Here is a 230,686-nt window from a genome sequence, read left to right on the forward strand (position 1 = left end):
AGTTGGTTCAAAAAGAAACCTAATTTTAAGCCAGCTGAGTATATTCCAGAATGGCTTAAACCCGAGACAAACAAACACCAATTGTTTGATAAATATGTCAGTAATAACGAATATGATAAAGCCTGGCTTACTATTAATGGCCCTGGATTTACGCCTAAAGAAGTAGGTGAGCGGTTACAACAATTAAAAGCCTACTCAAGTGATGCAACCTACCATCTATGGGCTGATTTTTGGTGTAAAAAATATGGAGATATGGATACGTTTATTTTTATTTAGTGGCTGTTGTTGGTGAAATCGTGTTTTGAAGATTTCTAATGAGGGGTGTATATTCAACGGGAATATTCGATATGGCATTTATTGCGATCATGAATTAAATTGTGAAATTGAACGTTTAAGTAAGGGGAATATGTAGTAAATGCCAAAATGTATGCAGCATGGAGATTTTAATCCATCAAGTATACACACCATTAAAAAATAAATAATATGATAGATATTAATTTATATAAACAAGAAGTAAAAGAATTAACTAATCTTTTATTAACAGATTGGCAAGATATTCGAAATATTGCTTTAGATGAGGATTTGAATTTAGATACAACTTTTCTATTGGGCTTTGTTGAAACCGAAGAAGATGAGGAATTTGGTTTATTTTATAATAAGCAAAAAGGACTATTGAAGTTTGAAAAAACTATAAATTCGGTAAAAGTTACTCCAACAACAATTAAAGAAATTGAAAATGATTTTCCACAAGTTATTGTATTAACTGATATTGATAATAATTGGTAGATTCTCAAGAATAGTGTTAGAACTTCTTAATACAATTCACAATATGGAGCTATAAAATTTGATCCAGTAGTTTATTGACTGCTTTTTGCAAAATACAGTTGATGAAAGGCGTATATAGGCAGATTAATTTTTAATGAAGAGGACATAGATGAATTCAAAACGAGTTTTTTCCTAATTATGAATACTGCATTACAAAAAATAAAACAAAGTGCACAACAAGAAATCAGTCAAGATAAACTTGGTATGCTTGAAATTTCAACAAGAAATTCTATTTTCAATTTATTTAACGACAGTAAAAAATCAGTATTTCTTTTATTGCATACATTAAAAGATTATGAATATATGTGGGATGAAGCATGGCCACAGGATAAAAGCTGGAGTGATTTATTTTATACGATACTAGATTTTGTTGATCAAAATATCAAAAAAGAAGAATTAGAACCTTTTCTTAGAAAGCAGCATACCTATATGGAACGGCGATTACAGGAAAAGAAATATGATGCAGCGTATATTGGTTTGGCTTTAGTATACGCAGGATATGAAATAATTTCTGGAAACTTCATCATTCCAGTAATTGAAGATGAATTTTCTTTAGAACCCGAAGAATGGAGTTCAATGTTTGTAGCATCGCTTTCATATAACGGTGGCGCTGAAGATTTAAATGATCTTATTCCAGAAAAAAATAGGTTTTTTTGGAATAGTTTTCTCGGGAATATTCAGGATGCATATGATTTGAAAGGTTTCTCGCCAAAGGTTGTAGAGACTGAAAAAGAACAGGTTGAATTAAAAAGAACTCAGCCAAATCATATTTTAGATAGTGAAAAAACTAGATTTCTAATTAATAATCTGGATGACATATATAGCCCAATTATTAAAGAGAATAATTGGGTCGAATTCAAGGTTGAGTCGTATTATGTTAATGGAAAGCATTCAATGATTGGATTTTATAAATATGCTGAAGGATCTGATTGGGAAAAATATGATAATACAAAATTATTTCTTTTAAACAATAAACATAAGGTTAAGGATTTAGTTAAGGAACTAAGAATTAGTATGTATGATAAAAGGCCATCGGAGGGCGCCTGGTATAAGCTTGAGCTTATTTTAGATTTAAATGATACTCCGTTATTACATTTTTATTACGATACTTATTTTCAGTTTTTTGAAAAATGGACAGATCAATTAGACTTTTACAAAGACTTTAAGGACTTCAGCAGGGATGAAGAATATACGCCTCTTTGGTTAAAAGATATTATAATCTATAACAAACCCGTTTAATGAATAAGCCATCGAATCAATTAGAACTATCAATTTTTCATTAAATTGTAGATCATAATAATTAGTGGACGAATTAAGTTTAGTGGTATTTTATATCTATCGAAGGGTAAATCATCTAATAGGGTTATTATATTTGACTTAATTAATTATAGAAAAATATAAAAACCAAATAATTGGGTGCAAGCATGAAACGTTTTTTTTAAATAAACTAGATAGAGTAACAAATAATATGAAATTATGCTTTGATCATTGGAATAAAAATAGAGATGAAGGCAGTGAAATAGAAATAAATTCCTCAAATGTTAATGATATATCTAGTTATTTAACAAGACTAGATCAAAAAGAATTCACTCAAATTTCATTAAATGGGAAAACCAACTCTTTAATGATAGGCGGTGGTAAGAACGCTTATGTTTGCACATTTATGATCGGAGATAACGAACAGTATTTCAATTTGATAAATGTTAAAGACAATTCAAATGACGATGTAGAAGTTGTAACTGGTGGGCAAGGAGGAATTTTTGAACAAAAAATAGTTGTAGATCTTCCATTAGCTTTAGAAGCAATGCAATATTTTATTATAAATGAAGAAATGAGCCCACAGTTAACCTGGGAAGAGGATTAATAATGTTTTAATATGTCCGTAAATGCAATGGTATTTTATTAGACTTAATCATCTATAGAGAAACTTGAAACCCAAATAACGGGATACTAGCATGAAAGAATTGTTTTTCAATAAACTAGATATCGACCCACGTGTTATAAAACTCATTTTCAAAGAAGTTGAATTACCGCGTTTTCTTGATGATTTTAATTCATTAAATGAATACTGGTATCCGCATCCCCCTTGTTTTATCCCTTTATTTCTGAGGCATGGAGCATCTTACAAGGGAATTAATAACCACTTTTTCTGTGAAAGAAAGGTAACGTATACTGAATTTTTTCTCGAAAACGGGTATATTTCAGAAATTGCGAGAGATTCAAATCAATTTATTGCTTTGATTATCTTAAAGATGATTATAATAAAAGACGGTGTAACAGCGGATATTATATCATTTTGTGATTCAGTCGGTTTTTCAGATTACGAAATAATAGATAAGTTTTCAATTGAGTTTGGAGATGACCCAAAACACTTTGAGAAATTGATCTATTTTAAAGATAAATTACCGTTCAAAAACATCAAGAATTTAGAAGATTATAATGGGGACTTTCCATCCTCACTGGCTATTCTTAATGCTAATTTAGAAAATGCTGCGCTATTTGAGATTGCCCCTACAGAAGCTTTAAATGGAGTTGGAAATCTTCCGCCATGGCTTGAAATCAATAATGAAATTAATAATGTTGATGTTTTTCAGGATTATTTAAGTAAAAACCTTTTAAAGGAAGCTTGGCTTCTTTTAAATAAAAAAGGATGGTTACTTAAGGATGTTGCTTCATGTCTTGAAGACCTGAAAGTGAAAGCCAATGATGAATTATTTAATTTGGTAGCAGATAACTGGATTAATGGTTGGAAAAAATCAACCTTCTTAGATGGGAATTATTAGTGATGCTCTTATTTTTTACTGATGAAATAAAAATATAGATGAAGGAAGTTAAAGTAGAGATTACTTCTATGAAAAACATTTAATATATAAAAGTTAGTACCTATGGGATCAGGCGAGAGAAAATCTTCTTCGAAACGACAATCAACATTTAAAAAATTATCTCGAAGGAAGAAGAGGTAAAATCGATCCAAATAACAGAAGAAGTGCTTCCTATGAAAGAAAAGCATTTGATGCAATGAGAACTGAATTTAAAAAACTGGCAAATCAAAATGGGCACCAGATTCCTGATGGACCCGTGCATCACAACAACTGGAGTATCAAAAAGTATTCTGACAACGCAATTGATCCTAAGAAGCTATATCCGACAGAAAGTATGTCACAACATATGGATATTCACAGGGAAACAACTTCTGGCCATATTACAAGAGATCCAATCTCGCCACAACATGAAAAACCATTGTATGAATACAATCCAAGACCAATTGATGATAACGACAATTAAAGAATAAATAAGTGGAAGAAGTTTTAAAAAAATTAGAAGTAGATTCAAGAATAATAGATCTGGCTATGGGAAGAATTCCATTGTATAGTGAATACAGTGGCTATAAATATTTTGGTAAATTAAATAATGAAAAATCGTTCCCGCAGCCACCATTCTTTATTCCAATAGTGATCAATTATGATGGCACTCCGGTTTCCTACGGCATAATAAATCATTGGTTTGCTGACAGGAAGTCCTCTTATGGAGATATGGATTTTGCTAACGAATTTGACGTTGGAGAATTCGCTCTGACTGCAGATCAATTTTTAGATAGCCTATTAACAGAAGAATACGATAATCTGGTTGAAGAAGGTAATTTAAATGAGGTGAAAAGAGTATTCAAATCATCTGCTTCCATAGATTTACTACAAGATTTAAGTAAGAATGAAGCTTTTAATAATTCTGATCTTCCTTCTTTTTTCAATTTTAAACCAATTGGTTATTTTACTGAATTAGAACAAGATTTATATAAAGGAACTTTCCCTACCAATAATGAAATTCTAATAGAGCGTAATTTAAATAAAGCTTCTTATTTTGAAATTGCTCACAAGGAATGGATAGGTTATATAGAGAAAAAGAGTGGTTTTAGTTTGTTTAAGAAGAAGTCTCCTTATGAAGCAGCTGAAAATGTTCCTGAATGGCTTAAGCCAAAGACTAACAAACAGCAGTTGTTTGATAAATATGTCAGTAATAACGAATATGATAAAGCCTGGCTTACTATTAATGGCCCCGGATTTACGCCTAAAGAAGTAGGTGAACGGTTACAACAATTAAAAGCCTACTCAAATGAAGAAGCCTACCATCTATGGGTCGATTTTTGGTGTAAAAAATATGGAGATACGGATACGTTTATTTTTATCTAGTGGCCTGTTGTGCCTTAACTAACCCGCTCGGCATGTTCCGCAAGGCTATGTCGAACTAAGGATAAAAAGAGTTTTGTGAATTCATACTAAGGTTTGCGAATAAATACAACTGGATTTTGAAATCCAGGTTTATGGACAGTACGTTTAAAAAGTTGGCAGCACAAAGGGAGGTACAGATACTTTCGGATCAGGTGCGCCATAACAATTGGCATATTGAGAAATATTCGGATAATGCATTAGATTCCAAAAAACTTTATCCAACTGAACCTACAACCTCCCCACTATCCGTAGCGTTCCGCAGGAGTTCTACGGATGAGTCAATAAAAAAGAGTCTCAGACTCGGCTAAGAAAATGAAATAGCGTTAAACAAAAAAGCCCATCTTTCGATGAGCTTTTTAGCTGTAGCCGTTACTGGACAAATTTCGAATTTTTTCTTACCTGCTTTGCAGGAATTGGCGAAAGTTGCTAATTATCTTAAACATTAAAATAAGGTTCGTTTTTTTGTAATACATCTATTTTAAAGAACTTATAACATTTGTACTTTGTTATTTCAGCGTGAACTGCAATTAAGTCTTATAAATTGTTGGAAACTGAATGTTGAGAAGGCACAGTTGACTATGGAATCAGTGGCCTCGCCGATTTCTCATTCAAAATTCATTCTTTTTTTCCAGTCATATTTATTTTTATTGGCGGTATTTCGTTCTGCCACAGCACTAAGCATACTATCCATTATCTTTTTATCTATCCATTTGCCATTCAAGAATACACCAGCTATTTTTCTTGTGTTTCGTATATCCTGTAGTGGATTAGCATCCAGTAATACAAGATCGGCATATTTTCCAACTTCTACAGTTCCGATCTTGTCTTCAATTCCCAGCCAGATTGCAGGTAATCGTGTGGCCGATACCAATGCTTCTTCCGGACTAAGACCGGCTTTCACGAGGAGTTCAATTTCGTCGTGAAGCGAGAACCCCCAAACGACCCCAGGATTCCCGGCATCTGTGCCTGCAACAATAGGTACTCCAGCTTCCTTAAATGCTTTAACTAAACGCATGTTAAACTCAACCATTTTCTCAAAATAGCGAATGCGTCCAGTCGTACTTTCCTGGTTGTAAGAATTTGAATATAACCATCTGCTTTGTATGAGCGGATGCACATATTTAAGACTGGAAAGATTACGAACACCTTCAAGCGAACGCGACTGGCTGAGAATCCACTCCATCGTAGTTAAAGTCGGTGTAAACCAGGTTCCATTTGCCTTAGTGATCTTCGCATAATATTGTGCGTCCTGATCAGTGAAATCCTCGCTTTGTTTAGCATATTCTTCCGCATGAGCAACCATAGCGAAATTAGGCACAAAGGCGTCATCTATGTGGCCCTTAAACACATCCGGAATATGACCAACAACCTTCATTCCCTGCTTGCTGGCTTCATCAACGATCGCTTTATACGTTTCTACGTTCAGGTGAGCGTATACTTTTACAAATTCGTACCCCTGGGCTTTGGCCATACGTACTGTCTGTCGACCGTCAGCGGCTGTATTGGCCTTATTACCAGAACCCTCTCCTCCATCTATCAGCATTGCCAGCGCCATGCGGGGGCCGTACAGGTTTCCTTTTAAGATTTCATTTCTCTGTCCAAAATGCTCAACCCTTGCATTTAACTCAAAAGCTGTCGTAACACCGTTTACGACATATAATAACATAAAATCCTGTGTGTCCGTAAAAATTGTGGCTCCTTTTGTTGGATAACTTGAGCTTAGATTGATGTCGGCCAAATTGTGGACATGCATATCAATTAGTCCCGGAATTAGCCATTTACCTTTTCCGTTAATGATCTTAGCCTTATCTGGAACTGGCTGGTTAATGGAAAAGATTTTCTTATTTTTAATGATCACCGTAGCATTACTAATGATCTTACTTTCCATTGTCATCGGAATAATGTTGACATTTTTGATGACATATATTTCTTCCTTCTGAATATTTTCCTTTGATGATATACGCCCAAAGGATTGATCTAAAACCGTGCATTGGCAGAATATCAGGATAATAAAAAATATTAAAGATAGATGGGATATTTGTTTTTTACTCATTGTAGACATAAAGATAATTAAAATTCTACATTCCTGAGTTGTTAGTCAGTTTGTGGCGTTAAAATCTAGATTAGAGATAGTTGATCCGCAGGAGTTCTACGGATGAGCCAATAAAAAAGAGTCTCCGACTCGGCTTAGATAAAATGAAATAGCTTTAACCAAAAAAAGCCCATCTTTCGATGAGCTTTTAATCAGTAGAGTCAATCCGCGGAAAATCGAACTTTTATGAACATTGTGAAGCAATAATAAATTTTGAAAAAGTGGTCAATAACAAGATTGAGGGACAGTATAGAAAAAAGAGAAATGCTCAACCGAAATAATCAATATCGATTCAAATCTTCTGTCTTAACAATTTCCAGTAATATGAAACCTATTCTCATATTACTTGAATCTAAATTAATGCATCTCAAAAAAATATCTGACGGAAAAAAATTTCTAATATAATATTGCAATTCCACAAAGAAATCACAAAAGGGGCAGCCAATTATTTTGTTGCCTCATCATTTTTTGCTTTCAGCGTCTGGTAAAAGTAGCTGTAAGGATTTCCATGGTAAGTCTGCTCAATTTGCTTAATTGAATCATTTTCCTCCGCGTCAGGCTTCTGCTCTTCAGCCTTCATCTTAGCAATCTTTTTCCTAAGTTTCAATAACAACCGGTTTCTGCTACTGTCCAATCTTTTAAGCTGAATCCTCGAATATTTATTGTCTGTCAAAAGTTTGTAGCCGCTTACCCAACACATTTCGTTTTTCATGGTTTTGTAGTTCCAAAGTGCAACCCTCCCGACTGACATACCAATTAGCCTGCTGGCGACAGATTCATAAATTGTGTTCTTCTCACTTCTGCATAATGGGTCTTTTAAAATCAATTTTAGATCTCCAACGACCTTGTACTGTTTCTTCATTTCTTTTATCAAAGAACTTTTGCGCACCCTTATATGTCCCTGATAGTGCACTTCGTATCCAACAAAACCAATCCATGGAGATCCGGCAGCCCGGTCGCTTCCCCATTTGTAACAGTATTTTGATTTTTCCTTCCAAAAGTGAGCGTGGCTGCTATATGGAGCGGCTACTGGAATGTGAATGACAAGTTTTCGATCTTTTATCCCATGCATGTAGGCTTCGAACGCTGAAAGGCATTTTTCTCTTTTCGGATGGATGATCAGCATATCGTCGCAAAATCTCACATATAACAAATCGCCATCCTGGTGCTTCATAATTTTTCGGTCTACATTGTTCAGTACTGCATTGGCTATCAGTCCGGAGAGGGCGCCGCCTTGAGGTATCCCAATGCGCACATTGCCAAGGTGCTTATAGTATCCACTTTGAAGAAGCTCGTTTTTTACCCAACCATATTCACCGTTCGGAATCTTGAATGTCTTGAAATGGGACTGGTTATTGTTTAAGAGCAACACCATTTTATTGAAGGTGTATACCTTCAAGTAATCGAAAAGTATTTTTTTTGCATTGGCAAGGTCATCGACTGATTGTTCTCTAATCAATTTTCTGTTAAAAAACTGGTTAAATACTTTTTTTATTACCGAATGGTTGACTGTGTCGAAGAATTTTTTCATGTCACATTCTGCGACATAAAGTGCGCCATCCCCATACTGCTTCCTGTATTCCATTACCTCCGCTACTGGCTCGTGGTGCGTAGGGCACATCATCTTGCCCTTAATCAACCTTTTTGATCTGAAAGCATAGGAGCTATCAATGAATAGTGGGTCGAAAATTGCTGTAAGATATCTATTGGTAACGCTTAATATGATTTTGTCCTTTAGTCCAAAAGAAGCAATCGGACGACATATATTAACCTTAACTGGATCAGCTTTGTCCTCCTTGAGCTGGGGAATGATCTTAGGCGCTCCGATCTTATAATCTCCTCCATGTACGGCATTCTGAATCTCCTTGATGAAAGCATCGAGCTTACTAAGAAACGGAGCATCTGGTTCGCATGCTCTGTAATACCTTAGGGTGGCATATAATGACATCAATGTCTTTTCACTGCTGCTAACTGCAATGCCATCTTTAATTCTTTTTCTTTTGAGCACAGTCTTCCATTTTTTTCTGGGAGGGAAAAAACTGCACAATAGTTCTTCATTTTTCGAAGGCTTAGTGTTATGGTAGTTGTGGGCCGGATTTCCCGTATGGATGTGGATCAAATGCTCTTTGTTACGCCTGTGGGCTAACTTGACCCGCATTTTGCAAAGCATCTCCAAGATAACCCGGTCAGTAGTATAGTCCCTAAGTGGTCGCATAAAAGAAAAGATAGGGGTTCCTGACTAGAAAATACTGAACTATTTGAGCGCCTCCCAACTTTGTCGTGCACAGAACGGCCGTTAATACTTGCGACAGTGAATCCATTTTCATGATTTCTCCGCCACCTTAGGTACCCCTATCTCTTCTCCATAGCCAACTTTCTTGGCGTAAAATATTATGGTTCCAAAGCTAAACCTTCCCATCGAATTGGCAAAACAATATTCCAACATATTTTTGCATGCTGTTTCATCGAAGGCTTTGCCATCCATCTTTGATAGGGCAAGGTAATATTTTAAAGCAAGTTCGTGGGTAAATGTATTGGCCATGGCATATCCGATTTCATACCAGTTTTGGAAACTGCTGGTAATCGACAGGTTTCTCTTTGTAAGGAATCTGATGATTGCCTGGATTCGGGCCCGGCTGGACTGGCTGTTTTTGCCCTTTGGATTAAATTTCTGATCCATGGTAGCCTCTGCCGAATACGTATATTCTGCAGACTTTATCGATTCCCGAGTACGGGTTATTTCTTCTGGTGAATAAACGATTGGAAAGGAAAGGATTTTATCCTGAAGGAAAAGTAAAGGATCATGGGAGAAGAAGCATAACCTGGTCACATCGCTTCCGCTGGTATCGAGGGCTATTCCGTATTTCTCAAGAAAATAATCATATATTTTCCTAAAGCCATAGGTATGGTGAAAGTTGATTTGGGCAGCTAGGGTATCTGCAGGAAATTCAAAGTGGACGAGCCCCTTCACTCCAGCCATAGATGGCGACTCCCAAAAGGTGAAGACATATGGGTCGTCGGCAAACTGCATTTTTACCTGTTCCAACTGTTCCGCTGTAAGTTTATCTATATCGAGTACGCACAGGCCATTGTAAACTGCTATCGATTGGTGCTTCCTTTTTTCAGTAAAATCAGCAGCAAAGGTAACAGCGGGAAGTTTTCTTTTTTCCTGGTCATAAGTATCTCTATCTCCCGCAGCAAGATACCCGCGAAGCCTGTCCACCTGTTTTTTGTAGGTGCCGTTTTTGATCATATCCAGACTCTGGCCTACGGTCAGGTGTCTGGTGATGCCGCTCCAGGAATTATACTGGAAAGCGACCGGTTGAGAACGTATTTCTTCGAGCGTCATTATGGTGGATTAATTCATGGATAAAATATAAATAAGTTTGGAACTTGCCTGGTTCAAGAGTAATGAATCGCGTAAAAATGGTTAGGTGTTTTCATTGAGTCCATCAAGCATTGCCGACCATCTCGGTGTTGGTCTTTTTGTCAATATTCCGGATATCCGTTCCAGAAGCTTTGGCGAGTCCTTGAGCATCAGGTGCATTTTGCGTCCGATCACCCTGGCGCAAACCAGTTGTATATAGTCACGTTCATTAGTGTCATACATCTCCATCACATCGAAGTGATGCTCATAGATGTCCCCATCATAAAGATCAAAATAACTCTGAATGATGTGCTCGATATCACTGATGTCCTTGGTCCGTTGCGGCCTGTCATCGTTTGCAAGCAGTTTCAGCATAATGATTCCTTCCATGGAGCACACTTTTATCCTTTGTCCGTCCGTCAGCTCAACATCCTGCACGAACGGATAAATCTCAGTGAAGCCGGGCATATGGAGTACAAATGTGGGGTCAGTTAGCTTTACATTGCCGTCGGGTTCTTCTATTTTACCAAATGGCAAAAGGTCAAGCTCTACCGCTCCTTTGTAGAAAAGCTTTATGGCTTCCGACTCATGAACCTCGAAAAGGCCTGTAGATACTAATTCCGACTTTATCCTATTGTACTGACCCTGGTCATTTATCGTAATGGCTAGGTCAACGTCCTTAGTCATTCTGGTAGAAGCGAGTTCCTGGTTCACAGAAAGATTGATATCGCGTGCGACTGCCCCAACCAGGTAAAAGTCAATTTCGAATTTTGAAAATACTTCCTGAAGAACCGCGAGCATTTCCGATATGACCGGTTCTAGTATATACCTATTTAACATATTTTTCCTTTATGCGTGCCGCGGTTTCTCTGTTTCTGCTGTCTAAGCTGCTGATTAGTTCTGCATAGGCCAATAGGGGCGGAACTGTATCCCCGCCGTTGAATATTTCTTCGTTCCAGAATGGCCTGAGCAGCTCTACCTCACCATTGTGGTCGGGAACGATTTTCATTTTCTTCATCAGATCAAACCGGTCCTGGTCTGAGTAGATGGTATAGACTTCAGGCGATAGGTATTTTGTTAAAATGGCGCCGGCAGTTTCTCCTCCCCAATAGATCCCAAGGTCAGATGCCGCATGACTATGCCAATTTTCCCTGTCCTCCTTCTTGTTGAACCGGAACTTGCCAACTAGTTGCTTTGGTCTGAGTGTAACTCTGTACATGTCTGCCCATTTGTCGATTAGTATCTGCCTGTTATCAACCAGGAGCATTTCCTGTTTGTTCCTTGAACCTTCTATGATGAAGCCTTCACGTTTCATTTCATAAATAAAGTTTCCGACATTTCCCAGTGCAACACCGGCGGTATAGGCAATCCTGCGGTACGGAGCGTTCAATAGTTCTTCGTCCATCAGCACGGCAAAAATGAACTTCATGCCTGATGGTGCCCATAACTTGGTTTCTTCTATTGCTAAAGGCTGGTTCTTTTGGTCGCTCACATAGATGTACATGCCCTTGGTTGCTATATAACAATTGCCTGAACTTTCCAGGTAGCTGATCCCATTGGCCTTCATTTCATCTTTCATCGGAGCAGGTATATATCTTGATACCATCAACAGGTTCCCATTTATGGTCTTTTGTTTCTCCAATAGGTTGGCTAATGCGGCGGTTCGGATCTCCGTTTTTACCTCGACTTCTAACAGAACGCTTTGGAGGCCATGTTGCAACTCTATGATCGCATCTGCTCTTCTTTCCTTGTCTGGTCTGTCCAGCACCTTTATTTCCATCCCCGTCAGCTCCATAAGCTTGCTCAATGCTGGCAGTAATATCTGTTCATGCTTGATGTTCATAATTTTAATATGTTCATGTAACATGAACAAGCAAATATAATGAACATTAATCTTTACTACAACTTAAACTATTATTATGTTCATTAATAATGTTATGTTCATGTATCGTGAACGCGTCTTATTCATGAACACCATGTTCTCAACGAACATCATTTCCTATATAATTATGATCATTAACTTATAGATTGGTATGCAAATCTGATCCCACATTGTCCAAGTAAGCATCAGAAGAGAATTGTTAAATCCTACATATTTCACTCTCTGAATGATATAATGGAGAAAGTGTAGGAATGGATGGTGGATTACAAATGCCGTCGACCACACCAATACTTTTAATGCGATAGAAAACTCACTCAATGCACCCTTAAACAAAAAAAGCCCATCTTTCGATGAGCTTTTGATCAGTAGCGGGGAGCAGGATCGAACTGCCGACCTCAGGGTTATGAATCCTGCGCTCTAACCATCTGAGCTACCCCGCCGGGCTTAATATTTACTAAATAACGTAAATATCGATGTGGTTATTTTTAAGAGTTGCAAATATAGAATAAATATACATTCTATTAAAAAGAAATGTGAAAAATACTATAAAGTGCTATTGCTCAGTAAATTTGATTGTTTTGGTAGGCTGTTTTTTCCATTTTTAGCCTTGAGCGCAATGTTTTTTGGAATAAATAACGCAACGAATTGCCGTAAATCGGCAGGTATGTGCCAAAATTAAATTTATTCCTGGTCTTAGTATGTTATTTAGAATGTTGTTTATGGCAACTGCAGGCGTATTTCCGCCGGCCATTTGCGCTGATAAATTAATGCGTTCAACAAGATTGATTACCCCCTGGTGCTACCAGGTTCTCACCAAAGTAACCCTTACTATAGCTGATGTTCGGCAATCCTTTACCCTTTAGGTAATGAATGAGGTAACGCCAGGGTAAAGAATAGGTAAGCAAAGGGTAACGCTGGGGTTAACCTTGTATAGAGAAAGGGTAAACAAAAGGTAAAGGATGGGTAAAGGAATTTGGTGTGTCCTATACTGAAGCCAATTAATCAGTCCGGAGTCTTATTCGAAGTTACTTAACAGATTTCAACAATTACTGGCCTTTCTTAACCATATAAGACATATAAGGTTCATATAAGTTCAATCGAAAACTTAAATAGACTAATATTCCTTATATGGTGAAAGACCTGTACACCAGTTTTTTATAGCAGATTTAGTGATATTCTTTATCACCCAGCTCGGCGACTTTTTGCCTTCTATCGGTGTGCTTAGTGCTTAAATAACCATATAAGACATATAAGTTCAATCGAAAACTTAAATGGACTAAATTCCTTATATGGTGAAAGGACTTTACGCCCGCTTTTTATAACAGATTTAGCGGTATTCTTTATCCCTAACCAACTCTGCGGCCTTTGTGCCTTCTCTCGGTGCGCTTTGTGGTTAAGAATATGGAGAATATAAGATAGATAATGGAGCTTTTAGTCAGAAGCCAGTTAACCGATGAAATCAGGCCGGAGTTCAGAGTTGGTAGTCTTGAGTCGATTAACCGATTTAAACAATTAACCGATTAACCTCAATAACCAATGAGCCAATGGCAAATGAACCGATAAACTAGCCCTTGGAACCAATAAAAATTATATTGTTGCAGATATAGAATAAATTACCTTTCTTTAGAAAAATAATATTAAAAAATAGTCCGGAAATTATCCTGGTAGTGTACTAACATGGCAGAAAAGAAAAAATTTACACTAGAGTACGAAGTTAGATCGTCACCACGAATATTGTATAGTTTTATAAGTGAGCCAAACGGCTTATCGCAATGGTTTGCGGATGATGTAAATTTTCGTGATCAGGTATATACTTTTACCTGGGATGATGAGCAGTTAAAAGCCAAACTGGTTTCCATTAAAGAAAATAAACTGGTTAAATTTAAGTGGCTGGATGATGAACCTCAATGTTATTTTGAGATGGAAATTGTACAGGACGAACTAACCAACGACGTTGCCCTCTCGATCACCGATTTTACTACTGATGAGCTTCTTGCAGAGAAAAAATTAATCTGGGATAACCAGATCGATTATCTGATTAGCGTTTTGGGTGCGTAATATTATCTCCGTATTGTTTACCTTTGTAGGGTGAAAAAAATACATCTTCTATTAATAAAAGCATTTGTGAAGCCATTCATAGCAACATTTTTTGTTATGATGTTTATTCTATTGATGTTTTTTCTGTTTAAATGGATTGATGATTTAATTGGAAAAGGTTTCGAATGGTACACCATTCTGGAGCTTATGTATTATGCTTCGGCCGCCAACGTATCCATGGCGCTGCCACTATCTGTATTACTTTCTTCCATCATGACTTTTGGTACACTGGGCGAAAATTATGAGCTGGTGGCCATTAAATCGGCAGGGATTTCTTTGCAGAAAGCCATGCGCCCCCTGTTTGTGGTAATTTTAATGCTCACAGTAGCCTCTTTCTTTTTTGCCAACTACATGCTGCCCAAAGCTAACCTCAAATTTGGTTCGTTGCTGTATGATATCAGGAATAAAAAACTTTCATTTTTAATTAAACCAGGGGTTTTTAATAATGCCATTCCGGGTTATGCCATCCGTGTTGATTCTAAGGAGGAAGACGGTACGCTGCACAATATCATGATTTATGATCACCGTGAAAATAACGGCATTCCGAAAGTAATTCTGGCAAGAGAGGGAAAAATGAATAAAACTGCCGATGGTAAGTTTTTGGTGCTTAACCTTAAAAATGGTGTGCAGTACGAGGAGCAGTCTTCGAAAAACGGCATGTACAACCCCAGGCAGATTTTTACACGGAACCGTTTTAAAGAAACTTCACCGCGTTTCGATATGTCGTCTTTTGATCCCAATACCACCGACCCTAATGCTTTCGGAAACAGTACGCCAATGTTAAACCTGAAAGGGATTGTAAGAAAGCGCGATTCGTTGACCAAACAATTGGATACAATGAAAATGCGTACCATTGCTAACCTCAACAGTAACTTCAAACAGTTTAATGTGGCCAGAGGTTATACGAAGGTAAAAGCCGCGCCGAAAGAAATTGATGATGTAATATTAAAGAGCATTCCTAACGGATCGCGGAAACTGGCCCTCGATAATGCAAGCAGTACGGTTGCAAATATTATGCAGCATGTACCCAACTGGGGTCCGCGCCAAACCGATTTAACCGGCGAAATTATTTTTGCTACAGTAGAATACCAGCGTAAATTTACCCTGGCCGCATCTTGCATCCTGTTGTTTTTTATTGGTGCGCCATTGGGTGCCATTATTCGGAAAGGGGGCATGGGTTTACCTGTGGTGGTGGCCATTTGTTTCTTCCTGGTGTACCACATTATTACCACGGTGGCCGAAAAATCAGCACGCGAAGGTAATTTAAACCCTATACTCGGGATGTGGATTGCCGTAATTGTTTTGTCGCCGCTGGCTGCTTTTCTAACCTATAAAGCTACAGTAGATTCGGCCTTGTTTGATGTAAATTACTACAAGCAGCTCTTTCTTAAATTGTTTAAAAAGAGGGAAAAATAGGCCTTTTTCCTTTACTTACAGATGATATTTTAATCCAAATATTGCTCAATAAGGTTGTACATTTGTATGGGTTATTGTTTGTGGTATAAATTGATTTTAATACGCCTCACACACCATTTTGCCCCATAATGTTTATAAAATGCAAACAAAATTAAACACAATAGAAGAGGCCATCGCAGATATAAAAGCTGGTAAAGTGATTATTGTTGTAGATGATGAGAATAGAGAGAACGAAGGTGATTTTTTAACGGCAGCCGAAAATGCAACGCCCGAGATCATCAATTTTATGGCTACTTATGGCCGTGGCTTAATCTGTGCACCCTTAACAGAAGAACGTTGTAAAGAGTTAAATCTTAGTTTGATGGTGGGTAAGAATACTGCAGCTTACGAAACTAATTTTACCGTTTCGGTTGATCTGGTTGGCCATGGTTGTACCACGGGTATTTCAGCAAGCGACCGTTCTAAAACAATGCTGGCTTTAGTGAATCCTAAAACCGACCCTGAAGAGTTGGGCAGACCAGGACATATTTTTCCGCTAATAGCTAAAGATGGTGGCGTAATCCGCCGTGCAGGTCATACAGAAGCCGCAGTAGATTTAGCGCGTTTAGCCGGAATGAAACCTGCAGGTTTATTGGTAGAGATTTTAAAAGAAGATGGCGAAATGGCCAGACTTCCTGATTTATTTAAAATTGCCGAGCAACACCAGTTAAAAATTATATCTATCGAAGATTTAATCGCCTACCGTTTAACCATGGATAGCTTGATTAAACAAGAGGTGAGTATCGATTTACCTACCGCCTGGGGCGATTTTAAAATGACAGCCTATACGCAGTTAGATAATAATGCTACACATTTAGCCATTTCTAAAGGCGAATGGGATAGCAACGAGCCTATTTTAGCACGTGTACACAGCTCTTGTGTAACGGGCGATATCTTTGGCTCTTGCCGTTGCGATTGCGGTCCGCAGTTGCATAAAGCCTTAGAAATGATCGAAAAAGAAGGTAAAGGTATTGTGGTATACATGAACCAGGAGGGGAGAGGTATCGGACTGATTAATAAATTACGTTCGTATAACTTACAGGATGCGGGTTTTGATACGGTTGAAGCGAATATTAAATTAGGATTTAAAGGCGACGAACGTGATTATGGCGTGGGCGCGCAGATCCTGCGATCGGAAGGCGTGACTAAAATGCGCTTAATGAGTAATAACCCAACCAAAAGAGCAGGTTTAATTGGATACGGTTTAGAAGTGGTAGAAAATATCCCGATCGAGATTGCAAGTAATGTACATAATGAACGTTATTTAACGACCAAAAGAGATAAAATGGGCCATTCGATTATGAAAGGGTAGTCCAGTTTGCGGTTTGCAGTTGACAGTTTGGAGTCAGTTCATAGTCTTAATAACAAGCAAAAGCCAGTATTGAACTTAGGTTTGATACTGGCTTTTTTTGTTTAGTGTAGCATCAAAAATGCTGATTATTCCAGTATGATTTTGTCATCCTGAACGCAGTGAAGGATCTTATCAAATGCGTTTTACAATCATAAATTTATGGGTAATGAAGCCAGTGGTTCTTAGGTTAGAGATTCTTCATTTCATTCAGAATGACAGACTTTTCCAGTTCATTCTCCATGGATAGATTTGTGCTAAATTTTGCCTGCAATCGTCCTTTCGACCGAAGTGCAACGGAGTGGAGAAATCTATTTTGTTCGCTTCTAAGTGGATTAATCCAAAAGCAAATTTTGTCATCCTGAACGCAGTGAAGGATCTTTATGAAATGCGTTTTACAATGATAAATTTAGGGGTAATAAAGACCGTAATCCATTGGTTTAGAGATTCTTCATTTCATTCAGAATGACAGACTTTTCGAATTCATTCTCTCTGGATAGATTTCTGCTAAACGCTGCCTGCAATCGTCCTTTCGACCGAAGTGCAACGGAGTGGAGAGATCTATTTTGCTCGCTTCTAAGTCGGTTAATCCAAAAGCAAATTTTGTCATCCTGAACGCAGTGAAGGATCTTTATGAAATGCGTTTTACAATCATAAATTTATGGGTAATGAAGCCAGTGGTTCTTAGGTTAGAGATTCTTCATTTCATTCAGAATGACAGACTTTTCCAGTTCATTCTCCATGGATAGATTTGTGCTAAATTTTGCCTGCAATCGTCCTTTCGACCGGGAGTGCAACGGAGTGGAGAGATCTATTTTGCTCGCTTCTAAGTCGATTAATTCAAAAGTAAGTTTTGTCATCCTGAACGCAGTGAAGGATCTTTATCAAATGCAGTTTACAATCATAAATTTATAGGTAATAAAAGCCGTAATCCCTTAGGTTAGAGATTCTTCATTTCATTCAGAATGACAGACTTTTCCATTTCATTCTCCCCCTGGATAGATTTGTGCTAAATTTTGCCTGCAATCGTCCTTTCGACCGAAGTGCAACGGAGTGGAGAAATCTATTTTGTTCGCTTCTAAGTGGATTAATCCAAAAGCAAATTTTGTCATCCTGAACGCAATGAAGGATCTTTATGAAATGCGTTTTACAATGATAAATTTAGGGGTAATAAAGACCGTAATCCTTGGGTTAGAGATTCTTCATTTCATTCAGAATGACAGACTTTTCCAGTTCATTCTCCCTAGATAGATTTCTGCTAAACGCTGCCTACAATCGTCCTTTCGACCGGAGTGCAACGAAGTGGAGAAATCTATTTGCTCGCTGCTAAGTCGGTGGATCTAAAAATAAATTTTGTCATCCTGAACGCAGTGAAGGATCTTTATACTTAACCAAATAGCCACCGATCGGTTTTAACCATATAAGCAATATAAGATCATATAAGTCCTTTGTGTCAATTAATCACCCTTGCGGTTCGTCCTCCTGAACTTGTTTCAGTATCTATTAGACATTTAGCCTGTGGCCTTTTGAGGAGATTGCTTCCCTAAAATCAAGGCGTGCTGTCGTACCTACTCGCCATAGCGAGTGAGGGAAAATGACGCTCTCGCCCATACCAATGAACTATTGACCAATGAACCAACCTCTACCTCCTTTGGTTCCCTTTACTCTGGTTGATAATCGCGTCTTTGTTAAAAGATTTATTTGTTTTAACGGGTGCCTGGCTCTTTCTTTTCAGGTTTCGGCGGTAAGCACCAGAAATTTTCTGAACAAACTCTTTAAAAGTATCAAACTGCTGGGTATACACCAGGCCGAAAGACGTAACGTTTGCGGTTGAACTAATTCCGCTGTTTAAAAATATACTCTGTTGCGTGGGTGGTTTATTTGCCGCTTTTGCAGTCAGGCTTCCATCTTTTTTAATCAGGAAGAGTGCCTCAACCTCTCTACCTACATTATCTTTAGAGAAATCGATCACAGTAAAATCGTTCAAACTGTTTCGGTCTACAATACCCGCATTAATAATTAAACGATCGTTGAAGAACTTAAATGATGCATTGGCCTCGCTTAAGGAACGTACGTTCAAATCGACAAAATTTAAGTTTAACGAAGAAAGTACGTTATTAAACTGGTTAAAAACCAATTCCGTAGCCGTACTGGTAGCGGTTGAGCTCAGCTGGTTGCCAATCGACTGCCCACCATTTCCGGGAGCGAAACTTCTTCTGATAATTAGACTGAATGCCTGAAGATTCAGGTTGTTCTGATCGCTCAAATAGGTTTGCAGTTCTTCTTTGATTGAAGGTTGTGCAGGGAAATTGATATCTAGCTTAATATCCGGTTGTAACAGTAAACCCGTTAAGCCCATTTCTACCTCGGTATTAACCCTTTGGTTGGCATTACTGCTGGCGTCGCGGTTTGCTGCCTTGTAAAGGTCGTTCAAACTTGCCCGTAAAGCATATACCGCTTTTAAGTTAATCTGCGCGGCGGTGGGGTTACCCGTCCAGCGGATGGTTCCACCTTGCCTGATGTCGAATTTTTTGTTGATTACCTCCTGGGCCGTAAAATCGAAACTTCCGGTCTCAATAATATAATCGCCAGACATTTCGAAATCACCAACACTATTGATGTTTAAGGCCAGCTCGGCATTACCCTTTCCACTTAAATTGCCGAGGGTGGTATAGATGTTCGCTGTAGTATTCGGATCGATGGTTAATTTGAAACTTAAGGTTAAACCATCAAAGTTTGTTCTTTTCTTAACCAGCACAGTCGAATCGCGGCTCACGAAATTAATGAAATCTTTATCTGATATGGTTTCAGAACTGTTTAGCGGCAGGTTAAATACAGTTCCTTTTTCCGTTTTCGCCTTAATATCGATCTTCATTTTGTTGGTTGGGCCCGTAAACGTAAATACACCTGTGCCATACGCGCGGCCATAGTAGATGGAATTGTCTTTCGAGGTAGTGTTTAAGGCCATTAAACTGTTGGCATTCACCTTCACATTCAGTGTCGGGTAGTTAATATCGTTTAAATCTACAGTGCCGTTTGCGGTAGCTTCGTGGCCTTCCAGGTCGCTTAAGGTAAAGTTATCCAGTTTAATCACACTATTGTTCACCTCTACTTTATCGGTAATTACATAGGTAGTTTTAAGGTAGTTTACCATCAGCTGTCCCTTATCTAACGATAAATTGCCATTAATTTCTGGCTTATCTAACTTGCCTTTCACCGTTAAATCGGCTGAGATATTTCCTTTTAAATTGGATACCAGTTGTTTAACAAAAGGCTCAATCACAGTGAGCTTACTGTCATCCATTTTTACGCTGAGATCGATTTCCTTTTCTTTCAGATCAACATTTCCAGTCAGTTTAAAATTCTCCGAATTGTCGGCCACAATGCGGGTAAATACATTAATCTTTTTGCTTTCGTTGCTGTATGATGAGGTATCGGTTAAGGTACCGATATAAATATCATTAAAATTTAACGAATCGATCTTTAAGTCGTCTGTTACCCTAAGTGTTTTTAATATGCCATATAAATCAGTCTTCCCGTTAAGATTTCCACCCAATTTAACACCAAAGCCTTTGGTAAAAGGGTTCAGGGTTTTTAAGCTAAAATCTTTAAAGCCAACACTGATTAAATCTTTAGGATCTTCTGAAATTAATCCATCAATCACAACCTGTTGCTTTCCGTTGGTTAAATCGAAATTACTGATTTCTGTTTTACCATTGTTGAGCACGATCCGTACTTTCTCCTGGATGCGCCATTCTTCGTTATTGATTTTTAAGATAGAAGGTAATACGCTTAACCTTGCCGTTGTATCCTGGTTTTTGGTGAACTCTACCAGTCCGTTTAAATCGAGCTGATTGTCTTCCTCAGCGTTCGACATTTTTACGTTGAAGGCCAGACTGTCGTTCCGCAGGATGTTGGAAACGTTTACATCTTTAATAAATAAACTGTCGTTAATCTGCACACGATCAGAGGTTACAATCAGTTGAAGTTGTTGTGTGGTGGTATTTTCATCAAGGATGATGTTGTTTACCACAATACCACTGTATTTAAGTTTCTTCACAAAACCGTTAAGCGTTGCGGTATTGTTGCGCGAATCGAAATCTCCTGTTAATGTAGCGCCCTCTTCTAATTCCAGGCCTGGTGCAAATATCTGCGCCAGCGGTTCGAACTTTTTAACCTTCAGGTTGAACTGAAAAATCTGATTTTTGTATTTTATAATATCGGCCTTTAACGAAGGAATATACGTTTTGGCGATGGCTTTGTAATAAGAAACAATAGAATTTAGATCATATTCGCCTTTAATACTGGCATCTAAAATATCCGACCGGATATCCAGTACGCGACTTGCGCCCGTGCCATTGGCTGTTAACTGTACCGAATCTACGCTGTAAGTGCCTTTTGGGTTCTGCATCCTGATCTCTTCAATCAATAACTTACCCGATATGTTATTCAGGTTGGTGCCCGAAAAATTAGTGGTAAATTTAGCATCCACCATCAACGAATCTTTCAACAGTTTTAAGGCTTTTAAACGTGCATTAGAAATGGTTGCATTAAAATTGAATACCGGCAGTTTAGGGTTTAAGTTAACACCGCCATCAAATACCAGTTTAATGTTTCGGTCGTTAATGCTCAGCTTGCCATCAAAATATTTTTTATCAAAGGTGCCGTCAATCTTTACGTTATGGTACCTGTATTTATTAAAGTCGATATAATCTACATCGCCGTTTATTTTTTCGGTTAAATCTTTTAATTCCGTTCCACGGCCTTTCACATATAAAGAAGAGCTGATTCGTCCCAGGCTCTTTTCACCTAACAGATCGCCGATGTTAAAATCGTAGGTTTTTACGTTTCCGGTGTAAGATGGGACATCCTTTTTGTCGATTTTCATGTTCACATCTGAAACAATGCGGCCCAGTTTGGTTTTAAATTCGCCATAGGCAATAAAATCGTTCTGAAAACCCGTAAAACTTCCGTTGAAATTGATGTTACCAAATTTGTTTACAATTACCGGAACAATTTTCTTTTTGCTGTTGGTGATGCCCGCCAGCACTTCTTCAAGATCGGTCTTGTTTGTTCCTGCCATTTCAATATTCAGGTCCATAAAGGTTTCTTTCCATTTCGGAAGTCCTTTTAAAATAAAATCGCCTTTAATGTGTGTGGCCTTTCCAGTCCTTAATGATAGGTTTTTGGCTTTAAGGTTATTCACTAAACCCGTAATCTGACCATCAACATCCAGGTCGAGTTTCATGGTATTCAGCTCAGGTGCAAAAAATGCAACATCTTTCGAGGTGATATGGCTATCTTTAAAAATAGCTTTCATCCTCACATTATCTATGTAGTGGTTAAAATCTTTATAGCTTTTAAACCGCATTTGGTAGTAATTGGTTAAACGGCTCTGATTGGTTTCGAGCAACAGATTTTTCAGCTCTATCGCATTACTGTCTATCGTGGTTTGGGCCGTTAAGTTTTTCAGGTAAAATCCGCTACGCTCTTTAAAAGTGAGGTTTTTGATATTGGTTTTAAGCAAATGATTCCTGGTGTCCAATCCTTCAAAAATTCCACTCAGCTGTTTAACGTTTACGTTATCGAAGTTTACACTTTTGCCCTGCGTGGTATCTTTTGCCCTGTAGTTGATGTACCTGAAGGCAAACTTATTTAAAATAAGGCGGCCTAGACTTACATCAAAAGGCTTACTTTTCTTTTTCTTTACCTTGGGTTTACCAGAATCGAAGTAGTTAATGATAAAATCGAGATTAGAAGACTTATCTTTGAAATCCTTTAGGAAAAACTGGCCATCGTTAATTTGAACGGTACTGATATCAATAATCTTTTTATCAATGGATAATTTAGTAATATCGACCATAAATTGTGGCGTGCTCAATAAAGTGTCTTTTTGTAAATCTAAAACCAATAAATCTTCGAGTACAATAGATTTAAAAGGCTTGATATAAAGACTCTTGATTGATATGGTAGTTTTAAGCTCTTTAGATAAATATGCGGCAGCTTTCTGCGCAAAATAAGTTTGAACAGGCTTAAATTGTAGCGAAAAAACAAGAAGCGCAGCCAGCAGGATTATTGATGCGATTACCCAAAGGAGTATTTTAAATAGTTTTTTAATAATTTTGCAGCTTAAATATTAATAATTTGTCTGTTATACTTGCTATTGAGTCTTCTTGCGATGATACATCCGTTGCTATTTGTAACAACGGCAAAATTACTGCCAATGTTATTGCAAACCAAACAATTCATCAAAATTATGGTGGTGTTATACCTGAATTAGCTTCAAGGGTACATCAACAAAATATTGTGCCTGCCGTGCAACAAGCTTTAATTAACGCTAAAGTTACAAAACAGGACATTAATGCGGTAGCTTTTACACGAGGCCCAGGTCTTTTAGGGTCTTTACTGGTCGGTGTTTCTTTCGCAAAATCTTTTGCATTAGCTTTAAATATACCTTTAATTTCTGTCAATCATATGCATGCGCATATTTTAGCGCACTTTATTGACGATCCAAAACCGGTTTTCCCTTTTATTTGTTTAACCGTTTCGGGCGGACATACACAAATCGTGCTGGTAAAAGATTACTTTGATATGGAAATTGTGGGCGAAACATTGGATGATGCTGCTGGTGAAGCTTTTGATAAAACCGCTAAATTACTGGCCTTGCCTTACCCGGGGGGACCACTGATTGATAAACATGCACAGCATGGAAATCCTCTGGCGTTTAAATTTGCAGAACCACAAATCGCCGATCTGAATTTTAGTTTTAGTGGTTTTAAAACTTCTATTCTGTATTTTATCAGGAAGCAGGAAAAAGATAACCCTAACTTTATTGCCGAAAATTTAGATGATATTTGTGCATCGGTTCAGCATAGCATTGTACAAATTTTGCTGAACAAATTAAAGAAAGCAGCAAAACAATACGGAATTAAAGAAATTGCCATTGCAGGTGGTGTTTCGGCAAACTCTGGTTTAAGAAATGGCCTGCAACAAACAGCTGATGAATTGGGCTGGAACATCTATATACCGGCGTTTCAGTATTGTACTGATAATGCGGGTATGATTGCCATTGCTGGGTACCAAAAGTACCTGAAACAGGATTTTGTAGGGCAGGATGTTTCGCCAATGGCGCGGATGGAGTTTTAGTTTTGGTTCATTGGTCATTGGTTCATTAGTCAATAGCTAATTGTTCTTCGTTCGTCATTGCGAGAAGGCTTTTTCAGCCGACGAAGCAATCTTACAACGATAGCTGGCTGCGAGTTGATGTAAAGGACTACTGGGTGATTAATTCTCTGGATAAGATCCTGACTACGAAGTAGCTATTAGACCATTGAAAGCAATCAATACAACTAATAAAACAAGTTCAGGATGAAGACTGCTCAGGGGATTATAGCCCTTAAAGCGCATAAAGATTGAAAACTTGAGCTCGGAAACTGTGAACTGAAAACTGCGTACCAAAAAACTGAAGAGGATTATGGATACTCAGAATGGATTAACTCCTTAACTTCCGACACCCGACCTCGGACCAATAAAAACTATTAAATTAAATACATATATGACTGGAGCATCGTTAATATTTTGGATTGTTTGTGCGATACCGCTAATCGGTATTTTATATTGGTTAATCAGGAATGACAAAAACAAACTAAAAGGAAGCTGGGGTGTGATTATTTTAGGTGCCTTGGTTATCGCTGCACTTCTGGTAATTGTTTATGTAACCAAAGATTTCAGCGCAGTATTTAGCCAGAATTAATTAGGATATTCTAATTCTTATTTAGACCTATTCTTATTAGTGTATAATTTCTATCTTTGCCGAAAATTAAAGATAGATGAAAAAAACTATACTAATCGTTACCATATTAATGTGCAATCTTCTTTTGGGCTATGCCCAAAACGTGAAGATTGAAGGGCACATCAAGGATCAAAGAAATGAGGTTCCATACTCCACCATTTCTTTACCAGGTCAGAAAATCCAGGCAGATAGCAAAGGTTATTATACGTTGTATATCAAAAGCGGTGTTCCGTTTAATATTCAGGTAAACGCTGTTGGATATAAGTCATTTACGCAGCAAATTGCGGGTGTAAGGGCCGATACAATTATTAATTTTGTATTGGAACCAGTAGCCAATACGCTGGATGATGTGTTAATTTCTACTTCAAGAAAGCCGGAAAACATTAAAAATATTACCACCTCAGTTAGTATTGTAAATAAGAAAAAACTGGAGAAAGAGATGGCTATCACGCCGGATTTAAGCAGCATACTGGCCAATCAGGTTCCTGGTTTTGCGCCTACAGCACAAACCGGGAATAATGTAGGGCAAAACTTAAGAGGCCGCCCAATGCTGGTGATGATAGATGGTGTTTCGCAATCTTCGCCGTTAAGAAATGCAGAAGTAGATTTAAGGTCGATAGACCCCTCGGTACTTGAACGTATAGAAGTGGTAAAAGGTGCCACAGCCATTTATGGTAATGGTGCTGCCGGAGGTTTAGTGAATTACATCACCATGGTTCCGGATACTGCAGCAAAGTTTGCCGGTAAAACCCAGCTTAATTTAAACGGATCGCTAGTTAAAGTTAAAAACTCTGAAGGGGGTAGGATTAACCAGATGTTCTATGGAAAACTGGGTAAATTTGATTATGTGGTGAGTGGAATGTATGAGCAAACCGGTGAATATAAAGATGCAAAGGGCGATGTGGTAGGGCCAAACTACAGCTTAGGTGAAACCGATAGCTATAATGCTTTTGCCAAGTTAGGTTACGTACCGGCAAAAAATCAACGCATTCAGTTTACCTACAATACATACAGCAGTTTGCAGAACAGTAATTTTACTTTGGTAAACGGTAATCTGGCAACTGGTCAGAAAGCAACCGGTGTTTTAGGGAAACCGCTTGGTATCCCAACTGGAGTAGATTATAACCACAATTTAAATCTATCGTACAAGATTGACAGTACTTTTCTTAATTCGAGTTTGAATGCGGATGTTTATTACGAAACCCGTAAAGATGTTTTTTATGTTTCTTTAGGTCGTTTTGATGGGGGCGATGGACAATCGCTCGCCAAAAATGATAAAAAAGGAGCACGTTTGTTTTTGGAAACACCAATATTGAACCTTGACTTTTTGAACATGAATCTGGCTTATGGTGCAGATTTCATGAAAGATAAAACCGCACAGCCGCTGGTTGATGGGAGGGTATGGGTACCAACAATGGATATGACCAATATTGCACCTTTTGCGCAGGCAGATTTTAATATCTTAAGCAAGCTTGTATTTAAAACTGGTTTGCGCTATGAAAATGTAAATATAGCAGTTGATGATTACCGGACTTTAAGAACCACTGGAGCAAACAATGCTACCATTACGCCATCTTTTGATGTAACCGGAGGCAATTTAAAATACAGCACTTATCTTTTTAATGCGGGTTTAAGGTATAATCAATTTAACGTTTTTAGTCCTTTTGTAAGTTTCTCTCAGGGTTTTTCCGTAATGGATATTGGACTGGCTTTACGTGATGCCAAAGTAAACAGCATTGATAAGATCAATACGGATGCGGTAAAGGTTAATAATTATGAGGCTGGCTTTGAAAGTAAAATTGCCGGATTAACATTTTCTGCGTCGGGTTATATCAGTACGTCTAAGTTAGGTATTGAAGTGGTTTATGACCCTGCTACCGGTTTATTTAATACCGCCAGGAACCCTGAAAAAATTTATGGTTTTGAATTGGCGGCCGATTACCATTTGTTTGATCAGCTGGGTTTAGCTGCAAGTTACAGTTATACAGAAGGCAAGCGTGATATCGATAAAAATGGAAAGTTTAACGATGCTGGCGACTTGTATCTCAATGGCCGCCGTATTTCGGCGCCAAAAGTTACTGCTTCAGTAACCTATAGCCCCTTAAAGGTGTTGGATTTAACCCTAAACTATACCGGAATCAATTCGCGCAGCAGATTTGAGAAAAATGCGAACGGCATATATAATGGAAATGAGGGTGCGGTAAAAGGGTATCATTTATTCAGCTTTGCAGGAATTTATCAGGTGAAGAAGAACACGAAACTTACCTTAGGTGTAGATAATATATTTAACCAGGATTATTTCCCGGCAAGGGCACAATGGTTTATGCAACCGGGCTTTTATTCAAAAGGAAGGGGTACTTCGGTAAACTTTGGTATCTCGGTTAGTTATTAATCAGATCTAAAATAGAAAAAGAGGCTGTATCATACTATAGAATTGTCATCCTGAGGGGTAATTTACTGTATAAAATCAATATGAGTGACGTACAATCGTTTCCCTTATCCTACGGCTCTGTCTTGCCTCGGCTCGCCGCCGCCGAAGGGCTCTTTCTTTTTGGTGTCAAAAAGAAACAAAAAACACCGGCTGAAAATTTTTCTTTCGAAGCTGGTAGTTTGGCTTAGGCAGTGCAGTCCGAAAAATTTGTTAGGCCGGATTTAAGCAGAACGGGGATATCGTGCTATGGCCTAGCTGGGTGGAAATGCTAAAGCAGCTAAAATATTGATTAATAATGATTTGCAAAATAACGTCAATGTATAGCTGTCGAAGGACCTGTTTTAATGTCTTACAAGGCATTAAAACAGGCTCAACGTGACAAACAAAGTTAATTGCAATTTATGATACAACCTCTTTTGTAAATGAATATGTCGTAATTTCTATTTCTCAGCCAATTTTTCGCCTGTTACTTCGGCTTTAATTTTAATTTCCAGCTCTTCTGCAAGTTCAGGATTGTCGCTTAACAATTGTTTTACGGCATCTCTACCCTGACCAAGTTTAGTGTCTCCGTAAGAGTACCAGGATCCTGCCTTTTTAATGATGCCAAAGTCAACACCTAAATCAACAATTTCTCCGTTTTTAGAAATACCTTCACCGAACATCACATCAAATTCTGCGATACGGAAAGGTGGAGCCACTTTATTTTTAACAATTTTTACTTTAACGCGGTTACCGGAAACTTCGTCTGAATCTTTGATTTGTGAAATACGACGGATATCTAAACGTACCGATGCATAAAATTTCAACGCATTACCACCAGTGGTGGTTTCAGGGTTACCGAACATTACACCAATTTTATCACGTAACTGGTTAATGAAAATACAGCAACATCCGGTTTTAGAAATTGTTCCGGTTAATTTACGTAAGGCCTGACTCATTAAACGGGCGTGTAAACCCATTTTACTGTCACCCATTTCGCCTTCAATTTCACTTTTAGGAACCAAAGCTGCAACAGAGTCAATTACAATTACATCAATAGCGCCCGAACGGATTAAGTTATCGGCAATTTCTAATGCCTGCTCACCATTATCTGGTTGAGAGATTAAAAGGTTATCTGTATCTACACCTAGTTTCTTCGCATAAAACTGATCGAAAGCATGCTCCGCATCGATAAAAGCAGCAATACCACCTTTTTTCTGTGCTTCGGCAATAATGTGTGTAGCTAAAGTTGTTTTACCAGAGGATTCTGGTCCGTAAATTTCAATTACTCGGCCTTTTGGAATACCGCCAATACCTAAAGCAATATCTAAACTGATTGATCCGGTAGAAATAAAATCTATCGGCTCAATGGCAGAATCGCCAAGTTTCATGATGGTACCTTTACCGTAAGATTTCTCTAGTTTATCTAAAGTAAGTTGTAAGGCTTTTAATTTATCTGGATTTGCAGTGCTCATTTCTTTTTTCATTGATTGCGTAAATATAATTGATTATCGGCTAATATGCTTAAATGTTGATATTTATAATACTAAAATATTTAGCTAAGTTAAATGTTTTCTGGCTAATGTCAATAGTAAAGTGAAAATATTTTTTAAGCTTTTAATTTGTCTCTTTCGTTTTGGGCGGTTATACGTTCAAAGTACCTGCAGATGTAGGTAATTTCACAAACATCACATTTGGGGTTTCTGGCCACGCAAACGTAACGACCGTGCAAAATGAGCCAGTGGTGTGCAATATGAATATCGTGTTCGGGAAGGTTTTTGACCAAATCCTTTTCAACCGCCAATGGTGTTTTACCGTTAGTTAAACCCAAACGGTTGGCCACACGGAAAACGTGGGTATCAACCGCCATGGCCGGTGCATTGTAAATTACTGAGGCAATTACATTGGCGGTTTTGCGGCCCACGCCAGGCATTTTCTGTAAATCATCAATCCCCGAAGGCACTACATCGTTAAATTCGTTAAGCAGAATATTAGCCATACCCACCAGGTGTTTTGCCTTATTGTTAGGATAACTGATGCTTCTGATGTAATCGAAAACAATATCGGGCGTAGCTTCGGCCAGCGCTTTAGCATTAGGGAAGCGTTGAAAAAGCGCAGGGGTTACCATGTTTACTCTTTTATCGGTGCATTGTGCAGAAAGAATTACGGCCACTAAAAGCTGGTAGGGATTATTATAATGTAACTCGGTTTCTGCATCAGGCTGCTTGGCCGAAAAATGTTCTACAAAAAGTTTGTAGCGTTCTTTTTTAAGCATGTACAAATATAGGTTAAAGATGGAAAATGTAATGTGCTAAATGGAAGATGGGTTATGTAAGATGGATGATGGAAGAAATTGGGATTGAGGTAAAACTGTGATTTGCCAGCCTGAGGAATAATTTATTATATAAAAATGAATATAAATAACAGTGGATTTAAGGAGATAAATGTTTTCGAAGTATCGTCATCTCGACCGTAGTGGAGAGATCTTTTAATATAGTTCAAAGTATCTCTCCATTGCGTTGCTCCAGTCGAGATGACGACCTTTATATTGGAATCTGTCAATATAAAGTAGTTGAAGGGCTATTGTTAATCGCTATTCCATCTTCAACCGTTTAACGCCAAACTCGTGGCCCGACCCTAGAGCAATAATTATATAAACATTTCCGGTAAAAGTATAACATCCGGAAAAGCCATAACACTAGCTTTGTTTACAATAAAATCCTGTTCTGGTTGAAAAGCAAATTAAAAAGACTGCGCGCTACTGATATCAGGAAATACTTTGCTCACATTTAATTTAAACACAAAATGAAAACTTTAATTAAATTATTGACAATCTATGTCCTTGTACTAATTGTGGCTGGCAGTGTGTCAGCACAGGAAAAAACAGCAGCGCTTAACCCTTTACAGGCTTATTACGAAGTTAAAGATGCCTTAATTAGTAGCAATGCAAGCGTGGCTGGCACCAAGGCTGCTGCATTAATTAATGCGATAAAAACCAACGAAAAAACCAACGCTTCGAAAGTATTGCGCGATAAAATATTATTTGATGCCGAACACATTGCCGAGAGTAAAGATATCGAACATCAAAGAGATCATTTTACTTCTTTATCAACCGATTTTTATGCCATGATAAAAGCGGTAAAACTGAGCGATAAGCCTGTTTATTATGCTTATTGTCCGATGAAGAAAAGTTATTGGTTAAGCGAAGGCGAGGCGATAAAAAATCCATATTACGGTAATAAAATGTTAACTTGTGGTAAGGTTGCCGAAGTACTTAAATAAAACACACGCTACAAAATGAAGTTTATTTTAGTTTGTTGCCTTAGTATTTTGCTTAGTAGTTTTGCTTTTGGCCAACATCAGCACAACGAGGTAAAAGCAGCTGACCCCAAAAAAGCCCCCCGGAAAGCAAGTGATGCAGAAACTTTAGGTAGCAATAAGCAGCCGAGGGTTGTGCGCTATGATTTATATGTTGCCGATACAACCGTAACTTTTGGCGGGAAAGCTAAAAGAGCCATTGCGGTGAATGGGCAAATACCTATGCCAACGCTATCCTTTACCGAGGGCGATACAGCAGAAATACATGTACACAACAGGCTAAAAGAGTCGACCTCATTGCATTGGCACGGGCTGTTTCTCCCTAATCAATATGATGGGGTTCCTTATTTAACCCAAATGCCTATCGAACCCAATAAAACCCATGTTTACCGTTTTCCTATTATACAGAACGGTACCCATTGGTACCATAGCCATTCGGGCCTGCAGGAGCAGATTGGAATGTACGGCGTAATGATCTTAAATAAAAGGAAAGAACCCGCTATACCTACAGTACCTGTTGTTTTAAGTGAGTGGACAAATATGATGCCCCACGAAGTTGACAGGCGACTACACAATGCCAATGACTGGTTCGCGATAAAAAAAGGTACCACACAAAGTTATGCTGAAGCCATAAAAGGCGGGCACTTTAAAACCAAACTCACCAACGAACTGAAACGGATGACCGCCATGGATGTGAGTGATGTGTACTACGAAGCCTTTTTAGTAAATGGAAAAAATCAGTACCAGGTCCCAAACAAGCTCAAAGCAGGCGATAAGGTAAGATTGCGCATTGCTAACGGCGGGGCATCTACCTATTTTTGGCTCACTTATGCGGGTGGTAAAATAACGGTAGTGGCCAATGATGGTAACGATGTTACGCCGGTAGAGGTAGACCGGCTGATTATTGCCGTTTCCGAAACCTATGATGTAATGGTAACCATCCCCGAAAATAAAAGCTTCGAGTTTTTGGTAACACCTGAAGATCGTACCCAATCGGCCTCGTTATGGCTTGGCGATGGAGAAAAAGTGCCGGCTCAAAAACTACCCAAACTGAAATATTTCGAAGGCATGAAAATGATGAACGAAATGATGGATATGAACGGTAATCTGGTACAGATGGAAGGCATGAAAATGCAGAACCAGGTGATGGATATGAATACCGTAATGTATGCTGAGCTGGATGATGCCGGGACAGATACAGTTGCTTCGGATGCACATAAGGGCCACGATATGGGGAGCAACAAAGGTGCAAAAGGCCCCATGACAACATTGAATTATGATATGCTGCGCTCGCCGGAAAAAACGGTATTGCCTAAAGCCCCAACCCGAGAAATGGAGTTTCAGTTAACGGGCAATATGAACCGTTATGTTTGGACTTTAGATAATAAAACCATCTCTGAAGAGGATAAAATTCTCATCAAAAAGGGCGAAAACCTGCGGATCATTTTATATAACAACAGTATGATGCGGCACCCTATGCACCTGCATGGGCATGATTTTAGGGTGATTAATAGCCAGGGCGATTACGCCCCTTTAAAAAATGTACTTGATATCATGCCCATGGAGCGCGATACCATTGAGTTTAGCGCTTCAGAAAGTGGCGATTGGTTTTTTCACTGCCATATTTTATACCACATGATGAGCGGGATGGGTAAAATTTTCAGCTATGAAAACTCACCGTTAAACCCCGAAATCCCAAACCCTAAATTGGCGCAGCGAAAACTTTTTGCCGATGACCGGATGTTTCATTTTATGGCCGAAAACGATTTTGCCAGCAACGGAAACGACGGTATGGCCATGTTGGCAAATACACGCTGGAGTATTGGCGCTGAGTGGCGTTTAGGTTACAATAAAATGCATGGCTTTGAAACCGAAACCCATATTGGCCGGTATATAGACCGGATGCAGTGGCTAATGCCTTTTGTGGGTTTTGATTGGCGCTACCGGAAAATGGAAGCTGGCGAACCCGAAACCAATATTTTTGGCCAGAAAAGCACAAAGGATAAAAGAAGTATGTTTAGTATAGGGCTTGCCTATACCTTGCCTATGTTAGTAATAGCGCAGGCAGAAGTGTACCACGATGGTAATGTTCGCCTGCAGTTGATGCGGGAAGATATACCGATTTCTAAGCGGCTAAGGGCGAGTTTTATGGTAAACAGTGATAAAGAATTTATGGGCGGACTTAAATTTATTACCACTAAATACATGGGTATTTCTGCACACTATGATAGCGATATGGGGTTCGGCGCTGGTTTAACGCTTAATTATTGATCTAACCATTGGTAATCTCCCTCAACAACTTGTCGCATTCGGCAAAGGCATTATACAGATATTTATTGCGGTGTTTTTCTCCCTGACCGCTAAAAGAAACTGATTTCATAATCAGCCCCTGCATCCATTGTTTGGTTTGCTTGCAGTAGGACTGGTCTTCGGTTTTTAAATAATTAAAAGTATTAAATCTATTGTAGCAGGTCATGCGGTCTTTAAAATCAACCAGGTATGCAATGCTCCCCAATACATCACAACTATACCAATTAAAGGTATGGTCGGGGTCGATGGTTTTTTTACTGCTAATGGCATACATATTCATATCGGTTAGGCAATACCTTACCTGTTCTACAATTTTTACAGCCAGTTCATTATCAGTAAGATGGCCAGCCTCGAATGCATACCTGATCTGTTCGAGTGTGCCGGTTACGGTATCTTTTGACCATATTTCGGTGCTTGGTATTTCCAGGTAGGCAGCGTGCAGCTCCTGCGAAATTTTAATAATTTCGTCGGATATATAGGACGAACTAAAAGGTATTCCGGTGTTATTGGTGCTATTTGCCCAAAAGAAAAGTTTAAAGCTGGTGAGTTCCGGGTACTTGAAAAAATGAAATAAAGGAATATCATCAGTAGTGATGGTGATATGTTTTTTATTACTGTTTTTAATGGCTTTTATATTGTCCAATAAATTCTGGAGATAGCCAATCATATCTAAATCTTCATTTACACTTAAATAGCTAAACGTAACAGATAGCGATTGTTTCGGGTTGTAAAGAAATGGGACATCAAAACAATCAGATAGCTTGATGATTTGCTGAAAAGTAAGGTTGCTGTCGCCCCTGATTTTCTTATAGGCCTCATTGGTGCTTATCCCTAACTCTTCGGCTATACTCAATGCCAGGTTCTGGTATTCGGGCAATACAGCTTTAATGGCTTGAAAAAATAGTTCTTGCTGATTATCCATAAAGATTAATTTATTAATTGAATATACTGTTTTTTAATAATCAAAGGGATTATTGCAAAAGATTAAATTGCAAAATATAATTTATAAACTTTATGTGTATTATTTATTTTCTTTAAACAATAATTATTGCGGTTATTGTAATCTTTAAGATTTATTTCGGTTTGTACTATGCTTTAGATTTGGTTAAGATTAAAACGCACTGTTATGAACAAATTACGATTTATAAAAGATGAAGGCTCCGAATTCTATAAAGAATTGAATGAGCAGATTGAGCAGTATTTTATTGATAACGGGTTACAGAAAACCGGGAACGCTAAAATGTTCTTCAAGATTTTCCTTTACTTCGGTTTGGACATCCTGTTTTACACCTTAATGATTACCAGTCATTCGGTATTTGCATTTTACGCTTTTTACCTGCTGATGGGACTTTCTATTTTGTTAACTGCTTTTAATGTCTCGCATGATGCGGCTCATGGCGTTGCAGTAAAGAGTAAATTCTGGAACCGGATACTATTTTCGTTGAGTTTTAACCTCCAGGGGAACAACGCTTATGTATGGGGCAAAAACCATAACGAATCGCACCATTTATATACCAATATAGAAGGCAGTGATATCGATGTGCTGAATAATCCATTATTCAGGATGACTGAATCTCAGCCTTTGTTATGGTTCCATCGGTATCAGTTTATTTATGCACCGTTTCTTTACCTGTTCTATTCCATTAACTGGTTCTTTTTCAGGGAAATTTTGATGTTGTTTAATTTATCGAGCCGCACCATTAAAGTGGAGATTCCCCGAGTTGAGGCCATCAAGCTGGTTGTGTATAAGCTCTTATATATCGGTTATATGATCATCTTGCCTGTTTATCTGTTGCCTTTCGGCTGGCAGACGGTTTTACTGGCTTTTTTATTAAATCATTTTATCATTTCGCTATTGTTTGTGGCTGTATTAGGCGTGGCACATTTATCGGATTATGTAGCTCACCCGGTGCCTGATCAGGATCATAAATTGAATATGAGCTGGCCAAAGCTGCAATTGCTTACCTCAATAGATTATCACGCAGAAAGCAGGTTTTTAAACTGGACACTTGGCGGCTTTAATGCACATGCGGTACACCACCTGCTCCCTAATGTATGCCATGTACACTATCTTAATATTATTCCAATTTTTAAAGCGCTGGCTAAAAAACACAGGCTTACTTATATGGAAATGTCTTATGGCGAATCGCTGGCCTCTCATTTCAGGTTCTTGAAAATGATGGGTAAAAGTGAACACTTAATCCCGATGCGATATGAAGGATAAACATATTCATGTGGCGGCTGATAGTCAGTTGCTAAAAGCGATATACAAACGCGTTAGCGAAGAAGTGGTAGCCGATAAATCTGCATTTATGATGATCATCGTACTTAAATTCGTGGTGTATTTCTTAATCACCTTATTAACCTATTTAGCTTTGTACCATATCGCTAACCCGATTGGTTTTGTGGGCTGTTATGTGATCTATGGTTTTATCTCGCTGCTCTTTGCTTTTAACTTTTCACACGACTTTTCGCACAATACCATCTTTAAAAGCAAGCGGCTTAACCACATTTGCTTTGTAGCTATTTATACATTGGTTGGAGCGCATGCAGAGGCTTGGAAACTGCGCCATGTTAATTCACACCATTATGCGCCCAATGTAGAAGATTATGATTCAGACCTTAAAATATCGAAATTGATCCGTGTGGTGCCGGGTAGCAAATATTATTGGTTTCATGTATACCAACACCTGTATGCGCCATTAGCTTATACAACCTATTCGCTGTTCTGGATTTTTATTAAAGATTTTGTAATTCTATTTAGTGACGATGGTTATGGCGCCAAAAAGAACATAAAGTATTACCTGTCGTTTGTGTTCCAAAAAATTATCTATATCAGTTTGTTGCTTGTATTGCCTATGATATTTGCAATCCAGCCCTGGTATGTGGTGTTAGCTGGTTTTTTAATGATGCACCTAAGCCAGTCGTTATTCTTGTTGTTTACCTTTTTTATGACCCACCATGTAGAGGAAACGCAATATCCGAAAACTGATGCGCGGGGTTATATTAATGCCTCCTGGTTAATGAACCAGATCGGGAGTTCAAACGACATGCATCCTTTCAGTAAAACGGCAAACTTTATTTTGGGCGGTTTTAATAACCATATTGCCCATCATTTATTTCCGCATTATCATCATGTGTATTATCCGCAGATCAGTAAGATATTATATGAAATGTTAAATGAAAATGGCATAACGCCTAATTGTACCAGTTATTTCGGGGGGATAAAATCTCATTTAAAGCTGTTGAAGAGAATGGGGGAGGCAGCGTTTTGAATGAGTGAAATAATTGAGTTTTGAATGAGAGAATGGTTTGGGTTTTCTCATTCTGTCATTCACTTATTCAAAAGTTGCCGCGCAGGTTTTTTTTATTAACGGCACAGGCCCTTGATAATAAACCTGATGGAAACGGTCCCGATTTTCCATCGGGATAAGTGTACAGCAGGACTGACTATTTTTGCTTACACTTAATTCATTTTCTAAAAAAAAGAGGCTATCTCATAAATATAGAATTGTCATCTTGAGGGTTAATTAATTGTTTAAAATCAATATGAGTGACGTACAATTGTTTTCTCTTATCCTACAGCGCGGTCTTGCCTCGGCTCGCCGCCGCCGAAGGGCTCTTTCTTTTTGCTGTCAAAAAGACCAGCGAAGCTAGCTTGAATGCCGATAAAAATATAAATACACATGAAAAAACAAAAAACACCGGCTGAAAATTTTTCTTTCGAAGTTAGTAGGTGGGCTTAGGTAGTGCAACCCGAAAAATTTGTTAGGCCGGATTTAAGCAGAACGGAGATGTCGTGCTATGGCCTAGCTGGGTGGAAATACTAAAGTAATTAAATCGTTGATTAATAACGGCTTGTAAAATAACGTCAATGGTAGCTTGTCGAAGGGCCTGTTTTAAATGTCTTACAAGGCGTTTCGATACATTCGTCAAGCTCAGTACAGGCTGAGCTCAACGTGACAAATTCAAAGTGAATTACAATTTATGATACAGCCTCATCCCATCACAAAGCGTTGCTTCGTTCGCAATGACGAATATTTTTAGTGAAAAGAAGTGACTGGTACTTTAACTTCTTCGGTTGCACCTTGATTGCTTTTAATCAGCCAGAAGGCAAAAAATGCACCAACCAAGGCCATTGCAGCACCAACATAGGCTGGTGAGGTATAATCGAAGCCATAAACTAGTGGAAGACCTCCGAAGAAAGCACCCAGGGCGTTGCCAATGTTAAAACTGGCCTGACTAGCCGAGGCCGCCAGCATTTCGGAGCCTTTGGCACTCTGGATCATCAACATCTGTATAGGGGCAGCCAATGAGAAAGCGACTGCGCCGGTAATAAAAGTCATAATTAAAGCTAATGGTTGGCTTGCAGACACAAAGTGTACAATGGTTAAGGTTACCACCATGGTAAGCAGCAAAGCTGCAGATGCTTTTGCCGGGGAAAATTTATCGGCCAAACGTCCACCAATGTAATTGCCGAACATCATGCCCAAACCCGCCAGCATTAATATATAAGTTACAGCATGAGGCGAAAAGCCTGCAACATCTGTCATCAATGGAGCGATATAACTGTACCAGGCAAATAGGCCACCTGTTCCGATCGAGATCATGAAAATGATGATCCATGCTTCTCTTTTTTTGAAGAAACTTAATTCCGCTTTTAAATCGCGGTTTTTTGTCGCTTCTAACGCAGGTAACCATAATTTTAAACTTAATAAGGTTACCAAACCTACAAATACCACCACGGCAAAAGATATGCGCCAGGAGAAATTGTGTCCAATATAGGTGCCCAACGGTACGCCTATAATATTGGCAATCGTTAAACCCATAAACATTAATGATACGGCTTGTGCGGCTTTCCCTTTTTCTGCAATTCTACTGGCTACTACTGAGCCCACTCCGAAAAATGCACCGTGTGGTAAACCCGAAAGCAACCTGGCGATAAATAAAGTATTAAAAGTTGGGGCAAAAGCAGAGAAGGCATTAAAAACGGTAAACATAACCATCAAAGCAATCAAGATCATTTTTGGTGGATATTTGCCGGCAATTATAATTAATAAAGGTGCGCCGATTACTACGCCCAAAGCATAAGCGGAGATTAAATGCCCGGCCTGTGGAATGGTTACTCCTAAACCTTTTGAAATATCAGGCAGCAGGCCCATCATTACAAATTCAGTGATCCCGATGCCTAAACCGCCTAAAGTGAGTGGAAGTAAGTTCTTGTTCATAGCGCCCTTAGTGTTAAAATTACACTATGCAAAGGTAGGGCTTTTTATGGAAGGAGATTGTAAAAATTAGGACATTTATAAGGGGATGGAAGAATGGTTTCATAGTCAATAGTTCATTGTTAGATTGCTTCATGGTTGAATTGTTCAGGGCTATAGTCTCATTGTTAGATTGCTTCATGGTTGAATTGTTTAGGGCTATAGTCTCATTGTTAGATTGCTTTATGGTTGAATTGTTCAGGGCTATAGTCAGATGGTTCATGGTTGATAGCCTAAAAGTTTATGCACTTATCGGTTAGGCCGTTCGCCAATGAACTATTAACCCATAACCTAGCGAGTTTGCAATAACAAATAAACCAATGGCAAATTGACTAATGAAACAGCCAGTTTACGGTTGCCAGTGACTAATGAACCATCTAGTCTTCCGTTGGTAATAACAAATGAACCAATGGCTAGTGAACCAATGAACCATCACCCATTTTCCATACACAAAAAAAAGGTTGTCCCACCCTGTAGAACAACCTTTTTTAACTATTGTAAATTTTATAACGACCTACTGTAAGCTAAAATCTTGCTGATGGTTTCATCTTTAGGATCTTTAGCCAGTCTATCTAACTTACCTTTTATTTGATCATAAAATAAGTCGATTTCTGCGTCTGATTCAATATCAGTTCTAGGCTGAAACATATTGGGTGTAGGTGAATTTACATTGTTTTGTGATGTAGAGGTTTTTGTCATAAGCAACTAAATGTGATAAGTTTTATAAACTTAACGATTGTTCAGATGCTTTATTTCAAGTCTTCAAAAAAACTATGTAACTTTTTTACTACCCTTTGTAGGTCATCTCTTTTGTTTTAAGCATCTTACGTAAATTACTAAGTGCATAACGCATACGGCCCAAGGCTGTATTAATGCTGACATCAGTTAAATCTGCGATCTCTTTGAAGCTTAAATCTGCGTAATGGCGCATCAGGAGCACCTCTTTCTGTTCATCAGGTAATAAATGGATCATTGCTTTTAAATCTTTATGGGTTTGATCGCGAAGCATTTTATCTTCTGCGCTCTCATCATAAAACTGTAGCATATTGAATACATCCATTCCATCAGCACTGGTGATGATTGGTGTTCTCTTTTCTTTTCGGAAGTAATCAATAACCAGGTTATGTGCAATGCGCATAACCCAAGGTAAAAACTTACCTTCTTCATTATATCTCCCCGATCGCAGGGTATTGATTACCTTTATAAAAGCGTCCTGAAAAATATCCTCTGCCAAATATTGGTCTTTCACCAATAAGTAGATAGAGGTATAAATTTTGCTTTTATGTCTTCTAAGAAGTTCCTGTAATCCATTCTCGTCCCCGGTAATATATACCTTTACCAGGTCCTGATCATTATATGATTGTAAATTCATAGGTTTACCTACACTAAATCCCGTACTATTTGCTAAAAATTAATTAGTAAATGTTTAATTTCTATAGCTGCTCTCCTATGTTTTTTGAAATGTGTTAGTTTGGTTTTGAGGTTGTTAATGTTCAAAGAAAGTTATTTTTTTATCAAAAAACAAAAAATAAAATGTTAAAAAATAAATTAACCGTCTTAGTACCCTATTTTTGTATCTTCTTAAAACCCTAACCACATTCTGGGGTTATACATTTATATTCGTTACCATACATGAGCAAAAAAGAGGCCGAAAAAGATCCGCATAAAAATATTATCATAAAAGGTGCCCGGGTGCACAACCTAAAAAACATTGATGTTGCCATTCCAAAAAATAAACTTGTGGTGGTAACGGGTATGTCTGGTTCGGGGAAATCTTCGCTTGCATTTGATACTTTATATGCAGAGGGACAACGCCGATATGTAGAAAGTTTATCATCGTATGCCCGTCAGTTTATGGGCAGGATGAATAAACCCGATGTTGATTATATTAAAGGTATTGCTCCGGCAATTGCCATCGAACAAAAGGTGATTACTTCCAACCCACGTTCTACCGTTGGTACTTCAACTGAAATTTACGATTACCTGAAACTGCTTTTCTCGCGTATCGGGAAAACCATTTCGCCTGTTTCGGGAAAAGAAGTAAAAAAGGACTCAGTAAGCACGGTGGTAGACTATGTAAATGCCATGCCTGAAGATACAACGGTAACTATTTTTTGTCCGTTATATCCGCATAACAACCGTACAATTAAGGAAGAACTGGCTATTTTATTACAGAAAGGATTCTTAAGGGTGCTGATCAATGGTAAAATAGAAAAGATAGAAGCTGTTTTAGATGATGCTGATTTTAAAGATGCGGAACTTACAGATGATAAAACTGTTCAGATCCTGATTGATCGTATTGTAACCAACCAGGAAGAAGAAACATTAAGCAGACTGGCCGATTCTGCACAGACCGCTTTTTTTGAAGGTAAAGGCGATTGTTATGTAGAAGCCCAGGGTGAAACGAAACATTTTAGTGATCGTTTTGAACTGGATGGAATTAAATTTGAAGAACCTACGCCAAACTTTTTTTCTTTCAACAATCCTTATGGCGCCTGTAAACGTTGCGAAGGTTATGGAAACGTAATCGGCATTGATGAAGATCTGGTTATTCCGGATAAGAGCAAAAGTGTTTACGATAATGCCATTGCCCCATGGCGTGGCGAAAAAATGAATGTTTGGTTGCAAAACTTTATTAAAGCTGCTCCGAAATTCGATTTTCCTATTCACCGTTCATATAGTGCGCTTACTGAAAAAGAGCAGCAATTACTATGGACGGGCAATAAATATTTTGCTGGTTTGGATGCTTTTTTTAAGGAATTGGAAGAGCAGACGTATAAAATCCAGTACCGGGTAATGTTATCACGTTACCGTGGAAAAACCACCTGTCCTGATTGTAAAGGCTCACGTTTGCGTAAGGATGCATCGTACGTTAAAATTGCTGAAAAGTCAATTATAGACGTGGTACTGATGCCGTTATCGAAAGCGCTGGTTTTCTTTAACGGGTTAAAATTAAGTGTGAACGATGCCAAAATTGCCAAACGATTGCTTGCAGAGATTGATAACCGTTTCCTGTATTTAAACAATGTTGGTTTGGGTTATCTTACCTTAAACCGTTTGTCAAATACCCTATCGGGTGGAGAATCGCAAAGGATTAACCTGGCAACTTCATTGGGAAGTAGTTTGGTGGGGTCTATTTACGTTTTGGATGAACCGAGCATCGGTTTGCACCCACGGGATACGAATAAACTGATCGAAGTATTGATCTCGTTGCGTAATGTAGGTAATACCGTTATTGTAGTGGAGCACGAAGAAGAAATGATGCGCGCGGCCGATTATATTATCGATATCGGCCCTGAAGCCGGTACCCATGGAGGTAACCTGGTTTTCAGTGGTAACTACGAAGAGATTTTAAAAGATAAAAATAGTTTAACCGGCCGTTATCTTTCCGGCATAGAAAAAATTGCCATTCCGGATAAACGCCGTAAGTGGAAAGATCATATCCTGATTAAAGGGGCAAGGGAAAATAATCTTCAGAATATTGATGTGAAGTTCCCGCTGGGTGTTTTTACTGCAGTAAGTGGTGTTTCCGGATCGGGTAAAACCAGTTTGGTTAAAAAGATTTTATATCCTGCTTTACAAAAAGCTATCGGAAATTATGCTGGTGAACAAACAGGTGCTTACGATGGTATTTTTGGAAATTATGACCTGGTAAGTGCCGTAGAAATGGTTGATCAGAATCCGATTGGACGTTCAAGCCGCTCAAATCCGGTTACTTATGTTAAAGCCTGGGATGATATCCGCGCACTTTTTTCAGGCTTGCCAGCTGCAAAGGCGGCCGGACTGAAACCTGCTGCTTTCTCGTTTAACGTAGAAGGTGGCCGTTGCGATGTTTGTCAGGGTGAAGGTGAGGTGAAGATTGAAATGCAGTTTATGGCTGATATTTATCTCCCTTGCGAGGCTTGTAACGGCAAACGATTTAAACAGCAGGTGTTAGATATCACTTATAAAGAGAAAAATGTTTCCGAGATTCTGGATATGACCATTGATGAAGCGGTTGATTTTTTTAAGGATGAACAAAAAATCCTGAATAAGTTAAATCCCCTGGTTGATGTGGGTTTGGGTTATGTGCATTTAGGTCAATCTTCTAATACTTTATCGGGTGGAGAGGCGCAACGGATTAAACTTGCTTCTTTCCTGATTAAGGGCAATAATGCCAATAAAACGCTCTTCATTTTCGATGAGCCAACCACTGGTTTGCACTTTCATGATATTAAAAAATTATTAAAAGCACTGAATACCCTGATTGAACAGGGAAACACCATTTTGGTAATCGAGCACAATATGGATATGATTAAATGTGCCGACTGGGTAATTGATATCGGTCCTGAAGGTGGTGATGGTGGCGGTCAGCTGGTGTTTGAAGGTATACCCGAAGATTTAGTTAAGGTAGAGCAATCATATACCGGAAAATATTTGGCTGCGCATTTAAATTTAAATCCATAATTTCGGCAATGCTTTTTCTAACGTTTTTCATCGGCATCGTTCTCAATGCCATGGGATATATTCCCCCGGGCAATATCAATCTTACTGTTGCGCAGCTGGCCATTAACAAGGGTATGCGCCAGGTTTGGTATTTTATTCTATCCTTCTCCTGCGTAGAAGTGTTTTTTACTTTCGGTATGATGCGCTTTGCGAGGTGGGCGATGAGCGATATCAATCCAAATGAGGCGGTAAGTGAGGTGCGGTTGGGCACTTTGGTAGATTGTTTTATGATTGTAATGTTTCTGGTGATGGGCACCATTACCTGGAGAAACCGAAAGAAAGTACCTAAAACGAGCAATAAAAAAGATGATAAACGCAGCGGAAGTGTTTTATACGGATTAATTCTGGGGGTTTTAAACCCGGTTCAGATTCCATTCTGGTTGTTTTTTGGAAATTACGTAATTTTACATCAATGGATCCAAACCGATTACCTTTCACTGGTAATATTTAGTTTAGGCTCTGGTGTAGGCTCTTCTTTGGCCCTTTATGTATATGCTCATTTTGCAACGTATATTCAGGAGAAATTTGCACTAAGTAGTTTGATTATCAATAAATCTATAGCAATATTTTTATTTGCACTGGCGGCCTATCTGATTGTAAAGCAGGCAATCGTTATTCTATAAATCTAATTCAAGGTCTGTGTCTCCACAGACCTTTCGTTTAGCCTTTCTAATGAATTTTTTCATTACGAAACTATATTTTCTGTTCTGTGAGGGCACAGACCGCGGAGTAATATAATCCAAGGTCTGTGTCTCCACAGACCTTTTGTTTAGCCTTTTAATGAACGTTTACATCACGAAACTATTATTTTCAGTTCTGTGAGTACACAGACCGGGGAATATTTTGGAGATTTGTCATCCTGGATGCAATGAAGGATCTTTCTCCTTTAGTAGCAATAGCAATGAAAAACTGGGCGAAAGGTTTCGGTAGTTTCAATCATTAATCCAAAGTCTGTGTCCCCGCAGACCATTTGTTTTTAGCCTTTTTAATGAATTTTTTCAATACGGACGATTTGTTCGTGGTTCATTTTTTTGCCACGGAGGCACGGAAAGCACGGAATTAATATGATTGGTTTATGGTGTAGAATAAGGTTGTCAGTTTGAAAGGTAAATCTTATCGAAGTATCGTCATTTCGACCGCAGTGGAGAAATCTTTGAACTATGTTAAAAGATTTCTCCACTGCGGTCGAAATGACGACCATTCTAATGGACCTCTCAATGATAGTTCGTCGAAGACTAATTCAAGGTCTGTGTTTCCATAAGTTCTTTGTTTTTAGCCTCTTTAATATTTTTTTTCATCACGAAACTGTTATTTTCAATTCTTTGAGGACACAGACCAGCGAATAAACAGTTGATTACTATTTTATAATCCAGCCAATTTCTTTACCGGCATTAGCGATGAGTTGGTAGTTGCCAAAAGTACCTAGAAGGTTTACGGTTTGTCCTTCATTTAAAGTCGTTTTAATTGCTGCTAAACTATCGGGTTTATCGTAAACTTTTTGCTGGAGTAAATTTATTTTAAGCTTTTTTAAAGGTTCAGTTACCTGAACAAGGCTGTTGCTTTGAATAAAACCTGTGCTTCCATCTGGCAGTTCTGCCTTGTAATAATTTCCTGTCGCAGCATTTGCCTGTACAATTGTTCCTTTATTAATTGTGGCCAAAACTGTTGCTTTACCTTGTGGGGAAGAAAGCATTTTAACAGCAGATGAGGTTCTTAAGGTTCTATTTAACTTACTGCTCGAAGCGGTAATGGCAGCTGGGGTTTTGGTTACAGGATCAATAAAAGGAAGTGGATTTACCGCCCCATTAAAAGTATAAATACCAAAATGTAAATGCGTAGGCGTAGTACGGGCATTGCCGGTGTTTCCCATAAGTCCCAAAGTATCGCCAATTTTCACTTCCTGTCCTTCTACCGCGATCTGTTCATCTAAATGGGCATAATATAAAGTGTAATCTTTGTCTTTTGGGCGCATCCAAACCACTTTTCCACCCAGGTTATTTTCGTTTACCCGTGTTACCGTTCCTTCCGAAATTGCCAGAACAGGCGTTCTGAAATTGCCGAAAATGTCTACACCTTCATGTTTTCTAGCATCATTATCCCTTCCATCTCCCCAATAGCTTTTTATACTGTTGGTGTTTTTTGATTTAACAGGAAAAGCAAGAGATGGGCCAGCGGTAATTTCTAATTCGTACGACACATTTTGCAACAGTTCTGGTTGTAGCCTGATCAGATAAGTACCCGTTTCATCAATATCGAAAACAATCGGATTATTTAAAGTATCGGCAGAGGCAATAAGTTTTTGGCTTTGATCTGTGTTATACCAAACGTCAATATAAATCAAGGCAGCACCCGAAGGTGTTTTGTTTAGCTTAATATTCAATTTTTGTCCTTTGGTTGCACTAAATTTATAAGCAGTAGCCGGAACTTTATCAGCAGCAAAATAACCGTTTTCTTTATAGGGGATATTAATGTTTAATGCTTTTTGTGTACTCATAGTAGCGGCATTTAACCATGCTGCACCCATTGCCGTTTTATCCAGGCCAACATTCACTAATTTTTTTTGATATTGCTCATGTGGAGTAGCGGCCTTAAACAGGTTAACAGATCCTGTTTTGCAGGAAAGTATGACTGTTGCAAAAGCAATGGGAAAAAGCCACCACAAGGATTGGTAAGTTTTCATTGTGCTAAGCCTTTTTTAAGCGGTTAAAAACTGCTGCCGTTACCAGTCCACCGATTACGTACCACGCTACTGTTAATATTTTGGTTTTATCCGTTTTAGTGACAGGAGTATCATCTAACCCAACTTGATCAGGGATGTTTATTGCTCCCAAACCAGCGGTAACACCGGCGATTGCCCCTTTCAAATAAATGTTTTTGCTGTCTCCAGCACCAATAGCACTATAATATAAACCGTTGCTTATGATGTCACCAGCCAGGGTGGCCAGATAAAGATTGTTTCCGACAAGAGCGTCAAGGTTTAAGCGGTTCATCGATTTTGATAGGGCCTGTTTGCCCAAAAGGTCAATCCTGGGTGCATCAGGATCAAGCCGCCTAACACTTTCATGCAATATATTCAAGGCTGCAGCACCTGCAAAGCCAGCGAGTAAGGATTTAAGTACTTTCATAATAGAATAATCCCTGCAAGTGATAAATTGTTTTATCAGTCTAAATATTATGCCTTGCATAGCTGTTTCCGGTCTTTTTATGTTATAAAATTGATACACAGATAAGGTTCTGTTAACCTAATGATAACATGAAATTTATGTTTAAGAAGCTTGGTCACCCTAATATTGGGCTTTAATACAAAACATATTTTATCCTTATGTCTAACAGACGGTTTTTTCTGAAAAATAGTCTGGCTGCTGCGGTTGTGGCCAGTATTTCGCCGGTTTTATCTTCATTTGCCGATGAACAACATCCTGTTTCTGCTAAATCTGGTAAAGCACCCAAATTGCGTTTCGCTATCGCATCCGATGGTCACTATGGCCAGCCAGGTACGGAATATAAACTTCATCACGAAAATATTGTAAAATGGCTGAACGAATCGCATGATAAAAACCCACTGAACTTTGTCATCATCAATGGCGATCTGGTACATGATCGTCCTGATTTGTTGCCCGAAGTGAAAAAAGATTATTACGATAAACTCAAAGTTCCTTTTTACGCCATTCCAGGTAACCATGATCATGCGGACACCAGGATTTGGCAATCGGTTTTTGGATACGAGGATAATTTTTCTTTCGAAAAAAACGGGGTGGGTTTTGTTCTGGCCAATACTTCTGATACCAAAGGAACTTATTTATGCCCCAATAACGATTTTTTAAAACAGGAACTAGACAAATTTAAAAATCTGAAAACTGTTTTCGTGGTGCTACACATTCCTCCTCATTTCTGGGTGCCCGAAAGTCCTTTTGTAGACTGTCCTGATACGATTAAACTTTTGCATAGTTATGCAAACGTAAAGGCTGTTTTTCATGGGCACGACCACAGTCTTGATGCTGTTTTTTATACCGATAAACTGCCGCATTTTTTTGATGCACATATTGGTGGAAACTGGGGCACCGCTTATAAAGGTTACCGGATTGTAGAGGTTGACGAAAACGATAAGATCCAAACTTATCAGGTAAATGCAAGCGGATCGCCATTATTAAATGAAACCAAATTTTAATTGATAGATCATCGCAATGAAAAAGACATTTTTGATGCTCATTTTGGCGGGCGCCGTTTTAAATTGTGCCGCACAGAAAATAAATGAGACCACACCTGAAATTCAAACAGGAACTGATGCCGCTCAGCCTTTTCTGTTTTCGCTGAATACCTTAACTGCAGAAAATCCACGTTGGAATGTCCATTATTCGGGGAGTTATGGTGAAAGAACGAATGGACAATTCGGTTATGATGGCTTAGGGCAGCAGTTTGGTGTTAAAGGGTATTTGGGCAGCAGGTTTACCTTGTATGCAACAGCGGCAATCGGTTTTGCCAATTCAGGAGGTGTAACCTCTGCCGAACAGGCTGAAGTAATCAGAGATTTGGTGGGTGGAAAAGGCATTGCAGGCTTTAGGTTAGGTGCGGGATTAGGTTTAAGCAGAGACTGGTCTAACGTAGGCTCGGCGATTAGCCGGATTACTGCTTCATTTGATCAGACAAACTGGAGAATGGCGGGTAACCTTCGTTTCGAAAAAGCTTTTGATAAAAGCAGAGATAAGCTTGATTTTATCAGCAGTTTTGGCTATCAGCACCGTGTTTCCAGCGTGTTATATCTTGGATTCGAAGCGTTAGGGCAGGATTTGGAAGGGTTTTGGGAAAAAGACGAAGCAGAAGGTGGTGCAAAGGTAATGATCGGGCCATCAATCAATCTGGAGCCGAACCATTCAAAACTTTCATTCTCTATTTCTGGTGGACCTGTTTTTTACGCCACCCGTAGTCAGGCTCTTCCATCAGCCGCCCTCCGAGAAATAGGTTCGGTAGCATCTGGTAATGGTTACACCATCAGGGCCCTGGTTAATTTTAATCTTCATCGCTAGTGCTACTACCTTCAATTTAAGAAAAATGAAAAAATCATATTTATTATTACTGCTGTGTTCCCTTTTTATCCAGAATGGATTTGCACAAAGGCCAGGCAAAAACGAAAGCACTCAACAGATTTTATTGCCCAATGGATGGAAGCTGAGTCCGGCGGGGCATTCGCTGCAATTGGGCGATTTGCCTTTGAATATGCAATTGAGTGCTTCGGGTAAATATCTTGCTATTACCAACAACGGACAAAGCACGCAGTCGTTGCAACTGCTTGATGCCAAAACAGAAAAGATTATTGATGAAAAAGTGCTAAGCAAATCGTGGTATGGCATTGCCTTTAGTAAAGATGAAAAACACCTGTATGCTTCAGGAGGTAACGACAACTGGATTTTGGATTTTAATATTCAGAACGGTAAACTCGCCGAAAGTGATACGATTAAACTCGGCCCGGTTTGGCCAAAAGGAAAAATCAGTCCGGCAGGGATTGTTGTAAACAAAAACAATAGTAAATTATATACGGTAACTAAAGAGGACAGCAGTTTATACATTATCAATCCTGTAGAAAAGCAGGTTCTGAAAAAAATCCAGCTCCCTGCAATTGCTTACAGTTGTGTGTTATCTGCAGATGAAAGTAAGCTTTATGTATCACTTTGGGGCGGGAAATCGGTTGCGGTTATTGATCTGGCTGCTGAAAACATTGAAAGGCTCATTCCTGTAGGCGATCATCCAAACGAACTTTTACTCAATAAAAAAGGGAATACTTTGTTTGTAGCCAATGCAAACGATAATACTGTTTCGGTCATTAGTACTTTGAATAATAAGGTAATCGAAACCATTGCCACTACACTTTATGCTACTCAGTTAACCGGTTCGACTACCAATGGTTTGGCTTTAAGCGCCAACGAGAAAACTTTATACATCGCCAATGCCGATAACAACTGTTTGGCTGTTTTTGATGTAAGCAAGCCCGGGGTGAGCCAGAGTCAGGGTTTTATCCCGGTAGGCTGGTACCCAACAAGTGTAAAAGTATTGGGCTCGAAAATTTTGGTGACCAATGGCAAAGGCAATACCTCTATGGCCAATCCACAGGGGCCGCAACCCATTTCTAAGGTAGATAATAGCGGTTACCAGATGGGAAGTACCGCCAATAGCCGGCTGCAATATATTGCAGGATTGTTTAAAGGAACCTTATCTTTTATAGATGCGCCAAAGCCTGAGCAATTAAAAATATATACCAAACAAGTTTATGCCAATACTCCATTTACTGATAAACGTACGGTTACTGCCGATGGTGAAGCCGGAAATCCAATTCCGCGAAAACAGGGCGAAAAATCGCCGATTAAACATGTTTTTTATATCATTAAAGAAAACAGAACCTACGACCAGATACTTGGAGATGTTGCAAAAGGAAACGGCGATTCTAGCTTAACACTTTTTGGGAGAAAAATTACACCCAACCAGCATGCCTTTGCCGAAAACTATGTTTTATTGGATAATTTTTATGTTGATGCCGAAGTTAGCGCCGATGGGCACAATTGGAGTATGGCCGCTTATGCTACTGATGTAGTAGAAAAAACCTGGCCTACCAGTTATGGCGCACGCGGTGGCAGCACATCTTTTGAAGGCGGTCGACCAGTTACCTATCCAAAAGGTGGTTTTATCTGGGATTACTGTCAGCGGGCAGGCGTAAGCTACCGCAGTTATGGCGAGTTTGGCGATTATGGCAAGGCGAACATTAAATCATTACAGGGGCACATGTGTGCAGCTTCTCCGGGTTTTGATATGGACATTAAAGATCAGGTGCGGGTAGATGCCTGGCAGCACGATTTCGATTCTTTATTGGTTGCGGGTATGGTGCCGCAGTTTAATACTTTAAGGATTTCTAACGACCATACCAGCGGACAAAAGAAAGGGAAATACTCACCTCAGGCTGCGGTTGCAGATAACGATTTAGCCGTTGGCCGAATTTTGGAACATTTATCGCACAGTAAAATCTGGAAAGAATCTGTTGTGTTTATTTTGGAAGATGATGCACAGAATGGACCTGATCATGTTGATGCGCACCGTTCGCCAGCTTATGTGGTTGGACCTTATGTAAAAAGAAATACGCCCGTTCATACCATGTATTCTACTTCTGGATTTTTAAGAACAATGGAGCTTATTTTAGGTTTACCACCAATGAGTCAGTACGATGCTGCTGCCATGCCATTATACGAATGTTTCACAGCTACACCAGATTTTACGCCTTATAAAGTAATTCAACCGCTTATTGATTTGGATACGCGGAATGTAGCGGTGAATGAGAGCAGCAAACGTTCTGAACTGTTTAATTTTGCAAAAGAAGATTCGGCACCAGATTTAGATCTGAACGAAGTGGTGTGGAAATCGGTTAGAGGGGAACAATCGGTAATGCCGGCACCAAAGCGAAGTGCTTTTGTGATTTTGGAGAAAAAGAAAAAAGATGATGACGATTAGTCGTTATTTATGATGACATTTTTAGATTAATCTTCATTGCGAGGTACGAAGCAATCTTACAATGGTCGCTATGCTAAGCATTAGTATTGCTTCGTGCCTTATAATGATGTTTATGTAAACAACTGAATATTTATTGTATTTTTTTGACCATATAAGACATTTAAGGGCCATATAAGCTTACATGTTCTTTATGGTGTGAAAGCCTAAAGGATTATTTATTGAATTAGATGCGCTTAGGTATCTAAGGTAGTTAATTAAACTGCCTGGTTTTTAATTTTTACAACCACCTTAGACATCTTAGCTCAATGAGTTTTACAGGATGCAAATTTTAAACCTAATAAATTAAAGCGCATATAGGACTTCATTCCTGTTTTTTTCAGGCCACAGACCTGATGGTTACTCGCAACGACGGATTTTTTGAGCTGCTTCCCAGGTCTGCGCCCTCACAGACCATTTTATTTTTATACATTACATCAAGGATTTCTCCACTGCGGTCGAAAGGACGATCTGATTTAATACCAGTTTGTTAATTTAATTTCCAGTCCGGTCTTTCGAAATGGCAGGTATAACCGTAAGGGTTTTTCTGTAAATAATCCTGGTGTTCTTCTTCAGCATTCCAGAAATCGGTTTCTGGTACTACTTCGGTTACAATTTTGCCCGGCCATTTGCCAGAAGCATCCAACTCTGCAATTAATGCATCGGCCGTATTTTTTTGTTCTTCACTATTATAAAATATGGCAGATCGGTACGAGGTGCCCACATCATTTTCCTGTCTGTTGCGTGTGCTCGGATCGTGGATCTGGAAGAAATATTCTAATAACATACGGTAGCTTAAAACAGTTGGATCAAAAGTAACTTCAATGGCTTCGGCATGTGTGCCATGGTTCCGGTAAGTGGCATTATTAACATCACCACCCGTGTAACCAACTACTGTTGAGATCACTCCAGGATAATGACGGATCAGTTCTTCTACTCCCCAAAAGCAGCCGCCTGCAAGAATGGCTTTTTCAGTATTCATATATCTTTCCTTTTTTTGATTAATAAAGATACGACGAAGATGTGTAAAAGGAAAGTAAAGAAGGGAGGCTAATTGGATGACTCCGCGGGCAAGTAAAATATCAATCGATGGGACAAATAGGTAAGGTTTTTTTCCGCTCTATGCCGCGGAGGCATGGTACTTTGGAGCGCCAAAGTACCCAAAGCGCTTTGTCAATCCAGCAATGTGGCTTTTCACTGCCCCACGCACATCAAAAAAACAGCGGCACTTCGTTTTGTGTTCAATTTATATTAAACTTTGAATTCAGTGAAAAGAACACAAAACCACTGCGTTTCAGGTTTGTTCGTGCTATTTGCATTATTGTACACCTGTTTTTTTGATTCTTCAGCCACTTGGGATTGACAGCGTTCTTCGGTTAGGCCAGTGGTTTATTAACGGGAGTTAGCAAAATGCCTAAAAACAAGACAGAATAGATGCGTTCTTATAGTAGCTGCTTCGGGCCGAGGTATAATTAGCCAAACCAGCTTTTCATTTTTGAGGTTGCAGGGTGCTCAAACCTTTGTTTATAAACCCGACAGCAGCGGCAGCCTCCGATTTTTTTCTATCGGAGCTATAGCGAATGGCGGGACTGCAAACGGCCAAGAACCACAAGCCATTCGTTTCCTAATTTGAAGAAATAATGAATATGTTCCATCTTGGTCGGTGAGACACCAACCGATAGGAGTAAAGAAGGGTAGCCGTTTAGTTGTATGGTTTAGTAGATGATGACAAATGATAGGATAAGCCGCTTAGTGTCATCCTGAGCGTAGTCGAAGGATCTTTTACTACATCAAATTACATGATCATGTATTCCTCACATTGTTAAATATATACAGGGTCTTCGACTCCACTCAGACTGACAAATTTAGGCAACTGCAAGCTTATGTTTTGGAGCGCAAGGCCTGTACATAACACTAAGTTTCTTCCCGTCTTCCGCTTTTACGCTTCGCTTCCTCGTACCTCGTTGCTGCAGGGTAAACGCTTCAACCGGGGCTTGGCTAAGGTAGTATTTTATTTGTAAGGTTGCAGGGAGCACAATCCGTAGCTTATAAACCCGACAGTAGCGACAACCTCCGATTTTTTCTATCGGAGCTATAGCGAATGGCGGGACTGCAAACTGCCAAGAACCACAAGCCCTCCATTTCCTAATTTGAAGAAATAGTGAGTATTTTATTTCGGTCGGTGAGACACCAACCGATAGGATAAATTTATTGCTGTATTGTTTTATTGTTGGGATTGTCGCTAACCGCCAACCGAGAAATCCATAAAACTCACATTATTTTTACTAGAAGAGCTTACGGCAATTCCTTTGTCTGCTTTATCGGTAAAGGTAAAACCTTCCAGTTCATCCGGTTTATCGGTTTCTATCACTTTGATAACAGATTCCTGGCCGCTGGCAAGCGATTTTTCCAGATTTAGAAAGGTCAGTCGCCATTTGCGGCCTTCAACCTGGTTCTGGATTAAAACGAGTATACCTTTATCTGCAATCCAGTGTAGATTTTGGACCCACGGCGAGCAGGTGAATTTTTTAAAGAGAATTCCCTTTTCGCTTGTTTTATTGGCTTTAGATAAGGCTTTTGGATCGTACAGGCGTACTTCGTTTGCTTTATTGCCATAATCAGCTGTTGCTACAAACCATTTGCCTTTATATTTTACATATTCTGGTCGCGTACCCTGGATACAGGCATCATCTTCAATGCTTTTAATCAGGTTTCCATCTAATTTTCTGGTTTTTAAAAACCCATCCCAATTGATACAGTTGATTACAGCTTTCCAAAGAGTGCCTGCTGCATTTTGACGTACCGAATTGCCCACAAATGTGGGTAAACCTTTATGGTAGGCTATCCCGGTAGGGTGTTTGATGATATTTTCGCCTTTAACGGTGAATTGGTATTCCCGATGCTGATAAATTAAAGAATCTTTGCGGAGCTGATATTCGCGCATTACACCCACTTCTCTGTCGCCGTAAAGAAAATAATGGCCATTTTGGTGAGAAATCCCCTGGCATGCACCTAATGAGTCGATTGTAACTGTTTTCGTGATTTTTCCTTCCGTTTTATTGTACCTGGCTACAAAAAACATCACAATAAGGACTAAAACAGGATTTAGTGTTTTCATGCCTATGGATCTAACGGTTCATCAAAATCAATCTGTAAGGAAGCTGTATTTAAGTAGAATTCTGATTCGGTATCACTTAAACGTTTTCCATTTTTATAAGGATAGTAACCGAGTTCCTTTTTACAGCGTTCGGGCAGGATATCTGTAATGTAGTAGCTTTGCGATTTTACGGTACAAACCATTCCAGCTTTATCTATCGGCATACCGTACCTGAACATCAGTCTGGCACAATTGCGCAGGTTGGTGGTGGTGTGGCGGGCATGTGGTTCCATGATAATGGCACTTTCGGGGATTTGAAGCACTTCCATCAGGAATTTCTTCATTTCGTATGCTTCACTGAATTTGGTTTTGTAGGGATGTACCCGTCCGCCCGAAACCACGATGAATGGTGCTATGCCTTGCTGATATTGCAAAGCTGCTAACCTGCAACGGATCATTCCGCCAGCACTTAAGGCTACTTCTTTTTCCTCCGGACCAGCACCAGGAACCAGGATTACGCTGTAAGGATATTTTTTCCAGTCTGTTTTTTTGATCTTGTTAATGGCGGCAAGGTTTACGCCTTTAGCCATCGGTTCGTAATCGGCGGCATCATTGCGTTCGTTCAATTCTAACGCTTCCAGTGCAAATAACATGGCAGGTTCGAAAAAGAGCTTAGTATTGCCCTGCAGCGATAACAATGCACTAGCTGAGGTTAGTTCTGCATATTCTTTATCCCTTAAACTAAAGCTGATCGAGTCTATTTTCGGGTAATTGGGCTTGTTTCCTTCTACGTAAACACCAATTGCATAATTTACGGCACTGGCATCTTGTTCCCAGGCCTTAACTAAAAGGGCCTTGTGTTGCTCTTTGGCAAACATGGAATAACAACCTGAAGGGATCAGATGATTTTTTACCAAATCTCCCAATGGATTATTTTCTGTATAAAGCAGCGCCAAGCGGTTTCCAATACGGGCTATTTCCTCATTGTTGAATTTTAAAGCTTTGGCGTAACAGCTAATATCTGTTTTGCAGGTTTTCACCGCTTCATTTACCTGCGTGGTTTTTGTTTTGTAGATGTTATTCAGTACCGTATCTGTACTAAGCATTTTGTGCAGCCCGGGCAATTGCTGAAAAAGCGTAAGCAGGTAATAATTTTTGTATTGTACTTCGTTCCTGGTCTTAGTTAATTGATAAGATTGTTGCGGTGCATCCTGTGCAGCTAAACCTGTGTAGAACAGGCAGAGCATAAGGAAAGGATAGAGGGATTTCATCGAAAAAGTTTTGGAAGCAAACTTAAAGACCTCCCATTAAAGAAACATTAAGAGGGTGTTATGCCTTAATGCTTTAATAAACCGATTTAGGTGTTGTTTAATTTGGCTTAATGTTAATTTAAAGTACACGTCGAGATTGGTGTGAAGAGTTAACGTAGGGGATACATAGTGTTAAAAATACACTTATACTTTTGTCGCCGTAGAACGCTCCTCAAATTAACCTGTTAACGATAAAGGATAAGCCTATGTAAATGTGAAAATCTACGCTTCTACTTAAAAACACAAAACCCAATTATATTTCAAAACCATTACTAAGAACAAAAAGATGACATCATTTTTTTTAACCGCAGGTATAAAAAATACCTGCCGGAAATTGCTTTTGCCTTTAGGCTTACTGGCCATCTGTAATTCAGAAGCAATAGCAGTAAACCACGGTATGCTTGCCTCAGGATTACATCGTAAAACCTTTGCCTCGGTAAGTGGAACGGTTACCGACCAAAACAACCAACCTTTACCAGGTGTAAGTGTATTTGAAAAAAAGACCAAAAAAACAACGGTTACCGATGCTAATGGTAAATACGCTATTTCGGTTGAGGATGGGGCAATTTTAGTATTCTCTTATATCGGTTACGATAATCAGGAAGTTGCGGTTAACGGACGCCAAAATATTAATGTTATTTTAAAAGAAAGCAGCAATACCCTAAATGAGGTTGTAGCTATCGGTTATCAGAAGATCATAAAATCGGACGTAACAGGTGCCATTAGCAGCGTTAAAGCCAGCGAAATGAATTTAACTTCTCCAACTGTTGGCCAGGCACTGGTTGGTAAGGTTGCAGGTGTTCAGGTATCGCAAACCAGTGGTGCACCATATTCGGGTACCAAAATCAGGGTGAGGGGTATCGGTTCCATTAACGCCAGTTCTGATCCCTTATATGTAATTGACGGTTATCCGGCAGGAAACAATGTATCCATCAATCCGGAGGATATCGAAACCATCGACATTTTAAAAGATGCGGCTTCTGCTGCCATTTATGGTTCAAGGGCTTCGGGTGGGGTTGTGTTAATTACCACCAAAAGAGGTACAGATGGAAAAGGAAAGTTTGAATATGATGTTCAGGGAGGAATTTCTCAGTTGGCTAAAAAAGTAAAATTACTGGATGCCAATCAGTTTATCCAGCTTTTAATTGACGGACGTAACAATGCGTACAAGGATTTAGTAGTTAACGGTGGCAAAATTACCTGGAACGACTCAATGTTTAGTGATAACAATGCTACGCGTATCACCAATGTAGGTAGTGGAAGTAGTGTAAGCATTCCGGCCGATCTTTATAATTTTAGTACGCAACAGGCCATCCCTGCTGCCTATAATACCGATTGGCAGGATGAACTTTACCGCAATGCAGCATTTCAACGCCATAATCTTTCATTTTCTGGCGGCACCAAAGATGTAAAATACTTTTTAAGTGGCGGTTACCAGAATAACGATGGTATTGTAACCAACACCAACCAAAAGGTAACCAATTTCAGGGGTAATATTGAAGGCAAAGTGAGTGAGCGTTTACGTGTAGGCGCAAACATTTCGTATACGCAGAACGATAACCGCGAGGTGAGGGAAGGACGTTATGATTTAAGTCCGATGATGTCGGCTTTGATCTACCTGCCTTATCTGCCTGCAAGGGATGCCAATGGAAATCCGATCCAGTTTGGCATGGGTGCTTTATCCTCTCAATACGGTATTCAGAATCCTGAGAATCCTTTGGCTACAGTTGAACAAGTAAAAATTACCAGAAAGGGATCCAAAAGTAACTATAACGCCAATGCTACCTATACTATATTTGATGGATTAGATTTTAAAGCCAATTTAGGTACACAAACTTATAATGAAAAATATGATTTTTATCTGCCAACCAGTTTAAGTAATGGTAATAATCCACCTTATTCTACTGCTTCGTTAACGGCGGCGAATGCCATTGCGCAAACCCTTAGCCAGGTAGATCAGCTTGGGGAGTTTACCCTACACTACAATAAGACCTTTGGTAAACATAAAATTGATGTGCTCGGAGGATATTCCGCGCAAAAAACAACCAGCGATCTGATCCGTATTTCTGCCAATGGTTTCCAGAATGATAAAATTGGCGAAATTACCGATAAAGGCGCTGAAGCAGGATTTTTGACTTTAATTACAGATGGACCGAACAGAACAGCTAAATCTACCAATACTTTACTTTCTTATTTCGGTCGTTTCAGCTACAATTATGCTGGCAAATATTTTTTAACCGGTTCATTCCGTCGTGATGGTTCATCAAGATTTGGTCCGTTAAATAAGTATGGTATCTTCCCTTCAATAGCTGCGGGCTGGAATTTATCTGACGAAAGTTTTTACAATAATTTTTTAGGGGAACAATCGAGGGTTAAGTTAAGGGCGAGCTGGGGCTTGAGCGGTAACAATAACATTCCGAATTACAGAACTGCGCAGGAAATGAGTGCGCCGGGTGGTGTGGTTTTTGGAAGTGCGGTTTCTACCGGCATTTGGCCAAGTAGCATTCAGGATAGGGGATTAGGATGGGAATCTACTTCTCAATTCAACTTTGGTACCGATATCAGTCTGTTCAAAAATCGTGTATCAATCATGGTAAATTATTATTTAAGTTATTCTTTCAACCTATTGTTTAATAAACCGCTTTCTGCAGTTGCCGGAACACCATCTATATTAACCAATCTTACTGATAGCAGGGTACGCAATAAAGGTTTCGATTTGCAGATTGACGGTAAAATCATCCAAAATGAAGACTTTACCTTGGGTTTAAGCGGAAACATTGCGGCAAACCGAAACAAAGTTTTAGACCTGGGCGGTAACAGTACAATATTTACGGCTGGTGCAGAGCGTTCGTACATTACACATGTTACACAAGAAGGGCAGCCAATCGGTATGTTTTATGGATTTAAGGTTCTTGGACGGATTACTGCCGATAATTTAGGCAAGGTAGCGCCGTCAGCTTCTTCAACCAACCCGGCAAAAATCGGCGATTTATATTTTCAGGATACCGATGGTAACGGCATTGTTAATGATGCGGATAAAACCGTAATCGGCACGCCATACGCAAAATTTACCTATGGTTTTGCCTTAAACACCTCTTACAAAACGTTTGATTTAAGGGCATCCTTTAATGGATCGTACGGAAACCAGGTTTTAGATGGACAGGATTATTACCTGTATAACTTTGAAGGTTCGGGAAACCAATATGTAGAGGCTGCCGATCGTTACAGAAATGAAGCCAATCCGGGTAGTGGTTTAAATTACCGTGCATCGCGTGCAGGTACGCAAAGTAACAGTACCCGTTTATCGTCTTTCTATATTCAGGATGGATCTTACTTCAGGTGTACAAACATTACTTTAGGTTACAGTTTCCCAAAACAACTGGCCAATGCGCTCAAAGTGAGTAATATCCGTGTTTATGCGAGTGTAGATAATGCATTTACCATTACCGATTATAAAGGTTATAACCCCGAGGTAGATTATAGCGCAGGTAATAACCTTGCGCCTGGTGTAGATTATGGAAATTACCCATTGGCAAGGACCTATAACCTTGGTATCAAATTGACTTTTTAGAACTAAAGAAATGAAAAAACATATTTATAAAGTATTGGCCCTAAGTGCAATTTTAAGTTTGGGTGCTTGTAAAAAAGATTTTCTAAACCAAAGTAATCCAAATGCCATTGCGGTAGAAAATTATTTTAAAACAGAAAATGATGTATTATTGTCAGTAAATGGTGCTTACCAATCGTTAAGAAGCAGCAATACCCTGGGCGAAAACAGCGGACTGTTTACCGACGAGCGTTCTGACGATGCAGGAAGAAACGATAACCAGAGTAATGCCGGTGAGCCATTTCAGTTTAATGACTTCTCGTTACTTCCAAGCAATTCTTATTTAAAGACTCACTGGTTAGCACTTTATGAAGCCATTGGCAGAACCAATGTTGTACTGACAAACATCGATAAAGTCTCTTTTACGAATGCGGCTACTAAGGAGAATTATAAAGCAGAAGCTAAGTTTATCAGGGCGATTATGTACTTCGAACTGGTTAGGAAATGGGGTGCGGTACCAGTCGTAACCAAACAGCTAAGCACAGCCGATGAAGTGAGAGAGAATACTTTCCGTGTACCTGAGGCCGATGTGTATAACCAGATAGTTGCTGATTTAAAAGATGGTTTAAACAGTACGCTGCCAAACTTCCAGTCAACAGCCAACCTTGGCAGGACTTCAAAAGCAGCCATAAATGCTTATCTGGGCAAGGTTTATTTAACCATGGCGGCCACCCTGCCAAATAATAAAGCTGAAAACCTAAGCAATGCCAATACTTACTTGTTGGCCGCTTATAATATGAAAGCTTTTGGGAACCTTTCTGAAATTCCATATACTGATGTTTTCGACGTAACGAAAAAAACAACCTGTAAAGAATTGATTTTCCAGATTTCTAACAAACAGGGCGATATTAATTATAGCTCTAGCATCGCCGCCAACAACCAGGCAAAAGGAGAAACCATTAATTCGTTAAAGGTTTCTACCGGTATCGGTGGTAATGTAAAGCTAGATTTGATCAATGAATATGAAACAAGTGATTTAAGGAAAGATTTTTCTGTAAAGTTTGCAAATGATGCTACGGTAAAAGATTGGTTTATTACTAAATTCCGCGATGCGAGCCAATTGGCAACCAATAATGGTTACGGAGGCAACGACTGGATTTTAATGCGCTATGCCGATGTAATTTTAATGCTTGCTGAAGTTAATATGTTGCAGGGCAACGATGCGGTGGCGATTCAGTATTTAGATATGGTAAGAACAAGAGCAGGTATGCCAGTTTATGCAGTAGCCAAAATGGATGCGACTTATGCGGCTAAATTCCCGACTTTAAAACTAGCTATTTTACACGAACGTAGGGTAGAGTTTGCTTTCGAACACCAAAGATGGTTCGATTTAATCAGGAATTTTACTGCTGCAGAGTTGGTTACTTACTTAAAAGCGAAACCACAATCATCGTATGGAATTGCTAAGCTGGCTAACGTAACCACAAAAGACAGGTATTATCCTATTCCATTTGATGAAGTGAAATTAGATCCGGTTAAAATGTACCAGAATCCAGGTTACTAAAAGAATTGTAATATTTTAAGAAAAGCGGCCTGATCGATGATTGGGCCGTTTTTTTAGTTTGGAGTGTGTGTTTTATCTCTAAGTCTATTCAATAAACTGTGCGATTGATTAAATTTTCCCCGATTTTCTCGGGAGGCGACCATGGCAGATTCTCAAGAGGGGCGTCATTTCCTCGCATGCGGGAATCTTAATGCAATATAAAAAATCTGCTAAGGCATATTTAAACCAGGTCCTTCGACAAGCTCAGGATGACATTTTTATCATACAGATTCCCGCATGGCTTTTTAAATCTGCGAAAATCTGCTGATCTGCGGTAACCTTTTTTATTTAGTCCCGCTGATTAAAGATGATAAACGCAGATTCTGCTTGCCGAATCTAATTCACTCCGAATTTGTCACGTTGAGCCTGTCGAAACGCCTTAAGATATTTAAACCAGGTCCTACGACAAGCTCAGGATGACATTTTTTAATACAGATTCCTTCATGGCTTTCTAAGATCTGCGAAAATCTGCTGATCTGCGGTAACCTTTTTTATTTAGTCCCGCTGATTAAAGACGATAAACGAATCTAATTCACTCCGAATTTGTCACGTTGAGCCTGTCGAAACGCCTTAAGATATTTAATCAGATCCTTCGACAAGCTCAGGATGACATATTTGAATACAGACTCGAACTCAAAAGCGTGAACTGAAAACTGCATTACCTAAATAATATTCCGTGTAATTTTTCCTTTGATAATATAAAGTGCCAGGATACTTTTTTTGCTGATTACAGTATCGCCTTTAAAATTTGGATTTGAAGAACGGAGGATTAGTTTGGTATCATCAGTGTGCTGAAAGATTAGCTTTATGGTACGCAGACTGTTGCTATCTTCATCCGTCATCACCACATAAGCTTCTCCCCATTGTAGAATTTCGTAATTGGTAATTTCTTTTATCGCTATAATTTCGCCTGCGCCGTATTTTGGGTACATGCTATCGCCATAAACTGGTAAATAGGCCGTGCAATCGTTAAAAGGGAGGTAATTTACAAGATATTCTGCCCGCTGTTCTTCTACTATATGGTCTTTCGCATCTGATAGGCTCATATCGAAGTAAGGAACACCCTCTTTGCTTTCGCCAACGGCTGGTTTCTTTTTAAAAAACGGCTCGCCAATTCCATCTTCCAGCCAGGGTAAATTGACGTCGAATTTCATTTCTAACCTATCTTTAATAGCATTAGATACGTTGACCCTTTCTCTTAAAATATCTGATAAAGAACCTTGTTGAATATTCAATGCAGCAGCAAAATCCTTTTGAGTCTTAAAATGCAGTAATTCCATTAACCTTTTTAAGCGCTGATTTTCATTCATGAGAAATGTTGATAAGTTTTATGAATTAATTATAGTTTAACTATATGTTTTTTGCTAAATTCGTTAGCTAATATAATCATTTAAAAAATATACACTATGGAAGGGAACTTAAATTTTAAAAAAGAAACTGTGGCATTTATTGGTGCAATTGAAAGCTTTTTTTCATCAAATGGCGTAAGCTACCATTTAAATTTTTTAAAAAACTGGTTAATCCCTCCACAGAACGAATTCGATTTTTCGCCACAAAAGCACCCGGCACAGCTGTTGGTTTTTTACGAAAAACTGGTGCCGCTTTTCGATTATTCGGATTTAATTTTTAACCACATTGAAACCGATACCGCATTTGTGAAAGCAATTGGGGCTGATGAATGTGGTGTAGAACGCGAAACGGTACTGCTTGATTACTATCCGAAACTGTTAAGCAGCGGAGAAATGCAAAACCCAAAACTTACCTTTCTTGATATTTTCCTGTTTTTTCAATCAGATACCTATAAGCTGGTTTACAAAGAATGGCTGTTGGCCGCATTAGAAAATAACCTCGATCTGGATTGGGATCAGTATGTTGCGGAGTTTTACGAAAATACCAAAAAAATGCTGGAGGCTTGCTGGCTCATCCACGAAAGGATTATTACCAGAAATAGTTTCAAAAAGATCGATCGCTACTACCATATGGCCATATTCGAAAGTACATCGCCTTTGGCTTTCGAACAGGAATTATTTAACGATCCATTTAAAGTGATTGAATTTTTCTTTAGCCTGGATAACCTTAGCGGGCATAAAGCTTATTTAAAAAACTGGTACAAAGCTGCCCTGGCAGAAGAGCAATGTGTGAGCGATGTGGCCGATTATTTTTTCTTCTATAACCAATTTACAAAACTGCTTAATGCGGGTTATTTAATTACGGCTAAAAAGCTAACTTATCAGGTCGCCGAGGGTTCGCCCGCTGCTCAAGAGCAATTTATAAACAGCGATGCCTACCACAAAGAACTGTGTGAGGTAAATACGCTTGCTGCAGTACATATAGAAAATCCTTACCTGTTTGTGGAGTCCTATTTTATTCCCGAAAAAATTAAACAGCTGCGGTTAGGTCTTTTAGAGTGGTTGTATGCGGCTTTCAGTACCAGGAGCAGCATTAAACTAATGGATAAGGAATTTTTGTTTGAGCAGTATGAAAGCATGATGATGATTATAGAAGCTTTTTTTGTAATGATCAATAATCCTGCGTTGAATGAAAATGATGAAGGGGGTTATTATGTGGAGTAAATCTTTAAACCTCGGTCATGGTGCGCTAAAAGATGAAAGCATAGTGCGTTTATTAAAGGGCATTACGGCTGCGGTACCTGCTCAGTATATTTATCTCCATAATAACTTTTTGGCTGGTAAGGCAGCACCAGAAATGCTGATTATGGTTTCGTTTAAAAACGTGCGTATTTTAAACGAATTAACGCCGGTATTAAATATTGTGTTTAACGGGCAAATGGAATTGAGTTACCGGGTTTTCCATGTACACGAGGTGGAGCAGGCATTACTGCAGGGAAGTTTGTTTTTTTACTATGCCACCACCGCTCAAAATTGTTTATTCAGTACATCCGGAACTTTTCTAAACGGGGGCACACCAGAACTTGTTGCGGATCAGGTTAGCACTATGTATCGCCACGGAATTGATAAGGCCAATAAATTTTTATCAGGCGCAACATTCTATTTTAAACAGCAACATTTAGCATACTGCGCTTTTATGTTACATCAGGTTTTCGATTTGATGTATGGGGCCATCGAAACTCTGGTAATGGGAAAGGATAAAAAAACACACCGCATTAAAGTTCATCAATTGTATATTAAACCTTATGTAAAGCCGCTTTCCAAGTTATTTAATGATAGGGAAGAAGAGGTTAGCCTGTTGCATTTGCTTGATGAGGCTTATCTGGCTGTTCGTTACGAAAACAATTACACGATCGGTGAACCAGACGTGTTGCGCCTGTTTGAGAAGGCAGATTTATTGTATGTGCTTGCAGAACAGGTTTATCAGCGTATTATGAACAATCATTTCGATCAACAGCTTAGCAGAATAGGTATGGGTTAAGTGTTGCTGAGAAACTCAGTCTGTTTTTTTAAAAATTCTAAACGAAATATTTACGCCGTATAATAAAAATAAATCCATTGTTTTGTTCAGGAAATGAGTGTTTAGTATTTCTTCGGCAACAGCAGCCCCGTTATTCGCTTTATCCCGATGGAAAACCTGTGAAACAAGCAAGCACACCAAAATATAACATAAACCGGTGCTTAATCGGGATGCACGCTACTACCGGGTTTATGAACACTGGATTGTGCAAAACTGCGAAAATTGATGTTTGCCGGCTGTGCTATTAACCAGTAATAGTAATGCCTGCCTTGCCATCTAGACCCGATTTGAATGGTAGCTGCCGGCTTCACGCCGGCACTACAAACGAGCGGGACGAAACCTGAATAATTGTACTGAATTTGCTCTCCAAATAATTTAAAAAAAACTCAGTTTAGCTATTAAACGTGCATATTAAAGAAAATAAAATATAAACTTTTTTTCTGCCTTCCTGATCTGTTCGCAGTTCGTTTCGCTTTTTAACCCTAGGACTGCCTGCCGATCATAAATTCTGGACAGATGCACCCGTACTCTGACCAGTTTAAAAGCCTGGAGCGGGCAAACCATAAAAAAGGATTATAAAGTTGAGTATTAATACCAATAATAAATATCGTATAAATATATTTGCGATAGGATCTGTTATGAGTTCAGGTCCTGATCTCAAAACTCAATTTTAACCAATGAATAAATTCGAAAGCCGTTACGCTCAAAGCCCTAAAGAAGTTAAACAAATGGATACCGCAGCTTTGCGGGAAAATTTCCTGATCGAAAACGTATTTGAGGCCAACCAGGTAAACCTAACCTTATCTCATTTTGACAGGTATATTGTTGGTGGTGCAATACCAGTTGATCAGAAAATAGCACTTCCAAACCCTGATGATTTAAAAGCGACCTACTTTTTAGAACGTAGGGAACTGGGGATTATTAATGTTGGCGGAAAAGCTATTGTTACTGCTGATGGCGAAAAATACGAACTGGATTATAAAGAAGCTTTATACATTGGTAAGGGTACAAAAGAAGTGTTTTTTGAATCTGCTACACCAGGCGAGGCTGCGAAATTATACATCAATTCTGCCCCTGCACATCATACTTACCCTACTAAAAAGGTAAGCAAAGCTGAAGCGGAGATTGTAGAGTTGGGTACGCCTGAAACAGCAAATCATAGAATAATTAATAAGTTGTTAGTGAATAGTGTTTTGCCAACCTGCCAGTTGCAAATGGGTATGACTGAGTTAAAATCGGGTAGCGTATGGAATACCATGCCTGCACATACGCACGATAGAAGGATGGAAGCCTATTTCTATTTCGAAGTTCCAAAAGGGCAGAGTGTTTGTCACTTTATGGGGCAGCCACAAGAAACCCGCCACATCTGGATGCAGAACGATCAGGCCGTAATTTCGCCAAACTGGTCTATTCATTCAGGAGCAGGTACAAGCAACTATACTTTTATCTGGGGTATGGCCGGCGAAAACTTAGATTATGGCGATATGGATCACTGTGCCATTAACGAACTGAAATAATAATTTCTTACCGTTATCTCGATCCGATAGTTATCGGATGAAGCGTAGCGAAATGGAGAGATCTAAAAACTGAATTTTAAACATCATGTCTGACATATTTAATTTAGCAGGTAAAACTGCATTAGTTACCGGTTGTAAAAGGGGAATAGGGAAAGCTATGGCTTTAGCTTTGGCCGAAGCAGGTGCCGATATTATCGGCGTTTCTGCAAGTCTCGAACTTCAGGGTAGTGCTGTTGAGAAAGAAATTTTAGCGCTGGGTAGAAAATTCTATGCTTACCAGTGCGATTTTAGTAAACGCGAAAAGACCCTGGCTTTTGCGGCCCAGGTAAAAGCAGATCATCCTGTTATTGATATTTTGGTTAATAACGCCGGAACGATTTTACGTCAGCCAATTGCCGAACATTCTGATGAATATTGGGATGAAGTAATTGCCGTAAACCAAACAGCACCGTTTATTTTAACACGCGAAATTGGCAGGGAGATGATTGCCAGAGGAAGCGGAAAAGTAATTTTCACGGCATCATTACTATCATTCCAGGGTGGTATTACCGTTCCTGGTTATGCCGCCAGTAAAGGTGCAATTGCCTCTTTAACCAAGGCTTTTGCAAATGAGTGGGCCTCAAAGGGTGTAAATGTAAATGCAATAGCGCCCGGATATATCGCAACCGATAATACTTCTGCTTTACGCGAAGATCAGGATAGAAGCACTTCTATTTTATCGCGCATCCCTGCCGGAAGATGGGGAACACCAGAAGATTTTAAAGGACCAACAATATTCCTGGCCTCGCCGGCCAGCGATTATGTGCATGGAACAATCTTGACCGTTGATGGCGGTTGGATGGGAAGGTAGGTTAGTCCTTAGTCAGGAGTCTTTAGTCCGGAGTCGATGTTTAGGAGTATTTAAACCTCGCAGGTTTTTAAAACCTGCGAGGTTTTTTATGCAATTTGTACTGAGGACTTGGGACTCATGACTTGGGACTTAATAAAGATTATAAATCTCCTTAATATCTTTCAAAATGGCTTCGAAATCGATTTTAAGGTCGATTAATTTACCTGTATGGATATCGAAAACCCAGCCATGTACCGTTATCCCACGGTTGGTAATTGCTTCCTGCACCGCTGCGGTTTTTAATAAGTTAACGCATTGTTCCTGAACATTCAGCTCCACCAGTCTGTTGTAACGTGCGCCTTCATCCTCAATGGCATTTAACTCATCTCTATGAATGCGGTAAACGTCGCGGATATTCCTTAACCATGGGTTTAATATGCCCATATCGGCAGGTTGCATTGCCGCTTTAACACCCCCGCAGTTGTAGTGACCGCAAACCACAATATGGTTCACCTTTAAATGGCGCACAGCATAGTTTAGAACCGTCATTACGTTTAAATCTACGTTGTTTACCAGGTTGGCTACATTCCGGTGTACAAAAGCCTGACCTGGTTGTATGCCCATTAAATCTTCTGCCGTAACACGGCTATCTGAACATCCGATATATAAAAACTCCGGACTCTGTCCTTTTGATAATTCAGTAAAGTAATCAGGATCAATGGCCAGTTTATCGGCGATCCATTTTTCGTTGTTCTTAAAAACGTCTTCTACATTCATATTTGTGCTTTAAATAGGCTTTTTGAATCTGTAAATTATGTTAAGCTGTTGTTTATGCGGATATAAAATTAAAAAAGATTTTCTGATTCTGGCAGCATTCTTCGTCTGTAATTGTTGTGTTCAGATTGAAATAAATGAGCCATGCAGATTTTCTTTTGTAGATTGTTTTAACAAACTTTATCCTGAAATGTTTGCTGATTTTTGAGCTATTGAGGAAGGAAATTCAATGTAGGAATTGTCGAGGGGTGTAGTAAAGGTTTTAATGTTAGCATCGTTACGCTGACTTGTAGCGATAGGAAAGCTGCAATTGAATTAATTTCAGGTTTTATATTACAGGCAAGGATTATTTCCGACAAACAGGCCTATTGTGTTAGCTCCTCTCTAAGGCGATCGTCCTGCTGATCCGATAGCTATCGGATTTATTTTAGCATATTTCCTGGCTAACTCTAACGCAAATATTGAAATTTTCCGCTCTATGCCGCGGTGGCATGGTACTTTGGAGCGCCAAAGTACCCAAAGCGCTTTGTCAATCCAGCAATGGGCCTTTTACACAACCCTACACGCATCAAAAAAACGGTGGCACTTCGTTTTGTGTTCAATATTTTTTAAAATTAAATCATCGTTATGAACACAAAACCACTGCGTTTTAGGTTTGGCAATGCTATTTGTTCTTTCCTGCAACCGTTTTTTTGATCTCTCCGGCCCTTGGGATTGACGGCGTTCTTCGGTAAAGCCTGTGTTGTATTAAAGTTGCTTAGCAAAAAGAATAAAAACCCAAACCAGAAGACGTATGTACACGATAGGCAAAAAGTTGGTAACTTTTAATGACTTAAATGGATCATGAAAACGCACAGTTGATTTAAAATAGCTTTTGGACAATAATCACTGGTTATCCTAATCTTTCCAGCAGCTTTTTCATATTGGTTAGCTGCAGGATGTTTTTAAATTCAGGGGTATCAAAACCACCTTTAGCGATTACCTGTTTCAGGCTTCTGTTAAAGCTTCTTACAGAGATACCCAGATAGGCCGCCATGTCTTCTTTAGAGATGGAAATATGCTCATCAGCCTGCAATTTAAGTAATTTTAAAAGTGCATATTCTAAAGTATATAACTGTTGGAAGGATGCCCGCGTGCTGGTTTGGATAATTCTGGTAGACAATTCCTGGAGTAAGATGCTAGTGAACTCAACACTTTTATTAATCAGCGAAAGGAAAAGATGATCAGGTATAACATAGGCGGTAACCTCACTTATTGCCGCTACATTGCACAAACAATTGATCTTTTTTATAGCTTCTAATTCGCCAACTACTTCGCCCTTACCTAAAAATTCGATAATAAAATCTTTACCGTTTTCTTCAGAAATAAAACATTTGCTAATCCCATCCTTAATGATGTAAATATTGCTGATTTTTTCACCCTGCTCAATAAATCTATACCCTGCTTTAAAGTTTTTAAGCGTAATGGCCTCTTCTTTATTTTCGGCGCAAAAACGTTCAATAAATGACAAGAAGGTAAGGTTGGTACGTAGCATATTTATTTAGTCGAGACAAATGTCCTTTTTTAAAGGTAATGGTTGCTTTACTTTTGTGGTGCTAAAGTAAGCATAACCATGAAAAATCAAATTACTGTAATTGCTTTTGATGCTGATGATACCCTTTGGGTAAATGAACCCTACTTCCGCGAAACCGAAGAGCAGTTTGCAGGCCTTTTGGAAGATTTTATGCCGCGGCACAGCATCCTGGCAGAGCTTTACAAAACAGAAATAGCCAATTTACCACTTTATGGTTATGGAATTAAAGGTTTTGTATTGAGTATGATCGAAACCGTTTTAAGGATAACTGCAGGTAAAATAGACCTTGTTGTGATTAGCAGGGCAATAGCACTCGGGCAGGAAATGCTCAATAAACCGGTAGAACTGCTTGATGGGGTAGAAGAAGTACTTAAAGCCCTGCATGGAAAATATAAACTGGTAGTGGCTACCAAAGGCGATTTGCTTGATCAGCAACGGAAATTGACCAAATCAGGACTGGATCATTATTTTCACCATATCGAAATTATGAGTGATAAACAGGAAAGCGATTATCAAAAACTGCTTAAACACCTGGATTGTAAACCTGAAGCGTTTTTAATGTTGGGCAATTCCTTAAAATCGGATGTTTTACCGGTACTAAATATTGGCGGACATGCTGTTCACATCCCTTTTCACACCACATGGGTGCATGAACACATTGATCACACCATTGAACATGTAAATTTTTACCAGATGGAAAGTCTATCTGATGTTTTACCAAAATTAATTGAATGAAAGAAAAAATAGATATCAATACCTGGATCAGAAAAGATCATTTTAAATTTTTTAGCGCCTTTGAAGAACCTTTTTTCGGCGTAACCGTAGAGGTAGATTGTACCGCTACCTACGAAGAAGCAAAAGAACATCAAGTTTCTTTTTTCCTCCTTTACCTGCACAAATCGCTGGTAGCCGCCAATCATGTAGAGCCTTTTAGCTACCGCATTATAGATGGCGAAGTTTGGAAATACGATACCGTAAATGCTGCGGCAACCATTAACCGGCCAAACGGAACTTTTGGGTTTGGTTATATGGATTTCTATGAGGATTTTGAAGATTTCAGAACAGCAGCCAATCTGGAGATTGAAAAAGTACAGGCCAGCACTGGTTTAATCCCTTCCTCATCGGGCGAAAATGTAATCCATTATTCGGCACTGCCCTGGTTAAGTTTCACTTCTTTATCACATGCCCGAAATTATGCTTATCAGGATAGCTGTCCTAAAATATCTTTTGGCAAGCTTAGAGATGAAAATGGAAGAAAAATAATGTCGGTTTCTATACATGTAAACCATGCTTTGATGGATGGATTTAACGTTGCCCAGTTTGTAGACTGCTATCAGGCGCTGTTAAACCGCAAAGAAGTTAATGCGTATGGCTAATCTAAGCCTTGAATGAATAAAATCTAAAGGGGATTTAATATCCGGTTAATATTAGGAATTTATTTTCGGTAATGTTTATAATTGCCGTTACTGTTCCGTTTTATCTTTTGGCTATCGTAGCCATCTGTTATATGGATACCGCTTTTAAGGCCATTATGTTTTTTGTAATGTTGCTAATCGCCACATTTCTACTCTTTCTATTCATCAATTATCCTATGCCATCGGCGTTTGGTGTAATCTGTTTAATGGCATTGTTTGCTGTTAAAATTAAAGATTAATTAAAAAGATGAATTATCATTTGCATTCGAGAAAGTATTTGCTATTTTTGCTGCTCAAGCCGGAAGCTTGTTTTCAATAATCGATTTGGTCATTCTCACTTTGGTTATTGAATATTTAAATTTTGGGGGATTAGCTCATTTGGCTAGAGCGCTTCGCTGGCAGTGAAGAGGTGATCGGTTCGAATCCGATATTCTCCACAGGTACTTCTAAGTCATTAAAAAAACAATGGCTTAGAAGATTTTTTGCCTTCAAACTCTGACAGAAGTCTGCCACTAAACGCCCCGGGGACCCAAAATTCATCCCGCCCGGCACGGCGAAAAAATCAAAATTCTTCTAACGAAAAGTCTAAAAACGTTGGGTATCCCGAACGTCAGTCACAAGAAAAAAATCCAAGTGTGGCGAATTTTGCCTTCATGGAAATTCCTGAACTGCCATATACTATTCCCCGTGTCGTAAAAGGACGGACCATAATCAAAGTTCCTGCGGGAAGTACAATGGAAAAAGAGGTTGCCAGGCAAAGTTGGTATGTAGAATTTTTTTTCACAATGCATCTGAAGAGCGCATGGAGCGAATCAGGGTAACCAGGAAGCTTAATCGGATAAAAGACCCAAAGCAAAAACTCAGGAATTTTAATAACCTTTGCGAGGCTTACAAAATCGCACTCGAAGGTGGTTGGAGTCCTCTGGATGAACATGCCAACGCCCGGTTAAGAAAGGAACTGATTGGCATTGATCTTAATGAAGCGCTGTTGCTGTTCGAGTCTTACCACAAAGCCAAAGGCACCAGGCCAAAATCGCTCAGTACTTACCGCTCAACAGTTAACTCTTTTATTAAATATCACGGGGGAAATAAAAAGGTAAATACGATTACTGATTTTGAGATTACTGATTTTTTGAACTTTAAGGAAAGGGAGGAGAAGTGGGCTGGAGTAACTTACAATAACTGCAGAATAGGTCTTAATAACTTTTTTAGGTATTTGAAGGTTAACAAATACATTTCTGAAAACCCCGTTACCGATTGCGAAACGCGAAAAAAATGCCGACGCAGTCCCATCAGGTTTTTACTGAACCTGATTTCAAGGTCATCATGGATTGGCTTGATAAAAATGACAAATATTGCCAGCTCTTTGTGCGCATGATTTATTATACCTGCATTCGACCAAAGGAACTCCGGTTCTTGCAGCTTAAGTACATCGATTTGGAGGACAATACCATCACAATTCCCGGTGTCGTCTCAAAAAACAAAAAATCAATCCCCGTAAATATTGATGTAAGCTTAAGAGCAGAACTTGATAAATTACAGATAGAAAAATTTGATAGAGAATATTTTCTGCTTGGTTCTGCGGACACTTTTATTTCACACAAAATGTGCGCTGAAAATTACGCCTACAACAGGTTTAAAAAATGTTTGGAGGCAACCGGTTTGCTGGATAAAAATTACACACTCTATTCTTTTAAACACCTCTCTAACGTGAGAAAGTTTAGGGCAGGATGGACGCTTGCAGAGATTTGTTCGGCCAACAGGCATGGCAGAACCGCAAGCGGAGTTCATTGTATTATAGATGTTTGATAGGGGGATAATTAATTTGCATATTTGTTATTATCAATATTGCATTTAATGGAGTTTGAAACATTTAACCCAACAACCGAACTTTTAAAGAAGCATATTGCTTATTACTATTTCTTTAAAAGTGAAGCTTCCGATTTCTCAAGTGGCTATTATTCTTTCCCAAATGTAACAACGCCTTTAAACATCTACAAAAATGTAGATGTAGTTATCAATGGGCCAAAGGTTAATATAGCTGAAAGCGATGTTAAAAATTACCGTATCATCATTAATCAAGTGCGGGAAGCACCTTTACACGTGGAATGGAAGGGCAGCCCCAGTCGAAATGTTCAGGCCTTTGTGATGCCGTACTGGATAAAAGGAATAGGCTTTTAATGTTCTCATGCCGCGGAGGGGCGACCTGGTGGAAGGATGTTTACAGTTTCCCCCATCACAATAGCCTCATTTGGCTGAGATTAACTAAACAGCAATAAATAAAGTATAGAACACAATAAGTAAACGGATAAAATTTATGAAAAACTTCCTATTGGCATTGCTGGTCGCTGCAAATCTCAGCGCGTGTACTAGCGGTCAAACCCAGGTTGATCAAAACCCGGATATTTCCGCAGACAACCTCGCAGATGAAATCTCCAAGCACATCAAACATTATCAATCAGAAAAGATCTATATGCTGGGGTACTCCAATGACAAGTGTTACGTCGACTTGTACGTCAATGGAATTAAACTTTCAAAGGCATTTAACAAAGCATTGGGCAATTCGGCGATAGAAATCAATCCTTTTCTTTTTCAAAGCGGTAAATGCAAGGTATCCTTCAAAATGTATCCCCTGGGAAAATCCAAGGAATATGATGAGGTGTTTAAAACGTTTGTAGACGATACCAGCCTCGAGTTAAACCTATTATCTTATGATCTTAAAGATAAAAACGCAGCAGATAAAGAATACATCACTTATACGCTACCAAAGAAGAAAGAGGAGGTTGCAAAAGGATATTTCAGGGAAAAATTTAATGGCGTCGGAAAGACCTTTTTTGAGGATAGCTTTGAATTCGATATTGATCTTCCCTATCGCTCGAAACCTCCGTTTGAGGGTGCCATGGACCTGCGCAAACTCAATAAGTCTGATCTTGAATCTAAATTGTTGAAAAAATACCAGGAAGTCTGGAACGTTTATCGCAATAAAGAATACGATAATATTGCAAGGCTTGAATACAATTCATTGAAAGGCCTATATGTGTCTACCTATGAAAATGAGGAGAACGTCAGTAAAAATATCAATACCCTTTTTAAACAGATCTATAAAAATTCATCCTTTGAAATGCAGCCTTTAAAAAAATACAAACTGGAGTATTTTGCTGGCGGAAAACTTGCGGCACTGATGCTGGATACCAATGATAATCAGTTGCGCGGAAATACGGCACTATGGGCAAAAGTGAACTATGACGAGGGCGCAAGGGCGATATTTTTAAACAGATATTTCTACATTCCCGCGGGAGAAACAGAATTTAAAGTGTATTAACAATATTTTCTAAAATTTTTTGTCAAGTATTCCACCGGTACCACTTTTAATATACCCTAAACCCAGTCTCTCCCCCCGGGATTTATTGTGCATGAACAAGAAGTCTGGCGAGGTTTATTATTGGTTTCATGAAACTGATGATTGGGGACTTAAGGGAGTTGATAAATGGCCGTGCAAGATTGCTGAAAGTATAGAAGAATTTACAAATCAATTAATCTTACCTGAACTTCCTTCTCCACAAGAGGTTGAAATAGCAAAGAAAAATAGTAGAGTGAAGATTACACCAATTTCAGTAAAAACTAAAAATGAGCAGAGAGAGAAATAAGGTTTACCACCTCTTTCTTTTGAAGAGTGGAAAGTATTATTAGATTAAATGAAAGTACATATTAGAATAAATTGTAGTACGATTGACACGATTTAGTAATAGCGTGATTTGCATAAAAACACAAAACTTTTTTTGGTTCAATAACATATCGACAGCAGATGGATATCAAACAAATAGCCAGGATTTAGGTAACCATCATTCACAAGTTTTTAATTAAAATGACATCAGTAATGTAAAATTTGAAATATCGCCTTAAATTATGAAAGTAGAGAAAATATATCTTCCAGGAAAAGAAGAATTTGAATTTAGAGAATATAGATATATTCACATTAAAAGCAATATTGGTAAAATTAATAAAGGTAATTTTGTCAATGCAATAGCAGCTGCTAATACCCCATTGATTCCTAAAAGCGGAGGTGTTTTAAATGAAAATTTTATCATAATTACCCCCAATGAAAAACGGTTTTATGGATTATCATATTCAAAAGATATAAGCGGATGGAGACAGCAGATTGAAAAAGGAGCAGCTTTGCTCGATGTGGAAACTGCAGAAATAAAAAACGGAGAAAAGTTTGTAGTCAGCAATGGAGAAAATTATGATTTGAAAGATTGTAAATTTGAGCGATATAACTATTATGATGATATGGGGAATATAGTAAAATCGAACATTCCTGTAGAAAGCAGTAAAATTCTTTAAAAACAAGCTGTCACATTTTTAGTTTCTCATAATTTGTTTGATTTTGAAAATAAAACTATCCAGGCCTATTTAACAAAAGCAGTCTTGACTGCGGTTTTATTAATTTGGCCTTTTACTGTGAACAGTTCTGTATCAAACCTGAACAAGGTAAAGTTGCCAAAATTAACTAAATACCTGCCGTTAGTGGTAGATATTGGTTTACCATAATAAAGCTCATTTATTGTTGGGAAAGTAAGCAGCGTTTTGCCGTTCTTATAATCCAGTATCTGCAGCCAGTTATCGGTATCAAAAGCATAGATAATCTCCTCTTCACCGCTTCTATAACTAAAATCGCCCGCATTGCCATGTGCCAGATAGGTTATCTTGCTGAGGTAGTTGTTTGCTGGGTTGTGTATATACTGCTCATAGGTCTGGATCATATAGAGGTTATTGTTCTTTTTATTCGGAACCACTCCACCAAGGGAACCATTTACTGGAATGGTTATATCCCTGATCACGTCCTGGACAGGGTCTATACTGAAAGTGATATTGCTGAAATAAGCTTTGATAATCAGTTTGGTTCGGTCATAATTGACTTCTATCTTTCCATATTCATAGTTTTTATCCTTTTGCTTATGGTAATAAACCAGGTCGTTTTTTCGGCTGTCTATCATCTTCCAACTGGTGGCACTGCTCACCCTCGCGCCGCAGACCATTGCTCCGATGCCGGAGCTGGTAAAAGCAAGAGCCTGCGGATATATGGTCGGGTAGGTGTTATTGTCCCCGTCCAGCACTTCTAGTTTAATCTGTTTGACAATTGAACCGTCATCGGGATCCATCACATATATGTCCGGAGTATTCGTTAATAGGTAAATCAGTTTGTTGTAAGGGTTATAGACCAGTTTTCTGACCTTGAAATCGACCGGGTAATTTTTAATGACGGTAAAAGTTTCCATATCAATTTTTTGGACTATCTGCGTATCGAAAATAGAAAACCAGACTGTTTTATTATCATCGCTTACAAAGTATGTCGGCGTGCTCTCGCTCCAGACCGCAGGATAGGCAATCCGTTTAGAGAAAAAATCCACATTAAAGTTTTCGGTATAGCTAGCAATCTTATCCTTAAAGGTAGCCTGGAAAGGGTAGGACTGGCCTAATCTGCCACAGCTATATTTGAAGCGTACTTCTTTGCTCATAGGTGTTCTGTTGTAGGCGAGGTCGCTTAAACAAAGATCATATTTGGAGGTGATCTGCACTTCACTCACTGGTGCACTGAAGGTCAAGATAACCGTATCGGTAATGGGATGGGTCATCGATACACTTAATAGCTTGATTTTGGGGTACTGGATGATCGTGATAACCTTGACGGCCATACCTGCCGTTAGTGTCAGGGTCGCGGTCCTTGCAGTATCCGCCTGGTTCTCTTCCGCAACAACATAGATGCCCTTGTCGCCCAGTCCTATCGGGTTGTCAACGTCTAGCCAATCGGTAGAAAGTGTTACCATCCAGGCGGTATTGGACTTTATTTTAATGAGATTCGAAGTCTTGGTATAAGGTAGCTGATAACTGTCCTTTTCGATTTCCAGAGTTGCTTCACCGACTTCCAGGTGAAAGTCCAGTTTTGTGGTACCATCCTGGGTTACAGTAGTTCTTTTACTTTCCGAAAGGTGTTTTTCCTTGGCTGCCAGTATGCTGTAACCGCCAACTGGAATGCGGTCAAATGTGTATTTTCCTTCACCGTCGCTGAACACGTAAGTTCTCTGTTCGTTGTCCAGGGAAATTTTTACGCCGGAAAGCGGCAGTCCGTTCTTGCTTAAGACAGTGCCTGTGATAAGGCCGGTTGAGGTGATCTTTTCTTTTTCCTTTTTACAGGATTGCAGGCAGATAAAGACCAGCATAACCAAGGTCAGTGCGCTTTTTAAAAATCCGGATGTAGGTTTTTTTAAAGGGTTGAGAGCGGAATTATTCATAAACATTATTTGTGTAAAAATAGAAAAAAAACATAGAAATGATATGAAGAATAGGTGTTATATAAATCTAAACGTTTCTTGAAAGAACCAGCGGATGTTTAAGCTAAGATTTATAACGTTCCGCTACAATACTGTTGTAGTAATTTGTTGAGATGCCCTTTTTTGATTGCGACTTTAGCAAAAAAGTTGAACACCGGCTTCTGAAAACAACTTATGGTAATGCCATGGGGTTTTCTCCCGGGAGAATGCTGAGCTCCACCATACTATTGTTGTCATTTACAAAAAGCGTTGTTGCAATTGAGAATTTATTTTCCTGTCCAACCCAAACTTGTATGTTTGAAATCATCTGGAAATTTCAGACCATAACCCAGCATACGGTCAAAAGATGAATGTGCAACTAGTAGTAATCCTACGGAGGTAAGTACATCTATGTGCATCGCAAAACCAGCTGCCAGCAGAACTATTGCTACCGCACGATGATGAAATAAGTTATAGGTGAAAGCGCCTACGCGGGTATTCACCAGGTAACCTATCATAGAAAGATCAGGCGCAAAAAATAGCAATACCCACAGCCAAACTGATAATCCTAGATTATATTTCGTTAAGAAATAAATAGCTATTGCAGTTATGGCTGCTTCTTCAATTCTGATGGTGAAATCCATCACTTTTTGCTGATTCATGACAATGATTTTTGTTAGCTCAAATGTATGTGTGAAACAATGGTAAGCTCTTGACAAAAATCAAGAAACCATTTTCCTCCGTATCCGGCTAAAAGTTTCAGGTGTCATGCCGAGCATAGAGGCCAGGTATTGAAGCGGTACCTGATTAAAAAGTTCGCGGTTTTGCTCGAAGAGTTTTTGATAACGGTCTTCGGCGGTCAGGGAAATGAGGTCCATGATTCGGTTCTCCATCATTACAAAACATTTACCCGTAAACAGTTTTTCAAATTCATGCCATTTGGGCACCAGTCTTCCCATCGTTAAGTACGCTTCGTAATCGATCGTAAACAAACGCGTTGGTGTGAGTGCCTGGATATCAAATCGAGAGGTATTCCTGAACATGAAACCCTGGAGATCCGTGATGAAATAACCGGCAGTACCTATCCATTGGGTAACTTCTTTTTCTGGCAGCTTTACAAAAACTCTTAAAATACCACTTTCTATAAAACTAAGTTTATTGCAGAATTTGCCTGTTCTTAAGAAATAGTTTCCCTTTTCAATTACCTCGGGTTTAAATAATCCGCTCACTTTTTGACAGTCATCCTGACTAATGCCGAAATGGTGGTGAATATAACTTTCAAGTTCGTTCATCTATATTTTTTTATGATCAAGGTAGCTGCATTAAAATGCTCCAGGCCAAAACAGTGATCTGATACAAGTTTCCGTTTTTTGATCGTAGCATATTTGCATAGTCAATTATCAATAACAATTAAAAATACAAAGATGAAAAAGAAAATAGTAATACTTGGGGCAACCGGCAGGGAAATCGCTTTTAAATGATTACGGTCAAAAAAATGGCCTTTTCAGATCCCGACTATATATTCATCTATTCCTGGCCAATCCAGATCTGCCAAAACGATTTGAAAAAGAGGCAACACTCAACGAACCGGACAGGGCTACCATGTTTGGGGGCGGAGCGCATGGTTATGTCGATTACCCATTTTTAAATGATTAAATACATTGGCAGATATCCAACACGGTGATCAAAAAGAATGTACGGACGCAGCCTGTTTGCGTCTGTTTCATTCCGTATGCTTTGGTAACGATTAGCCTGCATTTCTGGGTACTGTTGTTCCGTTTGGCGTATCTTTCCGGTCAATAGCCAACACAGGCTTGTTGTTCCGCTGAAGGATAAAGTTGCCTTGTGTTTTACCATTTGAGATATTTTAAAGGTTTTTGATCCCTGAATATATATGATAACATTGTGGCGTGTAAAAACCGCCAGTTCAGATATGCGTTATGCCTGCTTAATTGCTTGTTCACTAAGCCATTCCAAAAACAATTTTTAATAATAAATCGATTTAGAATGTTAAAAAGCTTATCTTGGTTTGTTGATCCAGATAAGCTTTTACTTAAAACATTTTATGAAAAATACGATTTTAAATATCTTCTTTTTAACGATTTTTTTTCAGATAAACTACTGCGGATATACTTTCGCCCAAACAGCTAAACTGCCCACAAAATGGACTCAGGCAGCAATGGCTTCTTCAAACCCGTTTCCAGACTATCCGCGGCCTCAGCTGGTTCGTGGAGAGTGGAAGTCGCTCAATGGAAAGTGGGACTATATTGGAGGTAAAGAAAAAAAGGCTGCTTTAAATCCCCGTGTACCAATTGAATTCCTCACTAATAACGAGCAGATTCTTGTGCCGTACTGCCCCGAATCCGTGATTTCCGGAATCGAGCGTAAACAGGAAGTAAATATGTGGTACCGCAGATATTTTGAAATTCCACAGAAATGGAAAGGCAAAAATGTGCTGATTAACTTTGAGGCGGTGGATCATGAGGCGACCGTTTTTGTAAATGGACAAAAAGCTGGCACTCATTCCGGCGGATACGATGGTTTTTCACTGGATATTACCAGATTCCTGAAGGCGGGTCGTAATGAGCTTATTGTCTCCGCTTACGATTCCAACGACGGGACAATGCCTTCAGGAAAGAATGGGCCACGCGGGGACTATACCTTCAGTTCGGGGATCTGGCAAAGTGTATGGCTCGAGCCGGTTAGTCCGGTACACATCAAAAATATCAGACTTTTACCAGATCTGGAGCATAGCAGGCTGCAGGTGAAGGTGGAAGCTGGCACGTCAAATTTATCTGCTGTTGCCATGGATGGGAAGAAAGTAGTCTCACAGTGGGAAGGAAGCGCCGGAAATACTTTTTATCTGCCCATTACCAACCCCAAACTTTGGTCTCCGGAAGAGCCTTTTCTTTATGATCTTAAAATCTCGGTTAAAGACCGCAATGGGATGGTAACCGATGAAATTAGCAGCTACTTCGGGATGCGCGATATCAGGCTCGGCAAGGTGGCTGGCGTAGTACGGCCATTTTTGAATGGAAAGTTTATCATGCAGGTTGGGCTATTGGACCAGGGCTATTGGCCAGACGGCATTCTTACAGCACCAGGTGATGAAGCCCTAAAGTCGGATCTTGAGTTTACAAAAAATGCCGGCTTTAATCTTATTCGCAAGCACATGAAAACTGAACCCAAACGCTTTTATTACTGGGCAGATAAACTGGGAATGCTGCTTTGGCAGGATATGCCGGCGATATGGTACCAGAATGAAGATACGGCCAGGGTACGGCCGGCATTCCGCAGGGAACTTAAGGAAATTATGGACGAGCATTATAACGCCCCTTCCATTATTGCATGGGTGCCTTTCAACGAAAATTGGGGTGCCTTCGATGTGCCGAAAATTACCGATTGGGTTAAAAAGTATGATCCATCCAGACTGGTTAATGGAAATTCGGGCTTTAATAACAACCCTGACTACCAAAAGGCTGCGGGAGACCCGGGTAATGGAGACTTTGTGGATACCCACATTTACATTGGTCCTAATGATGCCTCGAAACCCGACGCTAAACGGGCAGCATCTTTAGGTGAATTTGGAGGGGTGGGGCTTTTTGTGAGGGGGCACATGTGGCCGGTAGAGAATAATGCTTATGCTTACGAACCTACCTCTGAAGCATTGACGGATAGGTTTGTGCTGTTAATGAGCCAGGTTGAGCAGTTGATGAAATATCAGGGACTCAGCGTAGCGGTTTACACCCAGACAACAGATGTGGAGCATGAGGTGAATGGACTACTGAGCTACGACCGCGCTGTTGAGAAAATGGATATCAAAAGGGTTAGCGAGATTAACAGGGCGGTAATTGCAGAAGGAAACAAACTAAATTCATTAGAGTATAAAAGGAAATAAGGTTAATTGACGCATAAGTTAATTAAAATTTTAAGCTAATTTGTAATCTCCAAAACGAATACTTACGATGAGCGACGACAATTTGAAACATTTAGGTGAGATGACCACATTGAGTGAGGTAATGAATCACTTATCCAAAGAAGGCTATACTTTCGATTTTAATACAGCTGCAAAATCCGTGGATGAACAAAATGCACTCGCGCAGCAGCCGGAAAATTTTCTGATTGATAAATTTTACAGATTTGAGGGTGCCTCAGATCCTGAAGATGAATCTATCTTATACGCTATATCATCAACAGACGGAAAAATAAAAGGATTACTTGTGGATGGTTATGGTATCTCCGCTGAGTATCCGGTAGAAGAAATTATTAAAAAAATAAAAACCAGGACAAAGTAGCGTATGGACAAACTTAAACTATACGGCGTTCCCGATTCTCAGGAAATTTATCCAATCAGGGATTTTTTAAAAAGAAGTGTTGTTGATTTCGACTGGTTTGACCTCTCGCATGACGAGCAAGGCCAGGGAATTACTTCTTTCGACAATCCACAAAAGCATCCGGTAATAGCGTTTCCCGATGGAAAAATAATTATTAATCCTTCTTTAAAAGAGATTGCCTGTAACCTGGGTTGGATTACGGAACCTAAGTACGATGAATATGATCTGTCCATATATGGTGCAGGTCCGGCGGGGTTAAGCGCTGCGGTTTATGCCGCATCAGAAGGATTGAAAACCATTCTTATAGAAAGGGAAGCGGTAGGCGGACAAGCAGGTACCAGCTCTTTAATTGAGAATTATCTTGGCTTTCCCGAGGGTATATCGGGTGCAAATCTGGCTGAGCGGGCCAGGCAGCAGGCTCTAAAGTTTGGAGTGGAAATTTTACTGCTCAAAGAAGGGATTAAGGGCACTTTTTACGATAATAAGATTCATGTCGATTTTGCCTCTGGTGAAAAACTGGTCGCGAAGGCTAATATTTGTGCAACAGGGGTGGAATACGCAAGATTGAACCTGCCGGATGAAGAACGGTTTTTTCATAAAGGCGTATACTACGGAGCCGGTGCCAGCGAAGCTTTTTTTTGCCAGGACAAGGATTTATACATCATAGGCGGGGGAAATTCAGCCGGCCAGGCCGCAACTTATTTTTCAGGATTTGCAAAACGCGTCTTTATGGTCATCAGAAAAGGAAATCTTGCCGAAACCTTGTCCGAATACCTCATTCAAAGAATTGCCAGCATCAAAAACATTTTTGTTTTGTATCATTCACAGGTTACTGCGCTGGAAGGTGAGGATTACCTGCAACGGATTAAAATAGCCAATAGCGAACAGGAAACGGAATCCTGGCATGAAACATCAAAACTGTTTATTTGTATAGGCGGAAAGCCCAACACAGAGTGGGCCTCGGAAACAGCCATTTGCAGGGACAGGAATGGATACCTGTATACCGGAAATGATGTGATGGCGCTGGATCAATATAAAACATGCTGGGAACTTGAAAGGCCTCCCTTCCACCTGGAGACCAGCGTGCCCGGATCTTTTGCCGCAGGAGATGTCCGATTCAATTCAGTAAAGCGTGTCGCATCGGCCGTTGGAGAGGGTGCAATGGCCGTTACCCAAGTGCATCAATATCTATCAAAACTATAATTATGGAAAACAATCAACCATGCAGCCATTTATCGGCTATTAAAGAATTGAAGTTGGCGAAACAGCCTGTTTGCGAAGAATGCGTAAAGCAGGGCACAGATTGGGTTCATTTACGTACCTGCCAAACTTGCGGCATAACTTTGTGCTGCGATTCCTCTCCAAAACAACACATGTCTCAACACTTTAAAATCAAGGAGCATCCTGTAGTGATTTCTTCAGAGCCCGGGGAGCGATGGTTGTACTGTTATGTTGATGATCAGGTTGCAGAATACTAAATTTTATAGGGTCATTTGACAATGAGGTAAAAGTTGGGGCAATTTATGCTCAGCCAGGCGAAAGAGGTGGTAAATGGGCTACCAGAACAGTACAATCAAACCAAAAGGCACTTAAAAAGTCATATAAATAATACGGGTATAACCAATATCTGTGTTTTTTTACATTCCTAAAAACGCTAAAAGGCAACCTCAGGGCACTTTGTTGATATTTATCAAAAGCTCTTTTATTGTTAACTTAACTTTAAAAAATAATTAATCATACCTTTGGCCCCATGAAAACCGCTCTTAAAATCATGGTGTTATCATTGTTAATGATTAATGCTAAAGCCCAATCCGTTAAACAGTTATCAGTTGAATTGTTATCAACTACCCGTGCAGACTTTAACAAAAAATTAATGAAGTTGGATTCGGTCAATCTTAGTGATCTGCCTCCATCTGTTTATTTGTTCTCCAGAGATGGTAAACACGAAGTAAACATTGGCGGCGTTACGGTCTTAACTGATCAAAAAGTTATTACTGGCATTAAAGACATGAATCTGTCTGAGGAATCATTGAAAAATATCAGCGACAGACTAAAAGTTCTGGATAAACTTCAGAAAGCCTATAGCGAAGCATCCAATGATGAATATAGGTCTAACAAAAGAAACAAGAATAACATTGTTTTCTATGATCGTAGATTTTTTGTAGTTCTAAACGCAATGAAAGCAACTTTGAAAGACTTTAAAAAGATGTATTCTGCAAGTCAGGATGATAAAACTAAAACAATGTCAGTTGCAGCAATAAGAAACCCCAACGTTGACTGGAAGTTCTATAGTCATTTGATAGAAGTTGAGCAAGAAAAGATAACAGCACTAACCAAATAGTTGTTGCCCCGGTTAAAACCTGCCATCTGTAGCGAAAGTTGTAGGTGGCTTTTGTTTTTATAGGCATGCCTGGATACTCAGTTTTTGTAATCTATTAAAATTAATTTTTGAGCACAGACCTGACACTAAAAATTAAATGAAGAATAGAATGATCTTGAAAAGGAGCGGTATTTTGTTGAATTTAGGCTAGAATTTGAGGTCCAAACCTCAGGTACACTAAAAGCCTTGTGCGGTTGGCAAGTATAGTAACATAAATCCGCTCGTTTAAGAACTGCTTTTGTAATCGAACCAACTAAAATTAAACCATTTATTTGCTTATTTTAACATTGTTCTCTCCTTAATTGGTATGCACTGTTTTAACATTTAGATTTGAGGATGAGTACAATCAAAACATCATCATATCTGAGTTTATTCATGTTATTGTTAACCGTGCTATTTTGTGGAGCAGTACATGCTCAGGGCAGGACAGAATACCTGTTGGAAAAAAACTGGAAGTTTAGCAAAGGTGATTTTCCTGAATCTAAAAACACTGCATTCGATGATACAAAATGGGAAACGGTAAGTATACCTCATGATTGGGCAATAAAAGGTCCTTTTGATGGGAATAACGATAGCCAAAATGTACAGATTGTACAGAACGGTGAGAAAACGGCATCATTAAAAACAGGAAGAACAGGCGGTTTGCCTTTTGTGGGCAAAGCCTGGTACCGTAATACTTTTGTTGCGCCTGCATTTACTAAAGGTAAAAAAGCCGTTATCTTAATTGATGGTGCCATGAGCTATCCCAAAGTATTCCTGAATGGAGAGCCTGTTGGCCATTGGGCCTATGGATACAATGCTTTCTCTATTGACATAACCGACAAAATGAAAGCAGGCAAGAATACACTTGCCATCAGCCTTGAAAATTTACCTGAAGCCTCACGCTGGTATCCCGGAGCTGGTTTGTACCGGAACGTGCATGTCATTATTACGGATGAGGTAAGTATCCCGGTTTGGGGCACCTATATTACTACACCTCTAATCAACAAAGATTTTGCACGGGTAAAGATAAAAACTCAGGTAAGTTCACTTAGTGGCAACTACACTGCTTTGAGCCTGCAAACAACTATTTTAAATGCCAAAGGCGAAACGGTAGCCTCGGCAACCAGGACTTTGAATGAGGGCGATTTGAACGAGTTTGAGCAGGATTTATTGGTTAGAAATCCTGAACTGTGGTCTCCTGAAACACCAAATTTGTATTCAGCCGTAACAAAATTATATGCCGGGAACATCCTAAAAGACGAGTATACCACTACTTTTGGAATCCGGTCTATAAAATACGAGGCGCAAAAAGGCTTCTCGTTAAACGGGGTTTACCGTAAGTTTAAGGGAGTTTGCAACCACCATGATCTTGGGCCACTTGGAGCCGCCATAAATGTTGCCGCCCTGCGCAGGCAACTTACATTATTGAAAGATATGGGTTGTGATGCCATTAGGACCTCGCACAATATGCCTGCACCAGAGCTGGTAAAATTATGCGATGAAATGGGATTTATGCTTATGGTCGAATCTTTTGATGAATGGAAGGCTCCTAAGGTTTTAAACGGCTACAGCCACCTTTTTGATGAGTGGGCTGAAAAAGATATCGTGAACATGATTCATGCCAACAGGAACAATCCTTCTGTGGTAATGTGGAGTATTGGAAACGAAGTGCCTGATCAATCTACCAAAGAAGGTGGTAAGATCGTAAAGTTTTTACAGGATATATGCCATCGCGAAGATCCAACCAGGCCGGTAACTGCTGGTATGGATAGAATCAAAGATGCCCTGGACAATAACTTTGCCTCCGTATTAGATATTCCTGGGTTTAATTATAAACCATTATGGTATGGAAATGCCTATAACCGCCTGCCCCAAGGTCTGATTCTGGGATCAGAAACGGCTTCTACCGTGAGTTCAAGAGGTGTGTATAAGTTTCCTGTTGTGCCTCAGAAGATGAAAATGTATGATGACAATCAAAGTTCATCATTCGATCTTGAATATTGTACCTGGTCGCAAATTCCGGATGATGAATTTGTGATGCAGGATTCACTCAAATATGTAATCGGCGAATTTGTTTGGACAGGTTTTGATTATTTGGGCGAACCAACGCCTTACGATGAAAAATGGCCGTCTCACAGTTCTTATTTTGGGATTATTGATCTGGCAGGCATTCCTAAAGATCGTTTTTACCTCTACCGAAGCAAATGGAATACCGAAAAGCCCACGCTGCATATTGTTCCACACTGGACTTTCCCCGGTCGTGAAGGGCAGGTTACGCCTGTATTTGTGTACACCAGTTACCCATCGGCCGAGTTATTTATTAACAACAAAAGCCAGGGCAGGCGAAGTAAAAATAAAGCCACTAATACAAGCAGGTACCGGCTGATGTGGAACGATGTAAAATACGAACCCGGAGAAATAAAGGTAGTTGCCTATGACGGGAATGGTAAACCTGTTGCCGAACAAACGGTTAAAACGGCAGGCAAACCTCACCATATTCTGTTGGAATCCGATCGTAAAACCTTAATAGCTGATGGGAAGGATCTTGCTTACATTAGAGCAAGCGTGGTAGATGCTAATGGTACCTTATGCCCTGATGCAGAGAATAGCCTGTCTTTTAAGGTTACCGGAAATGGAACCTATAAAGTGGTGGCCAATGGTGATGCAACCAGCCTGGAATTGTTTCACCTGCCCAAGATGAAGGCCTTTAAAGGCAAGCTGGTTGTTACTGTTCAATCAACAGAACAGGCAGGGAAATTAAATCTTAGTGTTTCGTCTAAAGGTTTAAAAACTGCCATACTGCCGGTTCAGACGCAATAATAACAGGATCGGACGATATTGTTTGAAATGCTTTATTTTATAAAATCAAATTAGTCATTATGAATAAATATTAATCGAACTGAAGTTTATATAATCCGATAGCGACCGAGATTTGAAAAAAAATACGAAAATTGATCGCGTTATTACCCTATAAGCCATTGAAACGGCAGTTGAAAAAACTATAGCTAATAAAATGTTTTTTCAAGTGCACAGACTGCCCTAACTCTGCTCAATGTTTCGTTACGCATTCCTAAATAGCTGGCGAGATAATGAAGAGGCATCCGGTTAAAAATCTTCGGATAATTTTTCATCAATATTTCGTAACGGTCTGAAGCTTTTGGGATTCTGGCCAGATTTGCCCTTTCTGATGCTTTGAAGGATTCTATTGCCATTAATTTCCGTCCAATGATATTGGTTTCAGGGAATCTATCGTAAAGGCTGTTGAGCAACCCATAGGGAATGGCAATCAGGATACAGTTTTCCATTGCCTGAATATATTCTGCCGAATATTTTTCCTGTTTAGCCGGATTGCTTATTGCACAAACAAACTCATCCTCGAAACTGATTCGTGTGGTGATGTCCTTTCCTCCATGCCTGATAAAGTTTCTTAATAAGCCTTTAACAATAAAATACATACATTCATTTGCATGTAGAGGTGATAGTACAAACTTAGTTTTTTTGATAGTTAACTCATAAGCTGATCCGATATAAGCATCCATATATTCTTGTGATACTGGATGATATTGTTGCAAATAATTAAAAAGGGGAGTGAGATATGGCGGGGTTCGTATGATGGACATTGACTATTGTTTATTCGACAGGATTATCTGTAGTTCTTATTGTTGTCAGCTACAATATTTTATTTACAAAAAATATATGTCTTTTATTGATATGCATATCTCCAAAAACCTATAACATGGTGTTACGGAAAAGATGATGCTTTATAAAAAATAAAAAAATTGACATAAACAAGTACATTTTTCCTCGGTGATTTTATAGGAATTGTTACCGTATTTTGTAAATTATTTTTGTTTCTTATCTGTAAGAAATTCCGACAAAATTTGTCGATGCTGTATATGATCACTTACTTATAGAGACTGAATCTACTTCCTGCGAAAGTAACGGGTTATTTACGTTGGTTGAAGTGTTTTTGATAAATATCAAAGCTTTTTGTTTCGAAATGATATAATCTGGTTAATATTACACCGAAAGGCCGTAGTTGTTTCATAAATCTTGATTAAAATATCAAATACAGGTTTTGAAATTATTTTTTAGTTTCAGGAAATGTCTTACAGTGCCCTGTTATTATTTTAATAATTTTATTATCAGGTAATTGAATAAAAAATGAGACGACAAGTCGGATTATATGTTAAGACATTGTAAATAATAAGGTGATACAGTAAATGTAATTAAAACCAGAAGAATATTTTGGCTGAGGATGGGGCGTAGAGATTTTTTGCCAATAGGACTTAGCGCGCATTAATTGCTGAAGAGATAGTAGTTAGAGCAGGATATCATACAAGCCCGGCGGAATGGCCAGACTTGTATTATTCAAAAGCAATTTCACAGAATCATAGCGTGCCAAACCTGATGAAGATAAGGTTTGCCGTTCCTGTAAACCCTTTTAGATCTATTTGTTTAATTGCCAGGACTTCCCATGCGGAATTACTGTTCTTTTGTTATAAGCAAATATTAGGGCCTGTTTAAAATTAAGTAAAACTTATTTCGTATGTCAGTCTGAGCGTAGTCGAAGACCATTTCAACGCACTAATAAAGCAATTGACTACGCTATCATAGACGTTATTCGCAAATTACTATTAATCAAAAGCTTAACTCCTTTTGTGTTTCCATCCAGCTAGGCCATATCACGGTATCCCCGTTCTACTTAAATCCGGCCTAACAAATTTTTCGGGCTACACTGTTCTGGCCGAACAACTGGCTTCAAAAGAAAAATTTTCAGCCGGTGTTTTTTGTTTTTTCACTTGCTTTTATTTTTTCAATTGTGTTCAAGCTAGCTGCGCTGGTCTTTTTGACACCAAAAAGAAAGAGCCCTTCGGCGGCGGCGAGCCGAGGCAAGACCGCGCCGTAGGATAAGAGAAGACAATTCTACGTCACTAATTTGATTTTATACCATAAATTATCCCTTAGTGTGACAGCAAAAGGCCCACTTATATTTGTTATAAAAATTTAAACAGGCTTTTATTCAATGGTAATTAAAAACTTAAATGTAGCGGTAACTTTTTTATTGGTTTCATATTCATAAACAAGTGCCTGGCTGATTGTAAATTGATCGCCTTTAGCAACATGCTGTGGAAATTGGCCCAGATCAAAACTTAATTTTGTACCATCCAGTTCTGAAAAAACTTTTGCATCAGCCCCCCAATTAATTACATTTCCACTTGCATTAAACCAATGCCCGTAACCATTCGCCGTTGTTTGGGCATTCAAGCTACCGTTGCTTTCTACACCGTAGAATTTTATTGTTTTATTGGCTAAACCTTCGGTAATTTTAGCAGGTAAAAGCGTAAAAGCCTGAACCAGTTTATCCTGATCAAAGTTTACCGTAGTTCTGGTGTAGTTAGTTAAATCAAGCGGTATTTTAACCGGAATAGAGAAGGTAACATCCTTTGGAGTGGCACCCGGATTCACAGAAAGGTCATTTATAAGTGTCGTATTGGTAAACTTAACCTTGTAAGGCCATTGGTCATCGTTAGCATTATTATCATCCCACCCGTGTTGTGTATATGTTTTCGGGGCGCCAGACACTACAAACCAGAGTTTACTACAATCAGCCGGCATGGTAAAGGTTGCATTCCCGTTTGTACCTTCGAACATGTTGCTGTACACTCTTGTACCGTTGTTAAGCAATGCAACATATCCATATCGCCAGCCCGCTCGGGATGCATCGACCTGGTTATAGCCTGACGCATTTGCTAAACCGGTAAATTGGGCGTTTAAAACAGTACCTGCTGCTGGTATTTTCAAAGGCACCAGATTATATCCGGTAGTGCCTGGGCAGCGCGCATATTTTACCTGAAAACTTCCGTCTGTTAATTTATCAAACTCGTAAGGCTGCTTGCCGATAAAGTCGGCCCCTAAGGTTTTTATACTTGGGATATCCCAGGTTGCAAATTTGGTTGCAGCATCGTAAATTTCGTCATTTAGCTGTTTAACATTAATGCCGGTTAAACGCATATAGGCCTCAATCGGATCTTCTGGTTTTATTGCGCCTCGCCAGATTCTTCCAATGATATCAATACCATGTTTCGAGGCCCAGTAATAGTGGATAAAGTAGCTTGCATACCGTTGCCCTTCGTGATTGATATGGCGATGAGCATTATCCATATAAACCCCGAAATTGTAGGAGGTAAATGCTTCGGAAGGATAACTTTGAAATGATTGCCATTGTGCCGTTTGCTCCCAAAATCCATTATTAGGTTTACCACCAAAGCCATATCTAAATCCGGTTTGGCCGCCTTGATCGCAAAAAACCTGATATTGAAAGCAGTGGCCAATTTCATGTGCAAGTACAGAGCCCACGGGTTGTACAGCTTGCGGATTGATCCATAAAGCACCGATGGTATCATCATAACCAGACCCGGTTGCGCGCCACTCATCCTGATGATATAAAAAGATAAGCATCTTATATTTATCTAGTTTCGACTTCCCAAGTTCTGCAAACTTTAGTGTATTAACGTTGATCTGATAAAAGCTTTCTGCTTTTTTAAGTAAATCAACGATGTCTACCCTATATTTTGCAGGTACATTTTGAGAACCTGGGTTGTCACTGCCATACTTGAGGTCCCAAAAAATAATAAAATGTTCTGATTGACTACTTCTTGCATAACTCCATGCACTATTTTTATTGTTAAAATCCATTTCTTTATATTCATTTGGAATATAAACAGATAGTGTATCTTTCCCCTTCAAAGGGGTAGTGGAAACTTCTTCAAGAGATTTCTCTTTTTTGCAGCCAATAAAGATAAGCATAGGTAAAAGCAGTAATAAAAAGAATGCTAATTTCATAAGCCCAAAAGTCTTGTGTAGGTCTTTTTTTAGTTTCATATAAGTTATAGGTTGTTTACTCAAACATAAGTAATAATACAAGGTTGTATTCTTGTATTTTAGCAATTAATAATCTGATATTGATATTGTTATGTGTATTTTTGATCTGTGGATTATCAAAGTGTGAATGGAATTAATTGTGCTTTTAGAAAGAGAGGCGGTGAATTATTTTCCATCATTGTTCGGCAATCTTAAAATAAAGTTTATGCACTATTTTATCGGTGCGTTGGCGGTTTATTTAGATTTTATGAGCGCATCAACAAAGGGTGGTTTTCTGCGATACTAATGCTATCCATCATACAAATTGCATCAATAGTTTAATGGAGGCCGCATCATAAATATTTTTTCTCAAAGTTTGTAAACGTCGAGTGCAGTCTGTATTAAGGTGTAATTTATTTTATAAAATCAATATGAGTGAAGTTTAATTGATTTCTTTTGCCATACAGCACGGTCTTGCCTCGGCTCTCCGCCGCCGAAGGGCTCTTTCTTTTTGGCATCAAAAAGAAACAAAAAATGCCGGCTGAAAATTTATTCATTTATTGTTTATAACTTTCAACTGCATTCATGAGGGCTTCGCCGTTTTCTTTTGACGCCAGTTGTGCGGCCAGAACAGTACAGCCCGAAAAATTTGTTAGGCCGGATTTAAGTAGAACGGGGATACCGTGCTATGGCCTAGCTGTAAGGAAATGCGAACTTGTTAAAATTCTGATTAATAATGATTTGAGAAATAACGTCGATAGTAGGCTGTTGAGTATCGAAAAACCTCGTATGGTGTTATGGTGAGCCCTTCGACAGGCTCAGAATGACAATTCTCTATTTATGATACAGTTATTATTCTTTTACTGGATTAGGTTGCTCTCCTGAGCTGAAAGCTTAAATCATTAAAGCCCGACTTTTTTTATCGATCAGTAAACCTTCGATAGCGAGAATATCAATTTCTGTATTTAAAAAGCAACATATTGCATCTTCCGGACTGGAGGCCATGGGTTCGTTCATTACATTTAAGGAAGTGTTAATAACTGCAGGGCATCCCGTAAGGTTGTAAAAAGCGGTGATTACCTTATGAAAATCAGGATGATGTACCTGGTTTACGATCTGAACCCGTGCCGTCCCATCAACATGTACTGCTCCCGGAATTAAAACTGCATTGGATGCCTGTTGGCTATTGTTTGAATAATTTTCTGTAAATAACATATAGCGGTTTTTTGAACCTTCACCGAAATATAAATCTGCAAATTCTTCCAAAATAGCCGGGGCAAACGGACGGAAGGACTCCCTAAACTTAATTTTTGCATTAAGTATTGCTTTCATCTCGCTGTTTCTGGGGTCTGCGAGAATGCTGCGGCAACCCAATGCTCTTGGTCCAAACTCTGTTCTTCCTTTAAAATATGCGATTACTTTGCCTTCGGCTAAATATTCCGCTATTTTAAGATAATAAAGTTCATGCTCAACTTCTTCATAATTTAAGCCATAGGCGGAAAGTGCTCTGATCACTTCATGCCGGGTATAGCTGGGGCCGAGTAATGACTGTTTCATTCCATCCGCCTGCGGATCCACATTTCTAACTCCAGATAAATGCTCGTAAAATACACTGTAAGCGGCACCCAATGCGCCGCCAGCATCTCCTGCTGCAGGTTGTACCCAAATCCGTTTGAAACCAGAATGTTGCCTGATGGCTGAATTTATGATACAGTTCAACGCAACGCCTCCTGCAATACAGAGATTATCTATCGCAAATTCCCTGTAAAGACTTTGAGTCAGTTTAATCATGATCTCTTCAGTTACTTTTTGTATGGAGCTTGCAATATCTTTGTGAAAGGTCAAAAGCGCTTCGCCTTTCGCTCGCACTGGATGGCCAAAAAGTTTGTCGAATTTTTTATTGGTCATTTTCAATCCTGTGCAGTAATCAAAATAATCCATGTTCAGGAGAAAAGAACCATCTGTTTTAACATCAATCAAATGATCATAAATCAGCTGTTTATATACCGGTGTGCCGTAAGAAGCTAAACCCATTACTTTATATTCGTCAGAATTGACTTTGAAACCTAAATAATAGGTGAAGGCAGAATATAAAAGTCCGATGGAGTTAGGGAAATTTATCTCCTTTTTTAAAGTCAGTTGTGCCGAATGTCCAACTGAAACAGTTGTTGTGGCCCATTCGCCCACGCCATCTACAGTTAATACCACCGCCTGTTCAAATGGACTGGGGTAAAAAGCGGAGGCTGCATGGGAACGGTGATGATCGGCAAATAGGATGGTGCGCGATTTTTTCCAGTTGGGATCTATGGTATTAAGTGCCCTGGCTATATTTTTTTTTATGAATAGTTTGTCCTTTAACCAAACAGGCATCGACTTAAGGAAAGATCTTAGTCCTCTGGGGGCGAAATTGACATAAGTTTCGAGCAAGCGCTCAAATTTCAAAAATGGCTTTTCGTAAAATACAACATGATCTACCTCTGCCAGGGAGATGCTGGCAAATTTAAGGCAGAACTTTATTGCTTCTGCAGGGAATGACTCATCATTTTTAATCCTGGAGAAACGCTCTTCCTGCGCAGCAGCAATAACTTCTCCATTCTTCAACAAACATGCAGCGCTATCATGATAGTAAGCAGAAATACCTAAAATATAAGCCATGCTGCGTGCCTGATTAGAATAAACTATAAATAAATGGGGCCAATACCGAGCCATGCGCTGCTACCAGTACTAAACCAATGGTAATCAGGATGATAAATAAGGGCCACAACCAGTATTTTTTGCGCTGGGTTAAGAAATGGAAAAATTCGACCAGTGTATTCATGTTTGTATTAATTTAGAACTGTTGATTAAGTGAGCCCATCGCCCGGCCCGATACATCTTCCCAATAAGAAACCAACTGCTTATTTTTTGTTGTTTTTAAACTCTGCTTTTTAAATAGACGTAGTAAAAGGGCAATTGGGGTTAGTATAAAGATATATACCAGGGTTAATAAAATTGTACCATTAACCATTCCCAGAAAATTACCAACTTTTATCCATATCGTCCGCATTGGTTCGAGGTATTGCGGAATAAAGAGGGCCATTATGATTAAGCCCGCTGATAGCAAAAGCATTATCTGCTGCGGGCAGGTTCCCTTCCAAAAAATAAGGCAAAGCAAAATAACTGTGGCGCCTAAAATAAATCCGAATTTCTTGTTTTCTAATTTTTTGTTGCTCATGTTACCTGCTATTTTTATTCCTATATTTTGCTGCTGTTTCATCGGCTCTGAGCTGGTGATAATAGCTGGCAATTAACTCATTGATGTTATTCGATGGAACTTCTTTTTTAAGTTTAATGATATTTTTCAGTATTCCTTCAGTTTGTGCATCCAGGTAGGATTGCTGACCGGAGCGCTTTATTCTATCATCATACTGCAACGCTTGTTCAGGAAGATCTGATTTAAAATAAAACAAAAAAAGATTATTAGCATTCCCGCGTGTTGGTTCAAGGTCATACGCTTTTTTGAAATAAAATTCAGCGGTTTCCAGGTTTGCCAGTTCAAAAGCTAAACGGCCTGCGTATGTGTAATAACTTATTTGATAGGGATTTTCCAGCAGCACAGCTTCGGTAACCTTTAAGGCTTTTTGTTTGTCTGCATTGGCCATAGCGGCTTTATACAGTTCATCCATTGCTGTCCTCCAGGTAATCCTGTCTACAGCTAATGCCCCTGCAAGTTGTTCATCTATCGAATTTCCACGGTTGTAAGCTGTTATGGGCTCATTAAAGGGCCAACCCGAACGGAGCATCATAATCTGATATGCACCATATAACGAATCTACTTTGGTAACAGGCATATTAACCAACAATTGTGCAAAAGACATTTCACTTTGTTTTTTTGCCGGTATTAAATTTCTGTTGTTAATCTGTTGATAAAAAGATTCGCTCATGATTGCATAACCCAATAAATTTGGATGAACATGCTCTAAAATGGTTTCTTTGCCAATTATTCCACTAACCTCGTTTTTCTCAAACCAGGCACGAGTATCCGCCAGGTAAATGCCTGGGTATTGCTTACATAACTTTCTAATGATTTGGTTGAAGGCTTCCGGCGCTCTGAAACGCAGCTGATCGTACTCTTTAGCCAAAACAAAATTTGTTTTTGCGGCTTTAAAATCACCATTTACGTATAATTTTTTGCCATTTCCGTATTGCTTTTCAGCTGAAAATTTGCCTGCGCTTATAAATGGTTTAAGGTCTTTTTCGTTACTTACCAGCGTACTGATTACGGTTGGGATGTGTTTTTTTGATAATAATTGGCACAATTCGTCCATATTGCTGTTAAACTGAGCTATGCCACGGTTAAAATCGGCAGATTGATAAGGTATTTGCTGGTTGGTTACCATACGTTTCATCAGGTTTTCCCGCTTATCAATTCTTTTTCCAAAAAGTTTTGCAGTAGCCTCAATGATGCGGTCTGACAACTGTACCAACTTAAGTTCACGCAGTTTAATCACCAGTTTTATCCAAGTGCTATTGCCCTTAATCCGGCTGGTAGAGCCGATACCCAAAGCGCCGTAATACTCATTATGTCCGGTGTATACCAACACCAGATCTGGTTCATAACTAACAATTTGCTTTGCAAAATCTAATACCGTGTACGAATTTACCGCGGTAAGCGAAACATTAATCACCTCGAAGTTCAGGCTGGGATATTGGTGTATCAGCCGGTATTGTAACCACCTGTGAAACGATCCGTTGTGCATGTATGGGTAGCCTGCAGTAGTCGATTCGCCAATTACAAATATCCTGTAGGTGTTTTTAGATTTTACGATGCCGAATGGTTCCCGGTTACCCTGGGTTGCATTGGCACTGGTAGAAAAAAACTTATAAGAAGCGGTAGGGTTCATCATCATGTAGCCCTGCTGATCGGGATCTTTGATAAATAATGACGGATGAAAACCATAATTGAAAATTCTCAAAAGGATTTCGATGAAGCATAAAAATACCAATGGCAGCGACAATGCCGCTGCCTTAAAGTATATTTCTTTTCCCCTGTTCATGTTTTATTTAGTGGATATTGTTTTACAACATTCATTGCCTCATTTTTTGGCTTAGAGTTTAACGGAAAGTTTACGGCCATTATAATTAACTGATTTATTAATGGTTTGATTATCAATGCTTGTTCCGTTCTTTTGACTTACCATCACAATATTAAATTTGCGTTTGCCTAACATGCCTTTAAACTGTCCTTTTCTATCTTCAACGGTAAGTGTTTTTGATGCATCGTTCCATTTGAAGTGGATTTCTGAAAATTCTCCCTTCTCGTAGTTATAACTGTCATTTTCATCCTCATATAAAACGAAATCACCGTTATCGCCAGGATATATGCGGATATCCAGATCATTCCATCTCTTTTCTGTTGCATATTGCACTTTTGGCCCCCAAGGCACAATTGAGCCTGCTTTTATGTAAAGTGGTATAATCTCCACCGGCGTTTCACGTTTAACCGTTTGGCCGCCTTTAAATACTTCACCTGTCCAGAAATCGAACCATTTGCTGGCTGCCGGGAGGTATATTTCCTGATTGGTAACGCCTTTATCGGTAACTGGTGCTACGAGAAACGAGCTTCCGAACATATACTCCGAGTTGTTTTCGAAACCTGCAGGATCGTTAGGAAATTGTGAGTATAACGGCCGCATAATGGATCCTGCATGATGAGTTACCGCCCAGGCAGTTGCATAAGTGTATGGCAGTAAGCGGTAGCGCAGGTTGATAAACTTCTCCTGGATATCAAATGCCTGATCTCCTTTTTTGCCGAACTGGTATATTTCTCTTGGTATATCGGTGCCGTGCGAACGCATCATTGGTGTAAAGGTTGCAAACTGCATCCAGCGATTATATAATTCCTGAAAATCGGGATTTTTTGCGCCACCACCTTTCACAAAGTCACCTGCGAAAAAACCACCAATATCTCCATTCCAGTAAGGTAAACCGGTTAATGAGAAATTTAGTGCTGCCGGGATCTGTTTTTTTAGTGTAGGCCAGTTAGAACCAACATCTCCGCTCCAGGTGTTTGTTCCATATCGTTGCTGACCTGCAAATGCTGAACGGGTTAACAGCAGTACGCGTTTAGTGTTACTTACTGCTCTCTGGTGATCATAAACACCACCGGTGTGTTGAAGTGGAAAAGCATTCTCTACGCTTCGGTAACTCCCCAAAAAAGTAGGCTGATCGAAATCTTTTTCCTTAATGTTAATGTGGTCTGGTTCTGTCGAATCGAGCCACCAGGCATCTATACCCAATGAGAATATGCCTTTGTTTAGGTAGTCCCAGTAAATGTTGCGGGCAGTAGGGTTACAAACATCATAAGGTTTGGTATTTGCACCCGGCGGCCATGTATCAAAGTTAATGAGCATATTCTTTGATTTAAACTCCTGGTATTGTGGGGTTTTTGGTGCAAAACCTGGCCATGAAACAATAAAAAGATGGGCGTTAAGCTGGTGTACACTATCTACCATGGCCTGCGGTTTTGGGAAAGTGCTATGCTCAAAACTCATGGCATTCCAGTTATCATCTTTTCCCCAATATTGCCAGTCCTGTACAATACCATCAAGTGGTATTTTTAAAGCTCTGTATTTTTTCACTACATCAACAAGCTCAAACTGGGTTTTGTAGCGCTCGCGCGATTGGCTGAAACCAAATGACCATAAAGGCATCATAGGAGATTGCCCGGTAAGCTCACGCATTTGGGCAACTACTCCGTCGCCACCTCCGCCAAACATAAAATAATAATCAGCGCAGTTTCCAACTTCCGAATCAAATGAAGTTTCCTGAACATTATCTGTAAAAGTAGTTGGTGAATAGTTGTCCCAGAAAATTCCATAACCTTTTACCGATTGGAAGAAAGGAATACACACCCTTGTGTTCTCTTGTTTAAGGAGTAATTTTTGCCCCCTTTGGTTCAATTTTCCATTCTGCTGCTGTCCAAGCCCATAGATAATTTCGTCCTTCTCTAATAAATAGGCCTGTCTAACCGTGTAAGTTGGATTTCCGGCATCGTTTATCGCGGTAAACTGGGTGCCATAATCTTTTTCTGTAAATAACTTCCTGCCATTCAGATCCTCAAATAAAACTTTTCCGGTTTCCAGGTTAACCGTTGCAGATATTAGTTTACTGCTGATGGTTACACTTTGTCCGTTGGTTTTAATATCAGGTGTTAACTCTTCAGGAAGTTTTATAACAGAGAGGCTTTCTTTTTTTGGCTGGCTCCCTTCTGGCTTTTTAAAAACCCGAACAATAGATGGTGAATAAAAACTTACCTCTACATCCATGGATTGAATAATGGCATGGATACCCTGCGGTGTTTTTTGAAAAGACTGGGCATGTACGGAAATGTGGTAGCTTAAAAATAATGTAATTACGGCAATAAATTTTCTTTTCATATTTAATTCAAATTTGAGGCTGGATCATAAGTGTAAATTTGTCATCCTGAGCTTGTCGAAGGACCTCTTTTAAATGTCTTAAAAGCGTTTCGACAGGCTCAGCGTGACAAATTCGACGTCAAAGACAATATGATACTACCTCTCTAATCAGGATTAGTATCCCTGGTTTTGTTTTATATTCGGGTTTTTAGCAAGTTCGGCACGTGGAATGGGTAATAATGTACGGTAATCTCCATTTGGCGAATGTGATAACCACGATTTTTTGGTGAAAACACCAAATCTGATCATATCTTGTCTACGTCGTCCCTCTGTATTGAATTCCCAGCCCAGTTCATCCAGAAACCTTCCGTACTGAATGTCGCTTCCGCCTTCTACAGTAGAAGTTAAGTGATTGCGGAGGCCATAGTCATATACGCTTCCTGACAAAAGCTGGCTACCAGTTACGGTTGCTTTTGAAGGATTGCTTAAGAAAGACCTTTGACGAACCTGTGTTACCAGTGCTGCAGCACCAGCAGCATCTCCTGTTCTTAACAGGCATTCGGCCTTCATCATTAAAACATCGGCATACCTAAGCAAAGGGAAATCGTTGTTCATCCCTACCAGGGCACCTGGTTTGAATTCAAATTTTCCTAACCTGAAACCATGTACTTCATCTGATTGATCAACACCAGGAAGCTCATTGATATAAATCAGCGGTTTCCCATTACTTGCACCAATGGTTCCCAATAAAACAGCACCTGCAGCAGTATATTGCTGCCCCTGCACATAATTGTCTTTTAGCCGGTTATCTTCCGGATCGAATGTGCTTACAAACTGTGGTGTGGCACAGATTCCGCCCCATGGCGAGTTCTTGAAGTTATACGTAGACTGGTTTTCTGGCTGAAGTGTTTCCATGTGAAGCGTAAAGGCATCGGCGTCATTAGCTGTGAATTTCTCGTCAAAAGGAATGGCAAAAATGGTTTCTCTGCTGCCTTCATTTGCATCAAGAAAAATGTTTTTCTGATTGGCTTCCAGCATATATACATTCGATGCTATGATCTCATTACAGGCTGCAATGCATTGAGCATAAGCAGGAGTGCCGATATATACATTAGCATTCAGGTAAACTTTAGCCAGCAGGGCAGTGGCAGCCCAGTAATTAAACTTACCATAAGTAGCTTGGGTGTTTTCCTTGCTCAGGTTTGGAAGGCTTTCAGTAAGTTCTTTAACAATAAAAGCATAAACCTGTGCACGTGTGCTCTGCTGTGGAAGAAATCCGGATGGGACATCAAATTTATCTACTATAGGTACCCCGCCAAAGAAATCGCAGAGTGCATAATAGTAAGATGCCCTTAAGGCACGCAACTCGGCTATGGTAGCATCTTTACCCGTAGGAATTGGAATCAGGTTTGATTGAATCTGATAAAGTACACGGTTGCATGAAGTAATGCCTCCATAAGCATTGTTCCAGATCTGGTAGCTGTTGTCCTCATCGGATGTCCATCTATGTTCATGCATCCGGCGATAGATCCCATTGTCAACCCAGCCGTTCGGGCGGGCGGGTATTACGGCTTCATCGCTTGAAATCTCGTTGGTACGAAAGATAGAGTTATTGCTTCGCCCGAGCATTAAGGGCCTCCAATAGGTGTAACCTGCGCCAACCAGGGCCGCCACATCAGAGGTATTAGGGGTAAACTTATTCTGAATAAATGCGGAGTAATTTTCATCCTTTAACTTCGTGCAGGATGCTAAACTAATAACCAGGACCACAAGTGCCATGATGCCGGTGCTCAATATAAATCTTGTTTTCATGATGTAAAGGATTAAAGATTAAGAGAAAAACCTAGTGTAAAAGTACGGGCGGTAGGATACTTATCCCTGTTATCATTACCCGGTGCCAAACCGCTCCAGTCTACTTCCGGGTCTAATCCCTTATAGCCAGTAATGGTAAAAGTGTTTAATGAAGAAACATAAACCCTTGCGCCTTTAAGATATTTGGTTTTTAGCTTGTTAAAGGTATAACCCAATACAATGTTGTCAATTTTCCAGAAATCGCCGTTTTCTACATAATAGCTGTTAAATTCTACAGGCATGTTTTTATTGAGAACAGCTGTACCAAAAACAGGATCATAAGCTGATGTCAGGCGGTTATAGTTCTGAATACCGGTGTTTTCATAATACATTCTTTGGAAATTGAGAATCTGAAAACCAAATGCACCACGCATGGTAATGCTTAAATCGAGGTCTTTATACCTGAAGTTATTGTTCCATCCACCGGTAAATTTAGGAATACCGTTTCCAAGTACTTTTTTATCTTCAAAAGCATGATTAAACTGGCTGTAAGAAACATCTTCGCCATTTTTACCTTCATAAATCCACTGACCATCAGCAGTTACGCCTTTCACTTTAAATCCGTAAAAATCTCCGATGTTATCACCAACACGCACAATATTGGTAAAAGTGGTTGCTGGCGGGCCTGTTCCCCCCGTAGTGAAAAAGTCGTTTGTGGCCTGGTATAAATCGTTAGATAAACTAACCAGTTTATTTCTGTTGGTTGAAAAGTTGAAACTTGTTGTCCATTCAAAATCTTTAGTCTGGATCGGTACAATGTTTAATAAAACCTCAATACCTTTATTTTGCATGGTACCAACATTTGCCCTTGTACTCGGGAAAAGGTTTGGTGGGCTAGGTACTTGATAATCAAATAATAATCCATTATAATTTCTGTTGTAAACATCAACAGTACCCGTAACTCTTCCTTTATACATGCTGAAATCAAGACCAATATTAGTCTCTCTTTTTTCTTCCCAGCGTAAAGCCGGATTAGGGTTCTGTGTAGGAACGAGTGTCTGGATCCAGTTGCCGTTAGATAACACGTTAGCGCCATAGCCCAATAAGGCAACAGCGCGGAAACCATCGTTCGGCTGGTTACCGGTTACACCATATCCTGCACGAAGCTTTAAGTCATCAAAAATCGTTTGATCTTTCATAAATGCTTCGTTGGTGATTTTCCATCCAACAGATACGGATGGAAAATTACCATAAGGTTTTTCAGCACCATAAAGCTGGCTGGCACCTTCTCTTCTTAAAGAGGCCATTAACAGGTATCTGTCTTTGTAGCTATAGGTTAACCTGCTAAAAAATCCAATCAGGTTGGTTTCTGAATAGTTACTTCCCAATAGTGCATCTAAAGCGCGGTTTGCACCACGACCCTGCTGAATATTATAATAACCAAAAGCATCTGTAGGGAAATCATAATTCCGCTCATAGAAATTGAGGGACGAATTATCCTGATAACTGTATCCGCCCAATAGCGTGAAACTATGGTCGCCCAGTTTTTTTGAGTATTGAGCTGTAAGCTCAAGCAATCTGTCTATACTTTGGGTAGAACCCAGGGCGGCATAGCCATTAAGTTTATCTCTGATGTTAGAAATGTGGAATTTCGATTCTGAATAACCACCATTTGAAACATATTTGGTGTATGAACCTAAGGCACTTAATTTAAGATCCGCAATCGGGTTATAAGTAATCTGCGAATTTAAACGCTGAGTGGTGTTTTGGTTAAGCCCCGTGCTTTCGAAAAGGCGTGCAACTGGGTTGTCATATTCAAAATTGTTCGGTTCTTCAAAGTAATGTCCATCACTACCAAAAAGGGGAGAGGTTGGGTTACGGATCAGGGCCTGACGGTAAACAACACCATTGAAACTTTCACCATCCTGGGTTTGGGTATATTTATTGTTCTGTACCAAAACGCCCATGTTAATTTTTACCTTATTATCAAACATGGAGTGATTAATATCTGCCCTTGCAGTAAGCGTAGAGTTGTCAGATTTTTTAAATATCCCGTTAAAATAGCGGTAGTTTACGGTAGCCAGGTAATTGGTTTGTCCGTTACCCCCGCGGAAAGTAATATTGTGGATGTTGGTAATAGGTGTTTTATTAGAAATCTCTTTTAACCAATCCGTGCTCGTGCCAAGATCGTATGATGCAAGACGCGTTCCTTCGGCAATCTGCCTGCGGTAATCATCGGCAGTAAGCATGTTGAGTTTTCTGGCAATAGTTTGTGTACTTACAGAGCCACTATATTCTACCACATTGCTATTCTTTCCTGAAGATCTTTTAGTGGTAACGATAATTACACCATTGGTACCGCGTACACCATAAATGGCTGCTGCTGAACCATCTTTTAATACATCTATTGATTCAATATCCTCCGGTGCAACCAGCTTAAGGCTACTTGGCACACCATCTACAATAACAAGCGGATCGGCATTGGCGCCAAAAAGCGTATTGTTTCCGCGAAGCCTGATTTTGCTGCCTGAGGTAGGATCGCCACTTGGCGTATTAACGGTTAGTCCGGCTACTTTACCCTGAATTAACTGGCCAGCATCTAATACCGGCGATTTTACAAAATTCTCGGCTTTAACACTCGCTACAGAACTTGTTACATCACCTTTGCGTTGCAATCCATATCCGATTACAACTACATCGGTTAAATTATTAAGTTCGGCCTTTAGCTGAACATTGATTTCAGTTCTGTTGTTGACTGCGATTTCCTGAGAAGCGAAGCCTACGGAGCTAAAAATCAATGTTTCGCTCCCAATAGGAACCTTAAGGCTATAGGTTCCATTCGGTGCGGTTTGAACACCTGTATTGGTACCTTTAATTTTAATGCTAACAGAAGGAATTGGAAGACCAGCCTCATCAGTAACTTTACCTGTTACGGAGATTTCAGCTATTTTATTTATTGTGGGTTCAACTATCGCTCTTCGCTGGATGATGATAATATTATCTTCAAGTTTATAGCTGATGGGTTGTGACCTCAGCGAGAGATCCAGGGCCTCTGCCAAACTCATTTTGTTAATTTCGATACTCACCGGATGAGTTCCGCTAAGCATTTGCCTGGTGTACAAAAACTGGTAACCGGTTTGGCGCTCAATTTCCTTGAAAATTTTTTCGACAGCCGCATTCTTTTTTGAAAGTGTTACCGTTTGTCCGCTGCTGGCTAACGAGAGCTGTAACATTAAGGAAACTAAAAGTAAGCATGTTAATTTCATAACCAGTAGCGGTTTACGCAGATAGGCCAGAAGCCTATTTACGCGTGATGCATAATAATTCATATATTTGAATGTTTGGGTTTATACTTGGTTGTACTATTGTCTGGAATACTTGGTGGCGATCCAAACGTCAGGTCAGAGTGTTACAGCACTCTGGCTTTTGTTTCATGGATGGGCCAGCCTATTTTTGTAAGGTTATGGCATAATGGTCACGCTCCTTCCCTTGATTTTAAAGTGTAACAATCCGGTCAGCTCCAGCCTGTGGAGCACTTCTTCCAAATTCTTGGATTTTGGAATCGAACCGACAAATTCTTCCTGTGTTACTTCACCCTGATATTTGACATCAACATCATACCATCTCGATATTTTTCCCATCACCGTGCCGATGCGTTCATGTTCAAATGAAAAATTTCCGTTTTTCCATCCCATCACGTGGTTCGTATCAACATTAACAATACCGATGTTATGACTTAAAATGGCCTGCTGACCAGGTAAAATTATTTTTTTTCTATCACCTTTATTTACCTCTACCGAACCCTGAAGCAAGGTTGTTTTAGGCATTTCGCCATCCCCGTATGCGCAGATATTAAAATGCGTGCCCAGTACTTTTACATTTGAGCCCTCAAAATCGACGATGAAAGGTTTGTTAGGATTATGGGCTACCTCAAAATAAGCTTCGCCTTGAAGGGCAATTTTTCTGGTATTGCCCGAAAAAACTACCGGATAAGTTATTTTACTTTCTGCATTTAACCAAACTTTACTCCCATCAGGGAGATTAACGCAATACTGTCCGCCACGGGGTGTTTCGATGGTGTTTGAATTACCCGATGCTAAAGCGGCAGCTGTATTGATTTTTGTGTATTTTAAAAGGCCGTTGCTTTGTTTTTCGATAGAATAGCCATTTTCTACAGCGAGTTGTCCATTTGTAAAATTATTTACTTCAATGCGCTTACCGTTCGAGAGAATCAGCAATACTTTGTCACTTCCTCCATAGATTGCTTTTGCATGCGGGGTGTTTGTGTTTTTTGACAATGCAATACGTTTGTTCCCATCTGCATTAGCATAGTACAAAAATATAGATGAGCAGGCTAGAACCAATACTGCAGCGGTAGCCATGAGTTTAAAGGCTGAGCGTTTCCAGAATGGTATGCTCATATCCTCTAAAGCATCTAAGCGCATTTCGATCTTTTTCGCTAAATCTTCGTTCTGTTCTACCGCTACGCTGTCTGTTTTTTTTTCGAATGATGCGCTGTACTCTTGCATGAATGCGTTTAGCTCAGGCTGATCTAATTGCTTTAACCAATTAAAAAAGTCCTGCTGTTCAGTCGCAGTCAATTCACCCTGAATCAATTTTTGCCTGAGTTGCTCAACATCCTTTTGTTCCATATCTGCTTAAGACGGATGTGGAACAAAAAAGGCCCCCTCGTTAAAGAAAAAAATATAGAAAAGAAATAAAAGGTGCAATCCTGTATAAATGTTTCAGGTGATTTCTTAGAAAAGCTATTCCGGTATAGAGTTGTTTTTTGACTACCGATTTTGATATTTTTAACTGTAGTGCAATTTCATCAAGAGAAAGGTCATCGTTTATTTTGAGCTCAACAATTCTTTTTCTTTTTTCAGGAAGCAGGTTAATGCCACTGTATAGCTGGCTTAAGGTCTGTGAATAAATTAAATTATCGTCTGTGCTAACAGAACAGTTCTCTTCAAGGTTTTTTGAAACCTCTTTTATCCTGATCTGTGTCCTGGATTTTCGGATATGATCGATTAAAAGGTTGCGCGCACAACGGTAAAGGTAAGGTTTGAAGGATCCGATAAGGGGCAGGTTTTTTCTATTAAGCCATATTTTAACAAAGATGTCCTGCACAAGTTCATCTGCCAGATCGGTATTGCCAGAAATCGAAGCGACAAATTTTCGTAAATTTTGGAGGTATTTTTTATACAACAAATTAAACGCGAGACGATCACCATCAGTTACGCGCAACAAAAGTTCTATTTCCTCTGAAACATCTTTCATCTGTTTGATAAATTTGGTTAGCATAAAAACCCCTTAATTACTAAATTGAGGCCATTAGCGCTCAAAGAAGTTACGCTATAAAGTTACGTTTGATTAACTTACCAGCGTCTAGTTTCATAAGACGTCTGCACGAATGTAGTAACACTTATTAAATAAAAAAATAAAGTAGCAGTATTTTTAACGTATTTATAACGTTTATTTTTTTTGCTTTTCAAATGTGAATAAAATAGCTCTCCTGGTTGAATTTCTTTGGGTGGTCTGAACCGGACGAGACATTTTTAAGTTAAATAAGTATTTAATATATCAATAAACAAATCAAACAACAATGAAAAAAAGATTTACACACTTATTCGGCTGTATCTGTCTGTCGTTTATTTCTCTGTTTTTTCTTGCCCCGTAATGGCGGAATCGGAAAGAACAGTTTCAGTGGAATCAGCGCTAACTTCATCTCCAAAAAATATATACCAGGTTCGCCTACTAGCACGCAATTGTTAAGTGCAAAATAACTGATGCAAGGAAGTTTAAAGGCGAAAAACCTTAATGGGGCTTTAAATCCCGTATTGTATCCAAACAATCTATTTTGTATGAGCGAAGGCAACTACACAATCGTTACGATGCTAGTGGGAGCCATACTGATCGCCTTGTCCGAACAAGGGTGAATAACCTTTTGCTTCCAGCTTCTCGCTTCTAACACGTGTACGATGAAAACCTGAGGTCAAAAATGTTGCAATTGAGAAAATATCTACTCTGATATTCTCCACAGGTAAATTTAACTGCTTTTCGGTTTGGTAATTTGACATAAGTCTACCCGAAAACGCCTCTGGATCCCAAAATATACCCTCCAGCTCGGCGAAAAAATCAAAATTCTTCTAAAAGAGTTAATTTCTATTAAAACCTTGATAACGATCGTTGTAAGGTAGATTTTCAATCATATTTCAAATCCTGGCCGTTTAGTTTTCTTATTGATAATTACATATTTTGATTTTTTAATGAAGATACTGGTTTTTAGCATTTCCCCTTCTTTATTAAAAGATGATGGGTTAAGATTGGGTTATCATTTGGTAAAATATTCATTAATAAACATAATTCATTCAGTTAAATTTATAAACGTTAATCCAACGATTATTTTTAACCTAAATAAACCTTAAAACCATTATGAAATTAACAGCTTCCGGCATCAATCTAAAATTACAATACGAGTTTCTCGGTTGTAATAATTTAACCTTACGATCCTGATTTTTCATTCTATTAGATCAGATCAATAACGGCATTAACATGTCATCAGCTATTGAATAATTTTTCACTTTATAATCCTGATTTAATTAACATTGAAAGTATCCTAAAAATGAAAAGAACGTTGCTTAGGCTTAACCAAGCCTCTAATGTTTAGTCAGAAAACCAAATGCTGGACTGAGAAACGTCTCGCAGGATTTATGCCCAAAACCACCTTAATTTAAATTAACAATTAACCTTAAACCATGTTATGAAAAAACGATTACTATTTCTATCGATTAGTTTGATCTTCTGCTTGAAGATCTTTGCACAAACAGGCACCATCAAGGGTAAGGTGCTTGGTACAGATAGTTTGCCTATTCCGGGCGCATCTGTAAGAATAAAAAATACAAATATTGGTACTTCTACTGCCGATGATGGTTCTTTCTCTATTAGTGCCAAGGGAAAAGTGACCCTTTCGGTAAGCGCTGTTGGCTTTCCGACCAAAGAATTAATCGCTTCTGATCAGCTCCCAGTTACCATTATCCTGCAAGAGGATAACAAGGCTTTGGGGGACGTTGTCGTTGTAGGTTACGGAACGCAAAAGAAAATTACTGTTACTGGCTCGATTGCCACCATTGGCACAAAAGAACTTCAACAAAGTCCGGTGGCCAATCTTAGTAATGCACTGGCTGGTAGGTTGCCAGGCTTAATTACCGTACAGAACAGTGGTGAGCCAGGATTTGACGGCTCACAATTATGGATTAGGGGTATGGCGACCTTTTCGGGAAGTCAGGCTCCACTGATACTGGTAGACGGGGTTGAGCGATCATTCTCTAGCATAGATGCAAATGAAGTTGAAAGCATTTCCATTTTAAAGGATGCATCATCTACTGCAATTTACGGGGTGCGTGGTGCAAATGGTGTGGTATTGGTAACTACCCGTCGCGGTGTTGAGGGAAAGCCACAAATTACCTTTACGGCACAAACAGGCCTTCAAGAACCAACCCGTTTACCTTCTTATCTTGACTCCTATGATGCTTTAAGTCTTTATCGTGTAGGATTGCAAAACGATAAACAGAATTTCTCGCAGTATACCGATGAATATTTGAATAAGTTTCGTGACCGTAGCCATCCAGCTTACGAATATCTATACCCGAACGTAAATTGGCTGAAAGAGTTATTAAAGCCAAATTCAAGGATGAATCAAGGGAACCTGAACGTTAGCGGAGGTACAAAGGGCGTGCGTTATTTTACGTCTATTTCTTACCTCCAACAAAACGGACAGTATAATTTTGAGGACCGGATACAGGATTATAATATCCAGGCGGTAAGTAATAAATACAACTTTAGGTCCAACATCGATCTTGACGTTACCAAAGACCTTAGCATGGAGCTGAATTTGGGAGCTATCGTATTTGATAATAATTATCCCCCAAATAGTGCGGCAACTTTATTCAACGCTCTACAATCTACACCGCCGTGGTTATACCCGATGACAAATCCGAATGGAACAATAGCTATGCTACCTGCGAAACCCTATAATCCTTATGGTTTATTAACCGCTGGTGGCTATCAGAGAAACTTCCAAAATACTTTGCAGGCTACTGCGGGCTTCAACTTGAATATGCCATGGATAACCAAAGGGCTAAGCGTTAAAGCCAGGCTTTCTTTTGATTCTTACAACTTCAGAAATATACTGAGGAGACAGGCATATTTTACCTACCAGTATTCCTTGGGCAATGATCAGGAAACCGATTTAAACAAGGGTAGCTATACCAAAGTTGGTGATGGTAATAACGTACTAAGTTATGAGGTAAATGCAAATAGTAACCGTAGGACCAATTTAGAAGCCTATATCAATTACAACCGCATCTTTGGTCAAGACCATGCAGTTACCGGGATGTTCTTATACACCCAGCAGAGCTTTTTTGCCGCTGTTGGCAGTGGTGCAGCGATCGAGGGATTGCCGTTTAAATACAACGGATTTGTTGGGCGTGCTACCTATGCCTATAAAAACAAATATTTGGGCGAGGTGAACTTTGGTTATAATGGTTCTGAGAACTTTCCAAAGGGTCAACGTTATGATTTCTTTCCGTCAGTTTCAGTGGGTTATGTAATATCCAACGAAGATTTTTTTGCGGATAATGTTCAATTCATCAATTTACTTAAGCTTAGGGCTTCTGCCGGAATTGTGGGCAACGATAAGATCGGAGGAAGAAGATTTCTTTATCAAAGTACATGGAGCCTAGGGGGAACAGGTTATCAGTTCGGCAGAAATTATGATGGAAATTCCTTTGGTGGGTCGATCGAAGACTACACCGGAAACGAGACCGTAACATGGGAACAGGCAAACAAGTATAACATAGGGCTGGACTTAGGTTTATGGAAAGATGCGCTGACATTCACCGGTGATGTGTTTTACGAACGCAGGAATAATATTTTAGCACAACCAGGTACTTTGCCCTCGCTTTTGGGTATTACAAATTTGCCGTTGGTCAATCTGGGATCGGTGGAGAATAAAGGTTTTGAAGTCGCTGTGGAATACCGTAAAAGAAGTATGAAACTAGGGTATTTTGTTAAGGCAAACTTCTCTTTTGCCCGTAACAAAATATTGGAGATGGATGAGCCTACCTTGGCAGGAAGAAGTTATATCCAAAGAACTGGTAGAAGTATCAATGATCAGTATTCGTTAATCGCTTTAGGCCTTTTCCAATCACAGGCAGAGATCAACAGCAGTCCGGACCAATCGGGCTATGGCGTTGTACAGCCTGGCGACATCAAGTACAGAGATATGAATGGCGATAATAAGATCGATGAGTTGGATGTTGCCTTTTTAGGAAAGAACTCTGTTCCGGAAAAAATGGCGGGTTTTGCCTTTGGTTTTAATGCCCTGGGTTTCGATTTGAGTGTTTTGTTTCAAGGTGCATTTGGCGGCAATGTGTGGCTAACCGGACCAGCAATGTGGCCATTCTCAGGAGATTCGGGTATATTGAGCGATATTAAGGATAATCACTGGACACCAGCAAATCCAGAAGCCAAATACCCACGTTTATCCTATGCTTCAAATAGCAATAACCATAGGGTTTCATCTTTCTGGCTAATGTCTTCGGATTATCTGCGCCTAAAGAATGTGGAATTGGGCTATACCATTCCGACAAAACTTGTAAACAAGATTGGGCTTAGAACTGCCAGGATATTCATGAACGGGATCAATTTATATACCTGGGATAAAATGAAAATTGTAGATCCAGAAACACCAAATGATTCTAGAAACTATCCTCAGCAACGTGTATTTAACGGTGGTATAACCTTTGGATTATAGTCGTCGCATTAATAAAAAATTTAATTATATTGAATATGAAAATATATTTCAACAAAAAAAACAAGCTCAACACTATTGTTTTTATATTATTGGGTTTAGCTGTATTATCTTCCTGTAAGAAATACCTTGACGTGGTGCCGAATGAACTGGTGACCGAGGATAAAGTTTGGGGAAACATTAATAATGCAAACGGGGCATTAGCAAACCTTTATAGTGGGCTACCGACCGCGATCAGTCCAAATGGTGAGGCCCTAGATGAAATCACGGCCGCTACAGATGAATCCTTCCATCATTGGGGCGCTGGTTTCCCCTCTTTAAAATATAATGATGGTGCATGGAATACAGTGGATAATCCATTTGGAAATTGGACAGAACAATACCAAAAGATCAGGAAAGCAAATCTCTTTTTGGAAAACATAGACCAAGTGCCAATTCCTGGGGATCAGGCTACTTACTATGCGACAAGAATACCCCACTACAAAGCCGAAGCAAGGTTTTTAAGGGCAATGTTCTATTTTGAATTGCTTAAGAGATATGGCGGTGTACCAATTATTACCAAGTCATATTCGGTAGCGGATGCTGAAGAATTGAAGACCGTGGCGAGAAACTCTGTAGATGAGGTGGTGAGCTTTATTGTAAGCGAATGCGAAGATGTAGCGCCAATGCTTTTAACTGTACATCCTGATGCAGAGCTTGGCCGTGTTAACAAAGGCGCTGCCCTGGCACTGGCAGCTAAAACGCTGTTGTACGCCGCAAGTCCCTTGTTCAATGGTAACCCAACCTATGCGTCCATTAAAAATAAAGATGGAAAGGCTTTGTTTAGTTCGGCTTATGACAAGGAAAAATGGAAAAAAGCAGCAGATGCGGCTAAAAAGGTGTTAGATTATTACAATAATGTAGCTCTGCCCAGAGCATATGGAAATGATGACATCAATAGCTACGCGGCGATATTTAACACACGCGAATGGACAGAGACAATATTAGCTTTCACTTTACCTAAAAACAAAGTGTTAGACTTGTCATTAAACGCTTTTGGCGGACCGTTTGGCGGTTGGGGTCAATATAGTCCGTTGCAAGAGTTGGTGGATAGTTATGAGATGAAAAATGGATTTCCAATTAATCATCCTGGCTCTGGCTACCAAAAAGATGGTGTTTGGTCCGAATGGTTTTGGGGCGGGGATGGAACGAATGCCTGGGTTTACCTGGATAACATATCTAATCGTTTTAAAAATAGAGATCCAAGATTTTATGCGACTATCAGTTTCCATAACAGCAAATGGGCGGCAGTACGCACTAGCCAAACCCCTATAAGGTTAGCCTATTGGGGAAGCAATAACGGTGTTTCTCAGGCTTGGCCAAAAAGTGGAGGTACTTATACCGTTAGTGGCTACAATGTACGTAAATGGTTAGATCCGAAGGTTGACCCTACGAACTGGTGGACTTCGCCCGACGCCCAGAGAAACTATCCTATATTTAGGTTGGCAGAATTTTACCTGGCATATGCAGAAGCTTTAAATGAATACTATGGAGGGCCAAATGCTGAAGCATTCACAGCCATTAATAAGGTGAGGGCTAGGGTAAATATGCCAGCTTTGCCGGTAGCGGGTGTAGCTGGAGATAATACGCAAGTTGGTTTCAGAAATCGCGTACAGAATGAAAAACGTATCGAATTCGCTTTTGAAGGGCATCGTTTTTGGGATGTGAGAAGATGGTTAATTGCAGAAACTGTGGATAATGGACCTGTACATGGTCTTAATGCTAGACCTACTACAGCCGAACTTACTGCCACTGGACTTGATCCACAAAGTCAGGCAGCTGGATTGGCCGCTTTTTATAAAGAAACAGTGATCCAAACCAGAGTTTTCGTGAAACGCCATTATTTAATGCCAATTCCTCAAAGGGAAATTGATGTGAATAAAGAACTAGTTCAAAATTTTGGGTGGTAAAATTTAAGTTTTGTCATGTTAAAAGCCCCATTTTGCAATCTGCAAAATGGGGCTTTTTTCGGAATTCCAGTCCAAACTGCTCTTTTGAGATTTAGTAAGAACGGTAGGAAGTTATTGCTTATGGTGTTGAGGGTTAAAGTTGGTACATTGTTTCCCTTTTTATCTCCGCTAACATGGGAAAGCGCTCCACTTTCTGTACACAAGCCAACTTTATCTGATCGAAGTAATGTAGACGGTTCTACACCACTATTTACCTTTAAAATGTTAAACTGGAATTGCTACATTTGACTGGAGGTTTTTATTTGTCAGATTTAAACATTAAACTTTAAATTTGAATATATGAGCAGACGAATATTTGATGAGCCTTTTAAAAGAATGGCTTTGGATCTGGCCCATGCGCGGGGTTCGATCTTATCATTTCGATCTGAACTGTTCCTCCAATTGCTTATTTTAAGGTCACATCCAGGTAAACAGAATGACGGCCGTATGTTTCATAAAATGGTTTAAAAGCAACATTGTCAATCGTGAATCTTAGCTGTTGTGGATCGCCTTTAATGGTTTTGCTAATGTCCTGTGCATTTAAGGTGATTTTACGCCATTCTTTTCTTGCTTCCGGCTCTTGCGCAGCAAGCAGTATCGGGCCGTAAAATAAGCTGGCTATGTTCTGCTGGTCCATAACCGGATCAAGGTGGAATTGGAATGGCATTTTTAATTCTATCATATCGCCATCTTTCCAATTGCGGCTAATTTTCAGGTAACTGCCCGGGCTGGCCGTAAACTTTTGTTCTTTACCATTAATTTTTACAAAAAAACCTTTGGTTGCCCATCCCGGTACCCGCACGTTGAGGTCAAATTTTCCACTCCCTTTAATCGTCAGTTTGGTGTGGTCTTCTTTTGGGAAATCTGTTGTTTGTTCTATTTTTATATTGCGCGCTTTCCAGTCTAGTGTAGAAGGGATATACAGATTTACGTAAAGCGCCTGGTTATCCTTGCTTTTAAAATAAATTGAATTTTGTAGCTTGGTACTGCTCTCTAATGCTGTACCGTTACAGCAGGTAAAGCCTTTCATATCCGGATTGCTAAATTGTTTAACAGAACCTGGTCTGAGCGGCACGTGATAGGTATTTGCCGGACTTTTTTCGGCAACTGATGCCAGGATATGATTGTAAAGGCCACGTTCATAATAATCCATCAACTCTGCCTTTTGATCGAAGAGAAAAAGATCGCCCGTTAACTTAAGCATGTTGTAGGTAGCACAGGTTTCATTCTGGCCCCCTTCAGAGAAACCATTTTCGTACAGGGTTGATGGCTGGGCAGTAAAACATTCGGCATTAGCCGGATTACGTGCACCTGCAACACCTCCAATACTATACATGTAATCATTCACCATTTTGTGCCAAAAATTATCTGCCACTTTGTAATACTCAGGATTGTTGGCAACACGATACATTTCTATACTTCCCACCACCTGTGGGATATGTTGATTGGCATGCAACCCACGGAAATTGTCGACATTTTTCGCCAGGCCATTCGAATGTGCGGTATCGCCAAAGAATACTTTAATGTTATCAAATAATTGTGCTGTTTTAAGGTAGCGCTGTTCACCCGTGATGCTGTACATCCGGGCCATCGACTCGTTCATCCCGCCAAATTCACCGGCAATGTAGGTGTTCCACATCTTGATGAGCGTTTCTTGTGGCAACTGGCTTAAACGGGCATATACCCAGTCGCTCATGTTTGCCGCTATTTCGAGGGCTTTTTTATTGCCGCTTACTTCGTAAACATCAATTAAGCCCGCCAGGATTTTATGCAAGGTATAATAAGGTGCCCAGATCTGGTTGTTCTGTCCGCCGTATTTAGCTCCTTTTTCCAGCATGATAAATTGATCGGGAGGGTAAGCGCTGATAAATCCTTTCCCCCAGTTCCAGTAATCAGTGCGGATGCCCTTATCGCTAAGGTCTGAATCAAAATCCGATTTGCCGGGGTCATGCGGAACAGCTGTAGGATCGGATACATAGGGGCCGCCTGCATTTTGTGCCTTTCCTGATAACATCGATAATTCGTAAAGCGTATTGACCATATCGTCCATCTTTTTCGCGAAATTAGCGTGGAGTGCCTTATCATAACCTGTACCGGCATAAGCCTGTGCAATGGCAGAAAGGTAATGGCCTGTAGCATGCCCTCTTAATTTAGTATCCTGACTATCCCATACACCTAAGGGTTCTGCACCTTGAGGTTGTTTTTGACCAAAAGCGTGGCGAAACATATACAAAAAGGAATTTGGATCGGTTTGGGCTAATGTTCTGATAAATTTATCACGGTTTTCGATAAATTTAGTTTCGTGTCCATGCGCATCGGTTTTAAGTGAAACCTGGTCCAGATGAAAAGCCTCCAGATTTGAAACCGGAGTGATCTGCTCTTTTGACGCATTTATGGTAACAAATGCTTTTGGTTTAAAATCTGTTCCGGAAACCCGGCCGGTTACGGTATATTTTCCTGGTTTGAGAACAGCCGTATTGTTTATGTCAGAAGGCCACAACACCCGTACTTTTGGGCCTTTTAATCCGTTCTTGTAAGTCCCTGGAAGGTAACCTGGTAATCGCGGTAAATTCCCAACTGCTGTTTCTATTTCAATATCCGCAACATGCGTGAGGTAAGTATTGTAAAGCTGTGCCTTGTCTTTGTTAAAGCGTGGAAGATCGTCTTCACTTTTACCGACATTCACCGCAGTCTGCTGCGCGCCTTTCTGCGAATTGTTGTAAATCCCGGCAATCTGTCTGCCGGTAAGGGGAATACGATAAATGCGGAAATCGTGCAACATGGCATTAAGATAAGGCGCGTCTGGCAACATCGATTTTCCGATATAGAGCAATTTTTTGTCTTTTGATTGCTGATCAAATACGGCCGTCAGTTCTTGTGTGATATTTTTTGCTTCGGCTACAGGCTTGCCATTTACATAAGTGCTCATAGATTTTGAAGGCGCATCGATGACTACCGTAAGATAGACCCACTTGTTCATTTCAATTGCTGCCGAAACCGCTTCCTTGCTGTTGCGCTCATTCGCTTTTAGCTGCGCCAGAAAACCTTTCCGGATTTTTGTACCTATTGGTGCTGCAAAAAAATGTTTGCCGGCATCCTTTCCGAAATCAAAAAACGATTGCCCAACCTGGCCCGACCGTAAGTAGATCCATCCGGATATGCTGAGTGATTCAACATCAGCCAGTGCCTCTGATGGAATTGTAACAAAGGAATTGTCGTGCCCGGAAAGCGATAAAACTTTTCCAAAACGATTATCATTAACAAACTCTGGGTTGGAGCCCTGAAATTTGGCATGCAGATTATTTCTTGACCAGTCTTTTAAATCTCCATTAAAGATATACCGTGCACTCATTCCTGTTTCACCGATGCCATCAAGGATCTGATCACCATTTTGCGCCAGAACGGTGTTACTTGCCGATATAAAAACTGCAAGACATAGAATGGAGCGGAGCACTTTGTAAATTTTCATATTTTCTATTATCAATAATGAGGTTGTATCATAAAATAAGTTTCCCTGAGCGTTGTTACCCTGCGCTAAACCTTACTGAGTTTGGCGATGTATCGAAATGCCTCAGGTGATGTTATGGCAGGTCTATAAACTAGCGATGACAATTCTATATGATGATGCTCCCCGTAAATGTATCTGTTTATGCTATTTTTAATTATTAAGTTTTTTGGCGATCATGTTCATGAAGTTAAAAATGAACTTTTCCTAAAGATAAAATTAAGCAAAAGGAGTAAGGAATAAATCGCTATAAATTGCAGGTATTGTGCATATTTTAACCTTATTTTATGCCAGGGATCCCGATAGTGACATGAATTGATTCCCTTTGATCTTTTTTGTATGGTGTTATTCAGACTGCTATTTCCAGATACAAAAGGTTAAAATATTGATACTATGCATTAATATACAACGGTAATCTGGGGTTTACTTCGTTTATATTTACATGCAGACCTATAACAGCCGTTTCCAAAACTCCTGACGTAACACTTAACCATGAAGAAAAAATATCTAAAGCCATTCATTTTATTCCTGTTGTGTTCTACTATTCAAATGGTACTGGCGCAATCTGCAAAGGAGGCTGTGCTACATGGAAATCCAATTATACCGGGTTATTTTGCAGATCCAACAGTAAAGAAGTTCGGAGATACCTATTATATATATGCTACAACAGATGGTAACGGTGGTGGTTTCGGTCCTTCTCAAGTATGGACATCTAAAGATTTTGTGAATTGGACCATTCAGGATATGAACTGGCCAACCACGCACTACTACTGGGCGCCAGATGTAACTCAGGGTGCTGATAGTAAGTATTATTTATATTACTGCCAGCCTGTTGAGATTTTTGGTGCTTCAGCTGATACACCTGTTGGTCCCTGGACATCGCTATTGCCTAAAGGTAAACCGATTGTATCTAATTTTATGGTGCCAAATGTGATTACGCTTGATGGACAGACTTTTAAAGATGATGATGGCCAGTATTATATGTATTGGGGTACCTGGGGCATTTATCCCAACCATGGCTGTGGAGTTGGTCTTTTAAATAAAGATATGAAATCCTTTTCCAGGCTGGCGCAGATTCCCAATACTGATGCAAAAGAGTTTTTCGAAGCACCCTTTGTGTTTAAAAGAAAAGGAATTTATTATTTAACCTATTCTTCTGGTTATTGTGAGGATGGCACTTACAGGGTTCAGTATGCAACGGCAACCAACCCGATGGGACCTTTTAAATATGCCGCTAATAACCCGATTTTAGCTACAAATAAAGACGGAACGGTGCACGGGCCAGGACATCAATCTGTATTGCAGCAAGGTGATGATTTTTACCTGGTTTATCACCGGCATAATAATCCGCATAATGATGGCGGTTACCACAGGCAGGTTGCTGTAGATAAAATGCAGTTTGATGATGAAGGGAATATACTTAAGATTTTACCTACACACACCGGAATCGGTTATCTGGCAAAAAATGCCAATCCACATCCAAATTTAGCACTAGGTAAAAAAGTGTCCGCATCCTCCAGCTATGATGAAAATTTTAAAGCTGAATTTGCCTTTGATGATCATAATGGAACATTATGGAAAGGCAAAAGCAATGTAGGGCCTGCCTGGGTGCAGGTAGATTTGGGAAAAATAGAGCATGTTAAAAGTATCCATACGCAGTTTGAATACGCCACCTGGTACTATCAATATAAGATCATGTATTCGCTTGACGGGAAAACATGGAAAATTTATGCCGATCGCAGTAGAAATACACAACATGGGAGCCCGATGATTGATTTCGGAAATATTAAGGCGAGGTATCTTCGTACAATGGTTTTACAGACTGAATATCCGGGATTGAATAAAGCGATATGGAATATTAAGGTTTTCGATGATGCGGAATATCATCCGGTAATGAATACCAAAATTAAAAAATGGCAACCTTTAAAAGCTTTTGAACCAAAAGGTTTATTAGTAGACCTGGCATTAGATAATCTCCGTACAGGCAGCGTTGTAGCAAACGTTCAAAATAAAGGAAAGTTGGGAGGAAATTTTGTGGCTGGTGGAATAACTAAACCCGTTACCTCCATGATCGGAGGTAAAAAAGCATTGATTTTTACTGGTCAGGAGCGCTTATCTTCATCAATTCCTGCACCACAGTCTCTGCTTGGAAACAGCAGTTATAGTGTAAGTATGTGGGTTTTAAATCCGGAGATTGATAAAGAAGAAACCATTATTTCGTGGACAGGGCGGGGAGGGGTTAATTTAAGTAATGCTGCCGTTGGTTATGGGAATAGTAAAACTGCAGGTGCAATAACGCATCTGGGATGGGCAGATTTAGGATACAAGCATTTGCCAAAAGCTAATGAATGGCACCTGATCAGTATTGTTTTTGATGGTACAATGGAACATATCTATGTTGACGGAGAATTGGATAGGAGCGAAAGAAGGATGCTTTTTATCAATAACCTCAAACATTTTCTAATCGGCGGAAATGAAGATGGAAGTGCAGGATTTTCCGGCGCATTGGCTTCATTAAAAATTTATGATGTGCCGCTAAGCCATGAAGAAATTAAAGCGGCCTATCAAAAAGGGCTGCGCAATAATACCGTGCTACATGTAGAGGCGAAAAATCTCGACTATGGCAATTTAGATAGATGGACAAACAACGGGGCTGCTTTGGGGGTACTTGTAATTAGCGGAAAGGCAGAAGTTGCTGATGTAAATGGGAAAATAGCGGTGGTATTGCACAGTAATGGTAAATTGCTTCTGAGCAATGAAATGGCTGAAACACCAGACTTTTCAAAACCTTTCAGTGCCATTTTTTCATTGTATTCGCAAGCCGGTTCAAAAACAGATTTATTTTTCGGCAAAGGAAATAAAATCGCCAGGATAGCAGGAACCGGAAAGTGGCAGCAGGTGATCTGTACGTATTACAAAGGGAAATTCAAGATTTTTGTAAATGGTAAATTAGCCGGAAATACCGATGCCTCTAAAAGGCAAAAAGATCAGCGTATTTTAATCGGATCTGCAATGGAAGGGACTTCAGTAGCCATATCTTCAATTTCTGTGTTGAATTATGGCCTTGATGATAGCAGCTGTAAGATGGAATTTGATTTTTGGAAACAGACACTAAATAACCACCTCACAAATGCATCATTCGCCTCTAAACCATCAGCTGTTACGCCAAATATGGTTGATATGGCTGCGGATAAACCAGTATTGCCGGGGACCAATTTTGAGTACCTTTTTAAAAATAATGAGGATAAAAGTGCGCAAAAATGGTTAAGGTCTTCAGTTTATACTGATTTTACTGTTGAGCCAGAAAAGCGCTATACTTACACTGTAAAGGTTAGAGATAACTTTGGTAATGTTACCCAAACCTCTTTGCCTTCCGTTGTTACAACAGATTCTGCACTTTTTGTAATCAGAAAGCAACATGGAACGGCATTGTCGGTTCCGGCAAGCGCAGATGGTTTGAAAGGAACTTCCTGGGACGGTTTGATTGGAAATGCGGACACCGTTGCCCAGCATTCCGGAGTATTAAAGTTGGTCTCGCACAATACATTTTGGGATGGATCAATAGCAACAGGTCCATTTGCTTACAACAAGGTGGAAGGCGATTTTACTGCCGAGGTGGTGCTGTCTGACATGTTAGGGCTGAACCAAAAGAAAGCTTATGGCGCAAATGAGGCTGGTATAATGGTTAAAGAGCCATCAAGTGTGGCAAAGCTTGTACAAAATGGCGTTATGCCAGGCTGGGGTATCGGAAACATCGTAACTGATTTTAATTCCGCGGAACGCAAACAGTTGAATAACCTGGCAGGATGGGCTTTTTATCGTCATTTACAAATACAAAGGCAGGGAAATCTATTTTTTATGCGTGGCAGCCATAATGGAAAGACCTGGGTAAATCTTCCCGGCAGTCCGATAAAAAGAGATGATATGAGTAGCGGAGTTTTAGAGGTGGGTGTTTATCATGCTACCTATGGTGATATTTCCGGTTATGCATCATTCAGTGATTTTAAGATTATCCAAAAGAAATAAAAGAGACAAATAACTAATTTTTATTGAGAGTGGCTGACCAAATTTGTCGTTAAGTTAAGCGCCGCGTTTGGTCAGTATGAGCGTAGTCGAAGACTCCTTGAGATTAATAAATTGCAAATAAATGCCCTAAGATTACGATACCATAGATGTTGTTTTGCAATTATTTATTAATGAGCGACTTGCGGAACCTATGCATTTCCTTATAGCTAGGCCGTAGCACCGTATCTCCGTTCTACTTAAATCCGGCCTAACAAATTTTTCGGGCTCCACTGACAAAGCCATCCCACTGGCTTCGAAAGAAAAATTTTCAGCCGGTGTTTTTTGTTTCTTTTTGACACCAAAAAGAAAGAGCCCTTCGGCGGCGGCGAGCCGAGGCAAGACCGCGGCCTAGGACAAGAGAAGACAATTATACGTCACTCATATTTATTTTTATAAAATCAATTACCCCTCCGGAGATGATGACCATTCTATTCCGCCTTCCTGTAGCGCTATTTTATTTTGCCACGATTACATTTGCTCCGCCTGGTAAAAGCTTTAGTTTTAATTGTTTTGCCTTGTTTAATTTCAGCTGTTTTATTTGAGGTGAACGGTCATCGGCATCCGAGTATAAGGTAATTTCAGCACCTGATAACATTGGCAGCGAAATGTCGATTGTTTTCTCCGTAGTTTCAGCATTTATAGCTGTAATATACCAGGTTTCTCCATGGCGACGTGCCAATACACAATATTTTCCGGGATATCCATCAAGAAAAACAGTATTGTCCCAGGTTGTGGGCACATTTTTCATAAAATCGATCACATGAGGCGCAACATCGCTGAGGTTATTTGGGGTGATCCCAAAATTCTGCACTGGATTCTGGAAAAGAATAGCGGTTGCCAATTGGAAAGTTTCTGTTGTTTTTCTAATTGTTCCTCCGTCATTTTTCTTGTTGTGGCGCTTATTTAAAAGAACTGGTCCGAAATCCATTGCGCCTATAGCATTTCGGATAAAGGGATGAAGGCTGGCATTGATGGCTTCCGTATCATTAGCATGTTGGGTAAATATCAGGTTCTCTGATGCCAATACCGCCTCACTTCCAACATAATTTGGATACATTCTTTCCCAACCTCTAGGCACTGTGCAGCCATGAAAGATTACCGTTAAGCCAAAAGTGTTGGCGTCAGATAAAATATCTTCATAAAGTTTCATGGTTTCCTGTTTGTCGCCACCAAAGAAATCTACCTTAATTCCTTTCACACCAATCTGCTGCATCCACGCCATTTCCTGTTTTCTTGCCGAGGCTGTATTCATTTTATATTTAGGGCCTTGTGGGGCATCATTCCAAAAACCATTAGAGTTATACCATAAGGAAATACCAACTTTTTTCTCTTTTCCGTAGGCAACCAGTTCCTCAATTTTTTTCCGTCCGATCTTGGTGTCCCACCAGTTATCAATCAGTACAAACTCATAACCCATTGCTGCAGAAAGATCGATAAACTTTTTCTGATCCTCGAAATTAATACTTTCATCTTGCCATAACAGCCAGCTCCAGGTAGATCGGCCAAAGGTATAGTTCTTCGATGCGGCATACTGTGGCGCTACAACATCGAATGGAACAGTAGTTTCAACAATTGGTTTAAGTGTACGCCCGACAGTAATGGTACGCCAGGGCGTACTGCCGGGTAATGATATCGTTGGATTTGCACTACCGATGCCATTATTTTCTCCCTTCTCCGGGAAAGCAATTTTGTAATTTCCATCTTTAGTGCCTTCGCTTAGTCTGGAACCACAGTATAGTGAATTTACACCAGTTTCTGAGAGTAATACCCAGCCATCATTCCCCAAATGGAAAAGGGCGGGAAAAGTATAACCTATGCCATATTTTGAAGGAACGCCCATGGCCTGATCGCGGTTATATTCTTCTTCATAGCTGGGTTTGGTTTTCATCCAGCCAATCATTGGGGTAGCCTGCGGGCTTAAAAATGTAGTGGTGTTTGCCGGAAATTTGTATCCGCTCAATTCTTCTTCAATGACAAAGCTTGCAGCTTCACCGGTCTGAGGAACCTGATATCTAAAGGCAATGTCGTTATTGCTCACACGGAATACTACTTCTATCTGGTTCTTTTTGGCATTCTCAAACTTGCAGATGAGCTCATTTGCCTGGTAGTTTACACTACTGATCTTGATTTTTGGTTCATTGTAACGTTCATCGATTCGTCGTAATTGTTTACCGGTTAGCTTAAGACCAGACGATAAATCTATCTGGCTCCCGCGAAGTCCCAGAGGAGATCGCTCAATCATTTCTTTTCCCTGTAATACTACATTGTAATAAAGTTTGCCCTCGTTTAAATATAGTTTAACCATCAATTTCTGATCCGGACTTGTAACGTTAAGGTCTTGGGCAAAAGATAACACGTGGCTGGCAACCAATGCCATTACCAGTAAAATGCCTTTAAAATAATTCATAGCTAAAGATTTGTGGAGTAATTTTGGGATATTCATCAACGGAATAAACTTATTTGGTTTAGATTTATCTGATCAGTTTAGAAAACGAAAATTAGGTAATATTTTTAAATGTTATGGTAACGTTTATTATTTTTTTACATAATCTTTTTCTTCTGTACCAGTAGTTGAACAAAACTGTTGCTGCTAAGATCAGGAAGTTATTATTACAAACTCGCTGTAACTAAAATAATTAACTGAATAGGATTAGATTAACCAATTTTCCATTTTATGACTTTAAAACAATTTTGGATAGTAAATCCCTGGAACGATTAAAGTGGAATAAAAACAATTCGAAATTAGCATTTAACTCAAAGGCCCCACAACCAACAGTTTTATCAATCCGGATTTACTTTTTTATCATCTTCCACCAGTCTAAGCTGAATATCCCCTCTTTAAATATCAGGAATAGGTCGTGCTGGCCCTTTACCTGATTAAGCGTACAGGAGATTGTTTCCCATTTAATATCTTTACTTTTTACGGGAAGCGTTCCAATTAGCCTGCCATTTTGATCATCAATCCTGATTTCCAGCTTTCCTCCGCCGGTAAGGGAAGTTAAACTGGCTTCAAACTTTTTAGCACCACTTTTAAAATCGACACCTTTAATTTTGATGAAGGCACCTTCCTGTTTATTGGTGGTAAAAATACGCCCGTTTACAGCGTCTTTTTCTGCTTTAATGCCTTCAGCCCAGTTTATTGTTTCAGCTTCGGTACGTTTGAAAGGATTCAAATTACCGACTTGTTTCACTCCGGTTTCCGACCACCATGGCAACTCGTGGATGGTGCCATCCTGGTTGTAGCTCAGTTCTTCCACACAAACCGAGCGCCTTTCATGATGTTTATCGGTGATCATAAAATTTAACCGGAAATTAAAACCAAACAAATATGATTTACCCTTGTAATCAATAATTCCGGGGTGATTTCCTGAAGATTTTTCATTTGGTTTCATCAGGTAACCCTTATAGTCCCAGGGACCGGTTGCATTTTTGCTCATTGCGTAAGCAATCCCTTCCGGGCAACAAGTAGAGGCATAGGCGAGATAGTAATGGTCATTACGTTTATAAGTCCATGGGCCTTCCTGGTAGTGGTAAGTATCAGCTTTGGTTTGCCCTTTTTCTTTACCTACATCTTTTACTTTAACGATTTCCCCTGAATAGGAAATCATGTCTTTATTCAACTTTACATACCAAAGGTTTGGATTGCCCCAATACAGATAGGCTTGTCCGTCAGCATCAATAAACACAGAGGGATCAATGTCATTCCACAGATGGTCATCATCAATAAGCCTTTTTCCTATAGGGTCTTTGAATGGCCCATAAGGACTGTCTGCTACCAGGACACCAATGCCATTGCCCTGTACCGGACAATACAGGTAGAATTTTCCATTACGCTCGATACATTGCGGTGCCCAGGCTCCGTTATCCTGCTTTCCCCAGGCGAAGTTTTTCAGAGATGCGACAGCGCCGTGGTCTGTCCAGTTTACCATGTCTGTTGAAGTATAAAGAAGCCAATCCTTCATCAGGAATTTGCCCATTCCAGGACCCGCATTATCTTCATCATGGGAGGTGTACAGGTATACGGTATCTTTATATACCATTGGTGCCGGATCGGCCGTAAATTTAGTCTGTATAATAGGATTTTGGGCTAAAGTGCCCAGCGTTATGAAACTTAAAAGTAAGCTTGCGCCTATTCTGAATTTCTTTACCATTTTTATAGGTGTTATTTTCATTTAGTTTTATTTTAAAGGTTGATGTGGATTTTTCTATCCATCATTCCATTTAATTTTCTTAGTTCCTGATCAAGAAACCGCAATTAAACATCTTGATGTAAGCTCCACAGCGCTGGAACCTGAGGTGATTAAATGACCAGCTATTAGCGGATCAAACGCCAGGAGTCAAAATTAAACAGGTCCTTATCTTCACCTTTGAATACCAAATACAGGTCGTGTACACCGGTAATCTGGTTTATTTTACAAAGCTGGGCTTTCCATTCCTGAGTATTTTTGGTTGATTTTATTTCCAGTTTTCCCAGCAGCTTGCCTTTTAAACTGTCTGCCCGAAGTTCTATATTTCCTTTTGAGGATAGGGAGGCTACGGTTGCTTCAAACTTTGTAGCGCCTTTGCCAAAATCTACACTACGGATTTTGATGTAATCACCATTGTCGATATTGGATACATAAATTGCCCCTGTTAGGCTATCTTTGGCAGTTTTTACACCTTCTGACCAGGCTATGGTTTCGGCTTCAACTCGGGTAAAAGGATCTAAGTTTGAGGCGCTTTTCAGTACACCTGATTTCGTGCGGTTAATTCTCGGAATGGATCCATCGGGGCTAAAACTGAATGGTTCGATACAAACCGAACGTTTAAAGCCCCCGCCCCCAGGTAAAGCCCCGTCATGATAAAATAAATAAGACTGACCTTTGAAATCGATATAGCCGGGGTGGTTGGTGAATGCACCACGATCTTCGATCACTTTCATAATGGTATCTCCATATATCCAGGGGCCTGTTGGTCCTTTGCTGGTAGAATAAGCCAAATGTTCCGGAACGCCACCCGCCGGATAAAGCAGGTAATATTTGCTTTTTTGTTTAAAGAACCATGGTCCTTCCTCATATTCTGATGGTCTTTTATCCGGATCTTTTTTCCTCGCACTAAATCCTTCTTTGTTTAGCGGCACTTTCACAATACCAACTTTTTCATCATAAGAGATCATATCCTTATTCAGTTTTACATAATATAATTGGGGATTGCCCCAGTACAGGTAGGCCTGCCCGTCATCATCGATAAAAACAGTTGGATCAATGTAGCCAAAGCCTGAAAGCAATGGCTTGCCTATTGCGTCTTTAAAGCCTGCTGTAGGCGTGTCTGAAATGGCAACACCAATGGCGTTCCCGCCATTTTTTTGGTTAACGGGTAAGTAGTAGTAGAATTTTCCATCCCTGAATATGCACTGGCCTGCCCATGCGTCACCGCGCGACCAGCTAAAAGCTTTATAGGATAAAATGGCTCCATGATCAGTCCAGTTAACCATATCCTTTGAAGAATAACAACGCCAATCGTTCATGGTGAAAAAGTTTTTCACCGTAATATCTTCATCATGCGAAGTGTATAGATAAACGGTTCCATTGTGTACCATTGGTGCCGGATCAGCTGTATAATAGGTCTGAACGATCGGGTTCTGGGCAAAACTTGTCAATATTGACAGCAGGCCCGTCAAAAGTGATATTCCAAATATTTTTTTCTGCATTTTTTGATGTTATTTTAATAGGGAAAGCATGGTTTTAGCATAACGCTCGCCAAGCATGCGGTAGCCCTGCGCATTGAAATGTAGATTATCTGCCGCATCGGTACAGCCAGCTGATGATATGATGTGTGCATTGGGAATTGTTTCTGGCAAGCTTGCAATAATTTTATTCATCGATGCGCATTTTCCTCCCTGATCCGCATGAACTACCTCGCCGGCAAGGAGTGGCGTGGATGCCGGATTTAAATTCAAATCCCTGATTAGATTCTCATAAACTACCTTCACTTTTTTTGGCCATTCCTGATCGCCGGTGTTGGATTCTCCCTGGTGCATCAGAATACCTTTGATAACCCCTGATTGCTGGGCAACTTTGGCTAACTCCACCAAACGGCCGTACGGATTTCCGCCGTATTCGTTTAAGGCTGACTTCATCCATTCTGGCGCAGTGGCCGTATAGGTTTGATAAGTATCTTTATCAAATAACTCAATTTTGCAACCACCAACTGCTACATTAATAATTCCGATGCGCACATCTTCGGGAAGTGAATCCAGGAGGGTTCTTCCGAAATAGTCCATTGGCGTTAAGCCAGTTTTGCAGCGGCACAAAGGTGGTTTAGCAGTATACCAATTTCCTTTTGTTCTGCCTAACTCCGGACAGTCAACTGCCTGCAGCACGCTGAATCTGTTATTTACTGTTGTATCCTGAGGTTCGAAAGGCGCATTTCCTTCCATATTAGATTGACCGAAGCTTAGGAAAACATATAATTTAGTGTTCTGCGCATAAGATTTTTCGCTATTGCACCACAAAGATGCAAGCAACAAGGCAATTCCTAATGGTTTGCTGTAAGCTTTAGGTTTGATCAATTTCAGAGCAACGTTATTCAGGTTGGTGCCTATCGTTTTTATCGAATATTTTAGTCCTTTTGTGATGATTTGTTTCATATTAATTTCCATCGTTTAACCTGAAGCTAAAATATTAAACGCTGCAGATTGTGAATAGCATTTTTCATCATAAAAAATGCTCAAATGGGCAAAATTTAAGGCCAGCCTGATAGCTGCGATAAACTAATTCAGCCAGTTTAAATAAAAGATTATAAGCTAAAGCATTAAAAAAAGCGGGCGTTATACTTGTTTTTTAAGTTTATAATCAACATTTCTGCTATCATATTATTCAAAGTTTCCATACTAAATTCTTCTTTTAACATAGTTTTATCCTTTGCCTATCTATAGTTTTCGAATCTGTTTTATCCGAAAAATTGCGGCAAAATTTTAACCAAATAAATGAACATTAAAGATGAAATGTTGCATTTCGAAAGATTGAGAATTGCTGTTCATCAATAATAAGTTTGTGATCAGGAAAACGATAAATAGTTAGAATACTAAATTAAAAATAATGGAAGCAGTGTCAATAAAAGTTGCCATCGTAACTGGTGGTGCATCCGGACTGGGGCTGGCAATTTCGAGGTTACTTTATGTAAACCATCGCGCATCCTGAATGGAATAATTTTTTATAACCGTATATAACCAAAAATGAATAATAATGAATCTAAAAATTAAAAACCAATCTATTTTGGCCGTTGCGCTAATTGCTGCTTTAGGTAGTTCGTGCCAGGAAGGAAACAAGCCCTCAGAAAAAAATGAAGCTGCAAAAACCAAAGCAAAACACTACCTTTCTGAACCGCTGGTGAAGGAAATTTATACTGCAGATCCTTCTGCACATGTTTTCAATGGTAAAATTTACATCTATCCATCGCACGATATAGAATCGGGCGTAAAGGAAAATGACAACGGGGATCATTTTGATATGAAAGATTATCGGATTCTTAGTATGGACAGTATAGGTGGAAAGGTTACTATTCATGATACCGCACTCTCCGTGAGTGACATTCCATGGGCGGGCAGGCAATTATGGGCACCTGATGCGGCCTATAAAAATGGTACGTACTATCTCTATTTTCCTGTTAAGGATAAAAATGATGTCTTCAGGATAGGCGTAGCAACTTCCAAGGATCCAGCCGGACCATTCAAAGCAGCCAAAGAGCCAATTGATGGAAGTTTTAGTATTGATCCTGCAGTTTTTACCGATACTGACGGAAGCAGTTACATGTATTTTGGTGGAATCTGGGGCGGACAGCTTCAACGCTGGAAAGACGGAAAATATGATCCGAATGGTTCTAAAACTGATTCTCAGAAGGAAAACGAACCTGCTTTGAGTGCAAAAGTTGTAAAACTAAGCAAGGATATGACTGCTTTTGACGGGAAAGTAAAAGATGTTGTAATCTTAGATCAGCAAGGCAAACCTTTTCTTACCAAGGATCATGACCGCAGGTTTTTTGAAGCCGCCTGGGTACACAAATATAATGGAAAGTATTATTTTACTTATTCAACAGGCGACACTCATTTTCTGGCATCGGCAATATCGGATAATCCATGGGGTCCCTTTAAATATCAGGGCACTTTCATGACTCCTGTTGAGGGCTGGACTACTCATCATTCCATTGTTGAAGTCAAAGGTAAGTGGTATATCTTTTATCACGATACACAACTTTCGGGAAAAACACATTTAAGAAACGTGAAAGTAACTGAACTTAATCACCTTAAAGATGGTACAATTGAGTTGATAAAACCCAATAAAGATTAAGTTAGCAAGTAAGAATTAAGTTAAACCTTTCTAAAAAAGAAAGCACTGGTATTACAAAGCCAGGTTTTCTGAATTTTTTCTCTTCAGGCTCAGCTCGTGCTGAGCCTGAAGATTATCAAGATGTTCTATATCGTATTATCTAAGGTACTTCGACTATGCTATCATAAACAGGTTCCAATAGAGAAATCGTCATTGCGAGAAGGCTTTTTCAGCCTTCTCGCAATGACGATTTCTCGGGGAGATCTACAACATTAAATTCTCCTGTCTCTCATATTAATTTTATTCCATAAATTACCTCTCAGGATGACAATTAGAAAGGCCCTGCTCTCCATCCGATAGTTATCGGATGGAGAGCAGGGCCTTTAAACTGATTATACGACTTAGTGTCGCCTGTTATTTTGAGTGATAGATTTTATCGTTACCGCTATAATCCAACCATTTAAAACTTGCTGTATTATCGCTCTGCTGGCCGGAAGACGTGGCGTACAAGGCGAACAGCGATCCGATAAATCCACCGGCCGCCTGTGTGCTTAAATATTTACCGTCAACATCATTTTTTAACGTAAGCCAGCCTTCGTTCCCTTGTTTATATTTAAAATCATATAAACCTCCCTTAGCTTCAATTTCAAGCTGTATAGCTGCGGATGGATTTGAAAGTGGTAATTCAGTAATTAATATCATATTTCCGGCCTTTTTATCGCCTTTAAAAAGCTGAATGACCGTTTTGTTTTCTTTAATGGATTTGCATATTAAGTAAAAATTAAATTCTCCCTGGAAAATCATTAATCCTGCTTTCTCATTTTCGGATTTCGGAGTGAATTGAAGCGCTGTGCTGGCTTTACAGAACGTATGCTGCTGACGTTTTCCAAGAAACGCCGGATTGGTTTTCTCCATAACGGTTTCAGGCTTAAGTTTCATCGTGAACCCATTTTTCTTGCTTAAGCTATACCATGAACTGTCATTTTTCCTTAAAAAAAGTAAAGATTGGTCTAACTTTTTATCAAATGTAGTCCTGTAAGAGAAGTTTCCGTTTTGTGGTGGCGCGCCTGCTTGTTTGATTTCTTTATAATCTGCTGTATACTGATATTGAACTTCCTTAAAATCGGGATTAATTACAGGCCATCCATTTGTCCATTTAACAGGTGCAATAAAGGTTTCTCTTCCGGTGTTATAGAAATTCCCTTCGTATGGACGCACAGCAAGAAAAATAGCGTAGGTTTTTCCATCAGGTCCTTCCACCAGTTCTGCGTGGCCTGTAGAGGTTATCGGATTTGGGCGGTTTGGATCTAAATCCCGCTGGGTTAGGATTGGATTGTTTTCGTAAGGAACATAAGGGCCGGTAGCTGATTTGCTTCTAAGGATAACCTGAGAATGATTTACACTTGTTCCACCCTCAGCAGCACAGATGTAATACCAATCTTCGCGTTTAAAAATGTGCGGTCCCTCAATCCATACCGGTTTTTTAGAAATATCCACTCCGCCATTTACAAGCAAATGTTCTTCTCCGCTAACTTTGAGTGTTACAGGATCGAATTCGTACGTCCGGATGGTACGGTGGCCACTGTAAAGTGGTTTATTGTCCGGGGCATCACTATTGTAAACGATATAGGCTTTATCTTTATCGAAAAATAAAGATGGATCGATCCCTTTTACATCGCGAAGCCATACCGGGTCGCTCCATGGACCTGCAGGATTTTTAGCGGTCATCACAAAATTCCCTCCCTTATCTATATTGGTACAAGTCATATAAAAGGTTCCTTTATGGTAATTAATGGAAGGTGCGAACAAACCACGCGAGGTTCCATCGCCCAGAAAAGTCATCTGCGTATTTCTATCGATTACATTTCCAATCTGTTTCCAGTTTTTTAAATCCTTGCTGTGAAAAACAGGGATGCCAGGGAAATAAGAAAAAGTAGAATTAACCAGGTAATAGTCAGTACCTACTTTAGTAATACTGGGATCTGGATAAAAACCAGCAAGAATTGGATTTGTAAATTTTATTTGTGCAAATGCTTGTGAGGTGAAGCAGAGCAAGAATAAATAAAAGATTTTTTTCATAATTGTATATTTGGCTATTGAAGAAAATATGGTCAAGATTTTTGTTGATTTTTTTACACTTAAATCTCAACCTAAAAATTGCTGCATGTATTTAATGATGTAAGTTTTCGGTTTTTAAAGTTTCACTGATCCCCAATTCGAGTCCCCGTAGTTCGGCAAGTCCTTTCAGTCTTCCTATGGCAGAATAGCCGGGGTAAGGATTTTTATCCAGGTCATCAAGCATTTGGTGGCCATGATCAGGCCGCATATAGATGGATCTGTCCTCTGCGCGCATGAGTTTTACGATTGCAGTGACTAAAACAATCATATCTGCACTTCCTTCCAGGTGATTGGCCTCATAAAAATTGCCATTATCCTCTCTTTGAACGCTTCGCAGGTGTAGAAAATGTATTTTGTTTCCCAACCGCTCAATCATTCCCTTTAAGTCATTATCTGGCCGGGCACCAAAAGAACCGCTACAAAAACAAATTCCATTGGACGGCGCAGGTACAGCTTTTAATATTTTATGCGCATGCTCTTCCGTACTCATAATTCTTGGTAAACCTAAAATCGGGTAGGGAGGATCATCCGGATGAATGGCTAACTGTAGCTCGCTTTGATCAGCCGTAGGGGTGATTTCCTGCAAAAAACTGATTAAATTATTGCTCAGTATTTCTGCAGAAATGTTTTTATATCCTTCCAGTAAAGTAAGCACCTGATCTTTAGTGAAATGATCTTTGCTTCCTGGAAGGCCCTGCAGGCAGTTACTCATCAAAGTGCGCTGCTCTTGTGGATTAAGTTTAATAAAGAAACTTTTGGCATCTTCCAATTCCTGGGGTGTATAGTCATCGGTTGCACCGGGTCGGTTTAACAAATAAAGGTCAAAAGCAATAAATGCGGTTTTCTCAAATCTTAATGCAAGTGCGCCGGTGTGGGTTTTAAATTTCAAATCGGTCCGCATCCAGTCTAACACGGGCATAAAATTGTAGGTGATTACTTTGATTCCGCAATTTGCCAGATTTTTCAGGCTGACTTTATAATTTTCAATCCATAGCTGATAAAGTCCCTGCCTCTTTTTGATGTCCTCATGTACTGGCAGACTTTCGACCACTTCCCAGGTTAGTCCACTGGACTCAATAATCGCCTTGCGGGCCAGTATTTCTTCCTCCGGCCAGATTTCGCCAACGGCGATGTGATGTAAAGCAGTTACCACTCCTGTACAGCCTGCCTGCAGAATATCGGCTAGCGTAACAATATCATCGGGGCCATACCAGCGCATTGTTTGAATCATTTTCATAGCAGAGCAGTATTGTTTTGAAGTATATTTTGATCGCAAACTATCATATTTCTAATTTGCTTTTTTAAGTTGATCTGCAATATTTTCCATTTCTTTTTTAATGGTCTGTTTCATATTTGGTTTTTTAGCCCCTGGTCTTATAAAGAAAAGATATTTCGCCTGCAGTTTATTTCGTGCAATCGATTGCCAAAAACGTTGCATAGCTTTTAATTTTTTCTTAGCTTAGTGAAGTTTAAGGTCAATTATTTTTCGAAATGCGCTCTGGTTCGGTCTCTTTCTAAATTATCTATAACCTAAGTTCATTAAAGATTTTTAAATAAATGATGATTTGTTCCGCCCAATGGTATTTTTGAACATTTTTTCCATCAATATAATCAATGGTTCCATCATCATGCGGTGCATGCACTTAAGTTTGTAGTGATAATTAATTCTGGCAGTTAATCAATTAATCCTGCCAACCAACTCTAACCAACTAAAATGAAAAGATTAATCTCCATCTTAGCAACACTGATTTTTATTCAAACCACAGTTTTCGCGCAAAAGCAGATTCCTGTGGCTCCTGAAGGTTTTGACATTAGTCAGGCAGAAATCCCCCATGGAAAAATAGATACGATACAATATGCGTCAAAAACGGTCGGAACAACCAGAAAAGCCACCGTTTATTTTCCGCCAGGATATCTGAAATCTAAAAAATATCCGGTTTTATATCTGCTCCATGGCATCGGTGGGGATGAAAAGGAATGGCTGAATGGTGGGAAACCTCAGGTCATCTTCGACAACCTGTATGCTTCGGGCAAGCTGGAACAGATGTTGGTTGTGATGCCAAACGGCAGGGCGATGAAAGATGACCGTGCCACGGGAAATATTATGGCTCCGGAAAAAGTTGCTGCCTTTGCAAGCTTTGAAAAGGACTTGCTTCTGGATCTGATTCCTTATGTGGAAAAAAATTATAATGTTTTTAAAGACAGAAACCACCGTGCCCTTGCCGGCTTGTCTATGGGTGGTGGACAGTCTTTGAATTTTGGATTGGGTAATTTAGAAACATTTGCCTGGGTTGGTGGCTTTTCTTCTGCGCCAAATACCAAAGTGCCTGCAGAATTATTACCAGATCCGGCAAAAGGTAAAGCCATGCTTAAATTGCTTTGGATTTCTTGCGGTGATAATGATCGATTGCTTAACTTCTCTCAACGTACCCACGAGTATCTGGCAGATAAAAATGTGCCACATATTTATTATATCGAACCAGGTGTGCACGATTTTAAAGTATGGAAGAATGATTTGTATCTGTTTAGTCAGTTGTTATTTAAACCTGTTGATCAGGCTTCCTTCCAAAATTATAGTCTCAACCCTTAACGCCTGATTGTTCTTCTCCATGAAAAATTTTGTGCTACTGCTGCTCTTCATCCATGTTGTTTTCTCAGGTGCTGCCCGGCAAAAACCAAAACCAAAATTAAAATTATGGTATAATAGCCCGTCCGGACAAATTTGGGAGAACGCATTACCGGTTGGTAACGGGCGGCTTGGTGCAATGGTTTATGGAAATGTTGTTAATGAAATTATTCAGTTAAACGAGCATACCCTATGGAGCGGTAGCCCCAACAGAAATGATAATCCTTTAGCCTTAGATTCACTGGCCCGCATTAGGACGCTTATTTTTCAGGGTAAACAAAAGCAGGCAGAATTGCTCTCCAATAAGGTTATTATCAGCAAAAAGTCTCAGGGGCAGATTTTTCAACCTGTTGCAGATTTACACCTGGATTTTGCCGGCCATGAGGGCTATACAGACTTTTACCGCGAGCTGGATATCAGTAATGCGGTAACCACCACCAGTTATAAGGTAAAAGATGTTGTTTATACCAGGCGTGTTCTGGCCTCACTGGCCGATGGTGTAATTGCGATAGAGCTTCGCTCGAGTAAACCAGGTGCGTTAAGCTTTACCTCTTCATTATCTTCCCTGCAGCCCTCTGCAAAAATCAACACACAAGTGCCGGGACAAATTGAAATTACCGGAACCTCAACCGCACATGAAGGCGTACCGGGCCTTGTCCGTTTCAATGGCATTGCAGCATTCAAGAACGTTGGCGGTAAAATCTCCAGCACGGAGCATACAATTGTTGTCGAAAATGCTAACGCGGTAACTATTTATTTATCTATTGCTACAAACTTTATCAATTACAAAGATATTAGCGGGAATGAAAAGTTAAAGGCCAGGGAAATGCTGAACCGTGCATTCCCGAAAAAATTTAAGACGATTTTAAAAGCCCATCAGTTACAATATCACAAATATTTTGATCGGGTAGATTTATCCCTGGGCGCTGCGGATTTTGAAAATGTGCCTACTGATGTCAGGCTCAAGAATTTCAATTCCGTTAACGACCCGCAGTTTGCGGCCCTATATTTTCAATATGGACGCTACCTGCTCATTTCGAGCTCTCAGCCTGGTGGCCAGCCTGCTAACCTGCAAGGCATCTGGAATAATAAATTATATCCAGCCTGGGACAGTAAGTATACCATTAATATTAACGCAGAGATGAACTACTGGCCCGCGGAGAAAACAAATCTGGCCGAATTGCATGAGCCTTTTTTGAAAATGGTCAAAGAACTGAGCGAAACGGGAAAGCAAACTGCTCATGATATGTATGGTGCCAGAGGGTGGATGGCACATCACAACACCGACATCTGGAGAGCTACCGGCGCTGTTGATGGTGCATTTTGGGGTACATGGAATCACGGCGGAGGTTGGGCCAGTCAGCATCTGTGGGAGCATTATCTTTATAGCGGAGATCAGGCATTTCTTAAATTAGCTTATCCAACCTTAAAAGGAGCGGCAATGTTTTATGTTGATTTCCTGGTTAAAGATCCTAAAAGAGGCTATCTGGTCATTAATCCGGATATGTCTCCTGAAAATGCTCCTGCAGCACATCAGGGCTCCTCGCTTGATGCAGGAACCACAATGAGTAATCAAATTGTATATGATGTTTTTAGCACCGTCATCCGTGCGGGAGAAATTCTTGGTGAAGATAAAGCGTTTGCAGATACCTTGAAAAAAATGCGCAGCCAGCTCCCGCCAATGCAGGTTGGGCAATATGGCCAGTTGCAGGAATGGATTGATGATATTGACGATCCAAACGATAACCACCGGCATGTATCTCATTTATATGGTTTATTCCCATCCGCTCAGATATCGCCATACCAAACCCCTGAATTGTATTTAGCAGCCAAAAAGACGCTGGTCCAGCGTGGCGATGTTTCTACCGGATGGAGCATGGGATGGAAAGTGAACTGGTGGGCAAAACTCCTGGATGGAAACCATGCATACAAGCTTATTCAGAACCAGTTAACGCCCGTAGGTGGAAACCGGGCTGGTGGCGGTACTTACAATAATCTTTTTGATGCACATCCGCCTTTTCAGATTGATGGTAATTTTGGATGCACTTCCGGTATCGCAGAGATGCTTATGCAATCAGATAATGGCGCCATTCAACTTCTGCCTGCACTGCCCGATGTCTGGAAATCAAATGGACATGTTAGTGGTTTACGGGCAAAGGGAGGATTTGAGATTGTTAAACTGGAATGGGTAAATGGCATGATCACTAAACTGGTGATTAAATCGCACCTGGGCGGAAATTTACGGATCAGGGTGCCTAATGAATTAAATTTATCCAAACTTGAAGCCAAAAATGCAATGGGTGAGAATCAAAATCCTTTTTTCTTCATGACAAAAACGCCAAAACCGATGGTCTCCAAACTGGCACCTGGCGGATCTGTTGATTTACCTGAAACTCAATTATATGATATTAAAACAGATGTAGGAAAAGTCTACACCCTGTATAAAAAAATAAAATGATTATAACACAATTTATGATTCGTAAACCAAAACTGAGCGCCGTAACGAGAAAGCATATTTTTTATCTTTTGGGTTTTATGATCAGCTGGACTGCCAATGCAAATGGCCAGGATAGATTATATGCCAATGAATTCCCTCTTCAGTCAATTCGTCTTTTAGATGGGCCTTTTAAACATGCCCAGGACCTGAATTTAAAAACACTGCTTGAATATGATGTCGACAGATTGTTGGCGCCTTACCTGAAGCAGGCTGGTCTGAAACCTAAAAAAAGTTCCTATGAAAACTGGGATGGTTTGGATGGCCATGTAGGAGGTCATTACCTTTCTGCACTTTCAACAACTTATGCCGCAACAGGAGATGGGGAATGTAAAAAAAGATTGGATTATATGATTAAAGAGCTCAAAGCTTGTCAGCTTGCAAATGCCGTAAATCATCCCGGCTGGGCGATTGGTTATGTTGGAGGCGTGCCTAACAGTGCTGAAATCTGGTCAACTTTCAAAACAGGTGATTTTAAAGCATTCGGTAAAGCCTGGGTTCCCTGGTATAACGTTCATAAAATGTTTGCAGGCCTGCGCGACGCCTGGCTGTATTCAGCTAATGAGGATGCTAAAAAGATGTTTATAGGTTTCTGTGACTGGAGTATTGAGATCACATCTAAATTATCTGACAAGCAAATGCAAAGCATGCTGGGTACCGAACAAGGTGGGATGAATGAGGTTCTTGCAGATGCTTACCAGATTACCGGAAATAAAAAGTATTTGAATGCTGCTATGCGTTTTTCTCATCATCAGTTACTTGATCCAATGTCACACAGGGAAGATAACCTGAACAATAAACACGCAAATACCCAGGTGCCCAAAGCGATCGGTTTTCAGCGTATAGGCGAATTAAGTCATGCAGATAATTACAAGCAGGCCGGTCTCTTTTTTTGGGAAACGGTTTCCCATAACCGCACACTTGCTTTAGGAGGAAACAGCAGGAGAGAGTTTTTTCCAAGCCCGGCTTCTGCGCCTGATTTTATCAATGATGTAGAAGGGCCGGAAAGCTGTAATACCTACAATATGTTAAAGCTTTCTGAAGGACTTTTCCGTGATCAGTCGTTTGGAAAATATATGGACTTTTATGAAAAAGCTTTGTTTAACCACATTTTGTCTGCCCAACATCCCGTTCACGGTGGCTATGTTTATTTTACACCTGCCCGGCCAAGGCATTATCGGGTATATTCTGCCCCAAACAAAGCCATGTGGTGTTGTGTAGGGAGTGGAATGGAGAATTATGGTAAGCTTGGGCAGGTAATTTATACCCACAGCAAAGATTCGCTTTTTCTAAACTTATTTATAGCCTCGCAGCTTGACTGGCAGAAAAAAGGTATTAAACTTGCACAAAAAACTTCTTTTCCTGATGCTGAAAAAACCAGAATCGAGATTGAAAAGGGAAATGCAGACTTTACTCTGATGGTAAGATATCCGGCATGGGTAAAATCAGGGGAGCTAAAAATACGCGTGAATAATAAAGAAGTAAAAAGCGATGCAGATGCTTCATCCTATGTTGGAATAAAAAGAAGCTGGAAGAAAGGAGATATTGTGGAGATTGAATTGCCTATGCATACCAGCCTGGAGCAATTGCCAAACCTGCCGATTTACAGCGCAATCCTTCACGGGCCGATATTGCTTGCTGCGAAAACCGGAACTCAGGATTTGAAAGGACTTGTAGCCGATCAGAGCCGCTGGGGACATATTGCCAGTGGCGAAAAACTACCTGTAGATCAGGCGCCGATATTGATAGCAAACGGCGCTGAACAGGTGATCTCAAGTGTAGTACCTGAAAAAGGAAAGCCAATGGAATTCAGCTTTGCAAACCTCAAGATCATTAATCCTGCCAAGTTAGATCTGGAGCCATTTTATAAAATCCACGATTCCAGGTATATGATGTATTGGATGACACTGAGCCAGGGCCAGTACAAGAACTATCTGGATTCCCTGCAGACTTTGGAAAAAGTAAAACTTTTACTTGAAAAAAGAACGGTAGATTTTGTGGCACCAGGAGAACAACAGCCAGAGGTTGATCACCAGTTGCTCCAAAGCGCTTCCCAAACCGGGACTTTTGCAGACCAGTTCTGGCGTTCAGCCAATAATGGTGGATATTTTAGCTATCTGCTTGAAACCAGAGGGGAAACCGACCTTAAAATTTCGCTTAAATATTGGGGCGCAGAATGGGGAAAGAAAGTTTTCGATATTTACATTGACGATAAAAAACTGCTGACCGTAGATAATTCAGAGAAATGGAATACTTCTGAATTCAAGACAGAGGAATACGCAATACCTCGCGAGTTGCTTTCAGGAAAGAAAAATATAAGGCTTCGGATTCAGACTTCGCAGGGAAATACATCGAGTGCAGTTTATTATATACGCCTGCTTAAAAATGTCGGTAATAAATAACCACTCCTCAAACAGAACATTTACTTCAATATGAAAATAACGAAAATATTAATTGGGCTCATTAGCCTGGTCATGTGCGCGAAGGCAACTGTGGCACAAACAGACCAACAGCGTATATTTAGCCCTGATAAGAAACTGGAGCTGGTGTGTAGTCCGAAAAAATTAACCTATACAGTTTCCTACAATGGTAAGCAGGTACTCTCTGATTCAAAGCTGGGCCTTATCCGCGAGGATGACGATTTTTCAAAGGAGCTTACTTTAATCAAAATTTCAAAACCAGCGATGGTGACCCAGGATTATACAATGGTCAATGCCAAAAAAAGTTCCATTTCCTACAAAGCCATCCAGACAACTTTTGAATTTAAAACCGATAAAGGGAACTGGATGAATGTCATTTTTAATGTTTCTAACGATGGAGTAGCATTCAGGTACGAATTCCCTGAAAAGAATAAAGACTTAAAACGAATAACAAAAGAGTCGACCAGTTTCCGTTTTTTAGCTGGAACAAGGGCCTGGATGCAACCTAAAGCCGATGCGCAGACAGGTTTTGAACACACTAATCCATCTTATGAAGCTCATTATAATATGGATATACCGGTGGGAACGCCATCAAGCAGTTCAAATGGTTGGGTGTACCCGGCTTTATTTAAATCAGGTCAGGTTTGGATGCTCCTCACCGAAGCAGATCTGGGACGGGGCTACTGCGGAACCTCACTGGCTCAAAACTCGGTTAATAATGAGTATTTGGTTAATTTCCCTCAGCCAGCCGAAGGTATTCCAGGTGCTGCTATACTGCCTGAATCGGCTTTGCCCTGGAAAACGCCCTGGAGAATTATGGCTATTGGCGATTTGAAGACGATTTCTGAATCCACCCTGGGAACTGATCTTGCCCAGCCAGCTCTAGCAATGGATAAAGCGTTTATTCAGCCCGGAAAGGCCGCATGGAGTTGGGTGCTTGAAAAAGATGCCGCAACAATCTATCCCGTGCAGAAAAAATATGTTGATTATGCGGCCAGCATGAACTGGCAATACAGTTTAATTGATGCTAACTGGGATGAAACGATTGGGTATGACTCTATTGCTGTGCTTGCCAAATATGCAAAGGAAAAACATGTTGGACTGCTCCTTTGGTACAATTCTGCCGGAAACTGGAATACGGTAAAATTTACGCCAAGAGATAAACTGTTAACTCATCAAAGCAGGGTTCAGGAATTTGCCCGTTTAAAAGAAATGGGGATAAAAGGCGTAAAAATAGATTTTTTTGCCGGGGATGGACTATCGATGATCAATTATTATCGGGATATTTTGGAAGACGCCGCCAGTTACCAATTACTGGTTAATTTTCACGGTGCCACCCTGCCAAGGGGATTACAAAGAACCTATCCTAATTTGATGACTACTGAGGCTGTATTTGGCTACGAAATGATTTCTTTTGGACAGGATGCAGCAAATAAGGCTCCTTCACATTCCGTGATGAGTGCAATGGTGCGAAATGTATTCGATCCAATGGATTTTACGCCAATGGTATTGTATAAAATTCCTGGAGTAAAACGGGTGACTACGTCCGCTTTTGAACTGGCCACTTCCGTGGTTTTCCTTTCCGGTATCCAGCATTTTGCAGAAACACCTTCCGGTATGTCTCATGTTCCGGATTTTGTAAAAACCTTCCTAATGGAATTGCCAAACAACTGGGATGATACCCGGTTTATTGACGGTTACCCCGGTCAATTTTATATCGTAGCCAGAAGAAGCGGCAAAAAATGGTATGTTTCTGGTATTAATGGCGAAAATAAACAAAGAGACTTATCGCTTAATTTAGCTTTCCTGGCGAATAAAAAAGCGAAGTTGATTTTTTCAGAAGGATCTGATGAGGTTAATTTAAAATCTAAGGAAATAACATTAGGTCACGATGGGAAATTGGGTTTAAGCTTAAAAGGAAATGATGGTTTTGTACTGGTTTTTGAAGATTAATTAGCTACTGGAAACTTATTATCGTCATTGCGAGAAGGCTTTTTCAGCCGACAGCCTGCCCCGATTTTCGGGGAAGCAATCTTAATGCTAGCGATAGTAAGATTGCTTCGTCTATTATAATGATATCTATGTAAGTATTGATTATCAGTGTTTTTTTGTGGACCTCATCCATGAGTCCTGATGGTTACTCGCAAGACGATGCGGTGAAGAAAAGATTAACCACCAAGACACAAAGAGCACCAAAATATAAGGCACACAATGCCTTATATGCTCTTATATTTCTTATATGGTGAAAAACTATAATAAAAGTAAGACCCTGAAACAAGTTCAGGGTGACGGATCTTGGGAATGATCGTCATTGCGAGAAGGCTTTTTCAGCCGACAGCCTGCCCCGATTTTCGGGGAAGCAATCTTTATCGTGAGGTTTGAGCGTAAAAGATTGCTTTGTCCTTCCTCCTCGCATCCGATGGCTATAGGATGACGATTTTTCTATTTGAATAATGGTAGAGGTTAGAATTTTTCAAATACGTCGGAGGATTGATGACAGATATACAAGGGTCGTCATCTCGACCGGAGCAACGCGAAGTGGAGAGATCTATCGAAACAGATTTAGCTTCGCTGAGCCTTCGGGTTCTCGACTGCGTTGCACTCCGCTCGAAATGACGGTAACAGGAGAGAATTTTTATTTGTAGATTAATTACTGTTATTTATATTGATTTATACCATAAATTATCCCTCAGGATAACATTCTTTATTATGGTACAGACGCTATATTCTCTAATTGTAATCCCTGCTTTTAGTTAATTCTTTAAGCGATTGAAGATCATGTACAGGGCGCTCAATATCAAATGGAATCTCCCTTTTACTAAACTGTTGGAAATACAGCAGACAGGCGTCTTTCCATATTTGTGCATCTCTCGACTGGGTTCTAAGTTTCGACTGTACTTCCTGAAACCGTTCCTTGTCTATTGCGCCGTCCATTCTATCCCAGTCTTTTTGAAAAGACCTTACTTTATTAACACCGCGATCATAACGCAGACAGAGCTCTGTCCATAAATCATTTCCACTTTTTAAACGGTAAGACCAGGGAACGTGATGAAACCAAAGAAGGTAAATTTCAGGACAGGTTGAAAGGCTATTTAACTTTGAGCTCAATGGCTCGTGGTATTGGTCAACCGCATCACTTCCGTTACGGGTTCTGTCAAAACCAATTCCCTGCTCATCAGCTTTATGGTAATAAACAGATGTCCAGTCTGCACGGATTTTATCATTAGAAAACCATGGCGCAGGTCCGTAATGATGACCTTCCGCAAAAATATGGTGTAAACCTAGTGGCATCATATAATCAACGGCTGCCTCCCTGCTTTCCATCATTATCCCCTGAACAGTTTTAGCAAATTTAGCGTCGGTTTTTTTTTCTTTTGAATCGAGAAAGGTCTGTTTAATCCATTCTGCGGCGATTACTTTACTTTCAAGTTTATTATTCCATGCAAGTCTTCCAAATGCATACCAGTTGGCTTGTGCAAAGGTGTGTCCGGTCCAGTTTACATCATTACCAATGTTAGCCACTCCAGCAATGGCGGTAAAATCAGTTTTGCTTAGTGAGCCATCGGTGCAGGCGGCAACAGTGCTGCCCTTCCCATTTTTAAAAGTATCATTATTTAAACACTCTTCCCATAAGGTAGAAAGGAAAACAAGTTGCTTTGAGCCACCCAGGTACTCCTGGGTAATTTGAAATTCAGGCATAACGGGCGTTTTTGTCATTCCTCCAAATAAGGGACTGAAAGGTTCTCTCGGCTGGAAATCGAGTGGGCCATTTTTTACCTGTAAAATTACATTTTTCCTGAACGCTCCATCCAGCGGTAAAAATTCTTTATAAGCTTGTTTGGTTCTGTCCTCAGGAGATGGATTGTAAACAAAGGCACGCCACATCACAATCCCTCCGAAAGGTTCCAGCGCATCCGCCATCATATTGGCACCATCAACATGGGTTCTGCCATAATCCTGTGGTCCTGGTTGTCCTTCGCTGTTGGCCTTCACCAGAAATCCACCGAAGTCTGGTATAAGGGCATAAATTTCTTTTACTTTATCCTTCCACCATTGTTGAACCTGAGGATCTAATGGATCTGCCTTTTTTAATTTGCCTATAAGCACAGGCGAAGAAAAATTGACTGATAGATAAGTTTTTATCCCGTAAGGGCGTAAACGCTCAGCAATCGCACGTACTTTCTCTAAATAAGGTTTAGAGAGAATTTTGGCGGATGCATTGACATTATTTAAAACAGAACCATTAATGCCGATAGATGCATTTGCCCTTGCATAAGCTGTCCATTTCTCTTTATCCTGCTCTGTAATACTTAGTCCGTTTTCTTTTTCTCCCCAGAATATTGAACGACCAGCATAACCTCTTTCGATGCTGCCGTCAAGGTTATCCCAATGGTTCAGGATTCTTCTGGAATAGGAAGGGTTTGAAACGAACCTTCTGGCAGGGCTGCCAAGATATTGACTTCTGAGCAGCTCGTAAGCGCCGTACAATAAACCTAGTTCTGTTCTGGCACTTATTGCGGATTCTTCCAGCTGAAATCCATCACCTTTAATTGCCGGATTGTCGCTAATCCTGAGGTTTAGAACCATGTCCGGTTTTCCGTGCCAGCCTCTTTTAAGCTCAGCAATCGCGAGGTCTACCACAGGCGAGTGACCAGGACCGGAAACGGTGACTTTAATATTGGAATTGCCTCTCAGCCACAGGGCTTGACCATCTTCTGCTTTCAATAGCGTTGCTTGTGTTAACATCAGCAATGCAACAATAATCATCCTTTTAATATATGCCATTTTTCTTTCTATCTAATGCTTTAAAGTATTTGATCCAATATTTCGGGTTGTTCCTTCCGAACCTTCGTGTTATTCATACAAACCCCGGTTCGATTATTAATATTTCTTTAAAGGTCTATTACAGACATTTCGTTCATAGCTGTTACCCTGACCTGTAGCGCAGCGGAAAGCTACGCAGTAAATTTATTTCATGGTCTATTTAGCATTAAAGATGCTGAAATAAATTCAGCATGACGATCGAGCTAGTTTCACAGGCTTAAAATGCATGGATGTTTATCGTTGCTGAAAACTCCACCAGTCTATATCTAAAGACGCAGATGGGTTTGGGCTGGTTACCAAAAGATAAATATCAATTTTGCCTTTTACCTCCCCGGTTTTCACCGATAAAGTTTGTAAGCCACTTTCGTCTTTTTTCGAAGATACCATTTTTGCGATTTGCTTTCCTGTTATACTTCCTATGCGCACTTCCAGACTTGAGCCTGAAGAAAGTCCGCTTAATCTGGCACTAAAGGATTTAGGCCCTTTTTTTCCGAAGTCCACACCCTGAATTTTAATCCAGGCGTTATTCTTTAATCCGGTAACCAGCATTCCGCCATCGTCATTGTTTTTAGTCGCAACCCCGTTTTGATCCTGCAACATTTCAGCCTGGTTGCGTTCATAAGGATTTACTGCGCCAATTTGTGTTACGCCGTTTTCGGTATAGATCACCTGGGCGATTGTACCGTCGGCATTATAATTCAATTCTTCTATGGCCAGGTTTCGTTTATAAACCGGAGGAATACCTTTTTTAATAGCCACAACTCTGTTGTGATAGGCATGGTACCATTTTCCTTTAAATTCGAATATGCCATGGTGATTATTGTTGTTGTTTTTAGGTGGTTGTGCACCGATAATGCCTTTGTAAACAAATCCGGTTGTTGGACTTTTACTCATCATATAATCAATCCTCATCTCTGCTTTCGGGTTTGAGGAATAGGAGAAATAATAATTTCCATTCCGTTTGTGCATCCATGAAGCTTCAAAAAAGGAAGGTACATGAAAAGAAGTTGCCTGACCATTTATGCTAATCATATCTTCATTAAGTTTAATTACCCGCATATTATCATCACCATTGCCTCCAAAATATAAATAGGCTTGGCCATCGTCATCTAAAAAGGCCATAGGATCAAACAACCACATATTTTTTGCAGGCTGTACACCAGGAGTTTCATTATCAATTAACTTTTTGCCTAATGGATCTTTAAACGGTCCGGTGGGAGAGGAGGATGTAGCTACACCAATCCCAGATCCGCCATTACCGAAATAAAGATAAATTTTTCCATTTCTGGCAATAACTGAGGGTGCCCAGGTTCTATTGGCCCAGGTTACGTCTCTTGGCGCCTCAAACACCACACCATGATCTGTCCAGTTTTTCATATCGCTACTTGAAATACAAACAATGGATTTCATTTTATAGCCACTATTTTTATCATCCGAATTGTCATCATCGTTCGATGCATATAAGTAAACCCTTCCGTTATAAACCAGTGTAGCAGGATCTGCCAGGTGCCGGTGGCTGGCAATATGATCATCGGCAAAGGAATTTTTTGCCAATGTGAATAACAAACAAAACAGGACTGAGAGTTTAAAATATTTTTGGTTTAGTTTTTTCATTAAAGTTGTTTCTAAGGTGTTGTCGATTATTTATCGCGGCAATTAAGTTAGTTTACCCGGATAACTTTTTTTATAATATTTCCGCTTTTTGGAGATAACTCATCGGGTTGACTACCGCCAACAGCTAATGTAATACTGCCTTTGTAAAATTGTCTTGAGCCATCCTGACCGATGTAAGACAGGTCATTAGCTTTTAAGCTGAATTTAACCAGTTTACTTTCTCCGGGTTCAAGGCTAATGCGTTTAAATCCTTTCAGGGCCTTTGCTGCTGATTTGATGGATTTTTGGTTGTTGAGTTGGTATAACTGAACCACCTCATCACTCTTAAACTTTCCTTTATTGCTCACCATAATCGACACCTCTGTGCCTTTGCCTGCTTTTAATGCCGCAGGAGCAACAAATTTTTCATATAAAAAAGAAGAATAGCTAAGCCCGTAACCGAATCCATAAAGCGGTTTGCCTTTAAAATACCGGTATGTCCTGTTTTTCATGCTATAATCGCTAAAATCCCCAAGGTCCTTATCGCTCGCATAAAAGGTGACAGGCAATCTTCCCGAAGGACTGTAGTCTCCAAAAAGAATATCAGCCACGGCTTCGCCAGTAGCCTGTCCGCCATACCATGCATTCAGAATAGCCGGAATGTTTTCAGCTTCCCATGGTATCGCAATTGCGCTACCGGTCATCATTACAAAAACAACTGGTTTTCCACTTTCTTTCAGGGATTTCATTAATGCAGTCTGAGCTGCAGGCAACATAATTGATGTTCTGTCCCCACCGCTAAATCCGGGATAATCGACCCTCATTTCCTCACCTTCCAGCTGCGGAGAAATCCCGCCGACAAATACGAAGGCGTCAGCATCTGCATGGGTTTTGACAAGCGCTTTGAAATCAGTTCTCACGTAGGAGCCTGCCCTTAAACGGACGTTTGCACTTCCCTCGCCCTGCCAGTATTCTATAACCAGGTTGTAAACTGAATCTTTTGATGTTTCTAATTTATAAGTTTTAGCGCCCCAACGGTTTCTCGACCATGCGTCAATTACATTTTTGCCGTTAATGATAAAACGGTATCCATCATCAGCATTCAATTCGAAGGTGATGGAGCCAGTGCTTGTGGGCTTGAATGTGGTGCTGTATCTGGCAGAAAAATTATTAGCGGTTAATTTATCGGCAATTTTTTCGCCTTCCTGCCAGCTGTTTTCAAGTTTTGACTCAGTCCTGGTTAACACCGGTTTGCCTTCCAGTAAAATGTTGCTAAAATATTCTGATTTAAAGCCCTGAACACCGTCAATTTTGTATTGGCTATTTAAATCCAGGTAACTTAACAGCGTATCATTGGTGAAAGAAACAGCCTGTTGGTAAACAACCTCGGTCTGCTTGCCAACTTTGTCCTGAATGCCCTGTAAAACAGTGGTGATTTTGGAAGGAGTTCCATTATAATTTCCTAAAACTGAAATCGAATTATCCGCATTAGGACCCAATACAACGATTTTTTTGAGGTTCTTTTTTAAAGGCAGCGTATGTGATTCATTTCTGAGCAATACCATTGATTCTCTTGCCATTTTAAGTGCATGTGCCTTATGCTTACTATTTTCCAGCACACTGCTCGGGGTGTTTGCATATTTAACCATCGAGGATGGATCGAACATACCCAGCCTGAAACGGATCATGAATAACCTTTTCACCGAAACATCAATATCTTTTTCTTTAATAATTCCATTTTTCACAGCGGTAATCAAAGCCTTATAAGCTTCTGTACCACAATCAAGGTCGGTTCCATGAAAAACGGCATCTGCAGCAGCTGATGCCGCATTTGGATGTGTTTTGTGGTTTTTGTAAAAGTCATCTATGGCCCAGCAGTCGGAGGTTACATAACCCTTAAAGTTCCATTTCCTGCGCAGAATGTCCGTCATTAAAAGATCATTAGCGCAACAAGGCTGTCCTTGAAAAGCATTATAAGCACACATTACACCTGCAACTTTTGATTGTGTAACCAGTTTTTCAAATGCCGGTAAATAGGTATCCCAGAGATCAAAATCACTTACTGTAGTATTAAACACATGTCGAAGCGGTTCAGGACCGCTATGTACCGCATAATGTTTGGCACAAGCGGCTGCCTTAAGGTATTTTGGGTCATCACCTTGCAAGCCCCTTACAAAAGCATCTCCCAGGGTACCTGTCAGGTAAGGATCTTCACCGTAGGTTTCCTGACCCCTTCCCCAGCGCGGATCCCGAAAGATATTGATGTTTGGCGTCCAGTAAGTTAAGCCTAGATAGCGCTCATTTGTTCTTCCTTGTTCTAGTGCCTTATTGTAAATTGCCCTTCCTTCTAAAGCCGAATAGTCGGCCATTTTATAAAGCGCCGAAGGATCGAAGGTTGCAGCCATGGCTATTGCCTGAGGATAAACAGTCACTTTAAAAGGTGTTCTTGCTACTCCGTGTAACGTTTCATTCCACCAATCGTACGCAGGAATCTTAAAGCGGGGAATTGCTGGTGCAGCATTAAGCATTTGCATCACCTTTTCATCCAGGCTAAGCCTTGAAACCAAATCATCTACCCTTTTTTCAAATGGAAGTTTGTAGTCCTGAAAAGGGTATTCCTGGGCTTTCACCAAACTGCATAAATTGCAGAAAAGGATTACAAGAAGTAATTTTTTAAAGTAGTTGTGTTTTCTCATAATTGGGCTGCTAAAAACTCATTGATAATGATTTTCTTTACATCTGGTTGCTGTACAGATTATAAGAACATTCCAATGATTTTGATCGGTTTATTTGGTTAATATTATTGTGAATAGACTAAAAAGCTTGTTTAAAATTAAATAAAAATTTATTTCGTATGTCAGTCTGAGCGTAGTCGAAGACCATTTCAACGCATTAATAAAGCAATCGACTACGCTACCATTGATGTTGTTTTTTAAGTTATTATCAGTCAGCATTTAACTGCTTTCGTATTTCCATCCGGCTAGGCCATAGCACGGTATCCACGTTCTACTTAAATCCGGCCTAACAAATTTTTCGGGCTGCACTGTTCTTGCTGCAGAAGTGCCTTCAAAAGAAAAATTTTCAGCCGGCATTTTTTGTTTCTTTTTGATGCCAAAAAGAAAGAGCCTTTCGGCGGCGGTGAGCCGAGGCAAGACTGCGCCGTAGGACAAGAGAAAACAATTTTACGTCATTCATATTGATTTTAAACAATTAATTAATCCTCAGTGTGAAAGCAAAAGGCCATTTATATTTGTTATAAAAATTTAAACAGGCTCTAAAAACTTTTTACCGGGTTCCATGCTAATTTTAAAATAAGGTTTTAATGAATACTTGTTCTGATACTGTAAGGTGAACCTATTCATTAGAATTTTATCACCTCAAAAAATGCTTTTTTTGGCATTAGATTTTTATCGAACAACAGCGGATAGTTCTTAGGTCCGCGATTGTCCAGCCAGCTGTACCTGTCTGATAAATTCCAGAATGTAACACCAGTAATGTTGGCTTTGTATTTGCGCAGCACTTCAAAAATCATTTTATATTGGCTAAGTTGCTTTTCTTCCATTTCTGGAGTGAATGGTTCAACTTCGCTGCTTGCATTGCCCTTAATTAACCGTCCGCCCTGGTTACCACTATAAACCGATACATCAAGCTCGGTGATTTGAACTTTAAGTCCAAGCGACGAAAATAGTGCAATGGATTTTTCCAGTTCAGAACGGCTAGGGTTATTTATCGACCAATGACCCTGGAGACCAACGCCATGTATTGGAACACCCTTAGCCAACAAACCCTTAAGCATTCTGTAAATTTTATCACGTTTTAATGGCTGTTCGGTATTGTAATCGTTGTAAAACAGTTGGGCCTTTGGGTCGGCCTGGTGGGCATACCTGAACGCCATTTCTACAAAATCCTCACCTGCGATCTGATAGAGTGGCGATTTCCTGAAATAAGCAGAATCATCTGCAATCACTTCATTTACGACGTCCCAGGCGTAAATGTCTTTCTTATACCTGTTTACCACTGTATTGATGTGCTCCTGGATCCTTTTTAATAAAATTTCTTTCGAAACCATATTTCCATCTTCGCCTTTAAACAACCAGTTTGGCGTTTGCTTGTGCCATACCAGGCAATGGCCACGTAACTTTAAACCATTAATCCTGGCGAAAGCGGCTATAGAATCTGCAATTTTCCAGTTGTAGGTATTTTCCATGGGATGAATAGGACCCATTTTCATTGCATTTTCAGCTGTGATGCTGTTGAACTGGTTAAGAATCAAATTCCGTTTATCTCCACTAAGGTCCCATGGCGTAATAGCTACTCCTATGGGAAAATATTTTTGGTAGTAGTCTTTCAGTCCTTTGGCATTAACTTCCTGGCTTTTATATGCGCTAAAAACTACTCCGGTAGCCAAGAGTAAGACGGCCAGGTAGGGGATGATATTTGGTTTTCTCATATTTGATCAGGGTAATGCTAAAAGTTTGCAAAATCGTATGTTTTTTAGGCTGACCAGGCTTCTTATCGTCAATTTTATGAAACAAATGTCATGTAATGAATTTATGACATGATTGCCGGGTTGCTAATCTTATGATCAACCCGGCTTACTTTGTGCCTTTTAAACATCTGTTCTTATGTTTATGACAAATATGACTGTTGATCTATCTACTTAGGCCTAAATTTACTGGATTTTTTTCTGCATTGATCATAGAATGAAATCGAATTGCCATTTAACCAAATATAATGCGTACAACTAAATTTCACATTGCCATCTTTACTGTTGCTCTTTTCGCAACTTTTTCCAGCTGTGGCAGTTACACCAGGGCTAAAAAAAATAACCCCGGCTTAAAGGATTATTATCAGTCTTACTTCAATATTGGGGTTGCGGTTTCGGGCCAAACCATAAAGGGAGAGCAGGGCGCTTTACTTTTAAAGGAATTTAATAGCATAACGCCCGAGAATGCGATGAAAATGCAACCCATTCATCCTCGTGAGGATGTTTATAACTGGACCGAGGCCGATGCACTGGTTAATTTTGCGCTTAACAACCGGCTTAAAATAAGGGGGCATACTTTATGCTGGCATGAGCAGGTACCGGCCTGGATTTTCAAGAACAGTTCAGGAGGACGGGTTGATAAAGCATTGTTGCTTAAACGGCTTAAAGACCATATCACAGCCGTTGTGGGAAGGTACAAGGGAAAGATATATGCCTGGGATGTGGTTAATGAAGTTATTGGTGATGAAGATGACCAATATCTGAGGCCTTCTTTATGGAAAGAAATCTGTGGAGAGGAGTTTATTGCCAAGGCTTTCGAATATGCACATCAGGCTGATCCTGATGCATTGCTTTTCTATAATGACTACAATTCGGAACGACCTGCAAAAAGAGCAAAAATCTATAAAATGCTTAAAAAACTGGTTGATGCTAAGGTGCCTGTTCATGGGGTAGGCTTGCAGGGACATTGGTCTGTTTTTGAGCCCAGCGACACCGAGTTAAGGGAATCTTTAAAATTATATGCTTCTCTTGGCCTGCAGATTCAGATCACAGAAATGGATCTATCTATCTATAAATGGGAGAAAAATTTAAGAGCAAAGAAACCCGGTGAGCCCGACAGCCTGACCGCAGTGCTGGAAAAAAAGCAAAGTGACAGATACGCCAGGCTTTTTTCTATTTTCAGGGAATTTAAAAAGAATATCAGCAGTGTAACTTTCTGGAATCTTTCAGATCGCTCTACATGGCTCGATCAATATCCGGTACCCGGAAGGAAAAACTACCCGCTGCTCTTTGATCAAAACCTGCAAAGAAAAAAAGCTTATCGGGGTGTGGTTAATTTTTAGTGAATAATCAGTTTTATATAAATAAATAATGAAGAAAATGTACCATTCAAGCTATTATGTTGCGATGAACTAAATTAGTTTTTTTATCTTACCGCCACTAAACCAAATAGATCATGTATCCAGACAATTTTGACTCTTCATCAGATTTTAGCTCATTTTGCAGCCATTCAACGCCTTTGAAGTTAAAATTTTATTAATACAGCAAAATACTAATTATGCTCAAAGGGTCTGCATATCAATCATTAGTTCTATTTATCTATGTGCTTTTTAGCGCTGTAAGTGCTGTGGCACAACCGAAAACGCAGCAGCCTGAATTGCGTTTCACCTCGCTCACCTCTAAAAACGGCTTATCTTCTAATAATGTAACCGTAATTTTTAAAGACAAATATGGCTTGATGTGGTTTGGTACCGAAGACGGATTAAATAAATTTGATGGCACTAACTTTACAACCTATAAACACCAGGCAAACGATTCTTCGAGTATTCAGGCAAACGAGGTTAAGGCAATTCATGAAGACCGGCGGGGAAATCTTTGGATTGGTACCAGTGGAGGTTCGCTTGCGCTTTTTGACAGAAGGAAAAATGCTTTCATCAACTATCCTGCTTCAAATACCCCAACAGGATTCAGTCACAGCCTGATCAGGTATATCACTAGTGATTATTTAGGTAAAATATGGGTGGCTACCTTTACGGGGCTCGATGTTTTTGATCCGGACACTAAAAAGGTTTCCAAGTTTCCAATAGCCGCCAACCAGTTTGGGAAACTTCCGCCAGTAATGATCAACATTCTGATGGAAGACAGCAAGCACAGGATGTGGGTGGGAACGGAAGATGGATTATTCCTTTTTAACCGAAAAAATTCTTCTTTTACCAGAATAGGATCTGCAGCCGATAAACCCGTGCAGCTGGCGGGAACTATGGTGAAATCTTTAGCTGAAGATGATAATGGAAATATCTGGATCGGCACCACCTCTGGCCTGAGTATGCTTAAACCGGATGGTATGGGTTTTGTAAATTACAAGCATATTCCCGGGGATCCCAACTCGCTGAGCAGCAATATTGTTCAAAGTATAGCCTTATCAAAAAATGGTCAGTTATGGCTCGGCACCGAAGATGGACTTAACGTTTTTGATCTCCGTACCAAAAAAGTAACGGTATACCGGCCAAATCCACGCAACTCTTACAGCCTGCGCGGAACCAGTGTAAAATATGTGTATATAGATAAGCAAGGAATATACTGGCTGGGCTTATACCGCGAGGGGATTAATAAGTTTGATAGTAACCTCAACCTTTTCAACCTGATCCGAAGCAATGTTTTCGATGTATATGGTTTAAATGCACCCGTGGTAACTTCATTTGCACATAAAAATAACAATAACATATATGTAGCTACTGAAGGCGGTGGCTTGAGTATCTTCAACAGAAATACGGCCCTGTTCCACAGAGTAGACCTGAAGAAACTTGGCTTACAGTCACCGGTACCCCTGATGTCTCTGTTTGTCAGTTCAGCTAAGAAACTCTATGTGGGTACCTTTAGCTATGGCCTGATTGTTCTGGATTCAACGTTAACCAAAGCAACCTCTGTAAGGAAAACAAATAAAGATTCCGGACTTAATTCAGACGATGTGTTTTGCATCAACCAGGATAAAAGTGGGCTGATATGGGTGGGTACCAATGGTGGTGGGATCAATGTTATGGATGCTGATCATAAGGTAGTTTTTAGGTACACAAACAAAGTTCAGTCACCCATAGATCGTAAACTTCCGCTTAATAATTATATACGTTTTATTAAAGAAGACCGGTTTGCAAACGTATGGATAGGTTCTCATGGTTCTGGCTTGGCCATGATTAATGCTGATAAAACAATTATTAAACATTATGACGAGCTAAATTCAGGCCTTAATGGTGATATTGCGCAGGCTTTTCTTGAAGATTCGAAAGGGCGGATCTGGATCGGAACTGCAGGTGGTGGCTTGAATTTACTGGATCAAAAATCAGGTAAATTTATAAATTTTGCCGAGCGTGAGGGGCTGGCAAGTGCTGTTGTCGACGCCATCGTGGAAGATGACAATCATAATCTCTGGTTAAGTACTAACAAAGGAATCAGCCGGTTTGATCCTAAAACCCGAAAATTTAGCAATTATGGCGTATACAATGGGGTGCAGAACAATAACTTTATCAGGGGAGCAGCGCTGAAATGTAAAGACGGTGAAATATTCTTTGGTGGGGCAGAAGGAATGAATTACTTCAATCCGGCCGGATTCAGAAAAATTCAAAATGTACCCCCAGTTCTTTTTACAGAGTTAAAAATTTCCAACAGCACCATCGAGGCCAGCGATGAAGGGCCGATAACCGAACATATTTCTGTTGCAAAAAGAATTGACCTGGATTACAAGCAAAATTTTTCACTGAGTTTTGTGAGTGTAAATTACACTGCACCAGAACAAAACCGTTACAGTTACAAACTCGAAGGTTTTAATAAAGAATGGATCGATGCGGGTACTACTAAAACAGTTTCCTATACCAATCTCGATCCCGGAGAATATATTTTCCATGTGCGGGCGAGTAACAATGACGGTGTATGGAATACAACGGAGTCTTCAATAAAAATAATTGTTCACCCACCGTGGTGGAGAACCATATATGCTTATGCTTTTTACCTGCTCGTTATTGCCGGTACTTTGCTTTACATTCGTCACCGGGGGATTAAAAACCTGGAGAGAAAGTTTGCGCTGGTTCAGGAGAAAACAAAAATTGAGCAGCAGATTTTGCAGGATAGAAAAGAGGCAGAGCGGCTGCATGAACTGGATTCGTTAAAGATTAAATTTCTCACCAACCTCAGCCATGAGTTTCGTACGCCGCTATCACTGATTCTTGGGCCGGTGGAGAAGCTCATTTCTGAAGAGGAGGGAGATGCTAAAAATGCTTCTCTTAAAATCGTAAAGCGAAATGCCCGTCGCTTGCTCAACTTGGTGAATCAAATCCTTGATTTTCGTAAAATTGAAGAAAATGAACTCAAGATAAATAATAAGAAAGGTGAACTGGTTTCCTTTATCGCTGATGTAATAGAATCTTTCAACGATTTAAGCGAACGTAAATCCATAAGTCTTTCTTTTCAAACCCAGTTTGACAGTTATCCAACTGAGTTTGACCACGACAAACTGGAACGTGTTTTATTTAACCTGCTCTCTAATGCCTTTAAATTTACACCATCAGGCGGTACTATCACCGTTGATTTGAAGAAAAATCAGCGCAATGAGCAGGGAGAAACTGTTTTAATTACCGTTAGCGATACCGGAATCGGCATTAGCGAAGAAGAACAGCAGAAAGTATTTGAAAGGTTTTTTCAGGCCGATACCGAAGTTTCCATTCTCAACCAGGGAAGTGGGATTGGGCTCTCCATCATTAAAGAATTTGTCAAAATCCAGGGAGGAACTATTGATTTGCAAAGCGAAGTTGGAAAAGGTACACATTTCAAAATAGCTCTGCCTTTGCCGTTGCTAGACCATATCGAAAAGCTTAATCTGGATTTTTCCAGTCCGGAAATACCATTTGAAGTTCAGGAGGAAGCTTCAGATAAAGCACTGAGCGAAACAGATGCAGAAATCCATACCATTCTTCTGGTAGAAGATAATCAGGACCTCAGGGAATATCTTCGGGATAATTTGAAGTCCAATTACCGTATTGTGGAAGCGGCTGACGGTAAAGAGGGTTGGCAAAAAACATTGGCAAACCACCCGGAGCTCATTGTTAGCGATATTAGTATGCCAAATATGACGGGGATTGAACTGTGCAAAAAAATAAAAGAAGATAAAAGGACAAAACATATTCCGGTTATTCTATTAACCGCGCTCACCGGCGAACAGGAACAATTAACGGGGCTCGAAATCGGGGCTAATGACTACCTCACCAAGCCATTTAATATCGATATCCTCAATATTAAAATCAAAAACCTTTTGGTACTCAACCGGACCCTGAAAAATACTTATACCAAACAGATCAAGATGGAGACAGCAGAAATTTTAGTTGAATCCCACGGTGATAAGTTACTCAAGAATATCCTGAAATACATTGAAGATAATATCAATAATTCACAATTGTCTGTTGAGGATTTAAGTAAAAATGTAGGGATGAGCCGGGGTTCACTTTATCATAAAGTGCTGGAACTAACCGGCCTTTCGCCTGTTGAATATATACGTTCGGTTAAACTTGATAAAGCAGCTGCCTTATTGGTTAAAAGTGATTTGAACATTTCTCAGATTGCCTATCTGGTAGGCTTTGCAACACCCAATTATTTTGCCAAATCATTTAAGTTAAAATTCGGAATGCAACCTTCAGAATATTTAAATCTGTACCGTAAGCCAGATAATTCTACCGGTATGGAAAATTAAATGAAATTAGCTTCTCTGCAATCGATTGTTCTGAACCAGGAAAAACGTTTTACCAAATCTAATATTCAGATGATTAATGCATTTATTCGTTTTTTGTTTGTGTAACTAATTGTTTGTTAGTGTTTTATGATTAAAGAACATTTATGGTAGATTTATGAACAAATATTCTAACCATCTGATGCATTTTTGAGCTATGTTTGGATCGTAACCAAATAAACTCTTAAACAATGACTAATCAATTGATCAACTTCTATGAGGAAGGCCGATGCGATCTTGCCCCAGATAAATGGGACAAACCTGTCAGCAATGTTATATCCATACTAACCAAACACTTCAGTTTACTCATTTTTTAATTCCATTTGAGCGATGTATAACTAACTGCTCAGTAATGGCTTGTTATAAAAAATAGAGAAAAAGGCTTTTGGGTAAAGTCCTCAACCAGCGAAGATTCAGCATATTCCCATTTTATCAACCCCTTTCCATTTACTGGGAAGTGTTGATGTAGAACAGATTAATCTGAAATTCATTAACGCAAGAATTGTGCAATTGCTTAGTTAAAATTAATGGGTGAGGTGATTTAAATACCGACCGGCATACACCGATAAAATAACAAACTACGGAAGTAAAATTACCCGGATCAGAAATGCTGAATATAAAAATATTGACCCAAAAACGCAATTGGATGAAACCACCAACATAGACTTGAAATGCTGCAATTGAGCATACAGATCAGCATCATTTTTTTAAAAAACTAACCAGATAAAAACCAAATTTATGACTAAAAAAATACTGCTAAATGTCCATTCTGCCTGTGTAGTAAATGGAAATCAAAATTGTCAAATCATAAGCTCTTAATTGAATATAACTAATGGAACAATACAAGAAATTGTGTAGTAAGCATTGTCATATAGAATTTTTGACACGACAATCGCTACTTAAAACCTGCTTTTCGGTGATTCTCCTGTTTTTACTGGCGAACTCGGTCAGCGCACAAGAGAAAAGAACTGTAAAGGGAACTGTTTTGGATGACCAAAAACAACCGATGATTGGTGCCACCCTTACTGTGAAAGGGACTTCAGTAAAAGCGATTACTTCTGCAGAAGGAAAATTTTCTATTGAAGTACCCATAGGAAAGGCAACCTTGGTTGTCGCATTCGTCGGAATGACAACCAAAGAGGTGGTTATAAACGATCAAAATAATGTTGTGATCTCTTTGAATGATGACCGCACCGCTTTGGATGAGGTGATTATTGTAGGCTATGGTCAGCAAAAGAAGGCAAGTGTTGTAGGTGCCATTTCACAAGCTTCGGGCAAGGTGCTCGAACGTACAGGTGGGGTAACCAACCTTGGCATGGCCTTAACCGGTAATCTTCCAGGGGTAGTAACAACGGCCTCATCGGGCATGCCTGGTGGGGAAGACCCGCAAATTTTAATCCGTGGGCAAAGTTCATGGAACAACAGCTCGCCACTAATTCTGGTTGACGGGATTGAACGTTCGATCAGCTCTATTGATATTTCCTCCGTTGAGAGTGTTTCTGTTTTAAAGGATGCTTCTGCGACAGCAGTATATGGCGTGAGGGGTGCGAATGGCGTAATTTTGGTGACTACAAAACGTGGTGCCGAAGGTCGCGCACAGGTTCAGGTCAGATCGAACGTTACCGCTAAAGTGGCTTCAAGACTTCCTGAAAAATATGATGCTTATGATGCCCTGATGATTAAGAATAGTATCATTGAACGGGAATCAATTGTGGATCAGAATGTATGGTCTGGTTATACACCTAAGGCGATCATCAACAAATACCGTAACCCGGCCAATCTTGAAGAATGGGACCGTTATCCAAATGTTAACTGGGAAGAAGAACTTTTCAGGGATAGAGCAATGTCTTACAATACCGCGGCAAATGTGTCGGGTGGTTCAAAGTTTGTGACCTATTTTGCAGGGTTGGATTTAACCAGGGAAGGTGATTTATTTAAAACATTTCCCAATCAGCGTGGTTACGAATCAAATTTTGGGTACAACCGTACCAATGTAAGAAGTAATCTGGATTTTAACCTGACCAAAACCACAAAATTTTCCACTAAACTTTTCGGATCAAACGGCGTTCGTCAGTTACCTTATGGTATGGCCGACGGGGACCAGTCTTTCTGGTCTTCTGCGTACAGAACTGCTCCTGATTCTTTTAGGCCTATTTATTCAGATGGTACCTATGGGTTTTTTCCGACCGCAACTCAGGATCAGCCAAATGCTGCATTCTGGCTGGCTTATTCAGGAGTTGAAAAGAGGACCAGTACACAGTTAACTACTGATTTTATTCTGCAACAAAGATTAGATATGGTTACCAAGGGGCTAAGTTTTAGAGGAAGTCTCTCTTTAGATAATACCTTTCTGGAAAGAATCCGTGGTATAAATGATCAATTCAATGCTGCGCAACGAAAATACGTTAGTGCTAATACGGGCATCACCTCATTTGAACAGCAAAGAAATACAGGTACTCAATTTGATTTTACTGATGCGATAGCCTGGTCAATTGCACCTGGGGAAGTCGATAAAAATGCCACTTATCGCAATACAAATTATCAGTTTCGGGTTGATTACGAAAGGAAGTTCGGAGATCATGATGTAACAGCTATGGGGCTTATGCAGCGCCAAAGAACTGCTCGTGGTGGCGCATTTCCAACCTTTAGAGAGGATTGGGTATTCAGGACAACCTACAACTTCAAAAGCAGGTATTTCTTAGAAGTAAATGGTGCATATAACGGATCTGAACAGTTTGGACCTGATTATCGATTTGCATTCTTCCCCTCGTTATCTGGCGGATGGTTGATCAGCAATGAGAAGTTTATGAAAAGCCTGAAATTTATTGATTTATTAAAGGTAAGAGCTTCCTGGGGAAGAATCGGGGATGATGCACTTGGTGGACCAAGGTGGCCATTCCGCGATTCCTATCAATATGGAGGCAATACACCGATGGGTTCGCCTGCAGTGGCAACCCCATATACCATCTACAGAATTAGTACCATGGGTAATGCAAACCTATCCTGGGAGACCGTTGAAAAACGTAATTTGGGTATAGAATATAGTTTTTTTAATGGTGCAATTTCCGGAAGTGTAGATATTTTTAAAGATAAAAGAAGTGATATTATGATCGGTGGAAGTTCGAGGGCGATACCATCTTATTATGGTTTTGGAGGCACGGCACCTAGAGCCAATCTTGGGCAGGTAACCTCCAAAGGTTACGAAATTGAACTGAAATTCAATCACGCTTTCAATAAGGATATCCGTGCCTGGGCAAATCTTGTTATGACCCATGCTACTAATCTGACCAATTTCAGGGATGATCCTGAATTGACACCCAGCTATCAGAAACAGGCAGGTTACCCCATCGGCCAAACCAGGTCTTTTTTAAACGACGGGTTCTTGTCAAGCTGGGATGATATTTATGGAAGTACAGTCCGATTGTCAAATAATCAGAACAAACTACCTGGCGATTATAATATCATCGATTTTAATGCAGATGGAATTATAGACGATAAAGATAGGACACCGTATGGCTATACCGGGAATCCTCAGAACACCTATAATGCCAGTATTGGTTTTGAATGGAAAAAACTTAGTCTGTTTGTTCAGTTCTATGGCGTAAACAATGTAACCAGAGAGATTGAGTTTCCTAATTTTCAGGGAAAAAGTAATGTCGTTTTTGTGGAAAAACCATACTGGTTTCAGCAGGATGGAGGCGGCGAAGTACCTCCGCCACGTTGGAGCGTTCTGGATGGCTTTGGCGGTAGCGGTACCCGCTACTACTATGATGCATCTTATATACGTTTAAAAAATGCAGAACTTGGATACACTTTATCTGGAAATTACATCAGCAAGCTTGGCTTAAAAAGTTGCAGGATTTATGTAAATGGCAATAACCTTTTATTATGGACAAAAATGCCCGACGACCGGGAATCCAACTTTAGCGGAAACTCAAGTGGTGGCGCTTATCCTACAGTGAGACGTTTCAACCTTGGTCTTGATATCACCTTATAAATAATTTGAAGATGAAAAATCTCTTTAAGCATACCATATTGCCCTTTATTATATTGGTGGGCATTCTTGCATTGAGCTCGTGCAAAAAATATCTGGAAAGGTCTCCGCTTGCTGACATTCAGGAAACCGATCCGTATAAAAATTTCAGGAATTTTCAGGGCTTTACTGAAGAACTATATAACTGCATTCCATTGCTGAGTTTAGTGGAAGGGCACAACAGTTTTAATTTAGGTGAAGATGAATTCTGGGAGTTGGGAGAAACGCGTTTGATTTCTTACCACATCGATCAGGGGAACTATATGGCCTGGAATAGTACCTTTTATAATTTTCTGGGAAGTGGCGGAGATCCCGCCAACGGAACAGGAAATGATCCTAACAGATCAAAAGGAAAATTATGGGGACTCTCCTGGTATGCCATCCGCAAAGCAAATGTTGGACTGGCCAACCTGGATAAACTAACTGATGCCACTCAGGAGGAAAAAGACCTGATTGCAGGGCAGCTTTATTTTTTTAGAGGCTATTTCCATTTTGTTTTAATGGAATACTGGGGTGGCTTGCCATATATCGATCAGGTATTACCCAGCGACCAGGTGCTTCAGTTACCCCGCTTGAGCTATCAGGCTACCGCAGACAAAGTTGCTGCAGATTTGCAGCGTGCCGCGGCATTATTGCCTGTAGATTGGGACCAAACTGTAGTGGGCAAGCAGACGGCAGGAAATAACAATACCCGCATTAATAAAATAATGGCACTTGGATTTCTTGGTAAAAACTATCTGTGGGCAGGGAGCCCATTGATGAACAGGGAATCTACCGGAAACAATACTTACAATCAGGACTACTGTAAGAAGTCGGCAGATGCTTTGGCCTCAGCACTTCAGATTATTGAGTCCACCGGACGTTATGAACTGGCTCCTTTTTCACAGTACCGTGATTTATTCTATACTTTTAATCAAAACGGTAAAATACCAGGTCTAAAAGAAGCCATATTTCTTGAGAATCTTGCTGGCGCCGGGGGAAGATGGAGATGGAACCAGGTAAACGATTATCGTCCCCTGGTTATCCATCAAACTGGTATCAAGGTTTATCCGACAGCAAATTATGTAGATTATTATGGCATGGCTAACGGTTTACCCATCACCAATCCTGAACAGAAAGATTCAGAAAGCGGATACGATCCTGAATATCCATGGAAAAACAGAGATCCCCGCTTTTACAATGATATCATGATTGATGGCGAAAAATGTGTGCTTACCGCGCAAAGTGTTGGCAATAATGAGTATCGCCAGTATGCAAGTCTTTTTACCAACGGACTGTTTAGAACGGCAGATGGAAACAAAAAGGTTTGGACAGGCTACATGAACTCCAAATTGGTGTCCAAACTGATGAACGAATATGATGGTTACAGAGAGAATAATACTTTCGTACTGAGTCTGATGAGACTTGCAGACGTTTACCTTCTTTATGCAGAGGCTGCTGCTACCGGATATGGTTCTCCTCAAAGTATGGCCAACGGATACGGACTTTCTGCTGTAGAAGCAGTTAACAAAATACGCACCCGGGCTGGGGTAGCCAATGTGGCGACCAAATTTTTGGCCTCAAATACCTTATTTTTAAGTGAACTTAGAAGAGAAAGGGCAGTAGAACTGGCATTCGAGGGCCACCGCTTCAATGATTTAAGGAGATGGTTATTACTAACCGAGCGCCCTTATACACTAAAAAAAGCAGTAGAATTTGATCGTGCACTCACCAATGCACAGGTTTACGCGGATCCTAAAAATGCCAGGGTAAGAAATTTCAGGGAAACAGTACTTTTTGAGCGACAATTAGGTCAACGTCATTACTGGTTACCCTTCCGTGTAGAGGATGTGAATATGTATAAGGATTTCAAGCAGAACCCAGGTTGGTAATCAAATAATTCAACAGAAATGAATAGAAAAAATATAGTGACCTGTTGCCTTTGTTTAGTCGCTTTCCTATTAAGGATCACTCAAACAGCTGCACAGGAGCAGAAAGACAGTATTGTTAAAGTGCCGTTTCGTAATGTTTCCGCACAACTTCCTAACGATAGCTTAGTAAGAACAGCATTCCGGATAGTTGCCCGGGAAGATTTGCTTGGAGGAGTTTCTACTGTGAACATCGCAGCACTTTTGAAAAAAAGTTATGGCAGTAGAGGTCTGGATAATTTACAGAGTTTTGTAGGTGGCTACAACGGGAATATATGGGGGCAAGCGCCATTAATTCTTGTAGATGGCATTCCAAGAAATGCTGCAGACGTTAGGATGGTAGAAGTACAGTCTGTAACGGTTTTAAAAAGTGCAAGTGCAGTTATGCTTTATGGAAGTACGGCTGCTAAAGGTGCTGTATTAATTACCACCAATAGAGGAAGTGTAAAGCCATTGAGTATTAACGTACGTGCAAATACCGGAATCTTTGTACCTAAGGCTTATCCAACATACCTGAACGGGGCAGACTACATGACCCTCTACAACGAAGCGCTGACCAATGATGGGATAGCAACTTCGGGAGCCGGATTTACCCAGCAGCAAATCGACAATACGAGGGCCGGAACAAATCCATACAGATACCCTGATGTGGATTTCTTTAGTTCGGATTACCTTAAAAACGCTTATTCCAAATCTGATCTGACCACTGAGGTTTCAGGTGGAAACGAGTTTGCACGGTATTACACCAATATTGGTCTGAGCTACAACAATAGTCTTATCAAATATGGCGAGCAGCAAAAAAACAGTGACTTCGGTTTTAACGTTAGGGGTAATGTAGACATGAACATTACAAAATGGCTAACCGCCTCAGCTGATGCCGTAGCCATATCCTCCAACAACTATGCTGGCAGAGGAGATTTTTGGGGCGCGAGTTCAACAATTGCCCCGACTTTTAACAGGTTTTCACCATTGATTCCCATAGACAGGCTTGATCCAGGTAATCCTGCTCTGCAGACTTTCGTGAAAAACAGTAATCATGTAATTGACGGAAAATTTTTGCTGGGTGGTCAAAGTACAAATCCGACCAATGTGTTTTCAGATATGCTGGCCGCAGGATATGTCAGGACAAAAACCAGTACTTTTCTTTATAACGTGGGGTTAAAGGCTGACCTTGCATCTTTGGTGAAAGGGCTTTCCTTCACTACGGCTACCAGTATGGATTATGCTTCATTATACTCTGAAGCCTACAACTTGCCTTACGCTACTTATCGCCCAACATGGTCTACGGTAAATGGTGAGGATGTTATCACTGCCTTAGAGAAATTCGGTGAGGATAAAAATTCTACAAATGAATATGTAGGCAGGTCAACTTATACTCAAACCATGTCGTTCCGATCACAATTTGATTATGCCAGGGTATTTGCAAATGACCATTCAGTAACTGCTACAGTTCTGGGCTGGTGGTATAAAACACAATTTTCAAGTGATATTGATAATCAGGGAGGGAGCGATTACCAACCTGTTTTAAATACGAATCTTGGATTTCAGACAGGTTATAATTTCAAAAGAAAGTATTATCTGGATTTTACCGGTGCTTTAGTTCATTCTGCTAAACTGGCACCTGGAAAGCGAAATGCGCTGTCTCCTTCCATTTCTATCGGATGGAGAATTAGCAAGGAGCGCTTTTTTAAAGAGAACGTTTCCTTTGTAGATGATCTGAAATTTAATGCTTCTTATGCCTCGGTAAACCAGGATCTGGATGTAACCGGCTACAGGGCCAATAATGTGAATGAGCCTGTTGATTATTATCTTTATCAGGGATATTACAGCAATACTGCCGCCCTTGGAGGATATTATCAATGGCGTGATGGGGTTGCCGGTGGAAGGACTACACTTTCCGGACAATCAGAAAATCTTGATCTTACCTTTATTAAACGAAATGAATGGAGGGTAGGCTTAGATGCATCGTTTTTCAAAAATCTCCTCACCCTTAATTTGAATTATTTCTCTCAAAATACAAACGGACTTCTGGCACGCGGTGTAACCATTTATCCTTCTTATTTCTCCGGATCAGGTGATTTTCGTCCCTGGATTAATTTTAACCAGGATAAACGCCAGGGTCTGGATTTCTCGCTCAATCTGAATAAGCATATCGGAGAAGTTCAGTACTCGCTCGGTTTGTCGGGCATGTTCTATAATAGTCAGGCAGTGAAAAGGGATGAGATTGTAGACCAGGCTTATCTGGCCAGGGCAGGAAGACCTCTGGATGCATATTATGGCTATGTGAGCGAAGGGTTCTTTCAAAATCAGGCAGATATAGATGCGCATGCCAAACAAACTTTTGGTGTAGTAAAACCGGGAGACCTGAAATATAAAGATCTTAATGGAGATGGGCTTATTGATGGCAGGGACCAGCAGGATCTGGGGCACACCGGATGGGCTGCCTCACCTTTTACCTATGGATTGAACCTGACGGTTAGATATAAAAACTTCACCCTTTTTGCTTTAGGCTCAGGTAGTGCAGGTGCTGTTGGCTTCAAAAACAGCTCTTATTACTGGGTAGGGGGAAGCGGTAAATATTCGGAGGTGGTTTTAGACCGCTGGACTGAGGCTACAAAACTTACTGCAAGCTATCCGCGGTTGACTACAAACAGCAATAATAATTTTCGTAATTCCACTTTTTGGTTATATAAAACTAATCGGTTTGATCTGAACAGGGTTCAGTTAACCTACGATTTCGATCGGAAGTTTTTAAAAGATTCTTTTGTACATGGACTTAGTTTATACGTTCAGGGGGATAATCTTTTAGTGATTTCAAATGAACGAAAACTAATGGAAACGAATATTGGCTCCGCACCACAGACCCGTTTTTTTAATCTGGGTGCCAGGGCTTCTTTTTAATGGAATTAAAGCAATAATGTTATGAAATTTAGAATATTTATTATCGGATTAGTTGCGCTTGCACTCGCCGGATGCAAGAAAATTCTTGAGCCGGAGCCGGAAAACCTGAAGACTATTGAGCAAATGTACACCGATGCGAATTTTGCTCAGGGTTTTCTGATTAACGCTTATCGTACCATCCCTGCTTATTATGATAACTCGGATTTTGCTACTGATGATGCCGTTACCAATCAGCTCACCCATCCTTATCTGCAACTGGCCACCGGTTCCTGGACTGCTGCGGGCAATCCAGCCTCTGTGTGGAATCAATCTTACGAGGCGATGCAGTACATCAATCTTTTCCTTGCCAATTCGGCAAAGGTAAAGTGGGCGGTGGATCCCGAAAGTTCGAAGCTTTTTAATACCCGTATGAGAGGGGAAGCCTTTGGTTTAAGAGGCCTTTATTTGTATTTTCAATTACGGAACCACGGCGGGGTTGCCTCCAATGGTCAGCTTACAGGGGTGCCGATTATTAACCAGTATCAAACCGCTACGAGCGATTTTAATTTGCCAAGGGCCAGTTTTGATGCCTGTGTAAAACAAATCTATAAAGATTTGGACAGCGCAGAGGCTTATCTACCTGTTGAATATAATGATATATCCTCGGCCGCGCAGATTCCTGCCAGGTTTAGCAATATTACCCAGAATGTTGAGACTTACAACCGTGTGATGGGCCAGTATGCCCGTCAGCTCTTTAATGGATTAATTGCCAAATCTTTCCGTGCAAGAACGGCTTTACTGGCAGCAAGTCCTGCTTTTAAAAATGCATCAAACACCGTTACATGGGCAGATGCTGCTGGTTATGCCGCACAGATTATCGATTATAAAGGCGGAGCAAACAGTCTTCCGCAAAATGGAGGTACCTATTATGCCAATACATCCGAAGTTGATGGGCTGGGTGGCGGAAATAATCCATCGGAGGTGATCTGGAGGGAAAATATAGTAACCAATGATGGTACCCAGGAAGGACAGCACTTTCCGCCCTCACTATTTGGAAACGGACTGATGAACCCTACTCAGAATTTAGTGGAAGCATTTCCGATGGCCAATGGCTATCCGATTGATCACCCAAACGCAAATTATCTGCCAGCTAATCCTTATGCCGGTAGAGATCCGAGATTTGCGAAGTATATCCTTTTTGACGGAAGTACTGCAGGTGTCTCAAATACGGTAATTCGGACAGGGAGTAGTTCTGGTTCTGATAATGGGGTGAATGTAAGGGCCACTTCAACAAGAACAGGTTATTACATGAAAAAACGTTTGAGAATGGATGTTAACCGAAACCCAATTTCTATCAGTGGAAAAACCCATTATAATCCCAGGATCCGCTATACTGAAATGTATCTTGCTTATGCAGAAGCTGCAAATGAAGCCTGGGGGCCAACAGGACTAGGTACACATGCTTATTCGGCTTATGATATCATCAAAAATATCCGTAAAAGGGCATTTGGTTTTGCCAGCGACCCATACCTGGAGGAATGTAAATCTGATGTGGGCAAGATGCGCGAGCTGATTAGAAATGAACGACGCCTGGAACTCTGCTTTGAAAGTTTCCGTTTCTGGGATCTGCGCCGTTGGAAAGTAGATTTAACCAAATTAAATGAGACTGCAAGAGGAATGGATGTGAATGGTAACGTTTTTACCCCTTTAAGTGTTGAACCGCGTGCCTTCCAGAGTTATATGTATTATGGTCCCATCCCTAATTCGGAGGTGCTGAAATATAGTCAGTTAATTCAAAACCAGGGCTGGAAATAATAAGAAATTGAAATTAAATAAATGATAAGCATGAAAATTAATCATATCTGTATGGGTTTGGCAGCGGCTATCGGCCTGCTCTCATCATGTAAAAATGAAGATCTTGTTTTTCCCGATTATACCTATAAGGCGGTCTATTTCGCCAATCAGTATCCGCTGCGAACAGTTGTGCTTGGCGAAGATTTACTGATAGATAATACATTGGATAATGAACACAAAGTTTCCATCAAAGCTACCGTTGGCGGTGTAAATGAGAATAAAGAAAAAGTAACGATTGGTGTGAAAGTGGATGAAAGCTTGTTGGACGGCCTTAACTTTACTAATGGAGGAGGTAAAATACTTGCCTTGCCTTCCGCGTATTATAAACTGGGTTCCAGCCAGATTTCTATTGAGGCTGGGAGCATTCTTGGAGGGGTCGATGTTCAATTAACGGATGCTTTCTTTGCCGATCCTAAATCTCTTTCCAGAAACTATGTTATTCCGCTGGTGATGACTAGTGTTACTGGAGCGGATTCAATATTGAAAGGTATCCCGGCAGTAACCAGTCCATCACGGGTTGTTGCCGCAAACTGGATCACTCGCCCAAAGGATTATGTGTTATATGCCGTTAAGTATGTAAACCCCTGGCAGGGAAATTACCTGAGAAAGGGAGTAGATCAGATTACGCAGTCGAACGGAGCGGTAAGTACCGTAGCCCGAAGGACTGAAAATGTGGAAGGCAATCAGGTAGTGAGTATCTCAACCACTTCACTCAAGGTTGCAACCTTACCATTAACCATTAAAAACAGCACCGGAAACAATGTTAATTTTAGCTTGGTTTTAAACTTTGCAGATGGTAATAATTGTACCGTCACAGCCAATTCAAATGATTTTGATATTTCCGGAACTGGGAAGTTTGTTTCTAAGGGTGAAAAAAATAGTATCGGTGGAACCGATCGCAGTGCTATATACCTGGATTATACGGTAAACTTTAAAAACCTTAACGTTAAATATGCGACTAAGGATACACTGATTGTTAGAGATAGAGGGATCAAAGCAGAGTATTTTGATGTTGTGAAAAACTAAAAATATCGTAAACCATACCGCACTTTATGGGGTATCGCTTTGGCCTTTTCAATTATGCTACGCAGCAAATTGGTGGGCATACTGACTTTGATTATTTCAATATCAAATTTAACTAAACTCAGCGCTTACAGAATAAAGTGAAGAGCTGGAGAAGGATTTTGTAGTGAATAAAAGTAATTTTAAACATTAATCGCAGCATTATATTCAAACGGTAAGGAAAAGATCAGTACTGTTGGATAATTTTGAATTGATAAAATATGAAAACAAAATTAATTTTATGCTGCTTCACCTGGCTACTGGTTTTCAGTTTTTCGGTTTCTGGCAAGGTTACCCTACCACAGTTGGTATCCAGCCACATGGTGCTTCAACGCGAAACTCCCTTAACGATATGGGGCTGGGCGGCAGCAAAAGAAAAAATAACCATCAGTTTTAGCGGGAAAACGTATAAAGCTATCACCGATGAACAAGGCTCATGGTCAGTGAAAATGAACAAGATGAAAGCCGGTGGCCCTTATAAAATGATTGTTAGGGGTGAAAATACAATTACCCTTGATGATATTATGCTGGGAGATGTGTGGTTTTGTTCGGGGCAATCCAATATGGCCTTGCCAATGGAGCGGTTAAAGGAAGCTTATCCGCAGGTGATTGAAAAGGATCATTTTCCTTTGATCAGAAACTTTTTCGTTCCAACCAAATCAAACCTGTCTGGAGAATCGATCGATCTTCCTCCGGGCAAATGGGTTCCTGCCACTGGTGCAGGGATATTAAGTTTCGGAGGTACAAGTTATTTTTTTGCAAAAACGCTCTTTCAAAAATATAACATTCCAATAGGCATCATCAATTCAAGCGTCGGCGGTACCCCGATTGAGGCCTGGATGAGTCGTGATGCATTTTTGACGAATCCGGCACAGACGAAAAAAATAAATAATTTCAGGGATTCGGCATTTATGGCCAATTATCAAAAAAGGCTTAAAGAGAAGAACTTAGAAAGGCCTACAACAGTTCCTGTAGTTGATGAAGGGCTTTCGGGTCCGGTGAAATGGATCGATCCGGATTTTAATGCCAGCAACTGGCGAAAATTTTGGATGCCGGGCTACTGGGCTGATCAGGGACTCCGGAACTTCAACGGGATATTTTATTTCAGAAAAGAACTGCAAATACCCGCAGAAATGAGCGGACAGCAGGCTAAGCTTTATCTAGGCCGCATCATCGATGCAGATTCGGTTTTCCTCAACGGTAAATTTATCGGCAACACTACCTATCAATATCCTCCACGCAGGTATGTTATTCCTGCCGGGCTGTTGAAAAGCGGAAAAAACATCCTGATTGTTAAAGTTGTGAGCAGCAGTGGCAAAGGCGGCTTTGTGCCAGATAAAAATTATTCCTTGTTAACTCCTGAAAAAAAGATCGACTTACGTGGCGAATGGACTTTCGAAGTAGGTTATGCTCAGCCAAGGCAAAACCAGGCTTTCCGAGGTGAGGCCGAAATGCCGTTAGTAGCGCAGAATGAACCAACCGGATTATTCAATACCATGGTTTCGCCAGCTGTACAATTTGCAATAAAAGGTTTTGTCTGGTACCAGGGTGAATCGAATACCGGAGATCCGAAAGCATACGCAGAATTGTTGCCGGCGCTGATAAAAGACTGGCGCAATAAATGGAAGCAGGGAGATCTGCCGTTTATCTACGCACAGTTGCCTAATTTTATGGAAGCCGGCTATTTACCAGAAGAAAGTATCTGGGCGGAGTTTAGGCAGAGCCAGCTGCAGGCACTTTCAGTACCTAACACAGGAATGGCTGTGGCCATTGATGCCGGTGAATGGAATGATATTCATCCGCTGGATAAAAAAGATGTCGGTGAACGTTTGGCGCTATGGGCCTCACATTTAGCTTACCACGACCAGGAGATTATTTATTCAGGACCTATTTATAAATCAAATCATTTAAGTGGATCTGAAGTAACCATAAATTTTGAACATACTAAGCCCGGGCTGATGATTAAAGGATCTGATAAACTGATAGGTTTTGTCATTGCGGGTGAGGATAAGGTTTTTTATTGGGCACAGGCCAGGATAGTGGGAGATGCTGTTGTGCTCTCAAGCCCTTTGGTTCTAAAGCCTGCCTTTATCCGTTATGCCTGGGCAGATAATCCCGATCGGGCAAATTTATACAACAAAGCCAATTTACCGGCTTCCCCTTTTGAAGCAGAAGTTGATCATTCGAGATAATCAATGTGTACCTGAAAACTTCTGCATCAAACCTTGGACAAGCTTGCCTTTGATTGTAAATTGCTGCTCTTTTAGCCATAAATCGAACAGTAAAATCGGAGACATTGCCGTAATTTTTTGTTTAACTGGATTTACAATATGGACAGCTTGTGTTAAATAAAATAAAAAAATTCAACCGATTGCATAAATTGAAATTCTAGCTCTTTTTTACCTGTTTACTCCCTCTTAATAAGTCAATTTATTAGGTTTTATTTGCGAAAATTTCGAGAATTATAACTGTTCTTATAATAATGGCTTTTTTATTCGAATGGCGCTTAATTGGTGTTTATAGGCGTTTTTTATGTTTGCTTTTTAAATTTTTAGCTTACTGATTTTTGTTTTTTACCGTACTGTTAGTCGCTAAATTCCCATGTTTTTTAGGCTGATTTTCCTGTGCTATAAGCGCAACCAGAACATTCTGGTTTGAACATTTATACTACTAATATGCACAATTAAATCAGGAGGCGTTTATCAATGTAAATACCTTTATCACAACAATAATGAATTGGATTTAAAATTTACAGTCAGTTTTTTATAGCTTGTGATTTAACTATTCGCTGGCTGATTTTTCAATTGACACTGTAAGTTTTTTTTCTATTCGTTTTTAACCATTTATAAACCATTTTATATGAGAAGTGAAATTTTACAAACTTATGTAACATCGCGCTTGAAATTTTTCAGGTGCTTACCCAAAGTTATGCTGCTAACGGCGCTGGTATTTTCAGCAGTTATTGCACAGGCACAAACTGTGGTAAAAGGTAAAGTTGTTGACGAACAAGGTAAGGCAATGCCTGGTGTGGGTGTTCTTTTAAAAGGAACCAATACCAGTACCTCATCCCAGGATAATGGAAGTTTTTCTATTACCACCACTGGGGCAAACCCGGTTTTAGTATTCTCTTACGTTGGTTATACCAGCAAAGAAATTCTGGTGAAAGATCAGAGCACGATAAATGTTACCCTTCAGCCAAGCGCAGCAGAGCTTGCCCAGGTTGTGGTTGTAGGTTATGGTACCCAGCGTAAAGAAGCCGTAACGGGTTCTGTGGCATCAATTGGGGGAGACAAAGTTCGTGAAGTACCGGCTCCTAACATTGCCCAGGCTATTCAGGGCAGGTTAGCGGGGGTTAACATTTCCCAAACCTCAACTAAACCAGGTGCAACCATGCAAATCCTCATCCGCGGTCAGCGCTCACTTTCGGCAAGTAACGAACCGCTTGTTGTATTGGATGGAATCCCATTTCCTGGCTCTATTGGCGATATCAATCCTAACGATATTAAAAGTATTGATATCTTAAAAGATGCCTCTGCGACTGCTATTTATGGTTCAAGGGGTGCCAACGGCGTAATTTTATTGACGACCAACAGAGGCCAGGTTGGAGCGCCCGCTAAAGTTTCATACAACAGCTATACAGGTTTGCAAACCTTGTTTGCAAAATACCCGATGATGGATGGACCGGAATTAGTTGCATTGAGAAAAGCATCAGGAAAATTCACCACCCTTGGTGTGGATGAAGCAAATGATGTAAATACCGACTGGCAAGACTTGTTTTATAACAAAAGTGCTATTATGACCAGTCATGATTTGGGTGTAACCGGAGGTTCAGCAACCAGTAACTATAGTTTTGGTGGTGGTTATTATAAAAACCAGAGTTTAATTCCTACACAGCAGTACACGAGGTATTCGATGAAAGCCTCGCTGGATCAGCAAATAGGAAAGCTTTTCCGCCTTGGATTTACAACAAATAACAATTACAATATTAGCGAGGGCAATCAGGTTGGAATTTACGGCAACCTGGCTAATACCCCTATTTCAAATCCTTATAATACGGATGGAAGTTTAAAAAGGACTGTCAGAAGTCCGCAGGATGAAGCGTATGTTTTTACCAATGGAATTGTTAAAAATTTACGTGACCAGTGGTTGAATGAAACCCGTGGTTTTGCCACCTACAATTCATTTTATGGAGAGGTGAAAATTCCCGGAGTTGAAGGATTAAAATACCGTGCAAATCTTGGTCTGGATTTTATCCAAAGTAACAATGGTAACTTCACAGGTGTTGGAGTGGGCAGTACCACAGCCACTACGCCTTCAACAGCAGGGGTAAGTAATTCACAAACCTATCACTGGACGCTTGAGAATTTAATTACCTATGACCGCAGTTTTGGAAAACACAGCTTCAATGCTGTTGCTTTATATTCAGCAGAACAAAATAAATTCAATTCTTCTTCCATGACTGCCAGAGATATTCCTTCTGAAGCCTTCCAGTTTTATAATCTTGGACAGGCTAACGGAGAGTTGACGATCGGCAATGGACAATATAGCCTTACAGGTCTTGTTTCTTACATGGGCAGGATTATGTATTCTTATGATAACAGGTTCTTATTGAGTGCAACACTTCGCTCGGATGGATCCTCGCGTTTGGCGCCAGGATATAAATGGCATACTTATCCGGCCGTTTCTGTGGGATGGAATATGATGAATGAATCTTTCATGAAAGGCATCACGGCAATCGATAAATTAAAAATCCGTGTAGGTTACGGTCAGACTTCCAATCAGGCGGTTAATCCATATCAAACACTTGGTTTGTTAAGTCCACGTCCATATAATTTTGGTAACAACGCCTATTCAACCGGTTATTATTTATCTCAGCTTCCAAGCCCGGGTTTGGGATGGGAATACTCTGAAACCTGGAATTATGGTCTAGATTTTTCAATTTTGAAAAACCGCATTTCAGGTACCTTTGAATACTATGATACCAAAACCAAAGATATCTTACTTAATCTTGGATTACCTTCCACAGCAGGAGTAGGCGGCTACACTGCTAATATTGGCCAAACCCAGAATAAAGGATGGGAATTAAGCCTTAATGGTGTCATTCTTGAAAATCAGGGTGGCTGGACCTGGGATTTAGGATTCAATATTTCTGCAAACAGAAACAAACTTACAGCATTAGCTTCGGGACAAACACGTGATGAAGGAAATGCATGGTTTGTGGGCCATAATATTAATGCGATATATGACTACGAAAAAGTTGGATTATGGCAGGCAGGAGACCCATATTTAAATGTGTTGGAACCAGGCGGCAATGTTGGTATGATCAAAGTTAAATATACCGGAGACTATGATGCCAATGGCGTGCCAACCAGGCCTATCGGCGCTGCAGACAGACAAATTATTGATATTGATCCTAAATTTACAGGTGGATTCAATACCAGGGTTGCTTACAAAGGATTTGATCTGAATGTTGTTGGTCTTTTCAAAAGCGGAGGAACTTTAGTAAGTACATTATATAGTTCGGCGGGTTACCTTAATTTGTTAACAGGTCGTAGAAATAATGTTAAGGTAGATTACTGGACACCTGAAAATACAGGAGCAAAGTATCCTAAACCAGGTGGTATTGCCAGCGGTGATAACCCTAAGTACGGAAGCACACTGGGCTTTTTTGACGCTTCATTCCTTAAAATAAGAACCATATCGCTTGGTTATGATTTTAACAGGGATTTAATTAAAAATTCCAATGTAAAGCTCCGCATGTATGTAACGGTGCAAAATCCGTTTGTCATGTTCTCACCTTACCATGATGAGTCAGGTATGGATCCGGAAACCAATTCATTCGGAGATGAAAACCAGGCGGTAAACTCTTACCAGAGACGAATCTTAACTATTGGAACGAACACACCTTCGACGCGAAATTATGTTGCAGGTCTAAACTTAACATTTTAACATCATTTGAATATGAAAAATATACAAATAAAAGCCATTCTGGGTATTTGGTTACTGATGGTCATCTCTTCAGGCTGTTCTAAAATCCTGGACGAAGAACCGAGGAGCATCTTTACACCTGACTATTTAAAGACCGCGACAGGGGTAAACGGAGCATTAACCGGCATGTATGCACACTTACGAAACATGTATGGTCAGTCGTATTTTTATAATTCTTTGATTACCGGTACAGATGAAGCCACCTGGGGCAAAGACGCTGATGGAAACTTCAAAGACATGGACTGCTCTGGAGTAGGATCTATTTTATCGACCAGTTATCCGAGCAGTGTATTGTGGAGCGAGGCATTTCCAAACATTAACAATGCCAGTGGCATCATCGAAAATGCTGCTGCTGCCGGTGTTTCAAATTCGTTAGTGGCTGAAGCCAGATTTTTCCGTGCTTTTGATTATTTTCTTTTAGTGCAGACTTTCGGCGGTGTTCCGCTTGATTTAGGCGCCGGGGAATTGAAATTCAATACCAATCCATCAAGAACTTCTGTAAGAAATACAGTGCCTGTGGTTTATACAAAGGCAGTTTTTCCGGATCTTATTAAAGCAATTGCCGACCTGCCTGCAACAGGAAGAGTTACTGGCGGAGTAACCAAAGTAGTTGCGCAGCTATTTTTATCAAAAGCCTATTTAACGTATGGCTGGTGGTTACAAAACCCTAACAATATTCCAACTTATCCGGCGTCTGCAAGAACTGATCCGGATGGGCACGATGCGAACTGGTATTTCCAGCAGGCTTACGATGTTGCTACTAATGCAATTGAAAACCCAGGTGCATTTGGACTAATGGATACCTATTATGATGTGAATTGGGCGGTGAATGACCGTAATAAAGAAACGCTTTTATACGCTGATCATACGCAGACAAGCGAGAAATTTAATGGTGGAAGTTTGACAAATGGAAGTGGTGGTGCACCTGATAATTTCGCCGGTTGGATGATGACCTGGAACTATACGAATATCCGTAGTGGAGGCATCAGTTCCGTTCAGCGAGAAGCCGAGCAGCATTTAGGTCGTCCGTGGAACCGTATGGCGCCAACAGTTGAAGTATTAAAAAATACCTTCGCTGATAAAACATTGGATTCGAGATATGACGGTACTTTCACCACGGTTTACAGAGGTAACTGGCCTAAAGGCTACAATCCACCATCAAGTGCGCCGGCATCATTGGTGAATGCAAACGGGCTATCTGTAGTTCCCGGAGATGCAGTATTGACCTTTTTAAATACAGATGACCCTGCAATTGCTTACCCAACGGACGCTGGAATCAGTGGTATAGGAGCAGGTATTCTACCTGGAAGAGCTGATTATGTGGTGGCTCCGGGAGGAATCAGCAGAATCGTTTATCCCGGACTTTGGAAACTGGGCCCTTACCGCACTGACAATGGTACAGGACTTGGACAGCCAAATGCGGGTAGCACACGCCCGTTCCCGGTAGCTAAATTTTCTGAGCTTTACTTCGTTGCAGCAGAAGCAGCCGTAAAAGGAGCAACAACTAAAGCTGGTAAAAGTGCACGCGAGTTAATTAATGTAATTCGTGCAAGAGCTGGTAAATGGCGTTTTGATAATAATGGAAACGTTGTTAAAGTTCAGGATAACAGTGCAGCGATGGTTGCGGCTACTCCGGCTACCATAGATATTAATTATATTTTGGCAGAACGCTCAAGAGAATATTATGCTGAAGGTTACCGCAGGTATGACCTGATCCGTACCCAAAAATGGGCTGAGCTTTCTTCTACCTATACTATTGCCGGAGTCAACTATGGCGAACACACGCCACAGACAGTAACCCGTACCATCACACCAGCATTATATCTACGTCCTATACCTCAGACACAAATAGATGGCATGCAGATGAGTGCAGATGAAAAAAAGGCTTACCAGAATCCTGGTTATTAAAAAATATTTTGGTTTAGTTAGATGGGCGGCGTCAATTGATTCCGCTCATTCTTTTTTATAAAATAGCCTGGCTTTTCTGGCAGCCAAAAGATTTTTGGGTAAATGAAATCATCGTAATTTGATTCCTGTTCTTAGCTCATCTTTTCATTCAGGCATTCTAACCTACAGGTTTGCACTATCCGGAAATAAAAAAAACCAATAGCTGATGCAGTTTCCATATCTATAATTCGCTCAAACAAATAGCTAACTCAAAACCTAAATTATTACCTAATGCAAGCTAATTCTTTTAAAAAAAGCCAGATTTTCTTTTCGCTCCTTATCCTTTTCACTTTTTGGGTTGATTACACTAAAGCGCAGACAAGTTTGGGTTTGGAAAAACAATTTATTCATGATACCAGAAGTAATAAAGAAGATGTTGCACTAATAGAAAAAGGAAGGACAGCGAATATTTTTTATGATGCGGATGATTATAAGGGCGTTATAAGGGCAATCGGCGATTTAAGTCATGACTTTTTCAGCGTTTCGGGCGTAAAGCCTGAATTGAAAAGCGTTAAGCCTTCGGAGAAAGATGTTATTCTGATCGGAACCCTGGGTAAAAACAAACTGATCGATCAGCTCATCAATACAGGAAAGCTGAGTAAATCCACCATTTCAGGCAAGTGGGAGAGTTTTATCATATCAACTGTCAAAAACCCATTTCCTGGCGTTGATCAGGCATTGGTTATTGCAGGAAGCGACAAAAGGGGAACAATATATGGTATCTATGAATTATCTGAACAGTTAGGGGTATCTCCATGGTACTGGTGGGCCGATGTGCCGCCAAAAACCAGGAAAAATGCTTATGCTGTTTCCGGAAGTTACAGTTCAGGAGAACCTGCAGTTAAATATAGAGGCATCTTTATTAATGATGAAGCCCCGGCAATGACGGGATGGGCCAAAGAAAAGTTTGGTGGGATGAACAGTAAGATGTACACCCGTATGTTTGAGTTGCTACTTCGCCTGAGGGGTAATTACCTTTGGCCAGCCATGTGGGGTAATGCATTTAATGAGGATGATCCCGAAAATCCACGCCTAGCAGATGAATATGGCATTGTGATGGGCACTTCCCATCATGAACCAATGATCCGCGCACAACAGGAATGGAAAAAACACGGGGTTGGCGCCTGGAATTATGCTACAAATCCTCAGGGCTTAAATGCTTTCTGGCAGGAAGGCATCAAAAGGAATAAAAACTACGAAAGCCTGGTAACCATGGGGATGCGGGGAGATGGAGATGAGCCAATGGTAGAAGGTGGTGATATGGCATCCAATGTTAAACTGCTGGAAAATATAATAACCGACCAGCGCAAAATCCTTTCTGAAAATATGGAAAAGCCCGTAGAAAAGATTCCACAGCTCTGGGCTTTATATAAAGAGGTAAAAGACTATTACGATTTCGGGATGAAAGTTCCTGATGACATTACCCTGTTGTGGGCTGATGATAACTGGGGTAACTTAAGGCATTTACCAACACCCCAGGAACGCAAGCGTAGCGGGGGATCAGGAATATATTATCATTTTGATTATGTTGGTGCGCCAAGAAATTATAAATGGCTAAATACTACCTCCCTGCCAAAGGTTTGGGAGCAGATGAACCTGGCGTATAATTATGGTGCTGACCGTATTTGGGTAGTAAATGTTGGTGATCTGAAACCAATGGAGATTCCGATAGAGTTTTTTTTACGGATGGCATGGAACCCCAAAGCGGTGAACCGTGAAAAGCTTGCAGGCTTTCTGCTGCACTGGGCAACACGTGAATTTGGACCTGGCCAGGCGAAAGAAATTGCAGATTTGGTGCGCTTGTACTCCAAATATACAACCAGGCGCAAACCTGAGCTGCTGGGGCCGGAAACTTTTAGTCTGGTAAACTTCAGTGAAGCGCAGCGCGTGGCCACGGAATGGAGCGTATTGTACGACAGGACAGAGCAGGTGAATAACAAGCTGCCACAGGAGTATAAAGATGCGTTCTATCAATTGGTACGTTATCCGATCCAGGCGATGAAAACGGTGACGGACTTATATATTGCTGTAGGAAAAAACAGGCTTTACTTTAAACAGGGAAGGGCTGCCACAAACCTTCAGCGTAACCTTGCCCTTGATCTTTTTAAACAAGATCAGCAGCTTAGTGATGAATATAATCTTAAAATGGCAGGGGGTAAGTGGAATCACATGATGGATCAGGTCAGGATTGGTTATACAAGCTGGAATGATCCAAAGAAAAATATCATGCCCAAAACAGAAGAAATCCAGCTTTCTTCAAAATCAGGCTTTGGGGTAGCAGTTGATGGTTCATCCGCCAGCTGGCCATCTAATGCTCCGGCGTCTATGCTTCCGCGATTCGAATCTTTAAATAAATTTCAGTCTTATTTTGAAGTTTTTGCAAAAGGATCCGTTCCAATTAATTTCGACTTAAAATCCGATAATTGGATTCGTTTGAAAAAGGAAAGCGTTCCCGGAACAAATGATTATAGGGTAATGGTAGATATTGACTGGGCCAAACTCAGTAGCGGAAAGCATCAGGGTAAAATCCAAATATCAGATCAATCTACGCAAGTAGTGATAAAAGTTGAAGCCAACAAGGCAACACCTAAGCAATTGGCTGAAGCAAAAGGAACCTTTGCAAGTTTAGGTGCTCCGATTTCATTTGAGGCTTTTCAGGCAAGTAAAAAGGTAAGCAGGAATGGCATAAGCTGGGGAGCTATTCCCGGTTATGGAAGGGGAGATGCAGGGATGTCGATTTTTCCGGTCACCTCAGCCCCGCTGGATAAACCTGGTACCCCGACTTTAACTTATCCTGTTTTCTTTTCTAAAAGCGGTGAGGTTAAAATTGATCTGGTCGTTGGGCCAACTGTAAACTTCTCCCCGGAAGGGTTAAGGGTCGGAATTTCTGTAGATGGTGCAGCCCCTCAAATCCTCACCATCATAGCTAAACCTAGTGCCTCAGGATCTGATGCAAGTTGGGCAAACGCGGTCAGGGATAATGCAAGAACATTGACTTCTTCACATTTCTTTAAAGTTCCTGGCAGGCATACCGTAAAAATATGGATGGTTGATCCGGCAGTAGTGCTGGAAAAAATAATAATCTACCGGGATAAACTACCTGCTAGTTACCTTGGACCAGTAGAAAATGAGATGTTAAGATAGTTATTCGAAATAATTTAAGAAAAATTAATAAGGCTGTCTCATAATAAGTAATGTCATCCTGAGGGGTAATTTATTTATAAAAATCAATATAAATGACTGTATTAATCTACGCGTAAAAATCCCCCTAGTTACCGTCATTTCGAGCGGAGTGCAACGCAGTCGAGAAATCTAACTAAATAGATCTCTCCACTTCGCTTTGCTCCGGTCGAGATGACGACCGTGCTAATGGATTCGGTCTATGGTAGCCTGTTGAAGGACTTGTAAAAAAGCCTTTTTTGGGTGTTCGATACTTCGCCAAGCTCAGTACAGGCTAAGCTCAACATGATAAGATTCAAAATAAATTGATTTATGAGATAGCCTCTATTAGTTCCTATGCTTCTGAAAACGCAGGATTGATAGTATGTTCAATATTCGTCTACCTAAATAACAAGGGCGCAAAATTTTGCAGGCTGCGTCTCCAGGTAAGCCATTCATGTGCTGTTTTTGGAGATTCATAATAAGTGTACCTGACTCCTTGTTTGTCTAACATCGCCCTGAATGCGCCAACGGATTTAGGAAAGGGAGCTGGCTCTTTGGTGCCGAGTCCCAGCCACAATAACTTAAGCTTCTTGTTCAACTCAGTTCCACTTTTAAACTTTCCCTCCATAAATACATCCGGATCGATTACATCTGTGTTGGGATAATTTGAGGTACCACTGAAACCACCATAGTAAGCGAACTTATCCGGATTCTTCATCACGATGCGCATCGTTTGATTTGCACCCATTGAAAGCCCGGCAATAGCCTTGTGTTCCCGGTCAGCCAGGGTGCGGAAGCGTTTATCGATCATTGGAATCACTTCTTTAATCAGTACATCTTCAAAAATTGAAATGCCCTGTCCTTTTTCCGGTGCCTCCGTTGCTTCTGGTTTAAGCGCGTAACCATTATCCGTAACGATGATCATCGGCTTTGCCTTATTTTGTGCAATTAAATTATCAAGGATTAAATTTGCTTTTCCCTGATTAACCCATCCCGTTTCATCCTCAAAGCTTCCGTGTTGAAGGTACAGCACAGGGAAACGGGAATTTTTATTCTCGTAATAACTTGCCGGTGTATAGATGAAACACCTTCTCCAGGTTTGAGTTAAATTAGAATAGTAAATATTTTCACTAACCATACCATGCGGCACCTTTTGCAAAGCATAAAACGCTTCATCATAAGCCGGAACTTCAATACCGCTGCCCAGCCTCCCTGCGCCGTAGAAATAACGACTGTTAGGATCCGGAATTGAGGCACCATCCACGTTGAGCTGGTAATAATGGAAACCTTCGTCCTGCGGTGCGGATTCACCTGTCCAGAGGCCTTCCTCGTTTTTTGTCATCTCATATTTTTTTCCACCCAGATCCAACTGAACTTTAGCCGCCTGAGGTGCATATAAGCTTACCCTCACTTTGCCTTCATCGTTTACCTGGGGGAATAATTTGCCTGGCTGATTACTTTCAGCCGGTCTGAATGCTTTTAAATCAGACTTCAGTTCAGTCTGAGCTAAACAAACCTGGCTAAATAAACAGCCGGCAAATAAGAAAATAATATTTTTAGCTTTCATGTTTGATAATTAGCGCCTGTTAAGACCAAATAAAATTTATTCGTATGTCAGTCTGAGCGTAGTTGAAGACCATTTCAACGCATTAATAAAGTAATCGACCACGCTATCAATGATTTTATTTCGTAATTATTATTAATCAGCAGTTTAACTACCCTTGCATTTCCATCCAACTAGGCCATAGCACAGTATCCCCGTTCTACGTAAATCCGGCCTAACAAATTTTTCGGGCTGCACTGCCTAAGCCAACCTACTAGCTTCGAAAGAAAAATTTTCAGCCGGTGTTTTTTGTTTCTTTTTGACACCAAAAAGAAAGAAGCCTGTCCGGCTAGGACTAATAAGAACACCCCGTCCTACGGACACCCCTCTGAAAGAGGGGAATTACATATCGCACAGGCCAATAATCTGGTCGGCCGACTAATCTATTTAAATAATAGCGGCGCAAGCTCGCGCAGGCTCCGGCGCCAGGTCTGAAATTCGTGGCCGGTATTTTCCGAAACATAAGAAACGGCATTATAACCCGCTTCTTTTAATGCCGAAACAGCATTTTTTACGCCTTCAGGACGTTCTTTGCTGCCACAGCTAATAAAAATTAATCGCGGTTTTGCTTTGTCTTTAAGCTCAGAAGGGTTGTATGTCCCGCCACTAAGCAGCGCATAATAGTCAAAAAGTTCCGGTTTGTTTAGTGTAATGGTATGCGTCTCCATACCACCCATCGATAGTCCTGCCATGGCGCGACCGTTTGCGGTTGTCATAGTTGAAAAGTTTGCGTCTATATAGGGGATAAGTTCCTCGGTTAATAAGGTTTGAAAGCCATCGATTTTAAAGTCTTTCATGCGTCCCCATTTGGTTTCATTGGTCATTCCGTAGGTCATCACGATGATAAATGGCTTAGTTTTTCCTTCCGCAATCAGGTTATCCATAATCAGGTTCGCACGTCCCTGATTACTCCAGGCGGTTTCATCTTCGCCCCATCCATGCTGTAAATACAACACCGGAAAACGTCGTTTATCTTTGCCGTAGCCTGGAGGAGTGTAAACGTATGCCCTGCGTGAGGAATTTGTACTCTTTGAAGGAAAAAGTATTTGCTGCACATTTCCATGGGCTACATTTTTATTTGCGTAGAAATCTTCATCCTTTGCAGGGATTTCAATTCCACTTTCCCATCGGGATGAGCCAAAATAGTTCATAGCGCCGGGATCATTAAATATTCCGCCATCAATTGTCAGATGATAATAGTGGAAACCCTCATCCATTGCACCCGAAGTGGTACCGGTAAAAAATCCGTCAGCAGTTTTAGTAAGCCTGGTTCCTCCCTGCCCTCCAAGACCAAGGCTTACCCTGATACTGTCTGACTGAGGTGCTTTGATGCGGAACCGGGCGTAGCCTTGTGAATTAACCTGGGGGAATTGTTGGCCTGGCTGATTGGTTGCAGCAGGTTTAAAGTCTTCTTTAATTGGCTCCGGATTGTTTTGAGCCTGGCATATGCCATAGCTAAGGCTTACTCCTAAAGCAATTATAATAAATTTGAATTTCATAATATTTGGTTATTTAAGTTATTTCAGACCCGCTGTCTTTGATATTCAGAATTAAAACAGTTTCTTAAAGATAATTGATGTATTTATAAAGGGTTGCTTAAATTGTTTAGTTTCCTAGTAGAAATGTTTAACATCATCAATTACGAGGATATTTATTTTGATTAGGGAGTTATTTGGTTTTGATAATTAGTGTTTTAGGTGATTTTCAATACATAAGTCAGTATGTAACTTTGAAGATACGTTGAATCAAATGTTTGGCTTTCGAAACGAACAAAAAAAGGCGGCCTGTAAACAGACCGCCTGAACCAAAATATAATTCTTTTTTTATTTGCTAAGGGAGGCTAATGCATTTTCAGTGTTTAAGCTGGTTTTTGTATTGGCTGCAACAAATTTGTCCATCACCAGCTTTTGTCCTTTGCCCATTACCAGCATGTGGTCGCCGGTTGAACCGCTTAAGGTTAAATCAGCGTGGTCTTCAATCACCGTATACAATCCTTCAGTTTGTGAGTTTAAATCCAGTGATGCATTTCCGCTTAGAAAAACCTGCAGGTATTGTGTATTGATTTTACCCTGTGTTTTTACTTTCGCATTATCCATTGCATGGATGCGGTAAATCTCATTTACATAAATGGTAAGTTTCGCGGTGCTGTTATCCAAAGAGGTAATCTCTAAGCCATCTCCGCTCTGCATAACCTTAACTTTGCCGGTATTTTCATCTGCATAGCTGATGCCGGTACGTTTTCCCTGTATAATGGTCAGCTCTACATTTCCTTTCACTTTGATGCGTTTGAAGCTCAATGCTTTTGAAGCATGAACAGGTTTGATGGTTTCATTTGCATGTGCTGATAATACTGCTGAAGTAGATAATACCAATGCTAAAGATGATGCGAATAAGGTTTTGAATAAAGTTTTCATATGCTTTGAGTTTTAATTTTTATACTGTTTTTATTGTTGTTTTGATAGTAAGACGTGCAAGCACCGGAAACGTTTCAGCGCAAATCGCAGCATTATACCAGCCTGGGAAGCTAATCGACCAACGCCCGGAATTTAAAGACAAAAAGAGGGTGGTCGCCGTAAGTTTTCTACAGGTTCTTTCCTGAGTGGATGAATGAGATTTCTTTTTACGTTTTCTACAATAGATAAAGTGAATTGTTATTTAACGCAGTTTTTTGTATATTTGTGGTCTGGTATTTTTTTACCAGGAACTTTCTCTGGGGCCGTTCTTGGATTTGACGGGGTGGCGAAAGTTATGTTAGCATGCAGTGCGTTGTTCGGAGAGCACTTAAAGTGAACGATCACATTTTAGTTGGCGAAAATACTTACGCCTTAGCTGCTTAGTTTAGAACTAACTAGCTTTTGTCCCTCTAACTGCTGCATTGTTGGGTTAGAATCCGGGGCATCGAAACAACAAAGCTGGCTTTAAGGAGATACGACTTAAAGTGAGATCAAGTATCTAAGGATTTAAATAAGGTCGGTTTTCAGCCCGTTTATTTTCCGAAAATCAATTGAAAAATAAGCATGTAGAAGGTATAATTTATCTCACAACTGGACAAGGGTTCGACTCCCTTCGGCTCCACAAAATTTCGGTATTACTGAAGAAAACCCAGCTATTTTATAGGTGGGTTTTCTTTGTAGAAGCATTTCGTTGATTCTACGAAATTTAAGAATAAATTTGGCCTATCTTCATGCTATATAACTATAATATAAGTTAATCGCATCGTCATCTATTGGAACATTCAATCTGATCGTTGAGTAATAAAGATTACATTTGAATATCTCAATCGGAATTTTCATAGTCAAAATATATTGCGAATGTTTGAAGTTTTGTTTTCACATCTTTTGGAAAAAATTTTACTAACCGAAGAGGAAAAGGAAATTATCAAAATATTTTTTATCCCTAAAAAACTAAGAAAAAGGCAATACCTGCTTCAGGCAGGAGACGTTTGCAAATACTTATGCTTTGTAGGAAAAGGGTTGCTACGGTCGTATAATGTAGATGACAAAGGCGAAGAACATATGAATATGTTTGCTTGGGAAGGTTGGTGGACTTCGGACATGTATAGTTTTTTTACAGGTGAAAAGGCTATTATTAATATCGATGCGTTGGAAGATACTGAACTTTTAATGATCACACAGCAGGCTTTTGAAGAGATGACCTTGAAAGTTCCCAAGATGGATCGGTACTTTCGTATTCTTTTTCAAAATAGCCTTTTTACTAAAGAGCGCAGACTAATTAGTTCCAACACACATACCGCGGAAGAAAAATACATCAATCTTGTAGAAAGCAACCCGGCACTGGTTAAAAGGGTACCTCAAAACCTCATCGCTTCTTACCTCGGCCTTGCGCCTGAAACTCTTAGCCGCATCAAGAAAAATATTGCACAGCGTAAGTAGTGGCTTGACCTGGATCAATTGTATTTTCTGATTTAGATCAAGTGCGGTAAGTTCGGTAACTGGTAATTTTGTACTATGTCAAATACAAAAGTTCCCAAAATACTAATCACCGGAGCGACCGGGCAGGTCGGCAGTAAGACTATAGATTTCCTGTTATCCAATACCGATATAGAAATTGTCGCGGCAGTGCGCTCACCTGAAAAAGCCGCTCCTTTTACTGAAAAAGGAATAGCAACCGTGATACTTGATTTCGATGATGAAAGCACACACTTACCAGCATTAAAAGGCATTGATCGCATACTAATTGTTACCGGATACACCGTTGATATGCTAAGACAAAGTAAAGCAATATTAGACGGCGCAAAAAGAGCAGGTGTTCAACACGTAGTTCACTTAGGTGCTTGTGGCCGTGACGATACTACCGTTGCCCATTGGGCCTGGCATCAATTGATCGAAAGATATATTGAATGGGCTGGATTCTCTTATACCCATTTACGCCCAGAAACTTTCATGCAAAACATATTAAGTTATGGCGGTAACAAAGCAATCGAAAATGGTATAATACATGCGTATGTTGAAGGCGCCCGCCTGAGTTGGGTGGATGTTGAAGATGTTGCACAGGTAGCCGCTGTAGCTTTATCACATCCAGAAATCCACGCAGGTAAAATCTATCGTTTAGGCTATGATGCTGTAACATTTAATGAAATGGCCGTTTTAATGACCAGCATTGTTGGCAAACCATTTCGCTATGAGCCACTTTCTCCCGATGTGTTTTTACAAAATATGATAAACGCCGGTGCAGAAATGGCCTACATGGGTTGTGTATACGATCACTGGAAACGATATGCAGCAGGAACAATCCCTGGTGCAGACGACACCTTCGATAACCTTCCGGAGATTATCGGAAAGCAGCCTGTAAAGCTTGCTGATTTTATCAAAAAACATAAAGCAGAATTCGACTATTAACGGTGAACGATAAGAGTTACGATGCCCGACGATGAAGTTAACTCAATAGTATACCAAAACAATTATAAGTCTAAATCTGCTATTAAACGCAAATCAGACAGGAAATAGTTCGAGATTTGTAAAGTAGCCACCACTGAAAAAACCGAACCCTAAAAGTTCGGTTTTTTTATGTATACATAATTATGTTAATTTATTGATTTTCAATGCCTTATTTTTGTTCTTAAGAGAGCCAGGGTTCGAATCCATCGAATTCCCAATTAAGCCTCCGAAGAGCAAAACGAGCTATTAATAAACTATAATATGGTGACTTATGGTATATTAATCAAATTGCAACTCTCTAAAATCTTGTAAAACCGTTCAAATTTTTTTAGTAGAATCTTGGCACATTTTTATCATAAAAAAATGCCACAAATATTTTGTTTAGCTGTATATATCTGCTGCATTGTTGGGTTAGTATCCGGGGCATCGAAACAACAAAGCTGGCTTTAAGGAGATACAACTTAAAGTGAGATCAAGTATCTAAGGATTTAAATAAGGTCGGTTTTCCAGGCAGAAGGCTTTACATGATATCGTATGTCTTCTTCTTCAATCGCAACCTCTACTTTATCGGTTGGTAAAACAACAAGGCTCTGTTGAGACTTTAGCGACCCAACTTCGTCATATTTTTTTCTTTAATATATTGCCAATGTCTCTCACAAATCGCACGTGCTCTAAAATATTATCACCGGTTATTTCATAACTAGCTAATGGCAAAACTACCAGCGCATAACAACTTTCATATAGATTTCTGCTAGGTTTTGTTATGAAGTTTTAAGGTTGTATTATACCATTTCCTGGATCTTCCGGCAGTATTTTCTTCTCTATTCTCTCCATAGGTGAACCTACAGGTTGAGCATCAAGGGTTTGTTCAAATTTTATTGGAAGGTTTTTAACGGTTTTTGCCGCGTATTTTACTGTTGCTCTTTTAAGGATTTTCATTTTGTATTCAATTTGGGTACCCTTACCCACACTTAGTAGATTGTTTGCTTTATTCTCAACAGATTTATGTAGCCCATTCATTGCAGAAGTAATCGGGACAATATTTTTGAAACTTCCACTGCCCCCCAATTGATCATTAACCATGTGTCCTCCAATCCAGCTACCTCCTAAAAAATTCTTTACCTTTTGTGCTTCCGCTCTTGGCCCACTCTCAACTCCAGTTGCCTGAGTTAAACCATTTATCAATCCAGAGGTATAACTATCTTTTTTATTTCTTACCGTCATTGTTTGTTTTTTTAAATCATTCTTATGGACATGAGCTTTCTTAGCCTTTGCCTTTGGCTTTTTAGCTTTTTGTATGATAAGAGATTTGAATTGATTGGGTTTGCTGGAATTGTTACGGAGAGACTTTTGATCTGCAGAAAAGTTTTTATTTTGAGATTTTAAGCTATTCTCTTTTGCTTTAGTCTGCAATGCTATTGCCCCCATCACATCCGCTTCTTTCTCCAAGCTTGCATCATCATTCACATTCACTCTTCCCTTCATCTGCAAAGTAGGTTTTACTCTACCTTGTTTTTGTTGTACAATATGCCAAGCCTCATGCGGCAAATGTCTTTCTTGTCCGCTCGCCAGATGAATCTCCGTTCCCTGCGCATAGGCATGTGCTTGTAATTGTGCGGGTTTCGCGGAGTTATAGTGAACTTTTACGTCATCCATGCTAAAATGTGAAAGGTTTTCTATACCGGTTTTAAGGTTATCGGGCAAGCTGGTATTGTTTGCTCTTTTCTGAATTGGCTGGGGCAAAACAAATTTTTGTACGGGTGTTAACGTTTTAGGTTCATTAGTTGGGGGTAACATAAATCGTTGTAATGTGGTTTCCTGCTTTACCTGGGGGCGATTATCGACCATAGTATGGCAAGCTTTTAATTGCCGCGTACGGGGGCTATTGTTAATCATATTCTGCAATTGAACTTGCGCTATGGTTTTCTGCCGGTTATCGACAAATTGATGCACTGCTTCGCTTTTGCGCGGCTGGGAAACCTGGCTGGCTATTGAAGCGCTCTTATGCTCTGTTGACTTATCTGCGTACTGGCTCATGTTTTTAAATTAAAAGCTTTAGAGATTGGATGGCTGTGGATTTCTTATCTTTTTTTACATAAAGATATAAGATTTAATCATATACATGCCAAATAGCCATGAAATTTTCGGATTTACATCTGTCACACTTGAAAGAAAATCTACATTTTCCCACCATTCTAATTTTGATTTGAATAGATTGTCAATATATTATTTTTCAAAAAGCTGTAATCTGAATACCATCTTCAATGTGCACTAAAAATATCTCATTATTTAATAATTTTTAGTCAAATCCTTTATCTTTATTGCTCGGCTTCACTCAAAACTATGGAAGTAAAAAAACATTCAGGTTTCTAATCAAGGATTGTTTAATCCTGTTGCCACTTAAAAATACAGATGCTAAACTGTTCTATGCTAATTCTGTAGTCTCACAAAGTCTGGGGATTCGGGAATTAAGGAAGAAGATTGCTAACAAAGAATTCGAAAGAACTGCCTCCTAAAAGACAATTAGAACAAAAAATACACAGCATTTTAATTGAAGCTAAAGAAAGGATTGAGAGAAGTAAGCTCTTGGGGTAGATAAATACCAGCTGTGTAAAGTCAGTACATAAAAACAGAAATCATGATTAAATCAATTGAGGAAGGGCGTAAAGAGGATGGTAACAGATCGATTGCTGATAAAATAATTAAGAGGCTTCACGACTTAGAGAAGCGCTCATTCTTACTTAAAGATTAAATTGACATTAAATCATTATGTCGAGAGAACCCGTAATGTTCTATTGCGGTCGAAATAATTTATCAATACGGTTTCCCGTAACAGCAGAACGGTTTTTTAACCTACTTTCGGAATTTAAACGATCTTTTTTAGAACATCCGTTAATATGGATAAAAGAAAAATTAAATGACAACAAATAAAACCAGCTTAATAATTTTTATTTGTTAATTTGCTAAATTAACAGGCTCGAACCGAATATAAATTCCCCCACAAGGTATACTGTAAAAGCAAATCTGATCAGTCTCTTTATTTCAAGATAGAGACTACTAGTGCTGCATTACTTTTCATCTTGAGGCTCAGGATTATTTTCTTTCAGGCGCATGCTATTTTGAAGCCGACAAGCAATTATGAAAATATTACATACTGCAGACTGGCACATAGGCCAGCTATTTCATGAATACGACCGTAGCGACGAACACCAACAGTTTCTAAACTGGCTGGTACAACTGTTACAAACAAAACAAATTGATGTCCTGCTGATCAGCGGCGATGTTTTCGATATATCCAATCCATCGGCCCAATCCATCAGAATGTTTTATACGTTCTTAAACCAGGCCACAACTGCAAATCCGGGTTTGCAAATTATCATTACTGCCGGCAATCACGATTCCGCATCACGGCTGGAAGCGCCAAAGCCACTGCTGCAATCGTCCAATGTTCATATTATTGGACTGGTTGAAAAAGATGCAGAAGGCAACATTGATTATGAAAAATTGCTCGTACCGATATACGATGCTTCCGGAAATATCAGAATATACTGCCTTGCCATACCTTTCCTGCGTATGGGCGATTATCCAACGATAGCTGATTGCGCAAATCCTTATACCGAAGGGGTAACCGAATTATATAAAGAAGCATTCGCTCATGCACAGCAGAAAAAGCAAAACGGGCAGGTCATCATCGCCATGGGGCACCTGCATACCCATCACGCCGAAATAACAGAACTGGATAAAACCGAAAGGCTCATCATGGGAGGCGTAGAATGTATTCCCGCCACTGCTTTTCATCCCGACATCAAATACGTCGCACTAGGCCACATTCATAAAGCACAACGCATTGGCGGAAAAGAACATGTCCGTTATTCAGGCAGTCCATTGCCCATGTCCTTTTCAGAAATCAATTACAAACATCAGGTCATCGTTTTTGATCTCGATCAGGAAATCAACAACCTCGAAGCTGTAGAAATCCCATTATTTATACCCCTTCAAAGAATTCCGCTAAGCCATCAGCCGCTGCATGAGGTTATAGCCCTGTTAGCGCAATTACCGGAGAAGGATTCAGCTTCAAAAACAACCCCTTATCTGGAAGTACGGATATTGCTGGATGGGCCCGAGCCCGCCTTGCGGCATAAAGTAGAAACTGCACTGGTGGGCAAAAATGTCAGGCTTGCCAAAATTGATGTGAAATATGCCGCTTCTTCACAAGAGGCACCTGAGTTTATCACACCTGAAAAACTAAACGAACTGCAACCCATTGATGTATTTGGCAAAGTATACCAATCCAGATACAATAGCGAAGTACCAACCGAAATCCTGCAGCTTTTCCAGCAAGTAGCGCAGGAAGTAAACCAAACAGCCGAATAAAATGAAGATACTAGCCATACGCATCAAAAATCTTGCTTCACTGGAAGGCAACACGGAAATAGACTTTACGGCTGAACCGCTATGCTCGGCAGGAATATTTGCCATTACCGGAGCTACCGGCGCAGGAAAATCGACCATATTAGATGCCCTTTGCCTTGCCCTATATGGCAAAACGCCCAGGTACCTGCAGGCAAGAGAAACCGGAATAGAAATCAAGGATGTGCAAGGCAGCACGCTCAGTCAGGGAGACGTACGCAGTATCCTGCGCGATGGAACGGCTGATGGATTTGCCGAAGTCGATTTCAAAGGAATAGACGGACAATACTACCGTGCCACCTGGAGTGTACGCCGGGCCAGAAACAAAGCAGAAGGCAGTATGCAGGCTGATTCGGTTACGCTAAAAAACATCACTTCCAATATCGACATTCCAGGCAGAAAGCCAGAAACCCTAAACGAAATAACACGCCTTGTCGGCCTGAATTTTGAACAATTTACCCGGTCGGTATTATTGGCACAAGGCGATTTCACCGCCTTTATGAAAGCCAACAGGGATGAAAAATCCTCATTGCTCGAAAAGCTTACCGGAACACACATCTATTCTGAAATTTCTAAAAAGATTTTCGAAAAATACAAAGCAGAAGAACTGCTGCTACGTGACCTTAATCTTCGTAAGGAAGGAATCATTACCCTTACCGAAGAAGAACTACAAGCCTTGTCAAACGATCAGGAGATTTTAGAAAGCCAGATTAAAAGCCTGGAAAACGAGATCGAAAAACTAACCGCAGAAATCAGCTGGCACGAGCAGCTTGCCAAACTGCAAAGCAACCATGATGAAGCACAAATAGCATTACGGCTGGCCACCGAAGCTAAAACATTAGCCCTGCCACGCAGGCAAAAACTACAAACAGTTGAGCAGGCACAACAAACCAGAAGCTGGGCAGATGCCCTTAAACATGCGCAACAGCAGCATACTGAAAAAACAACAGCATTTACAGCGCTAAAGGGAACCATCGCCAACCTGCAAGCGCAAAAAGAAAGCCTTGATACACAGCTCGGGCTGGCTGAAAACCATCTTTCAGAAAAAAACAAAGCCCTTGCCGATGCCCTGCCCTTACTGGAACAGGCCAGGAAACTGGATACCTTGCTGGCAGAGAAAAAAGAACAGGTAGAAAAACTCAAAGAAGAAGCTGAAAATGCTGCTGAAGCAAACAATAAACACCATACCGTACTAACCGTTAAACAAGAAGAATTCGCCAACCTTATTACTCAAATAAAAAGCATCACCGACTGGAAGACAGAAAACACAGATCGTAGCCCGGTTGCCGAAAATAAAGAGCTCATCCTGTCCAAACTGAAGGATGCCCAAAAGCTTTTGGAAACCTTGCAAACCTCTGCTACAAACCTGGCTCAGTTACAGGCCAAAATCAAGACAGACGAAGCCCAAAAGACAAGCATTGAGGACAATTGGAAGCAGCAGCAACAAAATTTAGAAAACCTAAAGAAAAGTTACGATACGCAAGCCAAAGAGTTGCTATTAACGCAAATCGAAACCTTAAACCTCCACAAAACCGAAACAGACCGTCAGGTAGAAGACACGATAAAAGCACAGGGGCATTGGCAACTGCTTTATAATGCGTTAACGGAGCTGGAAGCCTTAAACCAGAAACAGCTTCAGGATCTGGCTGATTATGAAACCAAACAGGAAACAGTACAAAAACTAACCCAGCAACTGCCTGTCGAAAAGGCGCAAAAAGATACTGCTTACCAACTCCTGCGGCAAGCCCGTATGGCTTCGGCCGAAAATGTAGAAACACTTAGGGAAGCTTTGGTAAACGATGAGCCCTGTCCTGTATGTGGCAGCACCAGTCATCCGTATGTGGTACATAATCCGCAATTGGAAAATGTATTGGCACAACTGGAAAAATCCTATCAGGAAAAAGAACAAAGCTATCGTGACTGCTATAGCCAGCACAATGCCTTGCAACAAGAAAGCAACACGCTACAACAAACTACCCAACGCCGGGGCGAAGATATTAAAGCAAAGCAATCGGCATTAGCAACCAAAAAGCAAGCCTGGGAACAATTCGATAGTGCCCGGGAAAGCCAGGCCATAGCCGATGCAAAAAAAGCAGACTGGATTGAAGATAAATTACAATCCCTCAAAACAAAACAAGCCAATTTGCAGGGGCAAATACAGGTTCATACCGACAAAAAGCAACAGCTGGAAACAGTCAAAGTTCAGATAGACCAGCTAAAAGAAAATACAGATCACCTTGCCAGCCAAATAAAAGACATTCAGAGCAAGCTATCTGTCTATCGCGAACAGCAAAGCAGCAACACCAGAGAACGGGACCAGGCAAGCACCGATCTTAATGGCGTAGAACAGCTCCTCTCGCCCTATTTTACCGCTTCAGACTGGATGGGAAACTGGAAAGCCAACCCTGTAGTTTTCGTAGAACGGATTGACGCATTTGCCCGCAACTGGAAAGAAAACACCGAAAAACTGGAGCAATATACCCGCCAAAAAGCAGCACTCGAAGCCACACTAAATGAACTCGGAAACCAGTCGAAGAGCCTTGCAGCAGAAGCCAGTAAAAAAACGGAAGCCCACCTGGTACAACATAACATCCATCTGGACCTAACCCGGCAACGCAATGCCCTATTTGGAGGACAATCTGCTGAAGAAGCTGAAAGCAGACTAAAACAGTCCCAAACCCAAGCCCAGCAACAGCTCGAACAACTTAAAGAAACCAGGCAACAACTTAATATTGATAGCACAAAAGCCCAAACCCAAAAAGAAGAATTAGCCGCCACATTAGCAACTTTGGATGCCGAAGCCCAAAAAACAGTGCAAAAAATACAGGATTGGCTTAACGATTACAACCAAAAAAACAATCAAACGCTAAATATTGATGCACTCCACGACTTATTGACATTGAGTAACGATTGGATTAACACAGAACGGGTTGCGCTGCAAACGATTGAAGAAGAAGTGACCAAAGCCAGCAGTATCCTGTCAGAACGAAAACAGGCCTTCGACAACCATAAACAAAATGGTGCATCTGAACGTCCGCTTGAGGAACTCAGTGCCCTTAATACCCTTGCAAAATCAGAGGCAGAAGAAAAGAAACATAAAAAAGGAGAAAACAGCTTCCGCCTGCAACAAGACGAAGCCAATAAAAACAGGATAGGCGACCTGCTGAAAAATATAACAACACAAGCCGCCATTACAGAAAACTGGAGCAAACTCAACGAAATCATCGGTTCTGCTGATGGTAAAAAATTCCGCCAGATTGCACAGGAATACACCCTTGATGTCTTGCTGGGTTATGCCAACATCCACCTTCAGGCACTCACCAGCCGATACAAAATTGAGCGCATCCCGTCATCACTTGGCCTCCAGGTGGTAGATCAGGACATGGGCGATGAAGTGCGTACCGTTTATTCCCTTTCGGGTGGCGAATCATTCCTGGTATCACTTGCCTTAGCCCTGGGCCTCGCCTCTTTATCATCCAGCCGCATGAAAGTGGAATCTTTATTTATTGACGAAGGTTTTGGTTCGTTAGACCCAACCACACTCAATATCGCCATGGATGCTTTGGAAAGGCTGCACAATCAGGGTCGCAAAGTAGGCGTCATCTCACACGTGCAGGAAATGACGGAAAGAATTCCGGTACAGATTAAGGTGAGTAAACAGCAGAGCGGGAAGAGTAAGGTGGAGGTGATTGGGTATTAATTATGAAAAAATATAAAAATAAGCGCTTTATAAATTAAAGGAGTTAGATCATTCGTGTCAGATGGCAACTTAAAAAGGAATACAAAAATGAAATAGAAAACAAGGATTTTGAGGTATTAAAAGAAGAGATTACATGGTTGTTAGGCCCTCGCTAAAAAGTGTCTTTTAAGTGAGCAGGTTTACGGCTGAGTGAGGTGTTTGTATCGGTATTTCCGGTGCTGGCTGCTTAACAATGTGAAATTTAGTTCGGCTTTGTCCCTTCGCTGTCTCCCGGGGGGCGGGCCATGGACTGGTATCTTTTGTTCCAAAAGGATACCAGTCCATTATCAATGGCTGAAGATTTTATTTTGGTTGCATCTATTGCGGTGCTTAATGTCCATTTCACCACGGTAACCAACGGTTTCTCCACATTAATGCCGGGTTTTAATGGCCAGCAGCTGACCGCTCGCTAGGTCCATATATCTGCCATTTTATTGCTCGTACTCGTTTGGTTCAGGCACTAAAGGTACCTGAATGACCATTTTAAATATTATCATTTGCTTACGGTATTTCGTTGCTTTACAACTGCACAATATTATTCCTTATGGCAAAGGTTACTAACCCGGTTACATTGCGTGATCCTGTTTTCAACAATAAATTATTGCGATGCCCGTTAACCGTTTTTACGCTGATAAATAGCTTTTCGGCAATTTCATCAGCGGTAAATTGTTGGCAGGTTAATTTTAGTACTTCTTCCTCGCGCGGAGAAATATAGGTGAGTAGCTTTTTGCCGGGTTTAGCTTTTTTTGCCATACTGTCCTGAATTGCTTTAAGTACCCGGCTATTGATATAACTCCCTTTTTCGGCAATAGCAACAATTGCCTGGTATACTTCTAATGGGTTACAATCTTTAACCAGGTAGCCGTGGGCTCCATTCTTGATTAATTCGGCCATAAAGTTTTCATCGTTATGTACGGAAAGAATCAGCACCTTAATTTCTGGAAACTTTTCGGCAAGTGCTATAGTCAAATGCAGGCCGCTATATTCTTTTTTATCTAGCGGCGGCAAAGAGAGGTCAACCATTAGTATATCCGGCAAATCGGTTAATTTCTCTAACTTATCAATTACAGAAAAACCATCCGCGCTTTCAAAAACAATTTCAAAAATATCCCAGTTGATCAATATGGCCTTAATACCTTCTCTAAAAAGTAATTGATCTTCCACTATACCCACTTTAATTTTACTTTTCATAACAATATGTTTAGGTTGTTAAATTACCGGGATTGTAAGGGTAGCTTTTATGCCTTTTGCGGCCCCGTTGCAGTACTCAAATTGGCCATTCATTGCTTTTGCCCGTGCCTCCATGCTTATAATGCCCAAGCCTCGCTGGGTACCTGCAGTGTCCGAAAAACCTTGTCCATCGTCTTCAAAGTTAACGGTTAGGGTATTGCTTAAGCAATCGAATTCTAAATTAACATGTTTGGCACCTGCATGTTTAATGGTGTTGTTGATCAACTCCATAATGACGCGGTAAATACCCAACGCTACCGGCCATTCAATTACCGGCCATTCGCACTTCACAGTAAAGTAAATCTCTATTTCGCCAGATTGATTAATGTTATCCACAACAGATTCAATTGTTTTTACCAAGCCAAATGTTTCTAATTGTGGCGGCATCAGTTGATGGCTTATATTTCTCACACTTGAGATGGCTGTATCCGATAGGCTGATCAGGTTTTGAAGGCCTTTAGCAGATGATGTTTCCAGCATGGTACTTTCTTGTTTCTGACTCATTAATATCAGGTTCATTTTAATAATGGATATTACGGCACCAATTTCGTCGTGTAAATCACTTGCTATCCGTTTCCTTTCTTCTTCCTGAACCATAATGCTGTTGCGTAATAGTTCATCTTGCTGTGCCGATTTTAATTCAGCCTTCTCAAGGTCAAGCTCAATCAGGTTTCTTTGAAAGTTTTGATAAAGCAATACTACGCCAACCGCTATAATAAAAAGCGCAACAGTAAAGGGTACGATGATATCAACTATATTCACTTGTATTTAACGTGTTTCCAAACAGCTATGATAAAACAGGAATACATAATTACCGATGCCAGATCATTATATACCCAAATATAATTTACCATATTTTTATTGACATTTATAATTAAAAAATTAGAAAAATAATATATCAATAAGGTTGAAGAAAGATTGATAAAAAGCCCGGAATTAATAAGTGTAACCGTTTTACCTATCGGGGTTTTATTCATCCCGGACCGGGGGTCTAACAGTGCGATAAACGCAAAAATAGATAGGATAATTAAAACAATGGCCTTGGTAATAAGTGCGTAAGTATTAAATGAGTTTACGTGCTGTAAAAAGATGCTATTAACGATAGAAAGTGTAACGAAAACGGTGACGAGAACGAAAAAGATTCTTTTATCAAGATACGGCTTCAGAAACGAATAATAAAAATGTGTCAGCAGGACGAACTCTATCGGCACATCTATATGTAACAGGAATAAGTTGTTGTGTTTAAAAAGAGACAGTATTAATTGAGAAATTTGAATAATACTGTTAAATATCAATAGCAGTTTAAATGAGAATAACCTTTGATCAAACTTTTTAAAATAAACGAATGCCAATATACCTGCCAGTAATGGCGGAATATTTGATGCTAATAATATAAAACGAACCGTGGACATATTGCTATTTTACTTCAATAACCTTTACTATTCTTGTATTGTGCAAGGCGGGCAAGGATTATTTAAATCTAAATAATATATATCGTCGGTATCTGTCATAGCGTGTTTTTGACTATCAGGGGTTACTTTAGATGTCGGAAAAATATTACAGAATATACATTCTTTACACGGGTTTACCCATAATTCTCCATTAAGGTAACATAGATTTCCGTCTTTTTTAAAATATAAATTTCGCCATGGCTTGGAAGATATATCAATTGGCCTTACATAAACTTTGATAGAGTCGTTTATAAATCCAAGTTTTGTTTCGAGCCTTATCTTTGAACATTGCACATAATTATATAGGTCGGCATTATTTAAACCAAGAGAAAGTAACACATCCGTGCTGTTAATGATGTCTCCGTTAAATGGTACTTTAATCTTATTGGTATCTAAATTTTTAAATATTATTTTAGAAATGCTGTCAAAATTTGCCATGTTTTGGTTAGCGGCTTTGTAAGTAACTAATCTGCGGCTTATCGAGTCTGGCGAAATGGGATTAGCTACTGGCCTGTTCCAACCGCAATTAATTTTACATACGATTACAACTATGCATACTGCAATAATTGCCAGAAGTAAAGGAATGATGATTTTTTTGGATAGTTTCATTGGTTTGAGGCTTAATTATTTTGTACAATAATAATCATATTATTATTACATAGCTATGATATACATACACAAACAGGTATTTATACCTATGCTTTGTATGGAGAACCAATATTTATACCTGTTTATCATATCCCTTATTTATCCTCTTACCCGCTGTTTTAACAATTTTCATCTTTACACTGTCAAAATCAATTGATAGTGGAGCAGAACCCACCTGAAAAAACGAACTGCCTGTACAGTTAAAAACAGGGGCGGCAATCCGAAAAGCCTGTAGAGTAGGAAAATTAAAAAAGTAAAATTATGTCTAATGCTTATCTTTTAGCATCGCTGTGTACATCATTTGTAAGCAGTGGTTCATTATCGCCAGTTAACGATCAAGGTAGCGGGGCAAACCAGGATGTTATGTTTTGGTTACCCGATGGGCTTTCGAGCCAGCAGTATTGTCTCGGAATGATAGCTTGTTCGGTTTCCAACTACAATAGCCCTACTCCGCCCGCGGGTACCTCCACCTATATTTTTAGCCTTCAAAATGACGACCCAAATAATTCCCTGTTAGCCAGTCCAACAGGCTTTACACCAGTATGGACTTGTGTGGATAATGATCAGCCAAGTAATTTAGGTATTTACAGTATTGATGGGCCGGCCGGATATTTTGGGGTAGGCTTTATTGCAGTGCCTGATTTTAATTCTCCGCCTCAGATAAGCGACTATCCCCAATTAATGTGCGTTCGGGGCGATCTGGTAAATTTCAATTACACAGTAAGTAACGCCATTTGGACAGACCAGGGTTCGGGTGCGCCTTTGGATGTTTCCATCTGGCAATCTCCGTTATCACAAATAGGGATAGCTACCCTTTGGAATGGATATCCAAAATCGCAACGGTTAGCAGACCTAAGTACTATTTATAAAGGATAATCACCATTCACAGAGGATAATTCGTGATCATTAAAAGGGCTTGATTAACCAATTACAAGGGCTTAAAGTAAAGCAAGAAATTCTCCTGTTGCTATCAACAGAGATTTCTTGTCCCCTTGAAGTGTTACTTAAAAATAAAAACCTCTTTAACTACATAAAAATGGAAACTAAAACACTAACTCCGCCTTCAATTCCCGTTGTGTTTGAAAACAAAACGGGCATGCCCGACAGCAAAATCTGGGTTCAGTTTCTGAACGGCATTTTCGGCGCCGGACAGTACGGTGCGAATGGCACTGTTAAACTTTCAGGAGATACTGCTTATAGCTTTGAACAGTTAAAAAGTAAAATGCCAGCTTTTCCGGCACTTAAAACAATACCGAATGTTTCCCTTAACGATTTCACCAACGGCCGTATTTACTTTAATTACGGAGATAAAGGCCTGCAGGGATTAGGAAATGGTTACCAGCCATCTCCCAATAATGTTAACGACCCTAATTATAAAAAGCAATATGCTTTTGTTGAGCCTAATTTCTTTGGTAACCAAAACAACAATATGGATTTAAGTGCCATCGATTTCTTTAGTATTCCTATCGAGGCGAGTACTTGGAAGCATGGTAAAATGGTGAAAAAACTTAATTGTAAGAGTGGCGCTGCAATTGGCGATACTATTGAATATTTAATAACGCTTTCACATTCTAAAGCAGCTGTTTATGCTCACAATTCTTTTGTGCGTGTTATTGGTCCAGGGCTTGCAGAAGGGTATCATAACTGGGATGCTTATTTAAAATATTTATCATCGCTCGCTAAGCCTACCAAAATTAAAGGGCTATTTTCGGGTTTACCCGGAGGAACTGGCCCAACAGCTCAACAAACATATAACCTCAGCGCAACATTTAACGCTAATACCAAACTGGTAATATTAACAGGTACGTGTGCTGTTGAAGGGGCTGTAACCATTTCCATAAAATTTGATGCGCTAAATGCATTAACCGGCATCTACGGTGCAAACCCACCTTATACCGTTACAGCAGGAAGTAAACAACCTTACACAACTGCTGGAATTGTTAATGATGTTTTTGGATGGATTGTTGGTGACTTATTGGCCGGGTTAAACATGGGCTTTCCGGGCAGCACTACCATAAATCCAATTAATAATATTGCACTTGGCCAGTGCACATCTAGCGAATGGTTTCAAGCTGCAATTCAGCATCCATCATTGCTTTTTGCAGGTGCCCAGCCTGAAAACAGCGATTATTATAATGACTGGGCAGCCAGCTTGTTACCTGTAACCAATGCTTATGGTTTCCCATTTTCAGACCGTGTGGGCGGTTTACTGCTTTATTTTCCACCTAAAGGTTCGGCTGGCGCTGTTGACTATCTCAAGATTACCCTTCTGGATGTTGAATTTCCGGCATAACATTACCGATATAGATGATGAGACAGAATTTATCAATAATAGCGGGTAAGGGAGCTTTCTTTCCCGCTGTTAACTCATGCCCAAGCTGGAATGTAACCCCGTCATTACCAGGAATATTTGGTTTGCAGGTGCATTTGCACAAGAATAGTGGGATTATTTAGGCATATACCCTGATAACACATTCCATGCATTGAGCACGCTATGCCGATCAGTCTTTTTCGGCGAAAATGTATTCCTGTTTCGAATAGCCCAACGCCCCAAAAGTTAAATACTTAGGGGCTTTTTATTTTAAGCAACGATTAACATAAAGTTAAATTTCATTGATCAAAGCCCCGGCTTCCTCCTAAATTACTGATATAACATAGTAATAGATGTTAACTATTCCGTTATAGAATTAAATGATTGTGATTAGTTCTTTCAATTCTCTAAATTTATATCATCTGGTTAAGTTTCAACAACGGACCGGATTTTACTAACAAAATAATATACATGGAAAAAGAATCGAACGATATCAGCAAATGTCCGTTTCATAACGGCAGCATGAAAAGCAATGTAGGTGGTGGTGGTACCAGAAATGGCGACTGGTGGCCGAAGCAGTTAAAGCTGGGCATTTTACGTCAGCATTCTAACTTATCTAACCCAATGGATGGTGAATTTAATTATGCAGAAGCCTTTAAGAGCTTGGACCTGGCCGCCTTAAAAGCAGACCTTCATGCACTGATGACCGATTCGCAGGATTGGTGGCCGGCAGATTTCGGTCACTATGGAGGTTTATTTATCCGCATGGCCTGGCATAGCGCCGGAACCTACCGGGTAGGCGATGGCCGTGGTGGTGCTGGTGCCGGATTACAACGTTTTGCGCCGCTGAATAGCTGGCCAGATAATGTAAGCCTCGATAAAGCCCGCAGGTTACTTTGGCCAATTAAACAAAAATATGGCCGTAAAATTTCATGGGCAGATTTAATGATTTTGACCGGTAATATTGCCTTAGAATCGATGGGTTTTAAAACCTTTGGTTTTGCCGGCGGTCGCGAGGATGTTTGGGAAGCTGACGAATCTGTATATTGGGGTTCGGAAACTACCTGGCTAGGTGGCGATCTTCGTTACGGACACGGCTCTGATGGTGCGGATAAAACACACGGTGTGGTGGTTACAGACGATGATGCCGACGGCGATATACATTCTCGTAATTTAGAAAAACCACTTGCAGCAGTGCAGATGGGATTAATATATGTAAACCCTGAAGGACCGGATGGAAACCCGGACCCGATTCTTGCTGCTAAAGATATCCGCGATACTTTTGGCCGCATGGCGATGGATGATGAAGAAACGGTGGCCTTAATTGCAGGTGGACATACTTTTGGCAAAACCCATGGTGCTGCTTCAGCAGATCATGTAGGCAAAGAGCCTGAAGCCGCTGGTATAGAAAACCAGGGTTTGGGATGGAATAACAGTTATGCTTCTGGTAAAGGTGCTGATGCGATTACGAGTGGGTTAGAGGTAATCTGGACCACCACACCAACGCAATGGAGTAATAATTTCTTTGAAAACCTTTTTGGATTTGAATGGGAGTTAACCAAAAGCCCTGCCGGTGCACACCAGTGGAAAGCTGTAAATGCAGAAGCGATTATTCCTGATGCATTTGACGGATCGAAAAAACACCTGCCAACGATGCTGACCACCGATCTTTCTTTAAGATTCGACCCGGCTTATGAAAAAATATCAAGACGCTTTTTAGAAAATCCTGATCAGTTTGCTGATGCCTTTGCAAGGGCATGGTTTAAGTTAACCCACCGCGATATGGGGCCTGTGGCACGTTACCTGGGGCCAGATGTACTACAGGAGGAATTGCTGTGGCAGGATCCGATACCTGCTGTTGATCATGTATTAATTAACGAAAGTGATATCGCAACATTAAAGGCAAAAGTACAGGCTTCAGGATTGAGTGTGACCGAATTAGTTTCTACTGCATGGGCTTCGGCTTCTACCTTCCGTGGTTCTGATAAACGTGGGGGTGCAAATGGTGCTAGGATCCGTTTGGCTCCGCAAAAAGATTGGGCAGTTAACAATCCAGCACAGTTGCAAAAAGTATTGGGTGTATTGGCAGGAATTCAATACGAATTTAATGTGGCACAAATTGAGGGTAAAAAAGTTTCTTTAGCTGATTTAATTGTACTGGCAGGTACAGCTGCTGTTGAAAAAGCGGCGGCCGATGCCGGACATGCTGTTAATGTGCCTTTTACGCCGGGCCGGATGGATGCATCGCAAGCACAAACCGACGTGGAATCTTTTGGCTATTTAGAGCCAGCGGCAGACGGTTTCCGTAACTACCGTAAATCTAAATCACCAGTTGCTACAGAAGAATTCCTGATTGATAAAGCCCAGTTGCTTACTTTAACAGCACCAGAATTAACAGTATTGATAGGTGGTTTGCGTGTACTGGATACCAATTTCGACGGTTCTAAAAATGGCGTCCTGACTACAAAACCAGGTCAGCTTAGCAACGACTTTTTTGTGAATTTATTAGATATGGAAACTGCTTGGAAAGCCGTTGCAGAAGATAAAGAACTTTACATCGGAAGCAGCCGCTCAACTGGTCAGCCAAAATGGACGGCAACCCGCGCTGATCTGGTATTTGGTTCTAATGCAGAATTAAGGGCAATAGCAGAGGTGTATGCAAGTTCAGATGCGCAAGGTAAATTTGTAAAAGATTTTGTAGCCAGCTGGAATAAAGTAATGAATTTAGATCGTTTTGATTTAAATTAATTAGAAATACAGCGCAAAGTTTATAAAGAGGCTGTTTAAAAAATAAATAAAATTAATTCGTATGTCAGTCTGAGGGTTAATTAATTGTTTAAAATCAAATGAGTAACGTTTAATTTATTTTGCCCTAAGGCGCAGTCTTGCCTCGGCTCGCCGCCGCCGAAGGGCTCTTTCTTTTTGGCATCAAAAAGAAACAAAAAATGCCGGCTGAAAATTTTTCTTTCGAAGCTAGTAGGTTGGCTTTGGCAGTGCAACCCGAAAAATTTGTTAGGCCGGATTTAAGCAGAACGGGGATATCGTGCTATGGCCTAGCTGGTTGGAAATACTAAAGTAATTAAAATACTGATTAATAATAATTATTTGTAAAATAACGTCAATGGTAGCGTAGTCGAAGACCCTTTCAACGCATTAATTAAAGCAATCCATTACGCTTAGCGTGACAGCAAAATGCTTTGTAATATTTGCTATAAAAATTTAAACAGGCTCTAAAGACACCATTTTGTTATGCCCCTAAAAAGTTAGACACTTTCTGGGGGCATTTTTATGATAAAGAAAAAAACAGTTTTGAATTTCTTCTTTTCTGTAAAATCCCGAAAATTTATTAGCTTTGTCACATTCCTGGTGAACAATCTTTTTAATGTTTAGGAATTATGACAGCATATATCTACATATAATCCCCTTCACAAATCGCCATATAGGCAATAATTTACTATAATTTGTTTTTTATTTGATTGACTGCCTCAAGGGCTGTTCAATTTGTTATTGTATAACATTTTATTTTCCAAAGAAGGGGTATATCCGGATCAAGGACGAATTGAGACCCACATTCAAGTTAAAGGAAATTAAATGAAAGTCCGATGGACACACATGAATTGCCGTGCAGGATTAGAAGCGCACGGCAGAAAAAGCGGTTGGTAAAAACAGACCGCGACAAACAATTAATCAGGCTGAGTAAAAGAAGATCGGAGCTTTGGATACAAAGACGGGCACTGCCGATGGTACCTCTTGAAAAGCCCTATCAAAGAGGCTGGAAAAGGTATTTTGTACTCCGTGCAGATATTGCATTTAGCCTAAGAGCTGAATTTTATACCACATTGCTGGCTAAGATCAACACAGTTGAATACCACCACGATAAAACATTTAAACGAAAAAAACGCCGTAAAGGAAGGTATGGATATGAAATCAAAAAGCAATCGCTGCGCGAACTCACGCCATATTTATGGGAAAGCAGCAGTTTAGGCCTTACCGAAGAGGAAAAATCGTGTTTTAGCCAGGTTGAAACGTACTGTGTTAGCACACATCAGCAGGAAATCAGGTATGTTTTTACCGAACCGTGGCGGTATAGGTTAAAAATTGCACCCAATATGGTTACACACAAAAAAATATTGGATACAGACCTTGTAAGGGAGCTGGATCTTATTAACAGCCACATTAAACGCAATAATTTGGGAGGACGCATGCATTCGTTAACCAATGGACGAAAGTATAACTATTGGCGATATTACCAGGCTTTTGTCAAGTACAGTAAGGTTAAAAAGATCCCGAAATACAGATCCAGGGAAATGTATTTGGAGTTAGATTTTTAAAATTTTATCAATAAGTAAAACAAAACTCAAACTTATTTGTCTTTTAATTTCATTAGTTTGTTTGGTTTAGTTTTATTGGTGGATGCGAATAAAACAAAATAATTAGCCTCATAGAAATATGGGGCTTTCTCATTTATATACCAATAGCCCGCTAATAATATTGATGGCAGTAATACTGATCAATGTTGCCTATCAGAAGCCTGATTTCCTTCCTTTAAAACTTAGAACTGATTGTAGAACTTCAATACTCTTATGGCAATGATGTGTTGAATATGACCCATCACTCGGGTGAAGACAGGCAGGTGCAGGCCAATAGCTTTGCCAGCGTATTAAATGCCTGGACTCCTCAGAATCAAAACACCCCGATTGCTGCAATCAGGGATCAATCTGCTGGGTATGTAACCAATGTAGATACCCACTGGTTAGAAGACGGTTCTTTCATCCGTGGAAAAAACCTTTTGCTGGGTTATACTTTTGATAAGACACTTGTCGAAAAATTACGCTTAAACAGGCTTCGTGTTTATGCTTCTGTTCAGAATTTCTTCCTGGCAACCAGGTATACCGGTAACGACCCTGAGGTAACTACTTATGGAAATGCATTTGCACAAGGTCAGACATTTTTCGATTATCCAAAGCCAACTACTTTCATGGTAGGACTAAACATTGGATTATAACATTAACTAAAGAAAGGATATCAACATGAAAATAAACATAAAAAATATCGCTGCTTTGTTGTTGCTCAGCGTCGCTATAATAGGGAACTCAGGATGTAAGAAGTTTTTAGATGAAACAGATCCAACCAATCTTTCGCCCGGTAATTTTTATACTTTACCAGAACACGCTGAAGCGGGTATTGCTGCGGTTTATGCAGAGATCAGGTTTATTGGAAACGGGGCTGGTATTTATTCCAACAACTGGCAGATGTTTGATGCGCCAACCGGCATACAATCTACCGGAACCGCACAAAACTCCGATCTGAACAATTTATATTCACTCATTTATGATGGTACAAACCTGCATGTTAACCAGAACTGGAATGGATTTTATAAAGTAATTGCACAAGCCAACCTGGTTTTGGATAAAGTTCCGGGCATTAACCCAATGGACAATGCACAGAAAAAAAGGATTTTGGGAGAGCCTGCTTTCATCAGGGCCTGGGCCTATTTTTACCTGGTACGTTTATGGGGCGATGTGCCTTTAATCACTAAACCGATTACCAGCCCTAACGACCCTAATTTTTCTCCTTCCCGTACACCACAGGAACAGGTTTACAAGCTCATTGTTGACGATCTGGTGGCTGCAGAAGCGGCCGGTTTGCCTTTTATGGATGCCAGTGGACGTGTTTCTACAGCAGCAATTAAATCAGAACTGGCAAAAGTATATTTAACCATGGCCGGGCAACCCCTTAACAAAGGAACTGCTTATTATAAATTAGCTGCAGATAAGGCTAAAGAGGTAATCGATTATTCAACCGGTAATCCGTCATCACTTGGTTTGTTTACTGATTATGGAGCCCTGCATGATGCGAAGAATGACAATAAAGTGGAGCATTTATTCGGGATCCAGTACAATGATGCTGCCGGAGCTGGTAACCCCCTGCAGTCATCTTATTTACCTTTGCACCAGCCATTGGTTTCTAAAATTGACGGGATTGGAACGGCTATTCCAACGGCCAGTTTTTATAGCTCGTATGAGGCAGGAGATTTAAGGGCTAAAAACAGAGAAGGTTATTTCTTTACCGACTATTATACCGATGGATTTAAAATGCCGCTGGTTAACCGCGGTAAACCTTATATTTTTAAACACTTTGATCTGATTGCAAACGGAACACTAGGCGTAGAGGGAAACAGCAGGAGCGATCTGAATATTCCACAGATTCGTTATGCCGAAACCTTGTTAATTTATGCTGAAGCACAAAACAGGGCAGATGGTAGTCCGAATGTTGCTGCCTATGCTGCGGTGAATGCAGTACGAAAAAGAGCACAACTGGCTGATCTTGCAGGTTTGAACCAGACACAGTTTGAAGAAGCCGTTTGGAGGGAGCGCTGGCACGAGCTGTGTTACGAAGGTGTTACCTGGTTTGATATGGTCCGCTTGCGTAAAGTGTACAACGAAACCACTAACAGCTTTGATAATTTTGTTGGCCACATTAATAAAAGTGTAAACCAGCCTTTGCAAACCAAACATTTATTGTTCCCGATTCCTACTCCTGAAATCAAAAACAATCCTAAACTGATTCCAAATCCAGGTTATTAAACAACAGTATTTTATTGTTCTAATGGTTGCTGTCACACCGACCATCAATAATTTTTAACAAAAACGGGTGTTCAATATTTGGATACCCGTTTTTTCATTGTCGACACCTGATCTGTAGCGCAGTGAAAGCCACGAAATAAACCGGATCTTAAGCGAGAGAGGCCGTCATTGCGAGGAGGAACGACGAAGCAATCTTACAACTATGGGTTATAGCGACCGTATAAAGATTGCTTCATCCAATGAAGAATTGGATTCGCATCCGATTGCTATCGAATGGAATGTAGTGGAATGGAGAAATCTTTGAACTGTTTTAAAAGATCTCTCCACTGCGGTCGAGATGACGATATTTCGAGGACTTTTATCGGCTTAAAATCTCCTTTCATTCATATTGATTTTTGTGAAATAAATTAACCCTGCCATTGACAATATCCATAAGAAAGATTTGTTCAATGCGCGGTAACCATCACTCCAATATTTTTCAGTCTATAATAATCAAGAATTTTACCGCCTTTAAGCAAGGTATGTATGTGTTTTAAGGCGATTCGTAAATTGCATTAAAAAAATAACGTGCAAAAGGGCTTTTTTAATTTATTAGGCTTATTTTTGCGGCAAATTATTGAACCACACAGGAGATTAATGAATCTCTGTGAACCTCAACAATCATTAGAAAAGCTAATATTTTATCAATGACAAACGACAAAAAAGAAATATTCGAAAGCGTAGCGCAACGTTTAAAAATTGAAGGTTTTAATGTAGTAAACCGCGATGAAACCCGTCCCTGGGGTGGTTTCTTTGTAATAGATGAAGCGCAGGCGCAACAATTTGCCGATACCTATTTTGATGGATTAAATGTTGAAGACCTTAAAATTGGCGGTAAATTAAGTCCTAAAATTTTAATCGTTGCACCAAATACACGTCTTTCGTGGCAATATCACCACCGCAGAGCTGAAATCTGGCAAGTGGTTACCGGTACCGTTGGTATCAAAACCAGCCAAACTGACGAGGAAGGTGAAGTGAAAAAATACGCACCAAAAGACCAGATTAAATTACAACAAGGCGAACGCCACCGTTTAATCGGTTTAGAAGACTGGGGTGTTGTTGCAGAAATATGGCAACATACCGATGCTTCAAACCCATCAGATGAAAGCGATATCGTACGTGTTCAAGACGATTTCGGTAGATAATAAATAATTTAAAAAAGAAGAGCTTGTACCATAAAGACAATTTCAACTCAAACGCTGTCATGTTGAACTTGTCGAAATACCTTAAAACGTATTTAAAGAGGTCTTTCGACAAGCTCAGGATAACAATTTATATTTGTGGTACAAATTATTCTTTTATCTAAACGCTTAATTTAAAGCGTTTTTCTACACAATTAAAACTAAACGCCCTCAAGCTACGTTTATAAAGCATACACCCTATACATGATCATCCTTATTTTTTTTCTTTGCCATTGGTTTTTATCCCTGTTTAGCCAAACCTTTTTCCTTCACCGTTACTCTTCTCACAAGATGTTTAAAATGGAGCTTTTTTGGGAGCGGTTTTTCTACCTGATATTGCTGATTTCGCAAGGTTCATCATTTTTAAACCCCAGGGCTTATGCCATCCTGCACCGGATGCACCATGCCTATAGTGATACGGAGAAAGATCCACATTCGCCACATTTTTTTAAGGATGTTTTCGGGATGATGATTGCAACGAAGAACATGTATATGAATTATCTGCAATATAAAATACAGCCGGAACCAGCTTTCCAGGGGAATTATCCCGAATGGCCGGTTGTTGATAAGATTGGAAATTCATGGGGATGGAGAATTGCATGTGGGCTGTTTTATATTGGTTTTTATATTGCTTTTGCCAACCACTGGTGGCTGTTTATCTTATTGCCGATCCACTTTTTAATGGGACCGCTACATGGAGCAATTGTAAACTGGTGTGGTCATAAATATGGTTATTCTAACCATGATAATGATGACCATAGCAAAAACTCTTTACCCTGGGATTTTTTGTTGATGGGTGAGCTTTTTCAGAACAACCACCATAAAAAACCAAATAGTCCTAACTTTGCTACCAAATGGTGGGAATTTGATCCAACCTATCCGGTAATGAAAGTATTGCACTGGATGAAGATTATTAAAATTAGAAAAGTTTAAAGTTTTAAGGCCAAAGACTAAAGACCAAAGCAGTAAGAATTCGGGTTCTCGCGTCGATTTCTCCCGTCCTGCCCATGGTCTGTGTCTCCACAGACCATCATTTAATGCTTTTTATTAGCCTGCACAAATAGGTTTTTTGCAACGGATTAATGCAGATTTAATAGATTTCCTTTTCTGCACTGTTTTGTGTTAACTAAACCTGACAGCAGCGAAAATCCTTTTTGTTCGCAGTACCTTACCTATACTGTCATGCTGAGGTACGAAGCATCTGCAGCCTATGAAACGGGTACCTGAGTCTCAGCATAACAGTACCTCAAAAAGATTGAAGCGAATGGCAGGGCTATCGTAACCGATAAAAACAGGACCCTGCTTTTCAGATAAAAACGCATTCGTTTCCCGAAATCCCGCCCATGGTCCCATCATTTAATGCTTTTCATTTAGCCTGAACAAATAGTTTTTTTGCCACGGAAACACGAAGTATATACTCATTCCGTCATTTCGACCGCAGCGGAGAAATCTATTCATTTAAATATTCGCTAAACTTCATCCGATAGCTATCAGATCGAAATGACCATGCTCCTGATCAAATCCTTTTTGCCTATCTTACCGTATATATGATAAATTGAGAAACGGTGTAGAATGGATTCAGAAGCATATTTTTCCAGGCTCGCTTTTACCTTCGGTAGCCGCAATAAACAAAGCAATAAATGAAACCGGCGATTTAACCATGGTGGATTTAAAAGATATGGGTTTGGATTATGCCCGTACACTTCATTTATGGTTTATCGCATTCAATAAAAACCTGAATAAAGTAAAAGCCCTCGGCTTTGATGAGACCTTTATCCGCAAGTGGAATTATTACCTGAACTATTGCGAAGCAGCTTTTGCCATGCGGAATATTAATGTGATGCAAATGGTTTATTCAAGACCAAATAATATTTCGAGGTAAAACGTGTAATGTAAAGATGAGGTGGATGATGGGTAAAATTTCCATTATCCATTTCCAATAGTTAACCGATTTAGACAATTAACCAGTGAACTGTTTATATTCTCTGTCATCTATAATTCCTTTTACCGGTAAAAGTATAGTGTTTGCCGGATAATGAATAGAGTTGGTGTAAAAAGTATAGCGTATTATTGTAACAAAATGCAACTTACGTAGACTAATTACAAAAGACCTACTCTTAAAATGAAAAAACTTTTACTATTAACCTTTATCCTTGGAATATTTTTTAATGCACATGCCCAGTTTCCCGGCGGATTTGGTGGAGGGCCAAAAAAATCTGCCGTTACCGGACGTATTACTGCCACTATACTAGATTCATTAACTAAAAAGCCAATTGATTACGCAACGGTGTCTTTAATTAATGTAAAAGACAACAAATCTGTAAATGGTGGCGTAACCGACGAAAAGGGAAAACTAAGTTTACAGAACGTTTCCCCTAATTCATACAAATTGATGATTGGTTTTATGGGCTACAAAACAAAATCTGTTTTGGTTACCACCACGCCATCAAAACCCGATAATAATATGGGTACAATTTATATTTCATCAAGCGAAAATACACTGGCCGATGTTCAGGTTCAGGGAACGAAAGCCATTATCGAAAATAAAATTGACAGGATGGTGTATAACGCAGAGGCTGATGGAACAAATGCCGGCGGCGACGCTACTGATGTAATGCGTAAAGTACCAATGCTTTCAGTTGACCCTACAGGAAATATTCAACTTCGTGGCGGTGCTGTTCGTGTTTTAATTAATGGTAAACCTTCAGGAACAATGGCCAGTAGTGTTGCTGATGCATTAAAGATGATTCCGGCAGAGCAAATTAAAACAGTTGAAGTTATTACCAGTCCCTCTGCAAAATATGATGCGGAAGGGTCAGGAGGTATTATTAACATCATCACCAAAAAATCAAATGCTCAGGGAGTGAGTGGTTCAGTTAATGCTGCAGCAGGAACTCGCCAGAATAATGGTTCTTTTAATTTAACGGCAAAAACAGGCCGCCTGAGTGTGAATACAAGTTTGGGTACAAATTTAGCTTATGCTCAAAAATCACAAACTGAATTTATCACCAATACAACTTACCTGGATGGTACAACAAATAATATTTCGCAAAGTGGATTTTCTAAATGGAGCCGTAACGGATATAATGGTAGTGTAGGTTTGGATTACGATTTTAATGCTTATAACAATATTAGTACGACCGCAAAGTTTAATAGTTTTTCTAACGGAGGCCCAAGTGAAACAAATTATATAATTAATAATGTGGCAGCATCTAATATTGGAGATATGGATATGACTTTCAGGAATTTAGACTGGAATGTTGATTACCGTAAAACCAGTAAAAAAGAAGGAGAAGAATTCTCTGTATCGGCACAATTATCTAGTGGCAGAACACCGACAAGTTTCAGTAATTTGCTTACTTCGGCTGCATTCCCATCGGGTTTGCAAACGATAAGTAATAATAACGGTAAAAATAATGAATATACCTTTCAAACAGATTATACTTACCCGTTTAACAAGAAAACAACTTTAGAAGTTGGTGCCAAAGCAATTTTACGCGATATACAAAGTCAGTTTGATAATACTGCTCAAGATTTTGAATATAACCAAAATGTGGGTGCAGCTTACGGCGTAATCAGTTTTGATTTAACTAAAAAATTAAAATTTAAAGGTGGAGTTAGAGCTGAGTATACCCGGATAGATTTTAATACACAAAGCAGTGGTATTCAGAAAAATGATTATTTGAACTTATTTCCAAGTGCAATTATTTCGCAAAATTTAAAAGGTGGTGCTACGATAAAACTAAGCTACAACCGTCGCGTACAAAGACCGTCGCAATCTTATTTAAATCCTTTCCGTAACGAAAGCGACCAGTTTAATATTATGCAAGGTAATCCACAATTAAACCCTGAGCTGAGTGATAATTTAGAGTTAGGATATAATACTTTTATCAAAGGGTCGATAATTAATGCCTCAATTTTTTACCGTCGCACAGTCGGCGTAATTGAGAATTCGATTTCACCAATTACCGAAAATGGTGTAAACAAGACGTTAACTTCTTACATAAATGTTGGTACTGCTCCCGTTTATGGATTTAATGTTTTTGCATCGTACAATCTTAAGCCAAAATGGACTTTAATGACCAACTTTTCAGGAAACACCTATTCTGTAACTAATAACGAAACCAATGTTAATACGGGTACTTTCTTTAACTTCAACTGGTTCGTACGCTCAGCATATGGGTTTGGTAAAGGTTATAACTTTGAGTTGTTTAACGTAATAACTTCTAAAAGACGTACCTACCAAGGTGTTACAGACCCATTTTATATCTATGGTGGCTCATTCAAAAAAGAAATACTTAAGAAAAAAGGAAGTATTGGATTAGGGGTTTTAAATCCTTTTACAAAAGACCTTCACATCAAAACTGTTAATAATGCTGTTAATCAAAGAGGTACAATTTATCAAAGTCAAAATATTTATTACCCATTGCGTAACTACACAATAAACTTTAGTTACACTTTTGGTAAACTTAAATTTACAGAGAAGAAAAAAATCAAAAACGACGATGTGAAGCAAGATCAGCAACAAGGAGGTGGAATGGGCGGTGGCGTTCAGCAGTAAAACCCAATTTAATATACAGTTTAAGCCTTTCCGATTTCTTTCGGAAGGGCTTTTTTCTTTTATGTCCCTATTCCCTTTCTTAGAAGCATTAAAACTGCGCTAACCAATTTTTAAATAATAATATTTCTGGATAATTAAGCTTGTGAGGTAGTTTATGCGTTTTTTGTTGATGTTTTTTGCGCTATTTTGCAGGTTGAAGGCTGTTTGTGTAAAATTTTGCACGAAATACAGTCGTATTGGTCATGTTTTGTGCGTGTTCTTGGTGTTAAAAATGTTATATTGCATATAACTAAAATTTCCTAAACTAAACAATTGTGATATGAGAAAAATCTTTACCTCACTTTTTTTTCTTTTTACTTTACTGACAGGCCTATCCACAATGGCACAGGTAAAAACCATAACAGGAAAAATAACCGCTGTTGATGATGGAGGTCCATTACCCGGAGCAAGTGTAAAAATCAAAGGCAGTACAACCGGTACTTCTACCGATTCGAATGGGAGCTTTACCATTCAGGTGCCATCAACTAATGCTGTACTGGTCATCAGCCTTATTGGCTATAAAACACAGGAAATTACGGTTGGCAGTAAAACCACAGTTAATGTAGGGCTGGCTTCTGATGCACAGGAACTGCAGGAAGTAAACATTTCAACTGCATTAGGGATTACCCGACAGGCTAAATCTTTAGGTTATGCAGCGCAATCTGTAAAATCTGAAGACCTGAATTATAATCACCAGCCTAACTTGCTCAATGCATTACAAGGTAAAATTGCAGGTGCTACAATTTCAAGTACGGGCGGTGGTCCCGGTCAGGGAGCAAGTATCCGGATCAGGGGAGTTAACTCTATTGATCCTAACATTTCCGGCGATCCTTTATATGTAATAGATGGAGTGCAGATTGATAACTCTACCTCTACTGTTGGGGCTAATCCTGATGGAACCGCTTATGGTTCGAGAGGGGTAACCAATAGGGCTTCAGATATTAATCCGGAGGATATTGAAACCATCAATATTTTAAAAGGAGGTGCTGCTACCGCGCTTTATGGATTAAGAGGTGCAAATGGCGTTGTGGTAATTACTACTAAAAGAGGCAAGCAGAATGGGGTAAGCGTCAACTTCAACAGTAGTTATGGTTTTGATGAAGTATTGAAATCGCCGGATGTACAAACAGAATATACCCAGGGCGTGCTGGGCGCTTATACCAACCCTCCAGGCGGAATTGGACCTGCATGGGGCCCAACCATTGCCGAAGCAAAACTGATCGATCCAACCCACCCTGATCAATTGTTCAATAACTACGACCGTGCTTTTGGTACAGGTCAGCAGGTTAAAAATTCAATTTCGGTTGCCGGAGGAAGTGAAGCAATTAAATTTTTCTCTTCCATTTCACAGTTGTACCAAAAAGGGATGATGCCAAATACCGATAATAAAAACTTCTCTGGACGTTTAAATACAGACTTTACCATCAGTCCAAAATTTAAGGCCGCTGTAAATATGAATTTCACCAATTCTGGAGGGTATACTTACAGTGCAGACCGTTTTGGCGAAAGTTTGGCTTATTGGTCGCCGCGTTATGATGTAGCAGATTATCAGAATGCAGACGGTTCGCAAAAATACTTCGGAACCAATAATCCAATCTGGGGTACAGCAAACAACAGGCTTAAAGGCGATGTTAACCGGTTTATTGGTGGAGCAAGCCTGAGTTATGATCCTGCCAAATGGCTTAATTTTTCTTACCGTTTAGGGGTAGATACGTATAATGATAACCGTGTGCGCACTGCCCGCGGACCAATGTATGCTACTGAAGCCATGTATGATAATGCCCAGGGTTTTTATGGAGAATACAATACTAAGTTTAGAACCATTAACAGCACTTTTGTTGCCACACTTACTTCTAAACTAACAGATGATATTACCGGGACTTTAAGGCTTGGACAAGAGCTTTACGACCGCAAATCGAAAGAAATTGGTACTTTGGGCAGTATTCTTGGTGTGTACAATTTCTTTAATTTAGCAAATGCTGGTGTACTTACCCCAACACAAAACCTGAGACAAAAAAGACTCATCGGTTATTTTGGGGAAGCGACTTTTGATTACAAAAATTACCTTTTCTTAACCATAACCGGGAGAAATGACATCACTTCTACGTTGCCAAAAGCGAGCAGATCATTTTTCTATCCTTCAGCAAGTTTAAGTTATGTATTTTCCGATCAGTTTAAGTTACCAACTGTCATTAATCAGGCCAAGTTGCGTTTGTCTTATGCAAGGATAGGAAAGGATGCATCCGAGTATTCTACATTTACCGGATACTCGCCTTATACCCAGTTGCCAACCGGAACAGGTGGTTTAACCATTGCGCCAAATCTTGGCAATCCCGGTCTTCGTCCTGAGTTTACCAATACCTACGAGGCTGGTTTAGAGATGTCGTTCTTTAAAAACCGTTTAGGTTTTGATTTTACATACTATTATTCATTAAGCAAAGATCAGATCATCCAAACGCAGGTATCTTCGGCAGTAGGTTATGTAACCAAATCAATCAATGCCGGCGATATCAGGAACAGGGGAGTTGAGTTGGTATTAAACGGTAAACCAATTGTATCAAAAGATTTCAGGTGGGATGTAAATGTTAATTTTTCGGCCAACAGAAACATGGTACTGAGTATGCCTAATGGCATATCGGAAATTGTTTACGGTGCCGCCAGAGGTTATGGCAATGCCGGAGTAACGATGAAACTGATCCAAGGACAGCCTTATGGCAATATTTATGGTAGTTATTTTAACCGTTATTATGGCAGTACGCCGGAAGATCCGATTGTACTGGATAAAAATCTTCCTTTACTGATTGGAGCAAACGGATTCCCGAGCATTTCAGGTGGCAAGCAAAAATTACTGGGTAATTCGCAGCCAAACTATATCATCGGTATGGGCAATACTTTCAAATACAAAAATTTCAGTTTAAATGTATTGTTTGATGCGCGTTTAGGATTTGAGAAATACAACTGGTTAGAAGATTTTTATTCGGCCTTCGGATTGCCTGATTATACTGCTGACAGAAGGTCGTATAAGGTATTTGATGGTGTATTAGCCAATGGAACACCAAACACCAAACCGGTATGGCTGGGACAGAATACCGTAGATGGTGTTAATTATGGAGAAGGTTATTACCGCATCTATTACCGGAACGTTTCTGAACCTTTTGTAAGCGATGCCTCATGGGTACGTTTACGTTCTGCAAGTTTAACGTATAATTTACCTGAGAACTGGTTGCCGGCTAAATCAATCAAAAATGCTTCACTGTCCGTTACCGGAAATAATTTATGGTTGTGGACGAAATATTATGGTGTAGATCCGGAATCGAGTTCTTTCGATTCGGGTAGTAATAATGACGGCTCTGCCGGATTTACCTATCCATCTGCCCGTACAATTATGTTTACTCTTAATGTTGGTTTTTAAATAGAATTACGATGCAAAAAATTATAAAATATACATGGTGCGCAGCTTTAATTGCAACACTAGGTTTGCAGAGTTGTAAAGACGATTATTTAGATAAATTGTCTGATAATCCGAATCAGGTTCCCGTGCCAACACTCAATGCATTGTTGGCTACATCAACTTACAAAATCGGAAATAACAATTACCTTATCGGAAGTATTGTTGCTCCATATGTGCAATATACCGCCAGTCCTTCAGCTAACGCCGCTGGTGATACCTATCAGGCCATTGATTTTAGCACTACCTGGGATGCACTTTATTTTGCCATGGCCGATGCTAACGAAATGAAAAAACTAGCAGTTGTTCAAGGCTCAAGCGAATATAAAGGTGTGGCAGATGTGATTATTGCCTATAACCTTACCCTGGTAAATGATTTATGGGGAGACGCGCCGTTTTCGCAAGCTTTTGATATCAACAACCTTAAGCCAAAATACGACAAACAACAGGAGGTATATAACCAAGCCATCGTACTATTGGATGAAGCCATTGCTGAACTTGCCAAAACCAATGCAACAGTTAAACTGGCCCCTACAAGCGATTTAATTTATGGAAAAACTCCTGCCACCGAAAGGGCAAACTGGTTAAAAATGGCTTATGCTTTAAAAGCCAGATTATTGAACAAAATAAGTAAAACCAGTTCTTATAATCCCACAGCAGTATTGGCAGCGCTGAGTAATTCCTTTACCACAAATGCAGACGATGCCGGCATGGCTACTTTTAAGGAGCGTAATCCGTGGGCGAATGTGGCACTATCCAATTCGCAGCAGTCGCTGGGTGGATGGCTTTCTGAGCAATTTATTGATGCGCTAAAAGGTACAACTTTTCCAGGTGCAGAAGATCCACGTTTAGAAAAAATTACCGACAAAACGGTGAATAACACTTACATCGGAACTGTAAATGGGGCAGGTAACCGGTTGCCTGGTGCAAACACCACAAAAGATGAATCTTATATCTCAAGTAACTCTCCATGGACCAGCAATACTGCTCCAATACTTATCGTTACTTATGCTGAACTGAAATTTATCGAAGCTGAAGCTTATTTCGATACCGATAAAACGAAAGCCTACGCCGCTTATCTGGCTGGTATTAGCGCCAATATGGATAAATTAACGGTTTCGACTACTGCAAGAGATGCTTATCTGGCCAATCCGGTAGTTAATGTTGGTGCCGCGGCCTTAACAAAAGACTTGATTTTTAAAGAAAAATATATCGCAACCTATTTAAATCCTGAAGCCTGGAATGATGCGCGCAGATATGATTATAAATATAAAGATTTCACGCTTCCTGTAAATGCTGTCTTAACCGATTTTATCCGCCGTTTGGATTATCCTCAGGGTGAACGCAGTAAAAACGGGACAAATGTTCCTGCAGATGTGGAAAGAACAACCAAACTGTGGTGGGATCAGTAACATGCTTATAAAAAACAATAATCAGAGTCCTAACTGCACATCGGTTAGGGCTTTTTTTAATTTATCTGCTCAATATTAAGTAATGAAAAAATCGCTGCTTATCCTGCTCCTGCTAATATCTGCCGCTAAAATTTTTGCGCAAAACTTTACACTGAAATCAGTTTTAAGTTATCCTTTTCCTACACAACTGGTAGCCTCGCCTGTTGGCGCTAAAATAGCCTGGGCCGCAAACGAACAAGGAAAAAGAAATATTTATACTGCTGAAGCGCCAGATTATAAAGCAATAAAAAATACCGGTTATGATGATGATGACGGGCAGGAATTATCCAGTTTATCTATTTCTGCAAATGGTAAATGGATTGTATTTGTACGTGGCGGCGATCACGGTGGCAGAGATGGCGGACCGGTTAACGCAAATTCATCTCCAATTGCACCAAAAATACAGGTGTTTGCAGTGCCTTTTGGTGGTGGAAAAGTTATTGCAATAGGTGAAGGTGATAACCCCGTTATTTCACCAAACAGCGAACAGGTGTTGTTTAGCAAAGCCGGTCAGGTGATGGTTGCCCCGATTGATGGATCGTTTCCGGCAAAAAATCTGTTTTATGCAAAAGGCATTAACATAGGTTACAGATGGTCGCCGGATGGGAAGAAGATTGTCTTTGTATCCAACCGGACCGATCATTCTTTTATAGGAATTTATACCGATCAGCAAACTTCGATACAGTGGCTGTTACCATCTTTTTCAAAAGATAACGCACCAGTCTGGTCACCAGATGGCCATGCGATTGCTTTTATCCGCACGGCAGGAATGGGTATTGAAACGGATTCGATTTTAACGCGAAAACATCAACCCTGGGCTATATGGACAGTTAACGTAAATACCGGAGAAGGAAAACAGATTTGGAAAGCTCCCGAAACAATCAGGGGTTCTTATCCTTCAATTGATGGTGGTACCAATTTGCAATGGGCCGACGGTAAGATAATATTCACTTCATACGAAGATGGCTGGCCGCACTTGTATTCCGTTAATCCTGATGGATCAGGCCGTTTATTGCTTACCCCAGGTAATTTCGTGGTTGAAAATGTTAAACTGAGCAACGATAAAAAAACATTGGTTTTTGCAGCAAACACAGGTAAAGAAACCGATGATTTAGACAGAAGGCATATTTATAAAGTAGCAATAAATAAGGCAAACATGGAGGCATTGAGTTTTGGCAAAGGTATTGAAGCCTATCCGGTAATTTCGGGAGATAACCGTACTTTTTTCTGTCTAAGTTCTACAGCAGAACGGCCGCTTTTACCAGCTGTGTTAAATGATGAAAAGGCAGTTAAACTCATCGGCGAATCACTTGTTCCTAACGATTTCCCCATCAAAGAAATGGTAATTCCAAAGCACGTAAATTTCAAGGCAGCCGATGGTAATATTGTATACGGACAATTGTTTTCTCCCAAAAAAGCAGCTAAAGATAAGCCAGCAATCGTATATGTTCATGGTGGCCCTCAACGGCAAATGTTTTTGGGCTGGAACCCGATGGATTATTATTCCATTGATTATGCTTTAAACCAGTACCTGGTGAATATGGGTTTTACGGTTTTATCTGTAAATTATCGTTTGGGCATTGGCTATGGTTTTGATTTTCATAAACCATTACATGCAGGGGCACAGGGAGCAGCAGAATATCAGGATATAAAGGCAGCAGGCGAATGGTTAGCAAATCAGAAAAACATCAATAAAAATAAAATTGGCATTTATGGAGGTTCGTATGGTGGCTACTTAACTGCGCTCGCGCTTGGAAAAGATTCTAAGTTGTTTGCAGCAGGCGTAGATATCCATGGCGTAAATTATAGGTTTAGCAATCCCGGAGCCGAAGGAAAGGAGCCTGCCCCAGATGCTGCACTAGCCGCAAGGGTAGCCACATCATCATCTCCGGTGAGTTACATTAACACCTGGACATCGCCAACATTGATTATCCATGCCGATGACGACCGCAATGTGGCTTTTAATCAGAGTGTAGATTTGGCCAAAAGGTTTGAAGATAAAAAAATCACGTTCGAATTTTTGGTTATTCCGGATGATACTCACCACTGGATGAAGTTTTCTAACGGTTTAAAGGTGAGTGAGGCAACTGCCGATTTTCTTAAAAGGAAGTTAATGGATAAGAAATAGATTTTACTGTTGCTTTTTTTCTTGCTTGACGCGATCGTCATGCTGATCCGATAGTTATCGGATTTATTTTATTAGCAGTTTTTATTGTTTTAAAGGCCTAATAGCTAATCGTGGTCAGCATTTATCATGACACCAGATAATATTAGAGCCTGTACACATTCATTAAGTCGGTCGTCATGCTGAATTTATTTCAGCATCTTTCCTGCTATTAAGACCCTGGAATGAATCCGATAGCTATCGAGATCAGGGTGATGACACTAATACTAAAATACCTAAAGAATAGTTCTTAAAAGCCACATTATTAATCGAACTCAAGTTAATACATAAACATTGTCTTTTCCGCTCTATGCCGCGAGGGCATGGTACTTTGGAGCGCCAAAGTACCCAAAGCGCTTTGTCAATCCAGCAATGGGCCTTTTGCACAGCCCTACACACATCAAAAAAACAGTGGTACTTCGTTTTGTGTTCAATATTTCTTTAAAATTAAATTATCGTTTAAGAACACAAAACCACTGCGTTTAGGTTTGGCAGTACTATTTGTTCTGTCCTACAACTGTTTTTTTGATTTCTCTGGCCCTTGGGATTGACGGCGTTCTTCGGTAAAAACTGTAATTTATTAAAGCAAGCTTGCAAAACGTATAAAAAACCAAAATCAAAAGATGTGTCCACACGATAGGCGCAGGCGGGAATCTTAAAGCGCTTGCATTACGATTATTCATAAGTTTTCCTTTATTCAACGGCATTCATTAGCACTCCGTGGTTCCCAATCAAGTTGGGAATGACGATCTCGCGCAGCCAACCATTTTGCCAAAAAGATCTATCTTTTATATTGATTTTATGAAATAATTATCCCTCTTTGTGAGAGCAAAAGGCCATTTATATTTGTTATAAAAATTTAAACAGACTCTCAATTGGAGTTAATTTTTTTTAAATTATTATTTTAAGATTAAGTCTATAAGCTGGCTTTAAGCTCTGCTAGCCAACGAATGGATACATGCTTTCATGTCTATTTCTTTTTAATCCTCTTCAAAATCATCAGGCTTAGCGGATTGAAGGAATACCCGCTAATATTATTTTGGAGCATCACTATAGATTGGTCGTAGAAAAGCGGAACAACAGGAGCATAATCCATTACGATCTGATCCATTTTACGGTACAGCTCAAACCTTTTTTCGTTATCGGCTTCGTAATAGCTTTTTTCGAACAACTGATCGAATTCTTTATTGTAAAAAGCGGTGTAATTTGGTCCATAGGGAACTTTGTTTTTTGAGTAGAACATGGAAAGGAAATTCTCTCCATCGCCATAATCGGCCAGCCAGGAACCACGGAAAAAGTTTACACTGTTTTTAGACATTAAATCCCTGAGACTGGCACTTGGACTTACATCTATTTTAGCTTTAATACCTACTGCGGTAAGCTGCCCCTGAATAAATTCGATCAGATCTTTATAAGTTGTAGTGGTGTTTAAGGTGACTTCTCCCATGCCTTTTCCTTCCGGGAAACCAGCTTCCGCTAAAAGTTTGGCAGCAAGTTTTGAGTTATAGGCATATCCTCGAACAGCCAGGCTATCAAAACCAGGCATACCTTTAGGGATAAAACCAGATGTTGCCGCAACACCAATCCCATTTCTTAGGTATTTAATCAATCGGTCACGGTCTATGGCATAATTGATGGCCTGTCTGATTTTTTTTAAGCGCAATGGCGAATTCTTCACAATCGAAAGATTGGTATCAACCAAAATACCAACATACTCAGTACATAGGTACGGGCTTTTGGTTAATGTAAATTTTCCTTTGTATTTCGAGGTCATTTTCCCGCCTTTGGTCAGGATATCATCGCGGTAACTGCCGTCTACGTTATAGTAAAAATCCAGGTCCTTTTTCAGGAAACTCATAAACCCACTTTGTTTATCGGTAATGAAACTGGCTTTCAACGCATCAAGATAGGGTAATACCTTTCCCTTTTCATCTTTTTCAAAATAATGTTCGTTTTTTAAAAGCACTAATATTTCGCCTTCTTTCCAGTATTTAAATCTGAAAGGGCCGGTACCAATTGGATGACTTCTAAAATCTTTACCATAGTGTTCTACAATTTCTTTAGGTACAACAGAACAATATTGGGTGGTCAGCAAACTCATAAAGGGTGGGAAAGGGCGTACCAGTTTAATCTGGAAAGTAGAATCGTTCAGCGCAATAAAATTGCTTTTATCTTTTACCTTATCGCTAAAAATCCACCCACCCGATGAGGCCACTTTTGGATCAATTAACCGGTAAAAACTGTATGCAAAGTCGCTTGCACTTACTTTTCGGCCTTTTCCGTTTTTAAAAATAGGATCGTCATGAAAGTAAACATCGCTGCGCAGGTTAAAAGTATAGGTAAGTGCATCTTCTGAAACCTGCCAGCTTTTAGCTATGCAGGGAAGGGTTTGCAAGGATGAATCGATCTGTACCAAACCATTAAAAATCTGGTTCGTCATCCAGATGGCATTCTGGTTGCGTGCAAAAGCCGGATCAATAGAGGTTAAACCCTGATCGAGGTTGATGTTGAATACTTTTTTGTCATGATGATCAGCATTCTCCTTACATGAAAAGAATAAGATTACACAAAAAAACCAAAATATATACTTAAATGAGCCTCTCATGCGATCAGGAATGTTATTTTTGCACAAATTAATAAATTTAATGCAGATGTCTTTTTTAAACGATTTATTTATTGGCCTCGATGAAGCTAAACAGGAAGAATTGCAGGAACGTTTAGATTTAGTGGAACACAAGATTAAATTTATGGATAAAATGCCTGTAGCCTGTATAGATACCAGTAATTATCCAGGCTATCTGTTGTCAGAAGAAATTGCATTAGCAGGAGGCATGTTAGAAACCGATATTTTAAGTGCTGTTTTTATTATTTATTATCAGCCAGGCAAAACGCTTACCGATTTAATGCGGGAAGTACCTTCGGTATTGGATACCGATTGGCCAGCCGTAAAAAACAACCGGATCATTCTGTTAAACGATGATGTAGAACGCGAGAGAAATGCCGAAAATGCCGTTTCCCTGATAGAAGATATTGCTGAAATGTTGCATCCTGGTTCCTTTATTTTCGGCCATGAAGGCGACAGGTGGATCAGGTTTGGCGCTTAGGATGTGAGATCTGAGACGTTAGATCTGAGATGTGAGACGAAAATTGCAACTTACACCATTCCAACTTTAAGCCTTTCAACACTTATCGGCTAAATATAGTATCTATTAGATGAGAATATCTGACAGTACGAGTATTGCCTGGCCAGATTATGCATCCAAAACCTTCCGCCCCCTCAACCTTCCATCCTTCAAACCTCTCTTATCTGGTATTCCTCTATTTTTCGGTAAAGTGTAGTTAATCCGATTCCCAATAACCTTGAAGTTTCAGTTTTGTTTCCTTTAGTGTGGATAAGAACCTTTTGAATGTGCTGTTTTTCTATTTGTTGCAGGTTATAATCATTCTCTATTGGTGTAAACTCAAAGAATTCGGGTGGGAGAGCTGCAGTACTTAACACATCGCCATCTGATAAAATAACCAAACGCTCGATTACGTTTTTTAACTCACGAATATTTCCTTTCCAACTGTGTCCGCTCAATATGGATAAGATTTTATCATCCATTTTTGGTGCCGATCGATTTACCTTATTGGCAAATTCTTTCAGGTAATATGTTGCCAGTGCAGGGATGTCGGCCTTACGCTCATGTAGTGGAGGCAAGGTGATGGTGAAAACTGAAAGCCGGTAGTAGAGATCAGACCGGAATTTTCCCGATAGTGCATCAGCTTTTAAATCTTTATTGGTAGCTGCTAAAATCCGAACATTTACCTGTTGTGTTTGGGTATCGCCTACTTTGATAAAAGTCTGACTTTCCAGAACACGCAACAATTTTGCCTGTAAATCGAGGTTCATCTCGCCGATTTCATCCAGCAGCAAAGTACCACCATTCGCTTCTTCCAACAATCCTTTTTTGTCTTTATTGGCACCTGTGAAAGCCCCGGCTTTATATCCGAATAATTCGCTTTCCAATAAATCCGGACTAAAACCGCTGCAATTTAAGGCAACAAATGGTTTTGCGGCCCTTGGGCTTTCGTAATGGATTGATTGTGCAAAAACTTCTTTTCCTGTTCCGGTTTCACCAAGCAATAAAACGGTCGTATCGGTTGTACTTACTTTTTTTGCCAGATCAATGGCTTCCTTTAACGTTTTAGATTGACCGATAATCGTATCAAAGCTATGTTTCCTGGTGATTTTGTTTTCGAGATCGGAAACCCTGCGCTGGAGATTTGATTTATCCATCGCTTTATATAAAAGTGGAATAATTTTCTCGTTATCGTCGCCTTTTACGAGATAATCAAATGCTCCATTTTTAATCGCCAGAACACCATCGGCAATGGTACCATAAGCAGTAAGGTTAATAATCTCTACGTAGGGTTTTATGGCTTTGATATCTTTAACCAGCGCAACACCGTTAACATCGGGAAGCTTTACATCACTGATGACAATACTAACATCATTACTTTTTAAAAGCTTCAGTCCTTCTTTTCCGGTATTAGCCTGTAAGGTTTTAAAACCTTCGAGCTCTATAATCCTGGAAAGTAAACTGCAAATTTTCTTTTCATCATCAATGATGAGGACCATCCCATTCATAGGTTAATTTTATGCTGCAATATTAACAATAAATATACCGAATAATTAACAATTGTATTAATTGGACTCTTTAGTCTTAGTTCGGAAGTCAACCAATCAATCTGAGATAAAGAATAACTTTTCAATATGGTAAAAAGCTTTTCAAAATGGTAGGATTTTGTTCATGCTTACCGAAATGTGATCTGTTTATTTAAATTTTTACATTGATAATCAGTGTTTTATTTTTCTGTTCTCCGCCCGGGTACCGCTTTTGATGATTGGCAGATATGAAATTTTATTAAAATGAACAATTCAATAATTTTTGTCAGGGTTGCAACCAGCGCAGATGCAAAATATGCAGATGAAATTGTAGCAGAAACACAAAACTCAGCATTGTTAAGAGGTTCTGGCATTGCGAAAAGAACGCCGGCTTGCGTTGTCGAAAAAATTAATGCCGGGAAAGCCGTTATCGCAGTAACTGCCGGTGGCGAATGGGTTGGTTTTTCTTATTTTGAAAGCTGGCAAAAAAATACCTTCATCTCCAACTCAGGATTAATTGTTGCTCCTAAATTCAGAAACTCAGGGGTTGCCAAAAGTATTAAAAACCGGATTTTCAGCCTCTCCCGTCGTTTGTATCCAGAAGCCAAAATATTCAGTATTACCTCTGGCGCAGCAATTATGAAAATGAATAGTCAACTGGGCTTCGAGCCTGTAACCTTCGCACAGATTACCCAGGATACTGCCTTCTGGGAAGGTTGCAAAAGCTGTGTGAACTATGCTATCCTCGAAAGCAAAAATAGAAGTAACTGTTTATGCACAGCCATGCTGTTCAGTCCCGAATACATCGATCAGATTATCGCAAGTGCCGAAAATACCCTGCAATTGAAACAAAACCACAGCCTTAAAAGCATTTAATACACCGCTATGAATACTGTAGAAAAACAACTGATCAGTTGTCCTGATTTAAACCAATTGTACAACGAAGCGATAGAACTTTTGTCTGCTTTAATCACCATACCATCTTTTAGTGGTACAGAGCAGGGTACTGCCAATGAAATAGAAGCTTATCTGGCTAAATATGGCATTAATACCATCCGCAAAAACAATAATGTATGGTGCTACAATAAATATTTCGACCATGCAAAACCGACTATTCTGCTCAATTCGCACCATGATACGGTAAAGCCGAATGAGCAATATACATTAAATCCCTTCCAGGCCACTATCTACGACGAAAAAATACATGGCTTAGGCAGTAACGATGCGGGCGCTTCCCTGGTATCGCTTATCTCCACCTTTATTTATTTTTATGAATCGACTGATCTTGCTTTTAATTTATGTTTGGCAGCCACCGGAGAAGAGGAAAATTCGGGTTTAAATGGCATCAGGAGTATTTTGGATGACCTTAAACCCATTTCTTTTGCCATAGTTGGCGAGCCAACAGGTATGCAAATGGCTATTGCCGAAAAAGGCTCGATGGTAATTGATTGTGTAGCCAAAGGCCGGTCAGGACATGCCGCAAGAGACGAAGGCGACAACGCTATTTACAAAGCCATCAGGGATATCGATTGGTTTTCACATTTTCAGTTTCCGATTGAAGACCATTTACCAGCTCCGGTAAAAATGACTATTACAGAAATACATGCAGGTTTGCAGCATAATATTATACCTGGCGAATGCCATTTTACGGTAGATATCCGTTTCGATCATAATTATACCCCACGGGAGATCCTGAATGTCATCATCAACCATACCTTGTGCAGTTTTAACGTTCGTCCTAATGTGCTTAATCCTTCAAACATCGACGTTTTACATCCGTTGGTAGTGGCAGGACAAAAGCTAGGCAGAAAAACCTATATTTCGCCTACCAGTTCGGATCAGGGCTGGCTGACAATGCCTTCTGTAAAAATGGGGCCTGGAGAATCGGCCAGATCACATACTGCAGATGAGTTTGTACTGATTGAAGAAATTGAAGAAGGGATAAGCCTTTACATCCGTCTGCTCGAATCTGTTTTTAAAGGATTGTAAATCGGAGAAACGCCATTTTTTGTACCTTTTTCGTTTCGGAGGCACTAAAGTAAAAGCTTTTTGAGCATATTTGAATTTCGCAAAACAAATAATATGTTCAAAAGATTAACTGCCATATTCACACTATGTTTACCGGTAATGTTCTGTGCGGCGCAACAAGTTCGCCCGGCAAAATCTTCAGAGATTTATAGAGAACTCAAAACCTTAAAACACCTGCCTAAGGTTTTATATTTAGCGGCCCATCCTGATGATGAAAATACAGGTTTACTTTCGTGGTTAATTAACGATCAAAATGTAGAGACAGCTTATTTATCACTTACCAGGGGAGATGGCGGGCAAAATCTTTTGGGTACCGAACAAGGTGCGGCATTGGGTCTGATCAGAACACACGAACTTTTAGAAGCCCGTAGATTAGATGGTGCGCAACAATTTTTCACCAGGGCAATTGATTTTGGTTTTTCTAAGAATACCAATGATACTTTTAAACAGTGGGATGCCGATAGCATTACTGCAGATGTGGTTTGGGTGATCAGAAAATTCAGACCCGATGTGATTATCTGCCGTTTCCCGCCAACTGCTGCTGCAGGGCACGGACAGCACGCAGCTTCTGCAGTTGTTGCCGAAAAAGCATTTAAGGCTGCTGCCGATAAAAATATGTTTCCTAATCAGCTGAAGTATGTTTCTGTTTGGCAGCCAAAAAGACTATTATGGAACACCTTTAGGTTTGGTTCGGTTAATACAACCGCAGAAAATCAATTAAAGGCAACTGTTGGACAGTATGATGCCCAGTTGGGCATGGGTTATGGCGAGTTGGCCGGTTTAAGCCGAAGTCTGCATAAAAGCCAGGGAGCCGGAACACAATCGGTGGCCGGTGTACGTTCTGAATATTTTACCAATGTTTTAGGCGATCCAGCTAAGAGAACTCTTTTTGATGGGTTAAACATGAACTGGTCAGATAAAGGTATAGCCGATATTGATGAACTGATTGATATTGTTTTGTTATCTTTTAATTACAACCAGCCTGATAAAAGCCTGCATGGGCTGTTGATGCTTAGAAAGAAAATTGCAGAATTACAGGATGTAGCCTTGAGAAAAGATAAACTGGCTGCTATCGATCACATCATTTTAAGCAGTGCAGGTTTTATGGGTGAGGTGGTCACAAACCAGCCTGAAGCTATAGCAGGCAATGGATATAATTTCCGTTTAAATTTAATTTCGAGATCAGCCACTCCGGTAACGTTAGAACGTGTAAACTGGTTAAACCAAACGGATAACCTGAACAGGAATCTGTCTAACGATTCGCTGATCACCATTGAACGTAAAATTCAGATTCCAGTCGATGCAGCACTTACCGAGCCTTATTGGTTGGCAAAACCAGCAAAAGATGCTGCGACTTTCAGTGTTGCCAACGATACCTTAATCGGATTACCAGAAATGCAATCGCCTATCAATGTGTTATTGTCACTAAAGATTGAAAATGAAAAATTTGAGATCAAACTTCCCTTATCTTATAAAAAATTAGATCCTGTTAAAGGTGATGTGGTAGAAGCCCTGCGGATTATTCCACCACTTGATTTGAGTTTTGCCGAGCCTGTTTATTTCGCTAAAGAAAAAGAAGCGTTAAGTGTAACACTCCGTTTAAAAGCAAACAAAAATATTAACTATGGTAAGGTGAGTTTTAAGATCGGTAACCAGGTTGTGAAAACCTTCCAGGGGATCAATTTGCCAGAAAATACCATCACCACCAAAGATTTTCTGATCCCGGTTGAGGATCTGGCCAAAATAAAAACCAGTCAGAATAAGCTTGAAGCGGTTTTCTCATCAGAAGCGAATGAATATTCTAAAGGACAGATATTAATTCAGTATCCGCATTTGCCAACCCTACAGTATTTTGTTCCGGCAACAACCTGGTTGATTAAGGGAGATGTAAAGGTATTGGCAAAAAAAGTTGGATATATTGAAGGGGCAGGAGACCTGATTCCCGAGTTTTTAAGACAGGCGGGTTTACAGGTTGATGTACTTACAGAAGTGGATATCCTAAGCCCTGCAAAACTGGCCACTTACGATGCTGTGGTAACAGGTGTCAGGGTGATCAATACCGAAAAAAGGATTAAAAACTGGCAAACTGCTTTGCGTAGTTATGTAGAAAATGGCGGAACCATTGTAATGCAGTATAATACCACACAGGACATGGCCTTACAGGATTTCGGGATTTATCCATTCTCGATTAGTGGCAAGAGGGTCACCGAAGAAAATGCGGAGGTTAAATTCTTGAATCCTAACCATAAACTTTTAAATTATCCGAATAAAATCACTGCCGAGGATTTTAAAGGCTGGGTGCAGGAGCGTGGAGCTTATTTCCCTGATAAATGGGATGCCAAATATGAACCCCTTTTTGAGATGCACGATACCGGTGAAGAGCCGCTTCAAGGATCTACCTTGTATGCAAAATATGGCAAGGGAAATTTCATTTATACGCCTCTGGCATTTTTTAGACAATTGCCCGCCGGAAATGTTGGCGCAGCCAGGTTGTTCTTTAATTTTTTATCGGCCGGGAAATAGAAGATAACTAAAAGCCGCAAACAATGAAAATTGGTTTCTTTTATTTAAATTTGATATATGGACACTATGCGAATTAACATATTAAACCCAAAAGCTACTAAGTTATTGAAAGACTTAGCTGCTTTAAAGCTTATTGCTATTCAAGATGTTTCCAAAAATGGATTTGCAGAGGTATTGAAAAAACTACGCTCCAAATCTCAAACCATCCCTACATTCGAAGAAATAACAAATGAAGTAGAGTTGGTTAGAGCTAAACGTTATGCGAAATCTGAAAAGTAGGATCATTCTAGATATTAATCTTTGGATTAGCTTTCTAATCTCAAAAGATTTTTCCAGGCTTGATGAAATAATTTTCTCGAAAAAGAGCATTTTAATCTTTAGCCAAGAACTATTAGAAGAATTTCTTGAAGTTGTTAAGCGCCCAAAGTTTAGGCGTTATTTTGCTCAAACAGACATTGAAGAATTACTTGAAACTATAGATGAATATGGAGAATTCATTGTAGTCAAATCTAGAATTGAAATTTGTCGGGATGCAAAGGACAATTTTTTACTTTCACTCGCAGTTGATGGGAAAGCTGACTTCTTATTAACTGGAGATCAGGATTTATTGATGATAGAAAAGATCGGCAATACAAATATTAAAACAATTTCATCATTTTTTGAAGATGAGGTTAACAAAATATAACGGATCAGAACTTTTGAATGTCGTTGTTGTTTTGTGATCTGATTTTTCAGAATGTTGTCCTTAAAAATGAAAAATCAATTCAAAAACTGGAATAACTGGTATATCCTTTTGGCACTTGCGCTGGTATTTCAGATTGTATTTTATTACCTGTTTACTAAATTCTGGGCATGAGTAATATCGATTGGGCTGTACTGATATTTACTTTACTTGCTGTGGTAACCTATGGCGTTTTTATTGGTCGCGGGCAGAAAAGCAATGCATCCTATTTAAAGGCCGATAATAAAATGCCATGGTACATTGTGCTATTAGGGATTATGGCTACACAGGCTAGTGCCATTACTTTTTTATCAGCGCCTGGTCAGGCCTATACTGATGGGATGCGCTTCGTGCAATATTATTTTGGACTGCCTTTGGCGATGATTGTAATCTGCATTACTTTCATCCCGATTTTTCAACGGTTAAATGTATATACAGCCTACGAATATCTGGAGAACCGTTTTGATAAAAAAACAAGGGTGTTAACGTCATTGTTATTTTTATTCTCGCGTGGATTATCAACCGGTATTAGTATTTATGCACCAAGTATTATCCTCTCGAGCGTTTTAAACTGGAATATTTACCTAACCAATATCCTCACAGGCGGCATTTTATTAATTTATACCTATGTAGGTGGCGCAAAAGCAATTGCACATACACAAAAACTACAGTTTTTGATTATCCTGGGTACCATGGCCTTCGCCGGATACCTTTTGGTGCAGCATATGCCTAATGGAATCGGATTTAAAGATGCACTTTACCTGGCCGGAAAATCGGGTAAGTTGAATGTAATTACCACAGATTTCGACTGGAAGGATAAATACAATATCTGGAGTGGTTTAATTGGAGGGTTTTTTCTCGCACTTTCTTACTTCGGCACAGATCAGAGCCAGGTGGGAAGATACATTACCGCGAAGGACAATACCAATGCTAAAATGGGATTACTGTTGAATGGACTGGTTAAAATACCGATGCAGTTTGCTATCCTCTTAATCGGTGCGTTATTATTTGCTTTCTTCTCATTAAAGCCGGCACCGATTTATTTCAATGAGCGTTCCTACCAGTATTTAAAAGAAACTCAGCCTCAGCAAGCTGCAGCTTTCGAGAAAGAACACGATGCATTAGCGCAGAAATTTAACCAGCAATCAAAAAATATTCTTGAAGAAAAGGAAAAGCAATCACCATCGCTAAATTCTTCGATAGAAAATTTTAAATCAACGCAAAAACAGGTGAAAGAACTGCATGGCAGGGTAGAAGAGGCCATCAACAAATCGAATTATAATGCAGAGAAAACCGATACTAATTATATCTTTTTATACTTTGTAAAAAATACCCTTCCGGTTGGGATGATCGGCCTGCTTTTCGCCGTCATATTTTTGGCCAGTTGGGGCTCTATTTCAGCTGCGTTAAATTCGCTGGCTGCCTGTTCTTTAAAAGATATACACCTCATTTTTGTTAAAAAAGAAGTAGACGACGAAACCGAACTGAAATATAGCCGTTTGCATACATTAGCCTGGGGCATTTTTTCAATAGCTGTTGCCATGTTTGCTACACAAATGGGTTCGCTAATCGAAGCTGTTAATGTACTGGGTTCACTTTTCTACGGACCAATTCTTGGTATTTTTTTAGTGGCATTTTATTTTAAAAAGATAAACGGACCAATCGTATTTATTTCGGCTATCTTATCCGAAATTGCCGTTGTCGCTGTCTATGAGTTTGATATTGTTTCCTTCCTCTGGCTCAATGTAATCGGTGCAGCAACCGTGATTATGTTCTCGATAATTGGCCTCTTGTTTGCTAACCCCAAAACCATAGCCGACAGATAAAGTTAATTTTTACGTGCAACAGATATTGAATTGCCGAGTACAAGCCTAAAATGTAATACCTTTATTTTCGACAAAATAGATAACGCTAAATATGAACGAAGCTTGGGTTGATCGGTGAAATGACCGATACAGTACTGATGAGTTTGCTTATGGCGAACAACCGAATAACTATTTAAAAGAGCAGTTGGTGCAACTCGAGACCGGAACAATACTTTTTCCGGCAGAAGGCGAAGGCAGAAATGCTGTTTTTGCAGCTAAACTCGGTTGGGAGGTTTCGGCCTTTGATATCAGTATTGAAGGAAAGAACAAAGCACTTCAACTCGCAGAAAACAATAACGTTAGCATTGATTACCAGGTGGGCGAACTTCGGGAACTGGACTATAAAGCTGAACAGTTTGATGCCATTGCCTTAATTTATGCTCACTTTCCATCGGCAATCAAATCAACCTACCACAAAACACTAAGCAATTATTTACGCGAGGGCGGATTACTTATTTTCGAAGCTTTTAGCAAGCAACATCTTGATTATCTTGCCAAAAATGAAAAAGTTGGCGGACCAAAAGAAATTGATATGTTATTCTCAATAGAGGAAATAAGAACTGATTTCGAAAATTATGAGATTATTGTACTGGAAGAAAAAGAAGTTGAACTGAAGGAGGGTGTGTTTCATAACGGCCTGGGCTCAGTAATCAGATTTGTTGGAAGAAAGAAATAATACAGCTAAATCTATAACGCAGAGACAGTAAATTTTTGCTGAATTTTTTTCGACACTAGCATTATAGTTTTTATCAACCTAAAGCCATAAATTCGTAAAATCAAAAACAACAAAAACAGATAAATATAATTCTATGAAAACGATGATTAAATCAATCGCGTTGCTATTTACAGCAATTACCGTTTCTGTAAGTGCAATGGCACAAGATGCTCAGCCTAAACCAAGTCCTGCAGCAACTGCAACAGGAAAAGTTAAAGGTGCAACCATTACCATTAACTACAGCAGTCCGGCAGTAAAAGGACGTAAAATCTGGGGCGGTTTAGAAGCCTTTGATAAAGTATGGCGTGCAGGTGCAAACGAGGCGACTACTTTCGAAACCGATAAAGATATCGTGGTAGAAGGTAAACCTTTGGCGGCAGGAAAATACAGCTTCTTTTTAATCCCTAAAGAAAGCGGAACCTGGACAGCTATTTTTAACAAAGAACCAAAACAATGGGGTGCTTACAAATACGAAGAAGCTAAAGATGCTTTGCGTGTTGATGTTAAAACCAAAGCCTTAAAAGCTACACAAGAGCGTTTAGTTTATAAAATTACCAAAAGCGGATTTGCTTTGGAATGGGATAAAATTTCTGTTCCGGTTACTATAAAGTAATAAAATAAAATTATTAAGAGCCGTCCATGTTTACATTGGGACGGCTTTTTTATGCGTTATTTTTTTGGAAATGACCGTGCAGTAATTCTTGGTAGTTTGCAGTCCCGCCATTCGCTATAGTCCCGATGAAAAATCGGGAGCTGCCGCTGCTGTCGGGTTTAGAAACAAAGGTTTGTGCACCCTGCAACCTAACAAATGAAATACTGCTGTTGCCACTTAGCCCCGGTTGAAGCGTTTACCCTGCAGCAACGAGGTACGAGACAGCGAAGCGTAAAAGCAAAAAACGGGAAGCAACTTCTTATGCTATACAGGCCTTGCGCTCCAAAATAAAAAAATCATATTTGGTTAAAGCTTTTTCTAATGTTAGTCGGGATTTGCAATCCCGTGTTAAGCGCTTAGGATTTATAATCCTGACAAACAGTTAAAACTTGTAGAACTAACATGAGGGGGCGGGATTACAAATCCAGACCAACAACTTCTGTAAAGAACCTAACACATAATATCAACTTCATGTTAAAATGTTATTTTAGGCCGATTTAAAACCACACATTATAATGAAGTTCCCTATTAAACTACTGACTTTATTACCGCTTCTTTCATTAAACGTTTTAGCACAACAAAAATCACAGATGTTTTCCGTTAAAACGGCAAAGCCTGTAGATCAGGTAAACGTGTTTTTAGGATCTTCTGCCGATCATGGGCAGATGTCGCCGGCTGCATCGGCTCCTTTTAGCATGTTGAGCATTGGTCCGCAGACTTATCCCAAAACACATACCGGTTACGAATATCTCGCTAAGAAATTTGAAGGTTTTACACACAACCGTTTCGAAGGCGTAGGCTGTCAGGGTTCGGGTGGTAATATTTTCATCAAACCATTTTTAGGCAGTGATCCGGCGAAGTCGGAGCTGATTAAGATTGAAGAAAAAGCTAGTCCGGGATACTATGAAGTTGGTTTTGAAAATAAAATTAAAGCCAGTTTTACCGTATTGGGCAAAGCCGGGAAGCATGCCTATCAATTTCCAAAAGGCAATAAAGGTTTTTATCTCGATTTGGGGTATGCTTTTAATGGTGCTTTTGTAGCCGAATCGCACGAGGTAAATGGTAATGCCCTAAGTGGATGGATTACCTCGAAAACAACTTGTGGAGCAGGTAAATATAAGTTGTTTTACTATATGGAAATTGGCGATAATGTATCGTGGAAAGTAGTAGATGATCATAAAATGATGGCCATGCTCAAAGGAGAACTGACCTCAGTGGGAATCAACATTGCACTTTCGTCGGTAAGTGTCGAGGCTGCAAAAGCGTCTCTCAATAAAAATCCGTTCAATGCTGTAAAAGAACAAAGCAAAGCTGATTGGAATACAAATCTTTCTAAAATTGCTGTAAATGGCGACCTGGAAAGTGCAAGGTTATTCTACTCACTTTTATATCGTACCATGCAGTCGCCTTATGTGATTTCTGAGGCCGACGGAACCTACCGCAATACAAAAGGCGAAATTCAGAAAGATAAAGAAATCCGCTACAATGGCTGGGCCATCTGGGATAATTACCGGACGCAATTACCTTTGCTTTCGTTAATTGAACAAGATAGGTATGCCGGAATGGTGAGTTCTATTGCCGATCTGTATAACTCAGGTAAAAAAGATTATGCCGGTCAGAATGAGCCATCAAATACGGTACGCTCTGAACATGCTATAGTGGTTTTGCTCGATGCCTATCGAAAAGGTTATCCGGTAGATTTTAATAAGATTGCTGATTCGCTAGTGAAAGAAGTAAATGGTCTGGATTATAAATCGCCGGATAAAGCTTTAGAATCGAGTTACGATAACTGGGCTTTAGCAGAAATCTTTAAGATTTTAAAGAATAAAGAAAAATCAGGTTTTTATCTCAATAAAGCACTTGAATACAAGAAATATTGGAATAAGGACTTTAAAGACATGGCCAAAAATGATGTTGACCGTATGCAAGCCCGTGGTTTATATCAGGGTACCATTTGGCAATACCGATGGTTTGTGCCTTACGATTTTAAAGGATTGATTGACCTGGACGGGGGAGAGGAATCTTATCTGGCAAAACTGGATGAATTTTTTGCCCGCGATTTATACAACCATGCCAATGAACCCGATTTGCAGGTGCCATTGATGTATAATGTAACCAAGTCTGGTTATAAATCGCAGTATTGGATGCATCAATTGGCAGCTGATACGGTAATCCAAAATTATTTTAACGATAACAGCCGCGGAATCGGTAGTTATATCGGTAAAATTTACAGAAACCAGCCAGATGCTTATTTGCGTACGATGGATGATGATGCTGGTGCGATGAGTGCATGGTATGTATTTGCTGCAAGTGGTTTTTCTCCTGCCTGCGTAGGCTGGCCGATTTATTATTTAAATGTGCCTTTATTTCCATCTTTAAGC

145 protein-coding genes, 2 tRNA genes and 1 other RNA gene (2 of these 148 cut by a window edge) are annotated in these 230,686 nt (G+C 39.9%); 93 read left to right on the top strand and 55 right to left on the bottom strand.

Annotated features, from left to right (window positions below; translation table 11 throughout):
• The 7 genes from BCL90_RS00755 to BCL90_RS00785 all read left to right on the top strand — a co-directional run.
• Positions 1-276: the 3' end of a hypothetical protein gene (locus BCL90_RS00755; protein ID WP_134380514.1), read on the top strand. The gene continues 630 nt to the left of window position 1, outside the view; only the last 276 of its 906 coding nucleotides appear in the window; its start codon lies beyond the left edge, outside the window; it ends in the stop codon at positions 274-276.
• A 207-nt stretch (positions 277-483) separates the two neighbouring features.
• The gene (locus BCL90_RS00760; RefSeq protein WP_121282063.1) at positions 484-786 is read left to right on the top strand and encodes a hypothetical protein; all 303 of its coding nucleotides are present in this window, start codon (positions 484-486) and stop codon (positions 784-786) included.
• 177 nt (positions 787-963) lie between these two features.
• The gene (locus BCL90_RS00765; protein ID WP_121282064.1) at positions 964-2,064 is read left to right on the top strand and encodes an Imm5 family immunity protein; all 1,101 of its coding nucleotides are present in this window, start codon (positions 964-966) and stop codon (positions 2,062-2,064) included.
• A 229-nt stretch (positions 2,065-2,293) separates the two neighbouring features.
• Positions 2,294-2,689, top strand: a complete 396-nt coding sequence (locus BCL90_RS00770; protein WP_121282065.1) for a hypothetical protein — start codon at positions 2,294-2,296, stop codon at positions 2,687-2,689.
• 91 nt (positions 2,690-2,780) lie between these two features.
• On the top strand, positions 2,781-3,608 hold the full coding sequence (locus BCL90_RS00775; protein ID WP_121282066.1) for a hypothetical protein: 828 nt from the start codon (positions 2,781-2,783) through the stop codon (positions 3,606-3,608).
• A gap of 235 nt (positions 3,609-3,843) precedes the next feature.
• Positions 3,844-4,110: a hypothetical protein gene (locus tag BCL90_RS00780; protein WP_121282067.1), complete on the top strand. Its 267-nt coding sequence runs from the start codon at positions 3,844-3,846 to the stop codon at positions 4,108-4,110.
• 11 nt (positions 4,111-4,121) lie between these two features.
• Entirely contained in the window at positions 4,122-5,012 is an 891-nt protein-coding gene (locus BCL90_RS00785) for a hypothetical protein (protein WP_121282068.1), read from the top strand.
• Positions 5,013-5,655: 643 nt separating this feature from the next.
• Here the strand turns inward: BCL90_RS00785 and BCL90_RS00795 are convergent.
• From BCL90_RS00795 to BCL90_RS00820, 6 genes are all read right to left on the bottom strand, one after another.
• Positions 5,656-6,939, bottom strand: coding sequence for an amidohydrolase family protein (locus BCL90_RS00795; protein WP_208529819.1), 1,284 nt, complete (start codon positions 6,937-6,939; stop codon positions 5,656-5,658).
• Between the two features lie 649 nt (positions 6,940-7,588).
• Positions 7,589-9,151: a reverse transcriptase domain-containing protein gene (locus BCL90_RS00800; protein ID WP_166792139.1), complete on the bottom strand. Its 1,563-nt coding sequence runs from the start codon at positions 9,149-9,151 to the stop codon at positions 7,589-7,591.
• 315 nt (positions 9,152-9,466) lie between these two features.
• Entirely contained in the window at positions 9,467-10,492 is a 1,026-nt protein-coding gene (locus BCL90_RS00805; RefSeq protein WP_121282072.1) for a BT4734/BF3469 family protein, read from the bottom strand.
• Positions 10,493-10,573: 81 nt separating this feature from the next.
• Positions 10,574-11,350, bottom strand: coding sequence for a nucleotidyl transferase AbiEii/AbiGii toxin family protein (locus tag BCL90_RS00810; protein WP_121282073.1), 777 nt, complete (start codon positions 11,348-11,350; stop codon positions 10,574-10,576).
• Complete coding sequence (locus BCL90_RS00815; protein ID WP_166792140.1) at positions 11,340-12,353, bottom strand: type IV toxin-antitoxin system AbiEi family antitoxin; 1,014 nt, start codon at positions 12,351-12,353, stop codon at positions 11,340-11,342. The genes BCL90_RS00810 and BCL90_RS00815 overlap by 11 nt, the downstream gene beginning before the upstream one ends.
• Before the next feature lie 405 nt (positions 12,354-12,758).
• Positions 12,759-12,832: transfer RNA gene (locus tag BCL90_RS00820), tRNA-Met, on the bottom strand.
• Between the two features lie 1,237 nt (positions 12,833-14,069).
• On the opposite strand from BCL90_RS00820, the gene BCL90_RS00825 reads away from it, so the two are divergent.
• The 3 genes from BCL90_RS00825 to BCL90_RS00835 all read left to right on the top strand — a co-directional run bounded on the left by BCL90_RS00825 (position 14,070) and on the right by BCL90_RS00835 (position 17,256).
• On the top strand, positions 14,070-14,450 hold the full coding sequence (locus BCL90_RS00825; RefSeq protein ID WP_055911440.1) for an START-like domain-containing protein: 381 nt from the start codon (positions 14,070-14,072) through the stop codon (positions 14,448-14,450).
• A 30-nt stretch (positions 14,451-14,480) separates the two neighbouring features.
• A complete protein-coding gene (locus BCL90_RS00830; RefSeq protein WP_121282075.1) occupies positions 14,481-15,905 on the top strand; it encodes an LptF/LptG family permease in 1,425 nt (474 codons plus the stop codon).
• A gap of 139 nt (positions 15,906-16,044) precedes the next feature.
• Complete coding sequence (locus tag BCL90_RS00835) at positions 16,045-17,256, top strand: bifunctional 3,4-dihydroxy-2-butanone-4-phosphate synthase/GTP cyclohydrolase II (RefSeq protein WP_121282076.1); 1,212 nt, start codon at positions 16,045-16,047, stop codon at positions 17,254-17,256.
• Between the two features lie 1,678 nt (positions 17,257-18,934).
• Here BCL90_RS00835 and BCL90_RS00845 read toward each other — a convergent pair.
• Positions 18,935-23,173: a translocation/assembly module TamB domain-containing protein gene (locus tag BCL90_RS00845; protein WP_244095023.1), complete on the bottom strand. Its 4,239-nt coding sequence runs from the start codon at positions 23,171-23,173 to the stop codon at positions 18,935-18,937.
• 263 nt (positions 23,174-23,436) lie between these two features.
• Here BCL90_RS00845 and tsaD point away from each other — a divergent pair, with 263 nt between their 5' ends.
• From tsaD to BCL90_RS00860, 3 genes are all read left to right on the top strand, one after another.
• Positions 23,437-24,438 carry a tRNA (adenosine(37)-N6)-threonylcarbamoyltransferase complex transferase subunit TsaD gene (gene tsaD, locus BCL90_RS00850; protein WP_121282079.1) on the top strand — a complete coding sequence of 334 codons (1,002 nt, stop codon included), beginning with the start codon at positions 23,437-23,439 and terminating at the stop codon, positions 24,436-24,438.
• Positions 24,439-24,847: 409 nt separating this feature from the next.
• Positions 24,848-25,045 carry a hypothetical protein gene (locus tag BCL90_RS00855; protein ID WP_121282080.1) on the top strand — a complete coding sequence of 66 codons (198 nt, stop codon included), beginning with the start codon at positions 24,848-24,850 and terminating at the stop codon, positions 25,043-25,045.
• A gap of 76 nt (positions 25,046-25,121) precedes the next feature.
• Positions 25,122-27,476, top strand: coding sequence for a TonB-dependent receptor (locus BCL90_RS00860; protein ID WP_121282081.1), 2,355 nt, complete (start codon positions 25,122-25,124; stop codon positions 27,474-27,476).
• A 479-nt stretch (positions 27,477-27,955) separates the two neighbouring features.
• Here the strand turns inward: BCL90_RS00860 and recA are convergent, their stop codons facing one another.
• Both recA and nth read right to left on the bottom strand, forming a co-directional pair.
• A complete protein-coding gene (gene recA / locus BCL90_RS00865) occupies positions 27,956-28,969 on the bottom strand; it encodes a recombinase RecA (protein WP_121283406.1) in 1,014 nt (337 codons plus the stop codon).
• A gap of 134 nt (positions 28,970-29,103) precedes the next feature.
• Complete coding sequence (gene nth / locus BCL90_RS00870) at positions 29,104-29,769, bottom strand: endonuclease III (protein WP_121282082.1); 666 nt, start codon at positions 29,767-29,769, stop codon at positions 29,104-29,106.
• Between the two features lie 530 nt (positions 29,770-30,299).
• On the opposite strand from nth, the gene BCL90_RS00875 reads away from it, so the two are divergent.
• Positions 30,300-30,776 carry a DUF3347 domain-containing protein gene (locus BCL90_RS00875; RefSeq protein ID WP_121282083.1) on the top strand — a complete coding sequence of 159 codons (477 nt, stop codon included), beginning with the start codon at positions 30,300-30,302 and terminating at the stop codon, positions 30,774-30,776.
• A gap of 15 nt (positions 30,777-30,791) precedes the next feature.
• Positions 30,792-33,083, top strand: coding sequence for a multicopper oxidase domain-containing protein (locus tag BCL90_RS00880; protein ID WP_121282084.1), 2,292 nt, complete (start codon positions 30,792-30,794; stop codon positions 33,081-33,083).
• 1 nt (position 33,084) lies between these two features.
• On the opposite strand, the gene BCL90_RS00885 is transcribed toward BCL90_RS00880, so the two are convergent.
• Entirely contained in the window at positions 33,085-34,044 is a 960-nt protein-coding gene (locus BCL90_RS00885) for a hypothetical protein (RefSeq protein WP_121282085.1), read from the bottom strand.
• A gap of 204 nt (positions 34,045-34,248) precedes the next feature.
• Here BCL90_RS00885 and BCL90_RS00890 point away from each other — a divergent pair, with 204 nt between their 5' ends.
• On the top strand, positions 34,249-35,346 hold the full coding sequence (locus BCL90_RS00890; RefSeq protein ID WP_121282086.1) for a fatty acid desaturase family protein: 1,098 nt from the start codon (positions 34,249-34,251) through the stop codon (positions 35,344-35,346).
• Positions 35,336-36,397 (top strand): fatty acid desaturase family protein, encoded by a 1,062-nt coding sequence (locus tag BCL90_RS00895; protein ID WP_121282087.1) that lies wholly within the window; start codon positions 35,336-35,338, stop codon positions 36,395-36,397. Before BCL90_RS00890 ends, BCL90_RS00895 begins: the two co-directional genes overlap by 11 nt.
• Positions 36,398-37,165: 768 nt before the next feature.
• On the opposite strand, the gene BCL90_RS00900 is transcribed toward BCL90_RS00895, so the two are convergent.
• Entirely contained in the window at positions 37,166-38,350 is a 1,185-nt protein-coding gene (locus BCL90_RS00900; RefSeq protein ID WP_121282088.1) for an MFS transporter, read from the bottom strand.
• A gap of 823 nt (positions 38,351-39,173) precedes the next feature.
• Positions 39,174-39,758 carry an RNA polymerase sigma factor gene (locus BCL90_RS00910; protein WP_121282090.1) on the bottom strand — a complete coding sequence of 195 codons (585 nt, stop codon included), beginning with the start codon at positions 39,756-39,758 and terminating at the stop codon, positions 39,174-39,176.
• 260 nt (positions 39,759-40,018) lie between these two features.
• Between BCL90_RS00910 and uvrA the strand changes: the two genes are divergently transcribed.
• Both uvrA and BCL90_RS00920 read left to right on the top strand, forming a co-directional pair.
• Positions 40,019-42,832, top strand: a complete 2,814-nt coding sequence (gene uvrA / locus BCL90_RS00915) for an excinuclease ABC subunit UvrA (RefSeq protein ID WP_121282091.1) — start codon at positions 40,019-40,021, stop codon at positions 42,830-42,832.
• Positions 42,833-42,840: 8 nt separating this feature from the next.
• Entirely contained in the window at positions 42,841-43,494 is a 654-nt protein-coding gene (locus tag BCL90_RS00920) for a LysE family transporter (protein WP_121282092.1), read from the top strand.
• A gap of 734 nt (positions 43,495-44,228) precedes the next feature.
• Here the strand turns inward: BCL90_RS00920 and BCL90_RS00925 are convergent.
• Positions 44,229-45,551 carry a M23 family metallopeptidase gene (locus tag BCL90_RS00925; protein ID WP_121282093.1) on the bottom strand — a complete coding sequence of 441 codons (1,323 nt, stop codon included), beginning with the start codon at positions 45,549-45,551 and terminating at the stop codon, positions 44,229-44,231.
• Between the two features lie 4 nt (positions 45,552-45,555).
• Positions 45,556-45,996 carry a hypothetical protein gene (locus BCL90_RS00930; RefSeq protein ID WP_121282094.1) on the bottom strand — a complete coding sequence of 147 codons (441 nt, stop codon included), beginning with the start codon at positions 45,994-45,996 and terminating at the stop codon, positions 45,556-45,558.
• A gap of 197 nt (positions 45,997-46,193) precedes the next feature.
• On the opposite strand from BCL90_RS00930, the gene BCL90_RS00935 reads away from it, so the two are divergent.
• Genes BCL90_RS00935 through BCL90_RS00945 form a run of 3 tightly spaced genes read left to right on the top strand, consistent with a single transcriptional unit; the run spans position 46,194 to position 50,362 of the window.
• Entirely contained in the window at positions 46,194-47,039 is an 846-nt protein-coding gene (locus BCL90_RS00935) for a metallophosphoesterase family protein (RefSeq protein ID WP_121282095.1), read from the top strand.
• Between the two features lie 16 nt (positions 47,040-47,055).
• Entirely contained in the window at positions 47,056-47,895 is an 840-nt protein-coding gene (locus BCL90_RS00940) for a hypothetical protein (RefSeq protein WP_121282096.1), read from the top strand.
• A gap of 25 nt (positions 47,896-47,920) precedes the next feature.
• A complete protein-coding gene (locus BCL90_RS00945) occupies positions 47,921-50,362 on the top strand; it encodes a bifunctional YncE family protein/alkaline phosphatase family protein (RefSeq protein WP_121282097.1) in 2,442 nt (813 codons plus the stop codon).
• Positions 50,363-50,888: 526 nt separating this feature from the next.
• Here the strand turns inward: BCL90_RS00945 and msrA are convergent.
• The 3 genes from msrA to BCL90_RS00960 form a co-directional block, all read right to left on the bottom strand.
• Positions 50,889-51,380 (bottom strand): peptide-methionine (S)-S-oxide reductase MsrA, encoded by a 492-nt coding sequence (msrA, locus tag BCL90_RS00950; protein WP_121282098.1) that lies wholly within the window; start codon positions 51,378-51,380, stop codon positions 50,889-50,891.
• Between the two features lie 1,260 nt (positions 51,381-52,640).
• Positions 52,641-53,516 carry a hypothetical protein gene (locus BCL90_RS00955; protein ID WP_121282099.1) on the bottom strand — a complete coding sequence of 292 codons (876 nt, stop codon included), beginning with the start codon at positions 53,514-53,516 and terminating at the stop codon, positions 52,641-52,643.
• A 2-nt stretch (positions 53,517-53,518) separates the two neighbouring features.
• Positions 53,519-54,766 carry a YdcF family protein gene (locus tag BCL90_RS00960; protein WP_121282100.1) on the bottom strand — a complete coding sequence of 416 codons (1,248 nt, stop codon included), beginning with the start codon at positions 54,764-54,766 and terminating at the stop codon, positions 53,519-53,521.
• 325 nt (positions 54,767-55,091) lie between these two features.
• Here BCL90_RS00960 and BCL90_RS00965 point away from each other — a divergent pair, with 325 nt between their 5' ends.
• Together BCL90_RS00965 and BCL90_RS00970 are read left to right on the top strand one after the other, a co-directional pair.
• Complete coding sequence (locus BCL90_RS00965) at positions 55,092-58,376, top strand: SusC/RagA family TonB-linked outer membrane protein (protein WP_121282101.1); 3,285 nt, start codon at positions 55,092-55,094, stop codon at positions 58,374-58,376.
• A 10-nt stretch (positions 58,377-58,386) separates the two neighbouring features.
• Positions 58,387-59,916, top strand: coding sequence for a RagB/SusD family nutrient uptake outer membrane protein (locus tag BCL90_RS00970; protein ID WP_121282102.1), 1,530 nt, complete (start codon positions 58,387-58,389; stop codon positions 59,914-59,916).
• A gap of 701 nt (positions 59,917-60,617) precedes the next feature.
• Here BCL90_RS00970 and BCL90_RS00975 read toward each other — a convergent pair.
• A complete protein-coding gene (locus BCL90_RS00975; RefSeq protein ID WP_166792141.1) occupies positions 60,618-61,235 on the bottom strand; it encodes a LexA family transcriptional regulator in 618 nt (205 codons plus the stop codon).
• A 126-nt stretch (positions 61,236-61,361) separates the two neighbouring features.
• On the opposite strand from BCL90_RS00975, the gene BCL90_RS00980 reads away from it, so the two are divergent.
• The 4 genes from BCL90_RS00980 to BCL90_RS00995 all read left to right on the top strand — a co-directional run bounded on the left by BCL90_RS00980 (position 61,362) and on the right by BCL90_RS00995 (position 65,751).
• Positions 61,362-62,528, top strand: coding sequence for a hypothetical protein (locus BCL90_RS00980; protein ID WP_121282104.1), 1,167 nt, complete (start codon positions 61,362-61,364; stop codon positions 62,526-62,528).
• Complete coding sequence (locus BCL90_RS00985) at positions 62,500-63,345, top strand: HEPN domain-containing protein (protein WP_166792142.1); 846 nt, start codon at positions 62,500-62,502, stop codon at positions 63,343-63,345. The genes BCL90_RS00980 and BCL90_RS00985 overlap by 29 nt, the downstream gene beginning before the upstream one ends.
• 716 nt (positions 63,346-64,061) lie before the next feature.
• The gene (gene kduI / locus BCL90_RS00990; protein WP_121282106.1) at positions 64,062-64,901 is read left to right on the top strand and encodes a 5-dehydro-4-deoxy-D-glucuronate isomerase; all 840 of its coding nucleotides are present in this window, start codon (positions 64,062-64,064) and stop codon (positions 64,899-64,901) included.
• An 85-nt stretch (positions 64,902-64,986) separates the two neighbouring features.
• Positions 64,987-65,751, top strand: a complete 765-nt coding sequence (locus BCL90_RS00995) for an SDR family NAD(P)-dependent oxidoreductase (protein ID WP_121282107.1) — start codon at positions 64,987-64,989, stop codon at positions 65,749-65,751.
• Positions 65,752-65,880: 129 nt separating this feature from the next.
• Here the strand turns inward: BCL90_RS00995 and BCL90_RS01000 are convergent, their stop codons facing one another.
• Positions 65,881-66,507: a carbonic anhydrase gene (locus BCL90_RS01000; RefSeq protein WP_121282108.1), complete on the bottom strand. Its 627-nt coding sequence runs from the start codon at positions 66,505-66,507 to the stop codon at positions 65,881-65,883.
• An 889-nt stretch (positions 66,508-67,396) separates the two neighbouring features.
• The gene (locus BCL90_RS01005) at positions 67,397-68,038 is read right to left on the bottom strand and encodes a Crp/Fnr family transcriptional regulator (RefSeq protein ID WP_121282109.1); all 642 of its coding nucleotides are present in this window, start codon (positions 68,036-68,038) and stop codon (positions 67,397-67,399) included.
• A 78-nt stretch (positions 68,039-68,116) separates the two neighbouring features.
• On the opposite strand from BCL90_RS01005, the gene BCL90_RS01010 reads away from it, so the two are divergent.
• From BCL90_RS01010 to BCL90_RS01055, 10 genes are all read left to right on the top strand, one after another.
• Positions 68,117-68,812: an HAD family hydrolase gene (locus BCL90_RS01010; protein WP_121282110.1), complete on the top strand. Its 696-nt coding sequence runs from the start codon at positions 68,117-68,119 to the stop codon at positions 68,810-68,812.
• On the top strand, positions 68,809-69,453 hold the full coding sequence (locus tag BCL90_RS01015) for a chloramphenicol acetyltransferase (RefSeq protein ID WP_121282111.1): 645 nt from the start codon (positions 68,809-68,811) through the stop codon (positions 69,451-69,453). The genes BCL90_RS01010 and BCL90_RS01015 overlap by 4 nt, the downstream gene beginning before the upstream one ends.
• A 71-nt stretch (positions 69,454-69,524) precedes the next feature.
• Positions 69,525-69,731 (top strand): hypothetical protein, encoded by a 207-nt coding sequence (locus BCL90_RS01020; RefSeq protein WP_121282112.1) that lies wholly within the window; start codon positions 69,525-69,527, stop codon positions 69,729-69,731.
• A gap of 124 nt (positions 69,732-69,855) precedes the next feature.
• Positions 69,856-69,929, top strand: a tRNA-Ala gene (locus BCL90_RS01025).
• A 365-nt stretch (positions 69,930-70,294) separates the two neighbouring features.
• Positions 70,295-70,870 (top strand): phage integrase N-terminal SAM-like domain-containing protein, encoded by a 576-nt coding sequence (locus tag BCL90_RS26190; RefSeq protein ID WP_121282113.1) that lies wholly within the window; start codon positions 70,295-70,297, stop codon positions 70,868-70,870.
• Entirely contained in the window at positions 70,768-71,301 is a 534-nt protein-coding gene (locus tag BCL90_RS01035) for a site-specific integrase (RefSeq protein WP_121282114.1), read from the top strand. Before BCL90_RS26190 ends, BCL90_RS01035 begins: the two co-directional genes overlap by 103 nt.
• 48 nt (positions 71,302-71,349) lie before the next feature.
• Complete coding sequence (locus tag BCL90_RS01040; RefSeq protein WP_121282115.1) at positions 71,350-71,673, top strand: hypothetical protein; 324 nt, start codon at positions 71,350-71,352, stop codon at positions 71,671-71,673.
• 136 nt (positions 71,674-71,809) lie between these two features.
• Positions 71,810-72,814 carry a hypothetical protein gene (locus BCL90_RS01045; protein ID WP_121282116.1) on the top strand — a complete coding sequence of 335 codons (1,005 nt, stop codon included), beginning with the start codon at positions 71,810-71,812 and terminating at the stop codon, positions 72,812-72,814.
• Between the two features lie 91 nt (positions 72,815-72,905).
• Entirely contained in the window at positions 72,906-73,139 is a 234-nt protein-coding gene (locus tag BCL90_RS01050) for a hypothetical protein (protein ID WP_121282117.1), read from the top strand.
• Positions 73,140-73,398: 259 nt separating this feature from the next.
• A complete protein-coding gene (locus BCL90_RS01055) occupies positions 73,399-73,836 on the top strand; it encodes a hypothetical protein (protein ID WP_121282118.1) in 438 nt (145 codons plus the stop codon).
• Positions 73,837-73,901: 65 nt separating this feature from the next.
• Here the strand turns inward: BCL90_RS01055 and BCL90_RS01060 are convergent, their stop codons facing one another.
• The 3 genes from BCL90_RS01060 to BCL90_RS01070 all read right to left on the bottom strand — a co-directional run bounded on the left by BCL90_RS01060 (position 73,902) and on the right by BCL90_RS01070 (position 77,095).
• Positions 73,902-75,785: a carboxypeptidase regulatory-like domain-containing protein gene (locus BCL90_RS01060; RefSeq protein WP_166792144.1), complete on the bottom strand. Its 1,884-nt coding sequence runs from the start codon at positions 75,783-75,785 to the stop codon at positions 73,902-73,904.
• 305 nt (positions 75,786-76,090) lie between these two features.
• Complete coding sequence (locus BCL90_RS01065; protein WP_208529820.1) at positions 76,091-76,465, bottom strand: DUF4260 domain-containing protein; 375 nt, start codon at positions 76,463-76,465, stop codon at positions 76,091-76,093.
• 60 nt (positions 76,466-76,525) lie between these two features.
• Positions 76,526-77,095, bottom strand: coding sequence for a Crp/Fnr family transcriptional regulator (locus BCL90_RS01070; RefSeq protein WP_121282120.1), 570 nt, complete (start codon positions 77,093-77,095; stop codon positions 76,526-76,528).
• A gap of 773 nt (positions 77,096-77,868) precedes the next feature.
• Between BCL90_RS01070 and BCL90_RS01085 the strand changes: the two genes are divergently transcribed.
• The 6 genes from BCL90_RS01085 (at position 77,869) to galB (ending at position 85,319) form a co-directional block, all read left to right on the top strand.
• A complete protein-coding gene (locus tag BCL90_RS01085) occupies positions 77,869-79,701 on the top strand; it encodes a glycoside hydrolase family 2 protein (protein WP_121282122.1) in 1,833 nt (610 codons plus the stop codon).
• Between the two features lie 67 nt (positions 79,702-79,768).
• A complete protein-coding gene (locus BCL90_RS01090) occupies positions 79,769-80,098 on the top strand; it encodes a phosphoribosylpyrophosphate synthetase (protein WP_208529821.1) in 330 nt (109 codons plus the stop codon).
• A 3-nt stretch (positions 80,099-80,101) separates the two neighbouring features.
• Positions 80,102-81,340, top strand: coding sequence for an NAD(P)/FAD-dependent oxidoreductase (locus BCL90_RS01095; protein ID WP_121282123.1), 1,239 nt, complete (start codon positions 80,102-80,104; stop codon positions 81,338-81,340).
• A 2-nt stretch (positions 81,341-81,342) separates the two neighbouring features.
• Positions 81,343-81,615, top strand: coding sequence for a UBP-type zinc finger domain-containing protein (locus BCL90_RS01100; protein ID WP_121282124.1), 273 nt, complete (start codon positions 81,343-81,345; stop codon positions 81,613-81,615).
• A 272-nt stretch (positions 81,616-81,887) separates the two neighbouring features.
• A complete protein-coding gene (locus BCL90_RS01105; RefSeq protein ID WP_121282125.1) occupies positions 81,888-82,478 on the top strand; it encodes a hypothetical protein in 591 nt (196 codons plus the stop codon).
• 375 nt (positions 82,479-82,853) lie between these two features.
• Entirely contained in the window at positions 82,854-85,319 is a 2,466-nt protein-coding gene (galB, locus tag BCL90_RS01110; RefSeq protein WP_208529822.1) for a beta-galactosidase GalB, read from the top strand.
• A 185-nt stretch (positions 85,320-85,504) separates the two neighbouring features.
• Here galB and BCL90_RS01115 read toward each other — a convergent pair whose 3' ends face one another.
• From BCL90_RS01115 to BCL90_RS01165, 11 genes are all read right to left on the bottom strand, one after another.
• Entirely contained in the window at positions 85,505-86,119 is a 615-nt protein-coding gene (locus BCL90_RS01115; RefSeq protein ID WP_132403969.1) for a Crp/Fnr family transcriptional regulator, read from the bottom strand.
• Between the two features lie 1,399 nt (positions 86,120-87,518).
• Entirely contained in the window at positions 87,519-89,345 is a 1,827-nt protein-coding gene (locus BCL90_RS01120; RefSeq protein WP_121282127.1) for a DUF4859 domain-containing protein, read from the bottom strand.
• 912 nt (positions 89,346-90,257) lie between these two features.
• Positions 90,258-92,018: a carbamoyltransferase family protein gene (locus BCL90_RS01130; protein ID WP_121282129.1), complete on the bottom strand. Its 1,761-nt coding sequence runs from the start codon at positions 92,016-92,018 to the stop codon at positions 90,258-90,260.
• A 13-nt stretch (positions 92,019-92,031) separates the two neighbouring features.
• The gene (locus BCL90_RS25520) at positions 92,032-92,181 is read right to left on the bottom strand and encodes a DUF5989 family protein (protein ID WP_166792145.1); all 150 of its coding nucleotides are present in this window, start codon (positions 92,179-92,181) and stop codon (positions 92,032-92,034) included.
• Between the two features lie 12 nt (positions 92,182-92,193).
• Entirely contained in the window at positions 92,194-92,577 is a 384-nt protein-coding gene (locus BCL90_RS01135) for an SxtJ family membrane protein (protein WP_134380517.1), read from the bottom strand.
• 1 nt (position 92,578) lies between these two features.
• Positions 92,579-94,399: a GDSL-type esterase/lipase family protein gene (locus BCL90_RS01140; protein ID WP_121282131.1), complete on the bottom strand. Its 1,821-nt coding sequence runs from the start codon at positions 94,397-94,399 to the stop codon at positions 92,579-92,581.
• A gap of 51 nt (positions 94,400-94,450) precedes the next feature.
• A complete protein-coding gene (locus tag BCL90_RS01145; RefSeq protein WP_121282132.1) occupies positions 94,451-96,781 on the bottom strand; it encodes a glycoside hydrolase family 31 protein in 2,331 nt (776 codons plus the stop codon).
• 153 nt (positions 96,782-96,934) lie between these two features.
• Positions 96,935-98,572: a RagB/SusD family nutrient uptake outer membrane protein gene (locus BCL90_RS01150; RefSeq protein ID WP_121282133.1), complete on the bottom strand. Its 1,638-nt coding sequence runs from the start codon at positions 98,570-98,572 to the stop codon at positions 96,935-96,937.
• Positions 98,573-98,583: 11 nt separating this feature from the next.
• The gene (locus BCL90_RS01155; RefSeq protein WP_208529823.1) at positions 98,584-101,817 is read right to left on the bottom strand and encodes a SusC/RagA family TonB-linked outer membrane protein; all 3,234 of its coding nucleotides are present in this window, start codon (positions 101,815-101,817) and stop codon (positions 98,584-98,586) included.
• Positions 101,818-102,012: 195 nt separating this feature from the next.
• The gene (locus BCL90_RS01160; protein ID WP_121282135.1) at positions 102,013-103,203 is read right to left on the bottom strand and encodes a FecR family protein; all 1,191 of its coding nucleotides are present in this window, start codon (positions 103,201-103,203) and stop codon (positions 102,013-102,015) included.
• A gap of 40 nt (positions 103,204-103,243) precedes the next feature.
• Positions 103,244-103,831: an RNA polymerase sigma factor gene (locus tag BCL90_RS01165; protein WP_166792146.1), complete on the bottom strand. Its 588-nt coding sequence runs from the start codon at positions 103,829-103,831 to the stop codon at positions 103,244-103,246.
• A gap of 1,483 nt (positions 103,832-105,314) precedes the next feature.
• Between BCL90_RS01165 and BCL90_RS01180 the strand changes: the two genes are divergently transcribed.
• The gene (locus BCL90_RS01180) at positions 105,315-108,368 is read left to right on the top strand and encodes a SusC/RagA family TonB-linked outer membrane protein (RefSeq protein WP_121282139.1); all 3,054 of its coding nucleotides are present in this window, start codon (positions 105,315-105,317) and stop codon (positions 108,366-108,368) included.
• Between the two features lie 35 nt (positions 108,369-108,403).
• Positions 108,404-110,314, top strand: coding sequence for a RagB/SusD family nutrient uptake outer membrane protein (locus tag BCL90_RS01185; protein ID WP_121282140.1), 1,911 nt, complete (start codon positions 108,404-108,406; stop codon positions 110,312-110,314).
• 445 nt (positions 110,315-110,759) lie between these two features.
• Here BCL90_RS01185 and BCL90_RS01195 read toward each other — a convergent pair whose 3' ends face one another.
• Positions 110,760-113,822 carry a beta-L-arabinofuranosidase domain-containing protein gene (locus BCL90_RS01195; protein ID WP_121282142.1) on the bottom strand — a complete coding sequence of 1,021 codons (3,063 nt, stop codon included), beginning with the start codon at positions 113,820-113,822 and terminating at the stop codon, positions 110,760-110,762.
• Between the two features lie 528 nt (positions 113,823-114,350).
• Here BCL90_RS01195 and BCL90_RS01200 point away from each other — a divergent pair.
• On the top strand, positions 114,351-117,884 hold the full coding sequence (locus BCL90_RS01200; RefSeq protein ID WP_121282143.1) for a family 43 glycosylhydrolase: 3,534 nt from the start codon (positions 114,351-114,353) through the stop codon (positions 117,882-117,884).
• A gap of 493 nt (positions 117,885-118,377) precedes the next feature.
• Here the strand turns inward: BCL90_RS01200 and BCL90_RS01205 are convergent, their stop codons facing one another.
• The 4 genes from BCL90_RS01205 to BCL90_RS01220 form a co-directional block, all read right to left on the bottom strand.
• Positions 118,378-120,330, bottom strand: a complete 1,953-nt coding sequence (locus BCL90_RS01205; RefSeq protein WP_121282144.1) for a glycoside hydrolase family 97 protein — start codon at positions 120,328-120,330, stop codon at positions 118,378-118,380.
• Positions 120,331-120,715: 385 nt separating this feature from the next.
• Positions 120,716-122,095: a glycoside hydrolase family 43 protein gene (locus BCL90_RS01210; protein ID WP_244095024.1), complete on the bottom strand. Its 1,380-nt coding sequence runs from the start codon at positions 122,093-122,095 to the stop codon at positions 120,716-120,718.
• A gap of 143 nt (positions 122,096-122,238) precedes the next feature.
• Positions 122,239-123,612, bottom strand: coding sequence for a glycoside hydrolase family 43 protein (locus tag BCL90_RS01215; RefSeq protein ID WP_121282145.1), 1,374 nt, complete (start codon positions 123,610-123,612; stop codon positions 122,239-122,241).
• A gap of 9 nt (positions 123,613-123,621) precedes the next feature.
• Positions 123,622-124,551 (bottom strand): sialate O-acetylesterase, encoded by a 930-nt coding sequence (locus BCL90_RS01220; RefSeq protein ID WP_121283411.1) that lies wholly within the window; start codon positions 124,549-124,551, stop codon positions 123,622-123,624.
• 598 nt (positions 124,552-125,149) lie between these two features.
• Here BCL90_RS01220 and BCL90_RS01225 point away from each other — a divergent pair.
• Positions 125,150-126,250 carry a glycoside hydrolase family 43 protein gene (locus tag BCL90_RS01225; RefSeq protein ID WP_121282146.1) on the top strand — a complete coding sequence of 367 codons (1,101 nt, stop codon included), beginning with the start codon at positions 125,150-125,152 and terminating at the stop codon, positions 126,248-126,250.
• Positions 126,251-126,643: 393 nt separating this feature from the next.
• On the opposite strand, the gene BCL90_RS01230 is transcribed toward BCL90_RS01225, so the two are convergent.
• From BCL90_RS01230 to BCL90_RS25525, 3 genes are all read right to left on the bottom strand, one after another.
• Entirely contained in the window at positions 126,644-128,308 is a 1,665-nt protein-coding gene (locus tag BCL90_RS01230) for a glycoside hydrolase family 43 protein (RefSeq protein WP_121282147.1), read from the bottom strand.
• Positions 128,309-128,399: 91 nt separating this feature from the next.
• Positions 128,400-129,584 (bottom strand): mannonate dehydratase, encoded by a 1,185-nt coding sequence (uxuA, locus tag BCL90_RS01235; protein WP_121282148.1) that lies wholly within the window; start codon positions 129,582-129,584, stop codon positions 128,400-128,402.
• Between the two features lie 51 nt (positions 129,585-129,635).
• Positions 129,636-129,785 carry a hypothetical protein gene (locus BCL90_RS25525; RefSeq protein WP_166792147.1) on the bottom strand — a complete coding sequence of 50 codons (150 nt, stop codon included), beginning with the start codon at positions 129,783-129,785 and terminating at the stop codon, positions 129,636-129,638.
• Between the two features lie 276 nt (positions 129,786-130,061).
• Between BCL90_RS25525 and BCL90_RS01240 the strand changes: the two genes are divergently transcribed.
• The 4 genes from BCL90_RS01240 to BCL90_RS01255 are packed head-to-tail and all read left to right on the top strand — an operon-like array spanning position 130,062 to position 137,840.
• On the top strand, positions 130,062-130,937 hold the full coding sequence (locus BCL90_RS01240; protein ID WP_121282149.1) for an alpha/beta hydrolase: 876 nt from the start codon (positions 130,062-130,064) through the stop codon (positions 130,935-130,937).
• A gap of 19 nt (positions 130,938-130,956) precedes the next feature.
• Complete coding sequence (locus tag BCL90_RS01245; protein ID WP_121282150.1) at positions 130,957-133,431, top strand: glycoside hydrolase family 95 protein; 2,475 nt, start codon at positions 130,957-130,959, stop codon at positions 133,429-133,431.
• The gene (locus BCL90_RS01250) at positions 133,428-135,869 is read left to right on the top strand and encodes a glycoside hydrolase family 127 protein (protein ID WP_208529824.1); all 2,442 of its coding nucleotides are present in this window, start codon (positions 133,428-133,430) and stop codon (positions 135,867-135,869) included. The genes BCL90_RS01245 and BCL90_RS01250 overlap by 4 nt, the downstream gene beginning before the upstream one ends.
• Positions 135,870-135,899: 30 nt before the next feature.
• Positions 135,900-137,840 carry a glycoside hydrolase family 97 protein gene (locus BCL90_RS01255; protein ID WP_121282151.1) on the top strand — a complete coding sequence of 647 codons (1,941 nt, stop codon included), beginning with the start codon at positions 135,900-135,902 and terminating at the stop codon, positions 137,838-137,840.
• A gap of 777 nt (positions 137,841-138,617) precedes the next feature.
• On the opposite strand, the gene BCL90_RS01260 is transcribed toward BCL90_RS01255, so the two are convergent.
• From BCL90_RS01260 to BCL90_RS01275, 4 genes are all read right to left on the bottom strand, one after another.
• Complete coding sequence (locus tag BCL90_RS01260) at positions 138,618-140,672, bottom strand: alpha-glucuronidase (protein WP_121282152.1); 2,055 nt, start codon at positions 140,670-140,672, stop codon at positions 138,618-138,620.
• A gap of 273 nt (positions 140,673-140,945) precedes the next feature.
• Positions 140,946-142,325 carry a glycoside hydrolase family 43 protein gene (locus BCL90_RS01265; RefSeq protein ID WP_121282153.1) on the bottom strand — a complete coding sequence of 460 codons (1,380 nt, stop codon included), beginning with the start codon at positions 142,323-142,325 and terminating at the stop codon, positions 140,946-140,948.
• A gap of 47 nt (positions 142,326-142,372) precedes the next feature.
• The gene (locus BCL90_RS01270) at positions 142,373-145,000 is read right to left on the bottom strand and encodes a glycoside hydrolase family 3 C-terminal domain-containing protein (RefSeq protein WP_121282154.1); all 2,628 of its coding nucleotides are present in this window, start codon (positions 144,998-145,000) and stop codon (positions 142,373-142,375) included.
• Between the two features lie 665 nt (positions 145,001-145,665).
• Positions 145,666-146,754 (bottom strand): endo-1,4-beta-xylanase, encoded by a 1,089-nt coding sequence (locus BCL90_RS01275; protein WP_121282155.1) that lies wholly within the window; start codon positions 146,752-146,754, stop codon positions 145,666-145,668.
• Between the two features lie 284 nt (positions 146,755-147,038).
• Here BCL90_RS01275 and BCL90_RS01280 point away from each other — a divergent pair, with 284 nt between their 5' ends.
• The 12 genes from BCL90_RS01280 (at position 147,039) to BCL90_RS01330 (ending at position 175,375) form a co-directional block, all read left to right on the top strand.
• On the top strand, positions 147,039-148,133 hold the full coding sequence (locus BCL90_RS01280; protein ID WP_121282156.1) for an endo-1,4-beta-xylanase: 1,095 nt from the start codon (positions 147,039-147,041) through the stop codon (positions 148,131-148,133).
• A gap of 215 nt (positions 148,134-148,348) precedes the next feature.
• Positions 148,349-152,524, top strand: a complete 4,176-nt coding sequence (locus tag BCL90_RS01285) for a hybrid sensor histidine kinase/response regulator transcription factor (protein ID WP_121282157.1) — start codon at positions 148,349-148,351, stop codon at positions 152,522-152,524.
• 952 nt (positions 152,525-153,476) lie between these two features.
• Positions 153,477-156,557, top strand: a complete 3,081-nt coding sequence (locus tag BCL90_RS01290) for a SusC/RagA family TonB-linked outer membrane protein (protein ID WP_244095025.1) — start codon at positions 153,477-153,479, stop codon at positions 156,555-156,557.
• Between the two features lie 11 nt (positions 156,558-156,568).
• Positions 156,569-158,464 carry a RagB/SusD family nutrient uptake outer membrane protein gene (locus tag BCL90_RS01295; RefSeq protein ID WP_121282159.1) on the top strand — a complete coding sequence of 632 codons (1,896 nt, stop codon included), beginning with the start codon at positions 156,569-156,571 and terminating at the stop codon, positions 158,462-158,464.
• 18 nt (positions 158,465-158,482) lie between these two features.
• Positions 158,483-161,401, top strand: a complete 2,919-nt coding sequence (locus tag BCL90_RS01300; protein ID WP_121282160.1) for a SusC/RagA family TonB-linked outer membrane protein — start codon at positions 158,483-158,485, stop codon at positions 161,399-161,401.
• Positions 161,402-161,422: 21 nt separating this feature from the next.
• Positions 161,423-163,195, top strand: a complete 1,773-nt coding sequence (locus BCL90_RS01305) for a RagB/SusD family nutrient uptake outer membrane protein (protein WP_121282161.1) — start codon at positions 161,423-161,425, stop codon at positions 163,193-163,195.
• Positions 163,196-163,225: 30 nt separating this feature from the next.
• Complete coding sequence (locus BCL90_RS01310; protein WP_121282162.1) at positions 163,226-164,260, top strand: DUF5627 domain-containing protein; 1,035 nt, start codon at positions 163,226-163,228, stop codon at positions 164,258-164,260.
• A gap of 26 nt (positions 164,261-164,286) precedes the next feature.
• Positions 164,287-164,376: a hypothetical protein gene (locus BCL90_RS26195; protein WP_166792148.1), complete on the top strand. Its 90-nt coding sequence runs from the start codon at positions 164,287-164,289 to the stop codon at positions 164,374-164,376.
• 141 nt (positions 164,377-164,517) lie between these two features.
• Positions 164,518-166,488, top strand: coding sequence for a sialate O-acetylesterase (locus BCL90_RS01315; protein ID WP_121282163.1), 1,971 nt, complete (start codon positions 164,518-164,520; stop codon positions 166,486-166,488).
• Between the two features lie 667 nt (positions 166,489-167,155).
• Positions 167,156-170,245, top strand: a complete 3,090-nt coding sequence (locus BCL90_RS01320) for a SusC/RagA family TonB-linked outer membrane protein (RefSeq protein ID WP_121282164.1) — start codon at positions 167,156-167,158, stop codon at positions 170,243-170,245.
• A 12-nt stretch (positions 170,246-170,257) separates the two neighbouring features.
• Complete coding sequence (locus BCL90_RS01325; protein ID WP_121282165.1) at positions 170,258-172,192, top strand: RagB/SusD family nutrient uptake outer membrane protein; 1,935 nt, start codon at positions 170,258-170,260, stop codon at positions 172,190-172,192.
• A 270-nt stretch (positions 172,193-172,462) separates the two neighbouring features.
• A complete protein-coding gene (locus tag BCL90_RS01330; RefSeq protein ID WP_121282166.1) occupies positions 172,463-175,375 on the top strand; it encodes a glycosyl hydrolase 115 family protein in 2,913 nt (970 codons plus the stop codon).
• A 415-nt stretch (positions 175,376-175,790) separates the two neighbouring features.
• On the opposite strand, the gene BCL90_RS01335 is transcribed toward BCL90_RS01330, so the two are convergent.
• The 3 genes from BCL90_RS01335 to BCL90_RS01345 form a co-directional block, all read right to left on the bottom strand.
• The gene (locus tag BCL90_RS01335) at positions 175,791-176,960 is read right to left on the bottom strand and encodes an alpha/beta hydrolase-fold protein (protein ID WP_121282167.1); all 1,170 of its coding nucleotides are present in this window, start codon (positions 176,958-176,960) and stop codon (positions 175,791-175,793) included.
• Positions 176,961-177,379: 419 nt separating this feature from the next.
• On the bottom strand, positions 177,380-178,495 hold the full coding sequence (locus tag BCL90_RS01340) for an alpha/beta hydrolase-fold protein (RefSeq protein WP_121282168.1): 1,116 nt from the start codon (positions 178,493-178,495) through the stop codon (positions 177,380-177,382).
• Positions 178,496-178,819: 324 nt separating this feature from the next.
• Positions 178,820-179,410, bottom strand: coding sequence for a GIN domain-containing protein (locus tag BCL90_RS01345; RefSeq protein ID WP_121282169.1), 591 nt, complete (start codon positions 179,408-179,410; stop codon positions 178,820-178,822).
• A gap of 298 nt (positions 179,411-179,708) precedes the next feature.
• Between BCL90_RS01345 and ssrA the strand changes: the two genes are divergently transcribed.
• The 3 genes from ssrA (at position 179,709) to BCL90_RS01360 (ending at position 181,855) form a co-directional block, all read left to right on the top strand.
• Positions 179,709-180,074, top strand: a transfer-messenger RNA (tmRNA) gene (gene ssrA / locus BCL90_RS01350).
• A gap of 233 nt (positions 180,075-180,307) precedes the next feature.
• Positions 180,308-180,889: a Crp/Fnr family transcriptional regulator gene (locus BCL90_RS01355; protein ID WP_121282170.1), complete on the top strand. Its 582-nt coding sequence runs from the start codon at positions 180,308-180,310 to the stop codon at positions 180,887-180,889.
• A gap of 75 nt (positions 180,890-180,964) precedes the next feature.
• Positions 180,965-181,855 (top strand): SDR family oxidoreductase, encoded by an 891-nt coding sequence (locus BCL90_RS01360; protein ID WP_121282171.1) that lies wholly within the window; start codon positions 180,965-180,967, stop codon positions 181,853-181,855.
• 810 nt (positions 181,856-182,665) lie between these two features.
• Here BCL90_RS01360 and BCL90_RS01365 read toward each other — a convergent pair.
• The gene (locus tag BCL90_RS01365; RefSeq protein WP_208529825.1) at positions 182,666-183,931 is read right to left on the bottom strand and encodes an eCIS core domain-containing protein; all 1,266 of its coding nucleotides are present in this window, start codon (positions 183,929-183,931) and stop codon (positions 182,666-182,668) included.
• A gap of 1,101 nt (positions 183,932-185,032) precedes the next feature.
• Between BCL90_RS01365 and BCL90_RS01370 the strand changes: the two genes are divergently transcribed.
• The 3 genes from BCL90_RS01370 to BCL90_RS26085 all read left to right on the top strand — a co-directional run bounded on the left by BCL90_RS01370 (position 185,033) and on the right by BCL90_RS26085 (position 190,456).
• Positions 185,033-186,268 (top strand): exonuclease SbcCD subunit D, encoded by a 1,236-nt coding sequence (locus tag BCL90_RS01370; RefSeq protein ID WP_121282172.1) that lies wholly within the window; start codon positions 185,033-185,035, stop codon positions 186,266-186,268.
• Between the two features lies 1 nt (position 186,269).
• Entirely contained in the window at positions 186,270-190,004 is a 3,735-nt protein-coding gene (locus BCL90_RS01375) for an AAA family ATPase (RefSeq protein ID WP_121282173.1), read from the top strand.
• A gap of 329 nt (positions 190,005-190,333) precedes the next feature.
• A complete protein-coding gene (locus BCL90_RS26085) occupies positions 190,334-190,456 on the top strand; it encodes a hypothetical protein (protein ID WP_262707541.1) in 123 nt (40 codons plus the stop codon).
• 106 nt (positions 190,457-190,562) lie between these two features.
• Here BCL90_RS26085 and BCL90_RS01380 read toward each other — a convergent pair whose 3' ends face one another.
• The 3 genes from BCL90_RS01380 to BCL90_RS01395 form a co-directional block, all read right to left on the bottom strand.
• The gene (locus BCL90_RS01380) at positions 190,563-191,234 is read right to left on the bottom strand and encodes a response regulator transcription factor (protein WP_121282174.1); all 672 of its coding nucleotides are present in this window, start codon (positions 191,232-191,234) and stop codon (positions 190,563-190,565) included.
• 18 nt (positions 191,235-191,252) lie between these two features.
• Entirely contained in the window at positions 191,253-192,035 is a 783-nt protein-coding gene (locus BCL90_RS01385; protein WP_121282175.1) for a sensor histidine kinase, read from the bottom strand.
• A 677-nt stretch (positions 192,036-192,712) separates the two neighbouring features.
• A complete protein-coding gene (locus tag BCL90_RS01395; RefSeq protein WP_121282177.1) occupies positions 192,713-193,333 on the bottom strand; it encodes a hypothetical protein in 621 nt (206 codons plus the stop codon).
• A 300-nt stretch (positions 193,334-193,633) separates the two neighbouring features.
• On the opposite strand from BCL90_RS01395, the gene BCL90_RS01400 reads away from it, so the two are divergent.
• The 13 genes from BCL90_RS01400 to BCL90_RS01465 all read left to right on the top strand — a co-directional run bounded on the left by BCL90_RS01400 (position 193,634) and on the right by BCL90_RS01465 (position 215,117).
• A complete protein-coding gene (locus tag BCL90_RS01400; protein ID WP_121282178.1) occupies positions 193,634-194,248 on the top strand; it encodes a hypothetical protein in 615 nt (204 codons plus the stop codon).
• 160 nt (positions 194,249-194,408) lie between these two features.
• Positions 194,409-195,665 (top strand): beta-1,3-glucanase family protein, encoded by a 1,257-nt coding sequence (locus BCL90_RS01405; RefSeq protein WP_121282179.1) that lies wholly within the window; start codon positions 194,409-194,411, stop codon positions 195,663-195,665.
• 489 nt (positions 195,666-196,154) lie between these two features.
• Positions 196,155-198,431, top strand: a complete 2,277-nt coding sequence (katG, locus tag BCL90_RS01410; protein WP_121282180.1) for a catalase/peroxidase HPI — start codon at positions 196,155-196,157, stop codon at positions 198,429-198,431.
• Positions 198,432-199,285: 854 nt separating this feature from the next.
• A complete protein-coding gene (locus BCL90_RS01420; RefSeq protein ID WP_121282182.1) occupies positions 199,286-200,014 on the top strand; it encodes a hypothetical protein in 729 nt (242 codons plus the stop codon).
• A gap of 272 nt (positions 200,015-200,286) precedes the next feature.
• A complete protein-coding gene (locus BCL90_RS01425) occupies positions 200,287-200,688 on the top strand; it encodes a hypothetical protein (protein WP_121282183.1) in 402 nt (133 codons plus the stop codon).
• Positions 200,689-200,713: 25 nt separating this feature from the next.
• Positions 200,714-202,270 carry a RagB/SusD family nutrient uptake outer membrane protein gene (locus BCL90_RS01430; RefSeq protein ID WP_121282184.1) on the top strand — a complete coding sequence of 519 codons (1,557 nt, stop codon included), beginning with the start codon at positions 200,714-200,716 and terminating at the stop codon, positions 202,268-202,270.
• Positions 202,271-202,956: 686 nt separating this feature from the next.
• The gene (locus tag BCL90_RS01435; protein WP_025142534.1) at positions 202,957-203,454 is read left to right on the top strand and encodes a cupin domain-containing protein; all 498 of its coding nucleotides are present in this window, start codon (positions 202,957-202,959) and stop codon (positions 203,452-203,454) included.
• 240 nt (positions 203,455-203,694) lie between these two features.
• Complete coding sequence (locus BCL90_RS01440) at positions 203,695-204,423, top strand: acyl-CoA desaturase (RefSeq protein ID WP_121282185.1); 729 nt, start codon at positions 203,695-203,697, stop codon at positions 204,421-204,423.
• A 622-nt stretch (positions 204,424-205,045) separates the two neighbouring features.
• Entirely contained in the window at positions 205,046-205,372 is a 327-nt protein-coding gene (locus BCL90_RS01445) for a class I SAM-dependent methyltransferase (RefSeq protein WP_244095026.1), read from the top strand.
• 240 nt (positions 205,373-205,612) lie between these two features.
• Positions 205,613-208,051 carry a TonB-dependent receptor domain-containing protein gene (locus BCL90_RS01450; protein WP_121282186.1) on the top strand — a complete coding sequence of 813 codons (2,439 nt, stop codon included), beginning with the start codon at positions 205,613-205,615 and terminating at the stop codon, positions 208,049-208,051.
• A gap of 319 nt (positions 208,052-208,370) precedes the next feature.
• A complete protein-coding gene (locus tag BCL90_RS01455; RefSeq protein WP_121282187.1) occupies positions 208,371-211,502 on the top strand; it encodes a SusC/RagA family TonB-linked outer membrane protein in 3,132 nt (1,043 codons plus the stop codon).
• An 11-nt stretch (positions 211,503-211,513) separates the two neighbouring features.
• Entirely contained in the window at positions 211,514-212,950 is a 1,437-nt protein-coding gene (locus BCL90_RS01460) for a SusD/RagB family nutrient-binding outer membrane lipoprotein (RefSeq protein WP_121282188.1), read from the top strand.
• Positions 212,951-213,032: 82 nt separating this feature from the next.
• Complete coding sequence (locus BCL90_RS01465) at positions 213,033-215,117, top strand: S9 family peptidase (RefSeq protein ID WP_121282189.1); 2,085 nt, start codon at positions 213,033-213,035, stop codon at positions 215,115-215,117.
• Between the two features lie 1,006 nt (positions 215,118-216,123).
• Here BCL90_RS01465 and BCL90_RS01475 read toward each other — a convergent pair.
• A complete protein-coding gene (locus BCL90_RS01475; protein ID WP_121282191.1) occupies positions 216,124-217,758 on the bottom strand; it encodes an ABC transporter substrate-binding protein in 1,635 nt (544 codons plus the stop codon).
• Positions 217,759-217,804: 46 nt separating this feature from the next.
• Between BCL90_RS01475 and BCL90_RS01480 the strand changes: the two genes are divergently transcribed.
• Complete coding sequence (locus tag BCL90_RS01480; RefSeq protein WP_121283414.1) at positions 217,805-218,257, top strand: substrate-binding domain-containing protein; 453 nt, start codon at positions 217,805-217,807, stop codon at positions 218,255-218,257.
• A 188-nt stretch (positions 218,258-218,445) separates the two neighbouring features.
• Here the strand turns inward: BCL90_RS01480 and BCL90_RS01485 are convergent, their stop codons facing one another.
• Positions 218,446-219,783: a sigma-54-dependent transcriptional regulator gene (locus BCL90_RS01485; protein WP_121282192.1), complete on the bottom strand. Its 1,338-nt coding sequence runs from the start codon at positions 219,781-219,783 to the stop codon at positions 218,446-218,448.
• 282 nt (positions 219,784-220,065) lie between these two features.
• On the opposite strand from BCL90_RS01485, the gene BCL90_RS01490 reads away from it, so the two are divergent.
• The 9 genes from BCL90_RS01490 to BCL90_RS01530 all read left to right on the top strand — a co-directional run.
• Positions 220,066-220,677, top strand: a complete 612-nt coding sequence (locus tag BCL90_RS01490; protein ID WP_208529826.1) for an N-acetyltransferase — start codon at positions 220,066-220,068, stop codon at positions 220,675-220,677.
• A gap of 9 nt (positions 220,678-220,686) precedes the next feature.
• A complete protein-coding gene (locus BCL90_RS01495) occupies positions 220,687-221,790 on the top strand; it encodes a M20/M25/M40 family metallo-hydrolase (protein WP_121282193.1) in 1,104 nt (367 codons plus the stop codon).
• 93 nt (positions 221,791-221,883) lie between these two features.
• Positions 221,884-224,352, top strand: a complete 2,469-nt coding sequence (locus BCL90_RS01500) for a PIG-L family deacetylase (RefSeq protein WP_121282194.1) — start codon at positions 221,884-221,886, stop codon at positions 224,350-224,352.
• A gap of 57 nt (positions 224,353-224,409) precedes the next feature.
• Positions 224,410-224,631, top strand: a complete 222-nt coding sequence (locus BCL90_RS01505; protein WP_121282195.1) for a hypothetical protein — start codon at positions 224,410-224,412, stop codon at positions 224,629-224,631.
• Positions 224,612-225,037, top strand: coding sequence for a putative toxin-antitoxin system toxin component, PIN family (locus BCL90_RS01510; RefSeq protein ID WP_121282196.1), 426 nt, complete (start codon positions 224,612-224,614; stop codon positions 225,035-225,037). Before BCL90_RS01505 ends, BCL90_RS01510 begins: the two co-directional genes overlap by 20 nt.
• Positions 225,038-225,204: 167 nt before the next feature.
• Positions 225,205-226,899, top strand: coding sequence for a sodium:solute symporter family transporter (locus BCL90_RS01515; RefSeq protein WP_121282197.1), 1,695 nt, complete (start codon positions 225,205-225,207; stop codon positions 226,897-226,899).
• Positions 226,900-227,086: 187 nt separating this feature from the next.
• Entirely contained in the window at positions 227,087-227,614 is a 528-nt protein-coding gene (locus BCL90_RS01520) for a class I SAM-dependent methyltransferase (protein ID WP_244095027.1), read from the top strand.
• A 133-nt stretch (positions 227,615-227,747) separates the two neighbouring features.
• Positions 227,748-228,266 (top strand): DUF2911 domain-containing protein, encoded by a 519-nt coding sequence (locus tag BCL90_RS01525; protein ID WP_121282198.1) that lies wholly within the window; start codon positions 227,748-227,750, stop codon positions 228,264-228,266.
• 554 nt (positions 228,267-228,820) lie between these two features.
• Positions 228,821-230,686, top strand: partial view of a glycoside hydrolase domain-containing protein gene (locus tag BCL90_RS01530; protein ID WP_121282199.1) — the 5' portion only. The gene runs 219 nt beyond the window's last position; only the first 1,866 of its 2,085 coding nucleotides appear in the window; it begins with the start codon at positions 228,821-228,823; its stop codon lies beyond the right edge, outside the window.

This window comes from Pedobacter alluvionis (genome assembly GCF_003664035.1).
GTDB classification, from domain to species: Bacteria; Bacteroidota; Bacteroidia; order Sphingobacteriales; family Sphingobacteriaceae; genus Pedobacter; species Pedobacter alluvionis.

What these genes read in the sequence shown, in the direction of transcription:
- BCL90_RS00760 (WP_121282063.1), top strand. Translation starts at nt 484, where the DNA reads ATGATAGATATTAATTTATATAAACAAGAAGTAAAAGAATTAACTAAT.
- BCL90_RS00765 (WP_121282064.1), top strand. Translation starts at nt 964, where the DNA reads ATGAATACTGCATTACAAAAAATAAAACAAAGTGCACAACAAGAAATC.
- BCL90_RS00770 (WP_121282065.1), top strand. Translation starts at nt 2,294, where the DNA reads ATGAAATTATGCTTTGATCATTGGAATAAAAATAGAGATGAAGGCAGT.
- BCL90_RS00775 (WP_121282066.1), top strand. Translation starts at nt 2,781, where the DNA reads ATGAAAGAATTGTTTTTCAATAAACTAGATATCGACCCACGTGTTATA.
- BCL90_RS00780 (WP_121282067.1), top strand. Translation starts at nt 3,844, where the DNA reads ATGAGAACTGAATTTAAAAAACTGGCAAATCAAAATGGGCACCAGATT.
- BCL90_RS00795 (WP_208529819.1), bottom strand. Translation starts at nt 6,939, where the DNA reads ATGGAAAGTAAGATCATTAGTAATGCTACGGTGATCATTAAAAATAAG.
- BCL90_RS00805 (WP_121282072.1), bottom strand. Translation starts at nt 10,492, where the DNA reads ATGACGCTCGAAGAAATACGTTCTCAACCGGTCGCTTTCCAGTATAAT.
- BCL90_RS00810 (WP_121282073.1), bottom strand. Translation starts at nt 11,350, where the DNA reads ATGTTAAATAGGTATATACTAGAACCGGTCATATCGGAAATGCTCGCG.
- BCL90_RS00815 (WP_166792140.1), bottom strand. Translation starts at nt 12,353, where the DNA reads ATGAACATCAAGCATGAACAGATATTACTGCCAGCATTGAGCAAGCTT.
- BCL90_RS00825 (WP_055911440.1), top strand. Translation starts at nt 14,070, where the DNA reads ATGGCAGAAAAGAAAAAATTTACACTAGAGTACGAAGTTAGATCGTCA.
- BCL90_RS00835 (WP_121282076.1), top strand. Translation starts at nt 16,045, where the DNA reads ATGCAAACAAAATTAAACACAATAGAAGAGGCCATCGCAGATATAAAA.
- BCL90_RS00855 (WP_121282080.1), top strand. Translation starts at nt 24,848, where the DNA reads ATGACTGGAGCATCGTTAATATTTTGGATTGTTTGTGCGATACCGCTA.
- BCL90_RS00860 (WP_121282081.1), top strand. Translation starts at nt 25,122, where the DNA reads ATGAAAAAAACTATACTAATCGTTACCATATTAATGTGCAATCTTCTT.
- recA (WP_121283406.1), bottom strand. Translation starts at nt 28,969, where the DNA reads ATGAGCACTGCAAATCCAGATAAATTAAAAGCCTTACAACTTACTTTA.
- nth (WP_121282082.1), bottom strand. Translation starts at nt 29,769, where the DNA reads ATGCTTAAAAAAGAACGCTACAAACTTTTTGTAGAACATTTTTCGGCC.
- BCL90_RS00875 (WP_121282083.1), top strand. Translation starts at nt 30,300, where the DNA reads ATGAAAACTTTAATTAAATTATTGACAATCTATGTCCTTGTACTAATT.
- BCL90_RS00880 (WP_121282084.1), top strand. Translation starts at nt 30,792, where the DNA reads ATGAAGTTTATTTTAGTTTGTTGCCTTAGTATTTTGCTTAGTAGTTTT.
- BCL90_RS00885 (WP_121282085.1), bottom strand. Translation starts at nt 34,044, where the DNA reads ATGGATAATCAGCAAGAACTATTTTTTCAAGCCATTAAAGCTGTATTG.
- BCL90_RS00890 (WP_121282086.1), top strand. Translation starts at nt 34,249, where the DNA reads ATGAACAAATTACGATTTATAAAAGATGAAGGCTCCGAATTCTATAAA.
- BCL90_RS00895 (WP_121282087.1), top strand. Translation starts at nt 35,336, where the DNA reads ATGAAGGATAAACATATTCATGTGGCGGCTGATAGTCAGTTGCTAAAA.
- BCL90_RS00900 (WP_121282088.1), bottom strand. Translation starts at nt 38,350, where the DNA reads ATGAACAAGAACTTACTTCCACTCACTTTAGGCGGTTTAGGCATCGGG.
- BCL90_RS00910 (WP_121282090.1), bottom strand. Translation starts at nt 39,758, where the DNA reads ATGAATTTACAATCATATAATGATCAGGACCTGGTAAAGGTATATATT.
- uvrA (WP_121282091.1), top strand. Translation starts at nt 40,019, where the DNA reads ATGAGCAAAAAAGAGGCCGAAAAAGATCCGCATAAAAATATTATCATA.
- BCL90_RS00920 (WP_121282092.1), top strand. Translation starts at nt 42,841, where the DNA reads ATGCTTTTTCTAACGTTTTTCATCGGCATCGTTCTCAATGCCATGGGA.
- BCL90_RS00925 (WP_121282093.1), bottom strand. Translation starts at nt 45,551, where the DNA reads ATGAAAACTTACCAATCCTTGTGGTGGCTTTTTCCCATTGCTTTTGCA.
- BCL90_RS00930 (WP_121282094.1), bottom strand. Translation starts at nt 45,996, where the DNA reads ATGAAAGTACTTAAATCCTTACTCGCTGGCTTTGCAGGTGCTGCAGCC.
- BCL90_RS00935 (WP_121282095.1), top strand. Translation starts at nt 46,194, where the DNA reads ATGTCTAACAGACGGTTTTTTCTGAAAAATAGTCTGGCTGCTGCGGTT.
- BCL90_RS00940 (WP_121282096.1), top strand. Translation starts at nt 47,056, where the DNA reads ATGAAAAAGACATTTTTGATGCTCATTTTGGCGGGCGCCGTTTTAAAT.
- BCL90_RS00945 (WP_121282097.1), top strand. Translation starts at nt 47,921, where the DNA reads ATGAAAAAATCATATTTATTATTACTGCTGTGTTCCCTTTTTATCCAG.
- msrA (WP_121282098.1), bottom strand. Translation starts at nt 51,380, where the DNA reads ATGAATACTGAAAAAGCCATTCTTGCAGGCGGCTGCTTTTGGGGAGTA.
- BCL90_RS00955 (WP_121282099.1), bottom strand. Translation starts at nt 53,516, where the DNA reads ATGAAAACACTAAATCCTGTTTTAGTCCTTATTGTGATGTTTTTTGTA.
- BCL90_RS00960 (WP_121282100.1), bottom strand. Translation starts at nt 54,766, where the DNA reads ATGAAATCCCTCTATCCTTTCCTTATGCTCTGCCTGTTCTACACAGGT.
- BCL90_RS00965 (WP_121282101.1), top strand. Translation starts at nt 55,092, where the DNA reads ATGACATCATTTTTTTTAACCGCAGGTATAAAAAATACCTGCCGGAAA.
- BCL90_RS00970 (WP_121282102.1), top strand. Translation starts at nt 58,387, where the DNA reads ATGAAAAAACATATTTATAAAGTATTGGCCCTAAGTGCAATTTTAAGT.
- BCL90_RS00975 (WP_166792141.1), bottom strand. Translation starts at nt 61,235, where the DNA reads ATGGAATTACTGCATTTTAAGACTCAAAAGGATTTTGCTGCTGCATTG.
- BCL90_RS00980 (WP_121282104.1), top strand. Translation starts at nt 61,362, where the DNA reads ATGGAAGGGAACTTAAATTTTAAAAAAGAAACTGTGGCATTTATTGGT.
- BCL90_RS00985 (WP_166792142.1), top strand. Translation starts at nt 62,500, where the DNA reads ATGATGAAGGGGGTTATTATGTGGAGTAAATCTTTAAACCTCGGTCAT.
- kduI (WP_121282106.1), top strand. Translation starts at nt 64,062, where the DNA reads ATGAATAAATTCGAAAGCCGTTACGCTCAAAGCCCTAAAGAAGTTAAA.
- BCL90_RS00995 (WP_121282107.1), top strand. Translation starts at nt 64,987, where the DNA reads ATGTCTGACATATTTAATTTAGCAGGTAAAACTGCATTAGTTACCGGT.
- BCL90_RS01000 (WP_121282108.1), bottom strand. Translation starts at nt 66,507, where the DNA reads ATGAATGTAGAAGACGTTTTTAAGAACAACGAAAAATGGATCGCCGAT.
- BCL90_RS01005 (WP_121282109.1), bottom strand. Translation starts at nt 68,038, where the DNA reads ATGCTACGTACCAACCTTACCTTCTTGTCATTTATTGAACGTTTTTGC.
- BCL90_RS01010 (WP_121282110.1), top strand. Translation starts at nt 68,117, where the DNA reads ATGAAAAATCAAATTACTGTAATTGCTTTTGATGCTGATGATACCCTT.
- BCL90_RS01015 (WP_121282111.1), top strand. Translation starts at nt 68,809, where the DNA reads ATGAAAGAAAAAATAGATATCAATACCTGGATCAGAAAAGATCATTTT.
- BCL90_RS01020 (WP_121282112.1), top strand. Translation starts at nt 69,525, where the DNA reads ATGTTTATAATTGCCGTTACTGTTCCGTTTTATCTTTTGGCTATCGTA.
- BCL90_RS26190 (WP_121282113.1), top strand. Translation starts at nt 70,295, where the DNA reads ATGGAGCGAATCAGGGTAACCAGGAAGCTTAATCGGATAAAAGACCCA.
- BCL90_RS01035 (WP_121282114.1), top strand. Translation starts at nt 70,768, where the DNA reads ATGCCGACGCAGTCCCATCAGGTTTTTACTGAACCTGATTTCAAGGTC.
- BCL90_RS01040 (WP_121282115.1), top strand. Translation starts at nt 71,350, where the DNA reads ATGGAGTTTGAAACATTTAACCCAACAACCGAACTTTTAAAGAAGCAT.
- BCL90_RS01045 (WP_121282116.1), top strand. Translation starts at nt 71,810, where the DNA reads ATGAAAAACTTCCTATTGGCATTGCTGGTCGCTGCAAATCTCAGCGCG.
- BCL90_RS01050 (WP_121282117.1), top strand. Translation starts at nt 72,906, where the DNA reads ATGAACAAGAAGTCTGGCGAGGTTTATTATTGGTTTCATGAAACTGAT.
- BCL90_RS01055 (WP_121282118.1), top strand. Translation starts at nt 73,399, where the DNA reads ATGAAAGTAGAGAAAATATATCTTCCAGGAAAAGAAGAATTTGAATTT.
- BCL90_RS01060 (WP_166792144.1), bottom strand. Translation starts at nt 75,785, where the DNA reads ATGAATAATTCCGCTCTCAACCCTTTAAAAAAACCTACATCCGGATTT.
- BCL90_RS01065 (WP_208529820.1), bottom strand. Translation starts at nt 76,465, where the DNA reads ATGAATCAGCAAAAAGTGATGGATTTCACCATCAGAATTGAAGAAGCA.
- BCL90_RS01070 (WP_121282120.1), bottom strand. Translation starts at nt 77,095, where the DNA reads ATGAACGAACTTGAAAGTTATATTCACCACCATTTCGGCATTAGTCAG.
- BCL90_RS01085 (WP_121282122.1), top strand. Translation starts at nt 77,869, where the DNA reads ATGAAAAATACGATTTTAAATATCTTCTTTTTAACGATTTTTTTTCAG.
- BCL90_RS01090 (WP_208529821.1), top strand. Translation starts at nt 79,769, where the DNA reads ATGAGCGACGACAATTTGAAACATTTAGGTGAGATGACCACATTGAGT.
- BCL90_RS01095 (WP_121282123.1), top strand. Translation starts at nt 80,102, where the DNA reads ATGGACAAACTTAAACTATACGGCGTTCCCGATTCTCAGGAAATTTAT.
- BCL90_RS01100 (WP_121282124.1), top strand. Translation starts at nt 81,343, where the DNA reads ATGGAAAACAATCAACCATGCAGCCATTTATCGGCTATTAAAGAATTG.
- BCL90_RS01105 (WP_121282125.1), top strand. Translation starts at nt 81,888, where the DNA reads ATGAAAACCGCTCTTAAAATCATGGTGTTATCATTGTTAATGATTAAT.
- galB (WP_208529822.1), top strand. Translation starts at nt 82,854, where the DNA reads ATGAGTACAATCAAAACATCATCATATCTGAGTTTATTCATGTTATTG.
- BCL90_RS01115 (WP_132403969.1), bottom strand. Translation starts at nt 86,119, where the DNA reads ATGTCCATCATACGAACCCCGCCATATCTCACTCCCCTTTTTAATTAT.
- BCL90_RS01120 (WP_121282127.1), bottom strand. Translation starts at nt 89,345, where the DNA reads ATGAAATTAGCATTCTTTTTATTACTGCTTTTACCTATGCTTATCTTT.
- BCL90_RS01130 (WP_121282129.1), bottom strand. Translation starts at nt 92,018, where the DNA reads ATGGCTTATATTTTAGGTATTTCTGCTTACTATCATGATAGCGCTGCA.
- BCL90_RS25520 (WP_166792145.1), bottom strand. Translation starts at nt 92,181, where the DNA reads ATGAATACACTGGTCGAATTTTTCCATTTCTTAACCCAGCGCAAAAAA.
- BCL90_RS01135 (WP_134380517.1), bottom strand. Translation starts at nt 92,577, where the DNA reads ATGAGCAACAAAAAATTAGAAAACAAGAAATTCGGATTTATTTTAGGC.
- BCL90_RS01140 (WP_121282131.1), bottom strand. Translation starts at nt 94,399, where the DNA reads ATGAACAGGGGAAAAGAAATATACTTTAAGGCAGCGGCATTGTCGCTG.
- BCL90_RS01145 (WP_121282132.1), bottom strand. Translation starts at nt 96,781, where the DNA reads ATGAAAAGAAAATTTATTGCCGTAATTACATTATTTTTAAGCTACCAC.
- BCL90_RS01150 (WP_121282133.1), bottom strand. Translation starts at nt 98,572, where the DNA reads ATGAAAACAAGATTTATATTGAGCACCGGCATCATGGCACTTGTGGTC.
- BCL90_RS01155 (WP_208529823.1), bottom strand. Translation starts at nt 101,817, where the DNA reads ATGAAATTAACATGCTTACTTTTAGTTTCCTTAATGTTACAGCTCTCG.
- BCL90_RS01160 (WP_121282135.1), bottom strand. Translation starts at nt 103,203, where the DNA reads ATGGAACAAAAGGATGTTGAGCAACTCAGGCAAAAATTGATTCAGGGT.
- BCL90_RS01165 (WP_166792146.1), bottom strand. Translation starts at nt 103,831, where the DNA reads ATGAAAGATGTTTCAGAGGAAATAGAACTTTTGTTGCGCGTAACTGAT.
- BCL90_RS01180 (WP_121282139.1), top strand. Translation starts at nt 105,315, where the DNA reads ATGAAAAAACGATTACTATTTCTATCGATTAGTTTGATCTTCTGCTTG.
- BCL90_RS01185 (WP_121282140.1), top strand. Translation starts at nt 108,404, where the DNA reads ATGAAAATATATTTCAACAAAAAAAACAAGCTCAACACTATTGTTTTT.
- BCL90_RS01195 (WP_121282142.1), bottom strand. Translation starts at nt 113,822, where the DNA reads ATGAAAATTTACAAAGTGCTCCGCTCCATTCTATGTCTTGCAGTTTTT.
- BCL90_RS01200 (WP_121282143.1), top strand. Translation starts at nt 114,351, where the DNA reads ATGAAGAAAAAATATCTAAAGCCATTCATTTTATTCCTGTTGTGTTCT.
- BCL90_RS01205 (WP_121282144.1), bottom strand. Translation starts at nt 120,330, where the DNA reads ATGAATTATTTTAAAGGCATTTTACTGGTAATGGCATTGGTTGCCAGC.
- BCL90_RS01210 (WP_244095024.1), bottom strand. Translation starts at nt 122,095, where the DNA reads ATGAAAATAACACCTATAAAAATGGTAAAGAAATTCAGAATAGGCGCA.
- BCL90_RS01215 (WP_121282145.1), bottom strand. Translation starts at nt 123,612, where the DNA reads ATGCAGAAAAAAATATTTGGAATATCACTTTTGACGGGCCTGCTGTCA.
- BCL90_RS01220 (WP_121283411.1), bottom strand. Translation starts at nt 124,551, where the DNA reads ATGAAACAAATCATCACAAAAGGACTAAAATATTCGATAAAAACGATA.
- BCL90_RS01225 (WP_121282146.1), top strand. Translation starts at nt 125,150, where the DNA reads ATGAATCTAAAAATTAAAAACCAATCTATTTTGGCCGTTGCGCTAATT.
- BCL90_RS01230 (WP_121282147.1), bottom strand. Translation starts at nt 128,308, where the DNA reads ATGAAAAAAATCTTTTATTTATTCTTGCTCTGCTTCACCTCACAAGCA.
- uxuA (WP_121282148.1), bottom strand. Translation starts at nt 129,584, where the DNA reads ATGAAAATGATTCAAACAATGCGCTGGTATGGCCCCGATGATATTGTT.
- BCL90_RS25525 (WP_166792147.1), bottom strand. Translation starts at nt 129,785, where the DNA reads ATGCAACGTTTTTGGCAATCGATTGCACGAAATAAACTGCAGGCGAAA.
- BCL90_RS01240 (WP_121282149.1), top strand. Translation starts at nt 130,062, where the DNA reads ATGAAAAGATTAATCTCCATCTTAGCAACACTGATTTTTATTCAAACC.
- BCL90_RS01245 (WP_121282150.1), top strand. Translation starts at nt 130,957, where the DNA reads ATGAAAAATTTTGTGCTACTGCTGCTCTTCATCCATGTTGTTTTCTCA.
- BCL90_RS01250 (WP_208529824.1), top strand. Translation starts at nt 133,428, where the DNA reads ATGATTATAACACAATTTATGATTCGTAAACCAAAACTGAGCGCCGTA.
- BCL90_RS01255 (WP_121282151.1), top strand. Translation starts at nt 135,900, where the DNA reads ATGAAAATAACGAAAATATTAATTGGGCTCATTAGCCTGGTCATGTGC.
- BCL90_RS01260 (WP_121282152.1), bottom strand. Translation starts at nt 140,672, where the DNA reads ATGGCATATATTAAAAGGATGATTATTGTTGCATTGCTGATGTTAACA.
- BCL90_RS01265 (WP_121282153.1), bottom strand. Translation starts at nt 142,325, where the DNA reads ATGAAAAAACTAAACCAAAAATATTTTAAACTCTCAGTCCTGTTTTGT.
- BCL90_RS01270 (WP_121282154.1), bottom strand. Translation starts at nt 145,000, where the DNA reads ATGAGAAAACACAACTACTTTAAAAAATTACTTCTTGTAATCCTTTTC.
- BCL90_RS01275 (WP_121282155.1), bottom strand. Translation starts at nt 146,754, where the DNA reads ATGAGAAAACCAAATATCATCCCCTACCTGGCCGTCTTACTCTTGGCT.
- BCL90_RS01280 (WP_121282156.1), top strand. Translation starts at nt 147,039, where the DNA reads ATGCGTACAACTAAATTTCACATTGCCATCTTTACTGTTGCTCTTTTC.
- BCL90_RS01285 (WP_121282157.1), top strand. Translation starts at nt 148,349, where the DNA reads ATGCTCAAAGGGTCTGCATATCAATCATTAGTTCTATTTATCTATGTG.
- BCL90_RS01295 (WP_121282159.1), top strand. Translation starts at nt 156,569, where the DNA reads ATGAAAAATCTCTTTAAGCATACCATATTGCCCTTTATTATATTGGTG.
- BCL90_RS01300 (WP_121282160.1), top strand. Translation starts at nt 158,483, where the DNA reads ATGAATAGAAAAAATATAGTGACCTGTTGCCTTTGTTTAGTCGCTTTC.
- BCL90_RS01305 (WP_121282161.1), top strand. Translation starts at nt 161,423, where the DNA reads ATGAAATTTAGAATATTTATTATCGGATTAGTTGCGCTTGCACTCGCC.
- BCL90_RS01310 (WP_121282162.1), top strand. Translation starts at nt 163,226, where the DNA reads ATGAAAATTAATCATATCTGTATGGGTTTGGCAGCGGCTATCGGCCTG.
- BCL90_RS26195 (WP_166792148.1), top strand. Translation starts at nt 164,287, where the DNA reads ATGGGGTATCGCTTTGGCCTTTTCAATTATGCTACGCAGCAAATTGGT.
- BCL90_RS01315 (WP_121282163.1), top strand. Translation starts at nt 164,518, where the DNA reads ATGAAAACAAAATTAATTTTATGCTGCTTCACCTGGCTACTGGTTTTC.
- BCL90_RS01320 (WP_121282164.1), top strand. Translation starts at nt 167,156, where the DNA reads ATGAGAAGTGAAATTTTACAAACTTATGTAACATCGCGCTTGAAATTT.
- BCL90_RS01325 (WP_121282165.1), top strand. Translation starts at nt 170,258, where the DNA reads ATGAAAAATATACAAATAAAAGCCATTCTGGGTATTTGGTTACTGATG.
- BCL90_RS01330 (WP_121282166.1), top strand. Translation starts at nt 172,463, where the DNA reads ATGCAAGCTAATTCTTTTAAAAAAAGCCAGATTTTCTTTTCGCTCCTT.
- BCL90_RS01335 (WP_121282167.1), bottom strand. Translation starts at nt 176,960, where the DNA reads ATGAAAGCTAAAAATATTATTTTCTTATTTGCCGGCTGTTTATTTAGC.
- BCL90_RS01340 (WP_121282168.1), bottom strand. Translation starts at nt 178,495, where the DNA reads ATGAAATTCAAATTTATTATAATTGCTTTAGGAGTAAGCCTTAGCTAT.
- BCL90_RS01345 (WP_121282169.1), bottom strand. Translation starts at nt 179,410, where the DNA reads ATGAAAACTTTATTCAAAACCTTATTCGCATCATCTTTAGCATTGGTA.
- BCL90_RS01355 (WP_121282170.1), top strand. Translation starts at nt 180,308, where the DNA reads ATGTTTGAAGTTTTGTTTTCACATCTTTTGGAAAAAATTTTACTAACC.
- BCL90_RS01360 (WP_121282171.1), top strand. Translation starts at nt 180,965, where the DNA reads ATGTCAAATACAAAAGTTCCCAAAATACTAATCACCGGAGCGACCGGG.
- BCL90_RS01365 (WP_208529825.1), bottom strand. Translation starts at nt 183,931, where the DNA reads ATGAGCCAGTACGCAGATAAGTCAACAGAGCATAAGAGCGCTTCAATA.
- BCL90_RS01370 (WP_121282172.1), top strand. Translation starts at nt 185,033, where the DNA reads ATGAAAATATTACATACTGCAGACTGGCACATAGGCCAGCTATTTCAT.
- BCL90_RS01375 (WP_121282173.1), top strand. Translation starts at nt 186,270, where the DNA reads ATGAAGATACTAGCCATACGCATCAAAAATCTTGCTTCACTGGAAGGC.
- BCL90_RS26085 (WP_262707541.1), top strand. Translation starts at nt 190,334, where the DNA reads ATGGCTGAAGATTTTATTTTGGTTGCATCTATTGCGGTGCTTAATGTC.
- BCL90_RS01380 (WP_121282174.1), bottom strand. Translation starts at nt 191,234, where the DNA reads ATGAAAAGTAAAATTAAAGTGGGTATAGTGGAAGATCAATTACTTTTT.
- BCL90_RS01395 (WP_121282177.1), bottom strand. Translation starts at nt 193,333, where the DNA reads ATGAAACTATCCAAAAAAATCATCATTCCTTTACTTCTGGCAATTATT.
- BCL90_RS01400 (WP_121282178.1), top strand. Translation starts at nt 193,634, where the DNA reads ATGTCTAATGCTTATCTTTTAGCATCGCTGTGTACATCATTTGTAAGC.
- BCL90_RS01405 (WP_121282179.1), top strand. Translation starts at nt 194,409, where the DNA reads ATGGAAACTAAAACACTAACTCCGCCTTCAATTCCCGTTGTGTTTGAA.
- katG (WP_121282180.1), top strand. Translation starts at nt 196,155, where the DNA reads ATGGAAAAAGAATCGAACGATATCAGCAAATGTCCGTTTCATAACGGC.
- BCL90_RS01420 (WP_121282182.1), top strand. Translation starts at nt 199,286, where the DNA reads ATGGACACACATGAATTGCCGTGCAGGATTAGAAGCGCACGGCAGAAA.
- BCL90_RS01425 (WP_121282183.1), top strand. Translation starts at nt 200,287, where the DNA reads ATGACCCATCACTCGGGTGAAGACAGGCAGGTGCAGGCCAATAGCTTT.
- BCL90_RS01430 (WP_121282184.1), top strand. Translation starts at nt 200,714, where the DNA reads ATGAAAATAAACATAAAAAATATCGCTGCTTTGTTGTTGCTCAGCGTC.
- BCL90_RS01435 (WP_025142534.1), top strand. Translation starts at nt 202,957, where the DNA reads ATGACAAACGACAAAAAAGAAATATTCGAAAGCGTAGCGCAACGTTTA.
- BCL90_RS01440 (WP_121282185.1), top strand. Translation starts at nt 203,695, where the DNA reads ATGATCATCCTTATTTTTTTTCTTTGCCATTGGTTTTTATCCCTGTTT.
- BCL90_RS01450 (WP_121282186.1), top strand. Translation starts at nt 205,613, where the DNA reads ATGAAAAAACTTTTACTATTAACCTTTATCCTTGGAATATTTTTTAAT.
- BCL90_RS01455 (WP_121282187.1), top strand. Translation starts at nt 208,371, where the DNA reads ATGAGAAAAATCTTTACCTCACTTTTTTTTCTTTTTACTTTACTGACA.
- BCL90_RS01460 (WP_121282188.1), top strand. Translation starts at nt 211,514, where the DNA reads ATGCAAAAAATTATAAAATATACATGGTGCGCAGCTTTAATTGCAACA.
- BCL90_RS01465 (WP_121282189.1), top strand. Translation starts at nt 213,033, where the DNA reads ATGAAAAAATCGCTGCTTATCCTGCTCCTGCTAATATCTGCCGCTAAA.
- BCL90_RS01475 (WP_121282191.1), bottom strand. Translation starts at nt 217,758, where the DNA reads ATGAGAGGCTCATTTAAGTATATATTTTGGTTTTTTTGTGTAATCTTA.
- BCL90_RS01480 (WP_121283414.1), top strand. Translation starts at nt 217,805, where the DNA reads ATGTCTTTTTTAAACGATTTATTTATTGGCCTCGATGAAGCTAAACAG.
- BCL90_RS01485 (WP_121282192.1), bottom strand. Translation starts at nt 219,783, where the DNA reads ATGAATGGGATGGTCCTCATCATTGATGATGAAAAGAAAATTTGCAGT.
- BCL90_RS01490 (WP_208529826.1), top strand. Translation starts at nt 220,066, where the DNA reads ATGAACAATTCAATAATTTTTGTCAGGGTTGCAACCAGCGCAGATGCA.
- BCL90_RS01495 (WP_121282193.1), top strand. Translation starts at nt 220,687, where the DNA reads ATGAATACTGTAGAAAAACAACTGATCAGTTGTCCTGATTTAAACCAA.
- BCL90_RS01500 (WP_121282194.1), top strand. Translation starts at nt 221,884, where the DNA reads ATGTTCAAAAGATTAACTGCCATATTCACACTATGTTTACCGGTAATG.
- BCL90_RS01505 (WP_121282195.1), top strand. Translation starts at nt 224,410, where the DNA reads ATGGACACTATGCGAATTAACATATTAAACCCAAAAGCTACTAAGTTA.
- BCL90_RS01510 (WP_121282196.1), top strand. Translation starts at nt 224,612, where the DNA reads ATGCGAAATCTGAAAAGTAGGATCATTCTAGATATTAATCTTTGGATT.
- BCL90_RS01515 (WP_121282197.1), top strand. Translation starts at nt 225,205, where the DNA reads ATGAGTAATATCGATTGGGCTGTACTGATATTTACTTTACTTGCTGTG.
- BCL90_RS01525 (WP_121282198.1), top strand. Translation starts at nt 227,748, where the DNA reads ATGAAAACGATGATTAAATCAATCGCGTTGCTATTTACAGCAATTACC.